Below are 164,021 nucleotides of genomic sequence, written 5' to 3'. Positions count from 1 at the left end.
GGCCAGCCCTGACGACCGCAAACCTGCCCCACGCCAACCGTTGAACCAGCATGAGCTCTGGCGACAGTCGAACACGACACACCACCAGTATTCAGCTGAACGAAGCGGCTAATCGAACGCATCGTCCGTCCGCCGTTGAGGCAGTATGGACGACTCTGTGAGCAAGTCTCTCGCCAATCTCGACGCGCGAAGACGCGTGTGTGAGCACTGTGCGGCGACCTTCATCGCCGGCAGATCTGACCAGCGGTTCTGCACGGATCTGTGCCGTTTGCGCCGCTGGCGCAGCCGCAAAGGCATCTCGTCTGCACGAGGCGCGAGCGGCCAACAGCGCCTCGATGCCCTGAGCGCCGAGATCGATAGGCTCGAGGCCCAAGTCGTCGAGCTACGGCAGGTCCACCTCGCGCTACGCGAGACACTCACCACCTGTCAATGCACCCGATCCATCGCCGACCAACGCAACTCGTAGTCGCCGCTGCTGTGGCTAACGCCCACGCTCCGTGCTGAGCTGCGACCCCGCTTCCGACAGGAAGGTTCTGCCGTCTTCCGCAAGAGCGGCAATGGCACTCACTCGACTGGCGCCAGCCCAAATTCCAGATTCAGGACAACTGAAGTACTGCACGCCGAGGCCGAGGTCCGCGAAGACGTCTCCGTCTAGATACCTACTACCGCCAGTGCCGCATATATACGCGGCTGCGCCCACAGCGAGCGTGAGGTCAGCAAGTCGCAGGGAACGCTCAGTTCGCGCCACAAGGTCGCTGCTTCGAACGATTTCGCCGGTCCAGCCGACTAGCTCGAGAAGCGATTGGGTCGAGGCGATCGCGATCTCAGCAAGGCGGTCCGTCTGCTCTATCAAGTGCACGACCTGATCGACCACATTGCCGACCGGTTCCCAGTGCAGGCCGCGTCCGTGAGCTTGCCTGGTCATCCTCGCAACTCTTCGGCGGGACATCTCCGAATCGAGGACACGGACATCTCTGATCTCAGTGGTTCTCCCGCTCGGCAGCGCCACCGGCAACGACATCCATTGCTGAGCCGAAGGATCCGAGCGCGGTCCGAGCCTTGCCCGATGTTGGTAGTCCCTCCGAGCGAACTGAACGTCGTCCAGGGCGACCCAAACATCGGCCGCATGGAGCTTGGCCAGCGTCGACAGCCGCGGAAACAGGTTGGGCTGGTGGACGGCACACAACCGCGGCTTGGTCTGCGTCACGTCATCAGTCGGCTGATGTAGCCGGCCTCAATCAGACGTTCATAGGCAATCCGTACGTCGTCAGGTACATCCTGCTCGACAGCGAAGCCGAGTGCTGGGTACTCGATCACGCGTTGCAGGTCACCAACAAGCATGTCGACAACAAGACCCGGATCGCCGATGCTTTCGAGGTAGTCGGCGAACGCGATCGGTTCTGACGCACAGATGACCTCAACCTCTGGCCACATCTTCTGACAGGTGGCAAATGCCCTGCGCTCCATGTAGGGCTTGGAGATCAGCAGTACAGATTCGACGGGTCCTGCCTGGCCGGCCAGCAACTCTCGCGTGAGTACGATGTTCTGGCCCGTGTTCGTCGCCTGGGGTTCGACCAACACATCAGAGTCGGGTACGCCCAGCGTGATCGCGTGCTCGCGGTAGTGGACCGCCTCACCACGAGGAAACCGAGCTGCCGTCGTCCGGCTGTTCGCTCCGGTGAAGACAAGCGTCGGAAACAGGCCCTGCCTGTAGAGCTGGGCAGCGAATGTCGCGACGCCTAGGTCATGACTGCCGAGCCCAATTCCCACATCCACAGACCGCAGTTCATGATGCATCTGGTGGTAGTCCCAGATCAGTTGGGCGTCCTTGATCTGGTCGTCCGTGGGGTTCTTGCTGAGCTGGCTAATATCCGTCTCCAACATCATCGACCTGCTCTCTGCTGAATTCTGCCGTCGTCCGCGAGGCGACTGATGCGATCGATGCTCGCCACTTGATGGGTCAGCTTGTGCTTGATCGCATGGGTGCGCGACTGCCCCAGTAGGACAAAGGCACTCTCACGCGTTGCCTTGTCAGCGAGCAGGATGTGCGCGCGGGCGGTGTCGAGCTTAACGCGTTGAAGGGGAGAGTCGTCGCGGCCGTTCGCGACGGCTATGTCCATATAGCGGTGCGCGGCGTCCGGGTTGCCGGCTGCCAAGTGAGCTAACGCAAGCTTCTGGTGCGCGACACTCCACTCATCGGGTTCATCGAGACTCTCGAACTCCTCGATTGCGAGGCCGATCGCACCAATAGCAACGTCGACCTTCTCCTCGCTCAGTCTGGAAGACTTGGTCACGGCGGTTCCGATCCAAAGCCGAGCGCGAGCTCGATCGAGCGGGTTGAGGCGCTGATCGTCCGCGAGCACCTGGTACGCCCGCGCAGACTGCTCGATCTCACCTGACATCTCGGCGACAACGGTGAGAAGGAGTTCTACCTGCCCGATCCTCGATACAGCGTTGAGTGCGGCAAACGTCTCGAGGGCTTTCGCATAGGCAGATCTCGCGGAGCCGGGGCCGCTAAGTTCCCCCTGGTCGCGCTGCAAGTTCCCCAGGAGTACCAGGGAACGACCTTGGAGATAGAGGCTGCTCTCATCAAGATCGATCTGCGCCGCACGACCGAGCCACCGCTCGACCAGGCGTGAGGCGAGAGCAAAGTTCTGCCTGTCAGCGTAGAGACGAGCGCGATCTAGGTCATCAGTCCAGGATTCGTTGTCCCACCGTGTCAGTGGCTGCAGCCTTGATCTCCCAGGACGTGTGCTCGTCCGTAACTCGTCGAACCGAGCCCGGGCCTGAGAGTCAGCGTTGGCCAACACAGTGTCCAATGCCGCCTGCATGTCGGGTCGGGGCTGGCGGGATGTGCCTGCGGCTTCCCATTTCGACACCGTGCGAATCGCAACTCCGAGGTGCTCAGCGAACGCGCGCACGCTGAATCGCAGGGCTAGTCGTAATGCCCTGGCTTCATGCCCAGTCCACGTGATTACGCTCTGCACCGAACCCCTCTCTGACTGACATCAAAGCAGCAGTCTGGTCTAGGCGCAGCACAAGTGCCACGGAAGTTCCACAGGCGGTCATTGGGCCAAGACGGCAGGCATCGCAGGCTGGTCCTGCGAACCTGCCAAGCCAACTCGCCACGGGTCTTCGATCCAATACGAAGGCCTCGTCCGAAGGAGTGATCCCTGTGGCACCTCCAGATCACGTTCCGCCCGATCACGAAGATTTACGAACGGCTACGACCAGGGGCACAATCTCGCGCCACCGGGTTTGCGTGTGGTTCGGCAAACACATCATCGCGGAGCACACCGACAATCCCGAGGCCGCGATTCGGTACCAGGCCGCAATGACACGGCGCTTTGCAAGCCTACGGGTGACCATCGAGCCTGCAATTGCGGTGGTGCCAGATGCTGATCTCTCGTGAAGGGCCAACGTCGGCGGCGCCGGTGGGTGGTGCTCTGGGATCGGTTGAACGTCAGGTTCCGGCAATGGCGGGACGAGGACCGTTGAGCGAGGTCGACTACACGCGACCACTTCTCCTCGGCTACATCCTCAAGCATCTCCTCATGACTGACGGCGAGTTGGCCGACATCAAGGACCAGCTGGGGCAGTTCGCCCAGGCCGAAGGCTTTGCGATGGGGACGATCTACACCGAGGAAACCGAGACGACACCGGCCGCATTCGAAGCCCTGATTGCGGTAGTCAACCGCTACGAGGTGACGACGGTGGTCATCCCGAGTCGACTGCACTTCGCCGCCCTGGCAATCACGCACGACGTCAAGGATACGTTCGAGCGGGCGACCGGCGCTCGAGTCGTCATTGCGAACTCCACCCCATGATCTGACGGAATCGGTGGGGGGCGTCGTCCTCATCTCCTCGGTGCAATTGTGATCTCCGCACCACTCACCGGTTCCGTCACCACGATGTCCCTGTCTGAGTTCCGACCCCTGTGTTCCCTGATGGCTCAGACAGGGACTTCAAAGACCGGCTGGCGCGGATCAGGGGACGAGGCTGCTCTGCGCCAGCCGCTCCAGCCCTCCCGACGCCGGCGCCTTCGGGAGTTGCTGCGCCATCTCTATGACCGGGAGTCCAGCCCGGGCAAGAGACCTGCCCGCCTGACCCACCACCTCCGCTTATCGCCTGGCGGGTGGCCATGTTCACCGAATGCTCTTGAGAAGTGAGGCAGCTATGTCGCAAGTCGAACAGATGAAGATGCAGCTCCACAGTCTGGCCGATCAATCCCGCCAAGGAGCTGCCAGCCTGGCCGGGTTCAAGCAACGATTTGAGCAGTCCGGTGAGCAAGTACAGGCCTTGATCCGCGGATCGGCCACCGGCGCGGATCGCGACATCTCGGCGGTCCTCGATGCCGCGGGGAAGTCGGTTGAGCAGGCGGTCCAGGCGCTCCAGATCGCCGAGGCTGGTTGTCGCAGCTACGCCAACCAGATCTAGCCCGGCCGAGAGACAGCGTGCCTTCGGAGCTGCAACGAGTCGCACAGCTGCTGCTTGACACCTTGGATGAGATTCCACGGGTGGTGGCCTACCTCCACGACCGCGCAGGCAAGTATCGCGAGTCGGCCGGGTGGATCGGCAGCATGAGCAACAACCTAAGTGCCCAGATGGCCGCAATGCAGCTGGAGGAGGCCGCGAGGCGCTGTGAAGAAGCCGCACACCATCTGTCCCTAGCCCCACCCAAAGCGCGCAACTGGGTCCAGGAGATGGTCAGCGGTCAGCGAACAGCTCCTGACCGGGAAGACCGCATCCACCCCGGCCCGGCCGCCTGGCGCGATCCCGCCAGACGAGCATCAGAGCCGGAACCGGAAGACCCGTTTGATCCAACGGCCAACCGGGTCATGCGCGATCTACCCATGGAAACCCAAGGACAAGACACGTGGAGTCTGGGTCGACGAGACAGGTCGGCGCCATGAGTGGATCAGCGGATTCGACGAATACCGTAAGCAGGCCGACGATCTCGCGGTCGAACTCGGTCTCGGCCGTCTGTGGACGACATCGCACGTGGAGATAAAGTTCGCGATGTTTATGCGGGAGCGTGGGCTGACAAGAGCACGACTGATCCTGAACAACATTCCCTGCGACGACGAAGAGTTCTCCTGCGAGAACCTGCTCAACAAGTTCCTCCCGCCCGGCGCGAAACTGACGATCTACGCACCCGACAACTTCAAACGCACCTATCCCACATCAGAAGACGGGAGCAGCCGATGACCTACACAGCGCGCGCGATCCACAAACGAGGCCAATCCAACGACCCAGCCCAGATCACCAGCCCACAAGACATCGACGCACTGATCCTGGAGCTGTCCACCGACGACGGCGACAACACGATCGCCGGCATCTACATCAACGAACGCCCCACCACACCCCAAGGCCTCCCGGACCACGAACTCCGCATCGCCATCGACGGCGAACGCAAAGTAGGAGCCATCCGCTACATGTCCGGCAACAACGCCTGGTACGCCGTCGGTCAAAGCTCCGACCTCGACGAAGTCCTCTACTTCTATATGGGCCACGACGAGCAGTACCCCCAAGACTCCGAAATCACCATCGACGAAATCCGCACAGCCACCAACGAGTTCCTCACATCAGGAGGCAACCGACCGACCTCCCCAAGTTGGTCCGAGTGGCCATCGAACATGTGACGATCCGCGAATCGACGTCGATTCCAGCCCACGCAAGCAATCACAGAGCACCAACTGGCACAGCTCGAAACCGGAGACCGTCTACCAAGGGGAGCAGTCATAGGCCTCAGCATTGAGGCGCACTTCTGGAGAAAACCCGGTGATGTTGGAGCCTGCACAAGACGCCAACACCTTGGTCGACGCCGTGCTGAGCGAAGAGGTTGAGAACTCGGTTGCCGCGCTGTACGCCGGCCTGCGACCCCTGATGACCCGTCTAGGACGGGTCGGCCCGCTCGTCATCGCCGCTGTTGGCGTGGGTGGGGGAGTCGAGGTCTGCAATTGATGGTGGGTCCTCGGCTTCCCAGACTCGGGCATAGGTTCGTGCAACGCGCGGCCAGATCTGTTGGCGACCGTCTTCGACTGACTCGATCTCGTCGGCCAAGTCCCCGGAGACGACGAAGTCGTGGGGGATGATGCGGCCGGCGGCGTCTTTGCGGCCCAGCGGGTCGGGGAAGCGTAGTGCGACTGTGCCGGCGGTGCGGCGGTATGTCGTTGGCTCGGTTTCGAGGCCGACGAAGTTGCGTTCGTACTCCGGGAGTGGGTCGGGATGGCCTCCGTTGAGGAGGAAGCGGAATCCCCAGGAGTGGCCGCGGGTGGCCCAGATGAGGGTTTGGGGCAGGTGCTGGGCGGTCACTTGCGGCTCTTGATGAGCAGGTTGTCTTTGACGCCATGGTTGAGATCCAGCTTGAGTTGCGTGAGGGTCGCGGTCAGGAAGTCGTTGTGGGCCCGGGCTTGGGTGTTCATATCTCTGACCTGGGATCCGGCCATTTTGGCGACCGCTACCAGTGCAGGGAGCGCGGCTTTGGTGGCGAGCGGGCCGATTTTCGGCAGCTTCGACACCAGGCTTTCGACAACGGAGAACTTGCTGCCCACCAGGAATGCGGCCAGGGTCTCGGCGCCGTCTGCCAAGGTGTCTAGGACCTGGCGTGGGATTTCCATCTGCTCGTTCCACTGGACTCGGCGTTCCAGGGGAAGCATGGAGGCGATCGGGAGGATGAGGTCGAGTCCGACTCGTTGGGTCACGTCTATCTCGACGTGGTCCGGATCAGCCGCCGATGGTTCGAACTTGGCCGAGGAGAGCAGCATGAAGTCCTCGCCGACCGACAGCGCTTCCGGCGTTTCCACGAGGTCCTTGAGCGTCGAGCGCAGGTCGTCGATGTGGTTGGAGGCTTTCTCGATCACCAGGTCGCGGAAGTTGTAGATGTCCCAGTCAGGGAAGAGGTCTGCCTTCGAGAGCGCGATGATCCAGATGCGGGGGAACTCGACCAGGCGGTTCTCGTCGGCCAGTAGGTCGTCTTTGAGTCGCAGTACGACTTGGCGGAAGTTCGTCAGGAGCGACTTGAGGTACCGCTCCTCCTCGCCCTTGTAGTCCAGTAGTTTCTGGCCGTCCACCAGCAGGAGCGCGACGTCGGAACCCAGCAGTGACCGGAACGTGTCGACCCGGCGGTTGGCTTCTTCCTCGCTGCTCGGCGACTCCTCGAACCATTCACCGGGGTAGTCGTGCCACGCGAGTCGCAGGGCGTCGAAAGGCCGCTGCTTCGCTGCTGCGTTGTCTCCGCCCTTGAGCTTCACTGAGAAGTAGTACGTCGTGGCCGCGAATTTCGTGGGCGCCGGTGGTCTCGCGCGGTCTCTCATGCCGAGGTAGTTCTGGTAGAGCCGGTTGCCCTGGCCGGTGTCGTCCGCGACGAGGTCCCAGAGATCGTTCGAGTACGACCGCTCCTGCGTCGGGCCGAAGAACGAGGAGACAAGGACCGTCTTGCCGGAGCCGCTCTCTCCGAAAACGGCGATGTGCTGCTCGCGGACCCTCGGGTATTTCGCCATTGCGCGAACGTACCGCACCCCTTGGATCAAGCGGTCCGTTGCGTAGAGGACCGCCTCATGGTCGGACGTCGTCAATGAGCTGGACATCGTAGAACTCGAGATCGAAGCATGTCCGAGCCCGTCGCACCGGCCCGCGCTGTGCTGCATTGAGACACCGCTGCTTTGGCGAAGGCGCATCCGCTCCACTGCGCAGCGCCTGCTCACCCTGCCAGACCTGTCGGCCGCGATCCAGGACCGGTTGGTTCGACTGGACCGAACACTCGCTTACGTCTGGGCGCGCCGCGCGGTTGGGCGCCTTGCTGCACGGCTGCTACACCTCGCGGACCTCGTACTGGACTCGCCACGTACTGCGCACGCCTCGGCCTGGACGTCGGCCACTTGAGCTACGCCGCCGGCGATCCTGCCCGGCGCCTTACGAGATACTCGGCTCCGACGGACGCTTCGTCGTCCACGCGGTCGACATGAGGCTGGCGATGGCCGAACTGGAGGAACGTGTGCGCGAGCTATGGACGTTCATCATCGCCTCGGTCACCGGAGAGAAGAGAGCGTACTGTGGCGACGCATCCAGCTAGCGCCGCGGCCGCACAAGTACGTCGACGCCTCGGCCTGGTCCGCCAGGCGCAGCAGATCCTGGAGCGCGCGATCGAACGGTCAGCTCCGCCAGAGAAGCTCGCAAACTGCCGCAAGAACCTTGCTGACGCCCAGCGGGCGCTGGCGAAAGCGAAGGTCTCGGCTGCGACCAATGCCGAAGCGAGACCGCGGTCGCGCAAGGCAGACACGACGGCGAAGGCGCCAGCTGGAAAGGCCGCCAGGAAGCGCAAACGTGAGACCAAGCACGCCACGCCGGCCGAGCGCACTTACGCCAAGTCGGACGGCGCACTTCCAGTCGACACCGGCGTGCGCTACTCGCAGGATCCCGACGCGGCGAAGCGAACGGTCTGGATTTTCAAGAGCGGCACCAGCTTCCATCGCCGCGACTGCCAAATTGTCGAGTCACGCGACGGAGCAATCGAAATCCCGGTTGCTAACGCCAGGAAGCGCAACCTCGTCAGGTGCATGCACTGCGTTCCCACTGTGCGGTGACGTTCGGTTCGCTGCGGCGGACGGCTCGCCCGCAAGATGCCGGCCGCCCCTTGATCCAGAATTCCGGATCGAGTGGACGCCTTCGACGAGCTCAAGCGACTCCTCGTCGAACTTGGGGGACATCGTCAAGCTTGACAGGCACGGCGTATCTCGACGCGAGAGTGACAACCTTCAGGACCCCCGGCGGCGAGCTGTCGCCGATCGGTCGACAGCGCCCTGTCGGAGGACACGCGAATGGCCATCTCAGCCACCGGGCTGCTTGCCTCCTCGACCAGCGCGGCGTGTGCTGGCGGCGAGAAGTGGCACTGTCGGCGCTAAGGTTGATGAGTCCGGGGCCGACCGCCATTGCGGCGAAGCCGGATGTGCAGGTCGACGGGGCGAGGGAGGAACTGCAGTGGTGCAATCAGGGGACGATCGCTGGGTCGAAGTTTCCCCGTCGCAGTTCCCGCATGAGGCGGAGGGCCTCGGGCTGGTCCGCGCAATCATGCCCGACGATAGCCCCTTCCGCGCCTGGTCGAACTTTGAGTTTCGCGATTCACGTGGACGCTGGCACGAGGTCGACCTGCTCCTGCTCGGCCGCGGACGTCTCCACCTGATCGAACTCAAGTACTACTCCGGTACCCTGCGCGGCGACGACCACAACTGGCTGCGCGACGGCAAGCGGCCGGAGGATTCGCCGCTCAAGCTCGCCCGCCGCAAAGCGCAGTACTTTGCCAGCAAGCTCAAGGACGAGCTCCGCGCGTGGGCCGTCCAAAGCAAGGTGCGGATCCCGGACGAGAAGGACGTCATCCCCTTCGTCCAGGAGGCAGTCTTCCTGCATCACCCGACGTTCCGATCCCTCCTTTCCCAGGCGAGCGCGGTCAACCTCTTCGGTCCTGCTGGCGCGGAGGCGCAGACCAATCTGCCGTCTATCACGGACCTTGTGCTCGAACCAGCCGGCCGGCGCGCCATCGGCCCCAATCAGGAGCAGATCCTCGTCGCACTTATGCGACGCATCGGCCTCGTCCAGCGCCGAGAGCGCGAGGCTGGCTCGTGGGTCATCGAGGACGAGGCCATCGACTCCGACGAGGGCTGGCAGGACTGGCTGGCTTCGCACAAGTTTGCCCAGCAGGAGCGAGCCCGCATCCGTTTTCAGGTCGCTGCTCCCACCGCCGGCGAGCAGGAGCGCAAGGATGTCCGGCGGATCGCGGAGCATGAGTTCCGCGTCATGTCCCGCCTCCAACACGACGGGCTGCTCCGCCCCCGCGACCTCGTCGAATCCGAGCTCGGTGTTGGTCTCGTCTACCCCTACGACCCGGACTGGCAGCGACTCGATCTTTGGCTGGCGGGCGAGCAAAATGGGGTCCCCCTCGCGACCCAGTTATCGATGATCCGCCAGATTGGCGAAGCACTGCAGTATGCCCATGGCAACAAGGTTGTCCACCGAGGCCTCTCGCCTAAAGCCGTTTGGGTTCGCCGCATCCCGGGCACCGCCAATGACGTCAAAGTTCGCGTCGGTGACTGGCGGGGCGCTGGAGCCGTCGAGGCCACCAGCCTCACCCACTCCGTGGTCCCCGGAGTGACATCGCTGTTCGGCGTCACTCCCAAACAGGCAGCGAACCCCGCCGGCCAATCCCAGGTCCAAGCCACCTCCGACGGCGCTGACTCGGAGCGCTGGCTTACCGACACCTTCCGGGCTCCTGAGGGCGCGTGGAATCAGACGGCCGACCGTGTGCGGCTTGACGTCTTCGGCCTAGGCGCCCTCGCCTTCTACCTCCTCACCCATCGACCTCCGGCACCGAGCGCCAACGCACTCAAGATGCGACTCAACGCACAGCAAGGCCTCGATGTCGCCATCGAACTCCCGCAGGTCTCGTCGCAGCTACGTTCACTCGTCCTCAAGGCGACCCATCCCGCCCCGACGCAGCGCACGCCCGATGTCGCAACCTTCTTGGCCCAGCTCGCCACCGCCGAGCGAGAGACGACGACAGAGACCCCCGAGGAGGACCCACTCGAGGCCACTCCAGGCACCATCCTCGACGGTCGCTTCCGCCTCGAGCGCCGCCTTGGCCAGGGTTCAACAGCCGTCGGCCTCCTAGTCACCGATCTCCACACCCAAGGCAACGACGTCCAGCGGGTCCTGAAGGTCAGTCTCAACGCCGATGCAGCGGCGCGACTGGCGGACGAGGCCGAAGTATTACGCGGACTCAACAGTCCCCGAGTCGTTAAGCTCATCGACGGGCCGCTGGTCGTCGGCGGACGCCAGGCGCTCCTCCTCGAGAACGCCGGCCCCGAGACGCTCAGCGAGGTCCTGCGAACCCGCGACCGACTTTCCCTCGACCTCCTTGAGCGTTTCGGCGCTGACCTGCTCGAGTGCCTCGTCGCGCTGGATAAGGCTGGCATCGATCACCGCGACATCAAGCCGTCTAACCTCGGTGTCCGGGAGAACCGCGGCGACCGCACGAAGCACCTTGTTCTCTTCGACTTCTCGCTGACTCGCGCCGCGGCGTCGGCGACCGCGGCCGGTACCCCGCCGTACCTCGATCCCTTCCTCATTGGCGAGCGGGACCGCTTTGACTCCGCAGCCGAGCGGTACTCCGCTGCAGTCGTCCTCTTCGAGATGGCAACGGGTGCCACACCGGTCTACGGCGACGGCCAAGCCGACCCGGCATCAATCACCGATGAGGCGACGATCGAGCCGCAGCTGTTCGACCCAGCGCTGGCCAGCTTGCTCGCTGAGTTCTTCCGCATCGCCCTCGCGCGGGAGGGCTCCGCGAGGCACCACACGGCCGAGTCGATGCGCGCCGCTTGGCAGGAGATCTTTGCAGGCGAGGCGACGACCGAACCAGCTGAATCCAACGACGAGCTTGCCAGGCAAGCCACCCTTGCAACGCCGCTCGTTGATTCCGGCCTCACTGCCCGCGCTCTCTCAGCTCTCGAGCCGTACGCCGTTCATACAGTCGGCGAGCTACTGACTGTCGACCCGGTCCGTCTTTCCCGTCTGCAGGGCGTGGCCAACTCCACCCGTCAGCAGATCCGCAACCGGATGAAGGAGTGGCGCGGCCGCCTCGGCGACGACCTCAGGAGCCTCGCGTCGGGGGACGGGTACCCTAAGTCCCCGAGCGAAGCCGCGGAACTGCTCATCAGCACCGTCGCGAGTGGCCGCGCGGCGAGCCGCGCGACGATGGTCCGGTTGGTCCTCGGCGTTGGCACCGAACTCGATGCGTTCGCAACCCGCGCCCAGCTCGCCGCCAGCTTGCCGGAGCCAGTCACCCCAGCCCGAGCCAGCCAGTTGCTCGCCGACCTGCAGGAGAAGTGGGCCGCGGATGATGCCGCTCGGTCTCTGCTCGATCGGCTCGCGGACGCTGTCAGCACGCGTCTGACCGAACTGGGCACAATCGCTACTCCGGCTGAACTCGAGACCGCAATCCATCAGACGCTCGGTACGACCGGCGAGTCGGACGATCGGTTGGTCCGCGGCCTCCTACGGTTCGCACTCGAACGCCGCCGTGCCCTGCACCGAGCCGACGGCTCCGCCGATGCGGTCTGGCTGCGCAGACGGGCAGGCATCGTCGCTCTAATGGCGGAGGACCAGTCGCTCTTCGACGTGGCCGAGTCGCTGGGCCGTGAGGCTGACAACCTGGTCGATGCCGCGGGGGACTCGACCCGCGCCCTCGTCCCGGCCGCCCGAGCCACAGCACGTCTCGCATCCGTCCTTCCAGGCACTGGCATCCCGGCTGAGCTGCGCGACCCGATGCGGCTCGTTCGGCTCGGGGCTGCAATCTCGAGCAGGGCCGCTGCGTCGGGCGCAGGTGAGCTGCACCACCGCGACCTTTCTCAGGTCGCTGCGCTTGAGTTGAGCTTCAAGGGCTTCGGTGGCGGCCAGCGGCTCGGACCGGAGGAGATCCGCGAGCGGGTACGTGTCCGGTTTCCCTCCGTCGCTGTCTTGGCGAAGCGTCCGACCCTTGACACCCTCGTCCAGGACGCAGGTCTTGGGCTCGTCTTCGACGACCGTCTCGGCGTTTATCGCTCGCCGGAACTCGGCGGGGCGACAACTGGCCTCGAGTCGCGGAAGCCGACGGCGCTGGCTGGTGGGACGTCGCCGGTGGCGTCGACAGGCGCGGCTGGCGCTCGTCTCGAGGGCTCGATTGCAAGCCGTTCCTTCCTCGCTCTCGGTGTGCGCGCCGACCGCCTCGCGCGCTTCGTTCACGCCGCCAAGCATCGGTACGCCGCCAACGTCGTCGACGTCACCGATGTCCTTCTCGATGCGCTTCGTTCCGCATCCGCCGAGGCCGGATTGCCGTGGGAGCTCGTACGGGCGGCCGACGCGGAAGGGGAGAGCAGCCGTGGCCGGCGTGGCCTGAATGAATTGGTCAAGCGTTCCTGGAGTCAGGTCGAAGCAGCGATCGACGCGGCACTGGCGGTAGAGGGGCTGGACACGCCTGTCCTTCTCACCGAGGCATCGCCCCTGGCCAGGTACGACAACGTCGGGTTGCTCGCCCGCTGGACTGACCTGGGTGCTTCCCGTGCGCGTGCCGTGTGGCTCGTAGTTCCACAGCTCGGCGGCAACCATGGTGCGCTGCTTGATGGCCGGCCCGTGCCGCTCGCCGCGCCGAGCCAATTCGTGGCGCTGGACAATGACTGGATCGATAATGCGGTTGCTTTGACGGCCGCAGAGAAGGAGCTTTAGACGTGGCTGTCTCGCCGGACCTGACCGCGGCGCTCCAGAAGGTCGTGCTCGAGCTGGAAGATGACCTGCGAGCCAGGGTGGAGAGCCAGCCTGAAGTTCTCGACGACTGGCGGCGGCAGCACTCTGCCGCAGTGGCCCGGGAGCGGACCGGCATGTCGTGGCAGGAGTGGCGCGACGATCGGCTCACCATGGCAGCCGTCGCCTGGGTGTTGACCACGGTCTTCGTTCGTTTCTGCGAGGACAATCGTCTTCTCAAACCGGTGTGGATCGCTGGGCCGAGTGAGCGGCGGCAGGAAGCGCTCGATGCCGAGCTCGCCTACTTCCGTGAGAATCCTGAGCACACCGACCGAGAGTGGCTGACGCAGGCGGTCGGTCACCTGCAATCGGTGAAGGCGACGCGGGAGCTTGTCGAGTCGCACTCGTCCCTGTGGACCGTGTCGCCGTCGGGGCAGGCCGCCAAGCGACTCATCGAGTTCTGGCGCACCAAGACGGATAGCGGGGCACTCGTCTGGGACTTCACCGATCCCGAACTCTCGACGCGTTTCCTCGGAGACTTGTACCAGGACCTCTCCGACTACGCGAAGAAGACGTACGCCCTGCTGCAGACACCGATCTTCGTCGAAGAATTCATCCTCGACCAGACGCTGGAACCAGCCCTGACCGAGCGCCCGCTTGAGGGTTTCAAGCTCATCGACCCGGCCTGCGGATCCGGGCACTTCCTCCTCGGCGCGTTTGCCCGTCTCAACGAACGCTGGGCCGATCAGGAACCCGGCCTCGAGGTGCGAGCTCGCGTCGAGCGCGCGCTCGCGGCCGTGCACGGAGTGGACCTCAACCCGTTCGCAGTCGCCATCGCCAAGTTCCGCCTGATGGTCGCAGCCCTACAAGCCTGCGGTGAGCTCTCGCTGGAGGAGGCACCGAACTTCCACTTCAACCTCGCGGCCGGCGACTCGCTATTGCATGGCGGCCACCAGTTGACCATGGCGTTCGAGGGATTCGACGCGGACGCTCAGATCAGCGGTTTCGCCTATGTCACGGAGGATCTCGACGAATTGCGGAAGGTTCTCACACCTGGCCAGTACGACGTGGTCGTCGGCAACCCGCCGTACATCACAGTCAAGGACAAAACGCTCAACGCGGCCTATCGAGACCTGTACCCGACCTGCAAGGGAACATACGCGCTGACCGTGCCCTTCATGGAGCGCTTCTTCCAGCTTGCGAAACAACCATCCGGTGACAAGCCCGTTGGGTGGACGGGGCAGATCACCTCGAACTCGTTTATGAAACGAGGTTTCGGCTCTGCCCTGGTAGAGGGCTTCCTCGCGAAGCAGGATGTGCGCTTAGTCGTTGATACGTCTGGTGCATACATCCCAGGGCACGGCACACCGACAGTTATCCTCGTCGGCCGGCCGCAGCGGCCCGTAGGAGAAAGCATAAAAGCGGTCCTCGGAACCCGTGGCGAGCCAGGACAGCCATCAGACCCTGCCAAGGGACTGGTCTGGTCATCCATCGTGAATCACGTTGCACTCGACGAGTACGAGGGTGAATACGTGAGCATCACGTTGCTCCATCGCAGAATACTCTCGAGCCACCCTTGGAGCCTGTCTGGAGGTGGGGCCAGTGCGTTACTTACAGTATTGAATGCTGCCGCCAAGCAGAGGCTTGCGGCAGTAATTAGTCCCGGCATTGGGAGAGCAGTGCGCATCGGTTCCGACGAAGCATTTGTCCTGCCCCGGCGGCCGTCACGCTCACGCGAGAATCCAGAACGCCTACGACCCTACTTGGAAGGGGAATCGGTACGGGATTATTCGGCCGCGCCGGACAAATTCGTGTGGTACCCGTACGACAGGAAAAAGCCTATTGAGGGATTGTTAACCGAAGAGCTTTGGCCCTTTCGTGCTCTGCTGGCCGCCCGCGGCACATTCGCAGGAGACATGGCCGCCGCTGGACGCAAGTGGTGGGAGTACATGCAGCACACATCGAGCGCATATGCCACCCCGCTCTCGATCGCTTTCGCGAACGTCGCAACCCATAACCACTTCGGTATTAACCGAGGTGGCACGATCTTCAATGCCCACGCGCCTGTGATCAAGTTGCCGAAAGAGGCGACGGAGGACGACCATCTCGCGTTGCTTGGGGTGCTGAACTCGTCGACGGCTTGCTTCTGGCTTAAGCAGGTAAGTCACGACAAAGGCAACCGAGGTGGTGAACGCGGGACTGCGCTCGACACGTGGGATCACTTCTACGAGTTCACAGGGACCACGTTGCAGGACTTCCCGCTGCCTGCGCGTTTGCCTCTTCCGCGCGGTCGCCAACTAGACCGTATGGCGCAGGAGCGCTCTGATTCGAGTCCCGCCGGGGCTGTTGCCGAGGGCACTCCAACTGCAGCAGGACTCTCCGATGCTGAGAAGCGGTCGACATCTCTGCACGGTCGAATGGTCGCGCAGCAAGAGGAGCTCGACTGGGAGGTGTATCGGTCATACGGGCTCATCGACGACGATCTCACCTATTCCGGGGATGACCTTCCTGAGGTGCGGCTGGGTGAGCGGGCCTTCGAGATCTCACTGGCTCGAAAGGTCGCTGCTGGCGAGGAGGAGACGGCTTGGTTCGCTCGTCATAAGTCGACGTCGGTCATCGAGATGCCGTCGCACTGGCCGGCGGCGTACCGGGACCTGGTTCAGCGGCGGCTGGACCTCATCGAGTCGGACAAGTTCATCCGTCTGCTCGAGAAGCCGGAGCACAAACGACGCTGGGCATCAGAGCCCTGGGACAAGCAGGTCGAACGCGCCCTCCGTGGTTGGCTTCTTGACCGGCTGGAGGACCGGAAGTTCTGGTTCGATGCGCAAGGGCAGGCCGCCGTGGCCCGGTCGGTGGCGCAGTTGGCCGACGTGGTCTCGCGTGACTCGGACTTCGTGTCGGTACTGGAGTTGTGGTCGGGCCGCAAGGACCAAACGGTTACGCAGCAGCTCGCTGCGCTGCTCGATGGTGAGAGTGTGCCGTTCCTCGCGGCCTACCGTCTCAAGGATTCGGGGCTACGCAAGCGGGAGGCGTGGGAGAACACTTGGGATTTGCAGCGCCGTGAGGACGCAGGGGAGAAGGTCGGCGACATTCCGGTGCCGCCGAAGTACACGACTGCGGACTTCCGCAAGACGGCGTGGTGGCAGCATCGGGGAAAGCTCGACGTACCGAAGGAGCGGTTCATCCTCTTCCCCAACGCTGGACGAGAGACCGACCCGACCGAGCTGCTCGGGTGGGCAGGCTGGGATCACGCGCAGCAGGCGCTTGCCCTGGCGAGGATCGTCGGTGACCGGGAACAGGAGGGCTGGCAGGAGGATCAGCTCGTGCCGCTCGTAGCCGGTTTGGCCGAGCTTCAGCCGTGGGTGCGTCAGTGGCACGATGAGGTCGACGAGACCTACGGACTGAACCTCGCGGACTTCTGCGAGGAGCAGTTGCGCGACCGTGCGCTGCAGGTCCACCAGACCCTCGACGAGCTCAAGGCTTGGCGGCCCGAGGCGGCCACTCGAGGCCGCAAGGCAAAGGTCTGAGACATGGCGACAAGAGGAACCGAGGAGACGACGTGAGCACGCTGCTCCGAGACGTCATCGACATCCCCGAACGCGCGGGAGCCGAAGACTACGTCCTGCGCCTGACCGACTCGGTCGGCCACGAGGCGGCGAGTCGCACGATCGACGAGTACGTCGTCACCGACGCGATCGCAGAGGCCTTCGACTCGGCACTTGCTCTCGTCAGCGAGGCAGTCGGCTCCGGGGTCAGCCGCGGGGCCTTCCTCACCGGCTCGTTCGGCTCCGGCAAGTCGCACTTCATGGCGGTGCTGCACGCCCTGCTTCGTCACGAGCCTGCCGCCAGAGCTAAGGCGGAATTGCAGGCCGTGATCGCCAAGCACGACCATCAACTCTATGAGCGCAAGATCCTGCCGTTGGCGTTCCACTTGCTGGGCGCGAGGACGATGGAGCAGGCGCTGTTCGAGGGCTACATCCGACAGGTCCGCGAGCTCCACCCAGGGGCGCCTTTGCCTGCGATCCATAAGTCAGATGCACTCCTCGACGATGCGGAGGGACTGCGTCAGCAACTCGGGGACGAGCGCTTCTTCGGCGGTCTCAACCGTGGTACCGAGGCAGGGGAGGGCGCAGACGACCCGTGGGCGACCATCCTCGGCGCCGGCTCGTGGGATGCGGAGCGCTATGCCGAGGCGCGTGCGGCGTCGCCCGCGTCCGACCTGCGCATGCAACTGGCGACAGCGCTCGTCGAGACGTACTTCACGGCGTACACGCAGCAGGCGGAGTTCGTCGATCTGGACACCGGACTGGCCGCAATCGCGAGCCACAGCAAGGGCCTGGGCTACGACGCTGTCGTCCTGTTCCTCGACGAGCTCGTGCTCTGGCTCGCCTTCTCGGTGCAGGACCGAGAGTTCTTTCGGCGCGAGTCGCAGAAGTTGACCAAGTTGGTGGAGTCAGCGATCGGTGGCCGCGCGATCCCGCTGATCTCGTTCGTCGCGCGGCAGATGGACCTGCGTCGTTGGTTCGCGGACTCTGGGGCGAGTGGCTCGGAGCAGGAGGCTCTCGACCGCGCGTTCCGCCACCAGGAGGGCCGTTTCGGGACCGTTGCCCTCGGCGACGAGAACCTGCCGTACGTCGCCCATCAACGTCTGCTGCGACCCAACAGCCCGGAGGCGGAGCGCCAACTCGAGGAGGCCTTCAAGGCCATCGACCGTCGTCCGGCGGTCTGGGACGTCCTGCTCGACGGTGTGAACACCGACGAGCGTCACCGCGGAGCGGACGAGAAGGCCTTCGCCCTCACCTATCCTTTCTCGCCCGCACTGGTCTCGACGCTCCGCTCCCTCGCCAGCGTCATGCAGCGGGAGCGCACTGCCCTCAAGGTCATGCAGAACATGCTGGTCGACCGGCGGGACGCTTTGACCATCGACGAGATCATCCCCGTCGGTGACTCGTTCGACCTCATCGTCCAGGGTCAGACCGGTCAGGCGCTTGACGCGCAGGCCGCTGCGCTGTTCAGGTCAGCCAACAAGCTCTACACCGAAAAGCTGCGCCCACTCCTGCTGAGTCTGCACGGCATTGACGAGCAGACCATCGAGGACCAGCCGGGGAGCGTGCCACCATCATTCAGGACGGACGATCGGCTTGCCAAGACTCTGCTCTTGTCGGCCGTCGCACCGAATGTTCCAGCGCTCAAGGCATTGACCGCGTCGCGACTGGCTTCGCTCAACCACGGTTCGCTTGTATCCCCGCTGCCGGGCGGCGAGGCGTCCCTCGTCTTGTCGAAGATACGCACCTGGGCCCGGGATGTCCCGGAGATCCATCTCGACGGGGAGGACCGCAATCCGACGGTCCGCGTCCAGCTCTCCGAGGTTGACTACGAGTCGATCGTCGAGAGGGCCAAGGGCGAGGACAACGACGGGCGCAGGCGCGAGCTCATCAAGAGCCTCGTCAGCGACGGGCTGGGCATCAAGCTGGACCAGCAGGACATCCAGGGTGCGCACCACCATCAGCTGGTATGGCGGGGCTCTCGACGCGACGTGGACATCATCTTCGGTAATGTCCGCGACCGGAGTTGGCTCTCGGACGATCACTTCATCGCGAACGCCGGAACGTGGCGCGTCGTCGTCGACCACCCTTTCGACGACGCCGGTCATTCGTCATCGGAGGACCTGCGGCGGCTCGATGACATGCAGAGCCGAGGTTTCCAGTCGCAGACCATCATCTGGCTGCCGAAGTTCCTGTCCGACGAGAAGCTTCGAGAGCTGCGCCGCCTCGTCATCCTGAACTGGCTTCTCGAGGGCAGTGGGGACCGGTGGCAGAGCCACGCAGACCACCTGAATGAGGCGGACCGTGCCCTGGCGCGAGGGATCCTCGAATCTCAGCGGAACACGTTGCGGCGCAGCCTGGAGGACGCCATCCAGCAGGCATACGGCGCCGCGTCCGTACGTCCTGGTGTCCTGCTCGATGACGCGTCGCACGACCGGACCCTCATCTCCTTGGATCGGTCCTTCGCCCCGGCCAACCCGGTGGGAGCAACGCTGGGGGCCGCGTTCGACAACCTGCTGGCGCAGGCTTTCGAAGCGACCTATCCGGGCCACCCCAATTTCGAGCCAGGCGACGTCGAGGTCAAGGTGAAGGACCTTCGAGCCGTGGCTGCCCACGTCGCTCGCGCAGTGGCCGACCGGGAGAAGCGGGTCGAACTGCAAGGCGACGTCGCTGCCGTCCGGCGCATCGCGGGACCGCTCGGTGTTGGGACCGCTGCGGAGACGCATTACATCCTCGGCGACGACCGCTTCAGCCCGTGGGGTCAGGAGATCGAGCGAGCCCTGGGACGTCGCGAGCAGGAGGAGGGCACCGTTCCGCACGATCCGGTGACTGTGGTGGATCTCCGGCGCTGGATCGAGGAGGTCAAGCCGGCCCAAGGCCTGCGCCAGGAGGTCAGTGACCTTGTCATCATCACCTGGGCGGCACTGCGTCAGCGGGCCTGGTTCCAGCACGGACAAGCCCTTGGCGCCGTTCCGGAGCCAGGGATGCTCGCGCCGAGCATGGAGCTGCGGACTCAGCCCATGCCCACCACGACCGAGTGGACTGACGCAACCACCGTCGCCGGCGGGCTGCTTGGTGTGCACGGCGCGACCCATCTGACTGCTCCGGCAGTGGCTGACTTCGTGCACCAGGTGACGGAGAAGGCGAAGGAGCTCGCTGTAGCTGCGCCCGGCCTCGTGAGCGCTCTGGAATCGGCGAACGCCCGCCTGGGCGTGACCGACAGCGACCGATACAAGACGGCCAACGCCACAGCCGAGCTGGTGCAGGACTTGCGCCACTTGACCGGCCTCGAGCTGGTACGGCGAGTCGCTGCGGCCAACCTCGGTGCGTCGCCCACCGCTGCCGGCAAGTCGCTGGCCACGGCTGCCTCGGTGACCAGCGCGCTCGATCGTTTCCACTGGGAACGGCTTGAGCCGTTGAGGCAAGCTATGCGGTCCGAAGGCACAGCCGCGGAACAGGCGGCGAACATCGTGAACCGCCTTCGGGCAGCTCTCGAGGCGGACGAGATCGTCACGGCTATCAGTACGACTCTCAACGAGACGGACAGCGACATCTTCCGCTGGCTGGCAGACCATCTGCCGCCCATCATCACGCCACCTATCGATAGGCCGGGTCCAATCGAGCCGCCCGGGCCGCTCGGCGGCCCGGGCGGCCGGGCCACACGCTCCAAGGGCACGCCCAAGGACGTTGTGATCGCACAATTAGAGGCATTTCTCGACGGGCATCCGGAGGACGCGGTCGAGGTGACGTGGCGGGTGCTCGAATGACCGCTACGGTCGCTGCGACTCCGGTCAGTCCCTCGATGGTCCTCGCAATCGTCGACGAGGCTCGGGACAAGGACTATTCCACCGGCGTGATCGGTCTACGAGGCGTGCCCGATCGTGCGGTCATCGCGGATCTCCAGCACGACGGTCGGGTCGTCCGGGTGCGGCCGGCAGAGTCGGCCCTCGCAGTGCGGGAGGTGCTGACCGAGCATCGCGAAGGCGACTGGATGGTCGTCATCACGGATCGGGCCGACGACGACCTCGGTGCGGGCGTCCTCGCCCACTTCATCTGGCAACGACTGCGCAGCCCCGACCCGTGGGAGGCCGTGCGTCACCGGTTCGCGGCGACGGGCATCGACCCTGCTCTGACCGGTGTCCACCAGAGCAGAGAGCTCGCCTCGGCTCTGCTCGCGGCCACACCGACGAGCGGCTGGCCCGCGGCGCCAGCCGGGGTCCTCACCCGGTCACACGCGCTGACCTCCGTGGCAAGGATCCACCTTGGTCTGGACAGTGACACAGCCGACGTACTTGGTGTTCTGCGCTGGACTATGCGACCAGCGAGCGTGACCGCGGTCGCGGACCTTCGAGCCGAGTTCGGGAACAGGCTCGCGGACGAGACGCTCGACTGGATCGCAGACCGTGCCGGCGCTGCCTCCCAGCCGGTGCGGATCTTGCTTAGGCAAGGCGAGATGGCCGATCTTGTCCCGTTGGGCACGGTCATCCAGTTGCTCACAGCCGACGACGTGCTTACCGCCGAGGAACGGCATGTTGCCAGTACCTCGCTCGTCCGGATCGAGCCACGATGGGGAGGCGAGATTCCACCCGTCCCCGCGCTCCGTGCGCTAGGAAGTGCATCCACCGAACTATTGACCGAGCTCGCAGGCGAACCGCGGCAGGGGGCTCACGTCGAACGAGCTCTGCAGCGCGCCGGCGCCATACTCAACCAAGTCCAGGGTGAGCAGCTCAGCGCGCACTCAGACCTCCTCAAGCAGGGACAGTACGCACGGCTCAGTCGCCTGTGCGACGCCCTAGCTGCGGCAATCGCACCAGACCCCGCACCGACGGCAGGCCGCGACGTCGAAGCCGCCTGGTCCCTCGTCCGTGCTCACTTTCTGAGCCGTCCGGCCGCCCCGCTCACCGTGGCCTTCGCAGCTGCGGTCCGACTCTCGCGATGGCTCCTCACCCGTGACGGGGTCACGAGAAGCGAGCTGCTCGCGCTCACCCGTCGCCACATGGACCAGAGCGCATGGGTCGATGCCGCGATCAACGATGTGCACCGCGGCGTCGAGGACCCACACCAGGCGCGCTATCTAGGCATGGTCGCCGAAGCGGCGATGGATCGTCGAAAGGCCGAGGAGCGGGAATTCGCGACCGTGCTCGCCCATGCCACCCGGCTGGACGGTGTCCTTTCCCAGGCCATCGATCCGACGGTCTGGCCGCTCGAGGCAGTGCTACCCGGCGTCGTCATCCCCATGGCGAGAAAGGCGCCGCTGCTCCTGTTTGTCATGGACGGCATGAGTGCGGCAGTCGCCACGGAAATAGTCGAGGATGCAACCGATCGACTCGAGTGGCTTGAGGCGGAACTGCCAGTCGCGAGCGCTGGTCGCCGGGCTGCCGGCTTGTCGGTCCTGCCGTCACTGACCGAGGTGAGCAGGGCCTCGCTCCTGTGCGGCCGACTTCGGCAGGGTCAGCAGGACGTCGAGCGGCGGGGCTACGAAGAGCTGACGGCCAAGGCAGGCAAGATCAAGGCCGCGCTCTTTCACAAGAAAGGTGTCGACTCCACCGCAGCCGGCTCGTCCGTGAGCGCTGACGTGAGCGCGGCCATCGACGACCGCACCATTGACCTCGTCACCGTCGTACTCAATACCATCGACGACGCGCTCGATCGCAGCGACCCTGCTGGGACAACCTGGACCGCGGACGCAGTCAAGCACCTCGAACCGATCCTGGCCCGGGCCCGCGCAGCCGGCCGGACCGTGGTCATCACGGCCGACCACGGCCACGTCGTCGAGCGACGCCGTGGTACCCAGCGGTCCTACGTCGATATAACGAGCGGACGCTCCAGGGCGGTGACCGGCACGGTCGAGGATGGCGAGATTGAGGTCTCCGGCGACCGCGTCCTCACGCCGGACCACCGCGCCATCCTCGCCGTCGACGAAGACCTGCGCTACGGACCCCTCAAGGCTGGCTACCACGGAGGAGCCAGCGCCGCCGAGGTTGTTGTACCCATCGCCGTGCTCGTACCCGACGAGGACAGCAACCCCCTCGGCCTAGCGCTGCTACCGCCCCAGGTGCCGACTTGGTGGCTCACCCAGGAGAACGTGGCGGTCGAGCCGGTCCCAGCGCCCCGGCCACTCGGCACACGCGACTTGACTAGAACCTCGAAGAAGAGCAGGCCAGACCTCGAGCCGACCCTTTTCGACGAAGTGGATCCACCCGAGGCGCCAACGCCCACGCAGAACCTTGGCGACGTCGTGGTCCGCAGCGAGGTCTATCGTGCGCAGCGAAGAGTCGCCGGCCGGCTCATCGTCAAGGACGAGCAGGTCGCTGCCCTCGTCGACGCGCTCGCCGTCGCCGCAGCGACACGGCTGCCCATGACGATCGCCGCGCGAGCGTTGTCGGTCAACGAGACTCGGCTGCGAGGCGCGTTGGCTCAGGTTCAGCAGCTGCTAAACGTTGAGGGGTACGCCGTTATCGGTACCGACCCGCACACGTCCACCGTTGTTCTGGACGAGCGACTGTTGCGCGAGCAGTTCGAGGTGCGTTGATGGCGAAGGACGTCTCCAGCCGCCGACGCAGGGAAGTCATCAACGCTCTTCGCCGGGGCACGGTGCCGGAGTCAGGGCTCGACCTGCTTGCGGTGGGTCTGGACCGTTTCGAGGCTGCCATCGATGAGGAACTGGACACAGTCGTCGATGGTGGCGCCGTGTTCAAGGCTGTGCGTGGGGAGTACGGCGCGGGCAAGACGTTCTTTACTCGACACCTTGCGGAGCGAGCGCTACGCCGTGGCTTCGCGAGTGCCGAGGTGCAGATCTCCGAGACGCAGACCCCGCTGCACCGGCTAGAGACCGTCTATCGCCGGGTGACTGAATCGATGCGAGCGTCGTCGATCCCGCCGAGTGCGTTCCGGTCGGTGCTCGACTCGTGGCTCTTCACGCTGGAATCCGATGTGCTGGAGGCGGATCCGTCGCTCGAGGCAGCCGACGATGCAGCCATCACCGAGGCTGTGGATCTGCTGCTCGAGAGACGACTGGGAGAAGTCAGCTCGCGGACACCCGTCTTCGCTCAGGCGCTGAGAGGCTATCGGCACGCCATAGACGCCGGCGACCGCGCGACCGCGGACGGTCTGGCCGCCTGGATGGGCGGCCAGCCGCAGGTAGCAGCCGCGGCGAAGCGTGCGGCCGGAATCCGGGGAGAGCTGGACCACTTCGGAGCAATGGGCTTTTTGCAGGGACTTCTTACCGTCCTCCGCGACGCAGGGCACCCGGGTCTCGTCCTCGTCCTCGACGAGGTCGAGACCCTCCAGCGGGTCCGCGGCGACGTGCGGGACAAGGCCTTCAACGCTCTGCGACAGCTGCTCGACGAGATCGACGCCGGGCGCTACCCGGGGCTCTATCTGCTCATCACCGGAACACCGGCGTTCTATGACGGGCCGTCCGGGGTATCGCGGCTGGCACCACTTGCGCAGCGGTTGTTAACAGACTTCGGCACCGATGCCCGGTTCGACAACCCGCGGGCGGTCCAGATCCGGCTTCCGGGGTTCGACCATGCTGCGCTGGTGGCTCTGGGACACAAGGTGCGTGATCTGTACGCCGCGGGCAGCGACCACGGCGACCGCATACGCTCGGTGGTCGATGACGAATACATCGGAACGTTGGCCGATGCGGTTGCTGGAGCCTTTGGTGGCAGGGTCGGCATTGCGCCTCGGGTCTTCCTCAAGAAGCTTGTGGTCGACGTCCTCGACCGTGTTGATCAGTACGAGGATTTCGATCCGCGTGTCCACTATGCCCTGACCGTCGACGCATCGGAGCTCTCCGATGTCGAGCGCGCAGCAAGAGGGCATCGTTCCGACAATTCCTCCTCCCTCGATGACATCCATTTGGATGTTGGGGACGAGGCCTGACAGTGACGGCCGGCGGACAGCCCTTCGACCGGCTCCATCCGGTCCTTCAGCACCACATCGTCAACACTCTCGGTTGGTCAGAACTCCGCCCTCTGCAGAGTGAGGCCATTGAGCCATTGCTCGCCGGCTCGGACGCCGTGCTGCTCGCGCCGACGGCGGGGGGTAAGACCGAGGCCGCGATGTTCCCGTTGCTCACCCGGATGGAGAGCGATCAATGGGAAGGACTTTCGGTTCTCTACGTGTGCCCACTCAAGGCCCTGCTGAACAACCTTCAGCCGCGCCTGGAGACATATGCCGGTTGGCTTGGGCGAGCGGCACACACGCGACACGGCGACACGACAACAGGCGCACGCAGGCGCCAAGTCCTCGAACGGCCGTCAATCCTGCTGACCACGCCGGAGTCGCTCGAGGCGATGCTGGTCTCGCCACTGCTGGACGTGCCGCGGATGTTCGGCGAACTGCGTGTGGTCGTCGTAGACGAAGTACACGCGTTCGCCAGAGACGACCGCGGATGGCACATGCTCGCGGTACTGGAGCGGCTGGCGACTCTGGCCGATCGGCCGCTGCAGCGAGTGGGCCTCTCCGCAACCGTGGGAAACCCGGAAGAGCTGCTTGGGTGGCTCCAAGGGCGAGCCTTAAGGTCGAGGCCTGCCACGGTAGTCGCGCCGCCCGTAGAGACGAATGTAGTCCCGGAGCTAGCCCTCGACTTTGTCGGAAACGTTGGCAATGCGGCCGCCGTGTTGGCTCAGATGTACCTTGGCCAGAAGCGGCTCGTCTTCGCCGACTCGAGGCGTACCGTCGAGGATCTGGCGGTTCGGCTGCGTGAACGGCAGGTCGAGACTTTCGTCTCGCACTCATCGCTGTCCCTGGACGAGCGGCGAAGGGCCGAGGCTGCCTTCTCGGAGGCGCGGAACTGCGTCATTGTCTCGACATCCACACTCGAGCTCGGAATCGATGTCGGAGACCTCGACCGGGTCATCCAAATCGGGGCTCCCAACTCCGTCTCGTCTCTGCTGCAGCGACTGGGGCGGACCGGACGCCGCCCGGGGACGACCCGGAACATGACGTTCTTGGCCCTGGATGACGCGGAGTTCGCGCGGGCCGCGGGGCTGCTACTGCTGCTCAGCGAAGGGTTCGTCGAGGCCGTGGTCCCGCCACCCGAGCCAAGACACGTGGCAGCACAGCAGTTCCTCGGAACTGCTCTCCAGAAGGGACATATCGACGTCGACCTCGAGTCGACTTGGATGGCCGATCTGGGGCTGGCGACGGCCGATGAACTTGCGCACATCAAGCAGTGGCTCCTCGACACCGGGCATCTAGATGTGGACTCTGGGCTGGCTTTCGTGGGCCCGACGGCTGAACGACGCTATGGGTCGCGCAACTTCATGGAGCTGCTGGCGATCTTCACCGCCGCACCCGAGGTAACCGTGCTGCACGGACGTACAGAGATCGGCAGCGTTGACCCGATGCTGTTGACCGCCAAGACCGACGGCCCGCGTGTGATTACGCTCGCTGGACGGCCGTGGCAGGTGACCCATGTCGACTGGAAACGGCGTCGCGCGTACGTCGAGCCGAGTGACAGCCACGGAAAGTCCAAGTGGAGCGGCGATCCCCAGCCGTACTCCTTCGAGCTCTCCGATGCGATTCGGCGTGTACTACTCGGCGCGGACCCCTCGAGAACGGAGCTGAGCCGGCGTGCCGTTGAGCGCCTGACGAGCTTGCGCGAAACCTTCGATACAAGGGTCAGTCACAACTCAACAGTGATCGCGGAGGAGCGTTCGCGGTTGCGTTGGTGGACCTTCGCGGGTGCTCGAGCCAACGCGGTCTTGACGGCAGCCATTGGCCAAACCGCTCCGGACCTGCTGGATGAATGGACCTTCAGCAACCTGAACGTCTCGCTACGGTCCGACGCAACGGCTGTCGCGGTCAGGGCCGCCATGCGCGAAGCCCGAAGTCGCTTCGGAGACGACCTGACCGGGGTGGTGCCCGAGATCAGCCCACAGGCTCTGAAGAAGCTCAAATTCTCGGAGCTTCTACCGCCCCATCTCGCTCTGCAGACCCTGGCAGCACGTGGCGCCGATTGGCAGGGGGCTGCCTCGGTGGCGCGCAAGCGAATTGAGGACGCGACACCGACTGCGAAGTGAGCTAAGTTGCGGTCAGTCGATGACAACGGCCGAGTGCTGCAACTGTTGCCAGGGCTTAATCCGTCGACATTTTGGAAGGACGGTGCCATCTTGAACTCCTTCGCGAGTTGGCCCAAGGTGACCCGCTGATGACTGACTGGCGCAGCACGTTTGCAGGGATCGGATTCAAGCCGAGCGGCTCGTTCGGTGCCCTGCGGGCATGCATTGAGGACATCGAGGCTACTGTCGTCGAAGACGGCCTCGGCCGTCTCCGTTTGACCTTTACTCACACCGCGCAGCGCTCCGCGATGCAATACGAGGTTGCTGTCCCCCTCGACATACCGGCACAGCAGATAGCTCAACTGCTAGTCAACGCGTTCGAGCGGGCGCACCCCTGTCCGTGCGAAGACGGCGAGCCCAGAAGCCGCACCGCTGGAACACGGCATCGTTCGCGTTGGCGGTGCACTCATTGAACGTGAGCGAGCGATCAGCTTGGCCCGCGAATACCTAACGGGATCGGGAGCCTGGGCTTATCCGGCATACGACGCATACCAACCTCGATCGGACCCGAACCGCATCGAGGACGCCGACCTGCTTGCGCCAGTGTTGCTCAATGTCAACCGACTCACCCTCAAGGCCTACTACGGTTTGCTGCAGCAGCGACCTCGATTGCAGGCGTGGCTGACGGAGATCCCTCAAGACGCCAAGTTGACCAGCGCCGAGGACCAGGACCTGGAGCCGATCCGAATGCTGTTCGGGGTGCTCGACGATCCCGGGATCCCGGACGTCCGGGGGACGATCCTTGCGAAGATCCTGCACCGCAAACGACCCGACTTCATTCCGCTCTACGACGAACGCATCCGCCGCTGTTACCAAGACACTGAGAGGGCACCGGTTCCACCCCAGCGAGGTCGTCCATGGGGTGACTTCTTCGTCGCTCTAGCAACGGCCATGCGCAAGGACCTAGTCGACCAGCACGAGACCTGGTCTGAGATCGCGGACCTCGCTACAAACCCACCGATCAGCCACCTGCGTGCTCTCGACATAGTCGCCTGGCGCGCCGCCGGCAACCTGTCGGTCGGAGATCCACTGAACGAATCTGTGACATGAACCCGACGACCTTTGGCTAGTTGCCACGTAGCGACTGGAGGTCTCGCTGCCAGACAGCGAGTTCACTCGCAGACAGCCCCATGTCGAATGACCGTAAGGGCAAGCGCGTCGATATCACGATCCACAGATTGATAAGTCTGCATCAGGTCAATCGGCGTTCCCATCGTCGCCCACGCCCTACCGCCGCTCGTCTCGAACGCCAGCATCAGGCCCGGCCGCCTACACATCCAGAAGCGATACCCAGATTCACCAAACGGATCATCCGGCCGCGGCCGGCGGACGCTACCGCTGACTGGGAACATGTCGAGCCAGCTCGCAGGACCACCACCGTAACCAGACGTGTCGACATAGCCAGGCTCGATCTCGATCGGACGCACGGTCATAAACGACGACGCAGCGATCGCTGCTATGACCCTGTACACGAGAGTCGCTGGCGTACTTGCTGGCACCATTGCCACAGACGGCAGCCCCGCGGCCGCTTCAAGTCGCCTCAAGAACTCTCGAGGTTCGTTGCACAGATACTCGATCCATTCAGTCGGCTCCCAGTCGCAGTCGCCATGATCGTGACGACTGTGTATCTGAATTGTGCCGCTGCGATTGAGCATAATTTCTAACCCGGCAATCGACCTCAGGGCCAATACATCATATTGACCGCCGCCAGGATGCTCACGCGCGATACGAATGAGTTGTGGGTGCCGGCGTGCGATCTCGCTTGCCAGACGCCATGACGCCGCCTCAACGACTGTCTGACTTAAGGTCATAGATGTTCCTTCTACAGCTACTAAGCAGTCTTGAGTATCTCCTGGTAGACGCTCCCCCGGCGGTACAGCGCTGCCTCGTACATAGTCTCTTCCTGCTCCGATGCCAAGAGCGAGGATGCTCTGACGCAGGTGATTCATGTTGATCACCCATTGGCCTTGCGGGAACGACCACCTCGCTGCCCAGACCACGATGTGACTGATCGCTACACCGCAACTGCTCCCGTCGGCTCATCGCGGTGGTGCTCCGAGGCACGAGCCGCTCCGACATCGCTCAACCTCACTCGCCTGTTCTTCCCGATGCTTCCTTGAGAGCCCACAGCCTTCGGATTTGCGCTCACCGTAACCCTGGTGTCGGCAACGCTCGAATTTGGGGCCGATCCGACGCTCGAAAACGAGGCCACGGGTTCGTAGGTTTCTAGTCTGCCGGGTCTTGGGTTCTGATGCTTGGCAGGGTGTCGATCCCGCGGTTGCGTAGCCGGTAGCTGGCGCCTTTGAGGGTGAGGACGTCGGCGTGGTGGACGACGCGGTCGATCATCGCGGCGGCGACGGCCTGGTCTCCGAACACGCCGCCCCAGCCGCTGAAGGGCAGGTTGGACGTGAGGATCAGCGAGGCGTGTTCGTAGCGGGATGAGACGAGCTGGAAGAACAGGTTCGCGGCGTCTTGCTCGAACGGCAGGTAGCCGACTTCGTCGACGACGATCAGTCCGTAGCGCCGTAGTTTGGCGAGCTCGGCGGGTAGTCGCCCGGCGCGGTGGGCGTCGGTGAGGCGGGTGACCCACTCGGTCGCGGTCGCGAACAGGACCCGGTGGCCGTGGTTGGCGGCGGCGATCCCCAGGCCGGTTGCCAGGTGGGTCTTGCCGGTGCCGGGCGGGCCGAGCAAGACGACGTTGCGGGCTTCGGTCAAGAACCCGCCTGATGCCAGTGCTGCGATCTGTTGGCGGACGGCCGGTTGGGCGTCGAAGTCGAACTCCTCGATCGTCTTCTTGGCCGCGAATCCGGCGGCACGGATCCGTAGCTGAGCGCCCGATGCGTTGCGGGCGGCGACCTCACGATCGAGCACGGCAGCGAGGTATTCCTCGTGGGTCCAGCCGGCATCGCGGGCGTGGTCGGCCAGCCGTCCGGCGGCTTCGGTGATCCTCGGTGCCTTCAAAGCCGATGCGAGGTAGGTCAACTGCTTGAGCGCCTCGGTGCTCGAACCGCCGGTGAGCTTCTTCGTCGTCGCCATCACGCCACCTCGCCCTCGTCGATCGTGTCAGCCAGACCGTCGATGATCCCGAAGGCACGGTCGTAGTCGGCCAGGTCCCTCACCAGCGCTTGATGTTGCGGCTGCGGAGGAGCCGGCTGGAGGTATTGCTCGCGCAATGCCTTCGCCGTCGTGACGTGGGCGGCGTCGGTGACGATCTGGCCGCGGGCCCAGACTCGCTGGTGACGTGCGACGAGGCGCCCATCGTGCCTGACTTCGACATGCTCCAGGTCGGCCTGGACGTCGACGATGCGGCCGATCACGGCTGGGTCGACGGAGTAGTCGTTGCTGTCGACGCGGACGTAATAGTCGCGGCCCAACCGGATCCGGTTGGCCCATCCGAGTGCTGGTGCCACCGGTGGCAGCGCCAGCATCGCTGCCAGGTCGACAACGAGACGCTCGACCGGTTTGGCCTTGATGGTGCGCACCGTCCGGGCATTCGCGATGTCCAGCCAGTCGATGAACTGGGCGTTGAAGTCGGACGGCGAGCTGAACTCGCGGCCGGGCATGAACGACGTCTCGAAGAATCCGTTGCGTCGCTCCACGACGCCCTTGGACTCAGGATCGTAGGGCCGCAGCCGCTGCAGCGTGGTCGCCAAGGTACTGGTGAACGCGCCGACTCCTTCAGCGTGACGCTTCCCGCGGCCGATCCCGGACTCGTTGTCCCAGATCAGCCGGCGCGGCACCCGGCCAAGCCGCAGCAGCAGCTCCCACATTCCCAGCAGCAGGTCGGCGGTGTGCCGGGTCGGGATCATCCGCCCGAGCATGAAACGCGAGTGGGCGCAGACGATCACCAGCACCGGCAGCAACGCCCGGCTGCCGTCCTCGAGCGGGATCTTCCTCGGCGGGAACCACAGATCGCACTGCGCCGCGTCGCCGGGCAGCCAGGTCAACCGATCCGATGGATCGACCGGGCGATGCTCAGGACGCAGCCGCCGGACGTTGTCACGGAACCAGCTGATCGATCCCGTCCAGCCGACCCGTTCGGCGATCACCGTGGCCGGCATGTCCGGATGATCCATCAACAGATGCCGCACCAACGGCTCGAACGACGTGAACGCTGTCGTGACAGCAGGACGCTCGTACTTCGGCGGCCGATCCGAGGCCAGTGCCCGCGCCACGGTCGACCTGCCCACACCCAGATCCCGAGCAACCTGACGCTGCGGAACACCGTCCGCGACCAGCCGCCGAATCAGAGCCCAATCCTCCACTGAGATCACCCAACCAATCTGTCTGGGTGGCCTCGTTTTCGACCGTCGCTACGGCCTCATTTTCGAGCGTCGTCGACACCTGGGCGGGCTACAGCGATCATCGAGGTGTGGTGCAGCTCGCTCCGTGGGTCTACGGTTGCGAGATCAAGTCCATGCTGGCTGGGGGGCCAGCACCCCGTCGGGGTCGGCGATGCCGTGGCATGTTAGGGGCGGATGAGGCTGGGGGAAGACAGCGGAGTCACAGAGGTTGGGCTCGTCCGTGCCGGACGGGTCCTTGAATGATCGAGCTGCACGGATCTTCGAGTTTTAGTCCAGCTGCAGCGGCTGCGAACGAAAGTCGTGCGTTCGGTCGATGCGTACCGTTCGGTGATGTGGTTTGGTCACCTGCCCTTAGCCGACGGTTTGCACTTCGGGCAGGGAACCGGCGATCCCACCGCAGGGCTGGATAGTCGGCGACCTGTCGAGTACACATTAAGTTCGCCGGATCCGGTCTGACGCTACCGCGTGCCGTAGCTCGCTGTAACGGTGCGGCCATTACAACGATGATCAGGGCATGGCGTGCGCACTAGGCTGCACGGTTGACGCCTCGTCAGGCCGCTGACGGCAGATGTTGCGAGCAACCGTGCCGCAGGTGGGGCGCCCGAAATGTGTGGGGGCCAGGTGACGTGATGCCCGCAGAGCGGGAGCAATTGGGGGATGTGGTGGGGGTGGAGACGCCGCGGACTGTGACCCGCATGGAGTTGCTGGAGATCCGCGAGGGTGAGTGGCGCCGGCGTGTCGAAGTCGTTTCCCTCGCTGCCGAGGTTCTCGACCAAATCGATCGTGCGCATCGCGAGCAAGCGCTGATTGCCCTCGGCCAGCTGTACAAACGCCAGACCGGAACAGCTGACCGGGTGCGGCTGCTTCGACGATGGCCGTCCGTGTTTGTGCTGGCGATGGCCGGGGTCGCGGCCGATCATTACGAGCGCGGCACCTTCTGGCCGAAGTTGGTATCGCTTCTTGGAGTTCGCAACGAGCAGGTATTCCACACCGAGTGGGGAGAGGCCTTCCTCACCAACCTGCAGCGTCTGCGGCTGCCAACCTTCGATGATGGCGACGGCGAGACTGGGTCCAAGTACGTTGGGCGCATCCTGATCCACGCTGGGATGCCCACGTATTGTCTCGGCGACTTCTTCAGGATCTTGACCTACAAACGGAGCGTTGTCCCGGGTCTGACGCCCGAGGGCTTCGTATCCTGGGCAGCTACTAGAGCCGCGAGTGTCGGGTTTCAGAACGTGGACGTGCCGGTTCAGAGGTTCCTGCGCTACGGCCGAGAGTTTGCCGTCGATGTCGCCGACCGGGCCTTCGATCTCGTCGACGCCGTTGCGGCTGGCGGTACGGGCGAAGACATTCCGTTGCCGCAGAGATACCGTGCCGCGGCGCACAGATTCCACCGGGAGCGCGGGATCACGCCCCTTCGTGGAGACGGCACTGCCTCGGTCAACACTGATGTCCAGCCGCTGCTCATCGTGGACCCCTTCGACAAGGGAGTGCTGTTGCGGCTTCCGCCAGTTGGCGACGCTCCCGACGGGCAAGCGGCGTGGCTGGTCAGCCTTGATGACCAGACCAGGAGGGTTCAGACACAGGCGCTGTGGCCTGGCTCAAATGAGCCAGCCCCAGCGACGGACGTCGCTATCGATTCACCTGTACGGTCGGTGGCGGTCGCGCTCGTCGGTCGCGAGGATCTCCAGGTCGTTCTGCCTGTGATTGATGCCAACGACCCGATGCTAGCGTTTGGGGAAGACGGTGTACTTCTCCCGCCAGGACTTCCCGTGCCCGCTCGGCCGACATGGCTGCTCTTCCCCGGGGAGCCGAATTCGCGTGAGATCGTGGGCGAAGCCGTTCAGATCTCGGAGAGCCCGCTGCCGCCTGGTTGGGCCGGTTGGTGTCTCCTTCAACTTGATCTTCGGCGAGCGAGTGGGCTTTCTGTCGGAGGTGCCAGTCGCGCTGTTCGCGATCGAGCATCGGCTCGAGTCGGCTCCGAAGAGCCTATGCGTGGCGTGCGAACCTCCAGCGGACATGCGATTGTTTCGTCGCTTCCTCACATCCAGCTTCCTGAACAGCTCGAAGGCGCGGAATGGGATGTTGCGCTTCTCGACTCGACGGGTCGCCCGGTCGCGCACTGGAAAACCTCGGACGGCGGGGCTGGACCCAACTCTGTCTGGGATGCCGTTCCACGTCCTGTGGTCGGTACATTCACAGTCCGAGTCCGCGGACCATGGGGACGGGGAGCCAGCCGGACTGTGACTGTCATGGAAGGCCTTGGCATAGGTTTCAGTCCGCCTTGGCGCCGATTCACTTCAGGTGGTTTGCAGAACTGTGACGCGCGGCTGAAACTTCCGGTCGGCGCTACGGCGGCCGATAGTTCGATCGAGTTTGCCGAGCACGAGCGAGAGCGTTACGTCCGCGTTGGTACCAGCGCCGAATCTCGCACGCTCGTCGTGACTCCTCCGCATATGTCTGTGTCCTATCAATCGTCGGAGACGATCACCAATCCGTCGATTCGTCCGCTGAGGCTTTTCCGAGAAGACATCATCGATCAACCGGGCGTTCTGATTCTGAACCTGGATGCTGATGCCGAGCCGAAACTGCACGTCCTCACCTCGGCGGGTGATGTTCAGGTCGTTGAGCCCACCTTCGGCCGGGCAGGCGTGTTCCACTTCAAGCTCGCTCGGGTTGTCGATACCCTCGCCGCCAACCCCCAGGCGAAGCTAGCGCTGACCGATGACGGCAGCCTGGTCATAGCGACAATCCGCCCGCGAAAACTCTTCAGTCGCATAACCGTGGGCGACGGTGTCCTTGAGCTCGAAGACTGCGTCAATGTCGAAGGTCTGACTGCGCTGATCTACGCCACCCGCGCACCATGGCGGGCTCCCGCGGTGGTCCCGGTGGCGGACGGCCGGGTGCCCTTGCCGGAGTGGCTGGTTGATGCTGGTCCGCTCCGTGTGCTGGTCCGTGTCGACGACCCATGGGCGCCGCTTCCTGTGCCAGGGTGGCCTGAGGGGATGCAAGTCACGTTCTTGGAAGCCGACGGTTACGTCATCGACGATGACGCGGAGGCAACCGCGTTGTCGGCCTTCCTCTCGGGCTTACGGGAGTTCCCGGCACCCATCGAGGATTTCACCCGCCTGTGGTCTGTTCGCGGACTGCTGGCCCAGCTCGGAGTGGGTCCTCGCATCGACGACATCGCTCGCACAATCGATATGGCAGTACGCAACGACCCGCGTGCGGCCCTTCTTGCGCTGACCAGTTCTCAGGCGCCGAGTGACGCTATACCTAACCTCATCGTCCGGGCACGTCTGGCATGGGCGGACCTGAAGGACGCACACGATGATCAGGCGCCGGAGTGGTCTATGCGCGGCGCTCTTCCAGCTGCCCTTCTCTCAGGAGCCGATGCTGCGTGGTCCGCGGACGAGGTGGAGGCCGCGATCGGTGTCTGTGGCGACGTGGTGAGCGAGTTTCTCGTCGGGAAGGACAGATTCGCTACGGCGGGTCGCCTGGACGCGGCCGCAGAAATTTTCGATCGGGAGCCGGCTATGCGCGAAGAGTTCGTTCGCCAAGCGGGCTTGATTCCCCAGGGCTTACTGTCTGCAGAATCCCGGGTGATCGCAGCAATGCAGCTGGTCAACGGGCGCCAGGACCAGCACCTGGACTGGCTGATGAGACACGCACACAAGATTCTTGTCGAGACCGACCGGATGATCAGAATGCTCGGCAATCCGGTTGCCCAGACTGCCTTTGACGCGCGACGCCATCCGACCGCGACAGGAGGTTGGCGGGTCGTTCCGTCGATCTCATTGGGGTTTGCGCTCGCCGCACGCAATGCCGCGCGCGGTAGCGAGCTGGCCGGAGGCTGGCTTGATCGCCAAGCGCGTGTGTGGACCGACCTGGCCAAAGTCGTTCCACAACTGGTCACAATCGATCTGATCGTCGCCGAGCTTCTCACGGCAAGCTCATTTACCAGCAAGAGCCAGGAGACGAAGCAGTGACCACGAGCATCGACGGTATCGCCACGGCCGACGAGATCAAAAGCACGTACCGGCGGTACTTACAGTCGCTTCTGGCAGTGCGCGATGCGAAGATCGGTGCCGCATTGAGAACGGCGATCGATCAGACGCCGATGCTCGACAAGGGGCCGTATCTCGAAGCGACTCCACCGTACGCTCCCGGCCTGTCCGTTCAGGAACTCATCGGGGCAGGTGTACTCACCCCTGGCCTTGCCGAACTGGCCAGCGAAGCGCTGCCTCTCGACCGTGCCCTGTACATTCACCAGGAGCAGGCCATCCGGAAGGCCGCTGACGGCCGCAATGTTGTCGTTGCGACCGGCACTGGTTCCGGCAAGACGGAGTCATTTCTCCTGCCCATCCTGGACAGTCTGGTCCGCGAGCAGGAACGGGGCGAACTGGGACCTGGCGTGCGGGCGCTTCTCCTCTACCCGATGAACGCACTGGCCAACGATCAGATGAAACGCCTTCGGCAGCTGCTGGCGGGATATCCCGCGATCACGTTCGGCCGGTACACCGGCGACACCGAGAATGATTCTCAGCGTGCCCGAGAGGCTTTCGGCGAACTCAACATCGGTGAACCGATGCTTCCGAACGAGCTCCTGAGCCGGCAGGAGATGCGCGCGACGCCACCGCATCTGCTGCTCACCAACTTTGCGATGCTTGAATACTTGCTCCTGCGTCCCCTCGACATGGACCTCTTTGCGACCGGAGACGACTCCAAGTGGAGATTCATCGTCGTCGATGAAGCTCACGTGTACGACGGAAGCCAGGGAGCCGAGATCGCGATGCTCCTACGGCGTGTCCGTGACCGCGTCGCTCGCAATCGGCCGATTCAGTGCATCGCTACATCGGCGACCGTGGGCGGCGACGCTGACCCGGAAGAAGTCACCCGGTTCGCATCGAACTTGTTCGGTCAGCCCTTCGAGCACATTGATGGTGCACCTGACCGGCAGGACCTTGTGACCGCCACGCGTGTCGATGCGCCGGCTGGGCCGTTCTGGGGCCCGCTGTCGGCGCGCGACTACATCGGACTGACTCAATCCGAGAACAGAGACGCAGCCGTCATGGCAGCAGCACGTCACGCCGGATGGCAACCAACTGGTTCTCGCCAGACGACGGCAGCAGACGCGCTGCTCCACGAGCACTCTCTGGCGATGCTCCGCAGCGCGCTGGCCGCTGGCCCGCAGACCTTCGACGAAGCTGCATCCACGATCTTCAGCGCAGGGCCTGAAGGTGCCGCTGGATTGGCGGCGATGGTCGAACTTGGCAGTGCTTTGCGCGCGAAGGACGGGACGACGCCGCTGTCGGCGCGGTATCACCTCTTCCTGCGAGCCACTGAGGGTGCTTTCGCTTGCCTGTCGTCTAAGGGACCGCACGTCCACCTCGCACGGCACGACAAGTGTCCGGACTGCTCCGCCGCGGTCTTCGAGGTCGGGTCTTGCAAGCGGTGTGGCGCCGTCCATGTCGTCGGTACGCCGACGCCGGAGGATGGCGTTTTGCGTTTCCGTCCGCGGAAGGCGGGCAGCAAAGGCACCTGGATGGTGCTCGGTGAGCAACTGGCACTGACTGACGAGGACGAAGATGCCGTTGCCGACGATGGCGTAGATGTCACCGCTGATGACGCCAAGTTGTGTACCGCTTGTGGAAACATCGAAAAGCCGGGCGCAGGGATATGCAAGGCCTGCGCATCCGGTCAGCTCCGTGCAGTACGACGACTCAAGCAGAGTGGCGAGGACATCGCAGGCTGCCTGGTCTGTGGGGCACGTGGTTCGGGCACAGTACGCGTCTTCGAGACAGGTTCAGACGCTAGCGGCGCGGTCATCGCGACGTCGCTCTACCAGAAGCTTCCACCGAGCGCCGATCTGAGTGAGGGGCAACGGCCTGGCGAGGGACGGAAGCTGCTGGCATTCAGTGACAGTCGCCAGGCTGCGGCCTACTTCGCGCCGTACCTCGAGGACTCCTACGCGCGTCTGCAGCGCCGGCGTCTCATCACACAGGGTCTGGTAGCGGCACGCGCTGACGAGGAACCTGTGGCGCCCGACGACGTCGTGTTCACGGCGCGCGCTGCTGCGTCAGCCGTCAAGCACTTCCATGGAGGTATGACCGCTCAGCAGCAAGCTCGCGTCATCGCTCCGTGGGTGATGGCTGAGGTACTTGCTACGGATGATAGGCAGTCGCTCGAAGGCCTTGGGCTGATGCGTGTTGCCCTCTACTGCGATCCGAGTTGGCAAGCACCGCGCCCGTTGATCGATCTGGGACTGACCGAGGATGAGGCGTGGGCCTTCATCCAGGAACTCTTGAGATCGGTGCGGCAGCAGGGCGCAGTCACCATGCCAGACGAAGTACCCCCCAACCACGAAATCTTCGCGCCACGGTTAGGACCGATTCGGCTCCGACTTTCAGGTCCAGAAGCCGTCCGCAAGGTGCTTTCGTGGCTGCCAGGTAAGGGAACCAACCGTCGCGTCGACTACGCACAGCGCGTACTAGACTCCCTAGGCGTCGATGGCGATGCACGGAAGCTGCTGAACGGCATCTGGAGCTTCCTGACCGCGGCACATACGCCGATTCACTGGCTCAAGCCGGCCACCGAACGTGGCCTCGGTATTGTCCATCAGATTGACCACGCGCGCCTGCGGCTGAGCTGGGTCACCGATGCCGACCCGGTCTATCAATGCGATGTATGCCGTCGCATGGCCCCGTTCTCGGTACGTGGCGTGTGCCCAGCGATCGCATGTGAGGGAACGCTCGAGCAGTTCGTACCACCGGTGCAGGATGAAGACCATTACAGGTCGATCTATCGGTCAATGCATGCCGTCTCCCTCAAGGCGATGGAGCACACGGCGCAATGGTCGAATACCGAAGCTGCGGCTATCCAGCAGAAGTTCATTCGTGGCGATGTGAACACGTTGTCCTGCTCGACGACCTTCGAGCTGGGGGTTGATGTTGGTGATCTCCAGGCGGTGTTCTTGCGGAACATGCCCCCGAGCACTGCTAACTACCTCCAGCGCGCCGGCCGTGCAGGTCGCCGCTCCGGCACGGCCGCCTTGGTGGTGACCTACGCGCAACGTCGGTCCCATGATCTGACTCGGTTCGCCGAGCCTGAGGTCATGATCGCCGGGGCGGTCCGAGCGCCCTACGTTCCACTCGCCAATGAGCGTATCGATCGACGGCACGCGCACTCCGTTGCGATGGCCGGATTCTTCCGATGGCGCTTCGAGTCCACAGGGCGGATCGACAGGACTGCGGGTGAGTTCTTCCTCTCTGACAACGGCCATGACGCCTCGGTAACGTTGGTGAAGGGCTATCTGACCCCTGTACCTGGCGAGATCACAGAGGCACTCCGCCATATCCTCCCCGCCGACGTCGCGAGCGAGCTGGACGTAGATGGCGGGACATGGGCGGCCACGCTGATCGAGCTCCTCGATACGGTTCGCGCCGAGCTCGAGAACGAAGTAGTCACTCTCGAGCAGCTCCAAGACGAAGCCGCGCGGAGCCAGAAGTTCCAGTTGGCACAGCGTTACCAACAGGTTGGCAACACGCTTCGCAAGCGGGAGCTCCTTGGTTTCCTGGCCAACCGCAACGTTCTGCCGAAGTACGGCTTTCCGGTCGATTCCGTCGAGTTGCGTACCAATCTCGGCTACACCGGCCGTGCCGGCGCCAACCTCGACCTGACGCGGGACCTGTCGCAAGCGATCTATGAATACGCACCGGATGCAACTGTCGTAGCCGGCGGACAGCTGTGGACGTCCCGCGGGATATACCGGCTTCCTGGGCGTGATCTCGTGGAGTATCGGTACCACGTGTGCAAGCGCTGCGGCGGGTTCAGACACGGCGTCGAGCATGTCGAGCCCGCTTGCGAGCACTGTGGGGAGGTGATGCAGTCGGCCCCCCGGACTTTGACGATTCCGGAGTACGGGTTCGTCGCAGGGCGAGAACCGCAAAAGCCGGGACCGCGACCGCCTCGACGTTCTTGGAGCGGCGCGGTCCATGTCCTCGCCCAGCCTGCCGAGGCCAGGTCTCACAAAGCGTCGTTTCGCGGCGGAGAGATCGCGGTCACTGTCGGACCGCGCGGCCGCCTTATCGCCGTAGCTGACGGGCCCTCCAGCAGGGGCTTCTGGGTGTGTGACTGGTGTGGTCACGGCGCAGCCAGGATCTTGCATCCGAACAAGCCACCAAAGCACAATCACTTGCTCAAGAATCTGCCTTGCTCCGGCCCGCAGCGACCGCTCGACCTCGGCCACGACTACGAGACAGATCTGCTGACACTTGACGTTGGCCTGCCAGGTTTCCGCGGTGAGCAACAGGCGTGGAAGTCAGTCCTCTACGCGATCATCGAGGCAGCGTGTGACGTGCTCGAAATTGCGCGCGGAGACATCGGGGGTTCGCTGTCACCATTCGGTGTCGACCAGTGGTCTGTGGTCCTCTTCGATGCCGTCCCCGGTGGCGCGGGCCATGTGCTGCAGATCGAGGCTAACCTCGATCTGGTGCTCGACGCTGCTCTGCTGCGTGTGAGTACATGCGAATGCGGTCCGGAGACCTCGTGCTACGGCTGCTTGCGCAGCTACGGCAATCAGCGCGATCACGACGAACTCTCTCGGGGCGCCGCCCAACAGATCCTGCACAGGCTCCTCGCCAACGCTGGCAATGAGTCAGAGCATCCGGAAACGCCAGACAGCAATGGAGCGGCGGCCACGCTGTGACGTCCTCCGAGTCACTGCACGTCGTGTCTCATTCATGGCCAGAGCTGTAGGAGACTCTTGTGATCGATCCTAAGGACCTCGCGCGGCGAGGATTCGAGAAGGCGTTGATGTCGCAGCAGGCGTTGGCTGTGGCCAACGTCGGTCGTCTTCGCCGTATTCATCCTGAGATGAGTCCGCATGAACTGCTCAGGTACCTCGACCGCGCCTATTTGATCGCGGTCACTACGTCGGGAGGTGCGGCGGGGGCGACTGCCTTGGTTCCGGGTGCGGGTATGCCCGGAGCATTGGTCGACATGGCGGCGTTTACGGAGGTTTCCGTTCTCTACGTACTCTCGTGTGCTGAGGTGCATGGGCTCCACTCGGAAGACCTGGAGCGCCGACGGTTGTTGGTACTGACCGTCCTTATGGGCGACAGCGCTACCGGGGCCCTCAGGAAGGCGGTCGGTCGAACCGGACCCCACTGGGCGAGGCGCATCGTGACCGCGATTCCGATGACGACAATTAATCGTCTCAACACGCTGCTCGGACCTCGGTTCATCACGAAGTACGGGACGAAACAAGGGCTGCTGGTGTTGAGCAAACAGGTGCCGCTAGGAATTGGTGTATTACTAGGAGGCGCCGGCAACCATATGATCGGTCGCGGCGTCCTTGCCTCTGCACGCAAGGTCTTCGATGAGCCCCCGGACAGTTGGGATCCAGCGCCACCAGCTTCTGGAAGGACGACACGATGAGCCATCCTGCCCTAGGCGCGCCAATCTGGCGGAGTACTTTCGAGGGAGTTGGGTTCAGGTCGAGCGGCCAGTTAGGAGCGATGCGGGCTCGTGTTGAGGATGTCGACGCCACGGTGTTGGAGGACGGGCTCGGCCGCCTCAGCATGATGTTCACTCAGGTCGGGCGGCGCTCGGCGATGCAGTACGAGGTCACCGTGCCGCTCGACGTAACCGCGCAACAGGTGGCTCAACTGCTGGCCAGCGCCTTCGAGCGAGCACACCCTGAAACCCGCGAGAAGTCCACGGCCCCAGACTCTCCCGCCGAACAGGGGCGTGTCCGGGTGGGCGGTGCACTCGTTGAGCGTGAGCAGGCGTTCGAATGGGCGCGTGAATACCTGACCGGATCATCGGCTTGGGCATATCCCGCGTATGACGCGTACGACGCCCGGTCCGCCCCGGACAGTATCGAGGACGCTGATCTGCTGGCCCCTGTGCTGCTCAATGTCCACCGCTTGACCCTGAAGGCCTACTACGGTTTGCAGCAGCAGCGCAACCGATTGCAGGAGTGCCTCGCGGCGATCCCTGAGGACGCCGAGCTGGCCAGCGCTGGAGACGACGACCTGGAACCGATCCGCCTGCTGTTCGCTGTGCTCGATGCTCCGATCCCGGACGTGCAAGGAACGATCCTGGCCAAGATTCTGCACCGCAAGCGGCCAGGCTTCATCCCGCTCTACGACGAACGCGTCCGCCGCTGCTACCAAGTCGGTCCTCGAGCACCGCTGCCCGTCAGACGAGGTCGGCCATGGGGTGAGTTCTTCGTCGCCCTCGCGATGGCCATGCGCAAAGATCTGGTCGATCAGTACGACACCTGGGCCGAAATCGCCGACCTCGCTTCGGATCCGCCGATCAGCCTGCTGCGCGCGCTCGACATCGTCGCCTGGCGTGCCGGCGGCGATCGCGGCGATCGGTCGCCCACAGAGTTGGCGGATTTGCCGGCAACATGAATCAACTAAGGCAGCTCTGACCCCCCACGTTCTGGGTTAGCCGGCCTCGCTTGAGACAGAGCCATGAGACGTGACTGGCCGATCTGCCTAGCGATCACAAAGCGTCCTGGGACTCCCCCGCCAGATCGCCGACTCACACTTTGACAGCGCCGCGCTGTTATAACCGCTCATTACTACCTGGCCAGGTCCGTGTGGGTATGTCATATATCCCACGGTGACTCTAGACTGCTCAGGCGGTGTGGGCGACCTTTGAACGCGCCATGAGAGTCGACTCCAACTCGTCGAGCCTCGTCGCCCACGCCGGCCAGGGCGGATCGATCCATTCGAGTTCCTGCTCCTCGTCGCCGACCATGACGACCCCGACGCGCTCACCCTCGTCCCAGAACGCGACTGCTTTCCCGTTGCCGGCAAACCTAAGTCGGAAGTAGGTACCCTCATGTCCTGCGTAATAGGCGGCCACCGCGACGCGGCCTAGCATCTCCCGCGCCCGATCGGCCGTCAGGTCGCTCACAGGCGCAGTGATGACGAAGGTGGTCGACGGATATGTGCCGTACCCAACCCGTCGAACCTGCTCCTGTCGCCACTCCACGGACGGCCGCGTAATACCGTAGGGAGCGATTACGAGCTCAATGATCTCGACGTCTGTAGTCGGAGCAGCAGCCTGTTCCAGCGCTTCCAGCAGTCTCGGAGCCATCTGAAGATCGCCAGCTGCCTCGGCGAGACCATCAACGTTAAGACCGAACTCGTCATCGGTGAGCAGGTAGCGCACCATATTCTGAAGCCCCGCAAATCCTTCTTGCTCAGTGATGTGGTCGGCGGACCCGGCCAGACCGCGCAAGGTAGTAGTCCGAGCGCCAGCATCAGCCAGTACGCTGCGCACCACCGAGGCCGTCTCGTCGTCGAACCTCGATGCAAGGCTCTGGCCTCCTGGTTTACCCCAGAGGAACATCCAGGTTTTGGCCTGCGCGGGACTGCCCAACGCGGCGATACCGCGTCTCGCTCCAAAAGGCGGACAAGTAGATGGTTGAACACAACCGCATTGATCGCGGCAGGGATCGGGCCTAGCTCATCGATGAAGTCTTCGTCGTCCAATGCCGTGGCGTACCGGCGTACGAATCGATCGAAGGCCATCCTGGTCCGCGTCGTTACGGGCATATGCTTGCGAACCAGCTCATCTTCGAGCTCTTCGTCGGCCTGCTGGCCGTCCGACGAGAGTCCGACGTCGCCCTCCTTCGCGAGGTCCTCCTCACGCTCAACCTCCGGCTGTCTAGTGTCCAAGCCCAGGTCTACTAGACGGCCGCCGATCGCGGCCAGGACGATCTGTATATCCGTGGGCGGCAGACCTGCGGTATGTCCGCGGCTTAAGTAGCCGCCATATCGCGGGTCGCGCCGCACGCGGTCCCAGTCGAGATCCCCTAAAGCAATCGGCTCACCGCTGCCGGCTGGTCTGCTTTCGCGCCCGACGTTCGGTTTGGCGATGCGCCACACTGCTTCACGGTCGATGATGAGTGTTTGGTCAAGCTCGCGCAGCAGCTCAAAGAGTTCGGCATCCTGCTCCGGAAGATCGGCTAGCCGCGGCAGACGCTCGCGCTGACCGGCCTTATCGAGTCGCCCTTTCAGGTGAGCGACTTGGTATGGCCAGGTGGAGCTGCTGTAGTCGTCGACCCCGTCGATACGAACAACCACTCGCCCTCCTTCGGAGATGAGAGCAGCCCCGCTGGCCGTTAGGGAGACTCGCACCGTCGCTCCAACCAACCGCTGGGACCCGATCTCCACACTCCGCCCCGCGTGGTCGGCGATTTCGAGCGTTGCCCCCGCGGCCAGCGGCTCGCTGAAGATAATCGTCAAAGTGCGTCCGTCCAGCCTGCTCCAGAGAACTACTGGATTGCCCTGGCCATCGTCGTCGGCCTCTCCATCGGCGAAGGCCTGGTAGCTGATGGGGAGAGTGGCGATGTCCGTGACCGCGGTGCGGACCAGATGGGAGTAGATGGAGTCGAAGGATCCGCGCGGTCCGGTGGTGATGACGCCGATCTCGATGTTGCCGCTACTCGCAGATTGCAAGAGAGCGCTTCGGGAGAGGTTGGCCGATCCGCTGAGTAAGGTCTCCGCCCTCGACTGGATTAGATGCACCCACTTGGCGTGGATGTACGCCGCCGGCTCGCCTTCGACCTGAACTCGTTCCACGATCGCACGCGTCGCGCCGTCCAGCGATCGCTCGATTGCGGCAGGATCTGCCGAGGTCGCGTCTGTCACCAAGAGCCGGACCTGCTTGGGATTGAAGACTGCAACAAGTTCTTTCAAGGCAGCGCAGTCCGAATCATGGAAGGGAGCGTGGGCGATCAGCTCATTCACCGGCCCCTTGACCCTCGAGCGCAGCCGCTCGATCAGAGGTCCCGTGAAGTTCCCAGCTATCGCCGTTGGCAGGCTCGGCGATTCAGGCAGCCAGTTCGACCCGCCCCACGCCATTTGCAGCAACTCGACCACTGGGGAATCCACCAGCTGGCGCTCGGAGAGAGCGTCCACGAACATCCGTGCTGCGGCAAACTCGTCAAGGTGCTGTGGTTGATCTTCGCTGTACGCGAAGACACGCCACAGCTCACCCGGCGACGCATAGCCGTCGTAACTGAGGTTCCCGGAACCGACGACGAGCCGGCCGCTCGCAGGGCCAAGCAAAAGTATCAATTTGCCGTGTGCGGCCCTCACATGACGGATTGGGGCAACAATGTACGCCTTGTTGGCCGAACGGTGTCGCTGCCCCGTGCGAGCAGCCTCCCCGAGCCTGCTCGCCAGCTGGTGGCTGTCCGCGAGGATGATCCGGAGGGGGACTTGGGCCAGTTGGCTCATTAGCCGGGTCTCGAAGAACGTCAGGTTGGCGCCGTACGTACAGATCAGCGCTGTCGTCCACTGCCCTTGTAGGAGTTCAGGGACAACGAACCTCGGCTGGACCTCAGCGCTCATACAAGCTCGGATCCAGAGAACTCATATGCGGCGGCTGCCTCGTCCAATGCACCCGAGGGCAAGTCACCGTTCGCCAGCAGCGAGCGACCTGCGGCGGTGAGTGAACGATCAGGTTCACGGAACGTGGAGACCCAGCCAAGCTCGTGAACAATGGTGCTGAGGGCAAGGAACCTGCTGTCATTGAAGACTGCCGGCACCTCCTGTGGAAAGAACCGGAGGTTGTCCCCGACCCTCCTGACCCTGTAGGTGTCGTCGGGAAGCTTGGCTGTCGCGACGCGCTCGTGTTGCACAATGACAAAATCCTGGATCAGCCATTCGGCGAGTTCCGCGAGTGTCGGCTGCCGGAGCAATCGTTGGTTGAGAACGTGCATGAAGCGGGCCATGCCGATACGCAGAGCACCACCTTCGGACAGCAGGTCGCGCTCCTGCGCATACTCCGCAACCCGTGATGGAAGCCCGAACCTCTCCCGCAGCAGTAGGACCAAAGCGATGAGTGCCAGTAATGTCTTCCCGTCATCGACGTCGTAGTCACGGCACGCGACGTACACGGCGTGCTCGTCAAGAACTTCGTTCCGCGGCCAGATCTCATCACGTCCCTGATAGACGCGCCAGCGCCGAGCCACGTCGACCAGTTCAGCACGTGAAGTGTAGACGTCGCCTTCTAGAGCCCGGAAATAGACGAACTGGCGGAAGTCCTGCTCCTTGATCGCCTCGTCTGGCGTGCACTGACTGAGGTCGAGCAGCAGGCGCAACGTCTCGCCGCGATAAGCGATCTCAGCCGGAGCGCCCGAGTGCAGGAAGAGGTCCTGCAGGAGGGGTAAGTCGTAGTTGTTAGCGATACCGAGTTGGCACAGGCACCCCTTGCGAGCGAACTCGACAAGGACATCTCGTGCGATGGGGGCAACGAGATCGCCACTTTCGAGTCTCGCAGCGAGTCGCGAGTCGCTCACCGCGGCGCGGTATGCCGCTGCCAACGCTCGCCCATATGGAGTGGGTGCGTCGAAGGGGAACCCGTTAGTCGGCCTCGCAATTACAAGTACGCCGGTGAGTTCCATGGCCGATCGGTAGTAGAGAGAGTATCCGCCGAGGGCTTCCTTGATGTAGTCGAACTGCGGATCGAACGCGGTGTCGTTTGCTCTTGAACCAACCCTCCTGCTGCCGACGACGTTGGCCACCATCGATTGATGCTCTGGCGCATCGCAGACGTGGCAGGCCATGGCGAAGAGTGCTTCTCGCGGTCGGTAGAAGTTCTGAAAGGCAGAACGCGTACGTAGCAGATCCGCTGCCCAGAAGTCGTCGAGAATCCATGAATAGAACGACCAGTAGCGCGGATGAATCGTCAGCACGTTGATGCCGGGTGACAAGGTCGGCAGGATGCGATCCGAGCTGACCGACCCAAGACCGAGGTGATCTTGACCTGACTTCGGAGTGAACGCGCGGGCTCCCCAGACTGGACCAGTGTCGGCCCAGCCCCAGGTGGTGCTCTGAGGCTTACGAGTCATCGCCCTCCCCCGACTAGTCATCGACCATTACTCCTAGACCTTCGTCGTCCTCGAGCTGGATCCTCAGCCTATTTTGACGCCTGTCGACAGACTCGGCAGAACCCGGCGTGAGTTCTCCGCGCCAAAGCCTGCGTGACCCCGGGCCAGAAAGTCTCAACAAGGGCAGTGGGCTCGGCGAAGACGTTGACTCGCTCCCTGGACGGTCCAGTGCCACCGTCAGGGATGGTCCCTCGCTTCGCGCTGTGTCTTCTACAGGAACAGGTGTGATGGTTGCGAGTATCGCAGCTGATTCCGCCGTGGGCTGTGCCGACGGCGAGCCGATCTGATGGAGGCCAGTGGCCGTTTTACTGACCGGAATGGATGGCAAATGGTGCGTAGCGATGCGCATTGAGCACTACCTTGACGGGAAGTCTTTGCAGGTCACGGGTATGTTCGGACAACATTGGCAAGCGTTGAGATGTCTGGAACAACAAAGCGGTGGTTAGGGGTTCGAGTCCCCTCGTCGGCTCTCTGAACTGGGCTTATTCCTCTCGGGGCATGTCCCCGAGGGTCGCCACTCATTCTTTACTCATCCTTTTGAGCTCTCGCCTCGACACCTTTCGTCAGAAATCGGGACCTGGCGTTGCCTGTCGGTCGTGATCATGGATGGACCGCATCGCCTCGTCGAGGTGCTTCGCGGCCTCCGGATTGCGTGCCTTGCGCCTGATGTAGTCGTCCATCGTGGTGGACAACCGCGAGTGCCCGAGCTGGTCCGCGATCTGTCGCGGCGACTGGCCGGCATCCTCCAGGATGGTCGCGGTGGTCTTACGAAACTGAGCGAGGTAACCCACGAGAGCTCGTCCGCCACAGTGCGCATGCGAGCGAGTTCGGTCATCTCTAGCAACGCCGCCCGAGCGGCACGCGGCATCCGATACGCGTCCGCGAGTGCGATCGCGTCCTCGATCTCCACGCGGACTCGTCCCGTCTCGACCAGACTGACCCGCGTCTTGGGCCACCCCAGCTTGGCCACCGCCTGCGTCTGAGTCAGGTTCGCCGCTCTCCTGTGCTGCCGCAGCAATGCACCGAGCTCCCGGCGTCGCTGACTGCCAATGGGCCGCCGAGCATCGCGAAGCGCCTTGCTCACGTTGTGGGGATCCCGGAAGCCTCCCTTCGAATCGGGGAACAGAGGCGCGTCAAGCGAGGTCCCCGGCTTCCATCGGTCGTTCAGCATCTCAAGTGCCCACCCCGGGAGCTTCAGAATCCGTTCGCCGGCAGCTGACTTCACGCGACGTCGAATGAGCCCTTGCCCCTTGATCCGCTGGATCTGATGACTGCAATCGACCTCACCAGTCTGCCGATCCACATCCCGCCACGTAACAGCAAGGCACTCACCGATGCGCTCGCCGGTCGCGATCATGAACTTGCTGAAGTCGATCAGATCGGCCTTCTCCGCTCGCTCGTCCTGCCTCAGCAGCTCGAACCAGTCGTCTCGTTCGGTCTTCTCCAACGCCCGTGTCGGTTTGCGTCTCGAGTTCGCCAGGGATGCGATCTCTCGAACTGGATTCAACTTCAAGGCCCCGTAGCTGACCGCAAGAGCGAATGAACCCGCCAGGATGCTCTCGCAGGTTGGCCGACGCCGCTCCGTCCTCATCCTTGATCGTCACGATCACCCGATTCACCCGAGGAGTCGTAGCTTCCTCAAGAGCAGCTCGCCGATCCGCGGCAAGATGTTCTTGTCCGTCTGATACCGATAGGTCTCCAGCGTGGCCGGCGAGTTGATCTCCGCCTCCACCGACGCCTGCTGATCCTTCATGAAGAGCTCGACAGCCTTCGAGACCCGGTCGGAGGACTTCAGCTCACCGGACTGCGCCAACCGCTCACGCTTGATCAACTTCTCCCGCAAGCTGTTCGACGCCGTTGACTTGGTCTTCCCCTGCGCAGCCACCAGCCTGGTCACGCCATCTAGATCCCGAAACTTCGCCCGAGCCTCGAACTGATTGGCAACCCCGGCATCGTTGTAGCCAACCGGGAAGGTCCAGATATCGCCCCAAGTCCCCAACGGCAACCGCTTCCTCGGCACAGCCACCTCCGACTCGATCTCCCGAGTCGTTCAACGGCTCACCCTGACCCGCCTCGCACCAGGCTGGATCTTAGACGCAGACCGCGATCCAGCCAGCCGTTGACTACGCAGAGACGGAAGCGAGGAGACGCTATGGCAGAAGTCGACAACCTCTGGGACGTCAACCAGGTCGAGGAATACCTAAAAGTGCCAGTGGCAACCTTGTACGGCTGGCGAGTCAAGAACTACGGCCCACCCGCAGACCGCGTAGGAAGACACCTACGCTACGACCGCCAGGACGTCATTAACTGGTACAAGAACCTCCGCCAACAACACTCGACCTCTGCCGATCGGGCAGATCAGACGTCGTAGCCTGGCAGTTCCCGAAGATAGGCCACTCAACCGTGGAGCGATACCCAATAGAGCATTGAGGATCAGTCGTCCAACAGCGCCCGAGGCAGGGCGAATCTGAACAGGTCCCTTTGGGGCGACTCAGAAACCGAGTTAAGGGTATCGGCTACTCAGGAGCTCGAGGAGCTCGAGGAGCTTTGGGGTGTGGTCACGGTAGCCAGCGCTGCTGAGCCAGCGATCGACGGTAGCTATCGCTTGGTCCGTGGCTCGGTCTTCGTAGGTTGCGTCCGGTCGAGAGATCCGCGTCGTCAAGCGATGTTCAACTCGGTTCCTATCGCGTACAGCTCGCATTTCGTGAAGTTCTATTGGTCCGCCGAGGCCACCGGCAGTCTGCAACTGAAAGTCGGTGGGGTGCCGATGCACGACGTGCAGGATGCAGCCGGGGCTTGTCAGCTGCATGGCCGATGAACGGCGAGTCCTCACTGAAGCTGTCAACCCGCAGGGCAACCGCAAGTGCCAAGTTCACCGAGAACGGACACGCGCCGCGCCGGCGATCCGCAGAGCGCCGCGATTTGCTGGCCCGCAGCACCACCGTCATGGTTGCCGTGTTCCCTGGTCTCGGGTCAAACTCCAGGTCATGCCTACAGAGTGTAGGCATGCGCTGCTGTGGCGGCGGCCAACCAGCACATTCCTGCAAATGGCGGTGAGCTCATCGGCGTACCGTGGATAGACGGTGCGCAGTCGCGCCGGGGGAGAGGGCTGACGTGGCGAGGTCAGGTGGGCAGGGACCGGTCGAGAGCGTGGAGCACGCACTGCAGTTGCTGATCGACTCCGGGGATGTTGACCGTGCACCGCAGGCAGCGTTCAACCTCGGCGTACTGCGGGAGGACCGGGGCGACTTCGCCGGCGCGGAGGCGGCCTATCAATGCGCCGTCGACTTCGGCCACGCCGAGCAGGCGCCGAAGGCGGCGGTCAATCTCGGCGTACTCCGCCAGGGCCGGGGCGACTTCGCCGGGGCTGAACGGGCGCTGCAGTTGGCGATCGACTCGGGGCACGCGGACCTGGCCCCCATGGCGGCGGTCAACCTCGGAGTGCTCTGTGACAGTCAGGAAGCGGCGGAGCGGGCCTATGGGGTGGCGATCGACTCCGGGCATGCCGACCAGGCACCGAAAGCGGCGGTCAATCTCGGCGTACTCCGCGAGGGCAGGGGTGACTTCGCTGGAGCGGAGCGCGCCTACCAACTGGCGATCGACTCTCGGCACGCCGACATGGCCCCGATGGCGGCGGTCAACCTCGGGGTGCTCCGCGAGAGCAAGGGGGATTTCGCCGGGGCAGAGCAGGCGCTTCAATTGGCGATCGACTCCGGGCATGCCGACCAGGCACCGAAGGCCGCGGTCAACCTGGGTGTGCTCCGCGAGGGCCGGGCGGACTTCGCTGGGGCGGAGCGTGCCTACCAGTTGGTGATCGACTCCGGCCATGCCGACCAGGCTCCGCAGGCTGGGGTCAATCTCGGCGTGCTGTGCCACGGGCGGGCGGACTTCGCCGGGGCCGAGCTGGCCTTCCAGTTGGTGATTGACTCGGGGCACGCCGACATGGCGCCGAAGGCGGCGTTCAATCTCGGAGTACTGCGTGAAGACCTGGGTGATCTCGCCGGCGCGGAGCGGGCCTATCAACTCGCCATCGACTCCGGCCATCCGACGGCCGCCGCGTTCGCGCGCCAGGTGATGTTGCAGTTGCCGAGCTGCGAGCATCGCATGCCCTAGCGTCAAGAGGACCATGTCTCAGCAACCCGAAGGACGCCCCGACCTGCGAGCCGACTGCGCGCAGTGTGCCGGGCTGTGCTGCGTGGCGCTGGCGCTGACCGTGTCGGACGATTTCGCCATCGACAAGCCGGCCGGTCAACCGTGCCCGAACCTGAAACACGACTTCCGCTGCGGCATCCATGCACGGTTGGAGGACGGCGGCTTTCCCGGCTGCAGTGTGTACGACTGTTTCGGGGCTGGCCAGAAGGTCACGCAGGTGACTTTCGGTGGCCGTGACTGGCGGCAGGCGGTGGACTCGGGCGCGCTGATGTTCGAGGTGTTCTCGGTGGTCCGGCTGCTGCACGAGCTGCTCTGGTACCTGACCGAGGCACTGGCGCTCGCCCCTGCCCTCCGCGACGACCTCCAGCGCGCGCTCGATGACACCGAACGCCACACCCTCGGCAGCCCGGAGTCGCTGGCAGACCTGGACGTCATCGTCCACCGCTCACGCGTCAACACGCTGCTGCTGCGCACCAGCGCGACCATCCGCGCGGGCATCACGCCCACACCGGCAAGCCGCCGCGGCGCGAATCTGGTCGGCGCGTCTTTGCGAGGCGCCGACCTGCGCGGCGTGGATCTACGCAGCGCCTGCCTGACCTCCGCCGACCTCCGCGACGCCGACCTCACGGCCGCCGACCTGATCGGCGCCGACCTCCGAGACACCGACCTCCGAGGCGCCCACCTCGGCCAAGCCATCTTCCTGACCCAGCCCCAACTCAACGCATCCCACGGCAACTCCCGCACGACGCTCCCGCCCCGCCTGACCTGCCCACCTCACTGGCCCTAGCAACGTGGACGTACGGTGTAGCCGTCCGGCAGTACGGCGACGGTGGTGATCATTCGCCGTTCATCGGGTCGTCCATCGCCGGCACCCCCCAGCGGAAGTACATCGGGGAGGAAAACCTGATGGCCGGGACCAGGCCGATGCTCTGGATCACGGTGGAGGTGCCGGTGGCGTGGCCGACGGCGTACAGGTAGCCCTTCTGCAGGTCCTTGTCGATGCCGAGCAGCAGCGTCCCGCTGGTTCCGCACTTGGTGGCGATGAGCGACTCAAAGGCCATGCCGCCGTACTCACAAACCGACGCCATGCCGTCCTACCCGCAAAGCGACGCATTCCCGGCGGCCAGCGTGCACAAGCAGAGGAACCGGTCCAAGGACGTTGCGATCGTGTGCCTCGCCGTCGGCGGCGTGATGGTCCTCAGCGGCGTGGCGAACTCAGTACAGTCGGCCGGCGAGCAGCAAACGGCCGACGCAGAGCCCGCACGGCGAATCGTGATCGCCGAGACGGCCGGAGGGGCGCCCCGCGTCCAACTCGTGCCAGAGGTCACCGCCGCGCTTGAGCAGCGGCGAAGCGCCGCCGCCAAGGAAGGCATCGAACTCCACTTCGGCGGCTACGAGCACCCCGCGGGCGGCGACGCCTACATCATCTTCATGGGCGCCGAACAGCCGGCTGCCGATCCGGAACAGCCCATCAACGACTTCTTTGCCGGTATCGCGAAGGCCAGCGGGGTCCAGGCCAAGCTCACGGAGTACCCGGCCGGCGACCTGGGCGGCGAGGTGCGCTGCGCCACCACGACCGAACTCCGCTGCGCCTGGACAGACCGGACCACCTACGGAATGGTGATGGCACTCGACATCACCGAAGCAGACCTCGCCGCACTCCTGATCAAGATGCGCCCCGACCTCACACCAGCGAAGTAGCCACCCGGCCGGGAGTGGCCGGGTGGCTGTCAGGCGGTTCGATCAGCTGACGGTGAGGATCTTGTTCACAGTGAGCGCCTGGGCGTGGTCCGCGTCGCCAGGAAACCAGACCCGGTAGGCGATCTGACCGCGCACGGCGGGCTTGATGCCGAACGCATACTTGCCCGACGTACTGAGCTTCACCGAGGCGATCGACTTCCACACCTTGTTCCCGTACTGCTGCAGGTAGACCGCCTGCCCGGCGTGCGCCGGAGCCACGTAGCCGCTGAACGATGCGGTCTGGCCGAGCCGGATCGCGGCCGGCGTCAGCACCGCTGAGATCGTCGGCGCCACCTGGACCGTAAGGTCCGGTGTTCGGGTCCCCATCAGTTCGCCGTTGCCCGGGAACGTCATCATGTACACCGACGACACGGCCGGTTTGTCCGTGAACGACACCGCTCCCGTCGATGAGGTCTTCAACGCCGCCAGCAGCTTGAACGTCGACGAGTTCTTCGGCCGTACGTACAGGTTGGTCGGCAACCCGACGTACGCCTGGTTGTCGATCCGCAGCGTGCTCCCTCTCAGCGTGATGGTGCCGCCGTGGTTGACGAGCGTCGAAGTCGTACTGATCGCAGTCTTCATCCCCAGCAACCGCGTCATGGCGACCGGGCTGACCTTTCCACTCCGATCCTTCACCCAGGCGGCGTACGTGTAGGTCACCCTCTGCGCCAGCCCGGTGTTCTTCACCGCGGAGCCGGTACCGCCGTACACCAGCGCCCCGGTCGTCAACGTCGGCACAGTGCTGCCGGCATTCCGCCGCACGATCACCTGATCGAGATCCGACATCGCCGGCATCTTCCAGGTCAGATTCGCCGCCAGATACGCCCCGCTCGCATCGAACTCCGGCTTCGCAGGTGCCAGATCATCGGTCGTGAAGCGACTGGTGAACCCAGCCAGGTACCAGTAGTTGGCGTCCTGCACAGCGTCGGCGACGATCTTGTACGGCGTGTTGTCGAGCAGCGGCACGTTGGGAGTGATGATTGCCTTGTTCGCCGCCGCGTCAAACGCAATCGTGGTTCCAACCGGGGCACCGGTCTTGACATTCGTCATCCGAATCGAGGCCGACGTGACGCTTTCCGGCCGGACCGGCCGTGCGAACGTCAGCGACGGCTTGATGTCCGCCGCTACTCCGGCCGACTGATCCGCCGGCAGCGAGTCGAAGACCGGATACGCGTCCAACGCGAACCCGCCCTCGTTCGCTGAGCAGATAGAGGTGTTGACCTGATAGCTGCGGCTGTCGCGCGATCCGTTGTAATTGCGAATCGAGAAGTAGATCCCGCCGCCTTGCAGGTCGGCGGCGGCCTCGACGATCCCTGGCCCAGGTACTTCCTGGCCAGAGCTGTCGGCCGGGAACGGCCGCTGCTCGAAATGGAGAGGCTTGAGGGACTTGTCGTACACCGATAGCGCCGGTCCGAAATTCTGCGCGTACTTTGCTGAGTCGTACACCGGTCCGACGACCTGGATGCAGATTCGCCCCGTGTAGTTGGAGGTGATCTTGTACCAGTCCACGTCGCCCTCGGTGCCGATGCTTCCGGCCGCGCTCCCACCCACTTCGACGCCGACGGAGGTGGCTCGCGCCGGCTGGTCGTCGGTGTCAGGGACGCCGGGAGGGAAATCCGGAGCCCACGGGCCGCCGACTGCGTGGTACGCGTCGAGGACACCGGCGGCGTAGTACGGATCGGTGCCGCGTGGGCCGGCGTCGCGGGCGGTGGCCTTCAGGCGTGCCATCACCTGGGCCGGCGTGAGCGACGGCCATTTGTTCCGCATCAGAGCCGCGGTACCCGCCACGATCGGGGACGCGAACGAAGTGCCCGAGAGGCCGGTGAAGTACGGGGCACTGCCAGCCGGAGTCTGCGATCGAGGCGCTGTACTGATCATGTCGAAGCCGGGCGCCACGAGGTCGAGAGTCGCACCGGTGCTGCTGAAGCTGGTCAGTACGCCGTTACGGTTCGTGGCTCCGACCGACAGTACTTCGGGATAGGCGGCCGGATACTGGTCGAACTCCGACGTTCCGTCGTTGCCCGCAGCCGCGACGATAACCACGCCCGCGGCCACCGCGTTCTTGATGACGTCATGCAGGATGGCGTTGCTCTGACTGGAGCCGAGCGACATGTTGATCACCCGGGCGCCGTTCTTGACGGCCCAGTTGATGCCCATGATCAGCTTGCCGTCAGAGCCGTTGCCGTTGTCGTCGAGGACTTTCACCGGCCGGACCTTGGCGTTCCAGGCCACGCCGGCGATCCCGATTCCGTTGCCGGTACCGGCCGCGATGATGCCAGTGACCGCCGTGCCGTGGCCGTCGCCATCGGTCGGTGGAAGCGCCGTGTTGAACAGGTTGTAGCCCGGCAACAGATGACCTGCCAGGTCGGGGTGGCCGGGGTCGACCCCGGTGTCCAGGACGGCGATCGTCTGGTTGCCGGCCGACTTGCTCAGATCCCAGGCCTGGTTGACCCGGACCGTCGGCAGATACTTCTGGTAGTTGGCGTAGTACAGATCGTTCGGCGTCGTGGACTTCCGCCGGATGTAGTCGAGCGAGGCGAGCGCGACTGCGGGGTCGGCCTTGACCTTCTTCAGCAGATCGGTCGCCTTGCCGTCGCCGGTCACGGTGACGATGTCATCGGCGACCGACGTGCCAGCCTTCGCGTTGACCTTGGCCAGGGCGGCCTTGCGGGCCGAGGCAGTGGCCCTCGGCTTGAACTTTACGAGCACCGCCTTTTCGTCATACGCGGGACCGGCGGCGGTGCTGAAACCAGACTTGGCCTTGAACGGGCGCGGCTCCGCAGAAATATCAGCGGTGCCGGACGAACCAGTCACCACCACCAGCGTCGCCGCCACCATGGCGGCGGGCAGCCCAAGGCGCAGCAGATGGGCAGGGCGGAACGACACAGGATCCTCCGGAAACTGGAACGGGATGCGGTGCGCCCCGAGCCACACACCGGTGAGATCGAGCAGCCTATATCGTTCGAAGCCTTCCTCGGCAACAACATTGCAGCTTGTTGCAGAGCCCCCTGCGTGACGCCGGGCGGCTGGAGTAGGCGCCCCCGGCCGCCGCGGCATGCGTCACGGTCCGCAGATCGCTGAGGATCGGGAGTTCTTGCCTTACATGCAACACCCGTGGGTTTAGCGCCGATAATCTTGTCAGGTATGAGCCAGACCAACGCTAATCACCAGCCCGCCTGCTCCACAGTTCCGCGAGTCACACAGAAGGCGGATCCCGGGGCTCTGGATGCTCCGGGTGCTTTGGGGTGTGGCCTTTGGAGGGATCTGAGCCGCCTCCAACGCCCGAGTTGGCCTGCGTCTCGAGTTCGCCAGGGATGTGATCTCCCGAACTGGATTCAACATCAAGGGCCCCGTACCTGACCGCAAGAGCGATTAAACCCGCCCGGATGCTCTTGCAGGTCTTGGCCGACGCTGCTCCGACCTCATCCTTGATCGCCAAGATCACTCGATTCACCCGAGGAGTCGTAGCTTCCTCAAGAGCAGCTCGCCGATCCGCGGCAAGATGTTCTTGTCCGTCTGATACCGATAGGTTTCGGCCGCAGCGAGGAGGCAGTCAGGTCGAAGGCCAAGGCCGAAGGCATCTCGCTCGCGCCGGCCAACCGACCGCCGTACGGCGCCATGCTCGGCTCAGCAAGTCCATCCCGGGCCCGTCAGCGGTGCCGCCCGTGCGGTCATCGTCCGGCGCGGCCAGGAGGGGCGGATCTGGTCGCGGCAGCGCGAGGACCTCACCGACCGGTTCCACGACGTCGCCGCGGCCGCCGTACCGCAGGTACCCGACGACGCTGTTATCGATGGCGAGCTGGTCGACGAGATGAAGCAGCAGTTGCGGCGGGTCGGCGGGACCGACTTCGGCGTGCATTCGGCCGCTAGCTGTCCCGCTTCGGTGACGCGACCCGGCTGGCGGAGCGTTACCGTACCGGCCGGGTGCTGCTGGCCGGCGCCGCGGCCCACATCCATCCGCCGGCCGGCGGGCAAGGGCTCAACCTCGGCATCCACGACGCGTTCAACCTCGGCTGGAAACTGGTCGTCTGGCTACGGGTTCGCACCGTCGGGCTTCAGCCGACGGCCTTCAGGACCTGGAGGGTTCCGGCGATCGGGTCGGACGCGACCTCATCCGCGCGCAGGTAGACACCGCCGTACTCCGAGACACTCTCCGGGGAGAGCAGTTCGTGGTCGGGTTGCGCGGGGGTCGGCCCGGTGATCGGGGTAATACCGTCGGACGGCGTGGCGTGCGGGGTGCTGCCGTCGGTGGGGGTGCTCCCGTCGGTTGGCGCGGGTGAGGCCGCGTCGGTCGGCGGCGCGCTGGGGGTCGGCGTCGGGACCGGAACATCCTGGCCGGTCAGGGCATTCAGCAGGACCGGCTTCTGCTCGACAGTGCCGTAGACCATGCCGTGGAAGACTGCGGTCACCTCCGGCACCACCCGGCCGGCGCTCTTCTCCGTATAGCCCCAGATCTTCTTGCCACTGGTGTCGTCGAAGGCGACGATCTCCTGCTCGTCGGCCTCAGCGGGATCCGCCGTGCAGACGACTGTCTTCTGGCCGTCGGCTCGGCAGGAGTAGCGCAGCAGAAACTCGGTCTCCTTTACCGCGGACTTGGTCTGCACGACCGCGCCGGTGACTGGATCCACCGCGATCAAGTACCCGACCTGGTCGCCGGCCAGCCCGAGGTTCTTGTCGTACTTCTGCCCGTACAGATAGACGTACTTCCCGCTACCACCAGTCGGGCTCAACCCTTCCAGCCCGGGCAGCAGGCCAGACTTGGTCACCCTGCCGGTGGCGGCGTCCACCAGCGCCACCGAGCGCTCCGTGTTGCTCTTGCCCTGAGCACCGACCAGAACTCCCCTGCTGATCCCGGCGGGCACCATGAACGGCACGGCGACGCCCATGCGGGTGGCTGGGTCGGCGATCACGGTGATCACGCCGGACTTCGCGCCGATCAAGCTGGTCGGTGCGACCCCGATCGCGACCTGGCCCGTGGCCGCATCGACGGCCAGGTCGGTGAAACCGCCCGGCAGACCGGTGGTGAGCTCGTTGTCACCCAGCAACGGAGTGGCGTCGACGGTTGCCTCTGACATCGGCTTGCCGTCGGCCGGGTCGAGCCACCGGAACAGCACCCGGACGATCGGCTTCGCGGTTCCGCCGCCCTTGACCCGTTGGTAGTAGGCGATGGCGACGGCCGGCTTGCCGTCCACCTCGACGGCGACCGGGGGGCTCGCGTCATTGGTCTGGACGCTGTCGCCAGTGCCTTCGCTCGACGGGGTCCACCAGGGGCTAGCGGTTCCGGTCACGCCCTGGCCCGTAGCGCCGCTCAGCGTGTTCGCCACTGCCGTGGTGCCTACCATGCCGACCACTGGGTCGAAGGTGCTGTCGTCCTTCTCCTTCGGCAGTGACGTCGCAGCGACGGCCTGGAAGGCCTTCGGAGGGTCGTACGGCGTCGGCGCCGGGCCGCTCGGCGTACCGGCGGACTGGCTCGCGCCGGCCTGCGCGGTGTTGTCCACGGAGGGCTTGTCGTCTCCGCCGTTGCAGCCCGCCAGCAGTACGAGGGCGGCCGTAGCAGCGAATACCTGACGCAACATCTTCACTTCTCCCGAGTCCGCACCGATAACAGCGGAACGTTAGCGAACGAACCGCCGATCGATGTGTGCCGGGGAGAAAGTGTGCAACTTCCTGCACGCTGCCGTGCATGTTGTTGTCCTGGCAACCCAGGCGCGCGCTTTGGCAGCCTGGCTCTTCGCCGCCTATGCCGCCCAGGACATGGACGGCATCAGGTCTGTGCTGACCGAGGATGTGGAGTGGGTGATCCCCGGCCATCAAAGCAGCGCGGTCCGGTAGGCAGGCAGCGCGCGAAGCTTCGCCTCAGTTCGGGCTCGTGTGCGATTGGCGCAACTGCGGGTGTAGAAGCGCGGGCTCACCCGCCATCCGCCGCCTCCGAGACTGGAGCTCGACCCTGCGCCGCGTTCCTCGAGTTGGCCGGCCTGCGGGTACGTTCCAGTCATGAGAATGGGCAGACTGCAAGCCGGCGATAGCTTCGACGTCTTCACGAGGAGAGCCCGAAGCTCCGGCGCGGTGCCTGTGCCGCTGCCGGTCGACAGGGTGGTCCGTGTGGTCGATGAAGTCTCGCGCACGGTTCAGGGGCTGCGGATTGTCAGATTGTCGCCGACCGGCGCTGAGTTCGATCGCACAATGAATCACAGGACTTGGGGCCTGCGGATCACCCTGAAGTTCGACCCGTTGGCATCGGCGGAAACCATGATCTCGGCCTGGGCCGAGCCGAAGTTCGCCTTGACTCTGTTCGATTGGGGTCAGGGCGCCAACGACATCAGAACCCTGCTGGAAGCGATCGAACGGCAAGCCTCCTTCCGCTGAACCGCGCGACGGCACCTGCAGCCGCGCCAGGCGCCTACTTCGGATCGGGTTCCGTCGCCGGGTCCCAGAGGCGGCGGTCTAACTGACCTCGCCGACACTCCCGCGTGCGCCATCGGCCTATCGGCGACGTCGATGGCCTGCTGTGATGTCAACGCTCAGACAGCTCAGCGCTCTGGTACAACAAGAAGCTCTTCGCGCTCTGCCGTCCCCCAATCCGTGGTGGACGGATTGGCGGCTCATGCCGGTGGCCGCAAGGTCACCGGGAGTTCGACGACCCGGTGTACTTCCGCTGGGTTCCGATTCCCGTCTACGAATCGCCAACTGCAATTGATCGAAAGGACCACGAGATGTTCCGCAAGGCCATCGGCCTCACCGGCGCCGCCGGTCTGGCCCTGACCCTCGGCACGGCGATCCAACCGGCCCAGGCGGTCCAGACGAGCCAGGCGGCGCCGGCTACGGCCGCGGTGCCCACCACCGCCTCCGGAGCATCAGGAGCCTCCGCGGCCTGTGCCCTGGCAGTCGGCTCGTTCAACGCTCAGTGGGGCCAGAACAAGCAGATCGTCACTGCCACCGCACCACCAACGGTCGGGCCGGCGCTGAGCACCTCGAACATCTACCAGTCGCCGTTCGGGATCGGTGTCACACCCACGACCTTCAGTGAGACTCCGATGACGGGTGCGCGGATGGCCCGGGTCGGCAAGATCGTCATGGGCGGGTACCTGTACGACAGCTCGGCCATCGTCCGCTCCGACGGCTCGCTGGTGCGGGGTTCGAACGTGCTGAAGAGGTACGGCGGGGGCTGGTCCAACCTGCGCTTCCTCGTCCAGGCGCGCTACAAGGCGACTGCCGCGAGCAAGCCGTCGCGTACGACGCTGTACGCGCAGGACGCATCGGGCCGGTTCGGGCGCTGGACCGATCTCGGTACGGGTTTCCGCAACACCGGCTATGTCGGCGGACTCAGCACGATGAAGGCGTTCGCGCTGATCGCCACGACGGCGACGTACGACATGTTCCTGGTGAACAACCGGGCCGGCGGGCTGTACACGCTGAAGATCCCGACCAGCAGCCCGCTCAAGCCGGTCGCGACCCCGGTCCGCACGTCGAGCTGGCAAAGCTTCGAAAAGATGATCGCGGCCCCGTGCGGCACGGGCTCGGTCGTCCTCGCGATCGACCGCGACAACGGCGGCTATTGGCTGTACACCGTCGGCCACGCGAACGGTACCAAGACCGTGATCAAGGGCCTCGGCCGCTCCACCCTCCGCTGGGGCGACTTCGACCACTTCCGCTTCGCCCCGGCGTACGACCCGTTGAACGGCGGCTGACCAGCAAAGTCTCCAGGCCGGCCTGGGTGGTGAGCATCGGGCCGGCCTTCCTGTCAGTAGTTCAGCGGCAGTCAGTCTGGCCTGCTGTTGCTCGGCGGCCGCAGCGGTCGAGATGCCGCCGGCAACAAGTCGCGATTACCGAGGAATCGGCGTACGCAGGTTCCTACTCGTGAGGCCCACCACAAAGCCAGTACGTGCCGTGCTGGGCCCACCCTCGGGCCGCGAGCCACAACGTCGCCGCGCTGGGCACTTGCTCGCCAATAGCAGTGCGTCGCCGAGCATCACGTTTGAGCTGCACCGAGCACACAAGATGATGCTGACCTGGTGGGGCTGACAGCGTTCACAGTGCCAACGTCCGACGAGGCCCGCGTCTGGCCGTGCCCGATCAGGAAGCAGGTTCCCGCTCAATTTATTACCTCCGCCAACACAACCTCAATTGAGGTGGCGACCTTCAACTATCCGTGGAACACGAATCCGCAGCCACAGGACGCGACCGTTTTCCCCTATCGGGATGTCCGGCTGTGCGCCGGTGGATTCTCGCGCTGGTTCCTCCGCAGCCAACACCGCGGACGGTACGCCGGTCCAGCTGTACGACTGCAACGGAACCGGTGCCCAGCAGTGGACCCGCCCCGGCGACGGCACGATCCGTGCCCTGGGCAAGTGTCTCGACGTCAACGCAGGATCCCTGGCAGACGGCGCGAAAGTCCAGCTCTGGACCTGCAATGGAACCGGCGCCCAGCTATGGATCTTCACCCCCCCCGCAACGACGTGGTGAACCGAAGGGCGAACAAGTGCCTCGACGTCACCGGCAACAACTCCGCCAACGCAACACCCCTGCAGACCTGGACCTGCACCGGCGCCGCCAACCAGAAGTGGACCGTCTGACCGGCGCTGCGCGGCGGTGGTGGTACGGCGCCGCCGCCGCGGAGCAGGCGGATGACGGGGAGGGTTGCCTGTTCGACAGCCGTCCAACGGCTCCAGATAACAATCGATTATCAACACCCTGGTCCGCGCAGCAGCGGTTAGGTGTGGATCGCGGTTGCGCCCTGTGGATTGGCTGGGACCGGTTCGGTGGTGATTGGTAGGTCGCCGAAGCGACTTTTCATGGCTGCGGCGTAGCGGGCCGCGAGTTCCTGTTCGGCGGTGTAGTCGGCGATGGGGTGGTCGTCGAACCAACCCTTACGCGCCAGCGGCTGGAGGAGCCGTGTTGCTGTGGTTGCGGTTGGGCCTTCACGCTCGGTTCTCCGTACTGCTTGCCTACGGATTGATGCAGGGGCTGCTGGGCTGGCGCCGGAGCCGGAGTCCTCCTGGGGCAGCAGGAGGGCTCCGGCGGAAGGATGGCCGGGTCCCCGGCCGGCGCTCCTTCGTTCGGCGTCGACCGGTTAGAGGTCGGCTTGGTGGAGGGTGAAGAGAGCAGGTGGCGGCCGGGGGCCGCCTGCTCCCGACCGCCACCTTTGCGATCCTTGCGTCGCTGCAGGGACCGCAGCGTGCCGCTGTGTCACCAGATCAGGTGTCGCACTGCCTCGCGGACGTGGTCGGGTACGTGGTCGACCCTGGATGGGCGAGGGCGACCGAGGTCATCGACGGGTCCGGTCTGGGGGTAGACGCGGTCCTCGAACATCAGTGGGGGACTGGCGCAGACTGTGCGGGCCGCTGGAGTGACGTCGTCGAGGAGGTAGGCGTTGACGATGTCGTTGACGCAGCCGTAGCCGCGGATCCCGTACTGGCCGTGGGTGCCGGCGTCATCGACGGCGAGCATGCGTGCGGGGTAATGCCGCAGGCCCGCGGTGAGGTTCTCGAAGGCGGTGGCCGAGTCGAATTCCGCCTGCACCGCGACCAGCGGGCCGAGGCGGCGCGGGTCCGGGTCGGGGAGCTCCTGTGTGGGCAGGGTCCAGTACGGGCAGACTTCAGATGAGAGGGCATACGCTGCGATCGGGTATTTGGGTCCGTCGTGCCGGGCCATCTGATCCCACCACGCGGTGTTGTGCCAATTGCCGCCGTCGCCGCACCGCACCGCGTAGTAGACGCCGCCGATCCGCATAGTTTCACCGGTGGCTTGCCGCGCCGCGGCGAGGACCGGCAACAGTCCCTCGTGGCTCGCGGCATCGAAACTCTGCGGATCGGTCAGGAGTGCGTTGGTGGTGCGGATCGCCGCGGTCAACTCGGCGGCAGATTCGTCGTTCAGCTGGTCCGAGATGTCCTTGGCTACCCGCCTTGTGTAGGCCTCAACACACGCGGTGACGGCCTCTTGGCTCCAGTCCTGGTTCTCGACCAGGCACACCTTGATCTGGCCGAGGATGTAGGCGCCAATTGCGAACGCCTGATCGTCGTAGAGAACCTGCCGGAGAATGGCGTCGATGAAGTCGGGGCCTTGGGGTGAGTCCGCGTACTTGCCGTAGACCGCACGTGCCTGCTCGTAGGCCGCGTTCACCTGGGCGGGGGTGGTGCCGAGATCCTTGTTGAAGGCGGTGATGCGGTTGGTCCAGGGCACGAACTGTTTGTCCCAGTGCCGCTGGAACGCCATTGGCATCAGCTCCCAGGCATCGGCCATGTCGCCCATCCAGTTGGTGTTGGAGTCCAGAACGAGCTTGCCGGCGTGGGTGGGGAAGAGTGCGGCGTACTTCGCGCCGAGCCAGGTGCCGTAGGAGTAGCCGACGTAGTTCAGTTTCTGCTCGTCGAGTACGGCCCGGATCAGGTCCATGTCGTGGGTGGTCTGCCAGGTGTTGATGTACGGGGTGAGCGGGTTGGTTGCGCATCCGTCGGCGATGCCCTTGAGCAGGCCGTGCCGCGCTGCGAACGCGGCCGCCGACAGGTCGCGGGAGCCGTACTTTGCCGCGGCGTCGGCCGCGGCGGTATCCACGTCGCAGATCAGTCGCGTGCTGCGGCCGACACCGCGCGGGTCCATGCCGATGATGTCGTACTGGGCGGCGACTTTGGGTTGTGCATTCCCCAGGACGTACGACAACGAAATGCCGGAGCCGCTGGGGCCGCCGGGGTTGGTGAACAAGATGCCCTTGCGGTGCGCTGCATCGGTGGCCTTGATGCGGCTGATCGCGATGGACAGGTCTTCGCCCTCGCCGGGGTCCCGCCAATCACGCGGCACAGTAATAGTCGCGCACTCGGGCACCGGCGTGAGATGGGCTGGGAACCAGTCACACGCGCCCCATTGCAGTTGCTGACCCGAGTACGTCGATCCAGTGACGTCAGACGGCTCCGAGTAGGTAGAACCGGTGTTGGCGGCCACCGCCTGAGTCGGACTCAGGCCGGTGAGCAGGCCAGCGACCACGACCGACGATGTGGACAGCGCGATCATGCGCCAGCGGCTGGTTTTGCCGTGTCGACGCCGGCGGCTTGCTCTGCGGGTCCGGGGGATCGGTTTCATGAGCGGATTCCTTTGAGAAAGGGCACTCTAGGATCGTGTGCCGAAGGGTGGGGCGCGAGCCCACTGCGCCGAGAGTTCGGCAAGAGGCGCACCACAAGGGAGCTGTGCCGGACAACGGGCCGAGGTCGGGGTAGCCGCCTCGTGAGCCGCCGTCCCACCCGTTGTCCGGTGCAACGGATCGTGGCATCCTGCGGACAGGTGCGGGAAGCCCCCGAGCTGTTCGTATATACGAAGCTGCGTTGATACGAACGGCATTGCACCACTACGGGGTCTCCGTCAGTGAGGAGTTGTCCGACGATGCTCGAACCATTCGACCTCAGCTCGGCCGAGGAGACGCTGTACCTGGCGTTGCTCGACACCAGCAGCCTCACGGTCGACGAGATCGCCGGGTTGCTCGACATAACCAGCACGGGCGTGCAGAAAGCCACGGCCACACTCGAGGCGGCCGGCCTAATCTCGCGGCTGCCCGGAACGCCGTACCGGTATTGCGCCGTGGACCCCGGCATTGGGTTCGCGGCCCTGCTCGCAGCCCAGCACGAACAGGCCCGAGCCGCAGAAGAGAACGTCGGCCGGGCACGTGCCGTAGCCGACCAGCTGGCCGAACGGTACCGCCTGCGCGGCGCGCGCCACCCGGTCGACCTGGTCGAGGTCGTCGTCGGTGAGGATGCCGTACGGCAGCGCGTCTACCAGATCCAGGACGCAGCGCAGCGCGAGGTCCGCGGCATCGACATCCCGCCATACCTGACCAAGCCTGCTTCTGAACTCACCAGCCTCGCAGCGGGCATCACTACGCGATGGCTGTACGACCGCAGCGCTCTCGACGTACCCGGCAAGCTCGATGAGATCGCGGCGATGGCCGCGGCCGGCGAGCAGGGCAGGCTCATTCACAACGCACCGATGAAGATGATGATCAGCGACGACCAGTTCGCCCTGATCGCGCTCACCAGCCAGGACACCGGCACCGTCAGCGCTCTGGTCGTCGGTCCGTCGATCTTCTTCGACGGACTCGTGCGGATGTTCGAGAGTCTCTGGTCGTACGCTGTGCCCCTGCGCCCGACCGACCCGAAACCGGGTGCGGACCTGCCCACACCCGAGGACAGCCAACTGCTCGCGATGCTCGCGACCGGACTGACAGACCAGGCGATCGCCCACCGGCGAGGTGTCAGCCTCCGCACCGTACAGAAACGCGTCGGCCGACTGATGGAACAGCTCAACGCCGGCACCCGCTTCGAAGCCGGCGTCCGCGCCAAAGCGCGCGGCTGGCTATGACCTCGCCGCACCTAACCCGTCGAACTCGACGGGCTACGTACTCGACGGGGCGAGGCGCTCACTGAAGCCGGGTCCGCGCGGCACCGGTGGTGAAGAAAGGGTCCGGTTGTCGGGCTGGCAGTCCTTCGACACGTTCGTCGCCCTGAAGTGCGGCACCCAGAGCATCGGCGGCGGACTCCCGGGTGCTGCATCTAGCGGAGGAACTCCCGCTCCGAGCCCGCATGCGGGGCTCACTTCTCCCAGGTGAACCGCCGTGCAGCTTCGAGTGCGGCCGCCTCCTCCGGGCCAGGCTTTGCGAGCTCCTCAAGGCGAGCCTGGTGCTCACGCAGCCCTTCGTTGCTCTGCCGCTGGCGAACTGCGCGTGCCCGCTTGTCGCGTGCCCTCGACAGGACCGGGGCGAGATCCGCCATCATTCCTGGCGGTATTAGCCCGAGGTCCCCATAAGTCCCGTCCAGCTTGTCACCGTGTAGACGTACCCAGGCGTTGAAGCCTTCGACGTACCTGTTGTAGTTCCCCTGCACCTTGAACCACTGCAGTTTTCTCCGCACGAGACGCCACCCCCGGATTTGCGCATGTTCCACCGACGCGGACTTGTAAAGGTTGTAGAGCGCCACAACCTCCCGGAACGACTCGGCGAGAGGTCCCCTAGCCGGTTCCTCGAACAGAGCTCGCAGAGCTCCGGGGCCTAGCCCCGACTCCTGCAGCATTTTCATGAATTCGCGTTCATTCGAGGACGGTTCCATGCGTTCTCCTTGTCCGTGACGCACTGCCAGTCTCGCAGCCCTCTGTGCGAAGGTTCAACGTCGAACACCAAAGAGACGAACGCCGCTAGTCAGCGCTGTTGATCGAGACAGCCGATCCGGCGTGGTCGAACACCCTCAACGAGCTACGAGACCGGCTCGCAGCTGGACCTGAGACTGGAGCCCGACCCGAGCTGGCCGGCAACTCCCGGTACTCCAACACCCGGCGATGCCAGTCGCCCTCGTCGCCTGGTCCGCGGCGGCGGTCTGGCCGACGAGAACCTGGTCGACGTCGACGAGTTCGAGCTCGCTGCCACCGCTCGAGGACGTCGACGGCAATCCCGGCCAGGTTGTCGCTGAACGACTCCGGGTCCCTGGGCCCCAGAATCCCTACTCACCTACACAACAGCCACAACCTTCGCGCGCACCCTTACCACCTCTCACCTGAGGAACCTCGCTGCTTGAGGGGTCGAGAAGGGAAGCGGATACTCGGCCCCATGGTGGGGAAGGTGTGGTTGGGGGTGGTGCTGGTGCTCGCTCTCGGAGGGTGTGGGTCCGAGGCAGCGCCGGGCTCTACGCCTAGGAGCACCTCGGCCCCTCGGCCGGCGTGGAAGACACCGAGCGGTGACCTGGTGCCGCAAGCTCAACCCACCCAAGCGTTTGTGGAGCGCGCGGGAGTGGTGGCGCGGGTCGTGCGGGCGGCGGGGATTCCGGCGCCGGTGACCGGGGTCTTCTTGTACTCGACGCGGACGCCGGGGCTCGGGTTCGACACCTGGCAGCAGAAGAACTCGTGGTCGTCCGGGCGGGTTGCCTTCGCGGACGGGGTCCAGTTCGCCGAAGGTGGTACGACGCGAGTCGATTTCGCGGATGGGTCGAACGAGACGATGCAGGTGCTCGAAGCTCAGCAAGCTCTGACCGAGGCGATCGGGCGGCCGAACGACATCTGCGAGAGGATGCCGAGCTGCGAAACGCTCACGATCACCGGCGGCTCCTTGACGACGACCGACGTGGAAACCAGCCATGGCCGGGCGACCGTGCCGGCTTGGTCCTTCACGTTGCAAGGCCTGTCGAGACCTGTTGTCGCCGTCGCAGCCCCCGCGGGCGTGCTCAAGTCGCTGCAGTGGCCCGACCCGCTGCCCGGTCTCGCCCGGCTCGAGCAGGGTCTGCTCCGCGTCGGCGTTCTCGACTGGGTCGATGGCAAGACCCTCAGTTTCGAGTTCAGCCACGGGCTCTATGAGACCGACCTCCGGGCCCATGTCGTCGAGTACGACAATCTGGTGGTCATCGGCGGCAGTCACGGTCCATTGCTCCCGGGCGGTGCGGAGGTCGGGAAGACATCGACCGCGGTTGTCACCCTCGGCAAGCCGCTCGGCGACCGGGCCGTCATCGCCGCGAACACCGGCGTACGTCTCACGCCGTACCCGTACCTCAGGCAGTACCTCAGGAAGTGATGGAGGTGAAGGCTCGGGTTTGGTCGGTGAGGGCTGGTTCGACGGGGAGGCGTTCGAGGGAGGAGGCGCCGTAGAAGCCGTGGATGAGTGTGGATCCGGCGCGGCGACTTCAACGTCACCAACTTCGATAACGTCTGGGCGCTCATCCGTGCCGGCGTCCACCGGGCTGCCCAGATCACACGAGCCGGTCACCGCTGCTCAGTATCTGATGTGCTCGCACGAACCGTCGCGCTGCCACTGGACGTAGCCACCGCGAACACCGCCGCCGACAGCCCGCCAGAGCGCTCGCGCATCGGCTCCGGAATGACCACTGAATGTGTGCCAGGTCAGCCGCGGGTGATCAGCCCGTAGTGCAGCCAAGCCGGCGGGCGACACCAGGCCGGAGACTCAGGATTTGTCGGGGGAGTGGCTAGCTTCAGAACTGCTGCGTGCGGTGAGCGACGTCCGGGCGGGAGGTGTCCCAGCGGGCGCGATGAAGGAGGCTGAAGTAAGACACGAGCTCCCATCTGCACCGGTGCAAAAGCGAAGTACGTCTCGGAGATCTTCTGGCGCTCCCGATCGGCGGGGGTGCCGGTATCGCCAAACTTTGTCAGCGCGTGGCGGTGTATCCGAGGGTCAGATTTGCGCGAGGGTGGTGAGGAGGTTTTTGACCAAGGGGTTCGTGTCGGTGCGGCGCCAGGCGACGGCGACTCGGGTTCGTACGTCGGCCGGGGTGGTGCGGCGGAAAGCTACTCCTTGAAGGCGTAGGCGGCGGATGCTGGCGGGGGCGAGGGAGATTCCCAGGCCGGCTTCCACCAGGGCGCAGGTGGTTTGCCACTCCACCGCGTGCTGGACCACCTGGGGCTCGAAGCCTGCAGACCGACACAGATCGACGATCTGATCGTGAAGTTGCGGTCCGAGCACGCGAGGCGGCAGCACGAACGGCAGACCGGCCAGTTGGTCCACCCCGACGGTTCGCTGGGCGGCGAGAGGATGAGCTGACGGCAGAACGGCGACGAATGGCTCCGTCAGTACGGTGCTGAAAAGGAGTTCCGGGTCGTCGGCCGGAGGCTCGCGCAACAGGCCGATGTCGATGGTCTTGTTCTGCAGTGCCTCGAGTTGTGGCGCGGTCGTCATCTCACGGATGTCGACGGCAACGTGGGGGAACCGCTCCCGGAACGTCCGGAGCAAACTGGGTAGGACGGTCAGCGCTACCGATGCGGCAAAGCCGATCCGCAGGCGTCCGGCGCTTCCGCTGCCGGCGGCTCGGGCCGCGATGAGCCCGTCCGCGAGTTGGGCGAGGGCCTGCCGCGCGGCGGGCAGCAGCTCCTGCCCGGCCGGGGTGAGCGCGATTCGCCCGGGACCCCGGTGGAACAGGCTGTGCCCGACCTTGTCCTCGAGGCGACGGATCTGCTGGCTCAATGGCGGCTGGGCGATACCCAACCTCGCCGCGGCCCGGCCGAAGTGGAGTTCTTCGGCGAGGACGACGAACGCGTGCAGCTGGCTCGACGCGAGTTCCGGGCGTTCCATATCATCAGAGATATCAGATGATGCCCACATTTGTATTGGGCATATCAGCGGCCATCACCTACTGTCCAAGGCGTGACAGAACGACGCGCAATCCTCAGCGGCTCAGTGTTCGAGGAACAGATCGGGTACGCCCGCGCCGTGGTCGACGGCGACTGGGTGCACGTCTCCGGCACCACCGGGTTCGACTACGCCGAGATGACGATCTCCGAGGACGTCATCGAGCAGACCGAGCAGTGCCTGCGCAACATCAAGGCCGCGCTGGCCGAGGCGGAGTGCACGTTCTCCGATGTCGTCCGGGTGCGGTACCTGCTGCCCGACCGGAACGACTTCGAGTCGTGCTGGCCGAGTCTGCGCCGTGCCTTCGGCGAGGTCCGGCCGGCAGCCACGATGCTGGTGTGCGGGTTGGCCGATCTCCGGATGAAGATCGAGATCGAGGTCTACGCCCGACGGTCCGCCGCTTGACCGGCCTGTGGTCCGCTGCGGTAGCGCTGTAGGCGAAGGGCACTATCCCGATCGCTAGGCCGCCGATACTTCCGTGTGCCGCGAGTTGCGGGCAGGGGCGTCCGCAGGATCCGACCTCGACGTTGCGCTTGTCGACGTGTTCGGCGAAGTCGATCGACTCGATGCTGGAGGGGATCTGCTACTTCTCGGCCGGTCCTTGGTTGCGGCGTCGGTCGAGGAATTGCTGGTTTCCGTCGGCTCCAGATTGGCGGACAAACCGTTGCAGAGCTGCAGGTTGTTGCAGTTCTCTAACACGCGTCAGCCTGTCGGTGATGTAGCGGTTGCTGGCCAGTTTCGGTGACCCGCCTGTCATCAGTGCTTGATGCGATCGCATCGCCAGCCGCCGCCGCTCCTGTCCTGGGTTGGTTGCGACGGGTCAGGCGCGCGAGGCGGGTCGGCCGATCAAGCGTGTGGTCTTGTTGTGGCGTTTCGCGCCTTGCGGTCTTGAGTTGTGCCCGGGCGTGGTCGAGTTTGTCGGTCTACTAGGGTCCCCTCGTATGACCGAGGGATTCATCTGTTCATGCTGTGGGGAGCACCATTCGGAGTTGCCGATGGCCTTTCATGTTGAGGCGCCGGTGTACTGGGGGTCCGAGTTGGTTGACATGGCTCGGAGTGAACTCAGCTCTGATCAATGTGTGATCAATGGTGAGCACTTCTTTGTGCGCGGTCTGATCGAGCTGCCGGTGGTGGGGCTGGCTGAGCCGTTCGTGTGGGGGGTCTGGGTGTCGCTCAGTGAGGAGAGCTTCCAGCATGTCTCCGATCGCTGGGACTCGCCGGGGCGTGAGGACGACGATCCGTACTTCGGTTGGCTGTCGAGCGCGCTGGACTACGAACCGTCCACCCTCAACCTGAAGACCATGTTGCACAGCCGGCCCGTCGGTGAGCGTCCGTGGATTGAGCTGGAGCCGACCGGCCACCCGCTCGCCCTCGAACAACACCACGGCATCAGCCAGGGTCGTCTCCAGCAGATCGTCGAAGCGGCCCTCCATCCATTGAACTGACGCACGATACGACTGATTGAAGCTCCCTAGCGCGCCCCGCATCTGAGCCGGGTCACAACTTCAGTTGTGCGGCGGCGACCGGCCAGATGAGCTTTGCGGCGGTGGCCTGGCCGTGCACGTTCAAGTGGCTCCAGTCGCTGGAGAAGTTCTCCAGGCGGTCGGCATACGCGGCACGTACGCCGTTGTCAGTGCGGCAGTTCGGTACCGTGGCGCAAACCCTGGCTTGCTCGGCCTCGTAGCCCTCGATGATGGACGTCAGGGTGTCGAAGTGCTCCTTGGCGAGTCGTCCGTCAGGCGCGTAGAAGTCGCATTCCCCGGTTCCAGTGAGGCGTTCCCGCATGGCCGGGTCCTGAGCGACGAGTATCTCGACGAACGACGGGCTTGGTCGGACGAGTTGGCCGACCACGAGGATGCGGGAGTTGGGGGACGCCGTACTGACAGCCTTCAGTGGCTCGGCGACCGCGGCGCCCGTCGCGCCTGCGCCGGCAGCGCGGACGCGAGTGCGCCGTTTCGGCGGTGTTGGCGACATGCCCCTCGGTGGCGGGTCGGGCGGCCACCAACCGCTGGTAGATGCTGTGGACCGCTGGGGAGGTACCTGTCGCCCAAAAGTTTTCGGGGGCCGCCTGGCGAGGACGGCTTGGATCGGAGCCTGCACCGGTCAAGCCCGAGTGTCCGATCGCGACAATCCCGACCGGGTCGGCCGGCGAGGCGGGTGATGAAGTGGCCGGGCTGACTGAGGCCCTGGATCGACGGAACTCTGGTTGGGTTCTTGGCGTCGAATGGGTTTGGTGGCGGGGCAATCGGGGCGCTGCGGCGTGAGGAGTAAGTGTGGATTCGACCGGAGTGTTATTCCTGGTGCTGGCTGTGGTGGGGGTCGGTATTGGGGTGGCCGTGATTGTGCGGCGCCAGCGGTATGTGCGGTCGTTGCGGGAGCGGGGGTGGGCCTTTGACGGTAGTCCGTCGTTGGATGTTGTGGCGGGGCTTGGGAATCCGCCGTTCGGGCTTGGTTTCCGGCGGGATCCTGATGACCGGATCAGCGGGCTGACCAAGTCGGGTCGGGCGTTCCAGGTGATTGAGTACGGCGCTGAGAACTGGAAAGGGTGGGTCGGGATGGTCACGCTGTCTCGGCGGTTGCCTGAGCTCTGGGTCATGGCTGGGCAGGCGCAGTTGCGGTACGGCGTGGTTGCGAGCAAGGTGGCGGTTCCGGCTCAGCTGGGTTCGGGCTGGCGGATCGGTGCGCTCGATCCGGCGTACGCCGCGGAGGTATTGACCACGCAGGTTTGTGAGCAGCTGAAGGCAATGGCCGCGGTACATCCCGATCTGAATCTCGGGATCGACGGTGACCAATTGGTCGTACTGGATCCACCGCGCAAGGACGCCGAGATCCTTGCTCCCTGGCTGGAGCAGCTCGCCACCGTAGCCGGGGCGATCGACGCAGCGGCGATAGACAGCTGGGTCCAGCCCGAGCCGCCGCTGCGGATGAGGTTCTACCAGCATCCGGATTGGTACTGGGTCGGTGAGGACGACAGCCTGCTGGAGACGACGCCGGTGAAACGGTCGGGTTATGACCACGGCACCAAGGACGTGATCCGGGGTCGTGACGGCGACGGGCCGCCATTCGTCGCGTTCGTGCACGAGTGGAAGACGCGCCGTACCGAGAGCTACACCGACAGCGAAGGCCGCAGTCAGACGCGGACCGTGGTCGAGAACCACAGCGAGACGATCCTCGGGTTTCAGTTGCCTGCCCGAATGCCGTACTTGAAGGTCGGGCTGCGCGGGATCGGGCGGGGCATCAGCTTCGAGAGCGGTGCGTTCAACGACCAGTTCGCGGTGCATGCCGACGACACGAAGTACGCGTACGACGTGATCCACCCGCGCCAGATGGAGTACCTGATGGCGAACCCGCCGGCCACCTTCGAGTGTGTGGACGACTGGGCCTGGTTCGAGGTCGACGTCCACAGCCAGGAAGTGATCGGCCACAGCTCCCACTTCCTCCGCGGCTTCCTGTCCCGCATCCCCCGCTTCGTCTGGCGCAACCTCGGCCTCCAGGACTCGCCGTACCCACCCTTGGACCTGACACCATCCCGCGGCGCGTAGTACCGCACCCACCGCCGTGAAGACGCAGGTCATGCAGTGGAACTGCAATCAGCTGTCGTATTCGTCGGGAACGCGCATCGCCGGACCGCCGACCTGTAGGCCAAGGGGAGTTGCGCGGCCGGATGGTTCCTCCCACTCCTCCTGGCGGCCGAGGGCGGTGAGGTCCAGGTAGTGGTAGCCGTTGTGGAACTCTTCGATGCCGCGACCGAAGGTGGAGTAGGTGTGGAAAAGTACTGGAGCACCGGCGCGCCCCGGTCGTCGAGGGTGGTGTGGAAGTCGTAGTTGAAGTCGCTGCCGCAAGAGGAGTACCAGGGGAAGGTCAACCCATCCGCTCGCGGTACGCCGCGAGTTTCGCGTACGGCGCCCGCGACACGGCCACGAGTGTGGTGTTGCGGACGTGCAGTTGGCGCAGCCTGCCGATCCCGTCGGTGGCGGAGGAACAACTCGAGCAGCCCTGGTCCCAGTCCGGGCCGAACATGAAGTGGTGCATCACCAGCTGCGGCCGGCGGCCTGGGGGTGCACTAGCGTGCGCGGATGACTGGTCTGGGGCGGTTCGACGAGGACGACTACATGCCGGACTTCGGCTTGCTGGTGGTGCGCGACAGCGACGGGGGTCACTGGCCCGACGGCGATGATGCTCATCCGTGCGGGACGGTCGTGCGGACCGGCGACGGCTGGCTCTACGCGGGTGCCGGCGACGGGCTGGCTGCGGAGGTTTCGTCCGACACCGCTTGTTGGCGAGTTCTGACACCGCCGGGCACGTGTCGGTGCCGCGGATGTTGGTTTGCGTCGACACCGCTTCCGCTCCCGACGGGTGTCAGGTTGTCCGCTGCTTTGTGGCTTGGGCCAGACGGTAGGAGTCGGTGCCGGTCTCGAGGATGGTGCCGCCGAAGGTGAGTCGGTCGACGATGGCTGCGCATAGCCGGGGGTCAGTGAAGGTGTTGGTCCAGCCGCCGAAGGAGTCATTGGACGCGATCGCGACCGAGGCCTTCTCCTCACGCTCGGTGAGGACCTGGAAGAGGAGTTCCGCGCCGCGGCGGTCGAGTTGCATGTAGCCGAGTTCGTCGATGCACAGCAGGTCGACGCGGCCGTAGCGGGCGATGGTCTTCGCCAGCGTCATCTCGTCGGCGGCCTCGACGAGCTCGTTGGCAAGCTGGGTCGCCAGGGTGTACTTGACCCGGTAGCCGGCCATGGCGGCCTCGGTGCCGAGTGCGATCAGCAGATGGGACTTGCCGGTGCCGGAGTCCCCGATCAGACACAGCGGCTGTCCCTTCTGGACCCATTCGCACTTGGCGAGGGTGTGGATCACGGCGGGATCGATGTTGGGGTTGGCGTCGAAGTCGAAGGCCCGCAGGGACTTCTCGCGGGGGAAGTTGGCGGCCTTGATCCGGCGTTCGGACCGGCGTCGGGCGCGATCGTCGCACTCGGCAAGCAATAGTTCGGCGAGGAACCCGCGGTAAGACATCTGCTCACGCCCTGCCCGGTCGGCGTAGTCGGTGAAGGAGTTGCGGATGGTGGGCATTCGCAGCATCCGGCACGCTTGGTCGATCGCGGCGTCGGCTGCTTCTTCGGTCATTCCACGGCGCTTGGTCGTCACGGTGCGGCTCCTTCGTTCGGGGTGTCACGTCGGCTGGCCAACAGCTGGTCGTACTTCTCCACGCTCGGCAGCGGCCGAGTGTCGGCCGGGATGTGGGCGCGGAGCCGGCGCTCGGTCAGCGATCGCACGGCAGGGATCTCGCCTTCTCCGCGTGCCCTGTCGCCGCTCATCAGGGACTGGTGGTCCGCTGTCGTGTCGTCGGCTCCGCCGTCTGCTGTGTCGTTGTACTTGCGCGCTTCCAACGCGACAGCGTCCGCGGTGAGCGCGCCTGCACGCAGCGCCGTCGCGAGTCCGGCGACGACGTGGTCGTGTGGAAGGTGCCGGTGCAGCATCAGGACCTCGATGAGGGCACGGGTGCCGTCGGCGTCACCGTGGGCCTTGCACGCCGCGGCCCACCAGGCGTCGTGAACGGGCGTGAACCGCCCGGATGCCCTGGCCTGCTCCAGCGCTGTCGCACCGGGTAGCGCGCCCGGTTTGCGGAGGAGGACCTCGAGATAGTGGTCCAGGTCGACCCGGGTCGAGCCCTTGGTCATGAGCCGTTCGTGGCGGGCGATCTCGGTCCTGCGTCGAACACGACCAGGTCGGTGGCGTTCAGGAGCACCCCGGCTTGACGGCCGACCATGCGCGCGGGCACGGAGTACTTGTTCATCCGGACCGTGACCTGGGCGTACCGGTCCACGCGCGGGGTGAACCAGCGGCCGGTCTCGAACGGCTCGGTCGGAAGGGGCGCGAGGAGTGGCTGCTCGGTGGCGAAGTGTTCCCCGACCGTGCGGGCGCAGGACCCGATCCGCCGGGCATCGTCGGCTTCGTCCCAGGCGTCGACCATAGCGTTGAGCTCGTCTAGGGAGTCGACCTCGGGGATAGGGACGAGGTGGTTGCGTCGGAACCAGCCGATCTGCCCCTCGACGCCGCCCTTCTCGTGCGCACCTTGGACTCCGGGCTGGCAATAGAAGGCTTCGATGCCGTAGTGGGAACGGACGGCGGTCCACCTGTCGGCCTCGACCCGCTGGCGGGAGAACCCGATCACGCTCGCGACGGCGGCCTTGAGGTTGTCGTCGCGGATCCTCCCGGTCGGCACCCCGCCGAGCACGTTGAAGGCGTGGACGTGACCCTCGAAGAAGGCTTCCTGCCCAGCCGAGGCACTGACCCTGTGCACGGCCTTGCCAGAGTAGGAGAGCCGAAGGCTGAACTGCGCGCAGATTACGAGCTCGCCGCGCAGGCGGATGGCGACGTCGCCGAAGTCAACCTCGGCCTCGCGGCCCGGGAGGTGCTCTTGCGGGATGAACGCGTTGGCAGGTTCCCGTCCGACCTCGACGCGAATCTCACGGCGTCGGGTGGCGACGTACTCGCGGACCATCCAGTACGACACCACCCCGGCCCCGTAATGTTCGTCAAGCAGTCGATCGAAGATCCGCTTCGCCATGTGTCGCTGCTTCCGCGGCGCGTCGAGGTCCGAGCGCAGCCAGTCGTCGATCACCACTCGGTACGCGTCAAGCCGGGAGCCGCGTGTGGGCGGTTGCGTTCTCTCCTTCGGCCATGCAGATTCCAGCGCCGCTGTCACGGTTCGGAAGCCGACGCCGTGCTTGCGCTGCAGCGCGCGGTTGGACATCCCAGATCGGGCATCCCGTCGGATCGCCGCGTACAGGTCGACCCGGGAACGCGGCTGCGTCATCGGTGGCACTCCTGACGTGAGCACGCCGTGGGCACGACTTTCGGCACCGGGCCACCGCCCGGGAACGGCGACCGCATGCGACCACAGCCCGGAATCACTGGCCCTACCGAGGTGCCTGGTCATGTGCTGCGCAGGACTTCGGTGGGCGGTACTGAGTCGGCCCGGAGTGCGGGGTACGAGCGACGACGGAGCCGATGAGCAGCGAGTAGGCCAGGCCGAGTCCCACTGAAGCCCAGGTCAGTACGACGGCCCGGCCTTGCGTGGTGACGAAGACGTTGGTGACGAGCACGCCCTGGATCAGGCCTGTGATGCCGCCGACGACATCAACCTCGACACCACCTGTCCGCCCGTGTCCCTGGCGCGACGAAGATCTGCTTGCGCGCCTAATCGGTCTTCCCGCAACACCTCGCGGGCCCCTCAGTGTTCGCTGCTGAAGAACCGTAGCAACAGCGGGCCGACGATCTGCGGGTCGACGACGTGATCCGGCCCCTCGAGGGTCTCCCGTTGAGCGTGGGGTAGGAGGTCTGCAAGCTCGTCGGCTGCGCGGTCGAAGAAGTCCGAGGGCAGGCCTGCCATGTAGGGGACCGTGATCGGTCCTCCGGTGGTGACCAGGACCGGTTGGGTGACCGTTGCCAGTCGATCGGCCGGCAACTGGTAGCGGTTGAGGAAGAGGCTGTCGTGGACCAGCGTGGGCGCGAGGGCGACCGAATCCGCCCAATGCGCCGTCTGCTTGCCTGCCGCTTTCCTGGCCGCGATGTTGTCGTCGGAGGCGCCGGTCATGCGCATGAACAGTTCGAGAACCTCCTCGTCTCGCCCGGCGTCGAAGGCGCGTCGGGTGTCTGCGACGTACTCCTCGAATCGCGGGCGTATGTCGTCCCCGACCGCGTAGGGCACCTCCCACACGGCGATCGTGTCGATGGCTGACCCGGCCGCGGCGGCTTCCAGCGCCAGAGCGCCACCAGAGGACGCCCCGAACAGGTGCGCCGAGCCGCCCGCCTCCGCGATCAACGCATCCAGGTCCTCGATCTCCCTTTCCACGGCGTAGGGCTCGGTGAAGCCGCTCGCGCCGCGTCCCCGACGGGCATAGTTGTAAACCGTGAAGTGCTCGGCGAGAGCAGGTACCAAGGGAGCGTTCTCGGCTCCGTCGTCCTGTGCGCCGCCTACCAGGACGACAGCCGGGCCGCTTCCCTTCCGGTCGTAGGCGATGGTGGTGCCATCGTTTGATGTCACGCGAAAGGCCATCTCGTTCATCTCACATCTCCGTTCGAGAGGTTTGTCTCAGCGCCTGAGCAGCGTGCCGACGACGGCCTCGGTGCGCGACCACCGCGCCCTTGCGATCACGGCCGCCACGACGAGAAGGGCGAGCGCCAGCCAAGGGCTCTGCTCGAGCACGAACTGATCGGTGATGACAGCACCGGTCAGCAATGCCGCCAACCCGAGACTGGCCAGGCCCGCCAGAGCCGGGATCAGAAGTCCAACCCCTCCCGCGACCTCCAGCGCTCCGACCAGGTACCGGAGCCACTGGCCAGCCCCGATGTCGGCGAACATGTCCACCATGACCGGGTCGCCGGCGAGCTTCGAGATTCCGCCGCCGGCGATGATCGCCGCCAGCGCGACTTGCAGAATCCAAACCCCGAAGCTGATCGCCCGCCCGGGCGTGTGCGCAACGGTTTCCGAGTTGTTCTTGGGGATGGTGCTCATTCGGCTCTCCTTGTCGTGTCCGGGCCTGGTACCGGTGATGGCGTTGGCCGAGTGGGCCGGGTTGTCGGAGTTGATTTCGACCAAGTGCTCGCGGTAGCGGCATCTACTTCTTGTTGCGGTAGAGGACCATGGTGATGGGACCGAACACCGCGACGAGAAGTACGGACGAGACGAGCACCCAGCCGATTTCCCCGGCCGGGACCGAGCCGTCCATCAGGCCGCGTACCACGGTCGCCAGGTGGGTGATCGGGTTGACCTCGACGACCGCCTGAAGCCATCCGGGCATCGTCTTCGGGTCCACGAAGATGTTGCTCACGAACGTGAGCGGGAACATCACCATCATGCTGACTCCCGCCACCGAGTTCGGCGTGCGCAGGATCAGGCTGAGCATCGTCCACAGCCACGACAGGCAGAACGAGAACACCAGCAGCAGCACCACCGAGAGCACCACGCCGACGGCGCCACCCTCCGGCCGGAACCCTAGGACCAGGCCGAGCATGATGACGATCGCCGACCCGATCGAGTAGCGCACCAGATCGCCGAGCAGGGCGCCGACCAGCGGCGACGGTCGCCACACCGGGAGCGACCTGAACCTGTCGAACACGCCCTTTTGAATGTCGGTGTTCAGCGTAATACCAGTGTTCATGGTGATCATGACGTTCGCCTGCACCAGGATGCCCGGCAGCAGGAACTGCAGGTACTCCTGAGTCGACCCGGCGAGCGCGCCACCGAACAGGTAGGTGAACATCAGCGTGAACATGATCGGGAACATGGTCACGTCGACGAGCTGCTCCGGGACGTGTTTGATCTTCAGCAAAGCGCGCCAGCCGAATGTCAACGAGGTGCTCACCGGACCGGGTCGGGGCGGGCGCTCGCCGGCCGACAGCACCCTGCGCAGCGCGTCCTCGGTGACCGGCGCCGACGCCTGCTCCGTGGTCGTGGCATTCATGCGGCATCCTCCTCGGGTGTCTCCTCGGCGGCGTGTCCGGTCAGGGCGAGGAACACCTCGTCCAGGCTCGGCTGACCGAGCGCGAACTCGGTGACGTCGATGCCGCTGCGGGACAGCTCGGCCAGGGAACGGGCGACCCGCTCGGGGTCGGAGATCCGCGCGGACAGCGCGGCCGGATCAGCGGACGGCTCGGCCGGCACCTCGAGGACGCCGGCGAGGACCCGCTCTGCCTCGGCCCGCTGCTCGGGCGCACGTAGCCGTACGTGCAGCGAGCCGGCGCCGACCGATGCCTTGAGCTCGCCGCTCGAGCCCTCGGCGACCACCTTCCCGTGGTCGATCACCGCTATCCGGTCAGCCAGCTGGTCGGCCTCGTCGAGGTACTGCGTGGTCAGCAACACGGTGGCGCCCTCGGCGACCATGCCCCTGACGATCTCCCAGACCTGGTTCCTGCTGCGCGGGTCGAGCCCGGTCGTGGGCTCGTCGAGGAAGATCAGTTCGGGGGTGACGACCAGGCTCGCCGCGATGTCGATGCGCCGGCGCATCCCACCGGAGTACTTCTTCACCTGCCGATCGGCCGCCTCGGCAAGGCCGAACGCGTCGAGCAGGTCGGTCGCCCGCTCCCTGCCTCGGCGGCGTGAGTAGCCGAGCAGCCTGGCGAGCAGCAACAGGTTCTCCACCCCGGTGAGGTCCTCGTCGACCGACGCGAACTGCCCGGTAAGGCCCACCCTGCTCCGCACCGCCTGGGCGTCACGCACGACGTCGTAGCCGAGCACTTGCGCCTCTCCGGCGTCGGGGCGCAGGAGCGTGGCCAGCATGCGGATCGTGGTGGTCTTGCCCGCCCCGTTCGGACCGAGCACGCCGTACACGCCCCCGGCGCTCACGGCCAGGTCCACACCGGCGACCGCGTGGGTCTTGCCGAAGCTCTTCTTCAACCCTCTCGTCTCGATCGCGAGCTTTCCCATGGGTTCGATTCCTTCTCTCGGTGTTGCGAACGGATTGGTTGAGCACTAGTCAAGTTTGGCTACTTGGCCAGAGTGCACGAGGAGGAACGTCTAGTCAAGTTTGGTTAGAAGCGCATCTTGAGATGATCGGAGACCGTTCGCCACGAACCCGGATCATCGGCCATGGTGTAGGCGCCCTCAGACAGTCGTTTGCTCAGCCTCTTCGCCCACTCCAGTTCGGTGCGTGCGTGTCCCGCCCACAGTTCGGCCTGATCGCGGACGTGCTCGGGGGTGTCCCGATTGGGGTGCTCCCGCCACTTGGCCTGCACTACGAGCTCCGCTTCCAGGCGCGCGACCCGCTCGTTAACGTGCGCGATGGCATCTGTCCTGGTGAGCATGGGCAACATGGCGATGGACGCGTTGAGCATGGCCGAATCGTGGGTGCGCCGCAGACCGTCGCGGACCAGTTCGACTATCTCGTCACGTCCCCGAGCTGTCGCGCGGTACAGAACGCGCTCCGGCCCGGAGTTGCCCGGCTCGGCGTGTTCGGTGAGGAGGCCATCAGCCGCCGCCTTCTTCAGCGCGTGATAAATCGAGCCGGACTTGATCTTGGCCCAACTCTCCACACCCCAGCTCTGCAGTTCGGACCGCACCTGGTAGCCATGCGCGCCGCCGGAGAGGTGCACGACACCGAGTACCAGGAGCTTCGTCGCCGACATGCGCCCACCTCCGCTCAATCTGCTCGGACTCGCTCCGCTTGCGCGCCCGCCAGGGTGTTGTCAACTCCCACCAACACTAAGGTGCCCTCCTGGTCCGGGTGGTGTCAGCACTGACCTACAAACGGTGCTGGTGGAGACCTCCAAAGCCAACGGGCCGTGCGTCGTACGGATTCAGGCTGACTCGGCCGAGCCGTCAACCGCGGGGGAGTGGGACGACCTGGTCGAGATCCCGTATCGGAGTACGACGGGGGCAGTCGGGCTGACCACGATCACAATGGGGGCTGGGGAGGAGCAGGTGCGTCTTGGTGCGCCGGGGTCGTACCGGGTGCGGGTCGCGCACCGGGCGTTGTCGGTGAGCGGTGAACTGCCGGGGGATGAGGACGAGTTGGAGCCGAGCGACTTGTGGCAGCTGGATTTCTGGCCGGTCGACGTCGTGGAGGCACCGCGCTGGCTCCGCCGGATGACGGCGCCGGTCGGACAGCTCAACCCGGGCTGGAGTTCGCTGCTTCCGTACGACGTGAACGACGTCGCCGACATGGTCCGCTGGAACGGCGGCGTGGACGGGATGAGTGTGGACGAGCTGCGGCAGTGGGACTCGAACACACGCGGGGCGGGAGGTGGCTCGACGATCCGCCGTTCTTGTCCGACCCACGACCGGGCTGGCCGACTCTCGGCGAGATCTCCGCGCAGGTCGGGTTGGCTGTGCCCGCTGCGCGACGCGAGGTGCTTCCGTTGATGGTGGCCCTGGGGATGCTGACGTTCGGCGGCGAGCGGTACCGCCGGGTCGACCGGCCGCCGCTGGCGCAGGAGGTCCTTCGGCTTCCGGGCGACGTGGTTCGGTCTCTCAAGGCGGTGCAGGCGGTCCAGCAGTTCACTGGATTCGCGGCCGACCTGGTCTCGGTTGCGTCGTGGGGTGGCGGCGAGCAGACCGTTGCGGAGCTCGCGGCGCGGACGCTCGCCGGCGAGTACGACGTACAGGGGGCACTCGAATACGCCGAACGCCGGAAACTGCTCCGAGTCGACCGGCACCCCGACGGTCGGATCAGCCTCACCGCCGGCAGTTAGCCGTCGGGCGCGGCGCTGGGCCTTCCGTTGTGGGGTGGGCGGGCGCACTCTGAGGCATGAGGACCATGGTGGGACTGCCGGGTGGGTTTAGCGTTCGGGCGCCGGAGTTGGGTGATGCTGAGGCGTTGTTTGGGATGATTGCCGCCTATAACTCGGCGGTGGTTGGGTTTGCTGACACCACGTTGGAGGAAGTGGCCTACTGCATCGGCAGGCCTGGTTTTGACCCGGCCACCGACGGGTGGCTTGTGGTTGGGGATGACGGGCGGCCGGCTGGGTATGCGACCGCGCGGGGGGTGGGTGACTGGCGGATGATCGACGTCGAGGTGACGTCGCAGTACCCGGAGGTCGCCGGCTGGCTGGTGGATCGGACGGTGGAGCGCGCGCGGGAGATGGGGCGCGAGCGGGGCCACGAACAGGTCACCGCCGATCTGTTCGTGTACCGGGCTGATGAGGTACTCCGGACGCAGTTGGCCGACCATGACTTCGCCACCGGTACGACGTACCACCGGATGCGCATCGACCACACCGGCCCGGTTGCTGCTCCGGACGAGCCCGCCGGCGTACTGGTCCGCCGCGGCGCCTTCGACGAGGTCACCCGGTCAGCGGCTCACGCGGCCATCACCGAGTGCTTCACCGGTCAGTTCGGCTGGGTCGAAACGCCACGGGACGAGTGGGTCGAGGGGCTCGAGGATGTTCCCATCTTCGACTGGTCTCAGCTGACGTTGCTCGAGGTGGACGGGCGGACGGTCGCGGTCCGCGTCTGCAGCGACAGTTACGTCGAGTCGGAAAACTGCGGTCTCATCGGCATGCTTGGCGTGGTCGAGGAGTTCCGCGGGCGTGGGCTCGCGAAGTACCTCCTGCGCGACGCCTTCGCCGTCGATGCCGCCGCCGGCCGGGTGGGCACGATCCTGCACGTCGACACGAACAACCCGACCCCGGCCCTCGGCCTGTACCTGTCCGTCGGCATGAAGCCCACCGTCATCTTCGACGGCTGGCGCCGCGTCCTCCCCGCCGCCTAGACGTAGATCAGGAGTACCACCCCCAGGGCGTGTCCTGGGGGTGGTACTTGTTCGCTACGAGGTGTGGACGGTGAGAGCGCTGGTTCGCGCGGTCAGGTCGCCGCTGGTGTAGGTGGTGGTTGCGCTGGTCACCTTGATTGAGAAGCGGTCCCTGTCGCCATCGGTGTGCACTGTCGCGCGCAACGTGGCCGGTTGGTTGTCCAGTGTGCCGTTGACCTCGAAGACGGCCGACGTGCCCGAGACGACCAGCCAGCGCAGCGCCGTACCGTTGAAGGTTTGGCGGCCGGCGGTCATGGTGACCGCGCCGGTTGGGGCGTTGTCGGCGTACCGGGCCGCCACGGTCAGTACGACGTTTCGTCCCGTGCTGTCAGGTGCTGCCGCGGCTCCGGTGACCTCTCCGTCGGGGTCGTACACCACCAGCTCGGCCTGGATCGGCGGTGCGGTGAAGTAGCCGCCGGTCACGCCGACCGTCGCGGACCAGAGGCCGGCAGGTGCATCCACCCCGACTGTGGCGATCCCATTCGTGTCGGCTGTCGCGCTGTAGTTGCGGACCTCACCGCTCAGAGCCGAGCGCAGTTGCACCTGGACCGTGGCGCGGCTGAGATCAGCGGACGAGCCATCAGCTTCCTCGGTCACCTTGACGGTCAACGCCTGCCCCGAGTCGTCCGCGTAGATGGTCGGACTGGTGATCGCCAGGGTCGCGCTCTCCGGCTCGACGGTGATCGGGAAGGTGCCGGTACTGGCCGTATAGCCGTCCTTCGCGCCAGCAGACATCGCGAAGGTGTACGCCCCCGGCGCGAGGTCGGCCGGCCAGGATGCGGTGGCTACTCCGTCCGCACCGGTCGTCGCCTCGACGAACCAGTCGGCATGGCTGAAGACCACCTTGTGCCCGGCCAACGGCGTTCCGCTGAACTTGTCCGTGACGCGAGCCGCTAACCGGGCGGGATCCGAGTGGTCGACCGTGCTGTCGCCCGTGTAGGTGATCGCCGACGGCCGGTTCATGTCGACCAGGAACGGATACTCCGTCACGACCGAGGAGTCCGTCGTACTGCGCCCGCGGGCGATCAGGGTGTGCCGTTCACCCACGAGTTCGTCCGTACCGGCCGTGACGGTGATGGTCGCGGTGGCTCGCTGACCGGCCGTCAGGGTCATCCGTTGCGTGGTCGCCGTCCAGCCGTCCGGAACCAGTTCGGTGAACTCGAAGGTGTCGGTCGCCTCACCGGTGTTCATCACCGCGAACGAGAAGGTGGTGGTGCTGCCGGCCGTCAGCGTCGGGTGCGGCGAATCGCCATTCGGTTCGGCCTGCGTCGACCAGGATGCCGGGGCCGCGGACGTCGACGAATGCCCGCACCATCGCCCGGGCCGGCACAGCGAAGGTGTGGCCGATCGCCCTGACCGCCACCTTGGCCGGCGTACCGTCCGCCCAGGCTGCCGTCATCTCCCGCTGCGGCGTCCTGGCGTCGAACGCGTTCCAGGCGTCGGTGTCGCTTCCGCCGTAGCAGGCGCGATCCTCCTGCTGGGGGTCCTCGTCGACCGCCCCGTCGCCGTCATCGTCCATCTTGTTGACCGGGTCCTCGTCGGTCCGGCCGTCACCGTCGCGATCCGGGCCGTTGTCCTCATCGGTCCGGCCGTCCCCGTCGTCGTCGCGGCCGTTCACCGGATCCTCGTCGGTCCGGCCGTCCACGTCCTGGTCGATACATCCCGGCGTCCGCATGCCGTCCGGCCGGATCATCTCGACGCCCCGGACGTGCTCGAGACCGCTGCGGACGTTCCGCTCGTCGACCCGCCAGACCATCAGACCGTCGTCCGGCACGTTCTGGTCGTAGGTGCCCGCGACCGGCCGGCGCGCCTCGATCATGAAGTAGTCGTCGGTCCCGCGGTCGGGGTCGTACAGCAGATACGACCCGTACGGCGACATATCGGTCGGCAGCAGCGTGACGTACCGGTCCTTGGTGATGACGGTCGGCTTGTCGTCACCGATATGCATCCGGTGCCACGCGTTCGGCGCCTGCCAGATGGGGTTGTTCGGCCCGGCACAGGTCGGCCCCGCGAGGTCCCACGATCCGACGCCGAAGCCGTAGTGGTCGGCCAGGTCGAAGGTCTGGTGGGCGACCTCGTGCGCGAAGGTCAGGTTGTTGGTCAGCGAGCCGCCATCCGCAGTGGTGAAGGCGATCGTCTTGCCGTCCAGCGCGCGGCCGGGGCCGACAGCAGCCGTCTGCCCGCAGGAGTAGGTGGGATCCGGCGAGGTCACCAGCGTGACCACCACCAGCTCGGAGTTCTCGATCCGGCCGTTGTTGTTGGTGTCGAACCGGGCGAAGTCGACGAACGGGTCGGCCAGGTCGAGCATCGTCCGCCGCCGTACGCCGACGTCCTGGGTGAACCAGCCGGCCGATTTGCCGAGTTCGACCATGACGACGCCGTTGTCGCGCTGGCCGTACGTCTCCGGCACCGGGACGAGGACGCCCAGCCCGTTCTGCAGGTAGTAGTCGCTGACGTTGCCGAAGGTGAAGATCGGGAAGAACTTGTCCTCGGTGCCGGACTCACTGAGGTTGGTCAGGTCGTCGAACCGGCCGGAGACCACCAGCATCGGTGGCAGTTGGTGTTTCCTGAACTGCGGCGCGTGTGGACTGTCCGGATGGCTGAAGTCCGGCAGCGGGAACGGATAACTGGCAGCCGTGGCCGCCGTACCGCCCGTGGTCTGCCCCGCGGCGGGTGCCGCGAGGCCGAACGTGGTGGCGAGCAGGGCCGCCGCAACGGCAACCCCTACCAGCCGACGTGGTTTTTGCATGACCGATCCCCCCATTGACAGCGACTGAAATGCCCCTGTTCTGGAGTGTGCGAAGCCACCTTCAGAAACCCTTCAGAAGGCTATGGCCAAGCGCGTCAGGTCGTCGTGGGCGGAGGGACGAGCCGGTACTGCGACACTACGACCTGGCCGTCCTGGATCTGGGAGCCGACGAGCCGGAGGTTGTGCCGGTGCTCCGGGTTCGCGAACAGCGGGCGTCCGCCGCCGAGAACTACCGGGTGTACTGCGATGTGGTACTCGTCGATGAGACCGAGTTCGGTCAGTTCGGCGGCCAGCGTCGCGCCGCCGGTGAGCAGCATGGTGCCGCCCGGCTGAGCCTTGAGCGCGGCGACTTCGCCGGCCAGGTCGTCGCTGATGACCCGGCTGGTCCAGTCGTCGCCCTCGTAGCTGCGGGAGAACACGATCTTCGGTGTCGCCCGCCAGAACGGTGCGAACGCGGCCGTGTGCGGGTCATCGGTGATCGACTCGGCGTTCGGCCAGAAGCCGACCATCATTTCCCAGACCGGGCGCCCGAACAGCAGCGTGTCCACGCCCTTGTCCAGGCCTTCGCTGTACGCCGACAGTCCGGGGCCCATCACCGGCCAGTCGAACTCTCCGTCCGGGCCGTCGATGAAGCCGTCCACCGAGGTGTGAACCCAGTAGATGATCTTGCGCATGAGATTGCCTCCTTGGTAGCTGTCACCGAGGAGTCGGAGCCGACCGCCGCCGTTTGACATCGGTCCGATGCCGGTTGCTCTTGCGACTCAGTTGGTCGCAGTACCGAACCAGCGGGAGAGGGGCTCGCCAAGGGCGTGCTGGTTGTCGCCGACCCAGGCAACGTGGCCGTCGGGACGGAGCAGTAGCGCGGGGAGGTCGAGTTCGTCGCTGACCTCGACAACGTGGTCGACCCGGTCTTCCCAGCCCGCCGCCGAAAGCTGACCGGTCTGGTCGAGGAGCAGGCCGCGGCCGGTGTGCATCAGGCTGAAGAGACGGCCGCGCTTCAGTTGCACGTCTCGCAGCCGGCGGCCGAGGAGTTCGTGGCCGTCGCCGAAGTCGTAGCGAATGCCGAGACCGTTGACCTTCTCGACCAGGTAGCGGTTGACCTCGTCGAAGTCCATCAGCTCCGTCAGCAGTCGGCGTACAGCCTGCGCGCCCGGATCGGTGGACATCAGTTGCATCCCCGCCCGGGTGTTGATCAGCACGTCGGCGGCCACCGGATGGCGTTCGATGTGATAGCTGTCCAGCAAGTCATCAGGCGCCCAGCCGTTGACCGACGCAGCCAGTTTCCAGCCGAGGTTGAACGCGTCCTGGATGCCGAGGTTGAGCCCTTGCCCGCCGACCGGCGGGTGGATGTGCGCCGCGTCGCCGGCCAGCAGCACCCGGCCGGTGCGATACCGCTCCACCAAGCGGGTCGCGTCGCCGAAGCGGGATAGCCAGCGCGGCGAGTGCACGCCGAAGTCGGTACCGCCGACCCGCCGCAACTGCTGCTTGATCTCGTCGAGGGTCGGCGGGACCCGCTCGTCGGCGACCCCTTCGGCCGGCGCGACCACGCGGTAGAACCCATCGCCGAGAGGCATCGCGCCGAACCGCACCTGCGTCTTGTGAACCTCGGCCATGACGGAAGCCAGCGTCTCGGGCGAAGCGGTCAGTTTCATCTCGCCGAGCAGCGTCTCGACCTTGCTCGGTTCGCCGGGGAAGCCGACACCGAGCAACTTCCGGACCGTACTGCGGCCGCCGTCGCAACCGACCAGGTACTGCGAACGCAGGCGCGTGCCGTCCGCCAACTCCACCGTCACCCCGTCGTCGTCCTGGCTCAGGCCGACCAGTTCGCAGCCTCGGCGGATCTCGACTCCGACCTCGACGGCGTGCTCCGTGAGCAGCCGGTCGGTGACCGTCTGCGGTACGCCGAGGAGGTACCCGTGTGCGGTGTCGAGTGCCTGCGGCTTGCTGATCCCGGCGAAACCACCGACCGGCAGCTTCTTGCTGACCGCCAGAAAGCGTTCGAGCAAACCACGCTGGTCCATCACTTCGATGCTGCGGGCATGCAAACCGAGCGAGCGGGCAATCGGCGTCGGCTCCAGCTCCCTTTCCACCACCAGCACCTGGACGCCGTGCAGCCGCAATTCGCTGCCGAGCATCACACCGGTCGGTCCGGCACCGGCAATGATCACGTCAACCATCGAAAACCCCCGAGTCGATTCTCGCCAAAACCCTGCATTTGCTGGGGTTTCAGCCTGCGACCGTGATTCTCCAGCAACACCCGGGGCTTGCGGCAAGCCCACCCCCGCGCTATAACTTGGGTATGGCAAGGAGTTCACTACTCCTTGCCATTGCTGTTTATCCTCAGCTGCCCCGTGAGGCGAGGGCCGAGCGGGTGTCTTCCGCGATCAGATCTCCGTTGATCGCCGCGCCGGCCTGCAATCCCGCGCCGGCGGCGTGGACGACCTGCGCCATCGGGTCGGTGACGTTGCCGGCGGCAAAGACTCCCGGTACTGCGGTCTGGCCCTGGACGTCGACCGCGAGCGCATCGCCGTACCCGACTCCCCTCACCTCCTGAGCGGACACCTCGAGCCCGAGCTCGGTCAGGAAGGTCGCCTTGGCTCGCAGTATGGGCTGGACCGCCAGCACCTCGAGCGGGAGGAACTTGCCATTCTCCAAGCGCACACCGGTGAGCTTCCCGTCCCGTATCTCGACCTGCTCGACCCTGCCCTGTACGACGGCGATCTGACGGGCCGTGAGCTCTTCGCGCTGCTCGGCGGTCAGCTCCGGAGCGGTGTGCAGGAACAAAGTGACGTCATCACTCAACTGCCGGAACAGCTGTGCCTGATGGCTGGCTAGCGGACTGATTGCCAGCACGCCGATCGCTTGGTCACGCACCTCCCAGCCGTGGCAGTACGGGCAGTGCAACACGTCCTTGCCCCACCGCTCGGCCAGACCGGACACCTCCGGCAACACGTCGGTGAGACCGCTCGTGACGAGGATCCGCCGGGCCTGGTACGCCGTACCGTCGGCCAGTTCGACCGTGAACACCTCATCGCGCCGGATCGCTGTCACCGTGCCGGTCGCGAATTGACCGCCGTACCCGGCGACCTCGGCGCGGCCGATGGCGTTGATCTCGCTCGGCGGCGCTCCGTCCCGGGTCAGGAAGTTGTGCACGTGGCCGGCCGGGGCGTTCCGCGGCCGGCCGTCGTCGATCACCAGTACCGACCGGCGAGACCGCACCAGGGCCAGCGCCCCGCTCAGCCCCGCGGCGCCGGCACCGACCACAACCACGTCGTACCTGCTCACCTGGGAGTTCCTCCCATCTTTCGAGGTCATAGGTAGCTGTGGTCGTCGTCGGGGTAGCGGCCGTCGGCGACGTCGCTGGAGTAGCGGGCGAAGGCCTCGCCGAGGACCTTGTCGAGATCGGCGTACTTCTTGACGAACTTCGGCAGGCGCCCGGGCGTCAGGCCGGCCAGGTCCTGCCAGACCATGATCTGAGCATCGCAGTGCGGTCCGGCGCCGATGCCGACCGTCGGGATGCGAAGTTCTTTGGTCACGCGTTGACCGAGTTCAGCAGGGACGGACTCGAGGACGATCGCGAAAGCTCCCGCGGCTTCGAGCGCCAGCGCGTCCTCCAGGAGCTGTTCACCCGCTTCGCCGCGGCCTTGCACGCGACGTACGCCGCCGAGCACGTGGACGCTCTGGGGCGTCAGACCGAGGTGACCCATGACGGGGATACCGGCATCGACCAGGCTGCGTACCTGCTTGCGGATGCGGCCACCGCCCTCGAGCTTGACGGCCTGCGCCCCGCCTTCCTTGAGGTGCCTGACAGCGTTGGCCAGGGCTTGTTTGGGTCCGGCCTGGTAGCTGCCGAAGAGCAGATCGGCCACGATCAAGGCGGTTTCGGTACCGCGCACCACGGCCTGCACCATCGGGATCAGCTGGTCCATGGTGACGGCGATCGTGTCGGTGTGGCCGAGCACTGTCATGCCGCTCGTGTCGCCGACCAGAATCGCGCGAACACCGGCCCGTTCCATCAGGCCCGCGGTCTGGGTGTCGTAGCTGGTGAGCATCGACCACTTCTCGCCGCGGTCGGTCGCGGCGTGCAGGTCGCGAATCGTGATCCGCCGATCGGTCGGCCAGGCAGGACGAGTCATCACAGGTGAGAGGGTCATGCGACTACTCTCGGCTCGCTACCTTGAGCTGTCAAGGTAGCGAGTGGCTGCCGGTTCTCTGGTCCGGGTCGGGGTTCAGTCCTCCGGTAGGCCGAGGGTGGTGCGGAGGGTGTTGGCCCACCAGGTGCGTTGAGGGCCGGGGCGTTGTGCTGTGGACTGGCTGATTCCCGCGCTGCGCCGGAAAGCGGCGCCGTAGACGGCGTCTAGTGCGAGTGCCTGGTGGAGTGCGGCCACGGCCAGGCGAGTGTCGGCCAGTGGGCCCGGGCGCCCAGTGCGGGTCCGGGTGTCGTGCAGGATCTGGACGACCGGCTCCAGGAATCCCGCGCCCGGGTCTTCCCAGCCTGCCGCGTGCAGCGCGACGGCGAGTTCGGCGTACCCCTGGTCGTAGACGCGGGCGATGGTCCGGATCAACGCGTTGATATCGGCCTGGCTGTCGGCCCAGTCGGCGACCGCCTCCTCGACCGCGGCGCGGATCTGCCGGCCGCCATGCCGGAGGAGCGCGACGAGGAGATCCTGGCGGCTACCGAAATGGTGCGCGACGCCCGCGTCGGTCATCCCGATCCGCTTGGCCACCGCGCGGACACTGACGGCGTCGAGCCCGCCTTCGACGAGCAACTCCTCCGCCGCCTGCAGAATCGCCCGACGAGCCTCCTCGGGGGCTCTGCGAATACGAGTGGTCGCCATAGACCAGGAATCTTACCTTCGCGAGTCAAGGTAAGCGGATGGAACACCAGACCAGCTTCTCGTACCGAGTGGACGGTGATGACGGAGCTTCAGCCACGATCGAGGGGTCGCGCTACGGGAATACCGCCGTAGATGCCCCAACTACTACGTGTTCTACGCGCTGCTGGAACTTCGTCTCGCCTCGGAGGCCTGACCGTCAGGCTTGTAGTAGCTAGCGGGTTGAGGTTGTCAGGGTTTTCAGGCGGTGTTTGGCGGAGCGTTCTACGAAGAGGGGGACGAAGTCACGGATGGGGTTGCCGGCGAATTCGGGGCGGCTTTCGGTGATGGCGCGTTCGACGGTGGCGGGGGAGACGTCGGGGAACGCCTTCATGAGTCGCTCGGCAGCCTCGGCGATTGCGCGTTCTTCTTCTGAGCGGTTCATCTTTCTACGATCCTGCGGCGCGGCGGCGAAACTCAAGGCCGTTCACCGGAAGTTCATCTCCGCCCGCCGGCGGGTCAGTGCTCCTGGAGGCGCTGCATTTCCTCCGCGGTCAGGACGTGGGCACCGCTGGTCGGGATGACGATGGTTTCGGTGCCGGTGTCGTCCCAGCGGACGACGTACGGGGGTGCGCCGTTGGTGCCGCGGACCTCGAGGATCTGGCCGTGGCGTTTCGGGTCGTTCAGGTGGGCGCCTTCGATCATCAGCCAGTTGCCGGGGGTCGCCTTCATCGTCTGCTCCTCTCGGTGTGTCCGTGCCTGTCTCCAGCTTTGACCGGTCCGGGCCCAGGGGCAAGCGCTGGGCTTGACCTTGACGCAGCGTCAACCCTCGATCCTTGGGCTGAAGCCGAGGAAAGGTGATGACGATGGTGATCGAAGGGCCGGCGATCCGGGTCCAGGGGCTGGCGAAGTCGTACGGCGAACTCGCGGTACTGCGCGGCGTGGACTTCGAGGTGGAGCGGGGCAGCATCTTCGCCCTCCTCGGCTCGAACGGGGCGGGCAAGACCACGATCGTGCGGATCCTCGCCACGCTGCTGAAGCCCGATGCGGGCACGGCCGGCGTCAACGGGTTCGATGTCGGCACGCAACCGTCGCAGGTGCGGGAGTCGATCAGCCTCACCGGCCAGTTCGCGGCCGTCGACGACATCCTCAGCGGGCGGGAGAACCTCGCGCTGATCGCCAGGTTGCGGCATCTCGCGGATCCGGGCGCGGTCGCCGACCACCTGCTCCGGCGTTTCTCGCTGACCGACGCGGGCGCGCGGAAGGTCTCGACGTACTCCGGGGGTATGCGGCGCCGGCTGGACATCGCGATGAGCCTGATCGGGGATCCGCCGGTGATCTTCCTGGACGAGCCGACGACAGGGCTCGACCCCGAGGCGCGGATCGAGGTGTGGGAAACGGTGAAGGGCCTGGCCGGACGCGGTACGACGGTCCTGCTCACGACGCAGCACCTCGAGGAGGCCGAGCAACTCGCCGGCAGGATCGCGATCCTGCACCAGGGCCGGATCATCGTGAACGGCACGCTCGCCGAGCTCAAGCAACTGCTGCCACCGGCCAAGGTCGAGTACGTCGAGAAGCAGCCGACGCTCGAGGACGTCTTCTTCGCAGTCATCGGCACCACCGGCACAACCAGTGCAACCAGTGCAACCGGCGCAACCGGAAAGGACGGCGAGTGACCATGGCGACCCACTTCCTCGGCGACACCGCGGCCCTGACCGGACGGACCCTGCGTCACGTCACCCGCAGCATCGACACCATCATCACGACCGCGATCATGCCGATCGCGATGATGCTGATGTTCGTCTACGTGTTCGGCGGCGCGATCGACACCGGCCCGACGAAGTACATCGACTACATGCTGCCCGGCATCCTGCTGATCACGATCGCGTCGGGCATCTCGTACACCGCGTTCCGGCTGTTCATGGATCTGAAGAGCGGGATCTTCGAGCGGTTCCAGTCGATGCCGATCGCGCGATCCGGGGTGCTGTGGGCCCACGTGCTGACCTCGCTGGTCGCCAACGTGATCTCGCTGGTGATCGTGGTGGGCGTGGCTGTCCTGATGGGCTTCCGCTCGGGCGCCGCAGTACCGGCCTGGCTGGGCATCGTCGGCATTCTGGTCCTGTTCACCCTCGCTCTGACTTGGCTCGCGGTGATCGCCGGTCTGTCCGCGGCATCGGCCGAGGGCGCGGGTGTCTTCTCGTACCCGCTCATCTTCCTGCCGTTCGTCAGTTCGGCGTTCGTGCCGACCCAGACCATGCCTGGACCGGTGCGCTGGTTCGCCGAGAACCAGCCGGTGACGTCGATCGTCAACACGCTCCGGAACCTGTTCGCCGAGCAGGCGGTGGGTGACGATCTCTGGATCGCGCTGGCCTGGTGCGTGGGAATCCTCGCCGTGGCGTACTTCTTCGCGATGACCGCCTATCGCCGGAAGATTGCCTGAGGCAATGTAAGGCCATGCTCACCATCAGCCAGCTGGCCCGGTACGCCGGTGTGACGGTGCGGGCGGTTCGCCACTACCACCAGATCGGGTTGTTACCGGAACCCGAGCGCAACGACTCGGGGTACCGGACCTACAACGCGGCGGCGGTGGCGCGGCTGATCCGGATTCGCACGCTGGCCGATGCCGGCGTACCGCTCGCCCGGGTGCAGGAGCTGCTCGACGCCAGTACGGAGCAGTTCGCCGAGGGCATCCAGGAGATCGACAAGGAGTTGCGTGCGGAGGTCCGGCGGCTGCAGGACACCCGCAAACGGCTCGCCAGACTCGCGACCGGCGACCACCTCGCGTTGCCGCAGAGCGTCGTGGCGTACCTCGACCGGCTGCGTGCTCTCGGCGTCGGGGAGTGGTACATCGAGCAGGAGCGCGACGCGTGGATCATGGTCGCCGCCCAGGTGCCCGACCAGATCGAAGTGGTGATGGCCAAGAAGCATGAGGACCTGAACGACCCCGACATGGTGCGGCTCTACGGCTTGATCAGCGGAATGCTGGACTGCACGGTCGACGATCCGCGGGTGGTCGAGTTCGCCGACATCCTGGAGCGCCTGCTGATCCGCGCGGTGGAAGCCGGCGAAGTGGGCAATGACGGGTTCGAGGAGCCGTTCGTCGACCTGCTGGACGCGACCGTCGTCGAGGCCTCCCCGGTGGCCGAGCGGATCCTGGCGATCCTGGCGGAGCGCGGCTGGAAGGGCTGGACCCGCATCGAGCGGGTGCAAAAAATCTCACCTGGCTGAGTTAGACATTGGTGGGTGAGCTGTGTAGTGTTCCTCGTGTTGACAGAGAAGAACAGCAAGGCTGACGTGGACAGCTTCCGATCTGTCCGAGATTCCTGAAGGACGCAGTACGGCGGACTCCGCCGGGCCGATCTGTGCAGGGGCCCGGGTTTCACGCCAGGATCCGTCAGAGTTGGTGGAGCCAGTGGTCGCAAGGGGTTCCCGGCTTGACTGGATGCACGTTGCAGTTAGCAGTTTCGTAGTCAGCAGTAGGCAGTTCCGTACTCGCAGTACCAGTTGCAGTTGAAGTAGCAGTTGTTGTTGTTCGAGAGAAGAAGTGCCCCTTGGGCCCCGGTGCTTTGGCACCGGGGCCCTTCGGCATGGAGGCGCGATGACCTCAGACCTGCCCCGGAGGGATCGGTATGGCTTGGTTGGTGCTGGTGATCTCGGGCGCTCTCGAGGCGGTCTGGGCGACGGCGCTGGGCAAGTCCGAGGGGTTCAGCAAACTCGTCCCGACAGTGGTGTTCTTCGTGGCACTCGCCCTGAGCATGGGTGGGTTGGCCTTTGCCATGCGCGATCTCCCGGTCGGCACCTCGTACGCCGTCTGGGTCGGCATCGGCGCCGTGCTCACCGTCGCCTATGCGATGGCGTTCGACGGCGAGCCGGCCTCCGTCCTGAAAATCTTCTTCCTGGCCGGCATCATCGCCTGCGTCTTCGGCCTCAAGCTGACCCACTGACGGACGGACCGTGCCTGGCCGCGGTGAGTTGTAGCCTCGGGTCATGGACCCCGTCTTTTGGCGTGAAGAGTCCGAACTTGGCAGCTGGACGCAGGCCGTCTGCCGGCCCGGCGCGCTCGCGGGCTTCGTCCAGTCCGTCTGGCTTTTCGACGGGAAGCTCGAACAGCGGCAGCGGCTCTATCCGACGGGCGAGCTCGACCTGATCGTGCAGCTGGACGCGCCGTTCCGCGTGGTCGAGGGGCAGCCCCCGGGAGCGTGTCCGACGTCGTGCCTCACCGGGATGCTCGTGGCGCCCCTCGTGATCGACACCCCCGCGAAGTCGCGCCTGCTCGGCGTACGGCTTCGGCCCGCGGGCGCTTTCGCGCTCTTCGGCATCCCGCAGTACGAGGTGACCGGGGCGGCCGTCGACCTGCACGACATCATCGGCAACGAGGCGCGCCGGCTCACCGAGCGGCTCGACGAGGCGGGCTCCGATGTGGAGCGCTTGCGGCTGCTGGTTCGGTGGATCACGCAGCGGCTCGCAGACCACACCAGCACCGATCCGGCGGTCGCCTACGCCGTCTCCGAGATCGAAAGCACCGGCGGGAAGGTGCCGATCGGGAAGATTGTCGAGCGGGTCGGCGCGTCTCCGAAGCGTTTCACGAGTCTGTTCGAGCAACAGGTCGGCGTGAAACCCAAACTGTTCTCCCGCATCATCCGATTCCGCGAACTGGCGGCCGCACTCCCCGGCACGGCTGATCCGTTGAGCGAAACAGCGCTCAAGCACGGGTACTACGACCACTCGCACATGAACCTGGAATTCCGGGAGTTCGCGGGAATGTCACCCAGCCAGTTCCTCACCGCCACCCCGTACCCCGAATCCCTCGCCCAAGCCCTGGCCGACTGAGCTCCGGCCGGCCGGTTTTTTCCAAGACGCGAGCTCTCGCCGTCCTTAGCGTGGAGGCGTTCACACGCCGAAATAACAGGAGCGCGATTCAATGGCATCGAACTTTGCGAACGTGGTCGGAGTACTGCCGGTGAAGGATCACGCCGAGGCGGTGGCGTGGTACGAGAAATGGATCGGGCGCGGCCCTGACGTCGAACCCATGGACGGTGTCGCCGAGTGGCAACTGGCCGAGAACGCCTGGATCCAGGTGGCCGTCAATCCCGAGTCGGCCGGCCGGAGCTCCGTTGTGGTCGGCGTGAGGGATCTCGCCAGGCAGTGCTCCGACTGCGCGGCCGCCGGCGTCGAGGTGGGTGAGGTGAACGACTACGGTTTCATCAGGCTGGCCGAGGCGGTGGACCCCGCGGGGAACAAGATCATCTTCGTCCAGGAAGTGCAGCAGGCTTGACGAGGAGAACAACCGTAGATGATCACCTGTGTTGTCGACTACGTGATCGATCCGGCGAAGATCGAGGCGTTCGAGGAGTTCGGCCGGCGCTGGGTCGAGCTGGTGAATCGCCACGGCGGCACCCATCACGGCTACTACCTGCCGAGTGAGGGCGCCAGCGACCGGGCCATCGCGCTGTTCAGTTTCCCGAGCTTCGCGGCGTACGAGAAGTACCGGGAGCTGTTCGGCGTCGATCCGGACTTCATTGCCGCGGACAAGATCAGGAACGACAGCGGCTGCGTACTCCGCTACGACCGGAGCTTCATGCGCCCACTCGCCGAGTGAGGCGGCGGCCGGTCAGAGTGAGTCGTAGTGGAAGCGGGACTTCGCGATGTACTCGCGGTGTTCCTCGGCCCACTGGATCAGGGCTGCGACCTGGCCGGACAGGGTTTTGCCGACCTCGGTGAGCGCGTAGTCGACGCGTGGGGGTGAGGTCGGGGTAACCGTGCGGGTGACCAGGCCGTCGCGTTCCAGGCTGCGCAAGGTGAGGGTGAGCATGCGTTGCGAGATGCCCTCGATCGCCTTGTGCAGTTGGGAGTAGCGCTGCGGCCCGCCGCCCAGCAGATCCATCACCAGGACACTCCACTTGTCGCCGACGCGGTCCAGCACGTCGCGCAACTGGCAGGCCGGGTGGTCCGCGTGGATGGGTGCACGCACATCGGTGTGCGGTACGCGGGCCAAAGTGCCTTCTTTCCGTCATGGGGACAGTCTGAAGCAGACTTCAACGTGCGCACAAGAAGTAACCAACGCACGGACTGTTCCTTACTGAGAAGGAGTACCCCGCTATGCACGCAGTGGCCTTTCCCGCCTTCGGCGCCGAGCTTGCGGCCACCGAACTGCCCGTGCCCGAACCGGGGGCGGGCGAAGTACTGGTTCGGTTGCGGGCCTCGTCGGTCAACGGGTTCGATCTCGGTGTCCTCGGCGGATACCTCCAAGGTGTTTACGAGTACGAGTTTCCCGTTGTCCTGGGCAAGGATTTCGCCGGAGAGGTCGCCGCGATCGGGGCGGACGTGACCGGGTTGGCCGTGGGCGATCACGTGTTCGGCGTCGTCATGCGGCCGACCCTCGGCCAGGGTGGCTTTGCGGAGTACGTCGTGGTCGACGCGCAGTACGCGATCGCCAAGTTGCCCGAGGGACTGGATCACGCACGGGCCGGTGCACTCGGACTGGCCGGTACTGCGGCGCTGAACGCGGTGACCGCGGTCGATCCCGGGCCGGGCGAAACGGTGCTCGTGTCGGGAGCCACCGGCGGGGTCGGCTCGTACGCCGTCCAGCTGGCGGCTGCTCGTGGCGCGCGGGTGATCGCTACGGCGATGCCTGGTTCGGAGGCTGCCTTCGTGACCGCGCTGGGGGCGAGCGTTGCCGTGGATCACGCTGACCTGGTGGCGCAGGTTCGCGCGCTCGCGCCTGACGGAGTACAGGCTGCGTTGCATCTCGCCGGTGATGGTGATGCTGTTGCGGGGTTGCTCGAGAAGGGTGGGCGGCTGGCCTCGACGCTTCACTACAGCCCCGAGGATGCGAGCGAGCTGAAGGTCACCATGGTGATGGCCGATCCGACCACCGCCACCCTGAACGCGCTCGCGGCCGAGGTCGTCGCCGGACGACTGCGCGTGCCGCTGGCCCGGACCTACCGGCTCGCGGAGGCGGCCGGCGCCGTCGCCGACTTCACCACCGGAACGGTCGGCAAACTCGCCATCATGATCTGACCCGCTGGGCAGGTTGAGCGAATGACCGATGCGGCCGAGGAGCTCGCCGATCCTCGGGAGCTGGTGGATGAGACAGACCCGCGAGCTGATCGATCTGCCCGAGGGGGAAGCCGCAGTCGGTCATCTCCGAGGGCATCGGTCAGTTGGCGCCGCAACTGCTGCTGGCGGGCGAGGGCGGCGTACGGTTCGCGGAGGTCCTGCAGCGGGCGGGCATTTCGATCGACCTGGCGCGTGAGTTGGCGATCGCCGAGGCGCGGGAGCAGTGCCGGTGGGTCGACGTCAACGCCGCGCTGATGTTGCACGAAGCTGGTGCGACCGTGGAGGAAACCAGCCGGCCTCCTCTTGGTCGCCGACTATGTCGCGGGAGACCCGGCGAAGTTCCGTCGCCTGCTGACCGAGCAGCTCCGGATGGTCGACCTGAGCGCTCGCTGAGGCTGGATGTTCACTTTCTGTGACACTGGGTACCGGCTCCGTGACGGTAGACGGGGACAGTTGGAGGAATGATGAGTATCGGGGCCGGCATCTTCCTGATCACGGTGGGCGCGATTCTTGCTTTCGCGGTGCGCGACCGCGGCGGCGCTCTCGACCTCGACGCGGCGGGCTGGGTCATCATGCTCGCGGGTGCGGTCGGGATCTGGCTGTCGTTCCACATCACCAACCGCCGCCGGCGCCTGCCGGGCCCAGCGATGGAGGGGCACCGGTCAGTGCGAAGCACCTACGACACCGCGCCCCGAACGACACGGACGGCACCGGAACAGATCGCGCCCGGACGCGAGGCGCCGATCAACCACGTGCCGCCGGTGAGTGGCGAGGTGCCGGTGCACAGCGAGGCCCCGTTCAACAGCGGGGTGCCGGTGGGTGGCGAGGCGGTTGAGGGGGTTACTGAGCGGCATGTGGATCTGGATCCGGCTGCTAGTGGTCTGCACACTCCGGTGCCGAACCGTACGGTGCCGGTGACCTCGCCGGCCCGGGACTCCGGCCAATCGGCCGGATCCCGGGCCCGGCGCTTTCTGCGCCAGCTGAGAAACCGTCACTGACCGACGCGAATCACAGGCTGCGGGCGGTGATGTCGCCGCTGGTGGTGGTGGCGCGGATGGTGAGGGCTGCGGCGGCGCCTTCGGTGTTCTTCAGTGCGTTGTGGACCCGGCCGTTGCTGGTGCCGGCGTCCAGAGTGGCGGAAACCCCAGGCGCAGCGACGATCGTGAGGTCTCCCAGCTGAGTGCGCAGCTCGACCGTGCCGGAGGTTGCTTCGCTGATGGTGATGTCGCCCTTCTGCGTGCTGATGTCGGCGGAACCCGTCAGCCGACCCACGGTGATGTCAGCGGCGTGAGCAGCCAGCCGGATGCCGGCGGCCTCGTCGATCTTGACCGGGCCGTGAGCGCCGTCGAAGGCAACGTCGCCGAGCCGTCCGACCACCCGGAACTCGGCCGCGGCCGTCTTCGCCTCGAGGTGGGAACCGCTGGGGACCTGGACCGTCACCTCGATGGAGCCGGACGGTCCGAAGGTCTTGCCCGCCGGCGCCGTGATCCGCAGTACGCCGTCGCCGAACTCGACCTGGGTCTGCTCGGCCGCCTTCACGTCGCGGCTCTTGGAGGCGTCAGCCGGCCGTACGTCGACGGTGGTGTCGGCCCGGTCGGCGGCGATCACCTGGATGCGTCCGGCAGGGACGTCCAGGACGGCGGAAACAGCGGCGGGGGTGTCGAACTTCTGCATGATGTTCTCCTGTGGTGAGTTCGTTTCTGATACCGGAAACGCTACGTTGCGTTCGAAGATCTCGCAACTACTTCGTTGCGTCCAAATAGCAAACGCGCAGGTCAGAGCCGATATTTCATTGCAATGAGCGTGAATCTAACGCAATGAGGCAACAACTCAACCGTTGCGTTGGCGAGCGGCGAACGCTACGCTGACGGCCTGGACGGGATTCACCGAAGGAGATGGCCGGTGTCGGGAGGCAGACTCACCCAGCAGGAGCGTCAGCAGATCGCGGTGGGGCTGGCCGACGGCCTCGCCTACGCGCAGATCGCCCGGCGGCTCGACCGCCCTACCTCGACGATCACGCGGGAGGTGATGCGCAACGGCGGCCCGACCAGTTACCGCGCCGACCTGGCCCACCGGGCGACCGAACGCCGCGCGCATCGGCGCCGGCAGAGTCTGCCGCCACAGCGGCGGGCGACGGCGCAGGACAACGGCCGTGACGACGAGGCCGTGCGTGAGTACGAGGAGTCGTTCACCACGCTCTTCATGCAGCAGGGCCTGCCCAAGATGATGGCTCGCGTGCTGACCTGTCTGCTCGTCGCGGACGCGGGCGGCCTGACCGCGGCCGACCTCGTGCAGCATCTGCAGATCAGCCCGGCCTCGGTGTCCAAGGCGATCTCGTTCCTCGAGGACCAGGGCCTGATCCGCCGGGAACGCCGCGAGGACCGCCGCCGCGAGCGCTACTTCGTCGACGACGACGTCTGGTACCAGTCGACGATCGCGAGCGCCCGGGGCACTGCCCAGATCGCCGAGATCGCCCGACAGGGCGTCGGCATCCTCGGCCACGGTACTGCGGCCGCCACCCGCCTGGAGAACATCGCCCGTTTCAGCGACTTCATCAGCGAGACCATCCTCCGCGCCGCCCAGCAGGCCCGCGATGTGCTCCACACCAAACCCGAAACCGGCACCGCCGAGCCGAGCCCGGGTGATCTCCGCCGGGACTGATCGGCCAGCGCTGTCATCCGGAGGAGCCGGCCGACGCGTTCAGGGGGTGAGGAAGGGAGGCCGATGAGCGACCTCGAGGATTTCGATGCGTTTGTCAGGGCCCGGTGGACTGCCACCGCCCGGCTGGCGTACGCGCTGACACTTGACCATCAGCAGGCCGAGGATCTGGCGCAGGAAGCGTTCACCAAGCTGTGGTTCCGCTGGCGCAAGGTGCGGTCGGAGAGTCCGGAGGGGTACCTGCGCCGGATCGTCACCACGACGTTCCTGTCCGGCCGGCGTCGCCGCTGGATCGGTGAGCGGCCCAGTGCGACGGTGCCGGACACGGCCGTCGCCGGCGGGACCGGCCAGGTCGACGACCGGTTGGCTCTGTACGCCGCGATGGCGCGGCTCAGCCCACGCCAGCGAGCGGCCGTGTACCTGCGCTACGCCGAAGACCTCCACGAGCAGCAGGTGGCCGAGATCCTCGGCTGCACCGTCGGCACCGTCAAGCAGCACGCCCGTCGTGGTCTCGAGGCACTCCGCTCGAACACCGGCGAGCTCACCACCAAGGGGATCAGATGACCGACCACGACTTCGACGACACCGCCGACCTCGGCGCCCGGCTGACCCAGCTCACCGAGGCCCGTCCCGAACCGCCGGACCCGGCCGCTCCGGTCCGCGTCCGCATCAACCAGCGCCGCCGCCGTCGCGCCGGTCTCGCCTTCGCCGGGGTCGCCGCGGCAACCGCACTCGCGGTGATGACCGGCTCGACCATCGCCGGCGCGCTGTCCGGCAACCGCGAACCAGGCGTCGCAGGCTTCGGCCCATCGACCTCGCAGGCCCCGACGCCAGGCGGCACACCCAGTACGCCGGGCCCGGCAACCGGTACGCCGGAAAACGCCACCGGGACGGCCACGCCCGGAACGGTGTCCGGCGCCCCGACGCCAGGAGTTTCGCAGGGCCCGAGCCGGCCGAGCGTCGATCACCAGAAGGTGCTGCCGCCTCCGTGGTCGGCCAAGCCGTTCACGAAGCTGCCGGACGCCAACGCGTACCGGCCGCGGGCCTACTACATCGCCGAGGGGCAGATCCCGACCGAGCGCTGGGCGTTGCTCGCGTACTCGACCGAGGCCTGCCTGGTCGCCGACGAAGGTGCGCCGAGCAGCTTCGGCGTGCCGCACGTGTGCTTCCCGAAAGCGACGGCGAAGAGCTTCCACGTCGTCCAGGGGCACAACCGGGAGAAGGGCTCAGTGAAGATCGGCCACACCATGGTGATGGGGGTCGCGCCGATCACCGCCAGGAAGGTCCGGATCACCGCCCAGGGTGGCGTGACCCGGCTGGCCGACGCGGTCGCCACACCGTCCACCGACAAGCTGCGGTACTTCGGTGTGGTGATCCCGAGGAACGACCTGCGCGGCGTGACCATCACCCCACTCGATGCCTCGGGCAACGAGATCGCGGTGCCCGCGTCCTGACCGGTCACTGAGTCGGGGGCGCGGAAGGAGCCGGTCGGCGGACCGGCTCCTTTCGCGTGCGCCGGGCGCGACACACTTGCTCTCGTGCCGGACAAGTACGGGTCATGACGTCACCTTCACGTGCTCCGGACCGCGAGGCCCGGTTCGTCGCGCTCTACGAGGCGGTGTACGCGGACCTGGTCCGCTTCGCGCAACGCCGGGCGCATCACAGCCATGCCGAAGACATCGTCGCGGAGGCGTTCCTCGTCACGTGGCGGCGCCTGGACGACGTACCGGAGCAGTTGCTGGATGCCCGTGCGTGGCTGTTCGGCATCACCCGGCGCACGGTCCTGAATGCGCGTCGCGGTGCCGAACGCCAGCAGGCTCTGGCCGTGCGCCTCGCGGAAGTGGTACCGGCGCAGTCCGAAGGTGACGCCGAGTTGGTGGCCCGCCAGGTCGATCTGGCGGCTGCCTGGAACAAGCTGTCGGCCGTGCATCAAGAGGCGCTCGCCCTCGCAGTACTGGAGGACCTGGCGGCGCCTCAGGCCGCGTTGGTGCTCGACATCTCGCCCGTCGCGTTCCGGCTGCGGCTCAGCCGCGCCCGGCGGGCCTTGCGCGCACACCTCGGCCATCTCCCCAAACCCGCGCCCGCCGCCGCGGCGTCGACTCAAGAAGGGCACACCTCATGACCCGCATCGACGAACTCCACGTCCTGAAGACCCTCGACCCCGCCGCCGCGGACATCGACCCGCAAAGCGCCCGAGCCCAAGCCGACCTCCAGCGAATCCTCGCGACCGAGCCTGTACTACGGCCCGCGCGGCTCGCGTCACCTACGAAGATCCGCCGCCGGGTGGCATGGGGCACCGGCCTGGTGGCTGCGGCGACCGCCGCTGCGATCGTCGTGCCCTCACTCATGGGGGGTGACGAGGCGTTCGCCACCTGGACGGGTGATCCCGCCGGAATGTCTGCGAAGCAGAGAGCCGATGCCTCGGCCTCGTGTCGCCAGCAGCAGAAGGGGTTTCCGGAGTACAAGGACGATCTCTCGACGGCGGTCACCGCGATCTCGGAGCGACGCGGTCGCTGGACGCTGGTGGTGCTGTCGGGTCGGGATCGCTTCGCCGCGCTCTGCGTCACGGACGACTCGAAGCACTGGTTCCGGGACATGTTCGGCTCGATCGGACGGGCCGCCGTCACCCCACCGGCACCCCGCGGACTTGCTGCCACCGACCTCGGAGCAGGCGCGATGAACGGGAAATTCCTGTCGGTCGCCGTCGGCTTGGCCGGGTCGGAGGTTGAGGCCGTCACCTACACCAGCCCGCATCGCGGCAAGGTCAAGGCAACCGTTGCCGGCGGCCACTTCGCACTCTGGCTACCGGGAAACGATCTCGAACACGCCGCCCAGCGAGGCGCCCCGGTCCAGGTGACCTACCGAGACGGCACCACCGCCACCGTCCTACTGAAGTTCTGAGCCGGCCGTCAGCCAGGTCGATGCCTGGGGGGCGATGAGGTGGGCGAGTTGGTCGGGGGTGTCGCGGGCTATCAGGTGGCCGGCCGCGGGTAGGTGGGCGATTGTGAGGGTGGGAACGGCTGCGTGGAAGTGGTCTGCTTCGGGGTCGGTCAGTGGGGAGGTCGGGCCTGCTCGGATCAGCATGATCGGCAAAGCGAGGCCGGCGGCTGTTGCGAGCAGGGCCGGGCTTTGCTTGAGGATGTCGTCGACCAGGTCGGAGCTGTGGTGGCGGAGGCCGCGGTCGTCGAGCCAGGCGCGAACGCGCGGGCCGTCAGGGTTCGGTACGACGTCGACGAGGATCAGCCCGGCGACGGCTTGTGCCGTGGCCGGGTCGGCGAGGGACGCGATGGCGGCCAGCCCGCCGAGGGAGGCGCCGACCACGACGACCGGTCCCGGTTCGCGGCGGATCATCGCCGTCACGTCCGCCGCGATCGGGTGAAGCGCACTTGCCTCTCCTGAACTGGCGCCGTGACCGCGCAGGTCGTACGCCACTGTCCGGAGCCCGCGCCGGTTGAGGATGTCGGCGATCGGTGTCCACACACTGCGTTCTTCACCACCGGCATGGAGCAGCAGGACAGTCGGCCCGGTCCCGGTCGCCGTACCGCGGAGCCGCGCGTCGCCTCGGGCAAGGCTGAGCTCAGTCATCGAAACTCCTCACCCCTCAAGGTAAACGTGTCTACCTTGAGAGGTCAAGGTAGACCCTCGTCGCCAGGGTGTGCAGCGTCGCCCGCTCGCGCGCGGTCAACGGAGCGAGCGTTGCCTGTTCGGTTTCCCGTACGACGTCCTGGGCAGCGGCGAGCAGGCGGCGGCCCTTGGCAGTGAGGGCGATCTTGTACCGGCGCCGGTCGGTCGTGTCGCGTTCGCGGGACACCACCCGGCGCTCGATCAGCTCATCCATCAGCCGGACCATGTCGCTGGGGTCCATCCCGAGTCCGGCGGCCACCACGTTCTGCGCGACCGGCCCGTGGGCCTCGAGCTCCACGAGGGCGGCGAACTGCCACAGGGTGAGGTTGTGCCGGGCGGCCAACTGGTCGGCGATCGCCCGCCGGCTTGCCACCGCCACCTTGTGCAGCACGAACGTGGTGATACCCGCGAGGGCCGACGGTTCCATCGCACTATTGTAGGGTGAAACCAATCGTTGGTGATCACCCGCTATGAGGAGTTGTGATGGACGCGCTCTATCCGCGCTTGCTGGTCGGCGACTTCCCGGCCGCGGTGGAGTTCTATCGCGCCGTGCTCGCGGAGTTGTTCGGCGTGCAGCCGGTGAAGGTGGTGGCCGAGGCAAGTTACGCGAACTGGGATCTCGACGGGCAGACCGGGCTGGTGCTCTTCGGGCGCTCAATGATCGCCGGAACGGTCGGCACCGCCGACTTGCCGGTCGAGGCTCCCGCCCAGGACGCCGCGATGCTGGTGTTCAAGGTCGAAGACGTCGACACCGCGGCCAAGACGCTCGAGCGGTTCGGCGCGACCCTCGTCGTACCGGCGCAAGATCGTCCGCAGTGGGGCCCGACGCTGCGCACCGCGCACCTCCGCGACCCCGACGGCAACCTCCTGGAACTCCAGTCCTACTGATATCTGTTGCTACTTCAGGCGAGTGAGAGTGCCGTCTGGTTCTACTTCGATCGTGGTGACGGTGGTGCCGACGGTGAGGTCGATCAGGAACGTCGGCCCTGACCGGCGGGTCTTGAAGCTGACCGCTGTCGCGGAGCCGGCCGGGACGATGACGGACAGGATGCTGGCCGAGCGCCCGTTGCGGTGGAAGCTGACGACCGGGGCCGGCAGTCGCTGCGTGATCTTCGGGAACTGCCAGCCCTGGATCGGATCTTCCTTGCCCTGGTCAACCGTCACCGAGTCGGCCGCAAGCTGTTCGGAGTACGGGATCTGCAGCAGCACGGTTTTCACGGTGTCGCCGGGCTTCTGCGCGACCACGGTGCTCGGGGAGGAAACGGCCACCTGCTGGCCGGCCGGCAGGTGCCACAGCGTCTGGAACGCCTGGTCGTTCTCCGAGGTGGCGCGGTCGAAGGCGACGACCACGTCCGGGTCCTTGAGAACAAGGAGCGAGCGCTTGCGCGTCATCCCCGGCGCGGGGACGTCGGCGAGGTCGTAGAACTCGGATGTCGGCTCGAGCCTCGAGCGGACCAGCTTGCTCTCGGTCTTGTGCTCGGTCATCGCCGGGCTCGCCAGCACGTTGTGCGCGTACTCGCTCTTCACCCAGTCACGCCACTTGTCGTTCTTGTAACCGGCATGGCCGCCGTCGACCAGGATCGGCCGGCCGTGTGAGGTGTAGGTGATCGACAGATGGTCGTCGTGCCCGTGCAGAGTCCGGGACCGCCCGTACCTGATGCTGTACGTCGACTCGTCCACGAACCGCCGCTTCTCGCCCCACCCGGTCCGGCCGAAGATGTAGCCGGCATCGAAGATGCCCACCCGCTGGGTCGGCCGGACTCCCTTGCGGCCCAGCGATCCGGCGAACTCGAGCGGGGTACCGGGGATCGGCACGGCCTGGACGTCCTCGGAGTCGCCGAGCTGGTGCAGACGGCCGAGCGAGTTCGTGGCCAGCGCGAGCCAGTTCGTCAGCAGTCTGCGCCGTTCGGTGATCGTCGGACCCGGGTCGACGCCGCATTCCTTCATCGCCTTGACCGCCCGGCCCCACAGGTACCAGTTGAACTGGGCGTACGCCGTGGACTGCTCGTTGGTCGACCCCTGCTCGTCGATCGCCTGGACGATCGCGGTGGTCAGCCGGCGCTGGGCCAGCTGCTTGAGCGGTTCGCGTTGCAGCGTGCACCCGATCCCGAACATCGCGATGCTCTCGTCGGTGCCATGGTTGCCCTCGCCACTGAAGTTGATCTCGAGGAACTTGGCGTGGTCCAGCAGGGACCGGTCGATCCACGCGTAGGAGGCAGGCAGCGTCTTGACCTTCAGCCCGGCGATGATCGCCTGCCGGGCGCAGATCAGCACGTTGGTGCGGTGCATCGTCGACTCGTGCGCGCCGGCGTTGACCTTCCAGTCGTACGGGTTGTCCTTGATCCAGTCCTGGAGGATGGTCGTGACCCGGGCCATCGCCTGCTTGTCACCGGCCTTGGCGGCGTCGATGCCCCGCCCGAGCCAGCGCAGCGAGTGGAACCACATGTACCAGCTGGGCTGGGAGTAGGGGTTCGCGCGCCAGTCGATGTCACCCTTGCCGTTGCCCACCTGGTACGGCGGATGCTGGCTCCACTCGAACGTGTCCTGGTACAGCCGCGGCAGTGGATTGGCGTTGTCGATTCCGCTGTACCGCGGACACACGTACTTCGCCGCGGCCACTTGGCCGGGCTTGACCAGTGTGGTCGGCCCCGTGGCGCTCGGGATCGCCTTGCTGCCGAGCCGCGGAGCCTGCGCGGCCCCCGGACTCCAGGCGTGCTGCGGCGACACGATGACGGTGACCAGCACGATGACGACGACGATGACTCCGGCCGTCAGCAGCGGAAGCCACTGCCTGCGGGTGAGCCGTCTGCGGCGATGGCTGATGCTGCTGCCAGGGCGGGGGCTAGGGCGTCCGGTCGTCATTCGTCCTCACTCGCGATCGGGCCTCGACCTTTCTGGTCTAGACCGGTATTTGAGGGCGGGCGTCCCCTGGGAAGGTGCTCTGGTTTTTCAGTCGCTCAGTGTCCGCGGGCGGATGCGGGGTTCCAGCCGAGTCGCCGGGCTGTGCGTCTCTACGGTGTAGATGTCCGGAAGTGGCAGATTTGTTGACGCGAATCGGTCACGAAATCGGAAGGCCGCCGGACGACAGCGAAAACCCGGCACGCCACACAGGCGTGCCGGGTGATGAGATCGGCAATCTTGTTGTCAGAGGCCCGCATCGGTCCGTCCCCCCAGCGTCGGTGTCTACCCCTTAATGTCCGGGGAGGCCGGGAAGGTTGCCGTGCGGGCGAAAGAAGTTTTTCCGGACTGTCAGCTCCGGATGCCGTAGAGGTGGTCCAGGGCGAGCTGGTCGAGGTGCTCGAAGGCCATACCGCGGCGGCCGGCCTCGTCGGGGTCGAACTCCTCGGCGCGCAGGGTGGCGACGGTTTCACCGGCCGCGAGGCTCGGCTGGGCGAGCTGGTCCAGGCGGGCGTCGAGCAGAGCCTGCTGGACCTCCGGGTCGGCGCGGAAGGCGCGGACCTTGGACCGGAGTACCAGGTAGTTGTGCATGCAGCCGGCGGCCGACGCCCAGACGCCGTCCATGTCCTCGGTCCGCGGCGGCTTGAAGTCGAAGTGCCGCGGGCCGTCGTAGCCACCGTTCTCGAGGATGTCGACGGTCCAGAAGGCGCCGCGGGCGTTGCCGGCACCGAACCGCAGGTCCTGGTCGTACCGCGGGCCGTTCTGCCCGTTCAGGTCGGCGTGGAAGAGCTTGCCGTGCCACAGCGCCTGGGCCAGCCCGTGGGCGTAGTTCAGCCCGGCCATCTCCTCGTGCCCGACCTCGGGGTTGAGGCCGACCCGCTCGGAGTGCTCCAGCGACTCGATGAAGGCCAGCGCGTGGCCGATCGTCGGCAGCAAGATGTCACCACGCGGCTCGTTCGGCTTCGGCTCGATCGCGAACCGGATGTCGTAGCCCTGCTCGATCGCGTACGAGCCGAGCACGTCGAAGGCTTCCTTGTACCGGTCGAGTGCGGCCCGGACATCCTTGGCCGCGCCCGACTCGGCGCCCTCCCGGCCGCCCCACGCGACGAAGGTCTCGGCGCCGAGCTCGGCGGCCAGGTCGAGCTGGTCGGCCGCCTTGCGGATCGCGAACCGGCGGACGTCGCGGTCGTTGTTGGTGAAGCCGCCGTCGCGGAAGACCGGGTGGGAGAACAGGTTGGTGGTCACCATCGGGACGGCCAGGCCGGTCTCGTCGAGGGCCGCGCGGAACGGCTTCAGGTGCGCGTCCCGTTCGGATGGCGAGGCGTCGAACGGGAACACGTCGTTGTCGTGGAACGTGATGCCGTACGCGCCCAGGTCGCTCAGCCGGTGCACCGCCTCGGCCGGGTCGAGCACCGGCCGGACCGCGCCGCCGAAGACGTCGACGCCTTGCCAGCCGACGGTCCACAGCCCGAAGGAGAACTTGTCGGCGCGGGTGGGGGTGAAGTCAGACATCAGAGGGGGTCCTTGAGATCAGCGGCTGAAGCCGGCGGTGAGGCCGCTGAGGAGCTGGCGGCGGCCGATGGCGTAGAGGATGACGATGGGCAGGGTGGTGAGGACGACCGAGGCGAGTACCGCCGGAACGTTCACGGAGTACTGGCCCTGGAAGGTCCACAGGGCGAGGGGGAGGGTTCGCTTCTCCGGGCTCTGGGTCAGGATCAGTGGGAGCAGGAAGCCGTTCCAGACCCCGAGGCCGTTGTAGATGCTGACCGTCACGAGCGCCGGCCGGGTCAGCGGCAGCGCGAGACCGCGCAGCATGCCCCACTCGGTGGCGCCGTCGACGCGCATGGACTCGAACAGCTCCTTGGGCACGTCCCGGATGAAGTTGGTCAGCACCAGCACCGACAACGGGATGGAGAACGCGATCGACGGCAGGATGATCGCCAGCAGGCTGTCGTACAGGTGCATCTTGATGATCAGCAGGTAGACCGGGATGATCGTCGCCTGCAGCGGGATCGCCAGGCCCATCAGGAACAGCCCGTTCACCCCGGCCAGGAAACGGCCGCCGGCGCCGCGGACGATCGCGTACGCCGCCATGAACGAGATCGCGACCGCCGGCAGGATGGTGCCGGCCGTGACGATCACACTGTTCAGGAAGTACCGCGGGAAGTCGGACTCGATCACCAGCTTGTAGTTGTCGAAGGTCGGTTCGGCCGGCAGCGCGAACGGGTTCTGGGTGAAGAAACCGGCCTGGTTCTTGAAGCTGGTGATGACGATCCAGTACAGCGGGATCAGCACGATCACCAGCCACAGCCAGCCCGCCGTACCGCCGAGCCAGTTCCGTCGGATCAACCGCATCTCACGCACCTTCCTGCTGGCTGGCCGTCGTGCTGCCGCCGAGCCGGCGCAGCAGCAGAGCGAGCGCCAGACCGATCAGGACCAGCAGTACGGCGATCACGCTGGCCGGGCCCATCAGGTTGGCCTGGAAGCCCCGTTTGTACATGTCCAGCGCGAGCACCCGGGTCGCGTCGCCGGGTCCGCCCGCGGTGAGCACGAAGATCAGGTCGAAGAAGGTCAGCGAGCCGACCACCATCAGCGTGGACGAGGTGATGATCGTGTACTTCAGCTGCGGGACGGTGATGCTGAAGAACTGCCGGACCCGGCCGGCGCCGTCGATCGCGGCGGCCTCGTACATCGTGTGCGGGATCTGCCGGGCCCCGCCCTGGTAGATCAGCGAGTGGAACGGGATGAACTGCCAGGAGACGACGAAGATCACCACGCCGAGCGCGAGGTTGCCCTTGCCGAGCCAGTCCTGGGCCAGGAAGTCGAGGTGCAGACCGGCGCCGAGCCCGAAGTTCGGGTCGAGCAGCGCCTTGTAGGTGATGGCGATCGCGGCCGAGCTGAGCAGCAGCGGGACGAAGTACAGGACGGCGAGCAGGGCCCGGTAGCGCTGCCGGCCGGCCAGGAAGACGCCGAGCAGCAGGCTGAGTGGCGTCTGCACCGCCCAGGACAGGATCATGATCTCGAACGTCACGAACAGCGAGTGCGGCAGCGCGGGATCGCTGAGCACCGAGCGCCAGTTGCTGAACCCCGCGGTGTGAATGGCGCCGAGGCCGTCCCACTGGGTGAAGCTGAGCAGCAACACTCCGGCCAACGGGACGACCCCGAACAGCACGAAGATCGCGAGGGCGGGCAACGCCATCCACGCGACCGAGCCGCTCCGCCCGGCGCGCGAGGTCGTCCGCCCGGCAACCTTTACGGCGGACGGAGCGGCAGCCGTCACTTGCCGATCACCTTGTTCATGTTGTCGGCGAACTGCTGCGGGGAGATCGACAGCTGGAACAGCTTGGCGATGTTGTCGAGCAACGCCTCGGCCGCGGCCGGGCTGAGCGCCTGGTCCCAGGACTGGACGAAGGTCTTCGCGTTCGACGAGGTCTCGTAGACGAACTTGAGCCACTCGGCGTCGTTCTTGTCGGTCACCGAGCCGAGCTTGTCCTTGGCGCTCTTCACCACCGGGATGTTGCCGGACTTCACCCAGGCCTCGACCGACGCGTCGTCCAGGGTCGAGGTGGACAGGAACTTCTTCGCCACGTCCTTGTCGGCCTGGCTCGCCTTCGACGAGATCGACAGGTACTGGCCCGGGTTGCCGACCGTGGTGGTCGGGTCGCCCTTGCCGCCGTCCACCGGCGGGAAGTTCATGTAGCCGAGGTGGCCGTCGGTGACGAACTTGCCACCGTCGGCCTTCATGCCGCCGTAGGTCCAGGCGCCGTGCACCATCATCGCGGCCTTGCCGGTGTAGAGCAGCGCCTGGTCGGCGTTCGAGTCGGCGGTGATCGAGGAGAAGCCCTTGATGAAGCCGTTCGCCTTGATCAGCTTCTGCATCTCCTCCAGCGCCTTCAGCGCGGACGGGTCCGACCAGCTGTTCGGCTTGCCGTCGAAGATGTTCTGGAAGACCTCGCTGCCGCCGATCCGGTCGAACAGGAACTCCAGCCACATCATGTTGGTCCAGCGCGACTGGCCGCCGAGCGAGAACGGCGCGATGCCCTTGTCGTTGAACTTGGGCACCAGGTCGAGGATGTCGCCCCACGACTTCGGCGGCTCGGCGCCGGCCTTCTCGAACGCGGTCTTGTTGTAGAACAGCACGATCGGGGTGGTGGTCTCGACCGGCATCGCGTAGATCTTGCCGTTCACGGTGGCCGCGCCGAACGCGGACGGGAAGATCGAGTTCTTCAGCTCGGCGTTCTCACCGAACCAGCCGGTCAGGTCCTCGACCTGACCCGCGTCGACGTAACTCTTCAGGCCGCCACCGCCCCAGCCCCAGATCAGCGTCGGGCCCTGGCCGGCCCCGATCGCGGTCTTGATCTTCTGCTTGAACGCGTCGTTCTGGAACTCCGTCGTCTTCAGTTTGCTGTCGGGGTTGGCGTCGTTGAACCGTTTGACCTGCCCCTCACGGATGCTCTGCTGCGGCTGGCCGGTGAGGAACCAGTACGACGCGCCGGTGCCCGCCGCCGCGCCGTTGCTGGAGGTGCCGGAACTCTTCGGGCCGGAGGTGCCACAGGCAGCGAGCCCGGCCGCGATGGCGGCGCTGCCGGCAGAAATGCGAAGGAAGTTGCGCCGAGAAGTCGTCATGTTTCGTAACGTAGATTTCGGGTGTGTTGCTGTCAAGGTCTTGAACCAGACGCATAACTAGGAGAAATTGACCTCTATGGATCACGGGGCGGTATCGAAACATTTCGAAACTTCGGCGATTGATCGATCAAATTCACAGGAGGCTTTCGTGAGCTGGCGGAACCCGGCGCTGCCGGCCGAGAAGCGGGCCGAGCTGCTCCTGCAGGCGATGACGCCGGCCGAGAAGGTCGCCCAGCTCGGCAGCCGGTGGGTCGGCAACGACATGGCCGAGACCGAGCCCCCGGTCGAGGAACAGCTCAACGTCGCGCCGATGCAGGACGTCTTCAGCGCGGGCGGATCGGTCTCGCTGGAAGAGGCGAGCGAGCACGGGCTCGGCCATCTCACCCGGGTCTGGGGCAGTGTTCCGCTGTCGGTGCCGGAGGGTGTGGCCGAGGTGATCCGCCAGCACCGGGTCGTGCTCGACGGTTCGCGGCTCGGCGTACCGGCGCTGGTCCATGAGGAGTGCCTGACCGGGTTCACGGCGTACGGCGCGACCGTCTACCCGACGGCGCTCGCCTGGGGTGCGACCTTCGATCCCGCGCTGATCGAGCGGATGGCGGCGGCGATCGGGCGGGACATGGCGGCTGTCGGTGTGCACCAAGGACTGTCGCCCGTGCTCGACGTCGTCCGCGACTATCGTTGGGGCCGGGTGGAGGAGACGCTGGGCGAAGACCCTTACCTGGTAGGGATGCTGGGGTCGGCGTACGTGCGCGGGCTGCAGAGTGCCGGTGTGATCGCGACGCTCAAACACTTCGCGGGCTACTCCGCGTCGCGGGCCGGCCGCAACCATGGCCCGGTGTCGATCGGGCGGCGCGAACTGCTCGACGTCATCCTGCCGACCTTCGAAATGGCGATCGCCACCGCCGGCGCCGGTTCGGTGATGAGCTCGTACTCCGACCTGGACGGCTTGCCGGCCGGCGTGGATCCGTGGCTGTTCACCCAACTGCTGCGCGACGAGTGGGGCTTCGCCGGCACGGTGGTCTCCGACTACTGGGCCGTGCCGTTCCTGGCCACCATGCATCACGTCGCCGCCACGGCTGACGACGCGGGTGCCCTGGCGCTTGCCGCCGGCACCGATGTCGAGTTGCCCGACACGATCGGGTATGGCGCAGGCTTGCTCGAGCGACTCAAGTGGGGTCTGCTGTCGGAAGACCTGATCGACCGCGCGGCCCGCAGAGTCCTTCTGCAGAAGGTGCAACTGGGTCTGCTCGACCCCGACTGGACTCCTGAAGGCTCGGTGAAAGAGGTCGACCTCGACTCCGCCGAGAACCAGGCGCTGGCGCTCGAGGTGGCGGAACGCTCCGTCGTCCTCCTGGACGCCGGTACTGCGCTGCCGCTGGATCGCCTTGCCCCACAACGGATCGCGGTGGTCGGACCGTGTGCCGGTGACCCGAAGACCTTCATGGGCTGCTATGCCTTCCCGAACCACGTCCTCCCGCGCTACCCCGATCGCGGGCTCGGCATCTCGGTGCCGACCCTGTTCGATGCCTTGGGCAATGAGCTGGACGGCGTCGAACTGGCTTACGCACAAGGCTGTTCGGTCGTCGGTGACGACCGATCGGGGATTGCTGCCGCAGTCGAGGCTGCCCGGGATGCTGATCTCGCGATCGTCTGCGTGGGCGACTTGTCCGGCCTCTTCGGCCACGGTTCCTCCGGCGAGGGGTGCGATGCGGAAGACCTGCACCTGCCCGGCGTACAGGATGAGTTGGTCGCTGCCTTGCTCGACACCGGTACGCCGGTTGTCGTGGTGGTCGTGTCCGGTCGGCCCTACGCGTTGGGGGAGATCGCCGGGCGGGCCGCAGGTTTGGTGCAGGCCTTCTTTCCTGGGCAGGCGGGTGGACTCGCGATCGCCGGAGTTCTCAGTGGACGAGTCGTTCCCGGTGGCAAGTTGCCGGTGCAGATTCCGCGCCACGTCGGTGGGCAACCGGGGACCTACCTGCAGCCGGCGCTCGGCAGTGCGGAGAGTGCGGGCATCAGTGGGTTGGAGACGGTGCCGCTGTACCCCTTCGGGTTCGGTGCGTCGTACACGTCCTTCGAGGTCGGTGACCTGCAGCTCAGTGCTGAGGAGATCAGCACCGATGGCGAGTTCACCGCGACCGTGCTGGTCCGGAACACCGGCTCGCGGCGCGGTGACGAGGTTGTCCAGTTGTACCTGCACGATCTGGTGGCGCAGGTTGCGCGGCCGCTCAAGCTGCTGACCGGGTTCGCCCGGGTGTCGCTGGAGCCGGGCGAGGCGGCCGAGGTCGCCTTCCGGGTGCACGCCGACCGGACCGCTTACAGTGGGCCTGACCTGCGCCGCATCGTCGAGGCAGGCGACCTCGAGGTGCTGGTGGGGACGTCGTCGACGGACCTGCCGTGCCGCGCGATCGTGCGGGTCACCGGTGCCACTCGCGTGGTGGGACACGATCGTACGATGGTGACCCCCGTCGAGATCCGGATGGTTGGAGGAGCAGGGTGAGGAGGTGCCGCGGTTGAGCGGACGTGTCACGTTGGCCACCGTCGCCGCCACTGCCGGAGTGTCGGTCGCCACTGTTTCCAAGGTGCTGAACGGGCGCAGCGACGTGTCCGAGTCGACGCGTGCCCGGGTGCAGGAGATCCTGCGCGCGCACGAGTACGTCGGACGCCGGCCCGAACAGGTCGAGCGGATCACGGTCGAGCTGTTCTACCAGGGTTTCCTCAACACCTACTCGGTGGAGGTGATTCAGGGCGTGGTCGAGGCCGGCCAGGCAGCCGGGGTCGACGTCGTCGTCGGATCGCATCCGCCGGCGTCCCGGAGTACCGGCCGGGCGGTGCCGTGGATCCGCCAGTTGATCTCGAACGGGCGGCGCGCGGCGATCGGCATCACCTGCGAACTGAGTGCGGCCGATCTCGCGGCGCTGTCCAGGGCGAGGCTGCCGCTGGTCGTCGTCGACCCGGTCAGCATCGCGCAGCCGGACGTGACGAGTGTGGGGTCGACGAACTTCGCGGGCGGAATGGCTGCCACGCAGCATCTGCTGTCACTGGGCCATCGACGGATCGCGTACTGCGGTGGTCCGCCGAGCTCAGGGTGCAACCAGGCCCGGATGAACGGGTTCCGCGGTGCGATGGAGGCTGCCGGAGCGCCGGTGCCGAAGGAGTACGTCTGGCTGCGCGAGTTCCTGTACGAGGACGGTCTGGCTGGTGGTGAGGCGTTGCTCGACCTGCCCGAGCCGCCGACGGCGATCTTCGCCGGAAGCGATGAGACCGCGCTCGGGGTGATGGAGGCTGCTCGCGCCCGGGGTCTTCGCGTTCCTGAAGATCTCAGCGTCATCGGCTTCGACGACACCCAGGTCGCCCGGCTCGCCTCGCCTCAGCTCACCACGGTTCGCCAACCCCTGCGGGAGATGGGCGCCGTGGCACTGCGGACCGCGCTGCAGTTGGCTGCCGGTGAGAAGGTCGACTCCCATCACGTCGAGCTGGCAACACGCTTGATCGTTCGCGACTCCACGGCTGAGTTGGCTCGCGTACCGGTCAGCTGACGCTGCCGGTCAGCTGACCTTGCGGCGGGTGGCGCCGGGGCCGGGGCGGAAGGCGACCTCTCGCGGGGTCGGGACGTGCCCGGCGTCGCACTGAAGGGTGACGGTGACCTTCCCGCCGCAGCCGCGGTGCTCCGGGCTCAGTGGCGGACCGCTGTCCAGCGGGAGGTACTGGTCGCCCCAGTGGACCAGGGCGACCATGACCGGATACAGGTCGAGGCCGGCCTGGGTGAGGCGGTACTCGTAGCGCTCGCGCTGGCCGGGGATCCGGTACGCCTCGCGGCGCAGCAGGCCGCGGTCGATCAGCGCGGTCAGGCGGTCGGTCAGCACCTGGCGGGGGATGTTCGCCCGGGCGCGGATGTCCTCGAACCGGCGGACACCGACGAATACCTCGCGCAGGACGTGGAAGGTCCACTTCTCACCGAGGATCTCCATCGTGCGGGAGATCGTGCAGTTCTCGGTCGACCAGTTCATGGCCTCCGGCATCGTCTGCTGACTCATACTTCGAGGATAAGTCTGCTTGACAGACTCAGCCAAGTCGCGCGACCCTGAATCCGTGAATCAGACTCAGGTGGTCGAGCCGCCCGGTGCGGCCAGGGGTGGGAGTCAGTTGTCGGTCCGGCGGGCCGAGGATGCCGACGTGCAGGCGCTGGCGGACATGCTGATCGGGATGCCGGACTTCAGCCTGTACATGCGTTTCCAGGGAGCCGTCGGGCGGCCGCCACAGCCGGAGTTGGTGCGGCGGATGGTGTGCCCGGAGGGCGCCGCCTGGGTTGCCGAACGCGACCGCGAAGTGGTCGGCCACGTGATGTGGGCCTGGGTGAAGGGCGCGACCGTGCCGACCGCCGAACTGGCCGTGATCGTCGCCGAGGCGGAGCAGCGGCGCGGGCTCGGCGTACGGATGGTCGTCGAGGCCGCTCGGCACGCGCTGGATGCCGGGGCTGCTCAGCTCCTCGTCCTGGTCAGTGCGATGAACGACCGGGTGCTGCGCATGGTCCGCACCCACTGGCCCACCGCCACCGCGGAACGCGACGGCGCGCTGATCAACTTCACCCTGCGGGCCGCCGACTTCGGGTAGCTCCGGCTACTGCTTCACGGCGGTGGGGAGCTTGCGGGTGTCGATCAGTTGCTGGGCGACGTCGCGCAGTTTGGTGTTGCTGTCCTGCGAGTAGCGGCGCAGTACGTCGAACGCGCGGTCGCCGTCCAGGTCGAAGCGCTCCATCAGGATCCCCATCGCCTGGCCGACCAGCTTGCGGGCGTCCACCGCCTGCGCCAGCGACTCCTCGCTGCGGGCGTTGGCGACCGCGATCGAGGCGTGCCGGGCCAGGATGTGCCCGACGGCGAGGTCGTCGGCGTCGAAGCCCTCCGGTTGCTCGCTGAAGAAGCTGAGCACCCCCACCGGGTGGTCGGTCGGCATCAGCGGTAGGTGGAGAACGCTGCAGACCCCGATCGAGGCGGCCAGCGCCTGCCAGTCGGCCGGCCACTGGTCGTCGTGGGCGATGTCGGTGACGAAGACCGGCTGGTGGCTCTCCAGGGCGGTCATCAGCGGGCCCTGCCCGGCGTCGAGTTGCAGTTGGTAGAGCTCGGTGACCACCGGCGCAGTCGCCGCCGCGATCACCGGTTTGCGACCACGCTCGATCAGCACCAGACCGGCGTACCGGCAGGACAGTGCTTGTAGGGCGAACTGCACCACGGTTTCCACGGTTTCGCCGACGCCCTCGGAGTCGTGCAACTCCACGGCCAGTCGCGCGAACGTCTCAGCAGTCGGGTGCTGCTGAGTTGTCATCGACCCTCCTCCTCCGCGGAGTGCGCTACCGGCCGGCGGGTGCCGGTCCGGCGCTGGATGGCCTGCCGTACAGCGCCCGCCTGCTCGCCCAGGTCGGAGATCAGCCGGGCGAGTCGCGGGTGGTCCTTGCTCAGTCCTTCGCCGGCCCGGGTCAGCGGGTCGAGCAAAGCGGTGGTGTCGTTCTCGCCCAGGGCACTGTGGATCCGCTCCACGCTGGCCGAGGTCTCGTCGTCGAGATTGTCGAGCGCGGCGACCTGTCCGGCCAGCGCCCGCAGGTTCGCGGCGTTGTCCCGGGCCCAGTCGGCCAGCGCGCGCTCACTCGCGCGTTCGTCGCGGGTGGCCTGGATCCGCTGCTCCCCGGTCATCCCGGGGTCGTCCTCGTTGGGCTTGAGCCGCAGGTAGCGGCGTTCCGCGGCCTGACGGCTGGCGACCCCGAGGGCGGGCGCGAGCTCCGCCCAGCTGGCACCCCGGTCCCGGGCCACCTGGATGAGGGTGGGCTCCCAGCCGGCCAGCTCGTCGCGAAGCTTGCGGAGCCGGACCAGCGCCTCGAGCACCTCGGCCTGCTCGGCCTCGGCGTCCAGGCGCCCCATCGTCGCCCGCACCGCGGCGAACGCGGTGGCGACGTCTTCGGTCTCAGGCATCAGCAGCTTCCGTCTCGGGTAACAACCAACCGCAGCTTCCTAGCATGTCAACGCATCGTTGACAAACTTATGCGTCATCGATGCGATGACATCAGGATGCGCCCGAGTCGGCGGTTGGTCAAGCGGCTACTGGTGAATGTGCTGCATCCAGTCCGCCGGTACTGCGCCCTCCGGGCCGGGCGCGGGCTGGCCGACCGGGTGGTTCACCGGCGGAGCCAGCTCCGGGCCGTCCACGATCTGCTCGGTGGTGTAGTCCCAGAACCAGTCCTCGCCGGGTTCGTACGACTGGATGATCGGGTGGTTCGTCTCCGCCGCATGCTTGCTGGCGTGCTGCTCCGGCGAGCTGTCGCAGCAGCCGATGTGTCCGCACTCGGCACAGCGGCGCAGGTGGAACCACCAGCCGCCATCGCCCGTGCACTCGACACACCCCGGTCCCGACGGTGGGACCTCAGGCCGGATTCCGGCGTCGTACGTCATCCCATCCACCCCTTCTGTAGGTCGCTCACAAACAGTAACTCCCGCCGTCCCGAACTTTTGTGCGAGCCGGTGTCGATCCTGCCCGGTGACGATCGACGCCTGGGTGTGGCGGCCGACCGGGCCGCCCGGGCGAGAGGTGAACACGATGTCGTTTCAGGCTTACCTGGACAAGATCGAGGAGAAGACCGGCCGGACCCCGCGGGAGCTGGTCGAGCTGGCCCGAGAGCGCGGGTTCGAAGGGCCGGCGACCAAGTCCGGCGCGGTCGTCGACTGGCTGAAGGAGGACTACGACCTGGGGCGCGGGCACGCGATGGCGCTGGTCCACGTGATCAAGAACGGCCCGAAGATCAGCACCAAGCACGTCGGCTCGACCGGCGTCCACCGCGACGCCAGTGACACCCTCTGGCTGGACGGCAAGGCCACCAACCCCGCCAACGGCTGAGCCGGGGTGGCGGCGGTACGGTACGTCGGTGGATCAGGACGCGCGGGAGAGGCTCTCTCCCCGGGACAAGTGGATCACCATCTTCGGGCGTAAACCGGTGCTCGAGGCGCTGAACGACCGCGCCCTGTCGGTGGCGAAGGTGGTGGTCGCCGACAACGCCGGCGGCGGTTCGCTGGACGAGATCCTCAAGGCCGCGGCCCGGACCGGTACGCCGGTGGAGCGGGCCACGGCGTCGCGGGTGAAGTGGCTGGCCGGCAACGGCAAGCACGACCAGGGCGTGGTCGCCGACGTCGACGCGCCCCGGATGACACCGCTGGCCGACTTCGTCCGGACCCGCGGCAAGCGGCCGACCAACGTATTCCTGCTCGACGGCGTCACCAATCCCGGCAACGTGGGGATGATCCTGCGGACCGCGACCGGCGCCGGCATCGACGGGGTGATCCTGCCCAGAGCCGGTACGCCGCACGTCGGCCCGCTCGTCATCAAGGCGTCCGCAGGCGTCGCTTTCCAGGCCCCGATCGTGAACGTCGCCACCGCGAAGGCGGCCGTCAACCTGTTGCGCGAGGCGGGTTACCGCATCTACGGCCTGTCGGCGCGCTCGCGGCAGTCCCTCTTCAAGGCCGAACTCGCGCCCCGCTCGGTCTTCGTCCTCGGCGGTGAGACCAACGGCATCACCGTCCAAACCGACGAAGACCTCCAAATCCCCCTCCACGCGGGCGTCGAGTCCCTCAACGTCGCAGTAGCCGCCGCCGTCGTCGCCTTCGAAGTCACCAACCGCGACTGACCGCCGGGTCAACGCCCGGCCGCGATGGCTCGCGCAGCCTCGGCAACCTCCGCCAGCCGATGAGCCCGCGCCGACTCCGCAGGAGTAAACGGCTCACCCGGCCGGGTGAACACATAGAGACCACTCCACGGCGACGGGATCTTGAGCATTGCGGGACCTTCGTACTTCTTCGGATCCGTGACCAGCTGGGCACCAAGCAACTCAGCCACCGCATGCGGTAGCTCTGCCGGATCGGCAACCACCCGGGCCGACAGACTCAACGCCGTCGTCTGCCCGTCGACGAGCGCGAGCTTCGTGGTCGGCCAGACGCGAACTTCGCGTCCGCCGGCCGCCGTGACGATCTCCGTCAGCTCCTCCGGCCCGACCGAGTCCGGTGTCGAGACGACCAGTTCGTCCCGTACGCCGCCGTACACCGGATGGACGTGCAGCCCGAGAATGTTGGCGTCCAGGTCGGCCAGGGCGTGCGTGAGCTGCTCCAGCTCGCCGGCTCGGTCGGCGAGGGTGACTCTGATCCGCCACAGGGAAGGGGCCTGTCGCAGTTCGGCGTGCGTGTGCGAACGGAGCCGGTGGCCGGGGGCGTGCAGCCAAGTGCGCAGGAGACGCATCGTCGACGGTTCGATCACCCAGATCGCCAGGGCGGTGGTGGTGATGGCGAGCAGGGTCACCGCGAGCAGGTACGGCGGGTGGACGGCCACGATGAGCGCGTGCAGGGCCAGTTCGAGCGGGAAGATCGCCGCGAGCTTGGCCAGCGTCAGGCGGAGGCGTGCTGGATGAGGCATCCGGCCGCACACGTCGCACGCAGTACCGGCGCTCACTCTGGTCCGAAGCTGCTCCACGCAGCCCACTCTCGCTTCCCCGTCCGCACCCCGCGTTGCCGCGTCGTTGCCGGCTCGTAAAACCCGCGGAGGGCGTGAGTTGGGGGATTGGGGGTTGCGGGAGGGCCAGGGCTGGGTTTACGGTCCCGGTTAACGTTTAAGTGATCGTTAGTGAGTGGTTTCTGCAATCAGAGATCACAAACGGTCAGGCCGAGCAGAGGTGAGGGCAGCATGGAGAGCAGGTTCGGGCGGCGGAGGTTCTTGGAGCTGGGTGGCGCCGCGCTGGGTGCGGCGGTGCTCGGCCCGACGTTGGCGGGGTGTGGCGACGGCGGCTCGACCGGCGGCGGAGCGAAGGCTTCCGGCGACGTGAAGCTGCCGACGTACAAGCCGTTCGACGCGCTCCGGCCGGAGTTGCCGGGGGCCGAGTCCGGGCTCGAGCCGGGCTTCCTGCGGTTCCCGGAGAACGCGATCGCCAGCGTGCAGGCGCCACCGCTGAAGAGCTCGGTGACCGCGCTGACCGAGACCTTCGCGACGCCGCCGCCCCCGATGGGCAGCAACCCGATGTGGCAGGCGCTCAACCAGGCGCTCGGCGGCGAGCTCAAGCTGACCATCGGCACCGACCCCGGCTACCCGGAGAAGTTCGCCACCTTGCTGGCCGGCGACTCGCTGCCGGACCTGATGTGGCTGCCGCCGAACCAGGGCATCCCGAACGTCGGCCCGATGCTCGAGGCCAAGTTCCAGGACCTGACCCCCTACCTGTCCGGCGACGCCGTGCTGGAGTACCCGAATCTCGCCGCGCTCAAGCCGGCCTCCTGGCGGACCGCGGTGGTGAACGGCAAGATCTGGGGCGCGCCGATCCCGTCCACCCCGTTCGGCCAGGTGATGATGGGCAACCCGCGGACCTGGGCCAAGGTCGGCGGCCTGCAGTGCAAGACCGCCGACGAGTTCTTCGCCAAGTGCAAGGAGCTCACCCGCGGCACGAACTACGCGCTCGAACCGGCCATCATCAACATGCTGCACATGTTCGGCGAGTGGTTCGGCGCCCCGAACGGCTGGCGGGTCAACCAGGACCGCTCGCTGACCCACCTCTACGAGACGGACAACTACAAGGCCGCGGTCGAGTACGCCGCGAAGCTGTGGGCGGCCAAGGTCTTCTACCCCGACCTCAACCTCGCCGACGCGACGCCGAAGACCGTCAACGGCCAGATCGCGGCCCAGGTCGTGGTCGGTCCGCGGGCGACCGCCGACTTCCGGGCCGCCGACCCGACCCTGTTCGTCGACACGTTGATCCCGTTCGGCCATGACGGCAAGGCCAAGCCGGTCTACGACATGGGCTACGGAACGGTCGGCTTCACCCCGTTCAAGAAGACCGACGAAGGCCGGATCCGCGAACTGCTTGCCTTGATCAACTACCTCTCGGCGCCCTTCGGCACCAAGGAGTACCTGCAGAAGAACTTCGGTACGGCCGGCCAGCAGTACACCCTCGACGCGCAGAAGAACCCGGTGCTCACCGCGGCCGGCAACCAGCAGGCGCCCGGCCTGGTCAGCGCGCTGACCATCATGACGTCACCGGAGAGCGTGATCTTCAACCCGGCGTTCCCCGAGGACACCAAGAAGATCCACGCCACCGAGCAGAAGCTGCTCGAGTTCGCGATGCGCAACCCGACGGCCGGGACCTACTCCGACACCAGCAGCAAGGTCGGCCCGAAGCTGACCGAGGCGTTCCGCGACACCATCGTGGACATCGTCACCGGCCGGCAGAAGATCGGCGCGTACGACGAGGCGCTCAAGCGCTGGAAGAGCGGCGGCGGCGACAAGATGCGTGGTGAGTTCGAAGCCGTCCTGCCCGCCGGCGTACCGGTGACACAGTCTTGAGTCGGCGCAAACAGCCGGAGCTACCGTTCGGCGTCCGGTTGCGGCGGGACTGGCAGATGCTGGTGCTGATGGTGCCGGGTGTGTTGTTCCTGCTCGTCTTCTTCTACTTGCCGGTGCTGGGCAACGTGGTCGCGTTCCAGGACTTCCAGCCGTACCTCGGCATCATGCACAGCGAGTGGAACGGCATCCAGAACTTCGTCAACCTGTACGCGAATCCGGACTTCTGGGACGCGTTGCGCAACACGTTGATCCTGGCCGGGGTACAACTGGTGCTGTTCTTCCCGGTGCCGCTGGGGATGGCGCTGATCGTGGATTCCCTGGTCAGCAACAAGATTCGGCGGGCGTTCCAGACCATCGCGTACCTGCCGCACTTCCTGTCCTGGGTGCTGGTCATCACGCTGTTCCAGCAATCGCTCGGTGGTGCCGGGTTCGTCAACAACCTGCTCCGGCAGGCCGGGTTCGACCCGATCCCGTTCATGACGAACCCGGACACCTTCCCGCTGCTCGTCGTCGCGCAGCTGATCTGGAAGGACGCGGGCTGGGCGATGATCATCTTCCTGGCCGCGCTGTCGGCGGTCGACGTCTCCTTGTACGAGGCTGCCGCCGCGGACGGCGCGGGTCGCTGGCGACGGCTCTGGCACATCACCTTGCCGTCGATGCGCACCGTCATCGTGCTGCTGCTGATCCTGCGGATCGGCGACATCCTCAGCGTCGGGTTCGAGCAGTTCATCCTGCAACGCGACTCGGTCGGGCCGGGCGCGGCCGAAGTACTGGACACCTTCACGTACTACGCCGGCGTGGTCGGTGGTGACTGGAGCAGCGGGGCCGCGGCCGGGCTGGCCAAGGGTGTGCTCGGCGCACTGCTGTTGTGGGGTGCGAACGCACTCGCGCATCGGCTCGGCGAACCGGGGATCTTCCAGAAAAGAGGAGAGTCGTGAGGCCGATCTGGAAGGAGCGGCCGGCACCGGCGTACCAGACGGTCAAGGCGCTGGTGCTCGGTGGGTTCGCGGTGGCGATCATCATCCCGATCATGGTGGTGATCTCGACCTCGCTGGCCAGCGACCAGGACATCATCGAGGCCGGTGGCTATGTGTTGTGGCCCTCGCACCCGACGCTGAAGGCGTACGACACGTTGTTCAGCGGCGGGTTGATGGCGCGGGCGATCGGGGTCAGCGTCTTCGTCACCGTGATCGGTACGGCGATCGCTTTGTTCACCACGATCGCGCTGGCCTACGCGACCTCCCGCCCGGTGCTGTTCGGCCGGCCGGTGCTGCTGATGGTGCTGTTCACGCTGTTGTTCGCGCCGGGCATCATCCCGATGTTCCTGATCGTCAAGCAGCTCGGGCTGATCGACAGCCTGTGGTCGCTGATCCTCCCGGGAGCGCTGGGCGCGTTCAACTTCGTGGTGATGCGGACGTTCTTCATGAACGTGCCTGCCGAGATCCTGGAGAGCGCCCGGATCGACGGCGCCAGTGACTTCACCATTCTGCGCCGGATCGTGATGCCGTTGTCGAAGGCGGTGATCGCGGTGGTCGGGCTGTTCTACGCGGTCGGCTTCTGGAACGCGTTCTTCAACGCGTTGCTCTACCTCAACGACACCTCGAAGTGGCCGGTCCAGGTGATCCTGCGGACGTACGTGCTGCAGGGCAAGTCGCTGTCGGCCGACCAGCTCGGGGTGACGCCGTTGCCGCAGCCGCAGTCGTTGCAGATGGCGGTCGTGGTGGTGGCGCTGGTACCGATCGCGATGGTCTACCCGTTCCTGCAACGGCACTTCAACAAGGGCGTCATCACCGGCGCGGTCAAGGGCTGAGAGAATCGGTCTCATGGCCACGGGGATGACCGACAAACCAACGCTGCGCACTGTCGCCGCCGCGGCGGGAGTCTCGATCGCCACGGTGTCCTACGTGCTGTCCGGGCATCCGCGCAGCCAGACGATCTCGGACTCCACCGCGGACCGGGTCCGGGAGACCGCGGCGCGGCTCGGGTACCGGCGCAACGACGCGGCTCGCGCGATCCGCACGGGCAAGTCCGACCTGGTGCTGTTGTCGCTGAGCGTGCTGGCCGATCCATGGGCGCAGGCGGTGGCCGCCGATGTCAGCGCGGCCGTGCAACCGCTCGGCAAGACCGCGCTGATCGTGGCCGACGGCGACTGGCGGACCGTGCTCGCGAACCGGACGCCGGACGTGATCTTCATCGATCACGTCCGCGACGACCCGGCTCTGGTTGCCGATCTCGAGGCGTTCGCGGCTCAGGGCGTGCAAATGGTTGTCTTCAGCGAGGTGCTGGAACCGCGTGGTTTCGACGTCATCCGGTCGGGCGCCGAGCCGCGTTGCCATCTGGCGGTGGAGCATCTGCTGGAGCGGCACACCCGGATCGGCGCGCTCACCTCGAAACTGACCGGCTCGCCACGGTTCGACGCTTATCTGCGCACGATGGACACGGCCGGCGTACCGGTGCTTGATGAGCTGGTGGCTACTTATGAGCCGCATCCCGAAGGGGCCTACCGGGCAGCGATGTCGGTGCTCAACCGGCCGGACCGGCCCACGGCGCTTTACTGTACGACGGACTTCGCCGCGATCGCCGCGATCCGGGCCGCCCACCGGTTGCGTCTCGACGTACCGGGGGATCTGGCCGTGGTCGGGGTCGGCAACACGCCGGAGGGCGAGCACCTCGATCCGGCGCTGTCGACGGTCGGGCCGGTCGGGTTCAACCGCGCGCTGTGCCGGATCATCGTGGAACGCCTCACCGACCGCGAAGGGGCGGACGGCAAGGTCTTCGACTTCCCGTGGCAGTTGATCGTGCGCGAGTCGTCCTCCGGTTAGAAGAGACGGGCCGGGGCGGCTTCTTCGAGGTCGAGCAGGAACTGCTTGCGCTGGAGGCCACCGGCGTACCCGGTGAGCTTGCCGTTCTTCCCGACCACGCGGTGGCACGGGACGATGATGGAGAGCGGGTTGCTGCCGACCGCCTTGCCGACCAGCTGAGCGAGTTGCTTGTCGCCGAGCCGCTCCGCGAGTTCGCCGTACGTCGTGGTCTCGCCGCGGGGGATCTCGTCGAGCAAGGCCCACACCTTCTGCTGGAACGCGTCGCCGCCACGCAGCTCGACGGGGAGGTCGAAGGTGTCGCGCTCGCCGGCGAAGTACTGGTCCAACTGGCGGGCGGCCTCGGTCAGGAGCGGGTCGTACGTCGTGGGCTCGCCGAGTGTGGCTGGGGTGGGCTTCACCCAGTGGTGTGGGAAGTAGACGCCGATCAGTACGTTGCCTGAGGCAACGAGGGTGAGGTCGCCGAGTCGGGTGCTGACGACCGCGTGCCGGTTGTGCATTTCTCCTCCAGTCGGGTCCTGTACTGGTAGAACGCTCGGCGTGGCCGTTGTGTGAGGATGGCGGGATGTTGTTGCCGGGGAGTGGTTGGGAGCCGGTCAGCGGCGGGGAATCCGCGACCGAGGTGTTCCGCCGAGATGCTGTTTATGCGAAGTGTTGCGGGCCTGGTGGTGTGGGTGAGTTGCAGTCTGAGCGCGATCGGGTCGAGTGGCTTGCCGGTACTGCGATGCCCGGCGCCTCGGTGCTCGATTGGCTTGAGAGTGACGAGGGCGCTGCGCTGCTGACTTCCGCCGTACCGGGGGTCGCGGCGAGTGAACTGCCGTGGTCGGAGAAGTTGGTGTCCAGCTTGGCGACGGCTCTGCGGTTGTTGCACGAACTGCCGGTGGAGAGTTGCCCGTTCGAGCGGCCGCTGGCTGAGGTGGTGGCGCAGGCGGAGGACGTCGTACGGCGGGGTGCGGTGAACCCCGACTTCCTCACCGACGAGTGGCGACGGGTCGAGCCTTCGGACCTGTTGGCCCGCTTGCACGCCGAACTCCCGGAGGTCGCCGCAAAGGCAGACCTCGTCGTCTGCCACGGCGACTCCTGCCTACCAAACTTCCTGTTCGACCCGAACACCCTCGAGTGCACCGGAGCAATCGACGTCGGCCGCCTCGGCATCGCCGACCGCCACACCGACCTGGCCCTGGTCAGAGCACAACTGGCCGACGAGTGGTCGGCCGACGCCAACAGTTTCTTCGCTGCCTACGGCCTGCCCCCGGACCCCCACCGCCTGAACTTCTACCACCTACTCGACCCCCTCACCTGGGGCTGAGCCCACCCTCCGCCGGGAACCAGGCCACTTGCGGCGGCCTGTGAAACGCCTCCAGGGCCGTATTCGTTGTGCGGCTACCTTGAACTTGTGGACAGCGAGGTGCGGGTCGAGATCGTCGGGTTCGTGGTTTCTCCGGTGCATGCCTACGAGGGGCGGCCGGAGGACGGGGCCCGGGTGGATCCCTTGGTGGCCGGTCCGCGGGAGATCGAGGTTCGGGCCGGGCTGGGGATCGTGGGGGATCGGTACTTCGGGCGGTCGGCGCATCGGAAGGCTGCGGTGACGGTTTTTGATGCTGGGGCGCTGGATGAGTTGGCGGTGGGGTTGGGGCTGGGCGAGGTGCCCGATCCGGTGTTGACCAGGCGGAACATCATCATCCGGGGGTATCCGATCGACCAACTGGCGGTGCGGCGTACGGGGTCGGGTGAGCGGGTGCCGGGGCGGAGCTTTGCGCTGGACAGTGGGGCGGGGGCGGTTCGGTTTCAGGCGCATCGGCCGGCTAATCCGTGTGCGTGGATGGACGTCGTACTGGCTCCTGGAGCGTTCAAGAGTCTGCGCGGGCGTGGCGGGGTCCGGTGTGAGCCGTTGGACTCCGGGATCTTGCGCGTGGGGCCTGCCACCCTGACAGTCGGGTGATACCGGCTTTCTGCTGGTTTTCGGTGGTGGGGGTTACGGTCCGATGATGGTGGGGCGGTGGGTGGTCGCGGTGGTGATGGCGGCCGCTCTCGTGGGCTGCACCGACACGGCGCCATCCGGTACTCCGCAGCCGACTGTTGAGCAGTCCGGCCCGGAGAGCACTCCGCCGACTCCGACTCCGACGCTCGCCAAGCCGACGCCGTCGCGGTCGCCCTCGCGGGCACCCTCGCTCTCGCCCGCACCCTCGCTCTCGCCTTCGCCGACGCTTTCGCCGACCGGGTCTAAGCCGACTGGTGGCCGGCCGTCGGCGACGGGCGTGACGACGCTCGCCATTCCTGCGATCGGCGTCCGCGCGCTCCGCGTCGTCGCCTACACCGGTACCGCGGACGACAAGGCCGGCACGGTGATCCAGGATCGCGGGGTGTTCGCGTCGCCGCGTGGGCCGGCGGGTGGGGTCGGCCCGGGAGAGATCGGCAACTTCATCGTCACCGGGCACCGAACCACGCACGGCCGGCCGCTCGGGCGGTTACCGGAACTGGAGAACGGCGCCCACGTTTTCGTCACGTCCAACGGGACCGTCTACGACTACGTGGTGAACCGGACGATGACGATCTCGTTCCGCAAGCCGACCGAGAAGGCCCAACAGAACGCCGCCGTACCAGGCCGCCCGGGCGTCCGGCCAACCCAGCCGATGCTCACCCTCTCCACCTGCGCCACCCCAGAAGACCACGCCGCCGGCAACTACTGGAAAGACGCCCTCAACAACCCAGAACACCGAATCAACAAAATCGCCACCCTGGTCAGCACCCGCCCGGCCACGTGATCAGCTGCGGCCGAATTTCCACCACTTGGGTTTGTTGGCTTTGAGTTCGTCTGGGGTTAGGGGCGGGGGGACTGGGGGGCGGGACTCCTCGGTGAGGAAGTTGCCGGATTCGGTGTCGTACGGGGTGACGCCGAGTTTGCTGCTGATCTGCATCACCAGCGGGATCGAGCGGGGCCCGTCGATGTAGAACGTGATGTCGCGGACCTCGACGCCCTTGCCGATCGACATCTCGATGTCGTAGTCGGCGTTCTTCAGGTGCAGCCAGGACCGCTTGCTCGCATCCACGTCGGGCGCGAGCTCGCGCACCTGGTCGACCACCGCTTCCGCAGTACCGAGTGAGGGCGGTTGGTAGCCGTCCGGAATGTCCTCGAGGCGGCGTACGCCTCCTGGCCCTCGCATCGCGTAGATAGCCCAGCTCATACCGACAGCATTGCTCAGTGCTGGTGAAGCGCGTAACCCGGGTCCGCGGGCTCAGCCTGGTTTGCGGGCGGAGACGAGCGCGAATCCGAGGTACTCGCCCTGGTCGGCGCGGAGCATTTCCAGGCTGCCGTCGGGGGTGCCGGAGCGCTCGGAGGCGGCTTCGGCCCAGGCGAGCCAGTCGCTCCAGCCGGACTTCTGCATCCGGGCCGAGACGTCCTCGACCAGTTCGGTGATCTCCCACTGGAACCGCCACCACTCGGGGGTGTGCCAGGCGATCGCCTCCCAGCCGACCAGCTTCTTGATGTGCTCCGGGATATAGCCCAGGTCGCGGACCTCCCGGGTCATCGCGGGGGTGGCGACGCCGAGCCGGCCGCCGGGCTTGAGGAAGCCGGTGAGGTAGGCGAGGTAGTTGTCAGCCGTACCGAAGTACTCGTAGGCGTCGATGCAGACGATCACGTCAAAGAACTCGCGAGCGAAGGGCAGCGTGTGGGCTTCGGCCTTCAGTGCGGTGACGTCGACGCCCTGAGCCGCGAAGTTGGCGGCGGCGTCGGAGGGGTCGACCCACAGGTCGGCGGCCCAGACCTGGACGCCGTACTCCTTCGCCAGGAACACCGAGGTCGCGCCCTTGCCGGAGCCGAGGTCGAGCACCTTCAGACCGGGCTCAAGGTCGAGTTCGCCGGCCAGGTCCTCGAGCAGCCAGAGCGGATTGGGACCCATGTCGCAGTCGAGCAGCCAATCGGCGTCGTACTTCGAGGACAGCGGGTACTCGGCGCGCGTCAGGTCAACCATGGGGTCCAGCCAACCGCCCCAAACTTGGAGTCGCAACAGGTTTGGACGGGCTCGACAATTGTCGGTGGCGGCAGGCAGAGTGCGGTGGCATGAAGGTGAGGCCGATCGACGAGGACGGGTTGCGGCAGGTCGAGCAGTGGCTGGCGGCCGACCCGGACGGTGGCGCGAGCTTCGGCGGGTTCTATGGCCAGGCCGTGCAGCGCTGGACGCCGTTGCTCCAGGCACCGAGCCGGCACGGCTGGATCACCTTCGACGAGACCGGCCCGGTCGGCTTCATCGACCTGGAGATCCTCGACGACGAAGCCGAGATCATGTACTACGTCAGCCCCGGCCGTCGCGGCGAAGGTCTCGGCCGCCCGACCGTCGAGCACGTCGTCGAGCTGGCCAAGGACCTCGGCGCCCGGTTCATCCACGCAACGGTGGACCCCTCCAACCAAGCCGGCCTGGCCACCCTGCGGGCCGCCGCGTTCACCGACGAAGGCCCCGACGAGTTCGGCGAGATCGAGTTCACCCTCCAGGCCGATGCCTGACTACGTAGGCGTCCTCGCCTTCCGTGCGGACCAGCTCGCCTTGATCCGCGAACGCTATGAGCGCTGGGAAAACGACCACTGGACCCTCCCGAGCGGCGCCGTCGAGCTCGGTGAGTCACCCGCTGAAGCAGCCGTCCGCGAGCTGCGCGAGGAGACCGGTCTGATCACCGGAGTGGACCAACTCATCCTGGTCAGCGAGGTCCTGGTGGTCAGCCGGGACGACGCGGTGCGCAGTACGGCGTGGAACTACCGCGTCGATCTCCCGGACGGCGACTTCGCCATCGACGACCCCGACAACTCCGTCCAGGAAGCCCGCTGGTTCCCGCTCCCCGAGGCCATCCGCCTCCTCGGCGACCTTCCCTACCCACCCCTCAGCCACCCAGCCGTCGCCTACCTCCGGGGCACCCCACCTACCCACTGGACCTTCACCTTCGACCCCACCCTCGACTTCCTCAACCGCACCTACGAATCCACCACCTCACCGCTCTGACAGGTAGCCGAGAATCCTGCTGACGGAGGTCTCGGTTTTGCCGGTGGACGGTGCGCCGTTCAGGAAGATGATGCGGGTCATCGGGGCAGGGTAGGGGGTGGGGAAATGGGGTGTCCCGGGGTTTTTGGGTGGGGATCATGGGGGGATGGTTGAACTGGATCCGTTGATCAGGGCGTTTTATGCCGAGCGATACGTCGAGGACTCGCGGTTGGCGCGGTCCGGGCATGGGCAGCTGGAGTTCTTGCGGACGCAGGAGTTGGTACGCCGGTACCTTCCGTTGCCGGGGGCAAGTGTTTTGGATGTGGGTGGGGCGACCGGGGTGCATGCGCGGTGGCTGGCCGACGACGGGTATCGGGTGACGCTGGTTGATCCGGTTGAGGAGCATGTCGCCAAGGCGGCGGAGGTCGGGACGTTTGCGGCGGTGGTCGGGGATGCGCGCCAACTGACTCAAGACGACGACAGCGTTGACGTCACATTGATGCTGGGGCCGCTGTATCACTTGGTGGAAGCGGCCGATCGGGCGCAGGCGTTGCGTGAGGCTCGGCGGGTGACCAGGCCGGGTGGGTTGGTGGTTGCCGCGGGCATCAGTCGGTACGCCGGGCTGCTGGAGTACGGCACCAAGGGCATGCTGATCGACAAGCTGCAGATGTTTGCCGACGCGCTCGCGACCGGCCGGAACTACGACGAGCCGGACGGGTTCACCAACGCGTACTTCCATCACGCGGACGAGTTGCGGACGGAGTTCGAGCAGGCCGGGCTGGGCGCCGTCGAAGTACTGGGCGTCGAAGGCCCGGCCGCGGCGACGCTCGAGCACGCACCGGCTGACGACGTACCGCGACTACTTCCGTCAGCAATCGCGCTGGCCCGGCTGCTCGAAAACGATCCACGGCTGATGTCCGCGAGCTTCCACTTCCTTGCTTTCGGCCACGCCTGACCGAGTGGGCTAGGCGGAGCGGCCTTGGGGGCTGGCTGGGCCGGTGAGCTTTGTTGGGGTGATGCGGATGACGGTGCGTACGACGTCGGCGGGGAGGTCGAGGTATTCCTGGCCGGCGCCTTCCTCGTAGCGCTCGGCCAACTGGAAGGCGACCGCTCGTCCGGTGTCCTCGGTGACCACCGCGGTGCCGCGGATCTCGACGTACTGGTCCGGGTTGTCTTTCGAGATCACCAGCAGGCTGGCGCGCGGATCCCGGCGCAGGTTGACGTCCTTGCGCCGCCCGGCTTGTGTCGAGATGACGACGTCGTCGCCGTCCGTGCCGACCCAGACCACCGACGTCTGCGGGCTCCCGTCCGGGTTGATCGTCGCCAGGATCCCCGGATTCGCACCGTCGATGAGCTTCCGCGCAGCATCACCCAAGTTCATGCCACGGACCCTAGATCACCGACAGGCCAGGTCGCCTCCAGTGTTTCCACTCGCACAGAGAGTGAGGCCAGGTCGCGAAGCGATGTCAATAGCTGCAATCCGGTACTGCGATGGCGTCCGTACGTCGTAGCATCGGGCGGCGGTCGGGCTGGGGGTGGCTCCGATCGTCATTGACCTGATGGGTCCGGGGTCGTGCCCGGGACTGGGGAGAAGCGGGGATGCATGGCCGAGGAGTCGGGGCCCAGGCCCGGGCATTTCCTGCCGAAAGCCGACCAGCCGGACGAGTCGCCGAAAGCTGACCGGCCGGACGAGCCGCCGAAGGCTGACCGGCCGAACGAGTTGCCGAAGGACCGCCGGTCGAGCGAGTTGCCGAAGTACGGGCGGCCGGGCGTGCCGGGGTACGGGGCTCCGTCGGAGCCGCTGGCCGCGCCGACGCCGCGACTTGGCCGGGGTGCCGAGAAGGCGGACGGGCCGCCGTTGCTCTCCGGATCGCGCCTCGGGCCGCCGCCGCAGGGCGATCGCGCGGCCGCCGCGTTCAGGGCGCGGTACCAGCCGGAGCCGATCCCGTTCGAGCCGAAGCAGAAGTCCAAGGCGCTGATCGCCGGCCTCGTCGCGGGCGCGCTGGTCCTTGCCGGTGGTGCGGTCTTCGGCGCGACCAAGGTGCTCGCGTCGTACGACGACTTCGTCGCGAACCCACTCGGCACGCCGTCCGTCAAGCAACCCGGCACCCAGTCCGACCAGCAACCGTCCGACCAGCAACCGACCGCCGAGCCGACGCCCGATGTCGTCGTACTGCTGGAGAACAAGCTCTACTCGGCCGGTAAGCCGGCACCGGTCAGCTGCCGCGAACCCGCCTTCCGGCCGACCTCCAAGGGCAACGTCAAGGCGTACTACCAGGCGCTCCTGGTCTGCATGAACAAGTTCTGGGAGCCCGTCGTCCGCAAGAGCGGTCACGAGTTCCACCCGCCGAAGCTGATCATGTTCGACGAGAACCGGTCGCTGGCCCGGATCGACATGGCCGGAGCGCTCGGTTACGTCTACGGGGTCCACGTCCAGAACCTGACCGGCATCCTGGAGTCATCGACCCGCCGACAGGCAGAGGCCGCCACACCGGCCCTGAAGCTGGAGCAGACTCGGCGGTCGGCGTTGCAGGCGGCCTGTCTCTCGTCCGTGTTCCTGGGCGCCGAGCGGGCCACTTTCCCGGTCACCGGCGACCTGCTGACCTGGTGGAAGTGGCGGAGCAAACACGGCGGCGATGACAGCGACCCGCGCAAGGTAGGCGACCATGGGTCGGACAAAAGCGTCGAGCTGTGGATGAACAAGGGCTTCTCGGCCCCGGACCCTGGCTCCTGCAACACTTTCGTGGCAGCTGCGGCCAAGGTCAGCTGAGCACCGAGGACTTGGGGTAGACGGATGGCGGACGACGAGCGGGTGCCCACGCCAGGGCCCACGATCGGACACTTCTTGCCGGGTGGGGCGGGCGACCAGCCTGCCGTCCCGGTCGGCACACCCCGTACTGCGCTGACGCCGGCGGAGACCGTCAACCGTCGGCAGCTCGGCCTCGGCAAGGCCCGCCCGGTCGGGGCCGAGATCGACCCCAGCCTGAAGAAGGCCGCGGCCCTGCCATCCGACCCGGAGTACCGGGGGTTCGGTGCACCACCGGCGGCACCGCTGGCGGATGCACCGGTCACGCCGCTGCGGGGCGGCCGGCAGATCGGTGGGGCTCGCCCGGTCGGCTGGAACACCACGCCCACCAGGACCGGCCTGCCGCAGTTCGACAGCCAGCCGCCGGACCTGAAAGGTCCTCGGCGCTTCTCTCGTCCCATCGTGGGCTTGCTGTCGGCGCTGGCCCTCATCGTCGTGGCCGGAGGCGCCTACGCCGGCTACAAGGTGATCGACTCCTACGACAGAACAGTCGCGAACCCGCTCACCAGACCAATGGTCAGGGCGTCGGACAAGCCCGTCCCGGTCCCTCCGCCCCCGACTGTCACCAAGACGGTTCAGCCGGTGCCGGACGCGGTCCGGCTGCGCAAGAACGGGCTTTACGCGGTCGGCAAGCTGCCGAGCGTCAACTGTGCTCTCCCGAAGGTCAAGCCGGACAGCAAGACGAACGTGCTGCGTTTCTACCAAGCGGTGCTGCCCTGTCTGCACGAGACCTGGGAGCCGCTGGTCCTGAAGGCCGGCTACCCGTTCCGCCAGCCCAAGCTGGTCCTGGCCACGAAGGCAGGCGGGGGAGCGTGCAGTGGTAAGTCGACCGATTGGGTGGCGTACTACTGCGGTGCCGACGAAACCATGACCATGAAGTGGGAGCAGGCAGTCAAGTACTACAAGGAGGATCCGGTGACCGCCGTGAATCTCCTGACGACCATCTCGCACGAGTACAGCCACCACGTGCAGCTGCTGACCAACATCCTGATCTCCTCGGCCTCCCAGGAGGGCTGGGCGAAGACCAAGGCGGCGGAACTGGAGTGGTCCCGGCGGCTGGAGTTGCAGGCGGACTGCCTGGGTGCGGCCTTCCTCAGCGCGAACAAGAAGGCACTCGACCTTGAGGGCGAGCGGCTGAGGTTCTGGGTGTACGCCACCAAGAACGGTGGTGACGATCCGAAGAAGGATCGCGACCACGGCTCCCGCAAGAGCGCGGAGTACTGGGCGACCCGCGGCTTCGCGACCGCCGACCCGGCCTCCTGCAACACCTACACCGCGCCGGCGGCGAAGGTCAGTTGAGCGGGAGCTTGAATCCCTCGTGGGTGTTCTGGAAACCCAGGCGGAGGTAGAAGCGGTGCGCGTCGGTGCGGGCCTTGTCCGTGGTGAGTTGGACGAGAGCGCAGCCGCGAGCGCGGGCTTCTTCGATCGACCACTCCAGCAGCGTCGTACCGAGGCCGGTACCGCGGGCTGAGGCTGCCACCCGGACTGCCTCCACCAGGCCTCGGGTGGCGCCCTTGCGGGACAGGCCCGGGATGATCGTCAACTGGAGCGTGCCGACCAGCTCACCGTTGCGCTCGGCAACGACCAGGACCTGGTTCGGGTCGGCCGCGATGGCCTCGAAGGCGGCCCGGTACGGCGTCAGGTCGTCCGGGCTCTCCCGCCGGGCGGCGATCTCGTCGTCGGTCAGCATCGCGACGATGCCGGGAACGTCGGTGGCGGTGGCGGGGCGGATCACGACATCGGTCATACCTGACAGCATCTCAAGAGCCGCATGGCCCTTACCGGGCAGGGGTCTGGTGACAATAATTGCCTTATGCAATCACATTGCGTTAGAAAACGGCGTTTGCGGGCCGCCGGACCGGGCACGGGTGCTGGCAGACACCACTGCATCCGCCCGGAGCCGGAGTCGCGCGGGACGGGTGCGTGGCGGCGGTTGCGGGCCAGTCCGGAGAGGAAAGCCGATGTCTGCACTGGCAATCGACTTCACCCAGCCCTTTGAAGATGCCTTCGGCAAGCTTCTCGGGTTCGTTCCCAACCTGCTCGGCGGTCTGGTCATCCTCGCGATCGGCTACCTCGTCGCCAAGGTGCTCGGCAAACTGGTCGCGAAGCTGCTCGGCAAGGTCGGCTTCGACCAGTGGATGGAACGGGCCGGCGTGTCCGGCATCCTGCAGCGGTCCGGCACGGGGCTGACCGCTTCCGCGATGCTCGGCAAGGTCGTGTTCTGGTTCGTCTTCCTGATCAGCTTCACGATGTTCGCCTCGGCGCTCGGCGTGCCGGAGATCTCGGCCTTCATGTCCGACATGCTCGCCTACATCCCGCGGATCTTCGCCGCGATCGTGATCGTCTGCCTGGCCGCGCTGTTCGCGAACTTCCTGGCCGCGATCATCCGCGGTGCCACCGGCAACGAAACCCTCGCCAAGGTCGGCCGGTACGCCGTCCTGGTGTACGCCGCGTTCGCCGCGCTGACCCAGCTCGGCATCGCTGTCCAGCTGACCGGCAACACCCTGCTGATCGTGCTCGCGGGTGCCGCGCTGGCACTCGGCCTCGCTTTCGGCCTCGGGGGCCGCGAGATGGCCGGCCAGGCGCTGCACACCCTGTTCGACCGCACCTCGACGACCGCCGGCTCCAACGGCATGGGTTCGAACAGCCGGGGCTCGAACGGCATGGGCTCCGCTGGGTCCAACGACACCGGCTCCAACGGCATGAGCGCCGGCACTGGCACGCAGGCCGGCTACCCGTCGCAGCAGGCGCCGTACGCGCAGCCGGACGAGCAGTACCCGGCCCACCACGGCGCGCCGGGCTCGAACGGCAACTGGAACACCGGCGACAACGGCTGGTCCAGCGAGCCCCCGCGACACAGCTGAGGTCTGCCACTCCCGACGGGCGGGCGCACCCAGCGCCCGCCCGTCCCCAAAACCCCAAAGCTCAGGAGGGTAGTCAACTAGCGGGGCTACCCTCCTGACCCAACGAGAGAACTACGGCTTGTCGTTGGGGACGTCGGTGTCGCCGGCGGGGCCGGCTCGGCGGACGTCTTCTACCTTGGCCATGGCCTCGCGGAGTTCGGCCAGCCAGCTTTCGCTGTGCTGGGCGACCAGCTTCACGCACCAACCCAGCGCGTCACTGCGAGACCGGGCGACGCCGGCATCGACCAACGTGTCCAGCACCTGACGCTCCGGCTGCCGCAGCCGGGTCATCACCGGCGCCGACAGCGACGTGAACACCGTCCGCGTCCCGCCGGCCCGCACTCCCCAGGCCACCTTCCGCCGGGTCGCGTGCTCCAGTTCGCGCGCGATCTCGATCCGCTTCTCCCGGGTGTCCTCCCGGAACTGCCTGATCCGGCCTTCCTCGGCAGCCGATCGCTCGGCCGCGCTGACCTCACCGTCCTGCTCCGGCGCCTTGATCGTCCCGACCACGAGAATCTCGTCGCGATCGATACTCACCTCGGGCTCACCCTCGAACCATCCCGCGGGAAGCCGCCCGGTCAGCCACCCCCGCACCCGCTCACTCTCCACCTGTGTACTCATGTAATCATGATTACACAGCAATCAAGGGCGGGCCAGAAGGAGATCCCGGCCCGCCCTCGACGAGCTCCGCAGCCGAGTACTACGCGGCCGGGGGTGGGGCGTAGCTGGCTCGGAGAGTGTGGTGGGCGGTGGGTGGGGCGTTGGTGTGGTCCAGGCCCAGAAGGGCGGCGCCGACGACGGGTGGGACGTCGATGACGCGGGCTACCGCTTTCGGGGCTGCCGCCGCGAGTAGCCGCAGTACGGTTTCCATCAGGAGAGGGTGGCCTGCGGTGAGGACGCCACCTCCCAGTACTACGTTCGTCGGCTCGCTCAACATGTCCAGGCGGGTCATGGCGACGACCGCCATGGCGACGATCTCCTCCGCTTGGCGGTGGACCACTGCCGTGGCGACGGGATCGCCGCCGGCCGCCACCTGGAACAACAGCGGAGTCGCCTCGAGCCGGCGGGAGACCGGGATGTCGCCCAGGTGGAGCGCCTCGATCAGTGCCGGCATGGACTCGACCCCGTAGTGCGCCGGGAGGACCGTGGCCAGGGCCGTCGCCGGGCCCCGGCCGTCGTCGGCGCGGGCCGCCGCCCAGAACGCCTCGTCGGCAAGTTGTTGCCCACCGCCCCAATCTCCGGAGATCCGGCCGACCGCCGGGAACCGCGCGGTCCGGCCGTCGGGGAGCAGGCCGGCGCAGTTGATGCCCGCGCCGCAGACCACCGCGACACCGCGCGGCTCGTCCACGCCCGCGCGCAACAGGGCGAAGGTGTCGTTGGCGACGTGGACCGAGGTGGCCCAGCCGTGCGACTCGAACGCCTCGGCGAGCCGCTCTTCCTCGATCGGGAGGTCCGCGTTCGCCAGGCACGCGGAGATCTGCTGCACCAGCGGGACGTCACCGACCGCGAGACCCGCCTCGGCCGCGGCGGCGGCGACCAGCGGGACCAGCCCGTCGACAGCGGCCGCGGCACCGATGATGTGTGGCTCGAAGCCGCCGCCGCGCGCAGTACCGAGGACTGTTCCTTCGGCGGAGACGAGGGCCACGTCGGTCTTGCTGTTGCCGGCGTCGAAGGCGAGTACGCCGCCCGGCACCAGGGGTCTGACCAACTTGTCCACCTCGTCCACCATCGTCACGCCCATGGGAGGTGCTCGCGGTTGTGCGCGAGCAACTTGTCGGTGAGCTGGTTGGCGTACTCGATCTGCCCGATCAGCGGATGCGCCAGCAGAGCGTTGAACACCCGTTCCGCACCACCCTTCAGAGCCGCTTCGAGGGCAAGATTCTCGTACGCCGTGACGTTCGCGACCAGTCCGGCGTACAGCGGCTCGAGGGGCGAGATCGGCAACGGCGTCGTACCGGCTGCTCCGACCGTCGCCGGTACTTCGATCACGGCGTCGTCGGGCAGGAACGGCAGGGTGCCGTTGTTGAGGGTGTTGACGACCTGCACATCGCCGGTGTCGTTGAGCAGCGAGGAGGCCAGAGCGACCGCGGCCTCGGAGTAGTACGCGCCACCGCGCTGCTCCAGCAACGCGGGCTTCTCGTCCAGTGACGGGTCGGCGTACAGGTCGAGCAGTTCCTTCTCGATCGCGGCGACCTCGGCGGCCCGCGACGGCTTCTCCAGCAGCTCGCGGACGACCTCGTCATGCGCGTAGAAGTAGCGCAGGTAGTACGACGGTACGACGCCGAGCTGCAGCAACAGTTCGGCGGGGAGCTTCAGCTCTGCGGCGAGCTCGGCCGAGTGGGAGGCGAGCAGCTTGGGCAGGACGTTCTCGCCGTCGACTCGGACAGCCCGTTCCCAGGTCAGGTGGTTGAGTCCGACATGGTCGAGCGAGACCTGCTCCGGCGTGACGCCGAGCATGCCGGCGAACTTCCGCTGGAAGCCGATCGCCACGTTGCACAGCCCGACCGCCTTGTGGCCTTCGGAAAGGAGCGCCCGGGTGACGATGCCGACCGGGTTGGTGAAGTCGATGATCCACGCGTCCGGGTTGGACCGCCGGACCCGCTCGGCGATGTCCAGTACGACGGGAACCGTGCGCAGCGCCTTGGCCAGGCCGCCCGCGCCGGTGGTCTCCTGGCCGACGCAACCGCATTCGAGCGGCCAGGTCTCGTCCTGGTTGCGTGCGGCCTGCCCGCCGACCCGCAACTGGAGCAGAACCGCGTCCGCGCCGTCGACCGCTTCGTCCAGGTCGGACGTGGTGACGACCTTGCCCGGATGCCCTTGTTTGGCGAAGATCCGCTGGGCCAGCCCGCCGACCAGCTCGAGCCGGTCGGCGGCCGGGTCGACCAGCGCCAGTTCGGTGACCGGCAACGAGTCGCGCAACCGGGCGAACCCGTCGATGAGTTCAGGCGTGTAGGTGGATCCGCCACCGACGACTGTGAGTTTCAACCTTTGACCCCTGTGAGTGTGACGCCTTCGATGAAGGCCTTTTGGGCGAAGAAGAACAGGATGATCACCGGAGCCATCACCAGCAGGGTCGCTGCCATGGTGAGGTTCCAGTTGGTGTGGTGGGCGCCCTTGAAGGACTCCAGCCCGTAGCTGAGGGTCCAGGCGGCCGGGTTCTCGCTGGCGTAGATCTGTGGGCCGAAGTAGTCGTTCCAGCAGTAGAAGAACTGGAACAGCGCGACCGCCGCGATGGCCGGCTTGGCCATCGGCAGGACCACCCGGACCAGCGCCCGGAACTCGCCGCAGCCGTCGACCTTGGCGGCGTCGACGTACTCCTTCGGGATGGTCAGCAGGAACTGCCGGAGCAGGAAGATCGAGAACGCGTCGGTGAACGCCATCGGGATGATCAGCGGCCACAACGTCCCGGACAGGTGCAGTTCCTTGGCCCAGAACAGGTACATCGGCACGATCACGACCTGGGGCGGCAGCATCATCGTGGAGATCACCAGCATCATCGCCAGGTTGCGGCCGCGGAACTTGAACCTGGCCAGGGCGTACGCGACGGGGATGCTGGAGAGCAGGGTCAGCACCGTTCCGAGTACGGCGTACATCAGGGTGTTCTGCCACCAGGTCAGGAAGCCCGGGGTCTCCCACACGGTGCGCAGGTTCTCCCAGTGCCAGCTGTCCGGCCACAGATCGCGGGTCAGGGCCTGCTGGTCGCTCATCAGCGCGGTCAGCAGGACGAAGACGAACGGCAGTACGAAGAACAACGCCGCCGCGATCGCCAGGGCGTGCACGGCGACCCAGCTCAGAAACCTGGTACGCCGTGCGTCGCGTCCCGCCGCGGTCAGGCCGGGAGTGCTCTCCGGGGTCTCGACCCGGAAGTCGGTCAGAGTACTCATCAGCAGTCTCCTAGTCGTCCGTGGCCAGGAAGCCACTGCCGCGGCGCATCAGGATCGCCGTGAACACCATCGCCAGTACGAACAGCACCAGCGCGATCACGCTCGCTCCGCCGGTGTCGAACCGCTGGAAGCCGAGGTTGTAGACCAGTTGCGGAAGAGTCAGCGTCGACTTGTCCGGGTAGCCGGGTTCGAACTGCTGACCCGATCCGCCGATCACGCCGCTGGCGACCTTCCCGGCGATCAGTGGCTGGGTGTAGTACTGCATGGTCTGGATCACGCCGGTGACGACCGCGAACAACACGATCGGCTGGATGTTCGGCAGCGTCACGGCCACGAACCGTTGCCACGAACTGGCGCCGTCGAGGGCTGCCGCCTCGTACTGCTCCTTCGGTACGTCGAGCAGCGAGGCCATGAAGATCACCATCAGGTCGCCGATCCCCCAGATCGCCAGCAGGGTCAGCGCCGGTTTCGACCAGGCCGGGTCGTTGAACCAGCCCGGCTGCGGCAGCCCGACCTTGTCCAGGATGCTGTTCACCGGCCCGGTGCCCGGGTTGAGCAGGAACGCGAACGCCATCGTCGCGGCCACCGGCGGCGCCAGGTACGGCAGGTAGAACATGGTCCGGAACAGTCCGGCGCCGGTCTTCACCTTGGTGATCAGCAAACCGATGCCGAGCCCGAACAGGACCCGCAGGGTGACCATGACGATCACCAGCCAGAGCGTGTTGCGCAGGGCCGGCCAGAAGAACAGGTAGTCGGTGAAGACGTAGGTCCAGTTCTTCAGGCCGGTCCAGACCGGCGGGGTGAAACCGTCGTACTTCATGAAGCTGAAGTAGATGGTCGAGGCCAGCGGGTAGAGGAAGAAGACGCTGACCCCGATCAGCCAGGGGGACAGGAAGGCCAGGTTGCGCAGCCGTTCCCGGCGGCGCTGCGCCTTGAGCCCTACGGAGATGGTCGTCATCACTTGGCCTGCGCGATGTCCTTGTCGATCTGCTGGTCGGCCTTGGCCAGACCGGCAGCGATATCGGTCTGCTTTCCGGACTCGACGGCGTAGGCGAGGTCGGTCAGGGTGAGCTGGTACGCGCCGCCGTTCGGGCTGGCCGGGGTGGTGCTGCTCTTCGGGTGCTGGGCGATCTCGAGGAAGACCTTGAACTTCTCGTCGATCTTCAGGTCGGGCGACTTCAGCGCCTCCAGGGTGGAGGGCACGTTGTGGATCCCGTTGGAGAAGTCGACCACGGCCTTGGTGTCGGTGGTCATGTACTTGACCAGCTCCCAGGCCGCGTTCTGCTTCTGACTGGTGTTGGCGATACCGATGATGGTTCCGGACAGATAGCCCTTGCCGTAGGTGTCCTTCTGCTCGTCCGGGACCGGGAACGGCGCTACGCCGATGTCGAACTTCACGCCGGCTTCCTTGGCCATCCCGAGCCGCCATTCGCCGTCCATCGCCATCGCTACCTGGCCGGTGTGGAACGGGTTCTTGGCGCCCCACTCGTCACCGAAGGTCGCGCGGTACTTCTCCAGCTTGGTGAAACCACCGAGTTCCTTGACCAGGTTGGACTGCCAGTTCAGCATCTTGGCGAACGCCGGGTCGGCGGCCAGGTTCGACTTGCCCTCACCGGTGAAGTACGTCGCGTTCCACTGCGCCGCGAGGTGCGTGGGAGTCGCTTCGTAGCCGTGGAAGTTCGGCATGAAACCGAGCTGGGCGTAGCCGTCACCCTTGGGCTTGGTCAGCTTCTTCGCGGCCGCGTCGAACTCTGACAGCGTCTTCGGCGGCTCGGTGATCCCGGCGGCCTTGAACGCGTCCTTGTTGTAGTACAGGCCGTAGGCGTCGTTCAGCAGCGGCAGGGCGCAGCGCTTGCCCTGGAACTGGGTGTAGTCCTGCAGCGGCTTCGGGAACGTTTTGTCCAGGTCGACACCGGACTTCTCGATGAACGGCTTCAAATCGGCGAAGACGTTCGACGAGCAGAAGGTGCCGACGTTGTCGGTGGTGAAGGACGACACCACGTCGGGCGCGTTCGGGCCGCCGGCCCGCAGTGCCTGCTTGATCTTGTCGTCGTTGATGTTGCCGACGACCTTCACCTTGATGTGCGGGAACTTCGCCTCGAACGACTTCACGTTCGCGGCGATCGCGGCCGCCTCGCTCGGCGCGCTCCAGCCGTGCCAGAAGGTGATCGTGGTCGGCTTGGTGGCGTCGTCGCTCGCCTGCGGGGCGCTCGACGTACCGGTGCAGGCGGTACCGAGCAGCGCGATCGCCGCGCCGGCGATCACTGCTTTGTGGACTCGACGCATTTCCGTTTTCTCCTGATCCTGGTGGAGCGGGACTGCATTTTGGGTGTGCGGATCCACCGGACCGGGGTGGTGTCCCGGTCCGGGGATGTGTCTGGGCGGCTGGCTGCGCTGGTGGGTGGGCTAGTCGGTACTGCCCCCGGTCGTCGTACCGGCTGTGTCGAAGACCGCGTCGCGGGTGTAGCTCAGTGCGGATTGCAGGGCGCCGGACAACACGGGGTCGGTGTTGATCGCGGTCATCAGCAACCGCGGCCGCGGCACGGCGAGCTCGGCGAGCTCGTCCTGCACCAGGCCGCGGAGGCGTTCGCCGCCGGCGGTGATGACGCCGCCCGCGAGCACGATCAGCTCGGGGTCGACGACGGACACGATCGCGGCCAGGCCGACCGCGAGACGATGGGCGAACTCGGCCAGCACGGTGTCGCCCGCGCCCGGGGTCTCCAGGGCGGCGGCGATCGCGGCTTCCGGCGTACGGGCGCGCAGGCCGTGCGAGCGGGCCAGTTCGAGGACCGGTTCGCCACCGGCCAGTTCCTGGAAGCCGCCGGCGTTGTTGCGGCCGACGTTGCGCACCAGCGGCGTACCGGGCAGCGGCAGGAAGGCGACCTCACCGGCACCGCCGGTGGCGCCGCGGACGAGGTGACCCCCGATCACTATCGCCGCGCCGATGCCCTCCTCGCCCCACAGCATGACGAAGTTGTCGCTGTTGCTCGCGTGCCCGACCTGCTGCTCGGCGACGGCGGCCAGGTTGACGTCGTTCTCGACCTCCAGCGGTACGGCGATCGCCGCGGCCAGCTCCTCGAGCAGGTGCGGCGCGTGCCAGCCGGGCAGGTGGGTCGCGTAGCGGAGCCGGCCGGTGGTCGGGTCGAACCCACCGGGCGTACCGATCGAGACGCGGTGCAGCCGGTCGCGGGTCAGTCCGGCGTCGCCGAGTGCGCCGTCGATCGCCTTGACGACGCGTTCGACCGTGCCCTTGGCGCTCCGGCCCGGTGTCGGCAGCTCGAACCGGCCGACCACTTTGCCGGTCAGGTCGGCCACGGCCGAGCGGATCCGGGTCGGCGTGACGTCCAGGCCGGCGACGTACGCGATGCCGCCGTTGATCTCGTACAGCTGGGCGTTGGGGCCCGGGCGGCCGGCGCTGGTCCCGCTGGCCCGGACGAGCCCGGCGCTTTCGAGCCGGGAGAGCAGCTGGGAGGCGGTCGGCTTGGACAGGCCGGTGAGGTTACCGAGGGTGGTGCGGGACAACGGACCGTGCGTGAGCAGCAGGTCGAGGGCGGCACGATCGTTCATCGCGCGGAGCAGGCGGGGAGTACCGGGTGTGCTGGCCATGTGCTAACCCTGCCCTCCCTTCGCCGTCACGTCGCCTGACCACGCTGACCCTTCGGCCGCCTGATCAACTGTTAGGAAAGTTTCCTATTACCGCGAGACCGTACGGGGGAGCCGGGGCAGGTGTCAATCGGTCGGCGCTTCCGGTTCTTTTCCTCGTCAAGTTAGGGTGTACTAACTTCCGCCCGGGTGGGCGGTCGCGCCGACGTGGGGGAAGGCCTTTCCGTGGAGTTCACAGCAGGCAGGGTGCTGCGTCGCGCGATCGGGCGGCACCGGGTCCGGATGATCGCGGGAATGCTGATCCTGGCGTTGCACCAGGCCACGGAGGTCGCGGTGCCGATCGCGATCGGCATCTTCGTCGACCAGGCTGTGTCGACCGGGCGGCTGGAACCCCTGCTGTGGTGCGTGCTGATGATGGTCGCGCTGTTCGCGGTGCTGTCGAACGCCTGGAAGACCGGCGCCCGGCAGGTGGTCCATGCGATCGAGTACGAGACACACCTGCTCCGGCTGGAGATCGCGCGCCGAGTGCTGGATCCCCGCGGGCACCGGACCGGTCTGCGGTCGGGGGAGCTGCTGCAGATCGCCACCTCTGATGCGGAGAAGACCTCGCTGGTACTACGCGCTGTCTCGCTGGGCTTTGCCGGCGGTGCTGCGCTGGTGGTGTCGTCGGTTGCTCTGCTGCTCGTCGACGTACCGCTGGGGCTCGGCGTGATGATCGGCGTACCCCTGCTGGTGCTGGGCATCCAGGCCCTGTCGCCACTGCTGACCCGCCGTACGGCATCACAGCAGGAAGCAGTCGCCGGTACTACGGCCCTGGCGACGGACCTGGTCGGTGGGCTTCGCACACTGCGGGGCATCGGGGCTCAGCACAACGCTGCCGAGCGGTACCGGCGGTCCAGTCAGGAGACGTTGAAGGCGACCCTGCGCGCTGCATCGACCAACGGGTTGCAGGACGGCGTCACCAATGCGCTGAGCGGCCTGCTGCTGGCAGCGGTCGCAGGTGTCGCCGGCTGGTTCGCATTGGACGGCCGGATCAGTATCGGCGAGTTGATCACCGTCGTCGGCCTGGCCCAGTTCATCGCGGAACCCGTCGGGCTACTCGGCTACAGCGGCCAGGTCTTCGCCATGTCTCGTGCCTCGGCCGGGCGGCTGGCGTCAGTGCTCGGCTCGCCCTGGGCGATCACCACTGGGACCTCGACCAGCTTGGACCGCGCGAAGCCGCTGCTGGCGCTCGAAGGCGTTGGCTACAAGACCCTGTCCTCGCTGGACCTGTCGCTGCGACCGGGTGAGCTGGTCGGGGTTCTCTGCTACGACCCACGCGACGCCGACGCCCTCCTGACAGTCGTGGCCGGCAGGACCGCCGACCACACAGGCCGGGTGCTTGTCGGCGGTACCGACGTCGAGGAGCTGGACATCGACCTGGTACGCCGATCTGTGCTGGTCGAGCAGCATGACACCGACCTGTTCGAGGGGACGCTGCGCTCCAACCTGTTGGCCGGCTCTGAGAGGTCTTCCGGGGTGGAACGTGTGGTCGAGGCTGCTGCGGCGACTGACGTGATCGAGGCTTACCCGGATGGCTTGGACCACCCACTGTCCGACCGCGGCCGGACACTGTCGGGCGGGCAACGCCAACGCCTCGGCCTGGCCCGTGCCTTGCTGGCCGAGCCGCCAGTGCTGGTGCTGCACGACCCCAGTACTGCGGTCGACGCCGTCACCGAGGAGCTCCTGGCCGAAGGGCTCGCGGAGGTCCGTGGGGTCCCCACCCTCGCAACACTCGTACTGACGAGCAGCCCTGCGCTACTGGGCAAGATGCATCGGGTGCTGGTCATCTCGGACGGCGCCGTCGTGGCCGAGGGCCGGCATGCCGAGCTGGCCGACACAGACACGGCGTACCAGGAAGCGGTACTGCGATGAGCACGTCCGAGTTGTTGCCGATTGCCGGGCCGCGCGCCACCTGGGTCGTGCTCTGGCGGGAGATCCGTCGCCTGCGCGTGCTGTCGCTGGTGGCTGCCGCTGTGGTGACAGTCGGGAGTGCGGCGGGGCTTGTGGCGCCGTGGGCTCTTGGTGTGTTGGTGGACGACGTGTCTGCCGGTGCGGACGGGTCGGCCGTCGTACGGGTGGTCGTGCTGATCGGTGGCGCGGCGCTGCTGTCCGGAGTACTCACTGCTCTTGGGGTGACGCTGATCGCGCGGGTCGGCGAGACGGTACTCGCGCGGATCCGGGAGCAGGTGCTGGATCGCGTACTCCACCTGCCGGCGCCGGTGCTCGACAAGATCCGGACCGGCGACCTGCTGTCGCGGGTGGGCGATGACGTGGCGTCAGTGGCCGCTGCACTGACCCAGCTGGGCCCGGTGCTGCTGGCGGCGTCGCTGACGATCGTGCTGACCGCGGGCGGGATGTTCGCGCTGGACTGGCGACTAGGGCTGGCCGGGTTGCTCTCATTGCCCATGTACCTGCTGGCGCTGCGCTGGTACCTGCCGCGGTCCGCGCCCTTCTACAGCAAGGAACGGCTCGCGATGGGCGAGCGGTCCGAGGCGATCATCACCTCGCTGCGCGGCAGCGCGACCGTCCGGGCGTACCGGCTGGAGGAGACGCAGCTGGAGCGGATCGCGGACCGCTCGGCGACCGCGCGGGACCTGTCGCTGAACGTCTTCCGGCTGTTCAGCTTCTTCTCCTCGCGGGTCAACCACGCCGAGTTCGTCGGGCTGACCTCGATCCTGGTGGCCGGGTTCTTCCTGGTCCGGGCGGAGCTCGTGACGATCGGCGCGACCACAGCGGCCGCGTTGTACTTCCACCGGCTGTTCAACCCGATCGGTGCGTTGCTGATGCAGTTCGACCAGGTCCAGACGGCTGCGGCCGGGCTGGCGCGACTGGCCGGAGTGCTGACGCTGGAGCCCGCTGCCGAGCCGCCTCCAGGGCCGTCGCCTGCCGATGCGTCCGTGGAGCTGGTGGGGATCGGGCACTCGTACGACGGGCCGTTGGTGGTCGACGGAGTCTCGCTGCGGATCGAGCCGGGTGAGCGCGTTGCGCTGGTGGGCGCGAGTGGAGCTGGGAAGACCACGCTGGCGGCGATCGCGGCCGGTGTACTGATGCCTACCACTGGGACGGTGCGGCTGGGCGGGGTGGATATCAGGGCGCTGGGTGAGGCCCGTACTCAGCAGCAGGTTGCTCTGCTGAGCCAGGAGGTCCATGTGTTCTCCGGGGCGCTGCTGGACGACGTACGGCTGGCCAAGGCTTCGGCGACTGTTGCCGAGGTAGAGGAGGCACTGGAGCTCGTGGGAGCGCTCGGCTGGGTGCGTGCGTTGCCGGACGGGCTGCAGAGCCAGGTGGGGGAGAACGCGCATCAGTTGACGGGTGCCCAGGCACAGCAGGTCGCGCTGGCTCGGTTGGTGCTCGCGGACCCGGCGGTCGCAGTACTGGATGAGGCGACGGCTGAGGCGGGTAGCGCTGGGGCGCGAGAGCTGGAGCGAGCCAGTGCTGCTGCTACCGAGGGCCGGACGACGCTGGTGGTGGCTCACCGGCTCACGCAGGCGGAGCAGGCGGACCGGATCGTCGTACTGGACCACGGGCGAGTGGTCGAGTCAGGTACGCATGCCGAGCTGCTGGCTGCAGGGGGTCGCTACAGCCAGCTCTGGCACAGCTGGACGGGTACTGGCGCTGTCAGGGCAGGCGCCAGTCGATAGGTGTGCCGCCCTGCTTGATCAGCAGCTCGTTGACCCGGCTGAACGGCCGGGAGCCGAAGAAGCCACGGTCTGCCGACATGGGGCTCGGGTGAGCACTCTCGATGTACGGCGTACTGCCGAGCATCGGCTTGAGTGTCTGCGCGTCACGGCCCCAGAGGATCGCCACCAGCGGCCCACCGCGCTTCACGAGCGCATGGATGGCCTGCTCGGTCACCGTCTCCCAGCCCTTGCCCCGATGCGACGCGGACTTGCCCGGCTGCACGGTGAGCACTCTGTTGAGCATCAGCACGCCCTGCTCGGCCCACGGCGTCAGGTCACCGTTGGAAGGAGCCGGTACGCCGACGTCGGCCATCAGCTCGCGGTAGATGTTCTGCAGGCTGCGCGGGATCGGTCGCACGTCGGGTGCCACCGAGAAGCTCAGGCCCACCGGATGCCCGGGCGTCGGATAGGGGTCCTGGCCGACGATCAGCACCTTCACGTCGTTCAGCGGCTGGTTGAAGGCCCGCAGGACGTTCTCCCCGGCGGGCAGGTACGGCCGGCCCGCGGCGATCTCGTTGCGCAGGAACTCACCCATCCGCGCGACGGTTTCCTCCACCGGCGCCAGCGCCTCGGCCCAGTCGGGTGCCACCAGATCAGTCAAAGTCTTGGGACTCACCGGGACATGATGTCACTCACAGTTCGCGTGTCGGTCAGGCAGCCGGTCGGGCCGGCCCGGTAAGAATGTCTGCGGCCCCGCAAAAGGTATGAGCTCTTGCGGGGCCTTTGCGTTGTGCTTGGCAGCTCAGGCCGTTTGCCAGCCGAAGTTGAGCGAGTGGCTGTCCGGGTCGTGCCGGTTGTAGAAGCGGTGCGCGTCGGTGCGGGCAGTGGACGAGTCGAGCTCCAGGTGGGTGGCGCCGTTGGCTGCGGCCCAGGCGCGGGCGGCCGTCAGAAGGGCTGCGCCGATTCCGTTCGAACGCTGCCCGGGGTCGACGGCCAGGTCCTCCACCCAGCAACGCTGACCGAACCGGACCGACTCGAGATCCAGGTACGTCGTACAGAAGCCGTGGAGCTCGTCGCCGTCAGCAGCAACCAGTGCTCCGCTGCGTGGGCCGGCGATGGTGCGTTCCAGCCGGTCGGCGGCGACGGCCGGGTCCCAGTCGGTTGGCTTCGCGCCGGGCGGTTCGAACAGCCAGCTGTAGGCGTCGACGAGTTGGGGGATGTCAGCAGGTGTAGCGGCACGGACGTTACTCATGCTGGTGAGGCTAGGAGCGGTACTGCTGGTCGGGACAGGGCCATTGGGCGCTGCCTTCGCCAGTCCACTCTCAGCGGTTGGCCAGCCGCTCCAGTGCCTGGCCGTAGCGCTGGGCTACGAGCTTCTGGCCGGCGCGGGTCGCAGGGCCGCCGAGGCGCGCGTACCAGGTGCCGGCGCGGCTGTAGGCGCGCAGCGTGAAGTAGATGCCGTCCGGCTCGCGAGTGACGACGAAGGACTCTTCACCGGCCGCGGGGTGGCCTTCCAACGTGCCGTAGGCGAATCCCACCCGGTCCTGCTCGTCTGCGACCCAGACCACCCGGCAGGGGACGGGCAGGCCGAGCGAACCGACGCCGAGTCGGCCCAGCGCGTTGGTGCCGATCACCGCGGGGCTGTCCGTCGCTTTGACCGGTACTCCGGCTTTGCCGTGCATCTTCCAGTTCATCAACGCCTCGGTGGCGCGGCGGAACACCTCGTCGCCACTGCCGATCCGGACCCGGTGGTCGAGCCGGTGGTAGCCGGGCGGGGTCTCGACGTACCGGGTCGAGCCGACCGCGTCGTAGCTGAAGCGCCGGCCAGTCAGGTCATCGAGCTTCATCCCACTCCTTCAGCCGGCGCCAGGCCAGCAGTCCGCAGAGAGCGAAGCCGAGTGCGTTCGCCACTCCATGTGTAGCAACCATCCACTGCAGCGGCAGGTACGGCGTCGCCACTACATGTCCCAGTGCCCAACTGAGCGCCAGGAGCATCGTCACCACCAGTACTGCGGCCGAGACGGTCAGCAGCACCTTGGTGGCCCGGTCAGCAGTCCGGGAACGCCGCCACATCGCCCAGCCGACCATCCACATCCCTGCTGTCAGTACCGCGGCGCCGAGCAGCTCCACCGCGTCGCCGAGGAAGAAGCCGACCAGCACGATGCCTGTACCCAGCGGCACGCTGATCGCCGCAGCGGTCGCTACCCGGCCGCTGGTCGACTCCACCACCAGGCATGCGACCAGTGCCGCAGCGAAGCCGGCGAAGTGGAAGTGGGCGACAGTCAGCGAGAGCACTGTCAGCTTGAAGCCGAACAGCTCGTGTGACGAGCGCTCTGCAACCAGTGCCAGCGCGGCGATCGCCGGTGTCACCAGTGCGGTGTAGAGCGCGATCTCCCTGGCCCCCAAGCGCCTCCGGCGTACGAGGTCCACTGCAGCCAGTACTGCGAGGGCGAGGGTGCCGGCCGCGTAGATGGTGGCCAGTGCGATCGACAAGTCGCCGCGGCCGAGCCAGAGGGAGATCACCCCCGGCACGGCCGCGGCCGGCCACCAGCGGCGGACCGTCGTACCGCCGTCCACCGTCACCAGGCTGAGCCCCAGCGGCACGATCACGAGCATGCCGAGACTCACCACCAGATGAACCAGCGTGAGCACTAGCTGCTCTTCAACCCGCTCGTGTTGTCTTCCTTCAAGGCCTTGAAGAGCGCGGTGGCCTTCTTGGAGTCCCACTTCACGGCCGAGCCGTTCGAGGTGCTGAGGTTGCTGTCGGAGATCGGCACGGTCAGCGTGACGCCGCTGCTGCCGGCGGACACCGCCTTCATCCCGCGGGCGAACTTGAGCAACGTGAACGGGCCCATGTCCTTGTCGACACTGAGCGCCTCGGCACTGGCGGTGCTGAGCTTGTAGAAGCGGAACGGGTTCAGGAAGGTGGCCGGCGAGACGCCCTTGTCCGCGATCGCACCGATCATCTCGCGCTGCCGCTGGACCCGGCCGAGGTCGCCGGACGGATCGAAGTAGCGGGCCCGGACGTAGCCCAGAGCGGTCGGGCCGTCGAGGTCCTGACAGCCCTGGGGCAGGTTGATGTGCGCCTTCTCGTCCTTGATTGCCTTGGGCAAGCACATGTTGACCCCGCCGACCGCGTCCACGATCGAGGCGAAGCCGCCGAAGCCGATCTCGACGTAGTGGTCGACGCGCAGGCCGGAGACGTTCTCCACGGTCTGGATCAGCAGCTGCGGGCCGCCGAACGAGAAGGCCGCGTTCAGCTTGTTCCGGCCGTGGCCCGGGATCGGCACGTAGCTGTCCCGCGGCAGGCTGACCAGCGCGGTCGGGCCGGACTCCGGCACGTGCAGCAACATGATCGAGTCGGTCCGGTGACCGGCCGCCTTGCCGGTGTGCAGCCTGGCCCGCTCGGCCCGCGACAGTCCCTCGCGGCCGTCGGACCCGACCAGCAGGTACGTCGTACCGGGGGTTGCGGCGGGGCGGTCGCCGGCCGGGAAGGCGTCGATCTTGTTGATCTTGCCCCAGGCGAACAGCGGGATGCAGATCAGGCTCAGCACGAACAGCAGGACGATCAGTCCGATGATCCGGCCGATCCAGTTGCGCCGCTTCTTGGGTCGCGCGGGCGGCCGGCTGACGTAGCGCGGGTCGATGGACTGCGGTTGGCTCATGGAACGACCGTATCGGCACCCGGGGGATTCGGGCGTCAGTCCGGCGAAGGGTCTTCACCCCACACTTTCAGACCGCCGGCCCCGGCCGCCTCGATCGAAAGGATGATCATCGCCGCCCGATCGAACCAATCCGCCGGAACGTGCGTGGCGCCAGCCCCACCCGGGCGCTGAACAACCGGCTGAAGTACGCCGGGTCGTCGTAGCCGACCTCCCGGGCCACCCTCGCGACCGGGAGGCCGGACTCGGCGAGCAGCGCCTTTGCCTCGTTCATCCGGGTGGTCAAAATCACTTCCTGCGGCGTGGCTGCGGCAGCTCGCCGAGTCGCCGTCCGCAGCTCGTCGACGGTGACCCCGAGCGCTTCGGCGTACTGCCGTATCGACAGTGGACGACAGGCGATGGCCCGCAGCCTGGCGACCAGCTCGTCGCCCGGTTCGTCCTGCGCTGCGGCGGCTATCAGGTCGTAGAGAGCTGCAGCGATCTGCACCTCTCGACCTCCGGTCTTCACGACTCGGAGCAGCTTGGCGAAGGCGCGCTGTGGCGAGTGGGGGTCGGCGTACCGGCGTACGGGCTGGTCTGGGGTCAGGTAGCCGAGACGGGTCAGGGTGTCGGTCGCAGTGCCGCCGAAGAGGACCCACGACTGCTGCCAGTGAGTGGACGGCCGGTAGCCGTGCAGTACGCCGGGGAAGAGCCAGAGCAGGGCTGGGGCCTCTACCTCGTGCAGTACGCGGTCGGGGCCGTGCAGCAGGTGGCCCTTGCCGCGGTGAAGGAAGACGGCGGCGTGGCAGCCGAGGGCGCGTTCGGGAGGTGCGCCGGGTGCGTGGCGCTGCTCGCCTGCGCCGAGACAGAAGAGTCCAAGTTCGCGCTCAACCGGACCAGGGGTCAGGTAAGTCGACCAGTCGTCCATGATGACAAGAGTCCAAGAAGTGCGTGCATCAGTCCATTCACTGCGGTCTGGTTGGGCGACTGGAATGGTGGCGTGCTGACTTCCAATGGGTATGTGTTGTCGTCCGGGCGGCTGGGGAGGCTGAGTGAGGTGCCGCAGCGTGAGCGTGGCGATCGGGAGGCGCTGCGGGTCCGGCTGGAGCGGGACGGGTATTTGTTTCTCCGGGGATTGCTTGATCCGGTTGAGGTGATGGCGTTCCGGCTGTACTACTTCGAGCGGACTGGTGTTGCCGACGCTCACGGGGTGCCGCAGGTTGTGGATCCGGGCGAGTTGCGGAGGGTGCTGTTCGGGGAGGTGGTGCCAGGGGCGCAGTACCAGGCCTTCTGCGCGCAGCCGGCCTTGCGGTCCTGGTATGAGTGGTTCCTGGGTGGGGAGGCGTTCCTGCATCGGCGCAAGATCATCCGGCACATCGCGCCGGGCGAAGCGGGGATCGGTACGGCGACGCAGGCGCACTACGACCTCGTCTACCTCCGCGAAGGCACCGACCAGGTGCTGTCGGCCTGGATCCCGCTCGGCGACTGTCCTGTCTCCCTGGGCGGTCTCACGTACCTGGAAGGCAGCCACCACCGAGTACTGCGGGAGGAGGCGGCCGGCACCCTCAAGCGCCCGGCCGCCTCGATCACTGCCGACCTGCCTGGCCTTGCCGAGGAGTACGACTCCCGCTGGCTGGTTGCCGACTATGCGGCGGGCGATGTCGTCATCCACACAGCCCACACTGTCCACGCCGCGCTGGACAACGTCTCGTCGTCGATGCGGCTCTCGACCGACATCCGCTACCAGTTGGCGTCCACCTCCATCGACCCGCGCTGGCAGTCGCACTGGCACGACCAGGACGGGCTCTGACGCGGGTTTTCCCCACGATCTGGGATCGCTCTCGCTAACGACAATCATTTCGGTTAAGGTTTTGGAGGTCCGACCGGGGCGGCGTCCGCAGTGCCGACCGGCGGCGCGACTTCGAGGAGAACCGTGAACCGCAACGAGCTGGTCGCCGGCGTGGCGACGAAGGCGGGCATCCCGCGTAACCAGGCCGAGAAGGTGCTCGACGCGCTGGGCGACGTCGTCACCGAAGCCGTGCACAAGGGCGACAAGGTCTCGCTGACCGGCCTGCTGAGCATCGAGCGGGTACTGCGCGCGCCGCGGACCGGCCGCAACCCGCAGACCGGCGAGCCGCTGTCGATCCCGGCCGGGTACTCCGTCCGGCTGTCCTGCGGAAGCCGCCTCAAGGCCGCCGCCCGAGGCAGCCTCCGCACCGTCTCCTGACCACCGACGGCCGTCAGCCAGTACGACGGACGGCCCGCTTCTCGCGGACGGTTGCGCCTTCGGCGGCAGCTGTGGATATCCATCCCGGCGGCTGGTGCGGACGGGTAATGTCACGGTGAGTGGCACCAGGCCGGACAGAGCAGCGAAGGAGCGGGACAGGTATGACAGCAGGGATCGACAGCTCGGATCTGTCCACCACGGTCCGGCCGCAGGACGACCTGTACCGGTACGCGAACGGGCCGTGGCTGGACCGCACGGAGATTCCCGCGGACAAGGCGATCTACGGCGCCTTCCACGCGCTCTGGGACGCGGCGGAGCAGGACGTGCGGGCGATCGTGGAGAAGACCGCGGCGACCGAGCACCCCGAGGGCAGTGAGGCGCGCAAGATCGCCGACCTGTTCAACAGCTTCATGGACACCGAGACGATCGAGCGGCTCGGCGCCGGCCCGATCGCGGACCAGCTCGAACTGGTCGCCTCGGTCGAGGACGTGGACGGCCTCGTCGGCGCTCTCGGACAACTCGAACTGCAAGGCGTGCACGGCGTCTTCTACTACGGCGCGGACATCGACGCGCGGCAGTCCGACCAATACATCATCTACGCGAGCCAGGGCGGCATCAGCCTGCCGGACGAGTCGTACTACCGCGAGGACTCCTTCGCCGAAGTGCGGACGGCCTTCGTCGCCCACGTGGCCAAGATGCTGGAGCTGGCCGGCCTGCCCGACTCCACTGCCGCAGCTGAGCGGATCATGGCGCTCGAGACCCGGCTGGCCAAGGGCCACTGGGACCGGGTGCGCAACCGGGACGTCACCGCGACGTACAACAAGCTGGACCGGGCAGGGCTCGAGGAGCTCACCCCTGGCTTCGACTGGTCCGCGTGGATGTCCAACGCCGGGGTTCCTGAAGACGCGTTCGCCCAGCTGGTGGTCCGCCAGCCCGACTACCTGACCGCCGCCGCGGTGGCGCTGCAGGAGATCGAGCTCGCGCACTGGAAGGAATGGCTGAGCTGGCGCGTCGTCCACAACGCGGCCCCGCTGCTGAGCCAGGCCTTCGTCGACGAGAACTTCGACTTCTACGGCAAGACGCTGACCGGCGCGCCCGAGCTGCGGGAGCGGTGGAAGCGCGGTGTCGGCGTCGTCGAGTCCGCGCTCGGTGAGGCGGTCGGCCAGCTGTACGTCGCCGAGCACTTCCCGCCGGCCGCCAAGGCCCGGATGGTCGAACTGGTCGCCAACCTGGTCGAGGCCTACCGGCAGCGGATCGAGGCACTGGACTGGATGAGCCCGGAGACGCGTCAGCGCGCACTCGAGAAGCTCGGCCGGTTCACCCCGAAGATCGGCTACCCGGACAAGTGGAAGGACTACAGCGCCCTCGAGATCCGCCCCGACGACCTGGTCGGCAACGTCCGCCGCTCGGTCGCGGTGGAGACCGCCCGCGATCTGGCCAAGCTGGGCCAGCCGATCGACAAGACCGAGTGGTTCATGACGCCGCAGACGGTCAACGCCTACTACAACCCGCGGATGAACGAGATCGTCTTCCCGGCCGCGATCCTGCGTCCGCCGTTCTTCGACCTCGACGCCGACGACGCGGTGAACTACGGCGCGATCGGCGCGGTGATCGGGCACGAGATCGGGCACGGCTTCGACGACCAGGGGTCGAAGTACGACGGCGACGGCAACCTCAACGACTGGTGGACCGACGACGACCGGGCCGCCTTCGAGCAGCGCACGGCCAAGCTGGTCGCGCAGTACGACGTACTGGAACCGACCGACGCGCCGGGTCACCACGTCAACGGCGAGCTCACCCTGGGCGAGAACATCGGCGACCTCGGCGGCCTGTCGATCAGCTACGTCGCGTACCAGCTCGCCCTCGGCGACGCGGAGATGCCGACGATCGGCGACCTCACCGGGCCGCAACGGTTCTTCCTGGCCTGGGCGATGGGCTGGTCCACCAAGGCCCGCGAGGCCGAGGCGATCCGCCGGCTGGCCATCGACCCGCACTCGCCGCCGGAGTTCCGCTGCAACGCGGTCGCTCGCAACATCGACGCCTTCCACGAAGCCTTCGGTGTCACGGAGAACGACGGGATGTGGCTGGCGCCGGAGGATCGCGTCCGGATCTGGTAGCGCGGGAAGGCTTTAGCCGGACGGATATATTGCTGGTATGGCAGCCGTGATGGAAGGTGAGCTGGCCGATCTCAGCTCGTGGGACACGGCCGGCTGTTCGATCGCCCGCGCGCTGGACATCGTCGGTACCCGTTCGGCGGTGCTGATTCTGCGCGAGGCGTACTACGGCACCCGCCGCTTCGACGGTTTCGCCGGCCGCGTCGGGATCACCGACGCGGCCGCCGCCAAGCAACTGCGGAAGCTCACCGAAGCCGGCCTGCTGGAAAAGCGTCGCTATCAGGAAGACGGGCAGCGGGCCAGGGACGAATACGTCCTTACCCAGAAGGGGTTGGACCTGCTGCCGGCGGTCGTCGCTCTCTGGCAGTGGGGTGACGAGTACCTCCAGCCCGGCCCCGCGCCACTCCAGCGCTTCGACACGCGGACCGGCGAGCCGGTACGTGCCGAGCTCCGCGCCGCCGACGGCGCCGAGGTCGACCTCGACCACCTCGGCATCCGCGCCAACAACAAGCCGACCGGCTGACCGCGCTCGACCTCCGCGATCAACCGGCCGACCGGCTCTTTTACTTGTTTGGCTGGGATGGTGTGGTGATGCCGAAGGAGGTCAAGGTTGCGAGTAGGCCGACGGTGGCGATTGCCCACCAGGCCCAGCGGAATGAGTCCAGGCTGTTGGCTGCGCCGGTGGTGAGGGTGCCGAGGATGGCGACCAGCAGCGTGACGCCGAGGACGTAGCCCAGTTGGCGGCTGGTGTTCACGATCGCGCTGCCGGTGGACACCCGCGCAGGCGGCAGGTCGACCGTCGCCTTGGCCAGCAGATTCGGCAGCGCCAACCCGACGCCGACGCCGACCAGCATCCAGCCAGGGAGCAGCTGGCTCCAGTAGTTCACGTCGACCGAAGCGCTGATCGCCATCAGCACCGCACCGAGGCCGACGAACGCGTTGCCGAGGGCAACAAGTTTGCCGGCCGACATGCGCTTGCCCAGCCGCTGGCCCAACGCGGCGACGAAGGGCACCAGGAGCGGGCCTGGCGCGACAGCCAGCCCGGTGATCAGCGCGTCGTACTGCAGACCGGTCTGCAACCGGAGGATGACGCTGGGCAGGACCGCACCGAACGCGATGCAGAACAGCAAGGCCGTCACGTTCGACCAGAAGAAGGATCGAACCCGCAGCAAGGCCGGATCGATGATCGGTACGGGGTGCCTCACCATCCGGATCGCCACCACGAGGAGCGCGGCAACCGTGACGGCGAAGACCAGCAGGGTGGATCGGTCCGTCCACCCCCATTCACCGCCCTTGACCAGCGCCAACGCCAGCCCACCGAACCCGATCGCGATCGCGACGGCACCCAGGACGTCCGGGATTCTGGTGACCGAGCTGTCCTTCGTTTCCGGAAGCAACAGCACCGCTCCCACGATGGCGGCCACGCCCAACGGCACGTTGATCAGGAAGATCCACCCCCACGACACCTTCACCAGCAAGCCGCCGAGTACCGGCCCGATCGCACCGGCGAGGGCGGTCGAGGTGGCCCAGATCTTCACCGCACCGGCGCGACGTTCGGCCGGAAGCGTGGTGAGCAGCAAGCCGAGACTCGTCGGCGTCAACGCCGCGGCGCCGGCCGCCTGGAGCACCCGGAAGGCGACGAGCCACCACAGAGACGGGGCGAAGGCGCAGGCCAGGCTCGCCAGTGAGAACAACGCGACACCGGCGATGAACCCGGCTTTTCGCCCGTGCCGGTCGGCCAGCCGCCCGGCCGGAATGAGCAACGCGGCATAGACGATGGTGTAGCCGTTCAGAACCCAGCTCAGATCCGACAGCTCTGAACCGGAGTAGCTGTCACCAATCGCCGTGAAGGCGACATTGACCACGAAAACATCCAGTAGTGCCATGAACGCCGCTGAGCAGAGCACCAGCAGGATCAGGTTCGAGCGATCCCGCACCGGCGGCGCCTCGCCCAGAGTCTCGGCGGCAGATCCACGCAATTGAGTCATGGTCGACTGGGGGATTGCGCCGGTCGGCCTCACCCCCCGCCCCCTTCCGCTTCCAGCCAGAGTCAGCACTGTTGTGCCGACTCTGGCTGACTATACTTCAGTCAAGTCAGCTAGGAGTCCGTTGTCTCACCTTGCCGGGACGGTGATGAACGGCGGGCCGGGACAGTTGGTCGGCGAAGCGGCCCAGGAGGGCCAGCAAGGAAAGGGCGACGGCGTACACGATGAGCTGGATGACAAGGTGCAGGAGGATCATCCGCTCATCGTCGTCAGGCTCGTTCGCGGCCAACAGTGGCAAGAATGCCCATCTCCGATAGATTGTTGACATGCATCGTGTCGCCGTACTGGCCGTCGACCGGGTGGACAGTCTCGATCTCGCGATCCCGGGTGAGGTGTTCGGGTCCGCGCGGTCCCGGGGCGAGGATCCGGGTACGTCGTACGGAGATCCGCTGTACGACGTGATCGTGTGTGGGGAGCGACCCGGGCTCGTGGTCACCGGCCGCGACGGCCGGGAGCTGTTCAACCTCACCGCTCCCTATGACCTGGCAGAGGCGGTGACCGCCGACACTGTGGTCGTGCCGGGCGCTCGCCTGACCACCGAGCCGCCCGCCGAAGTGCTCGACGTACTGCGGCAGGCGCACGAGCGTGGCGCCCGAATCGCATCGATCTGCAGTGGCGCCTTCATGCTGGCCGCGGCCGGGCTGCTGGACGGACGCCGGGCGACAACGCACTGGACCTCGGCCGGGTACCTGGCTCAGGAGTTCCCGCTGGTCGAGGTCGACGCCAACGTGTTGTTCGTCGACGAGGGCGACGTACTCACGTCAGCAGGAGCGGCAACCGGCCTCGACCTGTGTGTTCACATGGTGCGCAACGATTTCGGAGCGGCGGTCGCGGCCGAGGTCGCCCGCCAGGTGGTGGTCGCGCCGCAACGGGCCGGCGACCAGGCGCAGTTCATCGTCCACCACGAGCCCACGGATGACAGTGGCTCGCTGGAGCCGACGATGCGGTGGATGCGCGACCACCTCGGCGAGCCGTTGACGCTGGCCGACATCGCCCGGCAGGCGGCCGTCAGCCCGCGGAGCCTCAACCGGCGCTTCCACGAACAGACCGGGACGACGCCACTCCAGTGGCTGCTCACCCAACGCGTGCGTCACGCCCAGGAGCTGCTGGAGACCACAGCCCTCTCAATCGAGGAGATCGCCGCCCACTGCGGCTTCGGCACCGCCATCAACCTCCGCCAACACTTCACCCGGCGGGTCCACCTGTCCCCCCAGGCCTACCGTCGAGCCTTCCAACTCCGCTGACCCCGAGCGGCCGCCTCGATGACTCGCTAGGTGACCGATGGCCCGCTCCAGCAGGCCATCGGTCAGCTAAGGGGCCAGCGGCCCAGTGGGTTCGGGTGGTTAGTTGGTCATCCAGTTCTGGACTGCTTCGATTTCCCGGGGCATGGAGCCGGAGAGGTTTTCGGTGCCGTCCGCGGTGACGAGGATGTCGTCTTCGATGCGGATGCCGATGCCGCGGAGGTCCTCGGGGACGGTCAGGTCTTCGGCCTGGAAGTAGAGGCCGGGCTCGACGGTGAGGACGTAGCCGGCCTCGAGGTTGCCCTTGTTGTACTTCTCGTTGCGGGCGGCCGCGCAGTCGTGCACGTCGAGGCCGAGCATGTGGCTGACGCCGTGCAACGTGTAGCGCTGGTAGATGCCGCTGCTCGGGTCGAGGGCCTCGTCGGCGGTGACCGGAAGGAGCTCCATCGCCTCCAGCCCGCGGACCAGTACCTCGATGGATGCTTCGTGGCCGGCGCGGAAGGGAACGCCGGGCTTGAGCGCGGCGATGCCTGCGTTCTGGGCGTCCAGCACCAGTTGGTAGAGCTCGCGCTGGCGCGGGGTGAACTCGCCGTTCACCGGGAGCGTGCGGGTGACGTCCGCGGTGTAGAGGTTGCGGTTCTCGACGCCCATGTCGAGCAGCATCAGCGTGCCGTCGTTCACCGGGCCGTCGTTCTCGATCCAGTGCAGCGTGGTCGCGTGCGGTCCGGCGGCGGCGATCGACGTGTAGCCGACGTCGTTGCCCTCCGCGCGGGCGCGGCGCCAGAAGGTGCCCTCGATCCAGCGTTCGCCGTACTGGCGGACCTTGTCCATGTCGGCCAGGACGTCGGAGAAGCCCCGGTGGGTGATCGCGCACGCCTCGCGCAGCTGCTCGATCTCGAAGGCGTCCTTGACCAGCCGGAGCTCGGACAGGGTGAAGGCGAGCTCGCCGTCGCGGTCGGCGTCGGTCTTGGCGCCGCTCAGCAAGGAGGCGATCGAGCTGTCCTCGCCGCGCCGGACCCGGGTCGGGACGTCGCTCTTCAGGACGTCGGCGAGCGCGTCGACGTGCCGGGTCTCGAGGCCGAACTCCTTGGCGGTCTCGGTCAGCGACGGACGCCGGCCGGCCCACAGTTCGCCGTACATCCGGTCGCGCCAGAACTCCTCGCCCTCGCTGCGGTCCGCGCGGGGCCGGAAGTAGAGCACCGAGTCGTGGCCACTGGTCCCGTTCGGCTCCAGCACCAGGACCGCGTCGGAGGTCTGGTCGCCGACCAGCCAGACGTAGTCGGTGTGCGGGCGGAACGCGTAGTCGGTGTCGTTCGAGCGGACCTTGTAGGTGCCGGCCGGGATCACCAGCCGCTCACCGGGGAACGCCTGCGACAGGGCGTCGCGCCGCTTCGCCGCCCAGGTGCCGACGTCACTGAGAGTGACGTCCTCACGCTCGGTCGGGCCCCAGCCCGAGTTCATGAACTCGCGCAGCTTCTCGTTCGTGGGGCTGTCGTGGGTCGCGGTCTTGGGAGCCTTGTCCGTGCTGTCGCTCATCGTCGAGCCATCCTCATCTCAGCGCGCGGTGTGCAGTTGGTCGCCGCGGAGCGTGCCGCTGTCCGGCAGCACCTCGGCGGGGTCGGAGCCGATCCGGGTGATCGCATTGTGCCCGTCCACGAAGACTACGCTCGGCTCGAAGATCTTGGCCTCCGCGGTGTCGAACAGCCCGTACGCGATCAGGATGACCAGGTCGCCGGGATGGATCAGGTGGGCCGCGGCGCCGTTGATGCCGACGATGCCGGTGTCCCGCGGCCCTTCGATCAGGTAGGTGGTCAGCCGGTTGCCGTTGGTGATGTCGACGATGTCGACCTGTTCACCGGGCAGCAGGTTGGCCGCTTCCATCAAGGTCGCGTCCAGCGTGCAGGACCCGACGTAGTCGAGGTCGGCCTGGGTGACGGTGGCCCGGTGGACCTTGGACTTCATCATCGAGCGCAGCATGGCGCTCATCATCCAGGTCAGCACTGTCACTGTCAGTGGCCACCGTCACCCTGCGGGCCGATCGTTCTCAGCGGTAGGTCAGTTCCGGCTCCGCGGCGGACTCCGGTACGACGTGGTCGAGTTGCCGGCGGAGCTTCTCGCCCTCGATGTCGACGTTCGGCAGCAGCCGGTCCAGCCAGCGGGGCAGCCACCAGGCCGAGCGGCCGAGCAGGGCCATCACCGCGGGCACGATCGTCATCCGGACCACGAAGGCGTCGACCAGGATCGCGAAGGCCAGGCCGAACCCGATCTCGCGGACCAGGATCTCGCTGGACAGGATGAAGCCGGAGAAGACCGCGATCATGATCACCGCGGCCGCCGTCACCACCCGCGACCCGTGCGCGAAACCGTCCACGACGGCGGCGCCCGCGGGGGAGCCGTGTACGTGTTCCTCGCGCATCCGGGTGACCAGGAAGACCTGGTAGTCCATCGCGAGGCCGAACACGATGCCGACCAGGAAGACCGGCAGCATGCTGATGATCGGTCCCGCCTGCCCCTCGATGCCGAACAGCCCGGCGAGCCAGCCCCACTGGAACACCGCGACCACCGCGCCGAACGTGGCGGCCACCGTCAGCAGGAAGCCGAGCGTGGCCTTCAACGGCACCAGGACCGAGCGGAACACGATCATCAGCAGGATGAAGGCCAAGCCGATGATCAACGAGAGATACGGGAGCAGCGCGTCGCCGAGCTTGGCGGAGATGTCGATGTTGAATGCGGTCGCCCCCGTCACCGAGACCTCGGCACCGGCCGCCTCCGGCGTGGACCTGATCGCCTCGACGAGCTCCTTGGTCTCGGGCGCACTCGGGCCGCTCGCCGGGATCACTGTCATCAACGCGGTGTCCCCGGCCGGGTTGAACATCGCCGGAGTCACGACAGCCACATCCGCCAGCCCCCGTACTGCGTTCGCAGTACTCTCCGCGGCGGCCTTCGGGTCAGCTGCCCCGGCGGCGTCGACGACCAGCATCAGTGGTCCGTTGAAGCCCGGGCCGAATCCCTCCGACAACATCTCGTAGGCCCTGCGCTGGGTCGAGTCCACAGCCGCGGAACTGTCGTCCGGCAGCCCGAGCTCCAGGTCGAGGGCGGGGATGGCCAACGCGCCCAGCCCGATGACGCTCACCAGCAACACGGCGATCGGTCGCCGGGTGACGAAGCCCGCCCAGCGGCGGCCCATGGTCGGCTTGTCCGCCGCCTCCGGGTCGCCGCCGCGCAGACCGGGGATGCGGCCACCGAGGACGCGACGTCCGGCCATGCCCAGCAGGGCCGGCAGCAGAGTGAGAGCGATGGCAACGGCGATGGCGACTGTGAACGCTGCTCCCAGACCCATCTCGGTCAGGAAGGGGATACCGACGACGAACAGCCCGGCGAGCGCGATCACCACGGTCAGTCCGGCGAACACCACGGCGGAGCCGGCCGTGCCGACCGCCCGGCCGACGGCTTCCTCCGGTTCCAGTCCGTTGCTCAACTCGTGCCGGTACCGGGACATGATGAACAGCGCATAGTCGATCGACACCGCAAGACCGATCATGAAGGCCAGGACCGTCGTCCCCTCGCCGATGTCGATGAACCCGGTCGCCGCCGTGATCAGGGACGCGCCGATGCCGATCCCGATGAGTGCCGAGAGCAACGGCAGACCGGCCGCGATCAGCGAGCCGAACGTGATCAGCAGGACCACGGCGGCCACGCCGATGCCGATCACCTCGGTCAGGCTCTGCTCGTCCTGGACCTGCATCGCGTCACCGCCGTACTCGACCGTCAGGCCGCTTGCACGAGCGGGCTCGACCGCGGAGGCAACCGCCTCCTTGGCCTCGGGCGTCACTTCCTGAGCGGGCACCTGGTAGGCGACCTGCGCGTAGCCGACCCTCCCGTCGGGCGAGATCGCCTTGGCAGTAAAGGGATCCACGACTCGCTCGACCTGGGGAGCGGTGGCCAGCCGCGCGAGCGTGCTCCGCACGGTCGCGGTGTTGGCCGGATCGCTGAGCTTTTGCCCTGGCGGCGCCTCGAAGACGATCCGGGCGGTTCCGGCATCCGCACCGGCCTGCGGGAACCGCTCGTCGAGCAGATCGACCGCCCGCTGCGACTCGGTGCCGGGGATGGAGAAGCCCGTGGCGGTCGGCCCGGACAACGTGGTGGCGCCCGCGATGCCCGCGGCGAGCAGCGCCAGCCAGACGAACACCACGAGCTTGCGCCGGCGGAACGCGAACCGGCCGAGCCGGTAGAGATAGGTAGCCATGCCGACGATCGTTCCGCCGGCACCCCGTAGTCCGCGTCCATCAGGTGTGGGCTTCTCGCCGTACTGCGGATGCCGTACGAGCTACTGCAGTGGTTGTACTCCGCTGCGGACCAGCCCGGTGCGATAAGCGATCACGACGAGTTGCGCGCGGTCGCGGGCGTCGAGTTTCACCATCGCCCGGTTCACATGCGTCTTGGCGGTCAGCGGCGAAACCACCAACCGCTCGGCGATCTCGTCGTTGGACAGCCCGAGCGCGACCAGCCCGACCACTTCGCGCTCCCGGTCGGTCAGCACCTCCAGCAGTGCAGGGGCGGCCAACTGCTCCAGCTCAGGTTGGGCGAGGAAGCGATTCATCAACCCCCGGACGGCTTTCGGCGACAGCAACGCGTCTCCCCGCGCGACCACCTGGATCGCGTTGATCAGCTCGTCCGGCTCGACGCTCTTGCCGAGGAAGCCGCTGGCACCGGCCCGGATCGCCTCGAAGACATACTCGTCCACCTCGAAGGTGGTCAGGATCAGCACCTTCACCCCGGCCAGCGACTCGTCCGCGGTGATCTGCCGGGTGGCCTCCAGGCCGTCGACGTCGGGCATCCGGATGTCCATCAGCACCACGTCGGCACGCTCGCTGCGGGCCCGCTCGACCGCCTCCCGGCCGTTCGCCGCCTCAGCAACGACCTCTAGACCCGGTGCTGAGTTCACCAGTACTCGGAACCCGCTGCGGATCAGCGTCTGGTCGTCGGCCAGCAGTACCCGGATCGTCACGTGTGGCTCCACCAGTCTCCAAAGGAAGTACGGCCCGGACGCGGAAACCCCCGGCGGGCAACGGTCCTGCCGTCAGTTCGCCGCCGACAGCGGTCACTCGCTCGCGCATCCCCAGCAGCCCGTGGCCGGCGCCGACCGGATCCACCGAGGTGGTCCGGTACGGCGTCTCCGGGTGGCCGCCGTCATCGGTGATCTCGACCGTGAGAGAGCCGGGCTCGTGCTCGATGCGGATCCGGACTGCAGCGCCGGGAGCGTGTTTCACCACGTTGGTCAGGGATTCCTGCAGGATCCGGTACGTCGTCAGCTCGATCACGTCCGGCAGTTGCAGCGACACCGGTGGCTGCCAGTCGACCACCAGCCCGGCCGCGGTGGAGGACTCGATCAGCGCACCGATCTCTTGCAGGGAAGGCGTCGGCGTGGTCGGCAGCGAGCCCAAGCCGGAGCGACGCAGTACGCCGAGAAGCACGGTCAGCTCCTGCAGCACCGTCCGGCCGCCCTCGCGGACCAGCAGGAGCGCGCGGTCGGCCTCGTCGGGCTGCTCGCGGAGCAGGTGCGAGGCGACGCCGGCCTGCACGTTCATCAAGGCGATGTGATGGGCGATCACGTCGTGCAACTCGTGCGCGATCCGCAACCGCTCCTCGATCACCCGCCGCTCGGCCTCCTCTTCGCGGGTCTGCTCGGCGCGCCGGACGCGCTCCTCCAGTTCGTGCAGGTAGGCACGGCGGTAGCGCACCGCCTCGCCGATGGCGCCGGCGAACAGGACGAAGATCGCGACCGGGAGGTTCTCCAGCAGGTCGCCGTCGACGAACAGCGTGGTCGTGCCGACCATCGCCACGACGGCCACGCCGACCGCGATCGAGCGGGTGCGCCGGTCCTTGTGAGTCACCACGGTGTAGATCGCGCACGCCAGCGGGAGGACGATCGGGCTCTTGACCTGGACGCTGGCCGTATAGGCGATCGCTGCCAGCGAGGTGAGGACCAAGACGGTGAGCGGGGCCTGCCGACGGAAGGCGAGCGGCAGGCAGGCGAGCAGGATCAGGAGGGTGCCGGTGACGGTCAGCTCGATCTGGGGATCGCCGTGCTTCGCGCCCGGGCGCAGCAGGTTGATCGCGAGCACAGTGAGCACGATGGCGTGATCGCACGCCACCGGATGCACTTTGAACCCCGCGAACCGCGGGCTTGCCGCCATTCCCTCACTCTACGTGTGCACGGCCGGCGGACGCGTCGTCCGCCGGCCGTATCCAGCCAGTACTACGTACGCAGTACGACCGTCACTCCACCGGCGAGATCCGGTCGGTCCTGACCACCTTCGCCTTCCCCGGCGTGGGCATCGGCAGCGCATGGCCCGGCACCGAGGTGTCCGCCTTGGGCAGCTCGCCGGTCAGCAGGTACTTCGTACCGATCGCGTTCGCGGCCGGGTTGACCGCGGCCCGCGAGTTGGCGAAGACACAGTGCTTGCCCGAGTCCCGCTCAGTCACCAGAACCGATGTGGGCAGCGCGGCGTGCAACTTCAGCGCACCCTCGTACGGCGTCGCCGGATCGCCGATCGTGTTGTACATCAGGATGCCCGGCAGGTCCTCGCCGGTGATCTCCGGACGGCCCTTGGTCGCGACCGGCCAGCTGTGGCACGCGCTGGTGAAGACGTTGTACCAGGCGAACTGCGACGTCTTGGCGACCTGGGCGGTATCGCGTTCCCAGGTGGCCCGGTCGCGCGGCCAGACGGAGTCGGAGCAGACCACCGCGTTGAAGACGGCCAGCGCCTGTTCGGCGTCCGGTGCGAGGTACGGCGCGGCGAACTCGGCGAGCGGACCGTCGTCCCCGCCGACGGCGTACGCGCTGATCGCCTGGGCGAACGGGGTCCAGTTGGATTCGGAGTACATCATCCCGAGGGCGGTGCTGAGCAGTTCGCTGCCGCCGGTGGCGCCGCGGGGCGACGTACGGAAGTCGGTGAGGGTCCTGTTCCAGTTGGCCTGGACGGCGGCGAAGGTCTTGCCGAGGTGGAAGACGTTGTCGTACCGCGCGATCCAGCCGAGGTAGCTGTCGAACCGCTTCTGCATCGCGGCGGCCTGGTTGAGAGACGCCCGGTACCAAACGTCCTGCGGAGTCGGGTCGATGTTGCCGTCGAGAATCATCCGGCCCACGTTGTGCGGGTAGAGCTTCCCGTACACGGCGCCAAGGTAGGTGCCGTACGAGAAGCCGACGTAGTTGAGCTTGGCGTCCCCGAGGGCTCCACGGAGACGGTCGAGATCGCGGGCGACGTTCTCGGTGCCCAGATGCGGCAGCAGCGCACCGGACTTGGCCGCGCAACCGTCCGCATAGCCGGCCCAGATCTTCCAGAGCTCGTCTCGCTTGGCAGGGAGGTCAGGATCCGGCTGCGGTGGAGTGAAGTAGTCCGGTTCCGCGCAGCTGATGGGGGAGCTGTGTTCGACCCCACGAGGGTCGAACCCGATCACGTCGTAGGCGTCCAGTACTGCGGGTTCGAGGCGGGTGAAGCCGGTCGCGTCGGGCTTGGTGAGAGTGCCGGCGTAGCTGGCCCCGCCGCCACCAGGGCCGCCGGGGTTGAGCACCAGGGAGCCGAGCCGCTTGGCCGGGTCCTTGGCCGCGTGCTTGGTCACCAGCAGGGAGATGGTGGCGCCGAACGGCCGGGTGTAGTCCACCGGCACTGACAGGTTGGCACAGGTCAGCGCGGGGAAGGACTGCGCGATGTCGGTGGGGCAGGCGCCGAACACGAGCGAAGCGCTGGAAGAAGTTGCGGCTGCCGGTACGGCGAGTGCCGGGGCAGCGGGAGCGGTGAGAGCGAGGGTTGCAGCGGCGGCGAGCGCCAAGCGGAAACGCATCTGCGGAGTGCCTCCTACATAGCGGAAGGGACTCTCCGGAAGCTAGCCGCGCGATGATTCACCGGGACAGCTTTTCGAGGCCGCTCGAACCGTCAGAGCAGTTCGCGGAGGGCGGCGACCCGGTCGGGGGCGCCCTT

The 164,021-nt window shown here is 66.5% G+C and carries 154 protein-coding genes and 4 pseudogenes (1 of these 158 running past the window's edge); 76 read left to right on the top strand and 82 right to left on the bottom strand.

All coding sequences use genetic code 11. The annotated features are described in order from the left end of the window. Positions 1-157 precede the first annotated feature (157 nt). Complete coding sequence (locus tag AB0F51_RS27185; RefSeq protein WP_360284454.1) at positions 158-466, top strand: hypothetical protein; 309 nt, start codon at positions 158-160, stop codon at positions 464-466. Positions 467-481: 15 nt separating this feature from the next. On the opposite strand, the gene AB0F51_RS27180 is transcribed toward AB0F51_RS27185, so the two are convergent. The 3 genes from AB0F51_RS27180 to AB0F51_RS27170 are packed head-to-tail and all read right to left on the bottom strand — an operon-like array spanning position 482 to position 2,540. Further along, the gene (locus AB0F51_RS27180) at positions 482-1,207 is read right to left on the bottom strand and encodes a WbqC family protein (RefSeq protein WP_360284453.1); all 726 of its coding nucleotides are present in this window, start codon (positions 1,205-1,207) and stop codon (positions 482-484) included. Further along, complete coding sequence (locus AB0F51_RS27175) at positions 1,204-1,887, bottom strand: YdcF family protein (RefSeq protein WP_360284452.1); 684 nt, start codon at positions 1,885-1,887, stop codon at positions 1,204-1,206. Before AB0F51_RS27175 ends, AB0F51_RS27180 begins: the two co-directional genes overlap by 4 nt. Next, positions 1,884-2,540 (bottom strand): hypothetical protein, encoded by a 657-nt coding sequence (locus tag AB0F51_RS27170; protein WP_360284451.1) that lies wholly within the window; start codon positions 2,538-2,540, stop codon positions 1,884-1,886. Before AB0F51_RS27170 ends, AB0F51_RS27175 begins: the two co-directional genes overlap by 4 nt. Positions 2,541-3,395: 855 nt before the next feature. Between AB0F51_RS27170 and AB0F51_RS27165 the strand changes: the two genes are divergently transcribed. From AB0F51_RS27165 to AB0F51_RS27150, 4 genes are all read left to right on the top strand, one after another. Next, complete coding sequence (locus tag AB0F51_RS27165) at positions 3,396-3,827, top strand: hypothetical protein (RefSeq protein WP_360284450.1); 432 nt, start codon at positions 3,396-3,398, stop codon at positions 3,825-3,827. Between the two features lie 349 nt (positions 3,828-4,176). Beyond that, the gene (locus AB0F51_RS27160; RefSeq protein WP_360284449.1) at positions 4,177-4,437 is read left to right on the top strand and encodes a hypothetical protein; all 261 of its coding nucleotides are present in this window, start codon (positions 4,177-4,179) and stop codon (positions 4,435-4,437) included. Between the two features lie 378 nt (positions 4,438-4,815). After that, complete coding sequence (locus AB0F51_RS27155; RefSeq protein ID WP_360284447.1) at positions 4,816-5,208, top strand: DddA-like double-stranded DNA deaminase toxin; 393 nt, start codon at positions 4,816-4,818, stop codon at positions 5,206-5,208. Next, positions 5,205-5,642 carry an Imm1 family immunity protein gene (locus AB0F51_RS27150; RefSeq protein WP_360284446.1) on the top strand — a complete coding sequence of 146 codons (438 nt, stop codon included), beginning with the start codon at positions 5,205-5,207 and terminating at the stop codon, positions 5,640-5,642. The genes AB0F51_RS27155 and AB0F51_RS27150 overlap by 4 nt, the downstream gene beginning before the upstream one ends. A 253-nt stretch (positions 5,643-5,895) precedes the next feature. Here AB0F51_RS27150 and AB0F51_RS27145 read toward each other — a convergent pair whose 3' ends face one another. Both AB0F51_RS27145 and AB0F51_RS27140 read right to left on the bottom strand, forming a co-directional pair. Continuing rightward, positions 5,896-6,315, bottom strand: a complete 420-nt coding sequence (locus tag AB0F51_RS27145; protein WP_360284444.1) for a hypothetical protein — start codon at positions 6,313-6,315, stop codon at positions 5,896-5,898. Continuing rightward, positions 6,312-7,502 (bottom strand): hypothetical protein, encoded by a 1,191-nt coding sequence (locus AB0F51_RS27140; protein ID WP_360284442.1) that lies wholly within the window; start codon positions 7,500-7,502, stop codon positions 6,312-6,314. The genes AB0F51_RS27145 and AB0F51_RS27140 overlap by 4 nt, the downstream gene beginning before the upstream one ends. 552 nt (positions 7,503-8,054) lie before the next feature. Here AB0F51_RS27140 and AB0F51_RS27135 point away from each other — a divergent pair. The 8 genes from AB0F51_RS27135 to AB0F51_RS27100 all read left to right on the top strand — a co-directional run bounded on the left by AB0F51_RS27135 (position 8,055) and on the right by AB0F51_RS27100 (position 27,934). After that, the gene (locus tag AB0F51_RS27135; protein ID WP_360284440.1) at positions 8,055-8,585 is read left to right on the top strand and encodes a hypothetical protein; all 531 of its coding nucleotides are present in this window, start codon (positions 8,055-8,057) and stop codon (positions 8,583-8,585) included. Positions 8,586-8,982: 397 nt separating this feature from the next. Then, positions 8,983-13,254, top strand: coding sequence for a BREX system serine/threonine kinase PglW (gene pglW / locus AB0F51_RS27130; protein ID WP_360284439.1), 4,272 nt, complete (start codon positions 8,983-8,985; stop codon positions 13,252-13,254). 2 nt (positions 13,255-13,256) lie between these two features. Further along, positions 13,257-16,796, top strand: a complete 3,540-nt coding sequence (pglX, locus tag AB0F51_RS27125; RefSeq protein ID WP_360284437.1) for a BREX-2 system adenine-specific DNA-methyltransferase PglX — start codon at positions 13,257-13,259, stop codon at positions 16,794-16,796. 32 nt (positions 16,797-16,828) lie between these two features. After that, complete coding sequence (locus AB0F51_RS27120; protein WP_360284436.1) at positions 16,829-20,581, top strand: DUF6079 family protein; 3,753 nt, start codon at positions 16,829-16,831, stop codon at positions 20,579-20,581. Next, positions 20,578-23,346, top strand: a complete 2,769-nt coding sequence (gene pglZ, locus AB0F51_RS27115) for a BREX-2 system phosphatase PglZ (RefSeq protein WP_360284434.1) — start codon at positions 20,578-20,580, stop codon at positions 23,344-23,346. The genes AB0F51_RS27120 and pglZ overlap by 4 nt, the downstream gene beginning before the upstream one ends. After that, positions 23,346-24,701 (top strand): BREX system ATP-binding protein BrxD, encoded by a 1,356-nt coding sequence (gene brxD / locus AB0F51_RS27110; RefSeq protein WP_360284433.1) that lies wholly within the window; start codon positions 23,346-23,348, stop codon positions 24,699-24,701. Before pglZ ends, brxD begins: the two co-directional genes overlap by 1 nt. 2 nt (positions 24,702-24,703) lie before the next feature. Beyond that, a complete protein-coding gene (locus AB0F51_RS27105; protein WP_360284431.1) occupies positions 24,704-26,845 on the top strand; it encodes a DEAD/DEAH box helicase in 2,142 nt (713 codons plus the stop codon). Positions 26,846-27,316: 471 nt separating this feature from the next. Beyond that, entirely contained in the window at positions 27,317-27,934 is a 618-nt protein-coding gene (locus AB0F51_RS27100) for a DUF6308 family protein (RefSeq protein ID WP_360284430.1), read from the top strand. 62 nt (positions 27,935-27,996) lie between these two features. Here AB0F51_RS27100 and AB0F51_RS27095 read toward each other — a convergent pair whose 3' ends face one another. The 3 genes from AB0F51_RS27095 to istA (AB0F51_RS27085) form a co-directional block, all read right to left on the bottom strand. Further along, positions 27,997-28,695 carry a hypothetical protein gene (locus AB0F51_RS27095; RefSeq protein ID WP_360284429.1) on the bottom strand — a complete coding sequence of 233 codons (699 nt, stop codon included), beginning with the start codon at positions 28,693-28,695 and terminating at the stop codon, positions 27,997-27,999. 415 nt (positions 28,696-29,110) lie between these two features. Further along, positions 29,111-29,920, bottom strand: coding sequence for an IS21-like element helper ATPase IstB (gene istB, locus AB0F51_RS27090; protein ID WP_360284428.1), 810 nt, complete (start codon positions 29,918-29,920; stop codon positions 29,111-29,113). Then, positions 29,920-31,158 carry an IS21 family transposase gene (gene istA, locus AB0F51_RS27085; protein WP_360284426.1) on the bottom strand — a complete coding sequence of 413 codons (1,239 nt, stop codon included), beginning with the start codon at positions 31,156-31,158 and terminating at the stop codon, positions 29,920-29,922. Before istA (AB0F51_RS27085) ends, istB (AB0F51_RS27090) begins: the two co-directional genes overlap by 1 nt. A 725-nt stretch (positions 31,159-31,883) precedes the next feature. Here istA (AB0F51_RS27085) and AB0F51_RS27080 point away from each other — a divergent pair. From AB0F51_RS27080 to AB0F51_RS27065, 4 genes are all read left to right on the top strand, one after another. After that, positions 31,884-35,177: a hypothetical protein gene (locus tag AB0F51_RS27080; RefSeq protein WP_360284424.1), complete on the top strand. Its 3,294-nt coding sequence runs from the start codon at positions 31,884-31,886 to the stop codon at positions 35,175-35,177. Further along, a complete protein-coding gene (locus tag AB0F51_RS27075; protein WP_360284423.1) occupies positions 35,174-39,895 on the top strand; it encodes a DEAD/DEAH box helicase in 4,722 nt (1,573 codons plus the stop codon). The genes AB0F51_RS27080 and AB0F51_RS27075 overlap by 4 nt, the downstream gene beginning before the upstream one ends. 59 nt (positions 39,896-39,954) lie before the next feature. Then, positions 39,955-40,626, top strand: a complete 672-nt coding sequence (locus AB0F51_RS27070) for a hypothetical protein (RefSeq protein ID WP_360284421.1) — start codon at positions 39,955-39,957, stop codon at positions 40,624-40,626. Positions 40,627-40,706: 80 nt separating this feature from the next. Further along, on the top strand, positions 40,707-41,609 hold the full coding sequence (locus tag AB0F51_RS27065; protein WP_360284419.1) for a DUF6308 family protein: 903 nt from the start codon (positions 40,707-40,709) through the stop codon (positions 41,607-41,609). Positions 41,610-41,838: 229 nt separating this feature from the next. On the opposite strand, the gene AB0F51_RS27060 is transcribed toward AB0F51_RS27065, so the two are convergent. From AB0F51_RS27060 to AB0F51_RS27040, 5 genes and pseudogenes are all read right to left on the bottom strand, one after another. Then, on the bottom strand, positions 41,839-42,120 hold the full coding sequence (locus AB0F51_RS27060) for a hypothetical protein (RefSeq protein WP_360284417.1): 282 nt from the start codon (positions 42,118-42,120) through the stop codon (positions 41,839-41,841). Positions 42,121-42,227: 107 nt separating this feature from the next. Next, the gene (locus tag AB0F51_RS27055) at positions 42,228-44,567 is read right to left on the bottom strand and encodes a hypothetical protein (protein WP_360284416.1); all 2,340 of its coding nucleotides are present in this window, start codon (positions 44,565-44,567) and stop codon (positions 42,228-42,230) included. Next, positions 44,564-46,069 carry a hypothetical protein gene (locus AB0F51_RS27050; RefSeq protein WP_360284414.1) on the bottom strand — a complete coding sequence of 502 codons (1,506 nt, stop codon included), beginning with the start codon at positions 46,067-46,069 and terminating at the stop codon, positions 44,564-44,566. The genes AB0F51_RS27055 and AB0F51_RS27050 overlap by 4 nt, the downstream gene beginning before the upstream one ends. A gap of 602 nt (positions 46,070-46,671) precedes the next feature. Next, positions 46,672-46,899 carry a hypothetical protein gene (locus AB0F51_RS27045; protein ID WP_360284466.1) on the bottom strand — a complete coding sequence of 76 codons (228 nt, stop codon included), beginning with the start codon at positions 46,897-46,899 and terminating at the stop codon, positions 46,672-46,674. Between the two features lie 62 nt (positions 46,900-46,961). After that, positions 46,962-47,279 (bottom strand): annotated as a pseudogene (locus tag AB0F51_RS27040) (helix-turn-helix transcriptional regulator); the annotation flags it as partial. 96 nt (positions 47,280-47,375) lie between these two features. Between AB0F51_RS27040 and AB0F51_RS27035 the strand changes: the two are divergent. Next, positions 47,376-47,651, top strand: coding sequence for a hypothetical protein (locus AB0F51_RS27035; protein WP_360284465.1), 276 nt, complete (start codon positions 47,376-47,378; stop codon positions 47,649-47,651). A 72-nt stretch (positions 47,652-47,723) separates the two neighbouring features. On the opposite strand, the gene AB0F51_RS27030 is transcribed toward AB0F51_RS27035, so the two are convergent. Next, a complete protein-coding gene (locus AB0F51_RS27030) occupies positions 47,724-48,005 on the bottom strand; it encodes a hypothetical protein (protein WP_360284413.1) in 282 nt (93 codons plus the stop codon). Between the two features lie 255 nt (positions 48,006-48,260). Here AB0F51_RS27030 and AB0F51_RS27025 point away from each other — a divergent pair, with 255 nt between their 5' ends. The 3 genes from AB0F51_RS27025 (at position 48,261) to AB0F51_RS27015 (ending at position 51,047) form a co-directional block, all read left to right on the top strand. Beyond that, positions 48,261-48,479 (top strand): helix-turn-helix domain-containing protein, encoded by a 219-nt coding sequence (locus AB0F51_RS27025; protein WP_360284411.1) that lies wholly within the window; start codon positions 48,261-48,263, stop codon positions 48,477-48,479. 743 nt (positions 48,480-49,222) lie between these two features. After that, complete coding sequence (locus tag AB0F51_RS27020; RefSeq protein ID WP_360284410.1) at positions 49,223-50,221, top strand: tetratricopeptide repeat protein; 999 nt, start codon at positions 49,223-49,225, stop codon at positions 50,219-50,221. Positions 50,222-50,234: 13 nt separating this feature from the next. After that, the gene (locus AB0F51_RS27015) at positions 50,235-51,047 is read left to right on the top strand and encodes a pentapeptide repeat-containing protein (protein ID WP_360284409.1); all 813 of its coding nucleotides are present in this window, start codon (positions 50,235-50,237) and stop codon (positions 51,045-51,047) included. Positions 51,048-51,096: 49 nt separating this feature from the next. On the opposite strand, the gene AB0F51_RS27010 is transcribed toward AB0F51_RS27015, so the two are convergent. After that, entirely contained in the window at positions 51,097-51,321 is a 225-nt protein-coding gene (locus tag AB0F51_RS27010) for a hypothetical protein (protein ID WP_360284407.1), read from the bottom strand. On the opposite strand from AB0F51_RS27010, the gene AB0F51_RS27005 reads away from it, so the two are divergent. After that, the gene (locus tag AB0F51_RS27005) at positions 51,302-51,961 is read left to right on the top strand and encodes a hypothetical protein (RefSeq protein ID WP_360284406.1); all 660 of its coding nucleotides are present in this window, start codon (positions 51,302-51,304) and stop codon (positions 51,959-51,961) included. The two genes, AB0F51_RS27010 and AB0F51_RS27005, sit on opposite strands and share 20 nt — an antisense overlap. Before the next feature lie 42 nt (positions 51,962-52,003). Here AB0F51_RS27005 and AB0F51_RS27000 read toward each other — a convergent pair whose 3' ends face one another. Further along, a complete protein-coding gene (locus AB0F51_RS27000) occupies positions 52,004-55,057 on the bottom strand; it encodes a S8 family serine peptidase (protein ID WP_360284405.1) in 3,054 nt (1,017 codons plus the stop codon). A 745-nt stretch (positions 55,058-55,802) separates the two neighbouring features. On the opposite strand from AB0F51_RS27000, the pseudogene AB0F51_RS26995 reads away from it, so the two are divergent. Then, a pseudogene (locus AB0F51_RS26995) lies at positions 55,803-56,023 on the top strand (FAD-dependent monooxygenase); the annotation flags it as partial. A gap of 32 nt (positions 56,024-56,055) precedes the next feature. On the opposite strand, the gene AB0F51_RS26990 reads toward AB0F51_RS26995, so the two are convergent. Beyond that, the gene (locus AB0F51_RS26990) at positions 56,056-57,576 is read right to left on the bottom strand and encodes a hypothetical protein (protein WP_360284403.1); all 1,521 of its coding nucleotides are present in this window, start codon (positions 57,574-57,576) and stop codon (positions 56,056-56,058) included. Positions 57,577-57,655: 79 nt separating this feature from the next. Here AB0F51_RS26990 and AB0F51_RS26985 point away from each other — a divergent pair, with 79 nt between their 5' ends. The 5 genes from AB0F51_RS26985 to AB0F51_RS26965 all read left to right on the top strand — a co-directional run bounded on the left by AB0F51_RS26985 (position 57,656) and on the right by AB0F51_RS26965 (position 60,573). Continuing rightward, positions 57,656-57,832, top strand: coding sequence for a hypothetical protein (locus AB0F51_RS26985; protein ID WP_360284402.1), 177 nt, complete (start codon positions 57,656-57,658; stop codon positions 57,830-57,832). Positions 57,833-57,994: 162 nt separating this feature from the next. Further along, the gene (locus AB0F51_RS26980) at positions 57,995-58,366 is read left to right on the top strand and encodes a hypothetical protein (RefSeq protein ID WP_360284400.1); all 372 of its coding nucleotides are present in this window, start codon (positions 57,995-57,997) and stop codon (positions 58,364-58,366) included. A gap of 347 nt (positions 58,367-58,713) precedes the next feature. Continuing rightward, positions 58,714-59,688: a hypothetical protein gene (locus tag AB0F51_RS26975; RefSeq protein ID WP_360284399.1), complete on the top strand. Its 975-nt coding sequence runs from the start codon at positions 58,714-58,716 to the stop codon at positions 59,686-59,688. Between the two features lie 511 nt (positions 59,689-60,199). After that, positions 60,200-60,463, top strand: a complete 264-nt coding sequence (locus AB0F51_RS26970; RefSeq protein ID WP_360284398.1) for a ricin-type beta-trefoil lectin domain protein — start codon at positions 60,200-60,202, stop codon at positions 60,461-60,463. Next, on the top strand, positions 60,430-60,573 hold the full coding sequence (locus AB0F51_RS26965; RefSeq protein ID WP_360284396.1) for an RICIN domain-containing protein: 144 nt from the start codon (positions 60,430-60,432) through the stop codon (positions 60,571-60,573). The genes AB0F51_RS26970 and AB0F51_RS26965 overlap by 34 nt, the downstream gene beginning before the upstream one ends. Before the next feature lie 613 nt (positions 60,574-61,186). Here the strand turns inward: AB0F51_RS26965 and AB0F51_RS26960 are convergent. Beyond that, positions 61,187-63,070, bottom strand: coding sequence for an alpha/beta fold hydrolase (locus tag AB0F51_RS26960; protein WP_360284395.1), 1,884 nt, complete (start codon positions 63,068-63,070; stop codon positions 61,187-61,189). A gap of 297 nt (positions 63,071-63,367) precedes the next feature. Between AB0F51_RS26960 and AB0F51_RS26955 the strand changes: the two genes are divergently transcribed. After that, complete coding sequence (locus AB0F51_RS26955) at positions 63,368-64,339, top strand: helix-turn-helix domain-containing protein (protein WP_360284394.1); 972 nt, start codon at positions 63,368-63,370, stop codon at positions 64,337-64,339. A 230-nt stretch (positions 64,340-64,569) separates the two neighbouring features. Here the strand turns inward: AB0F51_RS26955 and AB0F51_RS26950 are convergent, their stop codons facing one another. Continuing rightward, complete coding sequence (locus AB0F51_RS26950) at positions 64,570-65,082, bottom strand: hypothetical protein (RefSeq protein WP_360284392.1); 513 nt, start codon at positions 65,080-65,082, stop codon at positions 64,570-64,572. Positions 65,083-65,711: 629 nt separating this feature from the next. Between AB0F51_RS26950 and AB0F51_RS26945 the strand changes: the two genes are divergently transcribed. Further along, on the top strand, positions 65,712-66,530 hold the full coding sequence (locus AB0F51_RS26945; RefSeq protein WP_360284391.1) for a hypothetical protein: 819 nt from the start codon (positions 65,712-65,714) through the stop codon (positions 66,528-66,530). Here the strand turns inward: AB0F51_RS26945 and AB0F51_RS26940 are convergent. Together AB0F51_RS26940 and AB0F51_RS26935 are read right to left on the bottom strand one after the other, a co-directional pair. Then, positions 66,520-66,615 carry a hypothetical protein gene (locus AB0F51_RS26940; protein WP_360284463.1) on the bottom strand — a complete coding sequence of 32 codons (96 nt, stop codon included), beginning with the start codon at positions 66,613-66,615 and terminating at the stop codon, positions 66,520-66,522. The two genes, AB0F51_RS26945 and AB0F51_RS26940, sit on opposite strands and share 11 nt — an antisense overlap. A gap of 530 nt (positions 66,616-67,145) precedes the next feature. Then, a complete protein-coding gene (locus tag AB0F51_RS26935) occupies positions 67,146-68,039 on the bottom strand; it encodes a LysR family transcriptional regulator (RefSeq protein ID WP_360284390.1) in 894 nt (297 codons plus the stop codon). A gap of 72 nt (positions 68,040-68,111) precedes the next feature. On the opposite strand from AB0F51_RS26935, the gene AB0F51_RS26930 reads away from it, so the two are divergent. Together AB0F51_RS26930 and AB0F51_RS26925 are read left to right on the top strand one after the other, a co-directional pair. Beyond that, positions 68,112-68,501, top strand: coding sequence for a RidA family protein (locus tag AB0F51_RS26930; RefSeq protein WP_360284388.1), 390 nt, complete (start codon positions 68,112-68,114; stop codon positions 68,499-68,501). A 536-nt stretch (positions 68,502-69,037) separates the two neighbouring features. After that, positions 69,038-69,541 carry a DUF2199 domain-containing protein gene (locus tag AB0F51_RS26925; protein WP_360284387.1) on the top strand — a complete coding sequence of 168 codons (504 nt, stop codon included), beginning with the start codon at positions 69,038-69,040 and terminating at the stop codon, positions 69,539-69,541. A gap of 52 nt (positions 69,542-69,593) precedes the next feature. Here AB0F51_RS26925 and AB0F51_RS26920 read toward each other — a convergent pair whose 3' ends face one another. Next, positions 69,594-70,070, bottom strand: a complete 477-nt coding sequence (locus tag AB0F51_RS26920) for a hypothetical protein (protein ID WP_360284386.1) — start codon at positions 70,068-70,070, stop codon at positions 69,594-69,596. Between the two features lie 581 nt (positions 70,071-70,651). Here AB0F51_RS26920 and AB0F51_RS26915 point away from each other — a divergent pair. Continuing rightward, a complete protein-coding gene (locus AB0F51_RS26915) occupies positions 70,652-71,638 on the top strand; it encodes a hypothetical protein (protein WP_360284384.1) in 987 nt (328 codons plus the stop codon). 48 nt (positions 71,639-71,686) lie between these two features. Here AB0F51_RS26915 and AB0F51_RS26910 read toward each other — a convergent pair whose 3' ends face one another. The 10 genes and pseudogenes from AB0F51_RS26910 to AB0F51_RS26865 all read right to left on the bottom strand — a co-directional run bounded on the left by AB0F51_RS26910 (position 71,687) and on the right by AB0F51_RS26865 (position 79,217). Then, on the bottom strand, positions 71,687-71,938 hold the full coding sequence (locus AB0F51_RS26910) for a DUF899 family protein (protein ID WP_360284383.1): 252 nt from the start codon (positions 71,936-71,938) through the stop codon (positions 71,687-71,689). Between the two features lie 19 nt (positions 71,939-71,957). Further along, positions 71,958-72,128, bottom strand: a complete 171-nt coding sequence (locus tag AB0F51_RS26905; RefSeq protein WP_360284382.1) for a DUF899 family protein — start codon at positions 72,126-72,128, stop codon at positions 71,958-71,960. 327 nt (positions 72,129-72,455) lie between these two features. After that, positions 72,456-73,235, bottom strand: a complete 780-nt coding sequence (gene istB / locus AB0F51_RS26900; RefSeq protein WP_360284380.1) for an IS21-like element helper ATPase IstB — start codon at positions 73,233-73,235, stop codon at positions 72,456-72,458. Further along, positions 73,232-74,907: pseudogene (gene istA / locus AB0F51_RS26895) on the bottom strand (IS21 family transposase). The gene istB (AB0F51_RS26900) and the pseudogene istA (AB0F51_RS26895) overlap by 4 nt, the downstream one beginning before the upstream one ends. A 103-nt stretch (positions 74,908-75,010) precedes the next feature. Further along, positions 75,011-75,196 (bottom strand): hypothetical protein, encoded by a 186-nt coding sequence (locus AB0F51_RS26890; RefSeq protein WP_360284379.1) that lies wholly within the window; start codon positions 75,194-75,196, stop codon positions 75,011-75,013. Between the two features lie 128 nt (positions 75,197-75,324). Then, on the bottom strand, positions 75,325-76,137 hold the full coding sequence (locus AB0F51_RS26885; RefSeq protein ID WP_360284377.1) for an alpha/beta fold hydrolase: 813 nt from the start codon (positions 76,135-76,137) through the stop codon (positions 75,325-75,327). Between the two features lie 48 nt (positions 76,138-76,185). Further along, positions 76,186-76,608: a DoxX family protein gene (locus tag AB0F51_RS26880; RefSeq protein WP_360284376.1), complete on the bottom strand. Its 423-nt coding sequence runs from the start codon at positions 76,606-76,608 to the stop codon at positions 76,186-76,188. Positions 76,609-76,711: 103 nt separating this feature from the next. After that, a complete protein-coding gene (locus AB0F51_RS26875; protein ID WP_360284375.1) occupies positions 76,712-77,557 on the bottom strand; it encodes an ABC transporter permease in 846 nt (281 codons plus the stop codon). Then, positions 77,554-78,519, bottom strand: a complete 966-nt coding sequence (locus AB0F51_RS26870; RefSeq protein WP_360284373.1) for an ATP-binding cassette domain-containing protein — start codon at positions 78,517-78,519, stop codon at positions 77,554-77,556. Before AB0F51_RS26870 ends, AB0F51_RS26875 begins: the two co-directional genes overlap by 4 nt. A gap of 104 nt (positions 78,520-78,623) precedes the next feature. Next, positions 78,624-79,217: a PadR family transcriptional regulator gene (locus AB0F51_RS26865; protein ID WP_360284371.1), complete on the bottom strand. Its 594-nt coding sequence runs from the start codon at positions 79,215-79,217 to the stop codon at positions 78,624-78,626. 130 nt (positions 79,218-79,347) lie between these two features. Here AB0F51_RS26865 and AB0F51_RS26860 point away from each other — a divergent pair, with 130 nt between their 5' ends. The 3 genes from AB0F51_RS26860 to AB0F51_RS26850 all read left to right on the top strand — a co-directional run bounded on the left by AB0F51_RS26860 (position 79,348) and on the right by AB0F51_RS26850 (position 81,301). After that, entirely contained in the window at positions 79,348-79,953 is a 606-nt protein-coding gene (locus tag AB0F51_RS26860; protein WP_360284370.1) for a hypothetical protein, read from the top strand. Next, positions 79,920-80,282, top strand: a complete 363-nt coding sequence (locus AB0F51_RS26855; protein WP_360284368.1) for a DUF6042 family protein — start codon at positions 79,920-79,922, stop codon at positions 80,280-80,282. Before AB0F51_RS26860 ends, AB0F51_RS26855 begins: the two co-directional genes overlap by 34 nt. Positions 80,283-80,416: 134 nt before the next feature. After that, the gene (locus tag AB0F51_RS26850; protein WP_360284366.1) at positions 80,417-81,301 is read left to right on the top strand and encodes a GNAT family N-acetyltransferase; all 885 of its coding nucleotides are present in this window, start codon (positions 80,417-80,419) and stop codon (positions 81,299-81,301) included. 54 nt (positions 81,302-81,355) lie between these two features. On the opposite strand, the gene AB0F51_RS26845 is transcribed toward AB0F51_RS26850, so the two are convergent. The 9 genes from AB0F51_RS26845 to AB0F51_RS26805 all read right to left on the bottom strand — a co-directional run bounded on the left by AB0F51_RS26845 (position 81,356) and on the right by AB0F51_RS26805 (position 89,635). Then, the gene (locus AB0F51_RS26845) at positions 81,356-82,531 is read right to left on the bottom strand and encodes a hypothetical protein (RefSeq protein ID WP_360284365.1); all 1,176 of its coding nucleotides are present in this window, start codon (positions 82,529-82,531) and stop codon (positions 81,356-81,358) included. Next, the gene (locus AB0F51_RS26840) at positions 82,518-84,089 is read right to left on the bottom strand and encodes a hypothetical protein (protein ID WP_360284364.1); all 1,572 of its coding nucleotides are present in this window, start codon (positions 84,087-84,089) and stop codon (positions 82,518-82,520) included. The genes AB0F51_RS26845 and AB0F51_RS26840 overlap by 14 nt, the downstream gene beginning before the upstream one ends. Positions 84,090-84,184: 95 nt before the next feature. Beyond that, on the bottom strand, positions 84,185-84,763 hold the full coding sequence (locus AB0F51_RS26835) for a dihydrofolate reductase family protein (protein WP_360284362.1): 579 nt from the start codon (positions 84,761-84,763) through the stop codon (positions 84,185-84,187). Between the two features lie 87 nt (positions 84,764-84,850). Continuing rightward, the gene (gene rox, locus AB0F51_RS26830) at positions 84,851-86,266 is read right to left on the bottom strand and encodes a rifampin monooxygenase (protein ID WP_360284360.1); all 1,416 of its coding nucleotides are present in this window, start codon (positions 86,264-86,266) and stop codon (positions 84,851-84,853) included. Positions 86,267-86,429: 163 nt separating this feature from the next. Then, positions 86,430-87,374 carry an NAD(P)/FAD-dependent oxidoreductase gene (locus tag AB0F51_RS26825; RefSeq protein WP_360284358.1) on the bottom strand — a complete coding sequence of 315 codons (945 nt, stop codon included), beginning with the start codon at positions 87,372-87,374 and terminating at the stop codon, positions 86,430-86,432. A 26-nt stretch (positions 87,375-87,400) separates the two neighbouring features. Further along, positions 87,401-88,243, bottom strand: a complete 843-nt coding sequence (panB, locus tag AB0F51_RS26820; RefSeq protein ID WP_360284356.1) for a 3-methyl-2-oxobutanoate hydroxymethyltransferase — start codon at positions 88,241-88,243, stop codon at positions 87,401-87,403. A gap of 75 nt (positions 88,244-88,318) precedes the next feature. Beyond that, positions 88,319-88,927 (bottom strand): TetR/AcrR family transcriptional regulator, encoded by a 609-nt coding sequence (locus AB0F51_RS26815; RefSeq protein WP_360284355.1) that lies wholly within the window; start codon positions 88,925-88,927, stop codon positions 88,319-88,321. Between the two features lie 211 nt (positions 88,928-89,138). Further along, positions 89,139-89,348, bottom strand: a complete 210-nt coding sequence (locus AB0F51_RS26810) for a three-helix bundle dimerization domain-containing protein (RefSeq protein ID WP_360284353.1) — start codon at positions 89,346-89,348, stop codon at positions 89,139-89,141. A 74-nt stretch (positions 89,349-89,422) separates the two neighbouring features. Continuing rightward, the gene (locus AB0F51_RS26805; protein WP_360284352.1) at positions 89,423-89,635 is read right to left on the bottom strand and encodes a DUF1918 domain-containing protein; all 213 of its coding nucleotides are present in this window, start codon (positions 89,633-89,635) and stop codon (positions 89,423-89,425) included. Between the two features lie 128 nt (positions 89,636-89,763). Here AB0F51_RS26805 and AB0F51_RS26800 point away from each other — a divergent pair, with 128 nt between their 5' ends. The 7 genes from AB0F51_RS26800 to AB0F51_RS26770 all read left to right on the top strand — a co-directional run bounded on the left by AB0F51_RS26800 (position 89,764) and on the right by AB0F51_RS26770 (position 94,502). Continuing rightward, the gene (locus tag AB0F51_RS26800) at positions 89,764-90,579 is read left to right on the top strand and encodes an ATP-binding cassette domain-containing protein (RefSeq protein WP_360284350.1); all 816 of its coding nucleotides are present in this window, start codon (positions 89,764-89,766) and stop codon (positions 90,577-90,579) included. A 2-nt stretch (positions 90,580-90,581) separates the two neighbouring features. Beyond that, positions 90,582-91,343, top strand: coding sequence for an ABC transporter permease (locus AB0F51_RS26795; protein ID WP_360284461.1), 762 nt, complete (start codon positions 90,582-90,584; stop codon positions 91,341-91,343). Positions 91,344-91,357: 14 nt separating this feature from the next. Further along, entirely contained in the window at positions 91,358-92,131 is a 774-nt protein-coding gene (locus tag AB0F51_RS26790; RefSeq protein ID WP_360284349.1) for a MerR family transcriptional regulator, read from the top strand. Between the two features lie 401 nt (positions 92,132-92,532). Further along, positions 92,533-92,847 carry a multidrug efflux SMR transporter gene (locus AB0F51_RS26785; protein ID WP_360284348.1) on the top strand — a complete coding sequence of 105 codons (315 nt, stop codon included), beginning with the start codon at positions 92,533-92,535 and terminating at the stop codon, positions 92,845-92,847. A 43-nt stretch (positions 92,848-92,890) separates the two neighbouring features. Next, positions 92,891-93,733: a helix-turn-helix domain-containing protein gene (locus AB0F51_RS26780; protein WP_360284346.1), complete on the top strand. Its 843-nt coding sequence runs from the start codon at positions 92,891-92,893 to the stop codon at positions 93,731-93,733. A gap of 91 nt (positions 93,734-93,824) precedes the next feature. Beyond that, on the top strand, positions 93,825-94,178 hold the full coding sequence (locus tag AB0F51_RS26775) for a hypothetical protein (RefSeq protein ID WP_360284345.1): 354 nt from the start codon (positions 93,825-93,827) through the stop codon (positions 94,176-94,178). Positions 94,179-94,196: 18 nt separating this feature from the next. Further along, on the top strand, positions 94,197-94,502 hold the full coding sequence (locus AB0F51_RS26770) for an NIPSNAP family protein (protein WP_360284343.1): 306 nt from the start codon (positions 94,197-94,199) through the stop codon (positions 94,500-94,502). Positions 94,503-94,514: 12 nt separating this feature from the next. Here the strand turns inward: AB0F51_RS26770 and AB0F51_RS26765 are convergent, their stop codons facing one another. Beyond that, the gene (locus AB0F51_RS26765) at positions 94,515-94,874 is read right to left on the bottom strand and encodes a helix-turn-helix domain-containing protein (protein ID WP_360284341.1); all 360 of its coding nucleotides are present in this window, start codon (positions 94,872-94,874) and stop codon (positions 94,515-94,517) included. 128 nt (positions 94,875-95,002) lie between these two features. Between AB0F51_RS26765 and AB0F51_RS26760 the strand changes: the two genes are divergently transcribed. Next, complete coding sequence (locus tag AB0F51_RS26760) at positions 95,003-95,923, top strand: NADP-dependent oxidoreductase (protein ID WP_360284339.1); 921 nt, start codon at positions 95,003-95,005, stop codon at positions 95,921-95,923. A gap of 500 nt (positions 95,924-96,423) precedes the next feature. Further along, on the top strand, positions 96,424-96,960 hold the full coding sequence (locus tag AB0F51_RS26755) for a DUF6458 family protein (protein ID WP_360284337.1): 537 nt from the start codon (positions 96,424-96,426) through the stop codon (positions 96,958-96,960). Between the two features lie 10 nt (positions 96,961-96,970). Here AB0F51_RS26755 and AB0F51_RS26750 read toward each other — a convergent pair whose 3' ends face one another. Then, complete coding sequence (locus AB0F51_RS26750; protein ID WP_360284335.1) at positions 96,971-97,636, bottom strand: DUF4097 family beta strand repeat-containing protein; 666 nt, start codon at positions 97,634-97,636, stop codon at positions 96,971-96,973. 228 nt (positions 97,637-97,864) lie between these two features. Here AB0F51_RS26750 and AB0F51_RS26745 point away from each other — a divergent pair, with 228 nt between their 5' ends. From AB0F51_RS26745 to AB0F51_RS26725, 5 genes are all read left to right on the top strand, one after another. Beyond that, on the top strand, positions 97,865-98,623 hold the full coding sequence (locus AB0F51_RS26745) for a helix-turn-helix domain-containing protein (RefSeq protein WP_360284334.1): 759 nt from the start codon (positions 97,865-97,867) through the stop codon (positions 98,621-98,623). Positions 98,624-98,686: 63 nt separating this feature from the next. Next, positions 98,687-99,184 (top strand): SigE family RNA polymerase sigma factor, encoded by a 498-nt coding sequence (locus AB0F51_RS26740; RefSeq protein ID WP_360284332.1) that lies wholly within the window; start codon positions 98,687-98,689, stop codon positions 99,182-99,184. Then, the gene (locus AB0F51_RS26735) at positions 99,181-100,074 is read left to right on the top strand and encodes a hypothetical protein (protein ID WP_360284330.1); all 894 of its coding nucleotides are present in this window, start codon (positions 99,181-99,183) and stop codon (positions 100,072-100,074) included. Before AB0F51_RS26740 ends, AB0F51_RS26735 begins: the two co-directional genes overlap by 4 nt. Before the next feature lie 104 nt (positions 100,075-100,178). Continuing rightward, positions 100,179-100,742: a sigma-70 family RNA polymerase sigma factor gene (locus AB0F51_RS26730; RefSeq protein WP_360284329.1), complete on the top strand. Its 564-nt coding sequence runs from the start codon at positions 100,179-100,181 to the stop codon at positions 100,740-100,742. Continuing rightward, positions 100,739-101,521 carry a hypothetical protein gene (locus AB0F51_RS26725; RefSeq protein ID WP_360284328.1) on the top strand — a complete coding sequence of 261 codons (783 nt, stop codon included), beginning with the start codon at positions 100,739-100,741 and terminating at the stop codon, positions 101,519-101,521. The genes AB0F51_RS26730 and AB0F51_RS26725 overlap by 4 nt, the downstream gene beginning before the upstream one ends. On the opposite strand, the gene AB0F51_RS26720 is transcribed toward AB0F51_RS26725, so the two are convergent. Together AB0F51_RS26720 and AB0F51_RS26715 are read right to left on the bottom strand one after the other, a co-directional pair. Next, positions 101,507-102,205, bottom strand: a complete 699-nt coding sequence (locus AB0F51_RS26720; RefSeq protein ID WP_360284327.1) for an alpha/beta hydrolase — start codon at positions 102,203-102,205, stop codon at positions 101,507-101,509. The genes AB0F51_RS26725 and AB0F51_RS26720 overlap by 15 nt on opposite strands. Before the next feature lie 31 nt (positions 102,206-102,236). Continuing rightward, the gene (locus AB0F51_RS26715; protein ID WP_360284326.1) at positions 102,237-102,671 is read right to left on the bottom strand and encodes a MarR family winged helix-turn-helix transcriptional regulator; all 435 of its coding nucleotides are present in this window, start codon (positions 102,669-102,671) and stop codon (positions 102,237-102,239) included. A 56-nt stretch (positions 102,672-102,727) separates the two neighbouring features. Here AB0F51_RS26715 and AB0F51_RS26710 point away from each other — a divergent pair, with 56 nt between their 5' ends. After that, positions 102,728-103,132: a VOC family protein gene (locus AB0F51_RS26710; RefSeq protein WP_360284325.1), complete on the top strand. Its 405-nt coding sequence runs from the start codon at positions 102,728-102,730 to the stop codon at positions 103,130-103,132. 9 nt (positions 103,133-103,141) lie between these two features. Here the strand turns inward: AB0F51_RS26710 and AB0F51_RS26705 are convergent, their stop codons facing one another. The 5 genes from AB0F51_RS26705 to AB0F51_RS26685 all read right to left on the bottom strand — a co-directional run bounded on the left by AB0F51_RS26705 (position 103,142) and on the right by AB0F51_RS26685 (position 109,768). Then, entirely contained in the window at positions 103,142-105,106 is a 1,965-nt protein-coding gene (locus AB0F51_RS26705; protein ID WP_360284324.1) for a heparinase II/III family protein, read from the bottom strand. A 387-nt stretch (positions 105,107-105,493) separates the two neighbouring features. Then, positions 105,494-106,654, bottom strand: coding sequence for a xylose isomerase (gene xylA / locus AB0F51_RS26700; RefSeq protein ID WP_360284323.1), 1,161 nt, complete (start codon positions 106,652-106,654; stop codon positions 105,494-105,496). Between the two features lie 18 nt (positions 106,655-106,672). Beyond that, positions 106,673-107,497, bottom strand: coding sequence for a carbohydrate ABC transporter permease (locus AB0F51_RS26695; protein ID WP_360284322.1), 825 nt, complete (start codon positions 107,495-107,497; stop codon positions 106,673-106,675). 1 nt (position 107,498) lies between these two features. Next, a complete protein-coding gene (locus tag AB0F51_RS26690) occupies positions 107,499-108,422 on the bottom strand; it encodes a sugar ABC transporter permease (protein WP_360284321.1) in 924 nt (307 codons plus the stop codon). Further along, entirely contained in the window at positions 108,419-109,768 is a 1,350-nt protein-coding gene (locus AB0F51_RS26685) for an extracellular solute-binding protein (protein ID WP_360284320.1), read from the bottom strand. The genes AB0F51_RS26690 and AB0F51_RS26685 overlap by 4 nt, the downstream gene beginning before the upstream one ends. A gap of 148 nt (positions 109,769-109,916) precedes the next feature. Between AB0F51_RS26685 and AB0F51_RS26680 the strand changes: the two genes are divergently transcribed. Together AB0F51_RS26680 and AB0F51_RS26675 are read left to right on the top strand one after the other, a co-directional pair. Beyond that, positions 109,917-112,265: a glycoside hydrolase family 3 N-terminal domain-containing protein gene (locus AB0F51_RS26680; RefSeq protein WP_360284319.1), complete on the top strand. Its 2,349-nt coding sequence runs from the start codon at positions 109,917-109,919 to the stop codon at positions 112,263-112,265. A 4-nt stretch (positions 112,266-112,269) separates the two neighbouring features. Next, a complete protein-coding gene (locus AB0F51_RS26675) occupies positions 112,270-113,304 on the top strand; it encodes a LacI family DNA-binding transcriptional regulator (RefSeq protein ID WP_360284318.1) in 1,035 nt (344 codons plus the stop codon). A gap of 9 nt (positions 113,305-113,313) precedes the next feature. On the opposite strand, the gene AB0F51_RS26670 is transcribed toward AB0F51_RS26675, so the two are convergent. Next, positions 113,314-113,802 (bottom strand): helix-turn-helix domain-containing protein, encoded by a 489-nt coding sequence (locus AB0F51_RS26670; RefSeq protein WP_360284317.1) that lies wholly within the window; start codon positions 113,800-113,802, stop codon positions 113,314-113,316. Between the two features lie 55 nt (positions 113,803-113,857). On the opposite strand from AB0F51_RS26670, the gene AB0F51_RS26665 reads away from it, so the two are divergent. Continuing rightward, positions 113,858-114,379: a GNAT family N-acetyltransferase gene (locus AB0F51_RS26665; RefSeq protein WP_360284316.1), complete on the top strand. Its 522-nt coding sequence runs from the start codon at positions 113,858-113,860 to the stop codon at positions 114,377-114,379. Positions 114,380-114,385: 6 nt separating this feature from the next. Here AB0F51_RS26665 and AB0F51_RS26660 read toward each other — a convergent pair whose 3' ends face one another. From AB0F51_RS26660 to AB0F51_RS26650, 3 genes are all read right to left on the bottom strand, one after another. Continuing rightward, entirely contained in the window at positions 114,386-115,087 is a 702-nt protein-coding gene (locus AB0F51_RS26660) for a GAF and ANTAR domain-containing protein (RefSeq protein WP_360284315.1), read from the bottom strand. Further along, complete coding sequence (locus AB0F51_RS26655; RefSeq protein WP_360284314.1) at positions 115,084-115,728, bottom strand: hypothetical protein; 645 nt, start codon at positions 115,726-115,728, stop codon at positions 115,084-115,086. The genes AB0F51_RS26660 and AB0F51_RS26655 overlap by 4 nt, the downstream gene beginning before the upstream one ends. Before the next feature lie 126 nt (positions 115,729-115,854). Further along, positions 115,855-116,205 carry a UBP-type zinc finger domain-containing protein gene (locus AB0F51_RS26650; RefSeq protein ID WP_360284313.1) on the bottom strand — a complete coding sequence of 117 codons (351 nt, stop codon included), beginning with the start codon at positions 116,203-116,205 and terminating at the stop codon, positions 115,855-115,857. A gap of 145 nt (positions 116,206-116,350) precedes the next feature. On the opposite strand from AB0F51_RS26650, the gene AB0F51_RS26645 reads away from it, so the two are divergent. Both AB0F51_RS26645 and AB0F51_RS26640 read left to right on the top strand, forming a co-directional pair. Next, positions 116,351-116,647, top strand: coding sequence for a DUF4287 domain-containing protein (locus tag AB0F51_RS26645; RefSeq protein WP_360284312.1), 297 nt, complete (start codon positions 116,351-116,353; stop codon positions 116,645-116,647). A 28-nt stretch (positions 116,648-116,675) separates the two neighbouring features. Then, the gene (locus tag AB0F51_RS26640; protein ID WP_360284311.1) at positions 116,676-117,431 is read left to right on the top strand and encodes an RNA methyltransferase; all 756 of its coding nucleotides are present in this window, start codon (positions 116,676-116,678) and stop codon (positions 117,429-117,431) included. Between the two features lie 8 nt (positions 117,432-117,439). Here the strand turns inward: AB0F51_RS26640 and AB0F51_RS26635 are convergent, their stop codons facing one another. Continuing rightward, positions 117,440-118,267, bottom strand: a complete 828-nt coding sequence (locus tag AB0F51_RS26635) for an amino acid-binding protein (RefSeq protein ID WP_360284310.1) — start codon at positions 118,265-118,267, stop codon at positions 117,440-117,442. 210 nt (positions 118,268-118,477) lie between these two features. On the opposite strand from AB0F51_RS26635, the gene AB0F51_RS26630 reads away from it, so the two are divergent. The 4 genes from AB0F51_RS26630 to AB0F51_RS26615 are packed head-to-tail and all read left to right on the top strand — an operon-like array spanning position 118,478 to position 122,943. Further along, entirely contained in the window at positions 118,478-120,121 is a 1,644-nt protein-coding gene (locus tag AB0F51_RS26630) for a sugar ABC transporter substrate-binding protein (protein WP_360284309.1), read from the top strand. Then, positions 120,118-121,059, top strand: coding sequence for an ABC transporter permease subunit (locus tag AB0F51_RS26625; RefSeq protein ID WP_360284308.1), 942 nt, complete (start codon positions 120,118-120,120; stop codon positions 121,057-121,059). Before AB0F51_RS26630 ends, AB0F51_RS26625 begins: the two co-directional genes overlap by 4 nt. Beyond that, entirely contained in the window at positions 121,056-121,931 is an 876-nt protein-coding gene (locus AB0F51_RS26620) for a carbohydrate ABC transporter permease (RefSeq protein WP_360284307.1), read from the top strand. Before AB0F51_RS26625 ends, AB0F51_RS26620 begins: the two co-directional genes overlap by 4 nt. A 13-nt stretch (positions 121,932-121,944) precedes the next feature. Beyond that, positions 121,945-122,943, top strand: coding sequence for a LacI family DNA-binding transcriptional regulator (locus tag AB0F51_RS26615; RefSeq protein WP_360284306.1), 999 nt, complete (start codon positions 121,945-121,947; stop codon positions 122,941-122,943). Here the strand turns inward: AB0F51_RS26615 and AB0F51_RS26610 are convergent. Continuing rightward, positions 122,940-123,440, bottom strand: a complete 501-nt coding sequence (locus AB0F51_RS26610) for a methylated-DNA--[protein]-cysteine S-methyltransferase (protein ID WP_360284305.1) — start codon at positions 123,438-123,440, stop codon at positions 122,940-122,942. The two genes, AB0F51_RS26615 and AB0F51_RS26610, sit on opposite strands and share 4 nt — an antisense overlap. Before the next feature lie 65 nt (positions 123,441-123,505). Between AB0F51_RS26610 and AB0F51_RS26605 the strand changes: the two genes are divergently transcribed. The 3 genes from AB0F51_RS26605 to AB0F51_RS26595 all read left to right on the top strand — a co-directional run bounded on the left by AB0F51_RS26605 (position 123,506) and on the right by AB0F51_RS26595 (position 125,705). Next, positions 123,506-124,249 carry an aminoglycoside 3'-phosphotransferase gene (locus AB0F51_RS26605; RefSeq protein ID WP_360284304.1) on the top strand — a complete coding sequence of 248 codons (744 nt, stop codon included), beginning with the start codon at positions 123,506-123,508 and terminating at the stop codon, positions 124,247-124,249. An 87-nt stretch (positions 124,250-124,336) separates the two neighbouring features. Beyond that, positions 124,337-124,882: a molybdenum cofactor biosysynthesis protein gene (locus tag AB0F51_RS26600; protein ID WP_360284303.1), complete on the top strand. Its 546-nt coding sequence runs from the start codon at positions 124,337-124,339 to the stop codon at positions 124,880-124,882. A gap of 43 nt (positions 124,883-124,925) precedes the next feature. Continuing rightward, the gene (locus tag AB0F51_RS26595) at positions 124,926-125,705 is read left to right on the top strand and encodes a class E sortase (protein ID WP_360284302.1); all 780 of its coding nucleotides are present in this window, start codon (positions 124,926-124,928) and stop codon (positions 125,703-125,705) included. Here AB0F51_RS26595 and AB0F51_RS26590 read toward each other — a convergent pair whose 3' ends face one another. Continuing rightward, positions 125,706-126,125 carry a hypothetical protein gene (locus AB0F51_RS26590; RefSeq protein WP_360284301.1) on the bottom strand — a complete coding sequence of 140 codons (420 nt, stop codon included), beginning with the start codon at positions 126,123-126,125 and terminating at the stop codon, positions 125,706-125,708. Between the two features lie 51 nt (positions 126,126-126,176). Then, positions 126,177-126,914, bottom strand: coding sequence for a methyltransferase domain-containing protein (locus AB0F51_RS26585; protein WP_360284300.1), 738 nt, complete (start codon positions 126,912-126,914; stop codon positions 126,177-126,179). 89 nt (positions 126,915-127,003) lie between these two features. Between AB0F51_RS26585 and AB0F51_RS26580 the strand changes: the two genes are divergently transcribed. The 3 genes and pseudogenes from AB0F51_RS26580 (at position 127,004) to AB0F51_RS26570 (ending at position 128,868) form a co-directional block, all read left to right on the top strand. Beyond that, complete coding sequence (locus AB0F51_RS26580) at positions 127,004-127,444, top strand: GNAT family N-acetyltransferase (protein ID WP_360284299.1); 441 nt, start codon at positions 127,004-127,006, stop codon at positions 127,442-127,444. Further along, positions 127,437-127,769 (top strand): annotated as a pseudogene (locus AB0F51_RS26575) (NUDIX hydrolase); the annotation flags it as partial. The gene AB0F51_RS26580 and the pseudogene AB0F51_RS26575, both read left to right, overlap by 8 nt. Positions 127,770-128,079: 310 nt before the next feature. Next, on the top strand, positions 128,080-128,868 hold the full coding sequence (locus AB0F51_RS26570; protein ID WP_360284298.1) for a class I SAM-dependent methyltransferase: 789 nt from the start codon (positions 128,080-128,082) through the stop codon (positions 128,866-128,868). Between the two features lie 9 nt (positions 128,869-128,877). On the opposite strand, the gene AB0F51_RS26565 is transcribed toward AB0F51_RS26570, so the two are convergent. Continuing rightward, a complete protein-coding gene (locus tag AB0F51_RS26565) occupies positions 128,878-129,294 on the bottom strand; it encodes a PPOX class F420-dependent oxidoreductase (protein ID WP_360284297.1) in 417 nt (138 codons plus the stop codon). Positions 129,295-129,516: 222 nt separating this feature from the next. On the opposite strand from AB0F51_RS26565, the gene AB0F51_RS26560 reads away from it, so the two are divergent. Continuing rightward, positions 129,517-130,683, top strand: coding sequence for a neutral zinc metallopeptidase (locus AB0F51_RS26560; protein ID WP_360284296.1), 1,167 nt, complete (start codon positions 129,517-129,519; stop codon positions 130,681-130,683). Positions 130,684-130,707: 24 nt separating this feature from the next. Continuing rightward, positions 130,708-132,018: a neutral zinc metallopeptidase gene (locus tag AB0F51_RS26555; RefSeq protein WP_360284295.1), complete on the top strand. Its 1,311-nt coding sequence runs from the start codon at positions 130,708-130,710 to the stop codon at positions 132,016-132,018. On the opposite strand, the gene AB0F51_RS26550 is transcribed toward AB0F51_RS26555, so the two are convergent. Beyond that, positions 132,011-132,466 (bottom strand): GNAT family N-acetyltransferase, encoded by a 456-nt coding sequence (locus tag AB0F51_RS26550; protein ID WP_360284294.1) that lies wholly within the window; start codon positions 132,464-132,466, stop codon positions 132,011-132,013. The two genes, AB0F51_RS26555 and AB0F51_RS26550, sit on opposite strands and share 8 nt — an antisense overlap. 214 nt (positions 132,467-132,680) lie before the next feature. Here AB0F51_RS26550 and AB0F51_RS26545 point away from each other — a divergent pair, with 214 nt between their 5' ends. After that, positions 132,681-133,583, top strand: coding sequence for a hypothetical protein (locus tag AB0F51_RS26545; protein ID WP_360284293.1), 903 nt, complete (start codon positions 132,681-132,683; stop codon positions 133,581-133,583). Positions 133,584-133,694: 111 nt separating this feature from the next. Here AB0F51_RS26545 and AB0F51_RS26540 read toward each other — a convergent pair whose 3' ends face one another. The 7 genes from AB0F51_RS26540 to AB0F51_RS26510 form a co-directional block, all read right to left on the bottom strand. Continuing rightward, positions 133,695-134,243 (bottom strand): hypothetical protein, encoded by a 549-nt coding sequence (locus tag AB0F51_RS26540; RefSeq protein WP_360284292.1) that lies wholly within the window; start codon positions 134,241-134,243, stop codon positions 133,695-133,697. A 79-nt stretch (positions 134,244-134,322) separates the two neighbouring features. After that, on the bottom strand, positions 134,323-135,363 hold the full coding sequence (locus AB0F51_RS26535; protein WP_360284291.1) for a BadF/BadG/BcrA/BcrD ATPase family protein: 1,041 nt from the start codon (positions 135,361-135,363) through the stop codon (positions 134,323-134,325). Further along, complete coding sequence (locus AB0F51_RS26530; RefSeq protein WP_360284290.1) at positions 135,354-136,607, bottom strand: 6-phospho-beta-glucosidase; 1,254 nt, start codon at positions 136,605-136,607, stop codon at positions 135,354-135,356. Before AB0F51_RS26530 ends, AB0F51_RS26535 begins: the two co-directional genes overlap by 10 nt. Then, entirely contained in the window at positions 136,604-137,506 is a 903-nt protein-coding gene (locus AB0F51_RS26525; protein ID WP_360284289.1) for a carbohydrate ABC transporter permease, read from the bottom strand. The genes AB0F51_RS26530 and AB0F51_RS26525 overlap by 4 nt, the downstream gene beginning before the upstream one ends. Before the next feature lie 10 nt (positions 137,507-137,516). Beyond that, positions 137,517-138,464 (bottom strand): sugar ABC transporter permease, encoded by a 948-nt coding sequence (locus AB0F51_RS26520; RefSeq protein WP_360284288.1) that lies wholly within the window; start codon positions 138,462-138,464, stop codon positions 137,517-137,519. Continuing rightward, on the bottom strand, positions 138,464-139,792 hold the full coding sequence (locus tag AB0F51_RS26515) for an ABC transporter substrate-binding protein (RefSeq protein WP_360284287.1): 1,329 nt from the start codon (positions 139,790-139,792) through the stop codon (positions 138,464-138,466). The genes AB0F51_RS26520 and AB0F51_RS26515 overlap by 1 nt, the downstream gene beginning before the upstream one ends. Before the next feature lie 120 nt (positions 139,793-139,912). Beyond that, the gene (locus AB0F51_RS26510; protein ID WP_360284286.1) at positions 139,913-141,112 is read right to left on the bottom strand and encodes an ROK family transcriptional regulator; all 1,200 of its coding nucleotides are present in this window, start codon (positions 141,110-141,112) and stop codon (positions 139,913-139,915) included. Between the two features lie 222 nt (positions 141,113-141,334). Between AB0F51_RS26510 and AB0F51_RS26505 the strand changes: the two genes are divergently transcribed. Continuing rightward, positions 141,335-143,023 (top strand): ABC transporter ATP-binding protein, encoded by a 1,689-nt coding sequence (locus AB0F51_RS26505; RefSeq protein WP_360284285.1) that lies wholly within the window; start codon positions 141,335-141,337, stop codon positions 143,021-143,023. Beyond that, entirely contained in the window at positions 143,020-144,792 is a 1,773-nt protein-coding gene (locus AB0F51_RS26500; RefSeq protein ID WP_360284284.1) for an ABC transporter ATP-binding protein, read from the top strand. The genes AB0F51_RS26505 and AB0F51_RS26500 overlap by 4 nt, the downstream gene beginning before the upstream one ends. Here the strand turns inward: AB0F51_RS26500 and AB0F51_RS26495 are convergent. From AB0F51_RS26495 to AB0F51_RS26470, 6 genes are all read right to left on the bottom strand, one after another. Beyond that, the gene (locus tag AB0F51_RS26495) at positions 144,770-145,447 is read right to left on the bottom strand and encodes a uracil-DNA glycosylase (protein WP_360284283.1); all 678 of its coding nucleotides are present in this window, start codon (positions 145,445-145,447) and stop codon (positions 144,770-144,772) included. The genes AB0F51_RS26500 and AB0F51_RS26495 overlap by 23 nt on opposite strands. Positions 145,448-145,573: 126 nt before the next feature. Beyond that, a complete protein-coding gene (locus AB0F51_RS26490) occupies positions 145,574-146,023 on the bottom strand; it encodes a GNAT family N-acetyltransferase (protein ID WP_360284282.1) in 450 nt (149 codons plus the stop codon). Between the two features lie 70 nt (positions 146,024-146,093). After that, the gene (locus tag AB0F51_RS26485) at positions 146,094-146,618 is read right to left on the bottom strand and encodes a DUF1990 domain-containing protein (protein WP_360284281.1); all 525 of its coding nucleotides are present in this window, start codon (positions 146,616-146,618) and stop codon (positions 146,094-146,096) included. Continuing rightward, on the bottom strand, positions 146,605-147,423 hold the full coding sequence (locus AB0F51_RS26480) for a YndJ family protein (RefSeq protein WP_360284280.1): 819 nt from the start codon (positions 147,421-147,423) through the stop codon (positions 146,605-146,607). Before AB0F51_RS26480 ends, AB0F51_RS26485 begins: the two co-directional genes overlap by 14 nt. Beyond that, positions 147,423-148,436 (bottom strand): LCP family protein, encoded by a 1,014-nt coding sequence (locus AB0F51_RS26475; RefSeq protein ID WP_360284279.1) that lies wholly within the window; start codon positions 148,434-148,436, stop codon positions 147,423-147,425. The genes AB0F51_RS26480 and AB0F51_RS26475 overlap by 1 nt, the downstream gene beginning before the upstream one ends. Positions 148,437-148,542: 106 nt before the next feature. Beyond that, entirely contained in the window at positions 148,543-149,340 is a 798-nt protein-coding gene (locus AB0F51_RS26470; RefSeq protein ID WP_360284278.1) for an AraC family transcriptional regulator, read from the bottom strand. 72 nt (positions 149,341-149,412) lie between these two features. Here AB0F51_RS26470 and AB0F51_RS26465 point away from each other — a divergent pair, with 72 nt between their 5' ends. The 4 genes from AB0F51_RS26465 (at position 149,413) to AB0F51_RS26450 (ending at position 153,276) form a co-directional block, all read left to right on the top strand. Continuing rightward, the gene (locus AB0F51_RS26465; RefSeq protein WP_360284277.1) at positions 149,413-150,222 is read left to right on the top strand and encodes a phytanoyl-CoA dioxygenase family protein; all 810 of its coding nucleotides are present in this window, start codon (positions 149,413-149,415) and stop codon (positions 150,220-150,222) included. Between the two features lie 123 nt (positions 150,223-150,345). Beyond that, positions 150,346-150,639, top strand: a complete 294-nt coding sequence (locus tag AB0F51_RS26460; protein ID WP_360284276.1) for an HU family DNA-binding protein — start codon at positions 150,346-150,348, stop codon at positions 150,637-150,639. 161 nt (positions 150,640-150,800) lie between these two features. Beyond that, entirely contained in the window at positions 150,801-152,756 is a 1,956-nt protein-coding gene (locus AB0F51_RS26455; protein WP_360284275.1) for a M13-type metalloendopeptidase, read from the top strand. Between the two features lie 37 nt (positions 152,757-152,793). Further along, positions 152,794-153,276, top strand: a complete 483-nt coding sequence (locus tag AB0F51_RS26450; RefSeq protein WP_360284274.1) for a helix-turn-helix domain-containing protein — start codon at positions 152,794-152,796, stop codon at positions 153,274-153,276. Positions 153,277-153,316: 40 nt separating this feature from the next. Here the strand turns inward: AB0F51_RS26450 and AB0F51_RS26445 are convergent, their stop codons facing one another. Both AB0F51_RS26445 and AB0F51_RS26440 read right to left on the bottom strand, forming a co-directional pair. Beyond that, a complete protein-coding gene (locus AB0F51_RS26445) occupies positions 153,317-154,732 on the bottom strand; it encodes an MFS transporter (protein WP_360284273.1) in 1,416 nt (471 codons plus the stop codon). Between the two features lie 115 nt (positions 154,733-154,847). Next, positions 154,848-154,994: a hypothetical protein gene (locus AB0F51_RS26440; protein WP_360284272.1), complete on the bottom strand. Its 147-nt coding sequence runs from the start codon at positions 154,992-154,994 to the stop codon at positions 154,848-154,850. A gap of 70 nt (positions 154,995-155,064) precedes the next feature. On the opposite strand from AB0F51_RS26440, the gene AB0F51_RS26435 reads away from it, so the two are divergent. Then, a complete protein-coding gene (locus AB0F51_RS26435) occupies positions 155,065-156,042 on the top strand; it encodes a helix-turn-helix domain-containing protein (protein ID WP_360284271.1) in 978 nt (325 codons plus the stop codon). A 99-nt stretch (positions 156,043-156,141) separates the two neighbouring features. On the opposite strand, the gene AB0F51_RS26430 is transcribed toward AB0F51_RS26435, so the two are convergent. The 7 genes from AB0F51_RS26430 to AB0F51_RS26400 form a co-directional block, all read right to left on the bottom strand. Next, positions 156,142-157,575, bottom strand: coding sequence for an aminopeptidase P family protein (locus AB0F51_RS26430; RefSeq protein ID WP_360284270.1), 1,434 nt, complete (start codon positions 157,573-157,575; stop codon positions 156,142-156,144). Between the two features lie 18 nt (positions 157,576-157,593). Next, positions 157,594-158,016, bottom strand: coding sequence for an aspartate 1-decarboxylase (gene panD, locus AB0F51_RS26425; protein WP_360284460.1), 423 nt, complete (start codon positions 158,014-158,016; stop codon positions 157,594-157,596). 67 nt (positions 158,017-158,083) lie between these two features. Next, positions 158,084-160,285, bottom strand: coding sequence for an MMPL family transporter (locus AB0F51_RS26420; RefSeq protein ID WP_360284269.1), 2,202 nt, complete (start codon positions 160,283-160,285; stop codon positions 158,084-158,086). An 81-nt stretch (positions 160,286-160,366) separates the two neighbouring features. Further along, a complete protein-coding gene (locus AB0F51_RS26415) occupies positions 160,367-161,047 on the bottom strand; it encodes a response regulator transcription factor (RefSeq protein ID WP_360284268.1) in 681 nt (226 codons plus the stop codon). Next, entirely contained in the window at positions 160,950-162,236 is a 1,287-nt protein-coding gene (locus tag AB0F51_RS26410; protein ID WP_360284267.1) for a sensor histidine kinase, read from the bottom strand. The genes AB0F51_RS26415 and AB0F51_RS26410 overlap by 98 nt, the downstream gene beginning before the upstream one ends. An 82-nt stretch (positions 162,237-162,318) precedes the next feature. Next, positions 162,319-163,884, bottom strand: a complete 1,566-nt coding sequence (locus AB0F51_RS26405; protein WP_360284266.1) for an alpha/beta hydrolase — start codon at positions 163,882-163,884, stop codon at positions 162,319-162,321. Positions 163,885-163,976: 92 nt separating this feature from the next. Next, on the bottom strand, positions 163,977-164,021 hold the final stretch of the coding sequence (locus AB0F51_RS26400; protein ID WP_360284265.1) for a hypothetical protein. Its footprint extends 288 nt past the window's final position; only the last 45 of its 333 coding nucleotides appear in the window; its start codon lies beyond the right edge, outside the window; it ends in the stop codon at positions 163,977-163,979.

Origin of the sequence: Kribbella sp. NPDC023855 (assembly GCF_040639475.1) — a bacterium.
In the GTDB taxonomy this organism is placed as follows: domain Bacteria; phylum Actinomycetota; class Actinomycetes; order Propionibacteriales; family Kribbellaceae; genus Kribbella.
This window is presented reverse-complemented; position numbering and strand designations above follow the sequence as displayed.

Excerpts from the sequence above, each read along its gene's own strand:
- AB0F51_RS27175 (WP_360284452.1), bottom strand. The coding sequence starts at position 1,887 with ATGATGTTGGAGACGGATATTAGCCAGCTCAGCAAGAACCCCACGGAC.
- AB0F51_RS27165 (WP_360284450.1), top strand. The coding sequence starts at position 3,396 with ATGCTGATCTCTCGTGAAGGGCCAACGTCGGCGGCGCCGGTGGGTGGT.
- AB0F51_RS27160 (WP_360284449.1), top strand. The coding sequence starts at position 4,177 with ATGTCGCAAGTCGAACAGATGAAGATGCAGCTCCACAGTCTGGCCGAT.
- AB0F51_RS27150 (WP_360284446.1), top strand. The coding sequence starts at position 5,205 with ATGACCTACACAGCGCGCGCGATCCACAAACGAGGCCAATCCAACGAC.
- AB0F51_RS27140 (WP_360284442.1), bottom strand. The coding sequence starts at position 7,502 with ATGGCGAAATACCCGAGGGTCCGCGAGCAGCACATCGCCGTTTTCGGA.
- pglZ (WP_360284434.1), top strand. The coding sequence starts at position 20,578 with ATGACCGCTACGGTCGCTGCGACTCCGGTCAGTCCCTCGATGGTCCTC.
- brxD (WP_360284433.1), top strand. The coding sequence starts at position 23,346 with ATGGCGAAGGACGTCTCCAGCCGCCGACGCAGGGAAGTCATCAACGCT.
- AB0F51_RS27095 (WP_360284429.1), bottom strand. The coding sequence starts at position 28,695 with ATGACCTTAAGTCAGACAGTCGTTGAGGCGGCGTCATGGCGTCTGGCA.
- istB (WP_360284428.1), bottom strand. The coding sequence starts at position 29,920 with ATGGCGACGACGAAGAAGCTCACCGGCGGTTCGAGCACCGAGGCGCTC.
- AB0F51_RS27080 (WP_360284424.1), top strand. The coding sequence starts at position 31,884 with ATGGAGTTGCTGGAGATCCGCGAGGGTGAGTGGCGCCGGCGTGTCGAA.
- AB0F51_RS27065 (WP_360284419.1), top strand. The coding sequence starts at position 40,707 with ATGCGGGCTCGTGTTGAGGATGTCGACGCCACGGTGTTGGAGGACGGG.
- AB0F51_RS27055 (WP_360284416.1), bottom strand. The coding sequence starts at position 44,567 with ATGAGCGCTGAGGTCCAGCCGAGGTTCGTTGTCCCTGAACTCCTACAA.
- AB0F51_RS27050 (WP_360284414.1), bottom strand. The coding sequence starts at position 46,069 with ATGACTCGTAAGCCTCAGAGCACCACCTGGGGCTGGGCCGACACTGGT.
- AB0F51_RS27035 (WP_360284465.1), top strand. The coding sequence starts at position 47,376 with ATGACTGCAATCGACCTCACCAGTCTGCCGATCCACATCCCGCCACGT.
- AB0F51_RS27025 (WP_360284411.1), top strand. The coding sequence starts at position 48,261 with ATGGCAGAAGTCGACAACCTCTGGGACGTCAACCAGGTCGAGGAATAC.
- AB0F51_RS27015 (WP_360284409.1), top strand. The coding sequence starts at position 50,235 with ATGTCTCAGCAACCCGAAGGACGCCCCGACCTGCGAGCCGACTGCGCG.
- AB0F51_RS27005 (WP_360284406.1), top strand. The coding sequence starts at position 51,302 with ATGAGCGACTCAAAGGCCATGCCGCCGTACTCACAAACCGACGCCATG.
- AB0F51_RS27010 (WP_360284407.1), bottom strand. The coding sequence starts at position 51,321 with ATGGCCTTTGAGTCGCTCATCGCCACCAAGTGCGGAACCAGCGGGACG.
- AB0F51_RS27000 (WP_360284405.1), bottom strand. The coding sequence starts at position 55,057 with ATGCCGCGGCGGCCGGGGGCGCCTACTCCAGCCGCCCGGCGTCACGCA.
- AB0F51_RS26990 (WP_360284403.1), bottom strand. The coding sequence starts at position 57,576 with ATGTTGCGTCAGGTATTCGCTGCTACGGCCGCCCTCGTACTGCTGGCG.
- AB0F51_RS26980 (WP_360284400.1), top strand. The coding sequence starts at position 57,995 with ATGAGAATGGGCAGACTGCAAGCCGGCGATAGCTTCGACGTCTTCACG.
- AB0F51_RS26975 (WP_360284399.1), top strand. The coding sequence starts at position 58,714 with ATGTTCCGCAAGGCCATCGGCCTCACCGGCGCCGCCGGTCTGGCCCTG.
- AB0F51_RS26970 (WP_360284398.1), top strand. The coding sequence starts at position 60,200 with ATGTCCGGCTGTGCGCCGGTGGATTCTCGCGCTGGTTCCTCCGCAGCC.
- AB0F51_RS26965 (WP_360284396.1), top strand. The coding sequence starts at position 60,430 with ATGGATCTTCACCCCCCCCGCAACGACGTGGTGAACCGAAGGGCGAAC.
- AB0F51_RS26960 (WP_360284395.1), bottom strand. The coding sequence starts at position 63,070 with ATGAAACCGATCCCCCGGACCCGCAGAGCAAGCCGCCGGCGTCGACAC.
- AB0F51_RS26955 (WP_360284394.1), top strand. The coding sequence starts at position 63,368 with ATGCTCGAACCATTCGACCTCAGCTCGGCCGAGGAGACGCTGTACCTG.
- AB0F51_RS26950 (WP_360284392.1), bottom strand. The coding sequence starts at position 65,082 with ATGGAACCGTCCTCGAATGAACGCGAATTCATGAAAATGCTGCAGGAG.
- AB0F51_RS26935 (WP_360284390.1), bottom strand. The coding sequence starts at position 68,039 with ATGGAACGCCCGGAACTCGCGTCGAGCCAGCTGCACGCGTTCGTCGTC.
- AB0F51_RS26925 (WP_360284387.1), top strand. The coding sequence starts at position 69,038 with ATGACCGAGGGATTCATCTGTTCATGCTGTGGGGAGCACCATTCGGAG.
- AB0F51_RS26920 (WP_360284386.1), bottom strand. The coding sequence starts at position 70,070 with ATGTCGCCAACACCGCCGAAACGGCGCACTCGCGTCCGCGCTGCCGGC.
- AB0F51_RS26915 (WP_360284384.1), top strand. The coding sequence starts at position 70,652 with ATGGTCACGCTGTCTCGGCGGTTGCCTGAGCTCTGGGTCATGGCTGGG.
- AB0F51_RS26905 (WP_360284382.1), bottom strand. The coding sequence starts at position 72,128 with ATGCACCACTTCATGTTCGGCCCGGACTGGGACCAGGGCTGCTCGAGT.
- AB0F51_RS26880 (WP_360284376.1), bottom strand. The coding sequence starts at position 76,608 with ATGAGCACCATCCCCAAGAACAACTCGGAAACCGTTGCGCACACGCCC.
- AB0F51_RS26875 (WP_360284375.1), bottom strand. The coding sequence starts at position 77,557 with ATGAATGCCACGACCACGGAGCAGGCGTCGGCGCCGGTCACCGAGGAC.
- AB0F51_RS26870 (WP_360284373.1), bottom strand. The coding sequence starts at position 78,519 with ATGGGAAAGCTCGCGATCGAGACGAGAGGGTTGAAGAAGAGCTTCGGC.
- AB0F51_RS26865 (WP_360284371.1), bottom strand. The coding sequence starts at position 79,217 with ATGTCGGCGACGAAGCTCCTGGTACTCGGTGTCGTGCACCTCTCCGGC.
- AB0F51_RS26850 (WP_360284366.1), top strand. The coding sequence starts at position 80,417 with ATGATTGCCGCCTATAACTCGGCGGTGGTTGGGTTTGCTGACACCACG.
- AB0F51_RS26845 (WP_360284365.1), bottom strand. The coding sequence starts at position 82,531 with ATGAACACCGGTGAGGCGACCGACACCTTCGAGTTCACCGAACTGGTT.
- AB0F51_RS26840 (WP_360284364.1), bottom strand. The coding sequence starts at position 84,089 with ATGCAAAAACCACGTCGGCTGGTAGGGGTTGCCGTTGCGGCGGCCCTG.
- AB0F51_RS26835 (WP_360284362.1), bottom strand. The coding sequence starts at position 84,763 with ATGCGCAAGATCATCTACTGGGTTCACACCTCGGTGGACGGCTTCATC.
- rox (WP_360284360.1), bottom strand. The coding sequence starts at position 86,266 with ATGGTTGACGTGATCATTGCCGGTGCCGGACCGACCGGTGTGATGCTC.
- panB (WP_360284356.1), bottom strand. The coding sequence starts at position 88,243 with ATGACCCTCTCACCTGTGATGACTCGTCCTGCCTGGCCGACCGATCGG.
- AB0F51_RS26815 (WP_360284355.1), bottom strand. The coding sequence starts at position 88,927 with ATGGCGACCACTCGTATTCGCAGAGCCCCCGAGGAGGCTCGTCGGGCG.
- AB0F51_RS26810 (WP_360284353.1), bottom strand. The coding sequence starts at position 89,348 with ATGAACCGCTCAGAAGAAGAACGCGCAATCGCCGAGGCTGCCGAGCGA.
- AB0F51_RS26805 (WP_360284352.1), bottom strand. The coding sequence starts at position 89,635 with ATGAAGGCGACCCCCGGCAACTGGCTGATGATCGAAGGCGCCCACCTG.
- AB0F51_RS26800 (WP_360284350.1), top strand. The coding sequence starts at position 89,764 with ATGACGATGGTGATCGAAGGGCCGGCGATCCGGGTCCAGGGGCTGGCG.
- AB0F51_RS26795 (WP_360284461.1), top strand. The coding sequence starts at position 90,582 with ATGGCGACCCACTTCCTCGGCGACACCGCGGCCCTGACCGGACGGACC.
- AB0F51_RS26790 (WP_360284349.1), top strand. The coding sequence starts at position 91,358 with ATGCTCACCATCAGCCAGCTGGCCCGGTACGCCGGTGTGACGGTGCGG.
- AB0F51_RS26785 (WP_360284348.1), top strand. The coding sequence starts at position 92,533 with ATGGCTTGGTTGGTGCTGGTGATCTCGGGCGCTCTCGAGGCGGTCTGG.
- AB0F51_RS26780 (WP_360284346.1), top strand. The coding sequence starts at position 92,891 with ATGGACCCCGTCTTTTGGCGTGAAGAGTCCGAACTTGGCAGCTGGACG.
- AB0F51_RS26775 (WP_360284345.1), top strand. The coding sequence starts at position 93,825 with ATGGCATCGAACTTTGCGAACGTGGTCGGAGTACTGCCGGTGAAGGAT.
- AB0F51_RS26770 (WP_360284343.1), top strand. The coding sequence starts at position 94,197 with ATGATCACCTGTGTTGTCGACTACGTGATCGATCCGGCGAAGATCGAG.
- AB0F51_RS26760 (WP_360284339.1), top strand. The coding sequence starts at position 95,003 with ATGCACGCAGTGGCCTTTCCCGCCTTCGGCGCCGAGCTTGCGGCCACC.
- AB0F51_RS26755 (WP_360284337.1), top strand. The coding sequence starts at position 96,424 with ATGATGAGTATCGGGGCCGGCATCTTCCTGATCACGGTGGGCGCGATT.
- AB0F51_RS26750 (WP_360284335.1), bottom strand. The coding sequence starts at position 97,636 with ATGCAGAAGTTCGACACCCCCGCCGCTGTTTCCGCCGTCCTGGACGTC.
- AB0F51_RS26740 (WP_360284332.1), top strand. The coding sequence starts at position 98,687 with ATGAGCGACCTCGAGGATTTCGATGCGTTTGTCAGGGCCCGGTGGACT.
- AB0F51_RS26735 (WP_360284330.1), top strand. The coding sequence starts at position 99,181 with ATGACCGACCACGACTTCGACGACACCGCCGACCTCGGCGCCCGGCTG.
- AB0F51_RS26730 (WP_360284329.1), top strand. The coding sequence starts at position 100,179 with ATGACGTCACCTTCACGTGCTCCGGACCGCGAGGCCCGGTTCGTCGCG.
- AB0F51_RS26725 (WP_360284328.1), top strand. The coding sequence starts at position 100,739 with ATGACCCGCATCGACGAACTCCACGTCCTGAAGACCCTCGACCCCGCC.
- AB0F51_RS26720 (WP_360284327.1), bottom strand. The coding sequence starts at position 102,205 with ATGACTGAGCTCAGCCTTGCCCGAGGCGACGCGCGGCTCCGCGGTACG.
- AB0F51_RS26715 (WP_360284326.1), bottom strand. The coding sequence starts at position 102,671 with ATGGAACCGTCGGCCCTCGCGGGTATCACCACGTTCGTGCTGCACAAG.
- AB0F51_RS26710 (WP_360284325.1), top strand. The coding sequence starts at position 102,728 with ATGGACGCGCTCTATCCGCGCTTGCTGGTCGGCGACTTCCCGGCCGCG.
- AB0F51_RS26705 (WP_360284324.1), bottom strand. The coding sequence starts at position 105,106 with ATGACGACCGGACGCCCTAGCCCCCGCCCTGGCAGCAGCATCAGCCAT.
- xylA (WP_360284323.1), bottom strand. The coding sequence starts at position 106,654 with ATGTCTGACTTCACCCCCACCCGCGCCGACAAGTTCTCCTTCGGGCTG.
- AB0F51_RS26695 (WP_360284322.1), bottom strand. The coding sequence starts at position 107,497 with ATGCGGTTGATCCGACGGAACTGGCTCGGCGGTACGGCGGGCTGGCTG.
- AB0F51_RS26685 (WP_360284320.1), bottom strand. The coding sequence starts at position 109,768 with ATGACGACTTCTCGGCGCAACTTCCTTCGCATTTCTGCCGGCAGCGCC.
- AB0F51_RS26670 (WP_360284317.1), bottom strand. The coding sequence starts at position 113,802 with ATGAGTCAGCAGACGATGCCGGAGGCCATGAACTGGTCGACCGAGAAC.
- AB0F51_RS26660 (WP_360284315.1), bottom strand. The coding sequence starts at position 115,087 with ATGACAACTCAGCAGCACCCGACTGCTGAGACGTTCGCGCGACTGGCC.
- AB0F51_RS26655 (WP_360284314.1), bottom strand. The coding sequence starts at position 115,728 with ATGCCTGAGACCGAAGACGTCGCCACCGCGTTCGCCGCGGTGCGGGCG.
- AB0F51_RS26650 (WP_360284313.1), bottom strand. The coding sequence starts at position 116,205 with ATGACGTACGACGCCGGAATCCGGCCTGAGGTCCCACCGTCGGGACCG.
- AB0F51_RS26645 (WP_360284312.1), top strand. The coding sequence starts at position 116,351 with ATGTCGTTTCAGGCTTACCTGGACAAGATCGAGGAGAAGACCGGCCGG.
- AB0F51_RS26630 (WP_360284309.1), top strand. The coding sequence starts at position 118,478 with ATGGAGAGCAGGTTCGGGCGGCGGAGGTTCTTGGAGCTGGGTGGCGCC.
- AB0F51_RS26615 (WP_360284306.1), top strand. The coding sequence starts at position 121,945 with ATGGCCACGGGGATGACCGACAAACCAACGCTGCGCACTGTCGCCGCC.
- AB0F51_RS26610 (WP_360284305.1), bottom strand. The coding sequence starts at position 123,440 with ATGCACAACCGGCACGCGGTCGTCAGCACCCGACTCGGCGACCTCACC.
- AB0F51_RS26605 (WP_360284304.1), top strand. The coding sequence starts at position 123,506 with ATGTTGTTGCCGGGGAGTGGTTGGGAGCCGGTCAGCGGCGGGGAATCC.
- AB0F51_RS26595 (WP_360284302.1), top strand. The coding sequence starts at position 124,926 with ATGATGGTGGGGCGGTGGGTGGTCGCGGTGGTGATGGCGGCCGCTCTC.
- AB0F51_RS26590 (WP_360284301.1), bottom strand. The coding sequence starts at position 126,125 with ATGAGCTGGGCTATCTACGCGATGCGAGGGCCAGGAGGCGTACGCCGC.
- AB0F51_RS26585 (WP_360284300.1), bottom strand. The coding sequence starts at position 126,914 with ATGGTTGACCTGACGCGCGCCGAGTACCCGCTGTCCTCGAAGTACGAC.
- AB0F51_RS26580 (WP_360284299.1), top strand. The coding sequence starts at position 127,004 with ATGAAGGTGAGGCCGATCGACGAGGACGGGTTGCGGCAGGTCGAGCAG.
- AB0F51_RS26570 (WP_360284298.1), top strand. The coding sequence starts at position 128,080 with ATGGTTGAACTGGATCCGTTGATCAGGGCGTTTTATGCCGAGCGATAC.
- AB0F51_RS26565 (WP_360284297.1), bottom strand. The coding sequence starts at position 129,294 with ATGAACTTGGGTGATGCTGCGCGGAAGCTCATCGACGGTGCGAATCCG.
- AB0F51_RS26560 (WP_360284296.1), top strand. The coding sequence starts at position 129,517 with ATGGCCGAGGAGTCGGGGCCCAGGCCCGGGCATTTCCTGCCGAAAGCC.
- AB0F51_RS26555 (WP_360284295.1), top strand. The coding sequence starts at position 130,708 with ATGGCGGACGACGAGCGGGTGCCCACGCCAGGGCCCACGATCGGACAC.
- AB0F51_RS26550 (WP_360284294.1), bottom strand. The coding sequence starts at position 132,466 with ATGACCGATGTCGTGATCCGCCCCGCCACCGCCACCGACGTTCCCGGC.
- AB0F51_RS26545 (WP_360284293.1), top strand. The coding sequence starts at position 132,681 with ATGTCTGCACTGGCAATCGACTTCACCCAGCCCTTTGAAGATGCCTTC.
- AB0F51_RS26540 (WP_360284292.1), bottom strand. The coding sequence starts at position 134,243 with ATGAGTACACAGGTGGAGAGTGAGCGGGTGCGGGGGTGGCTGACCGGG.
- AB0F51_RS26535 (WP_360284291.1), bottom strand. The coding sequence starts at position 135,363 with ATGGGCGTGACGATGGTGGACGAGGTGGACAAGTTGGTCAGACCCCTG.
- AB0F51_RS26525 (WP_360284289.1), bottom strand. The coding sequence starts at position 137,506 with ATGAGTACTCTGACCGACTTCCGGGTCGAGACCCCGGAGAGCACTCCC.
- AB0F51_RS26520 (WP_360284288.1), bottom strand. The coding sequence starts at position 138,464 with ATGACGACCATCTCCGTAGGGCTCAAGGCGCAGCGCCGCCGGGAACGG.
- AB0F51_RS26515 (WP_360284287.1), bottom strand. The coding sequence starts at position 139,792 with ATGCGTCGAGTCCACAAAGCAGTGATCGCCGGCGCGGCGATCGCGCTG.
- AB0F51_RS26510 (WP_360284286.1), bottom strand. The coding sequence starts at position 141,112 with ATGGCCAGCACACCCGGTACTCCCCGCCTGCTCCGCGCGATGAACGAT.
- AB0F51_RS26500 (WP_360284284.1), top strand. The coding sequence starts at position 143,020 with ATGAGCACGTCCGAGTTGTTGCCGATTGCCGGGCCGCGCGCCACCTGG.
- AB0F51_RS26490 (WP_360284282.1), bottom strand. The coding sequence starts at position 146,023 with ATGAGTAACGTCCGTGCCGCTACACCTGCTGACATCCCCCAACTCGTC.
- AB0F51_RS26485 (WP_360284281.1), bottom strand. The coding sequence starts at position 146,618 with ATGAAGCTCGATGACCTGACTGGCCGGCGCTTCAGCTACGACGCGGTC.
- AB0F51_RS26475 (WP_360284279.1), bottom strand. The coding sequence starts at position 148,436 with ATGAGCCAACCGCAGTCCATCGACCCGCGCTACGTCAGCCGGCCGCCC.
- AB0F51_RS26470 (WP_360284278.1), bottom strand. The coding sequence starts at position 149,340 with ATGGACGACTGGTCGACTTACCTGACCCCTGGTCCGGTTGAGCGCGAA.
- AB0F51_RS26455 (WP_360284275.1), top strand. The coding sequence starts at position 150,801 with ATGACAGCAGGGATCGACAGCTCGGATCTGTCCACCACGGTCCGGCCG.
- AB0F51_RS26450 (WP_360284274.1), top strand. The coding sequence starts at position 152,794 with ATGGCAGCCGTGATGGAAGGTGAGCTGGCCGATCTCAGCTCGTGGGAC.
- AB0F51_RS26440 (WP_360284272.1), bottom strand. The coding sequence starts at position 154,994 with ATGATCCTCCTGCACCTTGTCATCCAGCTCATCGTGTACGCCGTCGCC.
- AB0F51_RS26435 (WP_360284271.1), top strand. The coding sequence starts at position 155,065 with ATGCATCGTGTCGCCGTACTGGCCGTCGACCGGGTGGACAGTCTCGAT.
- AB0F51_RS26430 (WP_360284270.1), bottom strand. The coding sequence starts at position 157,575 with ATGAGCGACAGCACGGACAAGGCTCCCAAGACCGCGACCCACGACAGC.
- panD (WP_360284460.1), bottom strand. The coding sequence starts at position 158,016 with ATGCTGCGCTCGATGATGAAGTCCAAGGTCCACCGGGCCACCGTCACC.
- AB0F51_RS26420 (WP_360284269.1), bottom strand. The coding sequence starts at position 160,285 with ATGGCTACCTATCTCTACCGGCTCGGCCGGTTCGCGTTCCGCCGGCGC.
- AB0F51_RS26410 (WP_360284267.1), bottom strand. The coding sequence starts at position 162,236 with ATGGCGGCAAGCCCGCGGTTCGCGGGGTTCAAAGTGCATCCGGTGGCG.
- AB0F51_RS26405 (WP_360284266.1), bottom strand. The coding sequence starts at position 163,884 with ATGCGTTTCCGCTTGGCGCTCGCCGCCGCTGCAACCCTCGCTCTCACC.